Annotated in this window: 206 protein-coding genes, 2 tRNA genes, 1 other RNA gene, 1 pseudogene and 1 riboswitch (2 of these 211 only partly in view); of the genes and pseudogenes, 130 read left to right on the forward strand and 80 right to left on the reverse strand. The window is 62.9% G+C overall.

From position 1 onward, the window contains the following. Positions 1-679 carry the 5' portion of an alpha/beta fold hydrolase gene (locus ACSVHC_RS17255; protein ID WP_437770936.1) on the reverse strand. It extends 101 nt beyond the left edge of the window, so the window shows 679 of its 780 coding nt (coding positions 1-679); it begins with the start codon at positions 677-679; the stop codon falls past the left edge of the window. An 84-nt stretch (positions 680-763) separates the two neighbouring features. On the opposite strand from ACSVHC_RS17255, the gene ACSVHC_RS17260 reads away from it, so the two are divergent. Both ACSVHC_RS17260 and ACSVHC_RS17265 read left to right on the forward strand, forming a co-directional pair. Beyond that, positions 764-2,530 (forward strand): GNAT family N-acetyltransferase, encoded by a 1,767-nt coding sequence (locus ACSVHC_RS17260; protein WP_439181159.1) that lies wholly within the window; start codon positions 764-766, stop codon positions 2,528-2,530. Positions 2,531-2,729: 199 nt separating this feature from the next. Continuing rightward, the gene (locus tag ACSVHC_RS17265; protein WP_437770934.1) at positions 2,730-2,924 is read left to right on the forward strand and encodes a hypothetical protein; all 195 of its coding nucleotides are present in this window, start codon (positions 2,730-2,732) and stop codon (positions 2,922-2,924) included. Positions 2,925-3,178: 254 nt separating this feature from the next. Here the strand turns inward: ACSVHC_RS17265 and ACSVHC_RS17270 are convergent, their stop codons facing one another. Continuing rightward, a complete protein-coding gene (locus ACSVHC_RS17270) occupies positions 3,179-3,382 on the reverse strand; it encodes a hypothetical protein (protein ID WP_437770933.1) in 204 nt (67 codons plus the stop codon). Between the two features lie 191 nt (positions 3,383-3,573). On the opposite strand from ACSVHC_RS17270, the gene ACSVHC_RS17275 reads away from it, so the two are divergent. The 4 genes from ACSVHC_RS17275 to ACSVHC_RS17290 all read left to right on the forward strand — a co-directional run bounded on the left by ACSVHC_RS17275 (position 3,574) and on the right by ACSVHC_RS17290 (position 9,412). Further along, a complete protein-coding gene (locus ACSVHC_RS17275) occupies positions 3,574-4,509 on the forward strand; it encodes a hypothetical protein (protein ID WP_437770932.1) in 936 nt (311 codons plus the stop codon). 314 nt (positions 4,510-4,823) lie between these two features. Continuing rightward, positions 4,824-6,599 carry an ABC transporter family substrate-binding protein gene (locus tag ACSVHC_RS17280; RefSeq protein WP_345449152.1) on the forward strand — a complete coding sequence of 592 codons (1,776 nt, stop codon included), beginning with the start codon at positions 4,824-4,826 and terminating at the stop codon, positions 6,597-6,599. Between the two features lie 180 nt (positions 6,600-6,779). Continuing rightward, on the forward strand, positions 6,780-8,321 hold the full coding sequence (locus tag ACSVHC_RS17285) for an ABC transporter permease (RefSeq protein ID WP_437770931.1): 1,542 nt from the start codon (positions 6,780-6,782) through the stop codon (positions 8,319-8,321). Then, on the forward strand, positions 8,318-9,412 hold the full coding sequence (locus tag ACSVHC_RS17290; protein ID WP_437770930.1) for an ABC transporter permease: 1,095 nt from the start codon (positions 8,318-8,320) through the stop codon (positions 9,410-9,412). The genes ACSVHC_RS17285 and ACSVHC_RS17290 overlap by 4 nt, the downstream gene beginning before the upstream one ends. Before the next feature lie 24 nt (positions 9,413-9,436). On the opposite strand, the gene ACSVHC_RS17295 is transcribed toward ACSVHC_RS17290, so the two are convergent. Continuing rightward, positions 9,437-10,063 (reverse strand): PH domain-containing protein, encoded by a 627-nt coding sequence (locus ACSVHC_RS17295; RefSeq protein WP_437770929.1) that lies wholly within the window; start codon positions 10,061-10,063, stop codon positions 9,437-9,439. A gap of 154 nt (positions 10,064-10,217) precedes the next feature. Here ACSVHC_RS17295 and ACSVHC_RS17300 point away from each other — a divergent pair, with 154 nt between their 5' ends. The 7 genes from ACSVHC_RS17300 (at position 10,218) to ACSVHC_RS17330 (ending at position 20,473) form a co-directional block, all read left to right on the forward strand. Further along, positions 10,218-11,990 (forward strand): ABC transporter ATP-binding protein, encoded by a 1,773-nt coding sequence (locus ACSVHC_RS17300; RefSeq protein WP_437774072.1) that lies wholly within the window; start codon positions 10,218-10,220, stop codon positions 11,988-11,990. 426 nt (positions 11,991-12,416) lie between these two features. After that, positions 12,417-14,099, forward strand: a complete 1,683-nt coding sequence (locus ACSVHC_RS17305) for a peptide ABC transporter substrate-binding protein (protein WP_437770928.1) — start codon at positions 12,417-12,419, stop codon at positions 14,097-14,099. A 133-nt stretch (positions 14,100-14,232) separates the two neighbouring features. After that, entirely contained in the window at positions 14,233-15,162 is a 930-nt protein-coding gene (locus tag ACSVHC_RS17310; protein ID WP_059387472.1) for an ABC transporter permease, read from the forward strand. Further along, complete coding sequence (locus ACSVHC_RS17315; protein ID WP_236812066.1) at positions 15,152-16,102, forward strand: ABC transporter permease; 951 nt, start codon at positions 15,152-15,154, stop codon at positions 16,100-16,102. The genes ACSVHC_RS17310 and ACSVHC_RS17315 overlap by 11 nt, the downstream gene beginning before the upstream one ends. An 11-nt stretch (positions 16,103-16,113) precedes the next feature. Continuing rightward, a complete protein-coding gene (locus ACSVHC_RS17320) occupies positions 16,114-17,826 on the forward strand; it encodes a dipeptide ABC transporter ATP-binding protein (RefSeq protein ID WP_437770927.1) in 1,713 nt (570 codons plus the stop codon). 295 nt (positions 17,827-18,121) lie between these two features. Further along, positions 18,122-20,050 (forward strand): translational GTPase TypA, encoded by a 1,929-nt coding sequence (gene typA, locus ACSVHC_RS17325; RefSeq protein ID WP_284980702.1) that lies wholly within the window; start codon positions 18,122-18,124, stop codon positions 20,048-20,050. 42 nt (positions 20,051-20,092) lie between these two features. Next, on the forward strand, positions 20,093-20,473 hold the full coding sequence (locus ACSVHC_RS17330; protein WP_437770926.1) for a hypothetical protein: 381 nt from the start codon (positions 20,093-20,095) through the stop codon (positions 20,471-20,473). Here ACSVHC_RS17330 and ACSVHC_RS17335 read toward each other — a convergent pair whose 3' ends face one another. After that, a complete protein-coding gene (locus ACSVHC_RS17335; RefSeq protein WP_437770925.1) occupies positions 20,474-20,980 on the reverse strand; it encodes an ArsR family transcriptional regulator in 507 nt (168 codons plus the stop codon). Positions 20,981-21,044: 64 nt separating this feature from the next. Between ACSVHC_RS17335 and ACSVHC_RS17340 the strand changes: the two genes are divergently transcribed. After that, positions 21,045-22,343, forward strand: a complete 1,299-nt coding sequence (locus ACSVHC_RS17340) for an MFS transporter (protein ID WP_437770924.1) — start codon at positions 21,045-21,047, stop codon at positions 22,341-22,343. Between the two features lie 21 nt (positions 22,344-22,364). On the opposite strand, the gene ACSVHC_RS17345 is transcribed toward ACSVHC_RS17340, so the two are convergent. After that, complete coding sequence (locus tag ACSVHC_RS17345; RefSeq protein WP_437770923.1) at positions 22,365-22,607, reverse strand: putative acetyltransferase; 243 nt, start codon at positions 22,605-22,607, stop codon at positions 22,365-22,367. Between the two features lie 136 nt (positions 22,608-22,743). Here ACSVHC_RS17345 and fdxA point away from each other — a divergent pair, with 136 nt between their 5' ends. From fdxA to ACSVHC_RS17360, 3 genes are all read left to right on the forward strand, one after another. Then, a complete protein-coding gene (fdxA, locus tag ACSVHC_RS17350; RefSeq protein WP_018776555.1) occupies positions 22,744-23,070 on the forward strand; it encodes a ferredoxin in 327 nt (108 codons plus the stop codon). A gap of 15 nt (positions 23,071-23,085) precedes the next feature. Then, complete coding sequence (dapC, locus tag ACSVHC_RS17355) at positions 23,086-24,234, forward strand: succinyldiaminopimelate transaminase (RefSeq protein WP_437774071.1); 1,149 nt, start codon at positions 23,086-23,088, stop codon at positions 24,232-24,234. Between the two features lie 230 nt (positions 24,235-24,464). After that, complete coding sequence (locus ACSVHC_RS17360; protein WP_059387479.1) at positions 24,465-25,748, forward strand: citrate synthase; 1,284 nt, start codon at positions 24,465-24,467, stop codon at positions 25,746-25,748. A 70-nt stretch (positions 25,749-25,818) separates the two neighbouring features. Here ACSVHC_RS17360 and galE read toward each other — a convergent pair whose 3' ends face one another. Continuing rightward, positions 25,819-26,832 (reverse strand): UDP-glucose 4-epimerase GalE, encoded by a 1,014-nt coding sequence (galE, locus tag ACSVHC_RS17365; protein WP_236812050.1) that lies wholly within the window; start codon positions 26,830-26,832, stop codon positions 25,819-25,821. Between the two features lie 115 nt (positions 26,833-26,947). Here galE and ACSVHC_RS17370 point away from each other — a divergent pair, with 115 nt between their 5' ends. After that, positions 26,948-27,574: a TetR/AcrR family transcriptional regulator gene (locus ACSVHC_RS17370; protein ID WP_437770922.1), complete on the forward strand. Its 627-nt coding sequence runs from the start codon at positions 26,948-26,950 to the stop codon at positions 27,572-27,574. Between the two features lie 63 nt (positions 27,575-27,637). Next, on the forward strand, positions 27,638-28,249 hold the full coding sequence (locus tag ACSVHC_RS17375) for a hypothetical protein (protein WP_437770921.1): 612 nt from the start codon (positions 27,638-27,640) through the stop codon (positions 28,247-28,249). Between the two features lie 56 nt (positions 28,250-28,305). On the opposite strand, the gene ACSVHC_RS17380 is transcribed toward ACSVHC_RS17375, so the two are convergent. Beyond that, positions 28,306-29,148, reverse strand: coding sequence for a transglycosylase SLT domain-containing protein (locus tag ACSVHC_RS17380; protein ID WP_437770920.1), 843 nt, complete (start codon positions 29,146-29,148; stop codon positions 28,306-28,308). Between the two features lie 11 nt (positions 29,149-29,159). Continuing rightward, positions 29,160-30,185, reverse strand: a complete 1,026-nt coding sequence (dapD, locus tag ACSVHC_RS17385) for a 2,3,4,5-tetrahydropyridine-2,6-dicarboxylate N-succinyltransferase (protein ID WP_437770919.1) — start codon at positions 30,183-30,185, stop codon at positions 29,160-29,162. An 85-nt stretch (positions 30,186-30,270) separates the two neighbouring features. Here dapD and dapE point away from each other — a divergent pair, with 85 nt between their 5' ends. Next, a complete protein-coding gene (gene dapE, locus ACSVHC_RS17390) occupies positions 30,271-31,395 on the forward strand; it encodes a succinyl-diaminopimelate desuccinylase (RefSeq protein ID WP_437770918.1) in 1,125 nt (374 codons plus the stop codon). A gap of 102 nt (positions 31,396-31,497) precedes the next feature. Here the strand turns inward: dapE and ACSVHC_RS17395 are convergent, their stop codons facing one another. The 4 genes from ACSVHC_RS17395 to ACSVHC_RS17410 all read right to left on the reverse strand — a co-directional run bounded on the left by ACSVHC_RS17395 (position 31,498) and on the right by ACSVHC_RS17410 (position 34,764). Then, positions 31,498-32,352, reverse strand: coding sequence for an amino acid ABC transporter permease (locus ACSVHC_RS17395; RefSeq protein ID WP_437770917.1), 855 nt, complete (start codon positions 32,350-32,352; stop codon positions 31,498-31,500). After that, positions 32,349-32,996: an amino acid ABC transporter permease gene (locus tag ACSVHC_RS17400; protein WP_437770916.1), complete on the reverse strand. Its 648-nt coding sequence runs from the start codon at positions 32,994-32,996 to the stop codon at positions 32,349-32,351. The genes ACSVHC_RS17395 and ACSVHC_RS17400 overlap by 4 nt, the downstream gene beginning before the upstream one ends. 62 nt (positions 32,997-33,058) lie before the next feature. After that, positions 33,059-33,958, reverse strand: a complete 900-nt coding sequence (locus tag ACSVHC_RS17405) for a glutamate ABC transporter substrate-binding protein (RefSeq protein WP_437770915.1) — start codon at positions 33,956-33,958, stop codon at positions 33,059-33,061. A 50-nt stretch (positions 33,959-34,008) separates the two neighbouring features. After that, complete coding sequence (locus ACSVHC_RS17410; RefSeq protein ID WP_437770914.1) at positions 34,009-34,764, reverse strand: amino acid ABC transporter ATP-binding protein; 756 nt, start codon at positions 34,762-34,764, stop codon at positions 34,009-34,011. A gap of 235 nt (positions 34,765-34,999) precedes the next feature. On the opposite strand from ACSVHC_RS17410, the gene ACSVHC_RS17415 reads away from it, so the two are divergent. The 4 genes from ACSVHC_RS17415 (at position 35,000) to ACSVHC_RS17430 (ending at position 37,860) form a co-directional block, all read left to right on the forward strand. Then, the gene (locus ACSVHC_RS17415) at positions 35,000-35,800 is read left to right on the forward strand and encodes an LOG family protein (RefSeq protein ID WP_059387487.1); all 801 of its coding nucleotides are present in this window, start codon (positions 35,000-35,002) and stop codon (positions 35,798-35,800) included. Between the two features lie 37 nt (positions 35,801-35,837). After that, the gene (locus tag ACSVHC_RS17420; RefSeq protein ID WP_437770913.1) at positions 35,838-36,173 is read left to right on the forward strand and encodes a DivIVA domain-containing protein; all 336 of its coding nucleotides are present in this window, start codon (positions 35,838-35,840) and stop codon (positions 36,171-36,173) included. Beyond that, positions 36,170-37,462, forward strand: coding sequence for a hypothetical protein (locus ACSVHC_RS17425; RefSeq protein WP_437770912.1), 1,293 nt, complete (start codon positions 36,170-36,172; stop codon positions 37,460-37,462). The genes ACSVHC_RS17420 and ACSVHC_RS17425 overlap by 4 nt, the downstream gene beginning before the upstream one ends. 230 nt (positions 37,463-37,692) lie before the next feature. After that, entirely contained in the window at positions 37,693-37,860 is a 168-nt protein-coding gene (locus tag ACSVHC_RS17430) for a DUF3117 domain-containing protein (protein WP_009357720.1), read from the forward strand. Between the two features lie 75 nt (positions 37,861-37,935). Here ACSVHC_RS17430 and ACSVHC_RS17435 read toward each other — a convergent pair whose 3' ends face one another. After that, complete coding sequence (locus tag ACSVHC_RS17435; RefSeq protein WP_236812041.1) at positions 37,936-38,568, reverse strand: O-methyltransferase; 633 nt, start codon at positions 38,566-38,568, stop codon at positions 37,936-37,938. 271 nt (positions 38,569-38,839) lie between these two features. Here ACSVHC_RS17435 and sigE point away from each other — a divergent pair, with 271 nt between their 5' ends. Genes sigE through ACSVHC_RS17450 form a run of 3 tightly spaced genes read left to right on the forward strand, consistent with a single transcriptional unit; the run spans position 38,840 to position 40,817 of the window. Further along, positions 38,840-39,484: an RNA polymerase sigma factor SigE gene (gene sigE, locus ACSVHC_RS17440; protein WP_437770911.1), complete on the forward strand. Its 645-nt coding sequence runs from the start codon at positions 38,840-38,842 to the stop codon at positions 39,482-39,484. 36 nt (positions 39,485-39,520) lie between these two features. Next, positions 39,521-40,402 (forward strand): hypothetical protein, encoded by an 882-nt coding sequence (locus tag ACSVHC_RS17445; RefSeq protein ID WP_437770910.1) that lies wholly within the window; start codon positions 39,521-39,523, stop codon positions 40,400-40,402. Positions 40,403-40,433: 31 nt separating this feature from the next. Then, on the forward strand, positions 40,434-40,817 hold the full coding sequence (locus ACSVHC_RS17450; RefSeq protein ID WP_345449128.1) for a twin-arginine translocase TatA/TatE family subunit: 384 nt from the start codon (positions 40,434-40,436) through the stop codon (positions 40,815-40,817). Positions 40,818-40,821: 4 nt separating this feature from the next. On the opposite strand, the gene ACSVHC_RS17455 is transcribed toward ACSVHC_RS17450, so the two are convergent. The 3 genes from ACSVHC_RS17455 to ACSVHC_RS17465 are packed head-to-tail and all read right to left on the reverse strand — an operon-like array spanning position 40,822 to position 43,935. Further along, positions 40,822-41,949 (reverse strand): Mrp/NBP35 family ATP-binding protein, encoded by a 1,128-nt coding sequence (locus tag ACSVHC_RS17455; RefSeq protein WP_437770909.1) that lies wholly within the window; start codon positions 41,947-41,949, stop codon positions 40,822-40,824. An 11-nt stretch (positions 41,950-41,960) separates the two neighbouring features. Further along, positions 41,961-42,602, reverse strand: a complete 642-nt coding sequence (locus tag ACSVHC_RS17460; protein WP_437774070.1) for a DUF1003 domain-containing protein — start codon at positions 42,600-42,602, stop codon at positions 41,961-41,963. A 49-nt stretch (positions 42,603-42,651) separates the two neighbouring features. Further along, positions 42,652-43,935 carry a magnesium transporter MgtE N-terminal domain-containing protein gene (locus tag ACSVHC_RS17465; protein WP_236812034.1) on the reverse strand — a complete coding sequence of 428 codons (1,284 nt, stop codon included), beginning with the start codon at positions 43,933-43,935 and terminating at the stop codon, positions 42,652-42,654. Positions 43,936-44,011: 76 nt separating this feature from the next. Between ACSVHC_RS17465 and ACSVHC_RS17470 the strand changes: the two genes are divergently transcribed. Next, positions 44,012-44,839: a YflT domain-containing protein gene (locus tag ACSVHC_RS17470; RefSeq protein ID WP_437770908.1), complete on the forward strand. Its 828-nt coding sequence runs from the start codon at positions 44,012-44,014 to the stop codon at positions 44,837-44,839. On the opposite strand, the gene ACSVHC_RS17475 is transcribed toward ACSVHC_RS17470, so the two are convergent. From ACSVHC_RS17475 to ACSVHC_RS17495, 5 genes are all read right to left on the reverse strand, one after another. After that, complete coding sequence (locus ACSVHC_RS17475) at positions 44,840-45,691, reverse strand: HesA/MoeB/ThiF family protein (RefSeq protein WP_437770907.1); 852 nt, start codon at positions 45,689-45,691, stop codon at positions 44,840-44,842. A 254-nt stretch (positions 45,692-45,945) separates the two neighbouring features. Continuing rightward, positions 45,946-48,426 (reverse strand): FtsX-like permease family protein, encoded by a 2,481-nt coding sequence (locus ACSVHC_RS17480; protein ID WP_437770906.1) that lies wholly within the window; start codon positions 48,424-48,426, stop codon positions 45,946-45,948. Further along, entirely contained in the window at positions 48,386-49,168 is a 783-nt protein-coding gene (locus ACSVHC_RS17485; protein WP_439181160.1) for an ABC transporter ATP-binding protein, read from the reverse strand. Before ACSVHC_RS17485 ends, ACSVHC_RS17480 begins: the two co-directional genes overlap by 41 nt. Continuing rightward, complete coding sequence (locus tag ACSVHC_RS17490) at positions 49,165-50,172, reverse strand: lysophospholipid acyltransferase family protein (protein ID WP_437770904.1); 1,008 nt, start codon at positions 50,170-50,172, stop codon at positions 49,165-49,167. The genes ACSVHC_RS17485 and ACSVHC_RS17490 overlap by 4 nt, the downstream gene beginning before the upstream one ends. 399 nt (positions 50,173-50,571) lie before the next feature. Next, positions 50,572-52,155: an aminopeptidase P family protein gene (locus ACSVHC_RS17495; RefSeq protein ID WP_437770903.1), complete on the reverse strand. Its 1,584-nt coding sequence runs from the start codon at positions 52,153-52,155 to the stop codon at positions 50,572-50,574. 80 nt (positions 52,156-52,235) lie between these two features. On the opposite strand from ACSVHC_RS17495, the gene ACSVHC_RS17500 reads away from it, so the two are divergent. After that, positions 52,236-53,081, forward strand: coding sequence for a PHP domain-containing protein (locus ACSVHC_RS17500; protein WP_437770902.1), 846 nt, complete (start codon positions 52,236-52,238; stop codon positions 53,079-53,081). Between the two features lie 73 nt (positions 53,082-53,154). On the opposite strand, the gene ACSVHC_RS17505 is transcribed toward ACSVHC_RS17500, so the two are convergent. The 4 genes from ACSVHC_RS17505 to thiE all read right to left on the reverse strand — a co-directional run bounded on the left by ACSVHC_RS17505 (position 53,155) and on the right by thiE (position 58,263). Beyond that, a complete protein-coding gene (locus tag ACSVHC_RS17505; RefSeq protein WP_437770901.1) occupies positions 53,155-54,018 on the reverse strand; it encodes a DNA-methyltransferase in 864 nt (287 codons plus the stop codon). Between the two features lie 8 nt (positions 54,019-54,026). Then, a complete protein-coding gene (locus tag ACSVHC_RS17510; protein WP_437770900.1) occupies positions 54,027-55,733 on the reverse strand; it encodes a DEAD/DEAH box helicase in 1,707 nt (568 codons plus the stop codon). Between the two features lie 288 nt (positions 55,734-56,021). After that, positions 56,022-57,536 carry an RNB domain-containing ribonuclease gene (locus ACSVHC_RS17515; RefSeq protein ID WP_437770899.1) on the reverse strand — a complete coding sequence of 505 codons (1,515 nt, stop codon included), beginning with the start codon at positions 57,534-57,536 and terminating at the stop codon, positions 56,022-56,024. A gap of 37 nt (positions 57,537-57,573) precedes the next feature. Beyond that, positions 57,574-58,263 (reverse strand): thiamine phosphate synthase, encoded by a 690-nt coding sequence (gene thiE / locus ACSVHC_RS17520; protein WP_437770898.1) that lies wholly within the window; start codon positions 58,261-58,263, stop codon positions 57,574-57,576. A gap of 26 nt (positions 58,264-58,289) precedes the next feature. Next, a riboswitch (TPP riboswitch) is annotated at positions 58,290-58,409 on the forward strand. On the opposite strand from thiE, the gene thiO reads away from it, so the two are divergent. From thiO to ACSVHC_RS17540, 4 genes are all read left to right on the forward strand, one after another. Next, a complete protein-coding gene (gene thiO, locus ACSVHC_RS17525; protein ID WP_439181161.1) occupies positions 58,401-59,705 on the forward strand; it encodes a glycine oxidase ThiO in 1,305 nt (434 codons plus the stop codon). It overlaps the preceding riboswitch by 9 nt. Continuing rightward, on the forward strand, positions 59,702-59,938 hold the full coding sequence (gene thiS, locus ACSVHC_RS17530) for a sulfur carrier protein ThiS (RefSeq protein WP_345449115.1): 237 nt from the start codon (positions 59,702-59,704) through the stop codon (positions 59,936-59,938). Before thiO ends, thiS begins: the two co-directional genes overlap by 4 nt. A gap of 3 nt (positions 59,939-59,941) precedes the next feature. Continuing rightward, positions 59,942-60,748 (forward strand): thiazole synthase, encoded by an 807-nt coding sequence (locus ACSVHC_RS17535; protein WP_345449114.1) that lies wholly within the window; start codon positions 59,942-59,944, stop codon positions 60,746-60,748. Positions 60,749-60,808: 60 nt separating this feature from the next. Then, on the forward strand, positions 60,809-61,141 hold the full coding sequence (locus ACSVHC_RS17540; RefSeq protein WP_437770896.1) for a 4a-hydroxytetrahydrobiopterin dehydratase: 333 nt from the start codon (positions 60,809-60,811) through the stop codon (positions 61,139-61,141). 31 nt (positions 61,142-61,172) lie between these two features. On the opposite strand, the gene ACSVHC_RS17545 is transcribed toward ACSVHC_RS17540, so the two are convergent. The 3 genes from ACSVHC_RS17545 to ACSVHC_RS17555 are packed head-to-tail and all read right to left on the reverse strand — an operon-like array spanning position 61,173 to position 62,442. Further along, positions 61,173-61,475: a hypothetical protein gene (locus tag ACSVHC_RS17545; RefSeq protein ID WP_437770895.1), complete on the reverse strand. Its 303-nt coding sequence runs from the start codon at positions 61,473-61,475 to the stop codon at positions 61,173-61,175. A gap of 36 nt (positions 61,476-61,511) precedes the next feature. Further along, positions 61,512-61,736: a DUF3107 domain-containing protein gene (locus tag ACSVHC_RS17550; protein WP_059387503.1), complete on the reverse strand. Its 225-nt coding sequence runs from the start codon at positions 61,734-61,736 to the stop codon at positions 61,512-61,514. A 49-nt stretch (positions 61,737-61,785) separates the two neighbouring features. Further along, positions 61,786-62,442, reverse strand: a complete 657-nt coding sequence (locus tag ACSVHC_RS17555; RefSeq protein WP_415983880.1) for a TetR/AcrR family transcriptional regulator — start codon at positions 62,440-62,442, stop codon at positions 61,786-61,788. Positions 62,443-62,527: 85 nt separating this feature from the next. Between ACSVHC_RS17555 and moeB the strand changes: the two genes are divergently transcribed. Both moeB and ACSVHC_RS17565 read left to right on the forward strand, forming a co-directional pair. Then, positions 62,528-63,727, forward strand: coding sequence for a molybdopterin-synthase adenylyltransferase MoeB (gene moeB / locus ACSVHC_RS17560; protein WP_437770894.1), 1,200 nt, complete (start codon positions 62,528-62,530; stop codon positions 63,725-63,727). 47 nt (positions 63,728-63,774) lie between these two features. Continuing rightward, the gene (locus ACSVHC_RS17565) at positions 63,775-64,752 is read left to right on the forward strand and encodes an SDR family NAD(P)-dependent oxidoreductase (RefSeq protein WP_437770893.1); all 978 of its coding nucleotides are present in this window, start codon (positions 63,775-63,777) and stop codon (positions 64,750-64,752) included. A 14-nt stretch (positions 64,753-64,766) separates the two neighbouring features. Here ACSVHC_RS17565 and ACSVHC_RS17570 read toward each other — a convergent pair whose 3' ends face one another. After that, positions 64,767-66,095: a glutamyl-tRNA reductase gene (locus ACSVHC_RS17570; protein ID WP_437770892.1), complete on the reverse strand. Its 1,329-nt coding sequence runs from the start codon at positions 66,093-66,095 to the stop codon at positions 64,767-64,769. Between the two features lie 148 nt (positions 66,096-66,243). Between ACSVHC_RS17570 and hemE the strand changes: the two genes are divergently transcribed. From hemE to ACSVHC_RS17620, 10 genes are all read left to right on the forward strand, one after another. Beyond that, positions 66,244-67,371 carry a uroporphyrinogen decarboxylase gene (gene hemE / locus ACSVHC_RS17575; RefSeq protein WP_437770891.1) on the forward strand — a complete coding sequence of 376 codons (1,128 nt, stop codon included), beginning with the start codon at positions 66,244-66,246 and terminating at the stop codon, positions 67,369-67,371. Between the two features lie 5 nt (positions 67,372-67,376). Continuing rightward, the gene (gene hemG, locus ACSVHC_RS17580; protein ID WP_439181162.1) at positions 67,377-68,861 is read left to right on the forward strand and encodes a protoporphyrinogen oxidase; all 1,485 of its coding nucleotides are present in this window, start codon (positions 67,377-67,379) and stop codon (positions 68,859-68,861) included. A 72-nt stretch (positions 68,862-68,933) separates the two neighbouring features. Beyond that, entirely contained in the window at positions 68,934-69,635 is a 702-nt protein-coding gene (gene hemQ / locus ACSVHC_RS17585; RefSeq protein WP_437770889.1) for a hydrogen peroxide-dependent heme synthase, read from the forward strand. Between the two features lie 65 nt (positions 69,636-69,700). After that, a complete protein-coding gene (locus ACSVHC_RS17590) occupies positions 69,701-70,876 on the forward strand; it encodes a ferrochelatase (RefSeq protein WP_437774069.1) in 1,176 nt (391 codons plus the stop codon). Further along, positions 70,873-71,859 (forward strand): hydroxymethylbilane synthase, encoded by a 987-nt coding sequence (gene hemC / locus ACSVHC_RS17595; protein ID WP_437770888.1) that lies wholly within the window; start codon positions 70,873-70,875, stop codon positions 71,857-71,859. Before ACSVHC_RS17590 ends, hemC begins: the two co-directional genes overlap by 4 nt. A gap of 19 nt (positions 71,860-71,878) precedes the next feature. After that, positions 71,879-72,772 carry a uroporphyrinogen-III synthase gene (locus ACSVHC_RS17600; protein ID WP_437770887.1) on the forward strand — a complete coding sequence of 298 codons (894 nt, stop codon included), beginning with the start codon at positions 71,879-71,881 and terminating at the stop codon, positions 72,770-72,772. Beyond that, positions 72,769-73,749 carry a porphobilinogen synthase gene (hemB, locus tag ACSVHC_RS17605; protein ID WP_284751590.1) on the forward strand — a complete coding sequence of 327 codons (981 nt, stop codon included), beginning with the start codon at positions 72,769-72,771 and terminating at the stop codon, positions 73,747-73,749. The genes ACSVHC_RS17600 and hemB overlap by 4 nt, the downstream gene beginning before the upstream one ends. Continuing rightward, positions 73,749-74,825, forward strand: a complete 1,077-nt coding sequence (locus ACSVHC_RS17610; RefSeq protein WP_437770886.1) for an LLM class flavin-dependent oxidoreductase — start codon at positions 73,749-73,751, stop codon at positions 74,823-74,825. The genes hemB and ACSVHC_RS17610 overlap by 1 nt, the downstream gene beginning before the upstream one ends. Positions 74,826-74,887: 62 nt before the next feature. Continuing rightward, positions 74,888-76,210, forward strand: a complete 1,323-nt coding sequence (hemL, locus tag ACSVHC_RS17615) for a glutamate-1-semialdehyde 2,1-aminomutase (protein WP_437770885.1) — start codon at positions 74,888-74,890, stop codon at positions 76,208-76,210. 63 nt (positions 76,211-76,273) lie between these two features. Next, positions 76,274-77,584: a glycoside hydrolase family 3 N-terminal domain-containing protein gene (locus ACSVHC_RS17620; RefSeq protein WP_437770884.1), complete on the forward strand. Its 1,311-nt coding sequence runs from the start codon at positions 76,274-76,276 to the stop codon at positions 77,582-77,584. A 101-nt stretch (positions 77,585-77,685) separates the two neighbouring features. Here ACSVHC_RS17620 and ACSVHC_RS17625 read toward each other — a convergent pair whose 3' ends face one another. The 4 genes from ACSVHC_RS17625 to ACSVHC_RS17640 form a co-directional block, all read right to left on the reverse strand. Further along, complete coding sequence (locus ACSVHC_RS17625) at positions 77,686-78,423, reverse strand: amino acid ABC transporter ATP-binding protein (protein WP_236811991.1); 738 nt, start codon at positions 78,421-78,423, stop codon at positions 77,686-77,688. Then, a complete protein-coding gene (locus ACSVHC_RS17630) occupies positions 78,420-79,193 on the reverse strand; it encodes an amino acid ABC transporter permease (RefSeq protein WP_437770883.1) in 774 nt (257 codons plus the stop codon). Before ACSVHC_RS17630 ends, ACSVHC_RS17625 begins: the two co-directional genes overlap by 4 nt. Before the next feature lie 12 nt (positions 79,194-79,205). Beyond that, positions 79,206-80,159, reverse strand: a complete 954-nt coding sequence (locus ACSVHC_RS17635) for an ABC transporter substrate-binding protein (RefSeq protein ID WP_437770882.1) — start codon at positions 80,157-80,159, stop codon at positions 79,206-79,208. A 356-nt stretch (positions 80,160-80,515) separates the two neighbouring features. Next, positions 80,516-81,226, reverse strand: coding sequence for a 3'-5' exonuclease (locus tag ACSVHC_RS17640; protein ID WP_437770881.1), 711 nt, complete (start codon positions 81,224-81,226; stop codon positions 80,516-80,518). An 88-nt stretch (positions 81,227-81,314) separates the two neighbouring features. Between ACSVHC_RS17640 and ACSVHC_RS17645 the strand changes: the two genes are divergently transcribed. The 3 genes from ACSVHC_RS17645 (at position 81,315) to ACSVHC_RS17655 (ending at position 88,608) form a co-directional block, all read left to right on the forward strand. Further along, complete coding sequence (locus ACSVHC_RS17645; RefSeq protein ID WP_437770880.1) at positions 81,315-81,731, forward strand: MGMT family protein; 417 nt, start codon at positions 81,315-81,317, stop codon at positions 81,729-81,731. Between the two features lie 86 nt (positions 81,732-81,817). Beyond that, entirely contained in the window at positions 81,818-85,084 is a 3,267-nt protein-coding gene (locus ACSVHC_RS17650) for an ATP-dependent helicase (protein WP_439181163.1), read from the forward strand. Further along, positions 85,081-88,608, forward strand: coding sequence for an ATP-dependent helicase (locus ACSVHC_RS17655; protein WP_437770878.1), 3,528 nt, complete (start codon positions 85,081-85,083; stop codon positions 88,606-88,608). The genes ACSVHC_RS17650 and ACSVHC_RS17655 overlap by 4 nt, the downstream gene beginning before the upstream one ends. A gap of 19 nt (positions 88,609-88,627) precedes the next feature. On the opposite strand, the gene ACSVHC_RS17660 is transcribed toward ACSVHC_RS17655, so the two are convergent. Continuing rightward, positions 88,628-89,830, reverse strand: a complete 1,203-nt coding sequence (locus tag ACSVHC_RS17660) for a macrolide 2'-phosphotransferase (protein WP_437770877.1) — start codon at positions 89,828-89,830, stop codon at positions 88,628-88,630. A 143-nt stretch (positions 89,831-89,973) separates the two neighbouring features. Here ACSVHC_RS17660 and nudC point away from each other — a divergent pair, with 143 nt between their 5' ends. Genes nudC through ACSVHC_RS17675 form a run of 3 tightly spaced genes read left to right on the forward strand, consistent with a single transcriptional unit; the run spans position 89,974 to position 93,718 of the window. Continuing rightward, positions 89,974-90,960: an NAD(+) diphosphatase gene (gene nudC / locus ACSVHC_RS17665; RefSeq protein WP_437770876.1), complete on the forward strand. Its 987-nt coding sequence runs from the start codon at positions 89,974-89,976 to the stop codon at positions 90,958-90,960. Further along, positions 90,957-93,089 (forward strand): ATP-dependent DNA helicase UvrD2, encoded by a 2,133-nt coding sequence (locus tag ACSVHC_RS17670; RefSeq protein WP_437770875.1) that lies wholly within the window; start codon positions 90,957-90,959, stop codon positions 93,087-93,089. Before nudC ends, ACSVHC_RS17670 begins: the two co-directional genes overlap by 4 nt. Then, complete coding sequence (locus ACSVHC_RS17675; RefSeq protein WP_437770874.1) at positions 93,089-93,718, forward strand: M48 metallopeptidase family protein; 630 nt, start codon at positions 93,089-93,091, stop codon at positions 93,716-93,718. Before ACSVHC_RS17670 ends, ACSVHC_RS17675 begins: the two co-directional genes overlap by 1 nt. Before the next feature lie 15 nt (positions 93,719-93,733). Here ACSVHC_RS17675 and ACSVHC_RS17680 read toward each other — a convergent pair whose 3' ends face one another. Further along, the gene (locus tag ACSVHC_RS17680) at positions 93,734-95,179 is read right to left on the reverse strand and encodes a zinc-dependent metalloprotease (RefSeq protein ID WP_437770873.1); all 1,446 of its coding nucleotides are present in this window, start codon (positions 95,177-95,179) and stop codon (positions 93,734-93,736) included. A gap of 418 nt (positions 95,180-95,597) precedes the next feature. Between ACSVHC_RS17680 and ACSVHC_RS17685 the strand changes: the two genes are divergently transcribed. From ACSVHC_RS17685 to ACSVHC_RS17695, 3 genes are all read left to right on the forward strand, one after another. Further along, positions 95,598-96,626 (forward strand): YlbL family protein, encoded by a 1,029-nt coding sequence (locus ACSVHC_RS17685; RefSeq protein ID WP_437774068.1) that lies wholly within the window; start codon positions 95,598-95,600, stop codon positions 96,624-96,626. Between the two features lie 133 nt (positions 96,627-96,759). Further along, positions 96,760-99,756: a UPF0182 family membrane protein gene (locus ACSVHC_RS17690; RefSeq protein WP_437770872.1), complete on the forward strand. Its 2,997-nt coding sequence runs from the start codon at positions 96,760-96,762 to the stop codon at positions 99,754-99,756. Positions 99,757-99,943: 187 nt separating this feature from the next. After that, positions 99,944-100,020 (forward strand) — tRNA-Met (locus ACSVHC_RS17695). A 242-nt stretch (positions 100,021-100,262) separates the two neighbouring features. Here the strand turns inward: ACSVHC_RS17695 and ACSVHC_RS17700 are convergent. Beyond that, positions 100,263-101,574, reverse strand: a pseudogene (locus ACSVHC_RS17700) (ISL3 family transposase). 872 nt (positions 101,575-102,446) lie between these two features. On the opposite strand from ACSVHC_RS17700, the gene ACSVHC_RS17705 reads away from it, so the two are divergent. The 7 genes from ACSVHC_RS17705 to ACSVHC_RS17735 all read left to right on the forward strand — a co-directional run bounded on the left by ACSVHC_RS17705 (position 102,447) and on the right by ACSVHC_RS17735 (position 108,090). Next, positions 102,447-102,523: transfer RNA gene (locus ACSVHC_RS17705), tRNA-Met, on the forward strand. 666 nt (positions 102,524-103,189) lie between these two features. After that, positions 103,190-103,477, forward strand: a complete 288-nt coding sequence (locus ACSVHC_RS17710) for a hypothetical protein (protein WP_437770870.1) — start codon at positions 103,190-103,192, stop codon at positions 103,475-103,477. Between the two features lie 80 nt (positions 103,478-103,557). After that, positions 103,558-103,929, forward strand: coding sequence for a VOC family protein (locus tag ACSVHC_RS17715; protein ID WP_437770869.1), 372 nt, complete (start codon positions 103,558-103,560; stop codon positions 103,927-103,929). A gap of 184 nt (positions 103,930-104,113) precedes the next feature. Next, a complete protein-coding gene (locus ACSVHC_RS17720) occupies positions 104,114-104,881 on the forward strand; it encodes an electron transfer flavoprotein subunit beta/FixA family protein (RefSeq protein ID WP_437770868.1) in 768 nt (255 codons plus the stop codon). Positions 104,882-104,893: 12 nt separating this feature from the next. Continuing rightward, positions 104,894-105,865 (forward strand): electron transfer flavoprotein subunit alpha/FixB family protein, encoded by a 972-nt coding sequence (locus tag ACSVHC_RS17725; protein WP_437770867.1) that lies wholly within the window; start codon positions 104,894-104,896, stop codon positions 105,863-105,865. 90 nt (positions 105,866-105,955) lie between these two features. Next, complete coding sequence (locus ACSVHC_RS17730; RefSeq protein ID WP_437774067.1) at positions 105,956-106,888, forward strand: cytochrome b/b6 domain-containing protein; 933 nt, start codon at positions 105,956-105,958, stop codon at positions 106,886-106,888. Between the two features lie 65 nt (positions 106,889-106,953). Next, complete coding sequence (locus tag ACSVHC_RS17735; protein WP_437770866.1) at positions 106,954-108,090, forward strand: acyl-CoA dehydrogenase family protein; 1,137 nt, start codon at positions 106,954-106,956, stop codon at positions 108,088-108,090. 58 nt (positions 108,091-108,148) lie between these two features. On the opposite strand, the gene ACSVHC_RS17740 is transcribed toward ACSVHC_RS17735, so the two are convergent. Further along, the gene (locus ACSVHC_RS17740; protein WP_437770865.1) at positions 108,149-108,937 is read right to left on the reverse strand and encodes a PspA/IM30 family protein; all 789 of its coding nucleotides are present in this window, start codon (positions 108,935-108,937) and stop codon (positions 108,149-108,151) included. 101 nt (positions 108,938-109,038) lie between these two features. Next, positions 109,039-111,123, reverse strand: a complete 2,085-nt coding sequence (locus ACSVHC_RS17745; RefSeq protein ID WP_437770864.1) for a TPM domain-containing protein — start codon at positions 111,121-111,123, stop codon at positions 109,039-109,041. A gap of 331 nt (positions 111,124-111,454) precedes the next feature. Between ACSVHC_RS17745 and ACSVHC_RS17750 the strand changes: the two genes are divergently transcribed. From ACSVHC_RS17750 to ACSVHC_RS17775, 6 genes are all read left to right on the forward strand, one after another. Then, the gene (locus tag ACSVHC_RS17750) at positions 111,455-113,110 is read left to right on the forward strand and encodes a S1C family serine protease (protein ID WP_437770863.1); all 1,656 of its coding nucleotides are present in this window, start codon (positions 111,455-111,457) and stop codon (positions 113,108-113,110) included. A gap of 276 nt (positions 113,111-113,386) precedes the next feature. Further along, positions 113,387-114,187, forward strand: a complete 801-nt coding sequence (locus ACSVHC_RS17755; RefSeq protein ID WP_345452890.1) for an electron transfer flavoprotein subunit beta/FixA family protein — start codon at positions 113,387-113,389, stop codon at positions 114,185-114,187. 14 nt (positions 114,188-114,201) lie between these two features. Beyond that, on the forward strand, positions 114,202-115,155 hold the full coding sequence (locus ACSVHC_RS17760; RefSeq protein WP_437770862.1) for an electron transfer flavoprotein subunit alpha/FixB family protein: 954 nt from the start codon (positions 114,202-114,204) through the stop codon (positions 115,153-115,155). Between the two features lie 4 nt (positions 115,156-115,159). Beyond that, positions 115,160-115,939, forward strand: coding sequence for a PIG-L deacetylase family protein (locus ACSVHC_RS17765; RefSeq protein ID WP_437770861.1), 780 nt, complete (start codon positions 115,160-115,162; stop codon positions 115,937-115,939). Positions 115,940-116,013: 74 nt separating this feature from the next. Beyond that, the gene (locus ACSVHC_RS17770; RefSeq protein ID WP_437770860.1) at positions 116,014-116,559 is read left to right on the forward strand and encodes a gluconokinase; all 546 of its coding nucleotides are present in this window, start codon (positions 116,014-116,016) and stop codon (positions 116,557-116,559) included. Beyond that, positions 116,556-117,929 carry a GntT/GntP/DsdX family permease gene (locus tag ACSVHC_RS17775; protein WP_437770859.1) on the forward strand — a complete coding sequence of 458 codons (1,374 nt, stop codon included), beginning with the start codon at positions 116,556-116,558 and terminating at the stop codon, positions 117,927-117,929. Before ACSVHC_RS17770 ends, ACSVHC_RS17775 begins: the two co-directional genes overlap by 4 nt. A 90-nt stretch (positions 117,930-118,019) precedes the next feature. On the opposite strand, the gene ACSVHC_RS17780 is transcribed toward ACSVHC_RS17775, so the two are convergent. The 5 genes from ACSVHC_RS17780 to ACSVHC_RS17800 all read right to left on the reverse strand — a co-directional run bounded on the left by ACSVHC_RS17780 (position 118,020) and on the right by ACSVHC_RS17800 (position 122,032). Beyond that, entirely contained in the window at positions 118,020-118,781 is a 762-nt protein-coding gene (locus ACSVHC_RS17780) for a MerR family transcriptional regulator (RefSeq protein ID WP_439181164.1), read from the reverse strand. A 79-nt stretch (positions 118,782-118,860) separates the two neighbouring features. Next, entirely contained in the window at positions 118,861-119,739 is an 879-nt protein-coding gene (locus ACSVHC_RS17785; RefSeq protein WP_437770857.1) for an anti-sigma factor, read from the reverse strand. A gap of 1 nt (position 119,740) precedes the next feature. Further along, positions 119,741-120,337, reverse strand: a complete 597-nt coding sequence (gene sigK, locus ACSVHC_RS17790) for an ECF RNA polymerase sigma factor SigK (protein ID WP_437774066.1) — start codon at positions 120,335-120,337, stop codon at positions 119,741-119,743. 232 nt (positions 120,338-120,569) lie between these two features. Continuing rightward, positions 120,570-121,037 carry a tRNA (cytidine(34)-2'-O)-methyltransferase gene (locus tag ACSVHC_RS17795; RefSeq protein ID WP_345452900.1) on the reverse strand — a complete coding sequence of 156 codons (468 nt, stop codon included), beginning with the start codon at positions 121,035-121,037 and terminating at the stop codon, positions 120,570-120,572. A 44-nt stretch (positions 121,038-121,081) separates the two neighbouring features. Next, positions 121,082-122,032 (reverse strand): J domain-containing protein, encoded by a 951-nt coding sequence (locus tag ACSVHC_RS17800; RefSeq protein WP_437774065.1) that lies wholly within the window; start codon positions 122,030-122,032, stop codon positions 121,082-121,084. A 237-nt stretch (positions 122,033-122,269) separates the two neighbouring features. Between ACSVHC_RS17800 and ACSVHC_RS17805 the strand changes: the two genes are divergently transcribed. Beyond that, positions 122,270-123,148, forward strand: coding sequence for a diacylglycerol/lipid kinase family protein (locus tag ACSVHC_RS17805; protein ID WP_439181166.1), 879 nt, complete (start codon positions 122,270-122,272; stop codon positions 123,146-123,148). Positions 123,149-123,157: 9 nt separating this feature from the next. On the opposite strand, the gene ACSVHC_RS17810 is transcribed toward ACSVHC_RS17805, so the two are convergent. Further along, positions 123,158-123,577 (reverse strand): hypothetical protein, encoded by a 420-nt coding sequence (locus ACSVHC_RS17810; RefSeq protein WP_437770855.1) that lies wholly within the window; start codon positions 123,575-123,577, stop codon positions 123,158-123,160. Between the two features lie 90 nt (positions 123,578-123,667). Between ACSVHC_RS17810 and ACSVHC_RS17815 the strand changes: the two genes are divergently transcribed. Next, a complete protein-coding gene (locus tag ACSVHC_RS17815) occupies positions 123,668-124,333 on the forward strand; it encodes a helix-turn-helix transcriptional regulator (RefSeq protein ID WP_437770854.1) in 666 nt (221 codons plus the stop codon). A gap of 67 nt (positions 124,334-124,400) precedes the next feature. Continuing rightward, the gene (locus ACSVHC_RS17820; RefSeq protein ID WP_437770853.1) at positions 124,401-125,669 is read left to right on the forward strand and encodes a cysteine desulfurase family protein; all 1,269 of its coding nucleotides are present in this window, start codon (positions 124,401-124,403) and stop codon (positions 125,667-125,669) included. Here the strand turns inward: ACSVHC_RS17820 and ACSVHC_RS17825 are convergent. Continuing rightward, positions 125,648-126,886, reverse strand: coding sequence for an NAD(P)/FAD-dependent oxidoreductase (locus ACSVHC_RS17825; RefSeq protein WP_437770852.1), 1,239 nt, complete (start codon positions 126,884-126,886; stop codon positions 125,648-125,650). The two genes, ACSVHC_RS17820 and ACSVHC_RS17825, sit on opposite strands and share 22 nt — an antisense overlap. A 237-nt stretch (positions 126,887-127,123) precedes the next feature. Here ACSVHC_RS17825 and mnmA point away from each other — a divergent pair, with 237 nt between their 5' ends. The 5 genes from mnmA (at position 127,124) to ACSVHC_RS17850 (ending at position 134,078) form a co-directional block, all read left to right on the forward strand. Beyond that, a complete protein-coding gene (gene mnmA / locus ACSVHC_RS17830; protein ID WP_437774064.1) occupies positions 127,124-128,245 on the forward strand; it encodes a tRNA 2-thiouridine(34) synthase MnmA in 1,122 nt (373 codons plus the stop codon). Between the two features lie 258 nt (positions 128,246-128,503). Next, complete coding sequence (locus ACSVHC_RS17835; protein ID WP_437770851.1) at positions 128,504-130,132, forward strand: ABC transporter substrate-binding protein; 1,629 nt, start codon at positions 128,504-128,506, stop codon at positions 130,130-130,132. Between the two features lie 115 nt (positions 130,133-130,247). Further along, complete coding sequence (locus ACSVHC_RS17840; protein WP_437770850.1) at positions 130,248-131,336, forward strand: ABC transporter permease; 1,089 nt, start codon at positions 130,248-130,250, stop codon at positions 131,334-131,336. 1 nt (position 131,337) lies between these two features. Beyond that, positions 131,338-132,372, forward strand: coding sequence for an ABC transporter permease (locus ACSVHC_RS17845; protein ID WP_437770849.1), 1,035 nt, complete (start codon positions 131,338-131,340; stop codon positions 132,370-132,372). Further along, entirely contained in the window at positions 132,369-134,078 is a 1,710-nt protein-coding gene (locus ACSVHC_RS17850; protein WP_437770848.1) for an ABC transporter ATP-binding protein, read from the forward strand. Before ACSVHC_RS17845 ends, ACSVHC_RS17850 begins: the two co-directional genes overlap by 4 nt. An 80-nt stretch (positions 134,079-134,158) precedes the next feature. On the opposite strand, the gene ACSVHC_RS17855 is transcribed toward ACSVHC_RS17850, so the two are convergent. Beyond that, positions 134,159-134,818, reverse strand: a complete 660-nt coding sequence (locus ACSVHC_RS17855; RefSeq protein ID WP_437770847.1) for an NADPH-dependent F420 reductase — start codon at positions 134,816-134,818, stop codon at positions 134,159-134,161. Between the two features lie 78 nt (positions 134,819-134,896). Here ACSVHC_RS17855 and ACSVHC_RS17860 point away from each other — a divergent pair, with 78 nt between their 5' ends. Both ACSVHC_RS17860 and ACSVHC_RS17865 read left to right on the forward strand, forming a co-directional pair. After that, entirely contained in the window at positions 134,897-135,283 is a 387-nt protein-coding gene (locus ACSVHC_RS17860) for a chorismate mutase (protein ID WP_059387536.1), read from the forward strand. Between the two features lie 4 nt (positions 135,284-135,287). After that, complete coding sequence (locus tag ACSVHC_RS17865) at positions 135,288-136,325, forward strand: uroporphyrinogen decarboxylase/cobalamine-independent methonine synthase family protein (RefSeq protein WP_437770846.1); 1,038 nt, start codon at positions 135,288-135,290, stop codon at positions 136,323-136,325. 15 nt (positions 136,326-136,340) lie between these two features. Here the strand turns inward: ACSVHC_RS17865 and ACSVHC_RS17870 are convergent, their stop codons facing one another. From ACSVHC_RS17870 to ACSVHC_RS17895, 6 genes are read right to left on the reverse strand one after another with little or no spacing between them, the layout of a single operon-like run. Further along, positions 136,341-137,075 (reverse strand): DUF4166 domain-containing protein, encoded by a 735-nt coding sequence (locus tag ACSVHC_RS17870; protein ID WP_437770845.1) that lies wholly within the window; start codon positions 137,073-137,075, stop codon positions 136,341-136,343. 56 nt (positions 137,076-137,131) lie between these two features. Further along, positions 137,132-138,424: a DUF58 domain-containing protein gene (locus ACSVHC_RS17875; RefSeq protein ID WP_437770844.1), complete on the reverse strand. Its 1,293-nt coding sequence runs from the start codon at positions 138,422-138,424 to the stop codon at positions 137,132-137,134. Between the two features lie 55 nt (positions 138,425-138,479). Next, complete coding sequence (locus ACSVHC_RS17880; protein ID WP_437770843.1) at positions 138,480-139,523, reverse strand: AAA family ATPase; 1,044 nt, start codon at positions 139,521-139,523, stop codon at positions 138,480-138,482. A gap of 26 nt (positions 139,524-139,549) precedes the next feature. Continuing rightward, the gene (locus ACSVHC_RS17885) at positions 139,550-140,656 is read right to left on the reverse strand and encodes a DUF4350 domain-containing protein (protein ID WP_437770842.1); all 1,107 of its coding nucleotides are present in this window, start codon (positions 140,654-140,656) and stop codon (positions 139,550-139,552) included. Positions 140,657-140,715: 59 nt separating this feature from the next. Further along, positions 140,716-141,402, reverse strand: a complete 687-nt coding sequence (locus ACSVHC_RS17890) for a DUF4129 domain-containing protein (protein WP_437770841.1) — start codon at positions 141,400-141,402, stop codon at positions 140,716-140,718. Then, complete coding sequence (locus tag ACSVHC_RS17895) at positions 141,399-142,448, reverse strand: glycerophosphoryl diester phosphodiesterase membrane domain-containing protein (protein WP_437770840.1); 1,050 nt, start codon at positions 142,446-142,448, stop codon at positions 141,399-141,401. The genes ACSVHC_RS17890 and ACSVHC_RS17895 overlap by 4 nt, the downstream gene beginning before the upstream one ends. A gap of 374 nt (positions 142,449-142,822) precedes the next feature. Between ACSVHC_RS17895 and mtrA the strand changes: the two genes are divergently transcribed. The 7 genes from mtrA to secA all read left to right on the forward strand — a co-directional run bounded on the left by mtrA (position 142,823) and on the right by secA (position 153,432). After that, positions 142,823-143,497 (forward strand): MtrAB system response regulator MtrA, encoded by a 675-nt coding sequence (mtrA, locus tag ACSVHC_RS17900; RefSeq protein WP_236811907.1) that lies wholly within the window; start codon positions 142,823-142,825, stop codon positions 143,495-143,497. Further along, entirely contained in the window at positions 143,469-145,499 is a 2,031-nt protein-coding gene (gene mtrB / locus ACSVHC_RS17905) for an MtrAB system histidine kinase MtrB (protein ID WP_437770839.1), read from the forward strand. Before mtrA ends, mtrB begins: the two co-directional genes overlap by 29 nt. 17 nt (positions 145,500-145,516) lie before the next feature. Beyond that, positions 145,517-147,232: an LpqB family beta-propeller domain-containing protein gene (locus ACSVHC_RS17910; RefSeq protein WP_439181399.1), complete on the forward strand. Its 1,716-nt coding sequence runs from the start codon at positions 145,517-145,519 to the stop codon at positions 147,230-147,232. Between the two features lie 254 nt (positions 147,233-147,486). Next, entirely contained in the window at positions 147,487-148,428 is a 942-nt protein-coding gene (locus ACSVHC_RS17915; RefSeq protein ID WP_437770838.1) for a ComF family protein, read from the forward strand. A 125-nt stretch (positions 148,429-148,553) separates the two neighbouring features. Further along, positions 148,554-149,279, forward strand: a complete 726-nt coding sequence (gene hpf, locus ACSVHC_RS17920) for a ribosome hibernation-promoting factor, HPF/YfiA family (RefSeq protein WP_234748144.1) — start codon at positions 148,554-148,556, stop codon at positions 149,277-149,279. A 32-nt stretch (positions 149,280-149,311) separates the two neighbouring features. Further along, positions 149,312-150,553, forward strand: coding sequence for a winged helix-turn-helix domain-containing protein (locus ACSVHC_RS17925; protein ID WP_437770837.1), 1,242 nt, complete (start codon positions 149,312-149,314; stop codon positions 150,551-150,553). 134 nt (positions 150,554-150,687) lie between these two features. Then, positions 150,688-153,432 carry a preprotein translocase subunit SecA gene (gene secA / locus ACSVHC_RS17930; protein ID WP_437770836.1) on the forward strand — a complete coding sequence of 915 codons (2,745 nt, stop codon included), beginning with the start codon at positions 150,688-150,690 and terminating at the stop codon, positions 153,430-153,432. Between the two features lie 139 nt (positions 153,433-153,571). Here secA and ACSVHC_RS17935 read toward each other — a convergent pair whose 3' ends face one another. Together ACSVHC_RS17935 and ACSVHC_RS17940 are read right to left on the reverse strand one after the other, a co-directional pair. After that, positions 153,572-154,084 (reverse strand): Rv3235 family protein, encoded by a 513-nt coding sequence (locus tag ACSVHC_RS17935; protein ID WP_437770835.1) that lies wholly within the window; start codon positions 154,082-154,084, stop codon positions 153,572-153,574. Between the two features lie 69 nt (positions 154,085-154,153). After that, positions 154,154-154,939 carry a LysM peptidoglycan-binding domain-containing protein gene (locus tag ACSVHC_RS17940; RefSeq protein ID WP_437770834.1) on the reverse strand — a complete coding sequence of 262 codons (786 nt, stop codon included), beginning with the start codon at positions 154,937-154,939 and terminating at the stop codon, positions 154,154-154,156. Positions 154,940-155,083: 144 nt separating this feature from the next. Here ACSVHC_RS17940 and ACSVHC_RS17945 point away from each other — a divergent pair, with 144 nt between their 5' ends. Next, complete coding sequence (locus ACSVHC_RS17945) at positions 155,084-155,656, forward strand: hypothetical protein (RefSeq protein WP_439181168.1); 573 nt, start codon at positions 155,084-155,086, stop codon at positions 155,654-155,656. 46 nt (positions 155,657-155,702) lie between these two features. Here ACSVHC_RS17945 and ACSVHC_RS17950 read toward each other — a convergent pair whose 3' ends face one another. Continuing rightward, on the reverse strand, positions 155,703-155,918 hold the full coding sequence (locus ACSVHC_RS17950; protein ID WP_059387549.1) for a helix-turn-helix domain-containing protein: 216 nt from the start codon (positions 155,916-155,918) through the stop codon (positions 155,703-155,705). A gap of 152 nt (positions 155,919-156,070) precedes the next feature. Between ACSVHC_RS17950 and ACSVHC_RS17955 the strand changes: the two genes are divergently transcribed. Genes ACSVHC_RS17955 through ACSVHC_RS17970 form a run of 4 tightly spaced genes read left to right on the forward strand, consistent with a single transcriptional unit; the run spans position 156,071 to position 164,436 of the window. After that, a complete protein-coding gene (locus tag ACSVHC_RS17955) occupies positions 156,071-156,715 on the forward strand; it encodes an SAF domain-containing protein (RefSeq protein ID WP_437770832.1) in 645 nt (214 codons plus the stop codon). Then, positions 156,712-158,025 (forward strand): AAA family ATPase, encoded by a 1,314-nt coding sequence (locus ACSVHC_RS17960; protein WP_439181169.1) that lies wholly within the window; start codon positions 156,712-156,714, stop codon positions 158,023-158,025. Before ACSVHC_RS17955 ends, ACSVHC_RS17960 begins: the two co-directional genes overlap by 4 nt. Positions 158,026-158,082: 57 nt before the next feature. After that, on the forward strand, positions 158,083-162,936 hold the full coding sequence (locus ACSVHC_RS17965) for an NAD-glutamate dehydrogenase (protein WP_437770830.1): 4,854 nt from the start codon (positions 158,083-158,085) through the stop codon (positions 162,934-162,936). 30 nt (positions 162,937-162,966) lie between these two features. Continuing rightward, on the forward strand, positions 162,967-164,436 hold the full coding sequence (locus tag ACSVHC_RS17970) for a sensor histidine kinase (RefSeq protein ID WP_236811889.1): 1,470 nt from the start codon (positions 162,967-162,969) through the stop codon (positions 164,434-164,436). A gap of 130 nt (positions 164,437-164,566) precedes the next feature. Here ACSVHC_RS17970 and ACSVHC_RS17975 read toward each other — a convergent pair whose 3' ends face one another. Continuing rightward, on the reverse strand, positions 164,567-164,815 hold the full coding sequence (locus ACSVHC_RS17975) for a WhiB family transcriptional regulator (protein ID WP_003804966.1): 249 nt from the start codon (positions 164,813-164,815) through the stop codon (positions 164,567-164,569). 228 nt (positions 164,816-165,043) lie between these two features. Here ACSVHC_RS17975 and ACSVHC_RS17980 point away from each other — a divergent pair, with 228 nt between their 5' ends. Next, a complete protein-coding gene (locus ACSVHC_RS17980; RefSeq protein WP_437770829.1) occupies positions 165,044-165,541 on the forward strand; it encodes a hypothetical protein in 498 nt (165 codons plus the stop codon). Positions 165,542-165,563: 22 nt separating this feature from the next. Here the strand turns inward: ACSVHC_RS17980 and ACSVHC_RS17985 are convergent, their stop codons facing one another. Next, complete coding sequence (locus ACSVHC_RS17985) at positions 165,564-169,685, reverse strand: FtsK/SpoIIIE domain-containing protein (RefSeq protein WP_439181171.1); 4,122 nt, start codon at positions 169,683-169,685, stop codon at positions 165,564-165,566. A 211-nt stretch (positions 169,686-169,896) separates the two neighbouring features. On the opposite strand from ACSVHC_RS17985, the gene glf reads away from it, so the two are divergent. The 6 genes from glf (at position 169,897) to ACSVHC_RS18015 (ending at position 177,322) form a co-directional block, all read left to right on the forward strand. Then, entirely contained in the window at positions 169,897-171,084 is a 1,188-nt protein-coding gene (glf, locus tag ACSVHC_RS17990) for a UDP-galactopyranose mutase (protein ID WP_437770827.1), read from the forward strand. Continuing rightward, positions 171,081-173,051, forward strand: a complete 1,971-nt coding sequence (locus ACSVHC_RS17995) for a glycosyltransferase (protein ID WP_437770826.1) — start codon at positions 171,081-171,083, stop codon at positions 173,049-173,051. Before glf ends, ACSVHC_RS17995 begins: the two co-directional genes overlap by 4 nt. After that, complete coding sequence (locus tag ACSVHC_RS18000) at positions 173,038-173,925, forward strand: ABC transporter permease (protein ID WP_437770825.1); 888 nt, start codon at positions 173,038-173,040, stop codon at positions 173,923-173,925. Before ACSVHC_RS17995 ends, ACSVHC_RS18000 begins: the two co-directional genes overlap by 14 nt. Before the next feature lie 19 nt (positions 173,926-173,944). Next, positions 173,945-174,679 (forward strand): ABC transporter ATP-binding protein, encoded by a 735-nt coding sequence (locus ACSVHC_RS18005; RefSeq protein WP_437770824.1) that lies wholly within the window; start codon positions 173,945-173,947, stop codon positions 174,677-174,679. A gap of 94 nt (positions 174,680-174,773) precedes the next feature. Then, positions 174,774-175,850 carry an ABC transporter substrate-binding protein gene (locus ACSVHC_RS18010; protein WP_437770823.1) on the forward strand — a complete coding sequence of 359 codons (1,077 nt, stop codon included), beginning with the start codon at positions 174,774-174,776 and terminating at the stop codon, positions 175,848-175,850. A 179-nt stretch (positions 175,851-176,029) separates the two neighbouring features. After that, positions 176,030-177,322 carry an ISL3 family transposase gene (locus ACSVHC_RS18015; RefSeq protein WP_437770063.1) on the forward strand — a complete coding sequence of 431 codons (1,293 nt, stop codon included), beginning with the start codon at positions 176,030-176,032 and terminating at the stop codon, positions 177,320-177,322. 162 nt (positions 177,323-177,484) lie between these two features. On the opposite strand, the gene ACSVHC_RS18020 is transcribed toward ACSVHC_RS18015, so the two are convergent. Then, positions 177,485-179,533 (reverse strand): DUF6541 family protein, encoded by a 2,049-nt coding sequence (locus ACSVHC_RS18020; protein ID WP_437770822.1) that lies wholly within the window; start codon positions 179,531-179,533, stop codon positions 177,485-177,487. A 278-nt stretch (positions 179,534-179,811) separates the two neighbouring features. On the opposite strand from ACSVHC_RS18020, the gene ACSVHC_RS18025 reads away from it, so the two are divergent. Genes ACSVHC_RS18025 through ACSVHC_RS18035 form a run of 3 tightly spaced genes read left to right on the forward strand, consistent with a single transcriptional unit; the run spans position 179,812 to position 181,919 of the window. Continuing rightward, positions 179,812-180,603, forward strand: a complete 792-nt coding sequence (locus ACSVHC_RS18025; protein ID WP_345453097.1) for a glycosyltransferase family 2 protein — start codon at positions 179,812-179,814, stop codon at positions 180,601-180,603. Continuing rightward, complete coding sequence (locus ACSVHC_RS18030) at positions 180,600-181,019, forward strand: DUF2304 domain-containing protein (protein ID WP_345453005.1); 420 nt, start codon at positions 180,600-180,602, stop codon at positions 181,017-181,019. Before ACSVHC_RS18025 ends, ACSVHC_RS18030 begins: the two co-directional genes overlap by 4 nt. Before the next feature lie 3 nt (positions 181,020-181,022). Then, on the forward strand, positions 181,023-181,919 hold the full coding sequence (locus tag ACSVHC_RS18035) for a glycosyltransferase family 2 protein (RefSeq protein WP_439181173.1): 897 nt from the start codon (positions 181,023-181,025) through the stop codon (positions 181,917-181,919). A 94-nt stretch (positions 181,920-182,013) separates the two neighbouring features. Here ACSVHC_RS18035 and ACSVHC_RS18040 read toward each other — a convergent pair whose 3' ends face one another. From ACSVHC_RS18040 to ACSVHC_RS18050, 3 genes are all read right to left on the reverse strand, one after another. Further along, on the reverse strand, positions 182,014-183,465 hold the full coding sequence (locus ACSVHC_RS18040) for an oligosaccharide flippase family protein (protein ID WP_437770820.1): 1,452 nt from the start codon (positions 183,463-183,465) through the stop codon (positions 182,014-182,016). A 1-nt stretch (position 183,466) separates the two neighbouring features. Further along, positions 183,467-184,477: a glycosyltransferase family 2 protein gene (locus ACSVHC_RS18045; protein WP_439181174.1), complete on the reverse strand. Its 1,011-nt coding sequence runs from the start codon at positions 184,475-184,477 to the stop codon at positions 183,467-183,469. A 74-nt stretch (positions 184,478-184,551) separates the two neighbouring features. Beyond that, positions 184,552-186,837: a GH25 family lysozyme gene (locus ACSVHC_RS18050; protein WP_439181175.1), complete on the reverse strand. Its 2,286-nt coding sequence runs from the start codon at positions 186,835-186,837 to the stop codon at positions 184,552-184,554. 324 nt (positions 186,838-187,161) lie between these two features. On the opposite strand from ACSVHC_RS18050, the gene ACSVHC_RS18055 reads away from it, so the two are divergent. The 7 genes from ACSVHC_RS18055 (at position 187,162) to ACSVHC_RS18085 (ending at position 193,529) form a co-directional block, all read left to right on the forward strand. Next, entirely contained in the window at positions 187,162-188,385 is a 1,224-nt protein-coding gene (locus ACSVHC_RS18055) for a CpaF family protein (RefSeq protein ID WP_437770817.1), read from the forward strand. Next, complete coding sequence (locus ACSVHC_RS18060) at positions 188,385-189,239, forward strand: type II secretion system F family protein (RefSeq protein ID WP_439181176.1); 855 nt, start codon at positions 188,385-188,387, stop codon at positions 189,237-189,239. Before ACSVHC_RS18055 ends, ACSVHC_RS18060 begins: the two co-directional genes overlap by 1 nt. Before the next feature lie 5 nt (positions 189,240-189,244). Then, on the forward strand, positions 189,245-190,120 hold the full coding sequence (locus tag ACSVHC_RS18065; protein WP_439181400.1) for a type II secretion system F family protein: 876 nt from the start codon (positions 189,245-189,247) through the stop codon (positions 190,118-190,120). A gap of 15 nt (positions 190,121-190,135) precedes the next feature. After that, complete coding sequence (locus tag ACSVHC_RS18070; protein ID WP_439181177.1) at positions 190,136-191,560, forward strand: recombinase family protein; 1,425 nt, start codon at positions 190,136-190,138, stop codon at positions 191,558-191,560. 587 nt (positions 191,561-192,147) lie between these two features. Continuing rightward, positions 192,148-192,255, forward strand: coding sequence for a DUF6011 domain-containing protein (locus tag ACSVHC_RS18075; protein ID WP_439181401.1), 108 nt, complete (start codon positions 192,148-192,150; stop codon positions 192,253-192,255). A 181-nt stretch (positions 192,256-192,436) separates the two neighbouring features. Then, entirely contained in the window at positions 192,437-193,210 is a 774-nt protein-coding gene (locus tag ACSVHC_RS18080) for a hypothetical protein (protein ID WP_439181178.1), read from the forward strand. Between the two features lie 22 nt (positions 193,211-193,232). Further along, positions 193,233-193,529 carry a hypothetical protein gene (locus tag ACSVHC_RS18085; protein WP_439181179.1) on the forward strand — a complete coding sequence of 99 codons (297 nt, stop codon included), beginning with the start codon at positions 193,233-193,235 and terminating at the stop codon, positions 193,527-193,529. Between the two features lie 460 nt (positions 193,530-193,989). On the opposite strand, the gene ACSVHC_RS18090 is transcribed toward ACSVHC_RS18085, so the two are convergent. Continuing rightward, entirely contained in the window at positions 193,990-194,235 is a 246-nt protein-coding gene (locus tag ACSVHC_RS18090) for a hypothetical protein (protein WP_439181180.1), read from the reverse strand. A 63-nt stretch (positions 194,236-194,298) separates the two neighbouring features. Between ACSVHC_RS18090 and ACSVHC_RS18095 the strand changes: the two genes are divergently transcribed. Both ACSVHC_RS18095 and ACSVHC_RS18100 read left to right on the forward strand, forming a co-directional pair. Then, complete coding sequence (locus tag ACSVHC_RS18095; protein ID WP_439181181.1) at positions 194,299-194,568, forward strand: hypothetical protein; 270 nt, start codon at positions 194,299-194,301, stop codon at positions 194,566-194,568. Positions 194,569-194,652: 84 nt separating this feature from the next. Further along, complete coding sequence (locus ACSVHC_RS18100) at positions 194,653-195,048, forward strand: hypothetical protein (RefSeq protein ID WP_439181182.1); 396 nt, start codon at positions 194,653-194,655, stop codon at positions 195,046-195,048. Here ACSVHC_RS18100 and ACSVHC_RS18105 read toward each other — a convergent pair. Then, a complete protein-coding gene (locus tag ACSVHC_RS18105; protein WP_439180925.1) occupies positions 195,017-196,327 on the reverse strand; it encodes an ISL3 family transposase in 1,311 nt (436 codons plus the stop codon). The genes ACSVHC_RS18100 and ACSVHC_RS18105 overlap by 32 nt on opposite strands. 310 nt (positions 196,328-196,637) lie before the next feature. Here ACSVHC_RS18105 and ACSVHC_RS18110 point away from each other — a divergent pair, with 310 nt between their 5' ends. The 4 genes from ACSVHC_RS18110 (at position 196,638) to ACSVHC_RS18125 (ending at position 198,981) form a co-directional block, all read left to right on the forward strand. Then, a complete protein-coding gene (locus ACSVHC_RS18110; protein ID WP_439181183.1) occupies positions 196,638-198,020 on the forward strand; it encodes a phage major capsid protein in 1,383 nt (460 codons plus the stop codon). 3 nt (positions 198,021-198,023) lie between these two features. Beyond that, positions 198,024-198,284 (forward strand): hypothetical protein, encoded by a 261-nt coding sequence (locus ACSVHC_RS18115; RefSeq protein WP_439181184.1) that lies wholly within the window; start codon positions 198,024-198,026, stop codon positions 198,282-198,284. Positions 198,285-198,296: 12 nt separating this feature from the next. Next, entirely contained in the window at positions 198,297-198,566 is a 270-nt protein-coding gene (locus tag ACSVHC_RS18120; protein WP_439181185.1) for a hypothetical protein, read from the forward strand. Positions 198,567-198,735: 169 nt separating this feature from the next. Then, complete coding sequence (locus tag ACSVHC_RS18125; RefSeq protein ID WP_439181186.1) at positions 198,736-198,981, forward strand: hypothetical protein; 246 nt, start codon at positions 198,736-198,738, stop codon at positions 198,979-198,981. Between the two features lie 55 nt (positions 198,982-199,036). Here the strand turns inward: ACSVHC_RS18125 and ACSVHC_RS18130 are convergent, their stop codons facing one another. Beyond that, positions 199,037-199,495: a hypothetical protein gene (locus ACSVHC_RS18130; protein WP_439181187.1), complete on the reverse strand. Its 459-nt coding sequence runs from the start codon at positions 199,493-199,495 to the stop codon at positions 199,037-199,039. Between the two features lie 88 nt (positions 199,496-199,583). On the opposite strand from ACSVHC_RS18130, the gene ACSVHC_RS18135 reads away from it, so the two are divergent. From ACSVHC_RS18135 to ssrA, 13 genes are all read left to right on the forward strand, one after another. Then, positions 199,584-200,135 carry an HNH endonuclease gene (locus tag ACSVHC_RS18135; protein WP_439181188.1) on the forward strand — a complete coding sequence of 184 codons (552 nt, stop codon included), beginning with the start codon at positions 199,584-199,586 and terminating at the stop codon, positions 200,133-200,135. Positions 200,136-200,272: 137 nt separating this feature from the next. After that, complete coding sequence (locus ACSVHC_RS18140; protein ID WP_439181189.1) at positions 200,273-200,563, forward strand: hypothetical protein; 291 nt, start codon at positions 200,273-200,275, stop codon at positions 200,561-200,563. Between the two features lie 298 nt (positions 200,564-200,861). Beyond that, positions 200,862-201,125, forward strand: coding sequence for a hypothetical protein (locus ACSVHC_RS18145; protein ID WP_437770816.1), 264 nt, complete (start codon positions 200,862-200,864; stop codon positions 201,123-201,125). A gap of 4 nt (positions 201,126-201,129) precedes the next feature. Next, entirely contained in the window at positions 201,130-201,552 is a 423-nt protein-coding gene (locus ACSVHC_RS18150) for a TadE family protein (RefSeq protein WP_437770815.1), read from the forward strand. Further along, positions 201,533-202,051 (forward strand): hypothetical protein, encoded by a 519-nt coding sequence (locus ACSVHC_RS18155; RefSeq protein ID WP_437770814.1) that lies wholly within the window; start codon positions 201,533-201,535, stop codon positions 202,049-202,051. The genes ACSVHC_RS18150 and ACSVHC_RS18155 overlap by 20 nt, the downstream gene beginning before the upstream one ends. Positions 202,052-202,062: 11 nt before the next feature. Beyond that, on the forward strand, positions 202,063-202,527 hold the full coding sequence (locus ACSVHC_RS18160; RefSeq protein ID WP_439181190.1) for a pilus assembly protein TadG-related protein: 465 nt from the start codon (positions 202,063-202,065) through the stop codon (positions 202,525-202,527). Between the two features lie 67 nt (positions 202,528-202,594). Continuing rightward, positions 202,595-203,710 carry a peptide chain release factor 2 gene (gene prfB / locus ACSVHC_RS18165; protein ID WP_437770812.1) on the forward strand — a complete coding sequence of 372 codons (1,116 nt, stop codon included), beginning with the start codon at positions 202,595-202,597 and terminating at the stop codon, positions 203,708-203,710. 177 nt (positions 203,711-203,887) lie between these two features. Continuing rightward, positions 203,888-205,999, forward strand: coding sequence for an acyltransferase family protein (locus ACSVHC_RS18170; RefSeq protein WP_437770811.1), 2,112 nt, complete (start codon positions 203,888-203,890; stop codon positions 205,997-205,999). Positions 206,000-206,176: 177 nt separating this feature from the next. Further along, positions 206,177-206,941, forward strand: coding sequence for a cell division ATP-binding protein FtsE (gene ftsE / locus ACSVHC_RS18175; protein ID WP_059387583.1), 765 nt, complete (start codon positions 206,177-206,179; stop codon positions 206,939-206,941). Next, a complete protein-coding gene (gene ftsX, locus ACSVHC_RS18180; RefSeq protein WP_437770810.1) occupies positions 206,938-207,852 on the forward strand; it encodes a permease-like cell division protein FtsX in 915 nt (304 codons plus the stop codon). Before ftsE ends, ftsX begins: the two co-directional genes overlap by 4 nt. 38 nt (positions 207,853-207,890) lie before the next feature. Then, positions 207,891-209,282, forward strand: a complete 1,392-nt coding sequence (locus ACSVHC_RS18185) for a peptidoglycan DD-metalloendopeptidase family protein (protein ID WP_437770809.1) — start codon at positions 207,891-207,893, stop codon at positions 209,280-209,282. A gap of 64 nt (positions 209,283-209,346) precedes the next feature. Then, the gene (gene smpB, locus ACSVHC_RS18190) at positions 209,347-209,817 is read left to right on the forward strand and encodes an SsrA-binding protein SmpB (protein WP_028264808.1); all 471 of its coding nucleotides are present in this window, start codon (positions 209,347-209,349) and stop codon (positions 209,815-209,817) included. A 151-nt stretch (positions 209,818-209,968) separates the two neighbouring features. After that, positions 209,969-210,337: a transfer-messenger RNA gene (gene ssrA / locus ACSVHC_RS18195) on the forward strand. A 133-nt stretch (positions 210,338-210,470) separates the two neighbouring features. Here ssrA and ACSVHC_RS18200 read toward each other — a convergent pair. From ACSVHC_RS18200 to ACSVHC_RS18210, 3 genes are read right to left on the reverse strand one after another with little or no spacing between them, the layout of a single operon-like run. Beyond that, on the reverse strand, positions 210,471-211,724 hold the full coding sequence (locus ACSVHC_RS18200; protein WP_437770808.1) for a hypothetical protein: 1,254 nt from the start codon (positions 211,722-211,724) through the stop codon (positions 210,471-210,473). Continuing rightward, a complete protein-coding gene (locus ACSVHC_RS18205) occupies positions 211,714-212,481 on the reverse strand; it encodes a TIGR03943 family putative permease subunit (RefSeq protein ID WP_437770807.1) in 768 nt (255 codons plus the stop codon). The genes ACSVHC_RS18200 and ACSVHC_RS18205 overlap by 11 nt, the downstream gene beginning before the upstream one ends. Continuing rightward, positions 212,471-213,535: a permease gene (locus ACSVHC_RS18210; RefSeq protein ID WP_439181191.1), complete on the reverse strand. Its 1,065-nt coding sequence runs from the start codon at positions 213,533-213,535 to the stop codon at positions 212,471-212,473. Before ACSVHC_RS18210 ends, ACSVHC_RS18205 begins: the two co-directional genes overlap by 11 nt. A 218-nt stretch (positions 213,536-213,753) precedes the next feature. Here ACSVHC_RS18210 and ACSVHC_RS18215 point away from each other — a divergent pair, with 218 nt between their 5' ends. Next, positions 213,754-214,077, forward strand: coding sequence for a hypothetical protein (locus ACSVHC_RS18215; RefSeq protein ID WP_437770806.1), 324 nt, complete (start codon positions 213,754-213,756; stop codon positions 214,075-214,077). 345 nt (positions 214,078-214,422) lie between these two features. Here ACSVHC_RS18215 and ACSVHC_RS18220 read toward each other — a convergent pair whose 3' ends face one another. The 3 genes from ACSVHC_RS18220 to ACSVHC_RS18230 all read right to left on the reverse strand — a co-directional run bounded on the left by ACSVHC_RS18220 (position 214,423) and on the right by ACSVHC_RS18230 (position 218,087). After that, positions 214,423-214,896: a DUF3237 domain-containing protein gene (locus ACSVHC_RS18220; RefSeq protein WP_437770805.1), complete on the reverse strand. Its 474-nt coding sequence runs from the start codon at positions 214,894-214,896 to the stop codon at positions 214,423-214,425. Next, positions 214,893-216,644, reverse strand: a complete 1,752-nt coding sequence (locus tag ACSVHC_RS18225; protein WP_437770804.1) for a CocE/NonD family hydrolase — start codon at positions 216,642-216,644, stop codon at positions 214,893-214,895. The genes ACSVHC_RS18220 and ACSVHC_RS18225 overlap by 4 nt, the downstream gene beginning before the upstream one ends. 72 nt (positions 216,645-216,716) lie before the next feature. After that, positions 216,717-218,087 carry an MFS transporter gene (locus tag ACSVHC_RS18230; RefSeq protein ID WP_437770803.1) on the reverse strand — a complete coding sequence of 457 codons (1,371 nt, stop codon included), beginning with the start codon at positions 218,085-218,087 and terminating at the stop codon, positions 216,717-216,719. A gap of 173 nt (positions 218,088-218,260) precedes the next feature. Between ACSVHC_RS18230 and ACSVHC_RS18235 the strand changes: the two genes are divergently transcribed. Continuing rightward, positions 218,261-219,190: a PaaX family transcriptional regulator gene (locus ACSVHC_RS18235; RefSeq protein WP_437770802.1), complete on the forward strand. Its 930-nt coding sequence runs from the start codon at positions 218,261-218,263 to the stop codon at positions 219,188-219,190. 45 nt (positions 219,191-219,235) lie between these two features. Here ACSVHC_RS18235 and ACSVHC_RS18240 read toward each other — a convergent pair whose 3' ends face one another. From ACSVHC_RS18240 to ACSVHC_RS18265, 6 genes are read right to left on the reverse strand one after another with little or no spacing between them, the layout of a single operon-like run. Continuing rightward, positions 219,236-220,795, reverse strand: coding sequence for an acyl-CoA synthetase (locus ACSVHC_RS18240; protein WP_437770801.1), 1,560 nt, complete (start codon positions 220,793-220,795; stop codon positions 219,236-219,238). A 40-nt stretch (positions 220,796-220,835) separates the two neighbouring features. Then, the gene (locus tag ACSVHC_RS18245; RefSeq protein ID WP_437770800.1) at positions 220,836-222,203 is read right to left on the reverse strand and encodes an MFS transporter; all 1,368 of its coding nucleotides are present in this window, start codon (positions 222,201-222,203) and stop codon (positions 220,836-220,838) included. A 44-nt stretch (positions 222,204-222,247) separates the two neighbouring features. Next, positions 222,248-222,703 carry a MaoC family dehydratase gene (locus ACSVHC_RS18250; RefSeq protein ID WP_437770799.1) on the reverse strand — a complete coding sequence of 152 codons (456 nt, stop codon included), beginning with the start codon at positions 222,701-222,703 and terminating at the stop codon, positions 222,248-222,250. Positions 222,704-222,741: 38 nt separating this feature from the next. Next, complete coding sequence (locus tag ACSVHC_RS18255; RefSeq protein ID WP_437770798.1) at positions 222,742-223,971, reverse strand: acyl-CoA dehydrogenase family protein; 1,230 nt, start codon at positions 223,969-223,971, stop codon at positions 222,742-222,744. Position 223,972: 1 nt separating this feature from the next. Next, entirely contained in the window at positions 223,973-224,866 is an 894-nt protein-coding gene (locus ACSVHC_RS18260; RefSeq protein WP_437770797.1) for an amidohydrolase family protein, read from the reverse strand. Position 224,867: 1 nt separating this feature from the next. Continuing rightward, positions 224,868-225,809 carry an SDR family NAD(P)-dependent oxidoreductase gene (locus tag ACSVHC_RS18265; protein ID WP_437770796.1) on the reverse strand — a complete coding sequence of 314 codons (942 nt, stop codon included), beginning with the start codon at positions 225,807-225,809 and terminating at the stop codon, positions 224,868-224,870. A gap of 123 nt (positions 225,810-225,932) precedes the next feature. Between ACSVHC_RS18265 and ACSVHC_RS18270 the strand changes: the two genes are divergently transcribed. Both ACSVHC_RS18270 and ACSVHC_RS18275 read left to right on the forward strand, forming a co-directional pair. Then, positions 225,933-226,403 carry a MarR family winged helix-turn-helix transcriptional regulator gene (locus ACSVHC_RS18270; protein WP_437770795.1) on the forward strand — a complete coding sequence of 157 codons (471 nt, stop codon included), beginning with the start codon at positions 225,933-225,935 and terminating at the stop codon, positions 226,401-226,403. Between the two features lie 111 nt (positions 226,404-226,514). Next, complete coding sequence (locus tag ACSVHC_RS18275) at positions 226,515-227,513, forward strand: S1C family serine protease (RefSeq protein ID WP_437770794.1); 999 nt, start codon at positions 226,515-226,517, stop codon at positions 227,511-227,513. Positions 227,514-227,577: 64 nt separating this feature from the next. On the opposite strand, the gene ACSVHC_RS18280 is transcribed toward ACSVHC_RS18275, so the two are convergent. Together ACSVHC_RS18280 and ACSVHC_RS18285 are read right to left on the reverse strand one after the other, a co-directional pair. After that, positions 227,578-227,718 carry a hypothetical protein gene (locus tag ACSVHC_RS18280; RefSeq protein WP_234747959.1) on the reverse strand — a complete coding sequence of 47 codons (141 nt, stop codon included), beginning with the start codon at positions 227,716-227,718 and terminating at the stop codon, positions 227,578-227,580. A 121-nt stretch (positions 227,719-227,839) separates the two neighbouring features. After that, positions 227,840-228,214, reverse strand: coding sequence for a hypothetical protein (locus tag ACSVHC_RS18285; protein WP_236811805.1), 375 nt, complete (start codon positions 228,212-228,214; stop codon positions 227,840-227,842). Positions 228,215-228,288: 74 nt separating this feature from the next. Between ACSVHC_RS18285 and ACSVHC_RS18290 the strand changes: the two genes are divergently transcribed. Next, on the forward strand, positions 228,289-229,740 hold the full coding sequence (locus ACSVHC_RS18290; protein WP_437770793.1) for an MFS transporter: 1,452 nt from the start codon (positions 228,289-228,291) through the stop codon (positions 229,738-229,740). 56 nt (positions 229,741-229,796) lie between these two features. Here ACSVHC_RS18290 and ACSVHC_RS18295 read toward each other — a convergent pair whose 3' ends face one another. Together ACSVHC_RS18295 and ACSVHC_RS18300 are read right to left on the reverse strand one after the other, a co-directional pair. Next, positions 229,797-230,510: a metal-dependent transcriptional regulator gene (locus ACSVHC_RS18295; protein WP_345452761.1), complete on the reverse strand. Its 714-nt coding sequence runs from the start codon at positions 230,508-230,510 to the stop codon at positions 229,797-229,799. Positions 230,511-230,539: 29 nt separating this feature from the next. Beyond that, positions 230,540-230,686, reverse strand: the end of a protein-coding gene (locus ACSVHC_RS18300) for a class I SAM-dependent methyltransferase (RefSeq protein WP_437770792.1). It continues 630 nt past the right edge of the window; 147 of the gene's 777 nt are visible here — the last part of the coding sequence; its start codon lies off the right edge, out of view — the gene reads right to left on this strand; its stop codon occupies positions 230,540-230,542.

Consider the following 230,686-nt stretch of genomic DNA (forward strand, 5'->3'; position numbering starts at 1 on the left):
CAAGGGATTCCGCCGTTGACAGCGGGTGGCCCGGATCATCGACCCACGCCAGGATTGTCGTCGGTACGTCGATTCGCGCGACGACCCCAGGGGCAGGAAGATCGCTGAGTGCCGCGCCTCGAAACACTGAAGGCAATAGCGTGTCGTCGACGTCGGGCACCGTCTCCGGCGCACCAATGGTCGCCGGCGGCGGAGGTGCTCCGCGGGTGCTGGCGAGGAACGCCTCGACACCAACGGATTCGATAAGCGCCGCAGCAACCCGGTAGTTTGCAGCCTGTGCAGCTCGGGTTTCCCACGCGGTGGGTGGCACCATGAGCGTGAGCCCGGTAAACCGGTCTGGCTCGCGGGAAGCGGCGTGCAAAAGTGTGCCTGTACCCATGGAGGGACCGACTCCGTGGACGCGTTCGCCCGGAAACCAGTGGTCGAGCAGTCGCAGGAGGTCGTCGGCGAGGTTTTGCCATTGATAATCCGCTGGGACCTTCCGCCCGGTCGACCTGCCATGGCCACGTGCGTCATACCGCAGCAGTCGAGTTCCGCTAAGCCCTCGTCCGAGGTCGAGATTGAGTACCCGGTCGTGCGCCCGGCTTGAGGTGAGGCCATGCAGTTGGACAACCGGGTGTCCGCCTTCGTCGCTCAACGCAACCGCAAGCTCGGCTCCGGGAACCTCGAAAGTGGGCATCAGGCTCCTCGTTTCGTGACTGACCGCGTCCTGTCGAGCAGTCGCGTTGAACATTCAGGCTATCTGGGGCGATAGGATACTGCCATGCGGCTGACCAACGTCACGCACCTGCGCCTACCATTCGGACGACTTTGGGGCTACGACGTCAGTGTGTCGGCGCTCGACCGACGTCTTCCAGTGTCCTTTGCCCAGCGGCTCCATGTGGGAGCGGGCTCCCGGCCCGGCTCCTGGATGGCGATGTCCTTTCGGCTGCCTAGGCCAACTCGTCGTGAGTCAATTGCCGAAGCCTGGCTGGCTGTCATCGCCCGTCACGGCACACTGCGAACCGCCTTCGTGCCCGGTGTGGATGGTGATCCGGAGCTTCACGAAATTGATATTGCTCCTGGAACCTGGGTGGAGCATCAGGTGTCTCCTGGCCAGGCGGTCAATGACGCGGTGCGGGACATTCTCGATGCCGCATGTTCGCCATACCAACAGCCGTCACACCGGCTGTGCGTATTGGAGACTGCTGCTGGACTCACGGTTGTGATTGCAGCCGACCACGCCCACGTCGATATGTGGTCGATGCTGGTGATCGCGCGGGACCTGCTGTCGGCGCTCGATGCTGGGAGCGCAGGCCGTGAACCATTGCCCGGGCAAGTGCCGGCTTTTGTCGAACACACCCAAGCACTGCTGGATCGGAATACCGCGCCGGACCACGTGCGTCACCGATGGGAAGACATCATCGGGGACAGCGGCGGCGTCATGCCGCAATTCCCCCTGCCCCTGGGTGCGTCCGATCCGCAGCGCGAGCGGGTAGAGGTCCGCGATGTGTTCGATCTCGACGACGGTGCCGCCTTTGCCGCACAGGCCCGCAACGACGGTGTCTCGACGCTAGCGCTCGCTGTCGTTGCGATGACAGCGGTGACCCGCGAGTTGGCGGGAACCCCGCTGCGAGCCGTTTTTCCCGTGCACAGCCGCTTCGACGATAACTGGCATGACTCAGTCGGCTGGTTCATTACCAACTCGGTACTTGAGTCCGGGGTCGCCGAGCCGCGCGCCGCAGCTGCGGCGGTAAAAGAGGCTGTGCAGCTTGGCTCGTGGCCGCTCGCGGACGTGCTGGCTCCATGGGGCGGCATGCCCGTAGCTCCTGGTATGTTTGCGATCTCCTGGCTGGACCTGCGCAGACTACCGGTGCGAATCGACTCCGTGGGACTCGACGCCCAGTATGTGAGCGCGACAATCGACACCGACGGCGTGATGCTTTGGTTCATCCTGGACGAGTCCGGTCTGCACTTGAGATGCCGTTATCCCGACACTGTTGAGGCTCGAGCCAACGTCGGCGGATGGCTTGATCTGCTGGTCGCTCGGTTGCAGGCAGATGCGCGATCCTCGGTTCGAGGACTGCTGCGTGTGGCGGGCCGGACCTTCAGGCTGGAACGGGCGAGTCGCGATGATGTTGAGGCCATCGCCACCCTGCTGTCGGATGATCAGTTCGGTCCCGATCGTGAGTGCGTCGAGCTCGAACGATACGAAGCGGCCTATAACCTGGTTGTTCGCGACAACTCCAACTATCTGGGGGTTGTCCGCGATGATTCCGATTGCATCGTTGCCACGATGCAATTGACCGTCATTCCAGGTCTTTCCCGGGGTGGTTCTTCCCGGCTTCAGATCGAGGGGCTGCGAGTTGCGGCCGCCGAGCGTTCACATGGATTGGGCACCGCGATGCTTGAGTGGGCACACGATTTTGGGCGTGCGCGTGGCGCGCAACTGGCACAGGTAACCACCGACGAAGCACGGGAACGGGCTCGCGCTTTCTACACACGCCTCGGATATCGGACCGCCCACGTAGGGCTGAAACGGCGCCTGTAGGCACCTTCTCGGCGCCTCCGCCTCGTCGGTGAGTTTCGAGTAGGCATGGGTCCAGCCCTACGACTGACGGCAGCGTCTTTAGACATTCCAGTGATAGTGGCCGTTTTTGTCGGCGCCTTTGCCTCCGCAGACGTAAGTCCGGCCGTTTGCGGCAACCCCTTGCATGCCGACGTCGGCATTCGGGCAAAAGGCTCCAGGGATGATTCCTTGGATGGTGGTCGGCGCTGGGGGTTGCGGGGCAGCGGGGACAGGGTCCGCTGGTGCGGCTGGTACAACCGGCTCCGGCGCCTGTACTGCGGGTGCCGGTGCCGCCGGGGCTGGTGCGGCGGGAGCTGGTACGACGGCGACCGGCGCCGCCGACGGCGGAGCAGCGGCCGCCGTCGTGGGGGCCTGAGCAGAAGGCGACGGCGAAGAAAAAGTCGGACTGGCGCTGAAGCTTGGCGACGCGGTGGACGTAATCACCGCTGTTTGGCTTGGTAAGTTTCGTACTTCTGAGGCCGGTGCGCCGCACGCGGCAAGCGCCAAGCCGACGGCTACCCCGATAAAGGCACGCCGAATGAAGCGGGTTGAGACCATGATTCCCCCAAATAGACCAGTGAATTGATGAAAGACTAAGCCTGCGTGCGGGGGAAAGCGAGACTAACCGGGTTAGTCGGTTTTCGGGTACCAGACGACGGTCGCGGGCTCGCCGTCGTCGGACTCAATAGCAGGTTCGTCGGTTGGCGGTTGGCCGTGCGCCAAACCAGACCATTGGTACTCTCCGCCGGGGTGAATCTCCGGGAAGTCCGATACCTCGCCCTCGCTGCGTTCTTTGTCGCGGGGACCGCCCTCATACGTGAATTTTTCGCCCATAAACCCAACGTAGACCCCAAGCTGATGTGTGGATACCCCGTGGCGGGTCAAACCGGGCCACCAGGGCAACTTTGGAATATGGTTCTCCAAGAATGGCTTGACGCGAGCAATCGTGCCGCCATTTTGCAGGCTGCGCGACGAAGCTCGAGCCGGCCGGAATGATCCGAAAAATCAAATAGGGGGACAACTTCATGAAGCTGAAATCGACATTAATCGCTGCGGCAGTCACGTTAGCGCTGGCGCTCGTCGGGACGGAAGCGCAGGCAGCGCCTCCGCAATCCGTCGAAGCGTCACGGAATGCCCAGGTTGCCGCATCTATCTACGGCCCGAGCGGCGCCATTGGGGACTACTGGAACACGAACTCGGGCTGGTACTGGTACGGTCAGCCGACAAATTCCGAGTACGGCGCCTGGGACGGAAGCGGCTGGAGCGCCCAGGACTTCGAGCAGGGCACGATCGTCTGGAGCCCGCGGTTCGGGACGTACGGCGTGCGGGGAGCCATTTACCAGGAGTGGAACGGGGATGGAGGCGCCTACTTTGCGCACGTAGGCCTGCCGAAGACCGAGGAGCACGACGTTCCTGGTGGCCGCGTCCAGGACTTCACCAGTGGCTGGATCCTTTGGTCGCCATGGTCGGGCGCCCACCCGGTCCGCGGTGGCATCGCCGGTTCATGGTGGAATGCGGGCGGTCCATCGTCAGCCCTCGGCTATCCCCTGGAAGCAGAAGGCTACGCATACCGCAACGGCGCGAGCCAGAAGTTCCAGCGGGGGTACTACTACTGGTCTGCCGGAACAGGAACACATTCAGTGCGCGGTGGCATCCTCGGACGCTGGGACGCCATGGGTGGCGTCTACCAGTATGGATATCCGCGGACCGAAGAAATCTGGGCACCCGGTGGCACCTACCAGCTCTTCGAGGCCGGCACCGTCGTGTGGAACGGTGCGGTGGGCAACTCGTTCGGTGTTGACGGTGGCATCGGCTCTGCATGGTGGAACAACGGCGGGCCTAACGGACGGTTGGGACTGCCTCGAACGGGCGAATATTATTCCGGATTCGGAGTCTGGGCCCAATCTTTTGACCATGGGACCGTTTATTGGTCCTCAACCCGAGGGACCTGGATCGGCTAGCGCAGCAGGCGGCCCCGGGCCAGAGCTCGCGCCAAACACGCTTCAGTGATGGGGAATTAACTGACAAGAGCCCCGATTCGCCGTGAATCGGGGCTCTTGTCATGTCGCCGTGAATCGCGGAACCACTTGGACGTCCTTCAATGATTGCATCTCGATAACAAACTTTACCGACGGGAAACTTTAGACCCAAACATCCGTTCCGGGCGCTAGGCTACTGCTCATGTGAGACGAGCCACAAGCCTGCTGAGGGGGTTGTGGCAGTCTGCCGGAGTCAACAGCGCCGGCTTTTTCCACTCAAAAAAATAGGAGGCGGAATGCGTTTCGGACGTACTTCCAAAGCAGTGGGAATTGCGGCAATCGCCGCGATCGCACTGAGCGCCTGTGCCGGCAATTCCGGTGGCAATACCCCGTCCACCGGAGCAGCCAAGACGGGTGGCACGGCCACTGTGGTCGAGGTCAACGCTTTCAACACGTTCAACCCCAACACAGCCGACGGCAACACTGACATTAACTCCAAGGTCAGCTACGCAACGCACTCGGGCTTCTACTACATCGACAACAAGCTGAACGTCGTTCACAACGACAAGTTCGGCAAGATGGAGAAGGTCTCGGACAACCCCCTGACCGTCAAGTACACCATCAACGATGGTGTGAAGTGGTCTGACGGCACCCCGGTCTCGGCAGCTGACCTCCTCCTGCAGTGGGCGGCCTTCTCCGGTTACTACGACGACGCCGACCCCAAGGCAAAGACGGGTACGTCCTATTTCTCCTACGCTGGTGATAACACGGGCCTCAGCCTGACGGACTTCCCGGAGATCAGCAACAACAACAAGACCCTCACGCTCAAGTACTCCAAGCCGTTCGCTGACTGGGAGATCGTGCTTGGTGGTCCCGGCATTGACGTTCCGGCCCACGTCCTCGCGCAGAAGGCCGGCCTGAAGGACACTCAGGCCTTGATTGACTTCTTCAAGAGCAAGCCGCGCGGCGACTCCAAGGCACCGCTTCCCGCCGACGCGAAGCTGAAGGCAATGTCGGACATGTGGAACACCGGCTTCGACACGAAGACGCTTCCCGCTGACCCGACCCTGTTCCTCTCAAACGGTCCTTACATCGTCAAGAGCATGAACCAGGACCAGTCCCTCACGATGGTCCGCAACAAGGACTACAACTGGGGACCGACTCCAAACCTTGACGAAATCACCGTCCGGTACATCGGTTCGGCACCGGCCCAGGTGCAGGCCCTCAAGAACGGCGAGGCGGACATCATTGCCCCGCAGGCTTCCGCGGACACTCTCGAACAGTTGAAGGCACTCTCCAGCCAGGGCGTCACTGTTGATCAGGGTAACCAGTTGGCCTTCGACCACTTGGACCTGAACTTCTCGGGTCCGCTGGCCGACCAGAACGTACGTACCGCCTTCATGAAGACTGTGCCCCGCAAGGACATTGTCAGCAAGATCATCGGCAAGCTTGATCCGAACGCAAAGCCGCTGGACTCGCAGATCTTCGTTCCCCAGCAGGCTGCGTACGCTGATTCCGCCAAGAACAATGGCTCCTCGGCCTTCCAGGACGTGGACATTGATGGCGCCAAGAAGCTCCTGAACGGCGCTACTCCGGAAATCCGCATCATGTACAACAAGGACAACCCCAACCGTGTTGACGCTTTCTCGCTGATCCGCGAATCCGCCACCAAGGCGGGCTTCAAGATCGTCGACGGCGGCCTGGGCAAGTCCGACTGGGGCAAGGCCTTGGGCAAGGGCGGCTACGATGCCACCATCTTCGGTTGGATCAACCCGGGCGTCGGTGTCTCCGGCGTTCCGCAGATCTTCAAGACCGCTGGTGGCAACAACTTCAACCAGTTCAGCAACACTGACGCTGACAAGTTGATGGAAGAGCTCGTGGTCACCACCGACCGCAGCAAGCAGGACGATCTGCAGAAGCAGATCGACAAGAAGATCTGGGACAGCTCTTACGGTGTGCCGCTCTTCCAGTCCGTGAACGTGGACGCCTACAGCGACCGCATCACCGGTGTGAAACTCATGCCGAACCAGACTGGCGTTTGGTGGAACTTCTGGGAGTGGGCTCAGAAGTAAGGCCCAACTAGCGCGCAATATCGCCAGCCGAGGCGCCGGGACCGACGTAACATGGTCCCGGCGCCTTCGGGTTGGCGAACCGGCACATTGTCTGCTTCCCCACCGACCTCAAGCAGGGAAGGGGCACGATTCTGCGATAGGCGCCGGAGACCCCGGGCCTGGATTTCGAGGTTCTTCACCATGGTGACCTATATCGTCCGGCGGCTCGTAACCGCCGCATTCATACTCCTTGGAGCATCCTTCCTGGTGTATCTCCTGACGGCGTTGTCCGGAGACCCCTTGGAAGAGCTCCGCACCAGCAGCGCGCCGAACCGGCAAGCACTGATGGATGCGCGAATCAATCTGCTAGATCTCGACACGCCGGCGCCGCTGCGCTATTTCAAGTGGTTGGGGGGCGCCGCCCAGTGTCTGGTTCCCTTCGGCAATGCGTGCAATCTCGGTAAGAACATCGCTGGGCAGCCAATCACGGAGGCGCTCGGCTTCGCGCTGGTCCAAACCCTGACGCTCGTTACCGGTGCGACAATTCTTGCGATCCTCATTGGCATTTCGCTCGGCATCGTGACGGCACTCCGCCAGTACAGCGCGTTGGACTACGGCGTAACCTTCATGGCGTTCCTGTTCTTCTCCTTGCCGATCTTCTGGGTAGCCGTTCTCCTGAAGGAATTCGGTGCCATCGGCTTTAATGACTTCCTGCGAAATCCGGAAATACCGCCGGTCGTGGCTCTTGGAATCGGGGCCGTCCTGGGCGTCATCGGGGCCGTCGTCGTCGGCGGTGCGGTGAAGCGTCGACTGATCGTCGGAGGCTCGGTCTTTGCGGCCGTTTCGCTTATTCTCTTCTACTTCTCGCTGACCCAATGGTTCCGCAATCCGGGCCTGGGGCCGGTCATCATCGCCATCATGGGTGTGGGAATCGCCTTCGGAATCACGATATTGGTTTCCGGACTCAAAAACCGCAAGGCCCTCCAATCGAGCCTGATCGTGGTGGGCATCGGCGTGGTTGCCTACTTCGCTGTGCAACCGCTGCTCAATGACGCGACCGGGCTCATGATCTTCCTCCTGGCAATCGCCACCATCTTGGTTGGCGTCGCGGTGGGGTACTTTATGGGCGGTTACGACCGCGGCCAGTCCATGCGCGCGGCAGGACTGACCGCCTTCCTGGTCGGGTTCCTGGTGGTCGTGGACAAATTCATGCAGGCTTGGCCGTCCTACTTCAACAACAGCCGGGTGCGCGGGCGTCCGATCGCCACAATCGGGGCCGGAACCCCGAACATCCAGGGCGATTTCTGGATCATGTCGACAGACACCTTGACCCACCTCATCTTGCCGACGATTGCCCTCATCCTTGTGTCGTTGGCCAGCTACACCCGGTTCACACGCTCGTCGATGCTCGAAATCATGAACATGGACTACATCCGGACTGCGCGGGCAAAGGGCCTGAGCGAACGTTCCGTGATCATGGGCCACGCCTTCCGGAACGCCTTGATCCCGATTGCAACGATCGTCGCCTTTGACATCGGCGCGTTGATCGGTGGTGCCGTGATCACGGAAACGGTCTTCTCCGTTCGGGGCATGGGATTCCTGTTCATCGACGGATTGCTGCACACTGACCCGAACCCGGTGATGGGCGTGTTCCTTTGTGTTGCAATCACCGCCATGGTCTTCAACCTGATAGCGGACCTCGCGTACTCCGCGCTCGACCCACGCGTAAGGATCAAAGCATGAGCCAGCCAACCCAAGAGGAAGAACTCCTCGCGCAACAGGCGCTTGCCGAAGCTGCAGCCACCCACGCAAGCAGCGAAGTTACCAGCGGCCTGAGCCAGGGCCAGATTGTCCGCAAGCGGTTTTTCGGCCACACCGGCGCCCTGATCGGGCTCGCGGTTTTTGCAGTGATCTTCCTGCTTGCTTTCACCTCGGTGGGCGCATTCGGGATTCCCGGATGGTGGAAGTACAACCATGTGGATGTTTCGCCTTTGGTCAATGACGGCGTCCCCACCTCCTCGTTTTGGCCACTCGCTTGGGGAGAACACCCCTTTGGCCAGGACCGAATTGGACGCGATCTGTTTGCCATGACCATGCGCGGTGCGCAACAGTCCATTACGGTCATGGTCCTGATCGGCGGCATCGCCGGCGCGGTCGGCGCAATCGTCGGGGGACTCGCCGGCTATTTCCGCGGCTGGGTCGAAGCCATCCTCATGCGTCTCACCGATGTCATCATCATCATTCCGTTGCTGCTCCTCGCGGCCGTTGTTGGCCAGATAGCCAACCGCAGGGATGAGGGAAGCTGGCTGACCGGATTTGCCGCCAACAACGGCGTCGTCGTCCTCGGCATCTTTCTCGGCTTTGTGAGCTGGGTGGGCCTCGCCCGCCTGGTCCGCGGTGAATTCCTGACCCTGCGCGAACGGGAGTTCGTAGACGCAGCCAGGATCTCCGGAGCGTCCAACGCAAGGATCATCTTCAAGCACATCCTCCCCAACGCCGTCGGTGTGCTGATCGTCAACGTGACGCTGACCATGTCCGCGGCGATCCTGCTCGAGACGGCCCTCAGTTACCTGGGCCTCGGCGTGAAGGCTCCCGACACCTCGCTCGGCCTGCTGGTTGCCCAGAACCAAGAAGCGTTTGCCACGAGGCCGTGGCTGTTCTGGTTCCCAGGCCTATTCATCATCCTCATCTGCTTGAGCATCAACTTCATCGGAGACGGCCTGCGGGACGCCTTCGATCCGCGGCAGAAGAAGTTCAAAGCCAAGACCGCCGTCGAAACCACGCGCCACTCGAGCACGACGGCGCCGCTTGCCGACGCCTCGAAAGGCAGCTGAGTGCTACCCGTCCAGGGAAACCTCCTAAAGGAAGACCGCCCAGTAACTGGCCGCGGCCAGGACTGCCGTGGCTGCTATCCGGAACCATCCGATGGCAACGGTCACCGAAGCGTCTTCAGCCCGGCCGGGTTCCACACGCCCGGCCTCTACGAGGTCCTGCCAACGGGTGCGCACGAGGATCGCCGCGGCGCCGGAATCGGTGTTCTTGAGATCTCCGGGGCGAACCGAGCTGTTGGGGCCGTAGGTGGTGCCCGGGAGTCCTTTGAGGTGCTCTGGGCGGGCATTGCGCCCACCCCAGATTCCCGGCGCGGGAGCAGCCCACGCCGGATACTTCTTGCGGGGTGTCACCAGCGTGAGGGCGTAGCGGGTATCAACCTGCACGAGGGCATCCCACGGAACATCGATGGTCCGGAAGGGATTCTCCAGCGCGACGCCGGAATCGCGGACCACCACAACCGGGCGCCAGAAGAGCAACCAGCCAAGAAACGCCACGAAGAGCAGGGGAGTGGCTCCGGGAAGGGCTCGCGGTCCGGCTGCCACGAGCGTAACGACCACTCCGAAAACGGCAACTGCCCAGCAGATCCAAGCGAATATCTTGCTGGTGCGGGCCTTGAAAATTTCGACATTTCCGGCATACGGCGCTCTGCTCATGCCCCTAATAATTCAGGATTCCGGGCCACTTCACTAATCACCCCTTGGAGGGTGGCCCGGTCGGAAGGGAAGACCCAACATGACTGACAACGCCAGCCCCGAACCGGAGGCCACCCACCTCGAGACCGAGTCGGATAAGAGCACGCGCGGGGCCATGGTCCTGGAAGTACGCGATCTCAGCGTCGACTTCGGTGTGGACAAGAAATGGGTCCCTGCCGCCATTGGACTGAACTACGAGGTCAGGGCCGGCGAGGTCCTCGCGATCGTCGGTGAGTCCGGTTCCGGCAAGAGCGCAAGCTCCATGGCACTGCTCGGCTTGCTGCCCAGCAACAGCCGTGTCCGGGGGAGCGTCAAGCTCTCGGGCAAGGAGCTGCTAGGTGAGAAGTCAGGCAACATCCGGGAAGTCCGGGGCAAGGATGTTGCGGTCATCTTCCAGGAGCCCATGACCGCGCTCAACCCCGTTTACACCGTGGGTACACAGATAGTGGAGACGATCAGGCTGCACAACTCGATCTCCCCCGATGAAGCGAGGCAGCGGGCCTTGCGCATGCTCGAGCTGGTGGAGCTGCCGGACCCGGAGAAGGCCTTCAAATCGTATCCGCACCAGCTCTCCGGCGGCCAGCGGCAGCGAGCCATGATCGCGCAGTCGTTGTCCTGCGATCCCAAACTACTAATCGCAGACGAACCCACCACTGCCTTGGATGTGACTGTCCAGGCTGAAATCCTGGATCTGATGCGGAACCTGCGCAACAAACTGGACAGCGCTATCGTCCTCATCACACACGACATGGGCGTTGTGGCCGACCTCGCCGATCGAATTGCCGTAATGCGCCAGGGCGTCATCGTGGAGAGCGGCACTGCCCAGCAGATCTTCAGTAACCCGCAGCACGAATACACGCAAGCTCTTCTCGCTGCTGTTCCCCACTTGGGACAGGGTGCTGACAGCGCCGACGTCGACGTCACCGCGGCATTGGCTGCCGCTACCCACGCTGAGCTGGAATCGGTCGACCACGATGAGCTGGTCCGCCGGGAACTCGAGAACCAGGCTGCTTTGAAGGCAGCGGCGGAAGAAGCAGCCAAGCCCAAGGGCGAGCCCGTGCTTGAACTGATCGACGTGGCCATCGAGTACCCCAAACAGGGCCGGGTTCCCGCGTTCCGAGCCGTCGAGGGGGCCAACCTCGTGATCTACCCCGGCCAGGTGGTAGGCCTTGTCGGCGAGTCCGGGTCGGGCAAAACGACCATTGGACGCGCCGCCGTCGGGCTCTTGCCTGTAGCCGCGGGCAGCATGCGTGTGGTGGGGCAGGACATTTCCGCCGCGAAGCGGAACGGAAAGCAACTGCACGAAGTGCGGCGGGACATCGGCATGGTGTTCCAGGATCCGTCGTCGTCGTTGAACCCGCGGCTGCCCATCGGCGAAAGCATCGGCGAACCGATGTATCTCGCCGGGGTCGCCAAGGGCGTCGATCTGCAGAAACGGATTGAGACTCTCCTGGACCAGGTGGAACTGCCGCGTGGCTACCGCAACCGATATCCGCATGAATTGTCAGGTGGCCAGAAGCAGCGCGTCGGCATTGCCCGGGCGCTGTCCCTTCAGCCCAAGCTCATGGTTGCGGATGAGCCGACGTCGGCGCTCGACGTTTCGGTGCAGGCAAAGGTCCTGGAACTTTTCCAGAACCTGCAGAGGGAGCTGGGATTCGCGTGCCTGTTCGTCACGCACGACCTTGCCGTGGTTGATGTGCTCGCAGACCGGATCTGCGTGATGCAGCGGGGCCGGATCGTGGAACAGGGCACCCGGGAGCAGATCCTTCGCAATCCGCAGGAGCCGTACACGCAGAGGCTGCTGGCAGCGGTGCCGCTTCCGGACCCTGAGAAGCAGCGTGAGCGTCGGGAACTGCGCGCCCAGCTCATGGCCGCCGGGATCGAGTAGCAACCCGGAGCAGTTCGCGGCTGCTGCCGCAACCGCAAAAGAGTCCCTGTGGCCATTGGCCGGCAGGGGCTCTTTTTCGTGGTTGTTTTCGTGGTTGTTTGAGGCGCCGGGTGTGTCTGTTGTACCTCTTTGGGTGCCAGAAATAGCCCTACATTCCGGGGAAAGATAAGGGACAGGCATGTCGAGTTTAGCAAGGGAACACCTATTGCGTGAAATGACTGCTTCATTTACTTGAAATGACTGCTTCATTACTGAAACTGTCAAGTGCACACTTCACTGTTCATGCCAATGGGATTCCATATTTCGGACAAGGTGTGGTTAGGATTACACATCCATGTAGGCCGCGTCACAGGATAATTCTGTGTCCGGCCCCGGGGGCAGCTATGAGTTGCCCCGACCCATCCCCCTGAATCCATAGGAGGCGGAATGCGTTTTTCGCGCACTTCCAAAGCTCTTGGCTTGCTGGCAGTCGCCGCACTTGCCCTCACCGGATGCGGCAGCTCTGGCTCCGGAAGCAGTGGCCCGACCGCTGCCGGCGATCCGAACAAAATCATCACCGCATACAGCAATGAACCCCAGCACCCCCTGATCCCTTCCAACACCAACGAGGTGTACGGTGGCCGCGTTGTCGACCTCCTGTTCGAAGGCCTGACCAGCTACGACGCCCATGGCAAGTCCGTGAACGCACTCGCGGAATCCATTGACACGAGCGACGGCCAGAACTACACCATCAAGGTCAAGAAGGGCGCCAAGTTCACCAACGGCGAGGCAGTCACCGCCAAGAGCTTCGTTGATGCTTGGAACTTCGCCGCACTGAGCACGAACGCCCAGTCCAGCAGCAGCTTCTTCGAATCCATCGAAGGCTACGACGCAGTCAGCGCCGTTACGAAGACCAAGGGCGCGGACGGAAAGTCAACGTCGACTCCCGCACCGACCGCCCAGACCATGTCCGGCCTGGTGCTGAAGGACGACTCGACCATCACGGTCAAGCTGGCCCAGCCGGAGGCCGACTGGCCGCAGCGCCTCGGCTACTCCGCCTTCATGCCGCTTCCGGCCGACGCCCTCAAGGACCCGAAGGCCTTCGGCGAAAACCCGATCGGCAACGGCCCGTACAAGATGGCCGCCAAGGGTGCCTGGCAGCACGACAGCCAGATCGCCCTCGTCAAGAACCCGGACTACCAGGGCACGCGTATGGCCAAGAACGGCGGCGTGACCTTCAAGTTCTACACCGACCCGGCTCCGGCTTACACGGACGTCCAGGCCAACAACCTTGACGTTACCGACGTCCTGCCGACGAACGCGCTGAAGACCTACACCACGGACTTCCCGGACCACAGCCTCAACAAGGCCTACGCCGGCAACGCAACCCTGAACATCCCGAACTACCTGCCTGAGTTCCAGGGACCCGCCGGCCAGCTGCGCCGCCAGGCCATCTCCATGGCGATCAACCGCGATGAGATCACCAAGGTTGTCTTCAACGGCACCCGCATTCCTGCGAAGGACTTCACGTCCCCGTCCATCGATGGCTACAACGCCAACGTGACCGGCTCCGACGTTCTGAAGTTCGACGCCGCGAAGGCCAAGGACCTCTGGACCAAGGCAAACGCCATGAGCCCGTGGCCCGCCGACAAGGTTCTTCAGCTCGCGTACAACACCGATGGTGGCAACAAGGAATGGATTGACGCCGTTGCCAACAACCTGAAGAACAACCTCGGCATCAAGGCCGAAGGCCAGCCGTTCGCCAAGTTCGCCGAGATCCTGAACCTCCGCACGGCCAAGACCCTTCCGGGCTTCACCCGCGCCGGTTGGCAGGCAGACTACCCGTCGCTGTTCAACTTCCTCGGCCCGCTGCTGAAGACCGGAGCCAGCGCCAACTACGAGGGTTACAGCAACCCTGAGTTCGACAAGCTGCTGACCGAGGGCCTGGCTTCCAAGTCCACGGACGACGCCAACAAGAAGTTCACCCAGGCGCAGGAAATCCTCTTCAAGGACCTTCCGAACCTGCCCCTGTGGTACCAGGCACGCCAGGCCGTATGGAGCCAGAACGTTAGCAACGTTGACTCCGGCTGGAACGGCGTCCTGCTGTACTACAACATCACTGCAAAGTAGTCCTACTGGACTTGTTCCAAGCTCGTTAGCGTATGGGGGTCCGGCCAAAAACCGGGCCCCCATGCCTTGATTCGGCACGAAAGCTGTCCCTAATGAATCCCCACATTTTCAAGAGCGCTAAGGAACCGTTGCTGTGACCCAGTACATCCTCCGGCGTCTGCTGCAGGTCATTCCCGTGTTCCTGGGAACCACCCTGCTCGTGTACTTCATGGTCTTTGCCCTCCCGGGCGACCCCATCCGCGCCCTGTTCGGCGACCGACCGCCGAGCGAGTCCGTCATTGCCGCGCTGCGCCAGCAATACAACCTCGACCAGCCGTTCTGGGTCCAGTACGGCCTGTTCCTCAAGAACCTCTTCACGTTCAACCTCGGGGTGGACTTCACCGGCCAGCCAATCGCCGCCACCCTTGGCCGCGTTTTCCCGGTCACAGCCATGCTCGCCGTCGAGGCCCTGGCCATCCAGGCTGTCTTCGGTGTGGCCTTCGGCCTGATTGCCGGCCTGCGCAAGGGGAAGATCTTCGACTCCACCGTGCTGGTCGCGTCCCTCGTGGTCATTGCCGTACCGACGTTCGTCCTAGGCTTCGTCCTTCAGCTCGTCGTTGGCGTACAGCTCGGCTGGGCGAAACCGACCGTTGGATCCAACGCGGATTGGGGCACCCTGATCCTTCCGGCCACGGTCCTGGGCCTCGTGTCCTTTGCCTACGTGCTGCGCCTGACCCGCGCCTCGGTCATTGAAAACATGAACGCCGACTACGTCCGGACCGCAACCGCAAAAGGCCTCTCGCGCCCCCGCGTGGTCCTGGCCCACATCCTGCGAAACTCCATGATTCCCGTGGTCACCTACCTGGGCGCGAACCTGGGTGGCTTGATGGGCGGCGCGATCGTCACCGAAGGCATTTTCAACGTGCCCGGCGTCGGCCAGAAGCTCTACCAAGCAGTGATCCGCAGCGAAGGCCCCACCGTCGTCGCCATTGTGAGCGTGCTGGTACTGGTCTTCGTTGCCGCCAACCTGTTGGTGGATCTCCTTTACGCCTGGCTTGACCCGAGGATCCGTTATGAAAAGTAACCGTCAGATCGAGCACTTTGTTGCCCCCATCGACGAGACACCGCTGCTGGCGACCGATACCCTCAAGGTCGACGCAGCACCCCTGAGCCTGTGGGCGGATGCTTGGCGGAAGCTCCGCCGTCGGCCGCTCTTCATCATCTCGGCGCTCATGATTCTGCTGCTCCTCGTGGTCGCGTTCTTCCCTGGCCTGTTCACGCAGACAGCACCGAACGACAACTGCCAGCTGGGCGACTCCCTCGCGGGTCCCTCTGCCGGCCACCCCTTGGGATTCACCTTCCAGGGCTGTGACATCTACTCGCGCGTCATCCACGGCACGCAGGCATCCTTGACTGTCGGCGTTGTCTCCGTCATCTTCGTCCTGATCATCGGGGTCACCCTCGGTGCGCTGGCAGGCTTCTTCGGCGGCTGGGTTGACACCATCATTGCCCGCATTGGCGACATCTTTTTCGCGTTGCCTTTGGTCCTCGGTGCGCTGGTTGTTACCCAGCTTCCCTTCTTCCGCGAGAACAAGAGCGTGTTCACGGTGGTCATGGTCATCGTGATGCTCGGCTGGCCGCAGATGGCCCGCATCACCCGCGGTGCCGTGATCGAGGTCCGCAACGCGGATTTCGTCACCGCCGCACGCTCGCTCGGCGTCTCCAAGATCGGCACGCTGGTCCGGCACGTGGTTCCGAACGCGCTTGCGCCGATCATCGTCCTGGCCACCATGGAGCTTGGCGTCTTCATCGTGACGGAAGCAACGCTGTCCTTCCTTGGCATCGGGCTGCCCGGCAGCATCATGTCCTGGGGTAACGACATTTCCGCAGCGAAAGACACGTTGCGCACCAACCCCGAGGTGCTGATGTTCCCCGCAACAGCACTGTCCATCACGGTCCTGAGCTTCATCATGCTTGGCGACGCGCTGCGTGACGCCCTTGATCCCAAGAGCCGCAAGCGATGAAGGAGGCAATCATGACAACGTCCAACATCACCATCGACGAAGCAGGATCCGAAGAGCGTCCGCTCCTGGAAATCCGCGACCTCGCCATCTCCTTCCAGACTGCGAGCGGCGAATTCCAGGCCGTCAAGAACGCGCACCTGACCATCATGCCCGGCGAGACTGTCGCCATTGTTGGTGAGTCCGGTTCGGGAAAGTCGACGACGGCGCTTGCCGCCATTGGTCTCCTCCCGGAGAACGGCAGGGTTTCCGGCGGCCAGATCCTGCTCGACGGCGAGGACATCTCGCATGCTCCGGAACGGCGCATGATCGAGCTCCGCGGCAACACGATCGGCATGGTTCCGCAGGATCCGATGTCCAACCTCAACCCGGTCTGGAAGATCGGCTACCAGGTCCGCGAGACACTGCGCGCCAACGGCAAGCCCAGCGGTCCTGCCGACGTCGCCCGCGTCCTCGGGGAAGCCGGCCTGCCGGACTCCGCACGCCGCGCCAAGCAGTACCCGCACGAATTCTCCGGCGGCATGCGCCAGCGGGCCCTGATCGCCATCGGCCTGTCTTGCCAGCCGCGGCTCTTGATCGCCGACGAGCCGACGTCGGCCCTGGACGTCACGGTGCAGCGGCAGATCCTGGACCACCTCGAAACCATGACGGCGGAGCTCGGCACGGCGGTCCTGCTCATCACCCACGATCTTGGCCTGGCTGCCGAGCGTGCGGACAAAGTGGTGGTCATGTACCGCGGCAACGTGGTGGAGGCCGGACCTTCGCTCGAATTGCTCCGTAACCCTCAGCACCCGTACACCCAGCGGTTGGTCGCCTCGGCGCCATCCCTCGCTTCCCGGAGGATCCAGGCCGCCAAGGCTGAAGGAATCCAGACGGAAGAACTCCTGGCGCCCACTGAAGCTGTCGTCGAAAAGGCATTGGCCGACGACGTTCTGAAGGTCGAGAGCCTCAGCAAGGTCTTCAAGCTGCGCTCTGGAATCGGCAAGGCAACGGACTTCAAAGCGGTGGACAACGTCTCGTTCAACGTCAAACGCGGGACGACGACGGCGATCGTGGGGGAGTCGGGTTCCGGCAAGTCCACAGTGGCCCAGATGGTCCTCAACCTGCTCGCGCCGACGTCGGGGCGGATCGTGTTCGACGGTGTCGACACCTCGACCCTGAACAGCCGGGAGATCTTCAAGTTCCGGCGCCGCGTCCAGCCGATCTTCCAGGACCCGTACGGTTCGCTTGACCCGATGTACAACATCTTCAGGACCATCGAGGAACCGCTCCGGACCCACAAGATCGGTGACAAGGCCAGCCGCGAGAAGAAGGTCCGGGAACTACTGGACCAGGTGGCGCTGCCGCAGTCCACCATGCAGCGGTACCCGAACGAGCTCTCCGGCGGGCAGAGGCAGCGCGTCGCGATCGCGCGGGCCCTGGCCCTCGACCCCGAAGTGATCATCTGCGACGAGGCGGTTTCCGCCCTGGACGTTTTGGTGCAGGCCCAGGTGCTGAACCTCCTGGCCGACCTCCAGTCCAATCTTGGACTGACGTACTTGTTCATCACGCACGACCTCGCCGTCGTGCGGCAGATCGCCGACCATGTCTGCGTGATGCAGAAGGGCAAGCTCGTGGAAACGGGCAGCACTGATGACGTGTTCGATTCGCCGCAGCAGGACTACACCGAGGCCCTGCTTCACGCGATCCCGGGTGCCAGCCTGATGCTGCCGCCTGTGGTGGCTTGACGGGCTTGACGCCCGTCCGCTGAGTGCCAGCTTGGCGCGCAGAAGAGCCGGTACCACTTCCGTGGGGGGAAGTGGTCCCGGCTCTTTTGCTGTTTCCGGCTCGTCCGGGAGTTCGCTGCCGATTGTGATGAAGGGCACAATTCGGCGGCTAGAGGGTGATTTTTAGGCCAATAAATACCACAGCGCTTAGACTCTAGGAAGGTGCCCTGTGTCAAAGGGGCTAATCCGTCGTGCGTTCCGGTTGGAAATGTCGCGATACAACAGCTGACTTCACCACTGAATCGAGCCATTACGCATGTCTGAAACCACCACCAACACCGCCGCGGCCACTGCATCGCGCAGTGATCTGCGCAACGTCGCGATTGTGGCCCACGTTGACCACGGCAAGACCACCCTGGTCGACGCCATGCTCAAGCAGACCAACTCCTTCGCCGAGCACAACCACCTGGAAGACCGCGTCATGGACTCCGGTGACTTGGAGCGCGAAAAGGGCATCACCATCCTCGCCAAGAACACCACGGTTGCCTACAACGGCCCGTCGTCCAACGGCGAAACCATCACCATCAACGTGATCGACACCCCCGGCCACGCCGACTTCGGTGGCGAGGTGGAGCGAGGCCTGTCCATGGTTGACGGCGTGGTCCTCCTCGTCGACGCTTCCGAAGGTCCGCTGCCGCAGACCCGCTTCGTGCTCCGCAAGGCCCTTGCCGCACACCTGCCCGTCATCCTGCTGGTCAACAAGACCGACCGCCCTGACGCCCGCATCGAAGAAGTTGTCCACGAGTCCATGGACCTGCTCCTGGGCCTGGCCTCCGACCTCGCGGACGAAGTTCCGGACCTGGACCTGGACAAGATCCTGGAAGTTCCCGTGGTCTACGCCGCAGCCAAGGTAGGGCGTGCGTCCCTGGACCAGCCGGCTGATGGCTCGGCACCGGACAACGAAGATCTCGAACCTCTCTTCAAGACGATCATCGAGCACATCCCTGCGCCGACCTACAACCCGAACGGTGTCCTGCAGGCGCACGTCACCAACCTGGACGCTTCCCCGTTCCTCGGCCGCCTCGCCCTCCTGCGCATCTACAACGGCACCCTCCGCAAGGGCCAGACCGTCGCTTGGGCGCGCGCCAACGGCGAACTGAAGAACGTGAAGATCACCGAGCTCCTCGCCACCAAGGCCCTCGACCGAGTTCCGACCGACTCGGCCGGCCCGGGCGAGATCGTTGCTGTTGCCGGCATCGAGGAAATCACCATTGGTGAGACCCTGACCGACGCCGAGAACCCGCAGCCGCTGCCCCTCATCACGGTGGATGACCCCGCGATCTCCATGACCATCGGTATCAACACCTCGCCGCTGGCCGGCAAGGTCAAGGGCGCCAAGGTCACGGCCCGCCAGGTGAAGGACCGCCTGGACAAGGAACTGATCGGTAACGTCTCCATCAAGGTTCTGCCCACCGAGCGTCCGGATGCCTGGGAAGTCCAGGGCCGTGGCGAGCTCGCCCTGGCCATCCTCGTGGAGCAGATGCGACGCGAAGGCTTCGAACTGACGGTCGGCAAGCCGCAGGTTGTCACTCGGACCATCGACGGCAAGATCCACGAGCCGATGGAACACATGACCATCGACGTGCCCGAAGAATACCTCGGTGCGGTCACGCAGCTCATGGCCGCCCGCAAGGGCCGCATGACCAACATGGCCAACCACGGTACGGGCTGGTGCCGCATGGAATTCATCGTTCCGGCACGTGGCCTCATCGGCTTCCGCACCAAGTTCCTCACGGACACCCGTGGCGCCGGCATCGCTTCCTCGATCTCCGAAGGCTACGAGCCGTGGGCCGGCCCCATCGAATACCGCACCAACGGTTCGATGGTTGCCGACCGCGCCGGCGTCGTCACCCCCTTCGCCATGATCAACCTGCAGGAACGCGGCTCCTTCTTCGTGAAGCCCACGTCCGAGGTCTACGAAGGCATGATCGTCGGCGAGAACTCGCGCGCCGACGACATGGACGTCAACATCACGAAGGAAAAGAAGCTCACCAACATGCGTGCCGCTTCCTCCGACACCTTCGAGAACCTGACGCCGCCGCGCGACCTGACCCTCGAAGAGTCCCTCGAATTCGCTCGCGAAGACGAGTGCGTTGAGGTGACCCCGGAGTCCATCCGTATCCGCAAGCTGATCCTGGACGCCAACGAGCGCGCCAAGGCTACCCGCGCACGCGCCAAAGTCTGATCCTGCGCTGATCGCGTACTGACGCGCTGAACGGACAACGCATTGAATAAGGGAGCCACCGGAACAGCACGCGGCATTGCCGTGGCTGTTCCGGTGGCTCTTTTTGCTGCCCTTGCGGGCACCGCACTGCACCGGCAGGCGCTCCTCACTGCCGGCGTCGACGTCTATTGGGGCACCGCGGCGGCATTGCTCCTGCTCGCATCGCTCCAGCTCCTGCTGGGTGCGTGGTCGCGGTCTTTGATCCCGACGGCGGTACTGGGCATTGTTTGTTACGCCACCATAGGCCTGCTCTCGACGGGCGGAACGGGCAAGCAGCTGATCGTCGCGGATCTGGCCGGAAATGTCTGGATCTACGGGAGTGCGGGCATTACCTTCGTGATGCTCTTGTGGTGCCGGCGCTACGGGCGTCCACCGCGCGGCTAGCTAGTCTGCGCTCGGGTCCCGGTGGTGGGCGATCAAGAGCGAGGTGGCCTCGCCGTCGTCGTCTGCCGGAAGGCGCATATATTCTTCGACGACCGCCCGCAGCTTGCCCATCATTTCCTGCTGCCGTGCAGCATTGAACTTCACGCCAAGCCGCCAGACGTCGATGTCCTCGGGCGCGAGCCCGCGGGTTTCCTGGACGAATGTTTCGATCAGGACCGGGGAAATATCGTCGACGGGAGTGCTCCACGAGGTGCGGGTGGCGATGTATGGTACCTCCTTGGCGCCTCTCTTTCCCTTCCGGCCTTCCTGCGGCACGAGAAAACCGGTGCGCACCAGCGTCCTGACATGGTGCAGGCTCGACGCCGGGTTGATGCCCAACAGCCCGGCAATCTCTTTGTTGGTGCGCGCGTGGTGCAGGCAGAGCCGGAGAATCCTCAGGCGCAGGGGTGAGCTCAAGGCGCGGCCCTTGGCCACCAGGTCACTGTCCTCCCGCTCGTGTTCCGTCATGGTGGCCAGTGTAGCCATCCTTCAGTGATTGACATATACCAATCACTGAAGGGAAACTGGGCGGGTGAATGCCGGGACCACTGACAATGCTCAGCAGGTTGAGCCAACCCAGCAATCGGGCTCGCTGTGGCGGGACCGGAACTTCATCACCTTCTGGTCGGGCCAGGCCGTCAGCCAGCTCGGGGCGCAGCTGGGGCAATTGGCGTTTCCTGTCCTCGCGGTGACTTTGCTGGGCGCCAGCGAGTTCGAAGTCGGGGCACTCAATGCCGCAGGCCTTGCTGCCTTCCTGCTGATCGGTCTGCCGGCGGGAGCGTGGGTTGACCGCTGGCTCAAGCGCCGCACCATGATTGTGGCGGACCTGGTCCGGACCGCGGCGATGGCTACCGTGCCAATCCTCTGGTGGTCCGGCATCCTGCAGATCTGGCACCTTTACGCCGTGTCCGCCGTCGTCGGGGCCGCAACGGTCTTCTTCGACGTTTCCTATCAGAGCTACGTGCCTGTTCTCGTGGATGCGCCGAAAGTGCCGCAGGCCAACTCCAAGCTGGAAGCCACCTCCCAGATCGCTAGGATCGGGGGTCCTGCCGCGGGCGGTGGGTTGCTCACTGTTGTGTCGGCCCCGGTGCTTTTCGTCGGGGAAGCGATCGGGTACCTGCTGTCGGCCCTTTTCCTGCTCAGGACACGCGATGCGGAACGGCCCGTGCCGGTGAAGGATCGGCAGCCGCTGGCAAGCGAAATCAAGGAAGGCCTGGTCTTCGTGGTGAGGCATCCGTTGATCAGCAGGATTGTGGCGTGCACGGGCGGGGTCAACTTCTTCACCACGCTTGCCTTTACTCTGATGCCGGTGTTGGTGCTCCGTGAATTGCAACTCGGTCCAGAGGGCATGGGCCTCATCATGGCGGTCGGTGCGGTCGGCGGACTGATCGGAGCGATTGCCGCGCCCAGGTTCGCGGCCTGGATCGGCGAGGGGACTGTCATTCCCGTGGCGTCGATGATCAGCTCGCTTTTCCTCCTCCTGGTTCCGTTGTGCGTGCTCGCCCCGGAACGATGGATGTCCCTCGTGATGCTCATCGTCTCCGAGTTCGGGTTCGCTTTCGGAGTACTGGTGTACAACATCATGCAGTTGAGCATGAGGCAGCGCGTGTGTCCGCCCCGGCTCCTGGGGCGCATGAATGCGTCCATTCGCTTCGTGGTGTGGGGAGTCATGCCGATCGCAGCCCTTGCCTCGGGTCTCCTAGCCGAGAACTTTGGCCTCGTCCCGACACTCTGGATCGGCCTGGGCGGAAGCATTGTTTTTGTTGCGCCTGTGCTCTTCTCCCCGCTGTGGGGAATGCGCAGGCTACCGGACGGGTTGCACGGCGCCTGACCCTCCCTGGACATGAGGCGGCTACTCACCGGTTGCGCGCGCACCCCGGCGCGGCGGCGGAGGGGGGACCTCCTTTGCCGCCACTACAAGGGCCAGAGGGATCTCGACGTCGGACTGTCGGGTGCGGATGGTGCACGAACCGTCGCCGACGGAGAGCAGGTAGCCGAGGGCATCGGTGAAGCCGTCGTCCAAGCGGTATCGGACAACTACCCGTGTTCCGGATACGGTATTGAGCAGGAAATCCTGGGGTCGGGGCAGCTTCACCAGTTCATAGTAAGACGCCCGGCTAGGTTGCTGAGTTCCGGCTGGTGGATAATAGGCTCAGAATTCGATGTACCGGCCACAGGGCCGGTGGTAATACCCGGAAATTGTCCGGGACAACTGTGGAGAGGCAAGGGACGTGACCTACGTAATCGCGCAGCCGTGTGTGGACGTCAAGGACAAGGCATGTATTGAAGAATGCCCTGTTGACTGCATCTACGAAGGCGAACGTTCCCTTTATATCCACCCGGATGAGTGCGTGGACTGCGGAGCTTGCGAACCCGTGTGCCCGGTGGAAGCGATCTACTACGAGGACGACACCCCGGAGGAATGGGCCGACTACTACAAGGCCAACGTCGAGTTCTTCGATGACCTTGGTTCCCCGGGCGGAGCTGCCAAGATCGGCAACACCGGCAAGGACCACCCGTTCATCGCCGCGCTGCCTCCACAGAACCAAGACCACTAAGAACGGTTGCTTCCTTTGATTTCTGCGGCCCCCGCTTTCGGCCTCAACCTGCCCGACTACCCGTGGGAAGCTATGGCGCCGTACGTGGCCAAGGCTTCGGAACACCCGGGCGGGGCAGTCAACCTCTCCATCGGAACCCCTGTGGATCCTACGCCGCAGCTGATCCGTGAGGCGCTCGCCGGGGCAGCGGACGCCCACGGTTACCCAACGGTCCACGGCACGGAAGCTCTTCGCGAGGCCGTATCCAACTGGTTCGCCAGCCGCCGCGGGGTCCCGGGGATCGATCCAAGGGATGTCGTGCCGACGGTCGGCTCGAAGGAACTAGTGGCCTGGTTGCCGTTCCTGCTGGGACTGGGCACAGGGGACGTCGTGGTTCGCCCCACCGTGGCCTATCCGACCTACGACATCGGCGCCATGCTCGCCGGGGCAACTGCTATCGCCGCGGATAGCCTGGACGAACTGGATTCCGCAACCCGTTCCAGGGTCCGGCTCATCTGGATCAATTCGCCGGGCAACCCCACGGGAAGCGTCCGTGACGTCGAGTCCCTTAGGCAGATAGTGGCCCAGGCGCGCGAGATCGGCGCAGTCGTGGCGTCGGACGAATGCTACGCCGAACTCGGCTGGGGCGAATGGGATGCCCAGGGTGGCGGCGAGCCAGTGCCGAGCGTCCTTGACCCTCGTGTCACGGGAGGGTCCACGGATGGCTTGTTGTGCGTCTACTCCCTCAGCAAGCAGTCGAACCTCGCCGGCTACCGTGCTGCCTTCGTGGCGGGCGACTCGTCGATCGTTGCGAATCTGGTCAACAGCCGCAAGCACGCCGGCATGATCGTGCCCTACCCGGTCCAGGAGGCCATGCGGGTCGCGCTGGGCGATGCCGGCCATGTGCTCGCCCAGAAGGATCTCTACCGCGGCCGCCGTGAGCGCCTCCTGCCGGCACTGCAGAACTTCGGCCTGGAGATCCAGGAGTCCAAAGCAGGCCTGTACTTATGGTCTACCGCAGGGGAGGCGACGTGGGACACTGTCCAGCGTTTCGCTGACCTGGGGATCGTCGTCGGGCCCGGAGTGTTCTATGGAGACGCCGGCAATGGTTTCATCCGGGTGGCGCTTACGGGCACGGACGAACGCATCGATGCAGCCGTGGAACGCTTGAACACCGCTCGGTAACAATCCTGTGACTTGCCGCACAGGGTGCGTCATTCCGCCAGTAACCGTAGCTTGTGGATTAGTTTGTCCCGCTTACTGGCGGTAGCTTTTAACTGACTATCAATGGTGGCTTTCTCCACGAAGGCAGTTCGGCCGATGGTGTCTGCACCTGCAGACTCCTGGCTGGAGTCACCAGATGTTGGTTGGATCAAGCTTTCGACCGAGGCCAAGAGCCTCATGAAGGGGACTCCATGACTGAGACCACCAGTGCTACCCTGCGCCATGCCGGCGGAGAGCTCGAGCTCCCGCGGATAAAGGTTGTAGAAGGGAACGAAGGATACGACGTTTCCAAGCTGCTGAAGCAGACGGGCGCCGTCGCCTATGACCCCGGCTTCATGAACACCGCCGCCACCACATCGGCGATCACTTACATCGATGGCGACGCCGGTATCCTGCGGTACCGCGGCTACCCGATCGAGCAGCTTGCCCAGCACTCAAGCTTCCTGGAAGTTTCCTACCTGCTGATCTACGGCAACCTTCCCACGCCCACCGAGCTGGACGCGTTTGACCAGCGGATCCGCCACCACACGTTGCTCCACGAAGAGCTCAAGGGCTTCTTCGGCGGTTTCCCGCGCGACGCGCACCCGATGCCGGTGCTTTCCTCGGCTGTCTCCGCGCTGTCCACGTTCTACCAGGACTCCTTGGACCCCTTCAACCCGGAGCACGTGGAAGTTTCCACTATCCGCCTCATGGCGAAGCTCCCGGTCATCGCGGCCTACGCCCACAAGAAGTCCATCGGCCAGCCCATGCTGTACCCGGACAACTCCATGAACCTCGTGGAGAACTTCCTTCGCCTGAGCTTCGGCCTGCCGGCAGAGCAGTACGAGCTGGACCCTGTCGTCGTCAAGGCGTTGGACCTCCTGCTCATCCTGCACGCCGACCACGAGCAGAACTGCTCGACGTCGACCGTCCGCCTTGTGGGCTCCTCGAACGCGAACCTGTTCGCTTCCGTTTCCGCAGGCATCAACGCCCTCTTCGGTCCTGCCCACGGTGGCGCCAACGAAGCCGTGCTGAAGATGCTGCGCCAGATCCAGGCCGACGGCATCAAGCCCGAGGAATACATGGAGAAGGTCAAGAACAAGGAGGACGGCGTCCGCCTCATGGGCTTCGGGCACCGGGTCTACAAGAACTACGACCCCCGCGCGAAGATCATCAAGGCGACGGCACACGAGATCCTGGGCAAACTCGGCGGCAACGACGAGCTCCTGGACATCGCGATGCGCCTCGAAGAGAAGGCCCTGGCTGACGACTACTTCATCCAGCGCAAGCTCTACCCGAACGTCGACTTCTACACCGGTCTGATCTACAAGGCCATGGGTTTCCCCGAGAAGATGTTCACCGTGCTGTTTGCGATCGGCCGACTCCCCGGCTGGATCGCCCAGTGGCGCGAAATGATCAACGATCCCCAGACGAAGATCGGCCGCCCGCGGCAGCTCTACACAGGAGAGCCGGAGCGCGACTACCCGGCCGTCTAACCAACCAACGCGGGGTCACTTACGGTCCGTCCCAAGGGACATCATGGGCCGTAAGTGACCCCGCGTTGCTTTAAGAGCTGTAGCCGAGCGGGTTGTTTTTCTGCCAGCGCCAGTGGTCTTCACACATCTGGTCCACGGTCTTCGTGGTGGACCAGCTCAGGTCAGCCAGGGCGGAGGAGGCATCGGCCCAGAACGCGGGCAGGTCTCCGGCGCGGCGTCCCGTGATCTCGTATGGCAGCGGGTGGCCCACGGCTTGTTCGAAGGCGTGGAGCATCTCCAGCACGGACGTGCCCTTTCCGGAGCCAAGGTTCCAGCGGTGCACGCCGGGGCGCTCGGCAACGTAGTCCAGGGCGGCGACGTGGCCATCGGCGAGGTCGACGACGTGGATGTAGTCCCGCAGGCAGGTGCCGTCCGGGGTGTCGTAGTCTCCACCGAAGACCATGAGCTTTTCGCGGCGGCCGACGGCAACCTGGGCGATGTACGGAACCAGGTTGTTGGGGATGCCCTGTGGGTCCTCGCCGATCCTGCCGGAGGGGTGTGCGCCCACCGGGTTGAAGTAGCGCAACAAGGCGATGTGCCAGCGCTCGTCGGCGGCTCCCAGGTCCGTGAGGATGTCCTCGATCTGTTCCTTGGTGCGGCCGTAAGGGTTGTTCGCCCCGATCTCCATCTTCTCGATGTACGGGATGGGATTGTGCTCGCCGTATACCGTTGCGGAGGAACTGAAAACGATCGAGCGGACTCCGTGCTTGTCCATGGCCCGCAGCAGGTTCAACGTGCCCACGATGTTGTTGTAGTAGTAGTTCAAGGGTTCCTGGACGGATTCCCCAACCGCCTTGAGCCCGGCGAAATGGATGACTGCGTCGATGCTGTGCTGGTCGAACACGGCCTCGAGCGCGGCCTCGTCCACCAAGTCCACCTGATGGAACGCTGCGGTCTTTCCCGCCAATTCACCAACGCGGCGCAGGGATTCTTCGCTTGAATTCACGAGGTTGTCCACCACGACCACTTCGTGTCCGGTTTCCAACAGGGACAGGACGGTGTGCGATCCGATGTAGCCGGTGCCACCCGTGACAAGAATTCTCATGCAAGCAACGCTATCCGAACTTGGTCCCTGCCCGCTCAGTGTTGCGTACGCCACAGTCCCGTGGTTCCCGTGCGCCGGACGGAACGGTTCAAGCACGTTTGTGCTAAAAAGACATGTGCCCAAGATTGTTGATGCCGAAGCCCGGCGCCAGGAAGTGGTCGAAGCCGTCTTCAGGATCATCGCCTCGGATGGACTGGAACGCGCCTCCTTGCGGGAGGTGGCCGACGAAGCCGCTCTCGCCGTTGGCTCGGTCCGCCACTACTTTGCCAGTAGCGACGAACTGCTGGTCCATTCCTTTGCGGTGGTCATCGACAGGATCGCCGGGCGGCTTGAGGAAGCGTTCGCCACCGTCGAATCCTTGGATCCGGACTCTGCGGAACACCACGCAGCCGTGTTAACCCTGCTGGGCCAATTCCTGCCGCTCGACGAGGAACTGGCCGTTGACGCCTGCGTGTGGATGGCCTTCCGGCACGCGGCCCGGATCAGGCCCGTGCTCGAACAAGAAGCCGCACGCAGCCACCGGGCCGTGGCCGCCGTCGTCGGCCGCCTGGTGATGCGGCTGATGCCCGACGGCGGATCCGGCCAGGAGCGTCTGGTGACCGAAGCCGAGCGCCTCCTGGCGACCCTCGACGGGCTGTGCATGCATGCCCTCCTGCAGCCCGAGTGGATGACGGCCGAGGTCTGCCGCGACGTTCTGACCGCGCATCTGGATACTCTTGTTGCGCTCCCGTCCAGCCGTTAACGTCAAGGCTCATCGGGAATAGACTGGAACCCTGAGTGGGCACCTGCCAAGGGAGGCAATCGGATGCATGACACAGGCGGTCAGGGGTGGCGGATCACAATGGACACCTCCGGACCGATGCTCATTGCCTTGTATCTGAGAGACGTTGCTGGATTGGACGGAGCCGGTACGCCGACGTTGTCCCACGCCACACCCAAAGTCAGACAGGCGGACCACACGCACCTCACCGCCGAGGTAGGCGGGGTGCCGGCCCTCAAGACAGAGTGGGAGGCATGGTGGGAGCAGCTGTTGAGGGCATATCCGGATTCCGCTCCGGAGCTTTCACCCCCGGGATTCAATGCCTTCGGCAACTCGCCTGCCCTCCGGCGGGTACTCCAGGCCCACTTCGGGGCCGCCCTCACGTGGGCCCGTGAACGCCTCGAAGAGTACGAAAAACTGGAGGCTGAACGCGAAGCGAGCGGCGCCACGTTGCTTCTGGGGGACATGGTGGAGGACCGGCTATTGGAAGTCGGACGGAGCTCCCGGGACTTCCAGCTGAGCATCATCGAATTGCCCCTCAACGAGCCACGAGCCTGGTACCTCGAGCCGGACAAGATGATCATGAGCCACAGGCTCTTGTCCGAGCCGGAGATATTCCGCAGCTACGTCCAGCCGGTGGTTGAACTACTGGTCTGACGCACGCGGTATGCGGCCCGCAGGCTGACGCCGCAGGTCTGAACCCCAGCCAGGGACTACGTCTTCGGAGCCGAAACAGTAATGGTCACGGTTCCCGATGCCGCCGCTGAATCCTGCCAGCCCTTGTGGTCCTGCCGGTTCCAGGTGGCGCCGGCCACGTCGACCTGCGTCACGGAGAGGTCCTTGGCATTCGCCACGGCCCACTGGGCTACAGCCCACGCCTGCGCACCCGTCGTGTTCAACTGGACCGCGCGTCCCTGCGCCGCGGCCGGCAGGGACCCGAACGCCGTCGTCATGGCCGCTACAACGGCGTTCGGGTCACCGGCAGTGTCCGCGGCCCGGAGCGTGCACTCGAGTGCCCGTTCGGAATGTCCCGTCAGCGCCGAGGCATACGCCCGGCCCATGGGTTCCTGCTGCGCGTATGCCTGCGGGTATGCGGAATGCTGGACCGCTTGCGCCGCATCAGTGATCGCCATGGTTTCGTAGCCGGGTATTTTCACCAGGTGGTCATAGAAAGCGTTTGTCGCGTAGACGGGATCCATGACCTCGGCTTCGGTGCCCCAGCCCTGGGAGGGACGCTGCTGGAACAGTCCCCTCGAATCGGGGCCGACTTCGTCACCGTGGCCGATATTGCGAAGCTTGGATTCCTGCATGGCGGTGGCCACAGCGATCGTGGCCGCGCGCGGAGGCAGCCCCCGCTGTACCGCAATGGCGGTGATGAGGGCGGCGTTCGTGGCCTGGTCCGTCGCCAGCTCGTAGGAGTCGGAGCCGACGACGGCGACGCAGCGCTCCGTAACCAAGGTTTCGGAGCGCTGCAGTACAGTCACCACGGCGTAGATTGCGCCGCCCACCAAGGCAAGCGCCAGCAACAAGATGATGGTGCGTCGGAGACGGCGCATCCAGGTATCAGCTAGTTGGCGTGGAGGGCTTCGTTGAGTTCCACCGTCTGGCCCTTGCGGGGGAGGACCTCGACTTCACCAGTGGTGGAGTTGCGGCGGAACAGCAGGTTCGGCACGCCGGAGAGTTCAACAGCCTTGATGATGCTGCTGGTGTCCTCGCCGTTGTTGTCCTTCGGGCCCGGGATGCGCACGCGGGTTCCAGCCGTGACATAGAGACCTGCTTCAACCACGGAGTCGTCGCCGATGCTGATGCCCACGCCGGAGTTGGCGCCAAGGAGCACGCGCTCACCGAGGGCGATCTTTTCCTTGCCGCCACCGGAGAGGGTCCCCATGATGGAGGCGCCGCCACCGACGTCGGTGCCGTCACCGGCAACGACCCCGGCCGAGATGCGGCCTTCCACCATGGAGGTGCCGAGCGTGCCGGCGTTGAAGTTCACGAAGCCCTCGTGCATGACCGTGGTGCCTTCGGACAGGTAGGCGCCCAGGCGGACCCGGTCGGCGTCGGCGATCCTGACGCCGGTGGGGACGACGTAGTCCACCATGCGCGGGAACTTGTCCACTCCGTAGACCGTGACGGCGCCGCGCTTGCGCAGGCGGGCACGGGTCAATTCGAAGCCGTCCACTGCGGCGGGGCCGAAGTTCGTCCACACAACGTTGGGGAGCTTGCCGAAGATGCCGTCCAGGTTGATGCTGTTGGGCTTGACCAGCCGGTGCGAGAGCAAGTGCAGGCGCAGGTAGGCGTCCACGGTGTCCGCGGGGGCCTCGTCCAGGTTGATCTGGGCAAAGACCACCTTCTGCTCGGTCCGGCGGTCGGCGTCGTGGCTGTCTGCGGCGAGGGCGGTCAGCGACTCGTCGGCGTGCTCCACGGCCCGCAGGGATGCGGCCCTTTCGCCCAGCGCCGGCGCCGGAAACCATACGTCCAGCACTGTCGCTTCTCCGGCGTCGGAGGTGGCGATGGTGGCCAGGCCAAAGCCATAGGCGGAGCGATCGTTGTCAGAAGCGCTATCGAGAGCGGCAGAGGCAGCGGTTTCAGTCATGGCGCAAGTCTATCGAGAGCCACTGCTTCCCTTGAAACCGTGTGTGGACCGAGGGGTCGCAATTCGCTCGGGATACAGTGGAGAGGTGACCGTTGAAACTACTCCAATCCTTCTTGACATCAGGCAAGACGTTGCGCTGCTGACCGCCGCGCTGATGGACATCAACAGCGTGTCCGGCAACGAAGCCGCGCTTGCAGACGCCGTTGAATCCGCCCTTCGCACGATCCCGGGCCTGCACTTTGTGCGGGACGGGGACGCCATCATTGCCCGGACCGAGCTGGGACGCCCGGAGCGGGTGATCCTGGCCGGCCACCTCGACACCGTGCCGTTGCCCACTGGGGAAGGTTCACTCGGCACCGTGCCGTCCACATGGGAGTCCGGCGTCCCCGGGACGGGAAACCTCTTCGGACGCGGAGCCACGGACATGAAGGGTGGGGTCGCGGTTCAGCTTGCGCTCGCCGCGACAATGTTCGACGGCGGCGCCGAGCCGGGCAAAGACGTCACCTTCGTCTTCTACGACCACGAGGAAGTTGAAGCGGTCAAGAGCGGCCTCGGCCGATTGGTCCGGAACCATGGACATCTCCTGGAGGGGGACTTCGCGATCCTGCTCGAACCCACCGACGGTACGGTGGAAGGCGGGTGCAACGGCACGAGCCGCTTCGAGGCCACAACCACCGGTGAAGCGGCGCACTCCGCCCGGGCATGGATGGGCAGCAACGCCATTCACGCAGCCGCACCCATCCTGGGTCGCTTGGCAGCCTACGAACCGCGCACAGTCAACGTGGACGGGCTGGACTACAGGGAAAGCCTCAATGCCGTGAAGATCAACGGCGGCACCGCGGGCAACGTGATCCCGGACCGCTGCGTCGTGGAGATCAACTACCGCTTCGCGCCGGACAAGACCCCGGACCAGGCCGAAGCCCATGTCCGCGAACTGTTGGACGGCTTCGACGTCGTCCGCACCGATGCTGCCGCAGGAGCGCGGCCAGGCCTCAATCACCCGGCTGCGGCGTCCTTCGTTGCCGCCGTCGGTGCTGAGCCCAAACCCAAATACGGTTGGACCGACGTCGCGCGCTTCAGCGAGCTGGGTGTTCCCGCGGTCAACTTCGGGCCGGGCGATCCGCTTCTGGCGCACAAAGACAACGAACACGTCGACGCCGACGCCATCCGTGAGTGCCTCCGTGCGCTGCGGTCGTGGCTGGCTGACTAGGTGGAGTGACCTTATTTTTGCTTGAGAACATGGGTGTGGCCCGTGGGCTTGGTTCCAGAACCAAGCCCACGGGCCACACCCGCGTTTCCGGCGTTCTTGCGACTAGCCCTCGATTGCCACAATTTCCGACTTGACAACCTTTGCCACTTTGACGCTGCGGCGCATCCGGCTTTCAAGCCATTTGGCGATTCCAGCCAGAATCAGGCACATTCCGACGTACAGGACACCGGCGATGATCGCGGAAGGAATGATGGGCGAACCGTACTGGGCCTGGCTTCCGAAGTACTTCGCCTGGAAGAGGATCTCGTTGTAGGTCACGATGAAGCCCAACGCCGTGTCCTTGAGGATGACCACGAGCTGGGAAATGATCACCGGGAGCATCGAGCGGACCGCCTGCGGAAGCAGGATGTTCGTCATGACCGCACTCTTCGGCAAGCCGATCGCATAACCGGCCTCGCTCTGGCCACGGGGAAGCGATTCGATGCCGGCACGGAAGACTTCCGCGAGCACGGATCCGTTGTAGAGCACCAGGCCCGCAACGACTGCCGTGAAGGGCGTGATCCCCTGGACACCGAGCGGAGGAAGCCCGTAGTAGAAGATCATCATGAGGATCAGCAAAGGAATGGCACGGAAGAGTTCCGTGAATCCATAGCAGGGCAAGCTGATCCACTTACGGTCGGAGAGCCTGCCGAAGGCCAGGAAGACACCCAGCACCAGGCTGAACACGGCTGCCGTCGCAAAAGCTGAAAGCGTGGCACCCACCGATTGGACGATGGTCTGCTGGACCAGCGGGAACGTGAACAAGTGCCACTTCTTCTCATCGAACTGCCCGCTTTGGGCGAAGCGAAGGACGATGAATCCGACGATGGCGATAATGACCAGGGCAGTCACGACGCCGAGAATCCGGTAGCGCGCGCGGGCCTTCGGGCCCGCAGCGTCAAAAAGGACCGAGCTCATCGGGCCACCTTCCATTTCTTTTCAAGCTTCCGCTGGACAAAGGAAAGAATGAAAACGAGCAGAACGAAGATCAGTGCGATCCAGAGCAGCCCGGCCATGGCCGGCTCGCCGCGCTCGGAAAGATTCGATCTGATCGCTCCGGCTTCGGCGACCGAGAAGCCTGCAGCCACTGTGGTGTTCTTGAGCAATGCAATGAACACGCTGAACATGGGCGGGATGACAGCGCGGAATGCCTGGGGGAGGATCACCAGCGTCAGGGTTTGCGTGAACGGCAGCCCGATGGCCCGCGCGGCCTCGGCCTGACCGACAGGCACTGTGTTGATGCCGGAGCGCACGGCTTCCGCCACATAAGTAGCGGTGTACAGGCTGAGGCCGACGGTTGCGGCGGTCATGAAATCAATTTCCACGAGGCCGAGCTTCGGGTAGCCCAAAGCAAAAAAGAACAGGACCAACGTCAACGGGGTGTTGCGCACAACGTTGATATACAACGTCGCGGCGGCGCGCATCGCAGGGATCGGGGAGACACGGAGTGTCGCCACGATGGTGCCCAGGATCAGCGCAAAGATGCCGGCAACAACGAAAAGTATGAGGGTGTTCCGGAACCCTGTGATGAACAGGTCCGAATTATTCAGCAGCGTATTCACAGAATGGTCGCTTTCAGCCGATATCCGAGGGGGCGGCCAATGGCCGCCCCCTCAACATGGGTTTAGTAGTTGTCCACTGCGGGCTGGGTGACCTTGGTGCCGGACTGTCCCAGCGTGGAGTCGTAGATCTTCTGCCACACGGAGCCGCCGTCGGTGAACATCTTGTTCACGAACTTGCGGAAGGCGGTGTCGCCCTTCTTCAAGCCCACACCGTACTTCTCAGTGGTAAACGGCTGGCCGACCACCTTGAGGTTGTCGGTGTCCTGGGACGCGTAGCCGATCAGGATTGCCTGGTCGGTAGTCACTGCATCGACCTGGCCGCTCTTGAGGGCCTCGACACACTGTGAGTACGTGTCGAACTCAGTGGTCTTGGTGCCGGGGAAGTTTGCCTTGATGTTCTGGATGGGGGTTGAACCCGTGGCTGAACAGACGTTCTTCCCGCTCAGGTCCTTCTCGCTGTTGATGGTCTTGTTGTCCTTCTTGACCAGCAGGCCTTGACCCGTCACGAAGTAGGGGCCGGCGAAATCAATCAGCTGCTTGCGCTTGTCGGTAATGGAGTAGGTCCCGACGTAATAGTCGATGTCGCCATTGGTAATGGCAGACTCGCGGTTGGCCGAAGGAATGGGCTTGTACTCGATCTTGTCCTTGGAGTAACCGAGGGAAGCCGCAATCCATTGGGCAACCTGGATGTCGAAACCGCTGTACTCGCCGGTCGCGGCGTCCTTGAAGCCCAGGCCAGGCTGGTCCTGCTTGACGCCGATCCTGATCTTTCCATTCGATTTGATCGTGTCGAACGTGGGGCTGCCCGTAATGGACACGTTCTGGGCCACCGTGAACGGCGCCGACTCGGTGCTTGGCGCGGTTGTGGAACCCCCGCCGCCACCGCATGCGCTCAGCGAAAGGGCGAGCGCCGCGCTTGCAGCGACCAGGAGGGATTTCCTCCGGGTGATAAAAGTCTTCATAATATTCCTTTCATTGTGCGGCCACCCCCGCGGCCAGGGTGCGGTGAGTGTCAGTGAGTCAGGAGTTTAGAGAGGAAATCCTTGGCGCGGTTGCTCTTGGGGTTGGTGAAGAATTCCTCCGGCTTGGCGTCTTCCACGATCTGGCCGTCGGCCATGAAGACAACGCGGTCGGCAGCTTTGCGCGCAAAGCCCATCTCATGGGTGACCACGATCATGGTCATGCCTTCCTTGGCCAGCTGGACCATGACATCCAGGACCTCGTTGATCATTTCCGGATCGAGTGCCGAGGTCGGCTCATCGAACAGCATGACCTTCGGCTTCATCGCGAGCGCCCGGGCAATTGCCACACGCTGTTGTTGGCCACCGGACAGCTGTGCAGGCATCTTGGGTGCCTGTTGCCCGACGCCGACCCGCTCCAACAACGCCATGGCGTCCTTGTCCGCGGTTGCTTTGTCCTGCTTCTTCACCTTGATCGGTCCCAGCGTGACGTTTTCGAGGATCGTCTTGTGGGCGAACAAGTTGAAGGATTGGAAGACCATACCGACGTCGGCCCGGAGGAGTGCAAGTTCCTTGCCTTCCTCGGGCAGTTTCTTGCCATCGATCGAGATCTCGCCCGTATCGATGGTCTCCAAGCGGTTGATGGCGCGGCACAGCGTGGACTTGCCCGAGCCCGACGGCCCAATGACAACCACGACTTCACCCTTTTTCACTTGGAGGTTGATGTCCTTCAGGACATGCAGTTGACCAAAGTGCTTATTGACGCCATTCAGGGAGACGAGGGCATCGCTGGCGGCTTGAATAGTCATGAGACGAATCTATCGAACAAATGATTCAAGTTGAGCCAGGTCACAGTTACTTCCGTGGATCGTGATTCAACAGATACCTGCCTTGCAGCTATCTGACAGCAAATGGTGGGCGGGGAACCCAACACCGCAAACAACAGAGCCACGCTGGAACGGCTGCAGCCGCCATCCGCGCTAGCCTAGGTCAATGAGTACCAGCCAGCCCCAAGTTCCAAGTCCAGACGCCAATGGCAAGGCGATGAGCAACGGATCGGCAGCGTCAGCTCCGGCCGTAGCCGCGGAGCCGCCAGCCAAGCACAAAGGACCCTTGGAGCTTCGGCGCAAACAGGCCGCCATGCCGATGTCGGACCAGCGGCTCCTGGACACCAGGGGAGCCGACCACTTCATTCACACCGATCCTTGGCGGGTCCTGCGGATCCAGAGTGAATTCGTTGAAGGATTCGGTGCGCTTGCCGAGCTCGGCCCCGCCGTCAGTGTCTTTGGCTCCGCCCGCACCAAGCCGGGCACCGGCTACTACGATATGGGCGTGCAAGTCGGCCGACACCTCGCGGAAGCCGGCGTCGCCGTCATCACCGGCGGTGGGCCGGGATCCATGGAAGCCGCCAACCGGGGGGCCGTTGAAGGCAACGGCGTTTCCGTGGGACTGGGAATCGAGCTGCCCTTCGAACAAGGCCTCAACCGCTGGGTGGACCTTGGCATCAACTTCAGGTACTTCTTCGCCCGCAAGACCATGTTCGTCAAGTACGCGCAAGGGTTCATCGTCCTTCCGGGCGGCCTGGGAACCCTTGACGAACTGTTTGAAGCCATGGTCCTGGTGCAGACCCGCAAGGTGACATCGTTCCCCATCGTTCTTCTGGGGGTCGATTTCTGGAGCCCGATGATCGAATGGATCAAGGGGACCCTCGTGGCCGAAGGAATGGTCTCCGCCAAGGACCTGGACCTCATCCAGCTTGTGGACGATCCTGCGGACGCCGTTCACCGCGTCCTGCACGGAATCCCGCGGCCACCCTCGACCAACGGAGACCAGCGCCCGGAGTAGCCTTGCCGGAACTGAGCTCTCAGCTGAGTCTGGCACGATGGTTGTTGTGAGCTTTTTTCTGGTCTTTCTCGCCATTGTCATTATCGGTGCCGTGTTGTTCCTCGGCGCCGGAATGGCGAAATCCAGCCGCGACCCCGGCGCCGGGTTGGATGAACCCGTTCCGAACCTGCCGCCCGTTCTGTTACCGGCCGGAGCCAAGGCGTCCGACGTCGACCGCGTGCGCTTTGCCCTCGGGCTGCGGGGCTACCGGATGGACCAAGTGGATGAGGTCCTCGATGAGCTGAGGGACCAGCTCACCTGGCAGGAGAGGGAAATCGAACGGCTGAAACTGGCCCTTGAAGCAGCCGGGACCCAGGAAGCACCAAAAGAGTGACCCCGTCAGTCGAATCGCGGTCCTCGACAGGAATCCTGGCCCGAAGACTGAGCCGCGCCGGAGCCCACGCAGCGAGCTGGCCGTGGTGGATCCAGGTCGCCCTCATCTACATCGCCTCGAGGCTCGTCAGCGCTTGCATTTTCATGGCTGCCGCATTGCAGCAAGGTGTCAATCCGTGGTTTCCGCCAGCACCCGACTACTGGAACTTCATCACGATCTGGGATGGGCGCTGGTACTCCGAAGCCGCAAACAACGGTTACCCGTCTGTTTTGCCGGTCAATGCGGACGGCGGCGTCGCGGAAAATTCCTGGGCGTTCTATCCACTGTTTCCGTACCTTTCCCGCGCCCTCGGTGCACTCACCGGATTGGCGACGCTGCCGGCCCTGACGGTCGTCGCCATGGCTGCCGGGCTTGGGGCGGCCCTGGTGGTCTACAAACTGTTCCGGGAATTCGCCGGGCGAACAACAGCGCTGTGGGCGCTGACCTTCTTTTCGATGTTCCCCGTCTCGGCCATCCTGCAGGTCCCCTATGCGGAATCCCTCAATACCCTTCTCTTGGCGGGTTCGCTCCTGCTTGTGGTGCGACGCAAGTATCTTGGCGCGATGCCCGTGGTCTTGCTCATGTGCCTATCACGGCCCACCGGAGTGCCCTTCGCGGCCATGGCGGGCCTGTTGCTGCTCCACCACCTGTGGAAGAGGTTCGGACGCCGCTCGGGCGCCGGGTCCATTCCGGTTTCCGTGCCAACAGCCGCCGTGCCAACAGCCGCCGTACTGACGCTCCGGGAACTCATATCGCTGGCCGCGCTCGTGGTCGTCAGCGTGGCAGGGGCTTTCGCGTGGCCGGCCATTGCCTGGGCGGTCACGGGGGATCCGCTGGCCTACACCAAGACCGAAACTGTTTGGCGCGGCGCTGACCTCGTTCCGTTCAAGCCGTGGTTCGAGACCGGTCAAATGCTCTTCGGACCGGTACTCGGTATTCTGGCGCCGTTTGTCTTCGTGGCGCTCTTTGCCCTGCTGATGTTGAGCAAACCGGTCCGGGCACTGGGCACCGAACTGAGGCTGTGGTGCGCCTGCTACGTGGGCTACCTCCTGGTCTTCCTGCACCCCCAGACGAGCACGTTCCGGATGCTCTTGCCCTTGTTCCCCTTGGCGCTCAGTGCAGCCTGGTTGTCCCGCTCGAAGGCCTACCGCGGCACCGTGGTGGTCATGTTCTTCCTCCTCCAGATCGTATGGATCGTCTGGCTGTGGGCGTGGGCGCAGTTGCCGGGCGGCGGCGACTACCCTCCGTGACGCTACGCGTCGTTTCGCCTGTTCAAGCGCGATCACGGCCGGCCGGGAAAAGTCCATCAATTAGCTACGGGCGGGTAATTACGAGATAATGGACACAAGCAAGGACAAAGGCACTCTCGGGTGCCCGGCGACGACGACTGAACTGCCATGACTGTCGACGCCGTATATTCCACGCGGAGCCAACCCGGCCGGGTTGGCGGGATTTGGGACAACTGGAGGGGATTTTCCTAATGGCGGCTATGAAACCACGTACTGGCGACGGCCCTATGGAAGTAACCAAAGAGGGCCGCAGCCTGATCATGCGTGTGCCGCTCGAAGGCGGAGGACGGCTGGTGGTCGAGCTCAACGCAGCAGAGGCGGCGAACCTCAAGGAATGCCTCGTAGGCGTTACCGAATAGATTCACTGGGCAGGGCCCGGCAGAAGAGCCGGCGCCCTGCTTTCATGTTTAAGGCTGAAAGCGAAGGCTGGCCGGTTACTTCTTGACCGCTACGAGCAAGCCGTCGCCGGTGGGAAGCATCGCCGAAGAGAGTCGCTCGTCGTCGCGGATGGCTTTGCCGATCTGGCGCAACACCACGGTGGTGCTGTCCCTGGCAGCCGGGTTGGAAACCTTGTCCTTGTCCAGGGCGTCATTGATGACCAGTGTTCCGCCCGACTTGAGCAGCCTGATGGCCTGCTCGACGTAACGGGGGAAGTTGGGCTTGTCTGCGTCGATGAACACGAGGTCGTAAGCGGAGTCGGTGAGCCGCGGCAAGACGTCGGCTGCACGGCCGGAGATGGTCCGGGTCCGGTTCGCGGGGCTGCCGGATTCCAGGAAGGCCTCACGGGCGGCCTTGAGGTGCTCGACGTCGACGTCGATAGTGGTCAGCACAGCCTGCGGGCTGAGGCCGCGCAGCAGGCAAACGCCGGAGACGCCAGCTCCGGATCCGACCTCTACAACCGTCTGGGCCTTCGATGCCGCGGCGAGGACTGTCAGGACAGCTCCAACGCCTGGGCTCACGGGAGTAACGCCCAGCTCGAACGAGCGTTCACGGGCGCGAAGCAACACGTCGTCCTCGGCAGGCAGATCTTCTGCGTAGGACCAGCTGGTTGACTTGTCGGCACTCATGGGGGTTCGCTTTCCAGGCAGAGGGGTATTGCTTCCAGACTACTGGCTACGGGGCGTCCGGCCCGGACGCCCGCGGCCCGCAATTCTGTGTCTTTCCGGGTGTCCTCCCGCGTGTCCTCCGGACAATGTTCGCTCTGCGGGAAAAGCCTGCCTGTGATCAGCAAAATCTCAGGCAAGACTGGGATGATGTATATCCAGCCATCCAAGCGAGGGCCGGCAACGAACTCCTGAGTGACCGGCAGGATGACAAACAGTTTGAGGGGAGCGGACGATGCGGGCATCAAGTGCTGCGCCAGTCCAGACAACGGCAGCAGTCCTGGGTTCCACCGACACGGCCCCTCCGGCCGAAGAGTGGGTCAGGCCAAGTTGGGAAGAAGTGGTGGAGAACCACTCCGCCAAGGTCTTCCGCCTTGCCTACCGGCTCACTGGAAACAAGTTCGACGCCGAAGACCTCACCCAGGAAGTCTTCGTCAGGGTCTTCCGTTCGCTCGAAAACTTCAAGCCAGGCACACTCGACGGCTGGCTGCACCGCATCACCACCAACCTCTTCCTTGATACGGCGCGTCGGAAGAGCCGCATACGCTTCGATGCCTTGGCCGAAGACGCCGAATCCCGGTTGCCGGGGCATGAACCCGGGCCCGAGCAGAGCTTCGAGCTGAACAACCTCGATCTCGACGTCCAGCGCGCCCTGGAAGAACTCCCCCCGGACTTCCGCGCCGCCGTCGTGCTTTGCGATCTGGAAGGCCTTTCGTACGACGAAGTTGCCGAAGCACTTGACGTGAAGCTCGGAACCGTCAGGTCCCGCATCCACCGCGGACGGACAATGCTTCGTGAAAAGCTGGCGCATAGGGATCCGCGGCCCGTCCAAGCCCGTAAGCCGCGGCTCAAGATGCCGCGCATCGCCGGTCTCCTTTAGTCGCCGATGGGTCTGCTGAAAGGACGACGCGGTGGTTTGCCCCGGGGAAGTATCCGGCACAGCCGCGCCCCGGGGCACCTGCAGGAATGCTCTGAATGCCACGCCGCGGTCCTGCGGGAGCGCCAGTACCTGGAACGGCTTCGCCGTGCCGCGGTTCCGGAGGCGAGCCAGGATTTCACCAACAGGCTGATCGAACACACCCAGCGGTTGGCGCAATCCGATTTTCCTGCGCGCCCTGTGCCCCAGCGAAGCGTGTGGCACGGTATCCGGCTTGCCAGCGCCGCGGCCGGCGGACTCGCCGTGAGCGCCGGAATCCTGGCGGTTGCAGCCTACGCGGTCGGCGGTGAAGTTACGCCGCAGGCCTCCAACCGCGGAGAGCAGGAAGTCCGGACGCTGGTCAGTTCAACCGTGCCCGCAAACGTCGGAGAGCAGCTTCCCGTGACTGGTGCGCAGTTGAGTCTGCCCGCGAGCGTGGCCGGGACGGTGAGCCTGAGCGAGCAGCAGTTGTCCGAACTGCGGCGAGACGGCTGGGCATGTCCCGAAATGGCGAGCATGGGATACCACGTGGTTTCCGCCCGGGCCTTGATGCAGGACGGGCATCCCGCCGTCGAGCTGCACCTCAGCGACGGTGACCACCAGGCCACCCTCGTGGAGCAGCACTTGGAGGGCACCGGCACTTCAGGAACCCAACTGTCCATCACCCAAGGGGCCCCGTGGCAGGCCGTCTATTCCTCGCCGGTGGCCGTGCTGCGATATTCCTCCGACATGCCTGCCAATCAGGCTGCGGGAGCCGTTCCTGAGCTCGTGAAGGCGGGCGATTCGCTGGTGGTGGCCCGGCCCGCCGAGAACAGCGCCGAGACCTGGAACGAACGGCTGCAACGGGGACTCCATGCCCTGGCGGGCCTCGCAGGTTTCTGAGCGGACCAACGGACAAGGTAATCTTCGATACGTGTTTGGAATCAATGGCTCGGAGTTTCTCATCCTGCTGATCATCGGCGTCATCGTGATCGGCCCCAGCCGTTTGCCTGAATACACGCGGAAGCTGACGAACCTGGTCAAGGAGCTGCGGCGCATGGCGTCCGGTGCCCGCGAGCAGATCAAGGAAGAAGTCGGCATCGACATCGATGAAGTCGACTGGAAGAAGTATGACCCGCGCCAGTACGATCCGCGCCGGATCATCAAGGAAGCACTGCTCGACGACGACACGAAGCCTGTCAGCGACGGTGCGCCTGTCGCCGTGGCCGCCGTGGACACCCCCACGAAGGTTCCCGAGCGCGTTGTTGAACGGCTTTCCATTGGTGAAAAGGCGCCCTTCGACGCCGAGGCCACCTAAAAAGCTATTTCGGCTGGATCCCGAGGGACATTCCGGCGAGGCCGCGCGGCTTGGCGTTGAGCTTTCCGGCGATGCCCTGAAGTGCCTGTGCGGCGGCCGTCTCCGGAGCCGTCAACACCAAGGGACGGCCCGCGTCTCCGCCTTCGCGCAGACGGATGTCCAAGGGGATCTGTCCCAACAGCGGAACGTCGGTCCCGACGGCGGCGCTCAACCGCTCAGCCAGCACCCGCCCGCCGCCGCTTCCGAACAATTCCATCCTGCCGCCGTCGGGCATTTCGAGGAAGGACATGTTCTCGACGACTCCGGCAAGCTTCTGGCCGGTCTGCGTTGCGATGGTTCCGGCTCTCTCGGCAACATCCGCCGCTGCGGCCTGCGGGGTGGTCACCACGAGGATTTCCGCGTTGGGAAGCAACTGTGCCACCGAGATGGCGATATCGCCCGTGCCTGGCGGAAGATCCAGGAACAGGGCATCCAGATCGCCGAAATAGACATCCGTGAGGAATTGCTCCAGGGCACGGTGCAGCATGGGTCCCCGCCAGGCCACCGCCTTGTTCCCGGAAACAAACATGCCAATGGAGATCACTTTAACGCCGAAGGCCACGGGCGGGAGGATCATGTCGTCCACCCGTGTGGGCTGCTGCGTGATTCCCATGAGCGCCGGGACGGAGAAGCCGTGGACGTCGGCGTCGACGATTCCCACGCGCAGCCCCTGTGCCGCAAGGGCGCACGCAAGGTTGACCGTCACCGAGGACTTTCCCACACCGCCCTTGCCGCTGGCCACGGCAAAGACTTTCGTCAGGGAGCCCGGTTCGTTGAAGGGGATTCCGCGTTGCCCCCCTGCGCCTCTCAACTGTTCCTTGAGTGCGTCGCGCTGCGCTTGTGTCATGACCTTGAGCTCGACTTCGACGCCCGTCACGCCCGGAACCCTCTTAAGGGCAGCCGTGGCGTCCGCCGTGATCGTCTCACGCAGGGGGCAGCCGGCGATGGTCAGCAGCACCACAACCCGGACGGTTCCGTCCGGACTGGCCTCTACCGAATCCAGCATCCCCAACTCAGTGATGGGCCGGCGGAGTTCGGGATCGATGACGGTTGCCAAGGCAGCGTTGAGAGCCTCGACGGATGGTGTGCTCATGGGGTGGATGTTCAGCTTTCGGGCTGGGCGGGAGGACCTGAGTGTGGCGCCGGCGAGCCGACGGCCGAGAGGTCGGGGGCAGGTTGGTCAGCGCTGGAATGCGCCGGATGGACCTTGGGGATTTGTTGCGTGGGGGGATTGCGCTGTTTATTGCGCTTGTCCTTGATCTTGTCTTTGGCTTTCTCGCCGTTGCTGGAGCCGCCGGAATTGTTCGGACCCAATTCCTCCTGCGCTTCGAGAAGATCCGACAGCAGCGAGCGGAGTTCTGCACGCACGTAGTCCCTGGTAGCGACCTCGCGCAAGGCGATGCGAAGAGCCGCGACCTCGCGGGTCAGGTATTCGGTGTCGGCCAGATTGCGCTCGTCTCGGGCGCGGTCCTGCTCGATTGTCACGCGGTCCCTGTCGTCCTGGCGGTTCTGGGCCAACAGGATCAGGGGTGCGGCGTAGGAGGCCTGCGTGGAGAAGAAAAGATTCAGGAGGATGAACGGGTACGGATCCCACTGGAAGCCGAACAAGCCAATAACGTTGAACGCAATCCAGACGATCACGAAGATCGTCATATAAAACAGGAAATTCGCCGTACCCATGTAGCGGGCGAAGCGCTCGGCAAATCGGCCGAAGGCATCGGGATCGCTGCCGAAGTTCGGCAGCATGCGGGAACGTAGCTCGAGCGGGGTGTCAAGTCCTCCGCTGGTGGGCTTCTCAGCCAATTCGGCCTCCTAGTTTCCTGATCGGGGCTCCGTCTTCGTGGGTTCGCCAGTCGTCCGGGAGCAAATGGTCCAAGAGGTCGTCAACAGTCACCGCCCCTACGAGGCGACCGGCGCTATTCACGACCGGGAGGGAGTTTAGGTTGTAGGAGGCCATGGTGTGGCTGACCTCGCTGACGCTGGCGTGATCGGAAACCGGCTCCAGGTTCTTGTCCACGATGCTGCCCAGTTGTTCAGGCGGGGCGCTGCGGAGCAATTGCTGGATATGCACGACGCCGAGGAAGCGTCCCGTGGGGGTCTCCAGCGGCGGGCGGCAGATAAAGATGGCAGAGGCCAGGGCGGGGGAGAGTTCCTCGCTGCGCACGTGGGCCAGAGCCTCAGCGACGGTGGCTTCGGGGGGAAGGATGACGGGAACCGGGGTCATGAGGCCGCCGGCAGTGTCTTCGTCATACTGCAGGAGCCGGCGCACGTCGTCGGCCTCGTCGGGCTCCATCAGGAGCAGCAGTTCCTCGGCCTTCGCGGAAGGAAGGTCTGCCAACAGGTCTGCCGCGTCGTCCGGGTCCATCTCTTCCAGTACGTCGGCTGCGCGTTCGTTGTCCAGGGCGGACAGGAGCGTCACTTGGTCCTCTTCCGGCAATTCCTGGAGCACGTCGGCGAGGCGTTCGTCCTGGAGCTCGCTGGCCACTTCGATCCGTCGCTTGTCCGACATCTCCTGGAGTGCGTCGGCAAAATCGGCCGGTTTGAGGTCCTCGTGGGTGGCAACGAAATGGCTGGCACCCTGGGGATCGTTCTCGGAACCCTGCAGCGTGTCCGCCCAGTCCACCAGGAGGGTGTGACCGCGGCGCAGCCCCCGGAGCCTGGAGGTAGACGTGCCGCGTCGAATGAAAAGCTTGGATACCAGCCAGTCACCGTTGCGCTGCTGGTCCATAGCGATGTCTTCGATAATGGCGTCGCCGCTGCCGTCCTTGAGGGTCACCTTGCGGTCAAACAGCTCGCCGACCACCAGCTGCTCGGCACCGCGTTGCTGGAATCGGCGCAGATTTACCAGTCCGGTGCAGATGATCTGGCTCTGGTCCATGGACGTCAGCCTGGTCATGGGAACGAAGACGCGCTTCTTGCCGGGGACTTCGACGACGATACCCACTGCATGCGGGGCCCCGCGCAGGCCGCGCGAGAGCACCACGACGTCACGCAGCCGGCCCAGGCGATCGCCGAGGGGGTCGAAAACGTCGAGGCCGAGCAAGCGCGCAACAAAGATGCGTGAAGGATTTGTGCTCACCCTTACAGGCTACCGAGTCTGCTCTCTTTTAGCTGAATTTCAGCCGGTTCACATGTGTATGGGACAGAATGGGGGTATGGCGAACATTTTCGGTGCCCCTAAGGCCACGGAGGAATCCCGCAGCGTCCCCAAGGGCGACACCGTGGGCTCTTACACTTCCTATCTCGATGCCCAGAAGGCGGTGGATTATCTTGCCGACCAGCAGTTCCCCGTCCAGCATGTCTCCATTGTCGGAAACGACCTCAAAATGGTGGAGCGGGTAACGGGACGGCTCAGCTACCCGCGGGTCGCTTTGTCCGGGGCCCTGAGCGGTATGTGGTTCGGCCTGTTCGTGGGCGTCATGCTTTCGTTCTTTACCCCTGCCGGGGGACCCTTCTCGATTGTGACCTCGGTCCTCATGGGTGCGGCATTCTTCATGCTCTTCGGGATCGTCACCTACGCTGCTCAGCGCGGGAAGCGGGACTTCACCTCCACCAGCCAGGTAGTGGCGACCAACTATGACGTGATTGTCGCGCTTGAGGCAGCCAACGAAGCCCGCCGTCTCCTCCACCAGTTGCCGATGAACCCTTCAGAGGCAGCCTTCGGCCGGCCGCCGCAGGCATACACGCCGCAGGACTACCGGAACCCGCCGGTCCATCCAGGTGCACCCCAAGGCCCGGGCCCGGAACGTCCGGCGTCGTGGCAGGACCCCTATGGCCAGCGCGGACCCGAAGGCGGACAGGGCACGGCCGGCGAGCCCGCCCAACCTGTTGCGGATGCCCCGGCCCCAGCCGCGGCCGCGCGCCCGACCGCCGGCGTCCGCTACCCGGATCTTCCCGACGGCCGTCCGCAGTACGGTGTGCGGGTGAATGAACCCGGAACCGGCGAGCAAGCCGCCAACGGTGAGGATCCGGCCAAGCAGTAGCTATTGTTGGGCCGCACACCTGCAATCTGGAAGGCCTGCGAGCTTTCGGACGCGCCAGTCCAAGGTGAATAGGTCGAGTTCCCGCACCTGCCCGGACAGCGCAAGCGGCAACCCGAGCAGGATCCGCGTGGCCTCCCACGCCGTCAGATTCGCCACCAATCCCGAAATCGCCGCGATGCTTCCCCCGCTCCTCGTTCTACCCTTGAGCGGAAGGAAGTCGGAGCGTTTGTGATCGTTCATGGTCTGTGAACGGATGCATTGCCAGCACACTGTCTGTCCAGGGATGATGCTGGTGCCTGGCACGCCTAGGTTTCCGCCGTACGCGCCACCAATGATGTGGGGAACGCACGCTTCCGTCGCGGCTTCAGCGATGAAATCCGAGATGACGACGACGTCCGGCTCATCCGCGCATCCGATCACGAGGCTCGCGTCTTTCAACGCCGATTTGAGGTCAGCCGCGGCAACTACTCGAAAACGGTTCGTGATGACTTGAATGTTCTCGTTGATCGACTTGAACCGTAGGGCCGCGGCATCCACCTTAGCCAGGCCTAGATCGCCGGGCTGGTATAGGACCTGTCGATTCAGGTTTGTGAGTTCTACAATGTCCGGATCGAAAATCTCAATTCTGCCGATACCTGCCGCGACGAGGGATTGCAAAAGCACTGTCCCGGTCCCGCCGACTCCCACGACCACCACTTTTGAAGTATTGAGTTTCTCCTGCAACTCAAATGGCGAGTCGGCAAGCCCAAACGTAGATGCGAACTCCTGAAACAGCCTCTCTTGACGTTCGAACCTGTTTGCGCTCGAATGCTCCGGCTGCGGGTATGCATCAAAAAGGCGCTCGGTGTCCATGATGGCCAGGACGTTCTCAAGCGATTTCCGACTGAACCCGGCACTTCCTTCGAGGACCGATTCGATCCTTTCGACGGAATTCGACCCGTCAAGCAAGGGGATCAAGTCGATCACAAACGGGGATACGTCGAATTCAAGGACCCTGAGTTCCATGGTGCAAATGAACTGCATTCGACAATCGCGGTTGAATATCAGCACGCTGTCCCGCAATCTCAAGGGACGAAAACCCATCTTCGCTCCTGTTCCATCGGCCATTACTCAGCCCTCAGGGCAGCCAACGGCTCTATTCGATCCGCCCTGCGGCTTGGTCCTATCGCCGCAAGGCATAACGCCGTCAAGGTGACAATTGCGATTCCACTGAATGCCAGGACGGTAAAAGTAGGGCTCAGCGTTACGCCGAGTGCTCCGGCGACAAGCTGGGTCAGGACCCACCCAGCCAACTGGCCAACGAGAAGACCGCCTGCAAGGGCTGCAATTCCGAGCAAAATCGCGTCAGCAGCGACTAGCCTCGTTATGTCGCCGCGGGTGGCACCAATCGCGCGCAGCATCCCGAACTCTTTCTCGCGACGAGCGACGCAGACTGAGAACAGGCCGGCGGCGCCGACCGCACCGAGGCTGAGTGCAAGCACCACGATGCCGAAGGCAGCTCCGGCGTATGAGCCGAGCTCTGATTCTGCGCGCTCCTTCATTTTGGCGGCTGTGATCACCGAGACCCCAGGGATGTCGGCAACTGAATAGGCGATCTGGTCCCGGAGCGCTGTGACGTCGACACCCGGCTTCGCTTCTACATTCCAGCCGTTGGATCCAGTGATTCCGAGCTCGGCAGCCGTGTCACGACTCATCACCACTTGGTTCCCTGTTGCCAACGACGCAAACGTCCCGACAACGCGAAGTGAGAGGGTCTTGCCAGCCCGGTCTAATCTGACGGTATCGCCCAAGGAAATATCGCGGCTCACGGCGAGAGCTTCAGGAACGATGATCGCGCCTCCCTTTTCCAGGGCAAGTGGCGCGGTCCCGTCACTTCCCTGGCGCCATGGAAGCTGGGCTGTGGCAAAATAGCTGTTTGGATCTACAGCAAGGATTGCAACCTGGCTTGAGGTCCCTTGGAACTGCAATGCTGCGCGGTCCCAAACAGTGTCCGAAACCCTGTTGATCATTTGAATTGACCCCAGGCGTTCGTCTAATTTCCCAGTGATTGGCGTTGTGGACGATATTTGAATGTCGGCCCCGAATTGACGAGCAATTTGCTCCACCATGGCGCTCCTCACAGATCCGACTCCGATCACGAGGGCCGCACCCAGGCAGACGACAATGCCCATGATGGCCGTCGTAGTGTCGAGCGATGCGTGTTTGCGGAGACGCTGGGCCGCGGCCTTGCCTGTCCACCCTTTGAAGATCTGTAGCCTGCTGGTGGCTTCGAGAATTAACGGAGCAAGGAATCCCACGGCGGCCAGCGATACGACGAATCCGGCGAGCTTCACGACGACGGAGTCAAGCCAGTAGCTGCCGGCTCCGAATACGAGGAGCATGCTGCCGACAGCGGCACGGAGTCTCTGCCCAGACCTGCGCTCCGCGACTTCAGGTGAGATGGCCGTAAGAGGGGCCTGGCGTAGCACTTTCACGATGGCCCGGGCGGCCCCGGCGCATCCCGCAGCGACCCCGCTCAGGATGGCAAGCAGAACTTGCCAAAGTTCGACCGCCACGGTTGCCGGAGGTATGTTGCCGATCGATGAAAGGACTTGGTTGAGGATCCAGCTGACGCCAAACCCAAGCCCCAACCCGACCACCGAGCACGCGAACGCGAGCATCAGTGCCTCACACAAGACGGCGCTTGCCAGCCAGGATCCGCGGGCGCCGACAGTGCGCATGACGCCATAAGTCAGCCGGCGGGAATTCACGACGGACTGGAAGGCCGTCGCTGATAGGAGGAACGAGATGCCCAGTACGGTGCCGGAGGCGATCATCAAGATGAGTGAAACAACCGCGATGAGGGGACCGAGGGTCGAATTGAGGGCAGAAGTGTCCTGTACTTTGAACTGAGGAGGCAGGCTGGACGAATAGTCGCTCTGCCAGCGTTCAGCGGAGTTCCCGGCCGCCAGCTGGATGTCAACCCTTGATAGTTGGCCCTGCTGGTTGAATATCATCTGGGCGTAGGACAAGTCGACAAAAATGTTGTCGTACGCCAACGGACCAAGAACCTTGCCATTGAACACGCCTACGACGCGCAGTTGCGTGGTAGCGTCGCTCGACGCGACCACGAGCGAATCGCCTATGTCCACGCCCAAGCGCAAAGCCACGTCGGACGGAACCAGTGCCTCAGGCTTGTTTACCGTAGGGAGCCCGCCCCGTAGCTCAAGCCTCATAAGTTGAAGCTCAGTGTTGAACGTAGCGGGGTAGCCCGTAACCGTCAGCGGGCGGCCTGTTCCGATGGTTCCTGCAGGCCGGACGCTTGAATTTCGTGCCAGAGTCGGGATCGCCGTCGCAACGCCAGGGAGATCCGCCACGCCCTTTACTGCGCTCTCCGGGACTGTGGTTCCGGGAATGGCAGGCACGACCGCGACGTCGCCTATGCCTGACAGCGAGCCGGCTCCTTCCGACAGCTGGTCGTTGATGCTCTTCGATGTGAGCAGAGTGCCGAAAATGAGTGCAACGCCGAACACCAGCGCAACCGCTGCGACTCCATATCGGGGAAAATCAAAGCGAAGTTGCCGCAAACCACGAGCGAACGCGCTCATCATGGTGAGAATCTCCCTCCCGGTGTGGCCCGTTGAGGGTCAGGTCAAGTTGATCAATGATCTTTCCGTCCTGCAGCGCGATGATCCGGTCGGCATAACTCGCAGCATATGGATCATGGGTGACCATCAGTCCGCTGGTACGACGATCGTCGCCAATCGCGTCGCGAATCAGACGGAGAACAATATCTCTGTTCCTCGAGTCGAGGCTTCCCGTCGGTTCATCGGCGAGGACGACGCTGGGACCCCCGAAGAGCGCTCGAGCTACGGCGACCCGCTGACGTTGCCCGCCTGACAACTGATCGGGAAATCTATCAGCATATTCAAACAGTCCCAGCTGATCGAGAAGAACCAGAGCATCTGCTCGCCAACAAGAGCCTCTTTGACCGGAAACAATCGATGACAACGCGACGTTCTCCACCACCGTCATGCTCGGAACAAGATGAAATGCCTGGAAAATGAATCCAATATTCTCCCGCCGGAAGATTGTCCTCTGTTTTTCGTCCATCCCGGAGACCTCGAGTCCTGCTACGTCGATACTCCCCGCAGTCGGCGAATCGATTCCACCGACCAGTTGGAGCAGAGTTGACTTGCCGGATCCGGATGGGCCAATGACGGCAACAAGTTCACCTGGTCGGATCTCTAGTTCAGCGATATCTAGTGCAGCCTTCTCTTGTCCGGCACCGTCGCGATAGTGGCGACGAACGCTTTTGAGGGAAATGGCGGGAAGTTGGACAACGGTCATGTCTCGACGGTCCAGACCTGGGGGAGCATCCGGTCAAATTCGAACCACATTTCCCATTCTCCAAGGTCTCCGGCGAGAAGCTCCGACTCAATGACATCCCAAACGGCCAGCACGGAGCGGCGACGGTCATCTGGAGATGCCGGCGGTGGTATTGCAGGATGGTATTTGAGGCGAAAGCGGCCGTCGCCGATACCCCTGAGCGTAAGTGGGACCATAGGGGCACCGGAAGCATAGCTCAGAAGTATCGGACCTGTCGGAACCATGATGGTCGTCCCCAAGAATGGAATTCGGGCATGGTGCTCATCTACTCCACGAGGGTCCAGTTCAGGGAACATGGAAAAGATCCTGCCCTCGCTCAAGGCCTCCATGGCGGAGCGTATCGCCGATGTACTCCCGAGCCGGATCCCGCGGAAGTCCAAGTCAGGAAAGGACGCTGCGCGGATCTCGTCAAAATTCATTCGATTGTAGAGAGTCGTCGTCGGCATTTCATAAGCGAGCATGGGAATGGCAACGTATGAGGGTCCCAAATGCAGCGGGAGCGCGATTACCCCTCGACCTCTGGATGCCGCCTCGTGAAGGTGCTCGCGTCCATCGACGTCCACAACATCCCGAAACAGGGTCTCAGGGTCTTTCATCCACAGATTGATGAAAGTCGATTCAAACTGCAGCTTCGGTCCGTACTCAGCAAAGCTCGTGGCGTGCAATTCCAGGTCAAAGCCATCAAGCCCAGGGACCGCATTCATGAAATCCAGGGCTCGGGCCTTCAAGACCTCGAAATTGTCTAAGTCTGGTTGGTTTGCCCGGTAGATGGGCCGGTCGAGGGCGTCTAGCTTTTTCATAAGGTTCCACGCGCCAGCTGGCCCCGCAGCATGGATCGCCTCATAGAAATGCTTGTGCTTCGGAAAGTCGAAAATATTGAACAGTGGCAAGCGCACGCTGTTCCCCCAAATCAGTGTTGTTCGTATCCTTGGTATCTCACTTGGTTCGTTGGTGGCGATACGCAAGCCTCGCCACCAACGAACCGAGCGCTAGATCAGGTGCACAGGCACCCGCTGTTACAGGCCAGGGTGGCTCCCGCCTCCAGCACATCTTCTGAGATCATCTCCATGTGTGTTCACCTCCTCGCTTTGGCCGATTCGAAGATGGAGAAAATGCCATCTCAAGCATGGCAACAGCACCAAACGGGGGATCGACTATCGGTGCTGCGCCTAGGAGGAGGGTACAAGTGCCGAGGGGCGTCTCCGTGTGGATTTCGCCAATCTCAGTGGTCAAAAGGGCAAATCTCAGTGTAAAAAACCCGAAATTAAGTGGACGGAAGCCGGCGTCTCCGTGTTTTAACAAAAGAGGAGGGCCACCGGATCATCAAGATCCGGCAGCCCTCCTCGTGCGTTCTGCCTCAGTGGTTACGCGTCGGCGTCCTGGTAGATCCCCGCCATCCAGGACTCGACGTCGTCGGCCTTGCGGGGGAGGGCGGCGCTGAGGTTGACGGGACCGTCAGCCGTCATCAGGATGTCGTCCTCGATCCGGACGCCGATTCCGCGGTATTCCTCCGGAATAGCAAGGTCCTCGTCCTTGAAGTAGAGCCCGGGTTCGATGGTGAACACCATGCCCTCGGTGAGTACGCCGTCCAGGTAGAGATCACGCTTGGCCTGGGCACAGTCGTGGACGTCCAGGCCAAGGTGGTGGCTGGTGCCGTGCGGCATCCAGCGGCGGTGCTGCTGGCCTTCGGCGCTGACCGCTTCTTCCACGGAAACCGGCAGCAGGCCCCATTCGGCAAGGCGTTCGGCGAGGACCGTGGTGGCGGCGGTGTGGATGTCGCGGAACTTCACGCCCGGCTGCGCTGCGGCGAATCCGGCGTCGGCGGCGTCAAGGACGGCTTCATAGACCTTGCGCTGGATGTCCGAGAACTTTCCGTTGGCCGGAATGGTACGCGTGACGTCGGCCGTGTAGAGGGAATCTGCCTCCACACCGGCGTCGAGCAGCACGAGTTCCCCGGCGTTGACCTTGCCGGTGTTCCGGGTCCAGTGCAGTACCGTGGCGTTGTTTCCGGCGGCAGCGATGGTGTCGTAGCCGAGCTCGTTCCCTTCCTCACGGGCACGCGCGAAGAAGGCGCCTTCGATGACGCGTTCGCCGCGGTGGTGGGTCATGGCGCGGGGGAGGGCGCGGACCACCTCTGCGAAACCCTCGACGGTGGCCGCTAAAGCGGTCTTCATCTGCTCGATTTCCCAGTTGTCCTTGAGCAAGCGCAACTCGGAGAGCGCCTCGCTGAGCAGTTCGTCCAAGGCATCGAGCTCGCCGAGGTCCAGGTTCTCCGGATCCTTGGCTGTGTTGTAGCGGGCCGTATCCACGAGGGCATCGATGTTCTCGTCGACTTTGCGGACCAGGCGGATGGAGATGCCGCCGATTTCCGGGGCACCCACGTTCTTGGTGATGGCCATCTCTAGTTCGTCGAGATGCGCCGTCCTGAGCCCGAGGCGCGCTTCGAATTCGGCGAGCGTCGGACGCGCGCCGATCCAGAACTCGCCGGAACGCGAGTCGGCGTAGAACTGTTCAGTGTCCCGGCCGGCGAGCGGACGGAAGTAGAGCGTCGCGAGGTGGTGGCCGCCGTCGTCGCCGGTTCCCTCCTCCACAGGTTCCAGGACCAGCACGGCATCGGGCTCGTGGTCCAGGCCCAAGCCTGTGAGGTGGGCAAAGCCGGAGTGGGGGCGGAAGCGGTAGTCGCAATCGTTCGAGCGGACCTTGAGCGGGCCGGCCGGTACGACGAGGCGCAGGCCTGCGAACTTGTCGGAGATGGCCCGACGACGCGTGGCGGCATGGTCGGCGACGGCGTCACGCGCAGGGGTCACCTGCGGCGCTGGTGCCCAATTGCTGGCCATGAATGCCTTGAAGGCATCGGACGTGGGCCGCTGGGAGCGGTTGTTGACGCGCTCCTCCAGGGGCTGGGAGGCTGTGGTTTCACCGTTTTGGGTGTTTTCTGCATCGTTCACCGTCCCATCGTCCCATCAAGGCCGACACTAGGCCAACGCAGAATCGGTCCAAGCCGTCCCGAATCAAATACGCTTGGAAAGTGAAGATCGACCTGCACGCGCACTCCAATGTTTCCGACGGGACCGAGGCTCCCGCGGGAGTGATCGCTTCCGCATCTGCTGCGGGTCTGGATGTTGTGGCCTTGACCGACCACGATTCCACTGACGGATGGGAGCAGGCCTCCGTCGCGGCCCTCGAATTCGGAGTGGCTTTCGTGCCCGGGATAGAGATCTCGTGCCGCACCCGCGAGGGGATCAGCGTCCATCTGCTCAGCTATCTCCACGATCCCGCACATCCCGGCCTGCTCGAGGAAATCACCAAGGCGAAAGACGCGAGGCTCACCCGCGCTAAACGGATGGTCACGCTCCTGGCCGAGGACTACCCCTTGAGCTGGGACGATGTCATCCATCATGTGGCTCCGGGTGCCACTGTGGGCCGGCCCCACATCGCCGACGCCCTCGTGGCGGCCGGTGCGGTGGCGAGCCGCTCCGAGGCGTTCACGGCGATCCTGACTTCGCACTCGCGCTATTTCGTGCAGCACTACGCACCGGATCCGGCGCTCGCCGTCGAGCTCGTCCGGTCGGCGGGCGGTGTCCCCGTTTTCGCGCATCCGGTGGCCTCGGCCCGCGGCCGGGTGGTCGGGGAGCGGACTTACCGGGAAATGATCGACGCCGGCCTTCTGGGGCTGGAAGTGGAGCACCGCGACAATCCCGAGGAAGGCCGCGTGTTCCTGCGGCGCATGGCTGCCGAACACGGGTTGTTCATGACCGGATCGTCCGACTACCACGGAACCGGCAAGCCCAATCTGCTCGGGGAGAACCTGACGTCACCCGATGTGCTGGCCCGCATCGAGGAGCTGGGCACCGGAAGTTCAGTGGTCCGCTGACGGAAGCCCCGCGTGGCCCAACTGACTCGCAGTTGTTGTCGTTTACAGGCGTCAAAACGACAACAACTGCGAGTCAGTTGGGGTAGAAGGTGGCCTTGCCGTCTAGTCGCTTGCGCATCACGTCGATGGCCGGGGCGTTCTGGTCCACGCACACGAACCTGCGCTCGAGCTTCGCCGCGACTGAACCAAGGGTTCCTGAGCCCGCGAAGAAGTCGAGGCACCAGTCTCCTGGCCGGCTCGATGCCGTGACGATGCGCCGGACCAGGCCTTCCGGCTTTTGCGTCGGGTAGCCGGTCTTTTCCTTGCCTGTCGGGGAAACGATGGTGTGCCACCAGACGTCCGTGGGAAGCTTCCCAAGTTCGCGTTTGGCCGGCGTTACAAGGCCCGGCGCCATGTACGGCTCACGGTCGACCTCGGCGTTGTCGAAGTGGTACTTTGCAGGATTTTTGACGTACACGAGGATGTTGTCGTGCTTGGTGGGCCAGCGGTTCTTGGCGCGTGCGCCGTAGTCGTAGGCCCAGATGATCTCGTTCAGGAAGCACTCGCGGCCGAAGATCGAGTCCAGCATGACTTTGGCGTAGTGCACTTCGCGGTAGTCGAGATGCAGGTACAGGGTGCCGTCGTCGGCGAGCAGGCGCCAGGCCTCCACGAGCCGGGGTTCCAGGAAGGACCAGTAGTCGCTGAACGCGTCGTCGTAGCGGTGCAGGGCGCCCTTGATGGTGTCATAGGAGCGTCCCTTGAAGCCGACGCGGTCGCCGTCGCCGTCGGCGTTGCGGACCATGCGCGTTTCCTGGCGGCTCTGGACCCGGCCCGTATTGAAGGGCGGGTCCACGTAAATCAGTGTGAAGGCGCCGTCCGGCAGCGTCGGGAGGAAATCCGCGTTGTCCGCGTGAACCACCAAATTGCTGCCGTCCGGCGCCCAAACAATGTCAGTCATTGAGGCCGTTAAGCCTCGGTGCTCTCGCCGGACGCACCCGAAGCCGAGACCACTTCGCCGTTGCGGCGGCGGGTGCGGGAACGGCGTGCGCGGGAAGGCTTGTCCGAGCCCTCGCCGGACTGCGGCTCGGCAGACTGGGCCGTTGCCTCAACGGGGGCTGCTTCGCCTTCGGACGTACGACGGCGGCGGGTGCGGTTGCGTCCGCCCTCACCGTCTCCTTCGCGGGACGGAGCATCGCTGGACTTGGTACCGCGGCGTGCACCTTCACGGCCACCATCACGCCCGGCGTCGCGTCCCGTGCGTCCACGCCCGGAATCGCCGCCTGAACGGGAGTTCTTCTTGCCGGTCTCGCCCAGGTCTTCCAGAACCTCAGCGTCGACGCCGGCGAGGGTGCGCTTGTCGCGGGGCAGGCGGCCCTTGGTGCCCGCGGGGATGTCCAGTTCCTCGAAAAGGTGCGGCGACGACGAGTAGGTTTCCACGGGTTCCGGGTAGCTCAGGCCCAGCGCCTTGTTGATCAGGCCCCAGCGCGGCATGTCGTCCCAATCGACGAACGTCACGGCCGTGCCCTTGTTGCCTGCGCGGCCGGTGCGGCCAACGCGGTGCAAGTAGATCTTTTCGTCTTCGACGCATTGGTAGTTGATCACGTGCGTGACGTCATCGACGTCGATGCCGCGGGCGGCGACGTCGGTGGCCACGAGGACGTCCACCTTGTTGTTGCGGAAGGCGCGGAGAGCCTGCTCGCGGGCGCCCTGGCCCAGGTCACCGTGGATGGCGGCGGCTGCGAAGCCGCGGTCCACGAGTTCCTCGGCAACCTTGGCTGCGGTGCGCTTGGTCTTGGTGAAGATGATGGTCCGGCCGCGGCCGCGGGCCTGCAGAATGCGGGCGACGACCTCGACCTTGTCCATGCTGTGGGCACGGTAGATGAGCTGGCGGATGTCGCGCTTGGTCAGGCCTTCGTCGTCCGGGTCGGCGGCACGGATGTGCGTGGGCTGCGTCATGTAGCGGCGCGCCATGGCGATGACCGGGCCAGGCATGGTGGCCGAGAAGAGCAGGGTCTGGCGGACGGCGGGTGTGCCGGCAATCAGGGTCTCGACGTCCGGAAGGAAGCCGAGGTCAAGCATCTCGTCTGCTTCGTCGAGAATCACCATGCGAACGTTCTTGAGGTTCAGGTGCTTCTGCTTGTAGAGGTCGATCAGACGGCCGGGAGTGCCGACAACAACCTCGACGCCCTTTTGCAGGGCTTCGATCTGGGGCTCATATGCGCGGCCGCCATAGATGGTGGCGATGCGGGCGTTGCGCTTCCGGGACGCCGTCTGGAGATCGTTGGCCACCTGAACGGCGAGTTCGCGAGTAGGAACAATCACGAGGGCCTGGGGTGCACCCGGGACAGCGAGCTTGTCGTGCCCGGCGTCGTCCGGTCCGACGACCCGCTGCAGTGCCGGAATGCCGAATCCGAGAGTCTTTCCAGTACCGGTCTTAGCCTGGCCGATGATGTCGTGACCGCCTAGGGCGACCGGGAGCGTCATGGACTGGATGGGGAACGGGTGGGTGATTCCGGCGTCGGCGAGGGACTCAACGATGTCGGCGCGGACGTTGTAGTCGGCGAAGGTCTTTTCTGCGATCTCGTGGGGTGTTTCGTCCGAGGAAATGGTTTCCTCGGGTTCGATTGTTTCGGTTCCGTCGGTCAGAACTTCATGGGTGTGCAATTCACTCACAGTGGAGTTTTCCTTATTCATTTGGGCTGCGCTGCGTGCTCAACGGTTGTGGCAGGGCCGTTCCGGAGCACGGATGGGCGCAAGCAAATCCAGTGGAAGCCGATCGCGGGCTATCTAAATACTGGCACTGGGGACCAGTTGGTGTATCTCAAGATCGCGTAGGGGCGGGCTTGTTGATGTCAAAAAATTAACTGAATCAACGACCGGGCATCCATTACTACTCACTCAGTCTAACGTCTGGGCGCGATAATCCCCGGATCCCGGTCCCGGGCCTGCGAACGGAGTGCGCTACGGGATCAGTTCGAAGGTGATTTGGCGGGTTGCAATGTCCGCGTCCAGCAGTTTCACACGGACCTTAGTGCCCGACTCCATTTCGCCGTCGCAACGAGCGGTGACTGCCGGCTCGGCGATCTGGACGATGCCGTAGGGGCCGTGCGGGGCTCCGTTCCCATTGCCATTACCGTTGTTGCCATTGGCGCTGTTCCCGTTACCGTTTCCGTTGTTCTTGGCGGGCTTCGATCCGGAAATCACTACGGCGTCGAATTCCTGTCCGATGTGGTTCACCAGGAGCGCTGCCTCCACCGTGTCCAAGGCCAGGCGTTCCATTTTGGCGGCAAGCTGGTCGGAAGACGCCATGATCACCGGCAGGGTCGGCAAAGCATTCCGGGCCCATGCAGGGATCTCTGTTCCATTACTCAGAGCTTCGCAGATGACCAGCACAAAACGATCGACAAGCCGGCGCAACGGCGCGGTGGTGTGGGCATAGGGTGCCCCGATGGCTGACTGCATGACGCTGCCCGGTACCTCGCCGTCGAAGGGTGTGTAGCCGGCACCACGGAAAAGCAGCCCTGCTGAATGGAGGATGGCCAGTTGCCGGGGGTCCTTGGCATCGAGGGTCCGCAGGTACGCTCCATAGCTCGTCCCCTCGGTCCAGGGCTTGCCGAGCGCCCCCGTTTGCCGTTTGAAATGGAGCAGCGAGCGCTCATCGGGGGCCGGCATGGTGCGCAAAATCCCCACTTTGCCATCGAGCATCAGCTGGGCGGCGGCCATCCCGGTCATGAGCGAAATCTGGGCGTTCCAGTCCTCAACCGGCAGCGAGGGGGCTGCGACGATCCTGTACCCCCCGCCGTCGGGCAGTTGGACGATTTCCTGTTCAGGCATGTTCAGGCTTGCGCCGCCGCGGCGGCGTTCGAGTTCCACCCGCTTGAGCCCGACCTCCTTGAGCAGCTGCAGGATGGGATCAGCCCTTCCGGAATCGATCTCCGCCTGCACACCCTTGTAGCTGAGTTTGGCGCGGCTGCGTACGCTTGCCCGACGCACGGAGACGGTGCGGAACTCTGCCTCGGCATCGAGTTCGAAGTCCCACACGAACGCGCCGCACGTCTGGCCGGCCAACAGGCTTCCGGCATGCTCGCTGATGATCTCGGGGTGCAGCGGTATGCGGCCGTCCGGGGCATAGTACGTTTGCCCGCGGTGGCGGGTCTCGGCGTCGAGCGCTCCTCCCGGGGGTACAAAGGAGGGCACATCGGAGATGGCGTAGAAAACCCTGTAACCATCGCCGGACCTGTCTATAAAGAGGGCCTGGTCGAGATCCGTGGAAGAAGCCGGGTCGATCGTGATGAATGGAACATCCGTGAAGTCCTGCGCCGGCAGGGCGTGTCCGGAAACCGCGGCTTCAGCGTCGCGCAGCGCTTCAGCGGGATAACCTGCGGGCAGCTCGAGTTCAGTCCGCAGCGCCGCCAGCGCTTCCGCAAGCTGGTTCGACGTTTCGCTGACATTCGGGGCTATCCGCTGGTGTGACACGAAAGTCAGGGTAACTCCAAAATCTCGCGGCGTCTCGCTAGGCCGCCGCTGCGTCCAGGGCAGCCAGGAGCGCCTGGGCAGCTGCCGTCGGATCCTGCGCTTCGGTGATTGCCCGCACCACCACGATGCGGCTGGCGCCGGCCCTAACTACCTCTTCCACGTTGCCGAGATCGATCCCGCCGATCGCAAACCAGGGGAGCACGACGCCCCCGACGGTCTCTTCGTCTGCCTGCTTCACCGCGTTGGCAGCGTACTTCACCAGATCGAGCCCGACGGCGGAGCGTCCCGGCTTCGTGGGGGTGGCCCACACCGGCCCGACGCAGAAGTAGTCCAGGCCGCTGCGGCCAGGCGACGCGGCGATGGCGGCGTCAATCTGTTCCGGCGTGTGCGTGGAGAGGCCGATGATGGTGGGGTCGTGGAGCAATTTCCGGGCAGAGCGCAGCGGAATGTCCTTTTGGCCGATATGGAACACCGGCGCGCCGGAGAGGGATGCTACGTCCGCGCGGTCGTTGACTGCCCAGAGACGGCCGTGACGATGGGCCACGGATTGCAGGATCTCCAGGAGTTCGAGTTCTTCCGCCGCTTCAATCGTCTTGTCGCGCAGCTGGATGATGTCCACGCCGCCTTCGAATGCGGCATCGACAAACTGCTCAAAATCACCCTGTGGTTTGCGGGCGTCGGTGCAGAGGTACAGGCGGGCGGTGGTGTGGACATCGTGCTGGGTCATGGAAACAGAGTAGTTCCTCTAAACTGGGCAGGTACCGCGGGAGCCGCGGCGGCAGTCACAATCGCCGCGCGGCTGAGAGGGCTTCAGCGCCGACCGCTTGACCTGATCCGGCTAATACCGGCGTAGGGAAGGACTCCATGGACGAAGTGAACAGCCAGCACGAACCCCTGCGCGCGGATGTCGCGGTGATCGGGGGCGGTGTCATTGGCCTCGGCATCGCGTGGGAAGCCCGCAGATCCGGCCGTTCGGTTGCCCTCATCGATCCCGCACCAGCCAGCGGCGCTACGTTCGCGGCGGCGGGAATGCTGGCGCCGGTCAGCGAATTGCACTACCAGGAAGAGGACCTCCTGGAGCTAATGCTCGAATCGTCGGTATTGTGGCCGGACTTCGAACGCAATGTGACCGGCTCGAGCATCGGCCGCAGCACGGGTTACCGTACGACGCCGACCCTCGCCGTCGGCGCGGACGCTGCGGACCGCCGGGCGCTCGCCGATCTCCGGGATGTCCAGCTGGCCAATGGCCTGGTGGTGGAATCCGTGCGGTTGCGCGAGGCGCGGGAGCGTGAGCCGCTGCTGAGCCCGCAGATTTCCTGCGCCTTCGACATCCCGGGCGACCACCAAGTGGATCCACGCCGGCTTTCGGCCGCGATTCTGGGCGCGCTGGCAGACCACCAGCCCGGCGATTCCAGCTGGATTCCGGGGGCCGATGACGGTTTTGCGATCCACGACACTGCGGCGGGCCTCCTGTGGGAGGACGGGCGCGTCGTCGGGGCCGTGCTCGGCTCAGGAATCGAAGTGCTCGCCACGGAAACAGTGGTAGCCAACGGACTGGATGCCGCCCGCTTGAACGGCCTGCCGGAGGGATTGTCACTCCCGCTGCGTCCGGTCTATGGCGACATACTGCGGTTGCGCGTCCCGGAGCACCTGCAACCCCTGGTCACCGCCACGGTCCGGGGAATGGTGCGCGGAGTGCCCGTCTATATCGTGCCCCGCGACGACGGGACGGTGGTGATCGGCGCGACGCAACGTGAAGACGGCTTGTCGGCGTCCGGGGGATCGGCCAACCCGGTGTCAGCCGGTGGTGTGTACCAATTGCTCCGCGACGCCCAGGTACTTGTCCCGGCTGTGGCCGAACTGGAACTTCTGGAAGCAACTGCCCGAGTGCGCCCGGGCACTCCGGACAATGCACCGCTGCTGGGCCGCGTGGAAGGTCGCGAAAGAACCGTGCCCGGCCTCATCGTGGCCAGCGGCTTCTTCCGCCACGGCGTACTCCTCACTCCGGCAGCGGCGAAGATCTGCGTCGGGCTCATGGACGGCACCGCGGATCCCCGGTGGAACAAATTCCGCCCGGACCGCTTCTCCCACCAGCTTTCAGCGGCACGGGCCTCAACAGACGGCCCATCGGCCGGTACCTCAAATCCCCTTCCGAAGGACCACGCATGAACATCAAATTGAACGGCGCAGACCACACACTGAGCGACGACGCGTCTGTCACCACCCTCGTCAGCCACGTCACCGGACGTGTTGTGGACTCCAGCGGCCAGGCGGCTGACGGACGCAAGATCGGCGTCGCCGTCGCACGCAATTCCGAAGTGGTCCCGCGCAGCCAGTGGGCTGCCACCGCGCTCGCAGAGGGCGACGAACTCGAAATCGTTACCGCAGTACAGGGAGGCTGAACCATGACGACAGCAAGCACACACGAAGCAAGCACCCGAACCGACGCCCTGGTGATCGACGGTGTCGAGTTCGGCTCTCGCCTCATCATGGGCACCGGCGGAGCCCCGAGCCTGGACGGCCTGGGGGCGGCGTTGCTGGCCTCGGGCACCGAACTCACCACCGTTGCCATGCGGAGATACTCGCCGACCGAAACAGGTTCGCTCTTCCAGTTGCTCGTGGACCATGGCATCCGTGTCCTGCCCAACACGGCCGGCTGTTTTACCGCCAAGGATGCTGTCATGACAGCCGAGCTTGCACGGGAGGCGCTGGAAACGGATTGGGTGAAGCTCGAGGTCATCGCCGACGAACAGACGCTGCTGCCTGACGCAGTGGAGCTCGTGGACGCAACGGAGAAGCTGGTGGACCGCGGCTTCAAGGTCTTCGCCTACACCAACGACGACCCCGTGCTGGCGCTTCGATTGGAAAACCTCGGAGCCACAGCGGTGATGCCCTTGGGCGCGCCTATCGGCACCGGACTGGGCATCCTGAATCCCCACAACATCGAACTCATTGTGTCCCGGGCTTCTGTGCCGGTAGTACTCGACGCCGGCATCGGAACCGCGTCCGACGCCGCACTCGCCATGGAGCTCGGTTGCGACGCCGTGCTGCTGGCAACCGCGGTGACCCGTGCGCAGAACCCGGTGCAGATGGGCGAAGCCTTCAAACACGCTGTCATCGCCGGTAGGCTGGCGAAGCAGGCCGGCCGCATCCCGCGCCGGGAACACGCCCTGGCGTCCTCGGCGATGGAAGGCCGGGCCGAGTTCCTCTAGAGGCCTACGCTGGCCGCTCCGGGGATTCCTGCGAATTCCACGTCAGCGAAGGAGCCCCGGATGGCCGGCAAAGATGACATCCTCAGCAAGTCCGCGATCGACGACGCCCTGGCGGAACTGCCGGACTGGCGGTACCGCCTGGGCGGACTCGCCACCGTCTACAAATGCCCGACGTCGGCTGCCGCACTCGAGCTGATTGCCGCCGTCGGGCGCATCGCCGAACAGCAGAACCATCACCCGGACCTGGACTGGCGGTACAACCGGGTGTTCATCCGCTACACCTCCCATGACGCCGGGAGCGAGGTGACCCAACGCGACATCCGGGCGGCCACGAGCGCCAGCGAAGCAGCCGCGGAAGTGGGGGCAGTGGCCAAACCGGAAGCAACCCCTTGAGCCGGATCTGGAGCTAGAGTCGCAGCGCCAGCTAGAGTCGCAGCGCCGCGGTCAGCTGGGTGGTGTCGTGCCGGGTCCGATGACGGCCCAGGAAGTAGGAGGCCACCGCGGCCGCCACGGTTCCAAGAATGACCGGCAGGACCCACGGGATCCACGTCACGCCAGGCTGGTAGCCAAAGCCAAGTTGGATGAAAATCATCCAACTCAGCATGGCGACGGCAACGGAAACACCAGCGGGCAGGGTGATTCCGTACGTGCCACGGTGTTTGTCAGTTCCCCAGACGATGAAGCCTGAGGCGATGGTGGCTAGCGCCACGATGACAAGTGAGAGCATGCGGACTCCTGGCTCGCTGGTGTTCTTGCGTATCGCTTAGAGGGCGCCGAAGCCGACCCGGCGCACTTCCTCGGCGCCGATCTCCACGTATCCGAGGACATTGCCGGGAACGATGACCTGGCGGCCCTTTTCGTCGGTCAGGCGCAGGTCCGTGCCGTTGGCAATGGCCTCGCTTACGATCTTGGCAACAGCCTCGGCGTCGAGAGCGGACTCAAGCGCGATCTCACGGCCAACATTCTGAATGCCGATCTTTACTTCCACAGCGGGGCCTCCCAGCCAATCAAAAATTACTCAGTCCTCTATTTGTAGTCTAGGACTCTTTCGGGAAGCGACTGATTCCGCGCCAAGCTAAACGGTAGATCAGATCGCTGGCGACATCGAGGTCCAGATCGCCGTCGGTTTCGAGCCAATACCGGGCGCTGACCTGCGCCATTCCGGCCAAGCCCCGGCCGAGCAGCTGGGCCTCCAGCGGGGGCAGCTTGGTGTCTTCGGCGATGACCTTGGCGACGGCGTCGGCGAAGGTGCGGTTGAAAGTCTCCAGTCGCGAGCTGACATCCGGGTCATTGATGAGATCGGATTCGAAGACGAGCCGGTGGGCTTGGTCATCGCCCGCGATGAAACGGTAGTAGGCGCGCATGACGGCCTGGACGCGTTCCTTGTTGTCCGACGTCGAATTCAGCGCCGTGAGCATCTGGTCCGTGAGCATGGCCAGGTGGCTGTCGAGGAGGGCCATGTAAAGCTCCCGCTTTGACGGGAAGTGCTGGTACAGCACCGGCTTGCTGACATGGGCGGTCTCGGCGATTTCGTCCATCGCTGCACCATGGAAGCCGTTGGCAACGAAGACTTCCAAGGCGGCGTTCAAGAGCTGGGCCCGGCGCTCATCGCGTGGCAGCCTCGCCGAGCGTGGGGAACCGGTCCGATCTTGTCTGACCTGTGCCTCCTGTTTGATACGTGCACTCTCAGCCACTTGTCTGCCGCCTTTCCTTTGCAGTTATGACCACAATACTGCGCAGTAATATGACCGGGCGGCAGCGGCAGGCATACTTTGGAGTATGGCCACTATTCTTGCTGCCCAAACATTGCCGTCTTCGCTGCCGCCACTTGTGGAACCGGCCGCGGAGCTGACCACCGAAGAGGTCGAACGGTACTCGCGCCACCTCATTATTCCCGAAATCGGAGCGGCCGGTCAGCGCCGGCTCAAGAACGCAAAAGTACTCGTGATCGGTGCAGGCGGACTGGGCTCTCCGGCGTTGCTGTACCTGGCCGCCGCCGGCGTGGGGACGCTCGGAATCGTGGACGACGACGACGTCGACCTCAGCAACCTGCAACGCCAGATCATCCACGGCGTGGGCGATGTGGGTCGGCCGAAGATCGAATCGGCACGTGACGCCATCAAGGAACTCAATCCGCTGGTCAACGTGCAGCTTCACAACGTGCGCCTGGACTCCTCCAACGCTTTGGAGATTTTCTCCGGCTACGACCTCATCCTGGATGGCGCAGACAATTTCGCCACCCGATACCTGGTCAACGATGCTGCCGCGATCCTCGGCAAACCATACGTCTGGGGATCCATTTTCCGCTTCGACGGCCAGGTCAGCGTGTTCTGGGAGAAGCATGGACCCAGCTACCGCGATCTCTATCCCGAGGCCCCTCCTGCAGGCTCCGTCCCGTCCTGCGGCGAAGGCGGCGTGTTCGGCATGCTGTGCGCTGCTGTCGGCTCGCTCATGGTGACGGAGGCAGTCAAGCTGATCACCGGCGTCGGGCGCTCCATGCTGGGACGCGTAGCGCTCTTCGACGCCCTCGGCGGCAGCTGGCGCGAAATCAAGGTTTCGAAAGACCCGGAGGCCGAGCCGATCACCGAATTGACCGACTACGAAGCTTTCTGCGGCATCACCCCGGCGCCCGCAGGCGACTCGGTTCGGACTGTCACGGCCACCGAACTTTCCGGGATGCTCGAGGCCCGCGCGGCGGGGGAAAGCGACTTTGAACTGGTGGATGTCCGCGAGATCGGTGAACACGAGATTGTGAACATCGACGGTTCGGTGCTTATCCCGCAGGGACGCATCCTGGCGGGAGAGGCCTGGACGGAACTGCCGCAAGACAAAGAGATCGTGTTCCACTGCAAGGGCGGTACCCGTTCCGCTGCGGTGCTCGCGGCCGCACAGCGCGCTGGCTACACGCGCGTGAGCCACCTCGACGGCGGGATCCTTGCGTGGGTGCGCGACGTCGAGCCGGGCAAACCGGTTTACTGAACCCAGACGCTGGTGAACACGAAAGGTCCGATATGAGCGAGGAATCCATGACCACACCGCAACACCCCATCGGATCGGGATTCGGCCACGGCTCCAAGGCATCGGAGGTTGTGGCGGGAGTGGACCTCCGCGGCAAGACGGCAATCGTCACGGGAGGCTATTCCGGGCTCGGTCTGGAAACGGTGCGGGCCTTGTCCTTCGCTGGCGCCACGGTCACGGTTCCGGCCCGCCGTCCGGAACACGCCAGGGAAGTCCTCGCCGCGGCCGGCCTGGCCCGGGAGCAAGTGACCGTGGAAGCCTTGGATCTGGCCGATCAGCAGGCCGTGAAGGATTTCGCGGCACGCTTCCTGGCGTCGAACCCAACCCTGGACATCCTGATCAACAACGCCGCCATCATGGCGAGCCCGGAACAACGCGTGGGCCCCGGCTGGGAATCCCAATTCGCCACCAACCACTTGGGCCACTTCACCCTTCTCAACACTTTGTGGCCAGCGCTGGCGGCTGCCGGTTCGGCACGTGTGGTCTCCTTGTCCTCCACGGGACACAAACTCTCGCCGATCCGTTTTGAGGACATCAATTTCGAGACCGGTTACGACAAATGGAAGGCCTACGGCCAGGCAAAGACCGCAAATGCGCTATTCGCCGTGGAGCTGGACCGCCTGGGTAAATCCGCCGGGGTGCGGGCCTTCGCGGTCCATCCCGGCGGCATCATGACCGAGCTCCAGCGCTACCTTCCGCGTGAAGAGATGGTCGCGGCGGGTTGGATGGACGACGCAGGCAACGTCCGGGAGGGTTTCAAGACTCCGGAGCAGGGGGCTGCCACGTCCACGTGGGCAGCCACGTCCTCGGCCCTGGCGGGCATGGGCGGGGTGTATTGCGAAGACTGCGACATCGCCAAGCCCACGGACCCGGCCTCGCCGCTCGCGCGTTACCAAGGAGTGGATGCGCACGCAGTGGATCCGGAAGCCGCAACAAGGCTGTGGGCTGTGTCTGCAGAAATGACGGGCGTCAACGCCTTCGCATAGGACCCGGGCGGGGGCTAGGCGCTTTCAGCCTGCTGGGATGCCTGTTCGTGGTCTACGGGGCATTCAGCTGCTGGAGCCGCGGCAATCGGCTGCTCCACCTGGATGCCATATAAGGCCTCAAGGGCTGCGACATAATCGTCTTGCTGCCCGTTGGCGGCAAGTTCACGCGCGCGGACCGTGGGGATGTGGAGCAGTTGCTTGACCATGCGGCGGAGCGCGAACTCGACTTCTTCAGCCGCAGCGGTGCAGCCGTGCCGGGCCCGGACTTTTTCCATCTCGGCGTCGAGCACGTTCATGGTGTGGCGGCGCAGTGCCACAATGGCCGAGTCGACTGACCGCGCTTCGCGCTCCTGCTCGAAGGCGTCTGCCGCACCGGAAACAATGGTGCTCGCTTGCGCCAGCGACTCCGCTTGTTCCTGGGGCGCCGCGAGCCGCACGGATTCGAGCGTCAGGAGCTCGACGCCGTCGAGCTCGCCCACCGCGGGGTCGAAGTCGTGAGTGAGCGCGAGGTCGATCGCGATGAGCGTCTGGGTAGAAAGTGCACGGACCTTGGCGAGCTCTTCGGCCTCAACGCGGGTGTCCGATCCGCTGCAACCGATCATGACATCGGCGGCAGCGACGGCGGCAGGAAGGGTTTCGGCGTCGAGCGCGGTTCCGCCGCGGGTCGCCACGAAAGCCTCGGCCCGGCCGGAAGACGAGTAAACGGAGACGTCGGTGCAGCCGCGATCGCGAAGCAGCGACATAGTGGCCCCTGCGTAGGCCCCGGTCCCGAAGACAACTACCTTCTTGGTGCTCCAGTCGGCGTTCTCTGAGAGGTCCGTAGCGAGGTCCAGGGCAACTGAAACTATGGACAAGCCCCGCGAACCGAGGGCGGTCTGGGCCCCGACGTCCTTTGCCGTCTTGGAGGCAGCCTGGAACAAGCGGACCAGCCCGGAACTCGCGGTTCCTTCGTGCTGGGCAGTGATGAGGGCGCGGCGCACTTGGCCGGCGATTTCGCGTTCGCCGACGACGGCGGAGTCCAGTCCGGCGCTGACGGCGAAGAGGTGCCTGCTGACCTCAGGGCCGGTGCGGGTGCTGAAGGCGCGCGAGACGAGCTGCTCGTTGAGTCCGCTCAAGCCACTGATCTGCGTGACGAGCGCCGAGCGGGCAGCCTCAAGGTTCTCGACATGCGGCGTTTCGCCGTAGATTTCGTAGCGGTTGCAGGTGGCCAGGACCACGGCGCCGGAGACAAGTTGGGAATCGGCCAAAGCGGACGAGGCAACCTCGGATGAACCGTTGCTCAACTGAGCGACGGTTTCAAGATCGATGTCGGCGTGTGTAGCCACCAATGAGAAAAGAACCACAGCAAAGCAATCATAGCTTTTTCGGCGCCATGTAGAACAACGCTCGCGAGTGGTTCTCCGCACTGTCCGGAGTGACGCCCGTCACCTCGCAATGTGCGGGACAGGCTGTCGTTATCTTTTGATCCCGATCTTCGGCACAATCGAAGGCATGACTTCCAGTTCCGCACTGCCTCATTCTGTGTCGGCCAACGGCGTTTCCGGCACCGCCGCCTCGAGCCTTGATGCAAGCCACCCGCTCATGGATGGCCGCACCGCAGACTCCCCGCTGATCCAGGCATACCGTGGAGGCAAGCCGTCCCGCCGTCCCGTGTGGTTCATGCGACAGGCCGGCCGCTCGTTGCCGGAGTACCTCAAAGTCCGTGAAGGGGTGGCGATGCTGGACTCCTGCCTGCGTCCCGAGCTCGCCTCCGAGATCACTTTGCAGCCGGTCCGCCGCCATGATGTTGATGCAGCCATCTTCTTCTCGGATATCGTCATTCCCCTCAAGCTGGCGGGCGTCGGCGTGGACATCGTTCCCGGCGTCGGTCCTGTCCTGGACAAGCCCGTCCGCACGGTCGCTGACGTGGCCGCCTTGCCGCAGCTGACGTGGGAAGCCCTCGAGCCGATCCGCGAGGCCGTGCGCCTGACGGTGGCGGAGCTCGGCACCACACCCCTGATCGGCTTCGCCGGTGCGCCGTTCACGCTCGCCGCGTACATGGTGGAAGGCAAGCCTTCCCGTGACCACCTCGGTCCGCGCACCATGATGCACGCCGATCCGGAAACCTGGACCGCGCTGGCCAACTGGGCAGCCGACGCTTCCGGCATGTTCCTGCGGGCCCAACTGGAAGCGGGCGCCTCTGCGGGGCAACTGTTCGACTCCTGGGCCGGTTCCCTTGGCCTGGCCGACTACGCCAAGTACGTTGCTCCCGCCTCCACACGCGCCCTTGACCATGTCCGCCACCTCGGTGCGCCGCTGGTCCACTTCGGTACGGGAACGTCCGAGTTGCTCGTCGCGATGCGCGACGTCGGCGTGGACGTCGTAGGGGTGGACTACCGGCTGCCGCTTGACGAGGCAAACCGGCGCCTAGGTGGAACCGTGCCCCTGCAGGGCAACATTGACCCCGCGCTGCTTTCGGCGCCGTGGGAAGTCCTGGAAGCCCACGTCCGCGAGGTAATCGCCGCCGGTTCCGCAGCCCCAGGCCACGTCCTCAACCTCGGCCACGGTGTGCCTCCGGAGACGGACCCCGCGGTCCTGACCCGGGTAGTGGAACTCATCCACTCGATCCCGGCAGGGTAGCCGGCATGCGCGGCGGTCACCCACAGCCCGAACACACCAGGCCCGAACACGCGCTTCCCGGCGGTTCAGCAGCTGGCTTGACGGCCGTCGTCGTGGGCGGCGGCATTTCCGGCCTGCTCGCCGCCCGTGTACTGGCCAAGGCGGGCATCGCTGTCACCGTGCTCGAAGCGGGCGACTCGTGGGGCGGCTGCGTGGGAAGCCACGAGGTTGGCGGCCTTGAGCTGGACAGTGGAGCGGAGTCCTTCGCCACGCGCTCCACTGCCGTGGCCGATCTCGCCCGCGATCTCGGGCTTGGCGACAACATCGTGGCGCCCCATCCGGGAGGGGCCTGGGTGCAGTTGCCCGACGGTCCGCAGGAACTGCCCAAGACCGGAGTGCTCGGAATTCCGGCGAACCCCTGGGACCCCGAAGTCCGGCGTTCCTTGGGCTTCGCAGGCTCCTTGCGGGCCTCGCTCGACCGCTACCTGCCCGCATCAATAGGCACCTCCGACGAGGTCACCAGCGTCTCCTCGTTGGTCCGGGCACGGATGGGCAAACGGGTGCTCGATCGGCTCGTGGCACCCGTCGTCGGGGGAGTGCACTCCGCGGATCCCGCACTGCTCGACGTCGACATGGTGGCCCCGGGACTACGCGCGGCACTGCGCGAGCACCGTTCGTTGGCCGCTGCGGTGGCCAGCCAGCGCGCAGCCGGTTCAAAGCGAAACGGGAGCGGAGCGGCGAAGGCCGGATCCGCCGTCGGCGGCTTGAAAGGCGGAATGAGCACCTTGGTTTCCGCCCTCGGGGCGGAGCTGCGTTCGGAGGGAGTCGCCCTCGTCTCCGGCGCCCGGGTGGATTCAATCACCCGCACTGAAAGCGGTTGGCAGGCCACCGCGGCGGGCACAACGTACGACGCCGGGCGGCTCGTGGTGGCGCTCGACGGTCCGGCCGCCGTCGGGCTGCTGGAGGAGGCGCTTCCGGAGCTGTCCGCGCTGCGTCCGGCCGCGGGCCCCTTGGTGAGCCTCGTGACCTTGGTGGTCGACGTGCCTGAACTGGACCGCCGTCCCCGCGGCACCGGCATTCTCGTCGCTCCGCAAACCGAGGGGATCGAGGCGAAAGCGCTCACGCATGCCACGGCAAAGTGGGACTGGCTGGCGGAAGAAGCCGGCCCCGGCACGCACGTGCTGCGCCTGTCCTATGGGCGGGGCGAGGGAGCGGACCCCCCTGGATCGGCGGCCGCGCTGGATGACGATGCCCTGTTTGAGGCTGCGCTCCGCGACGCCTCGGCCTTGCTGACGGTGCCCATTGTCCGCGAAGACGTGCTCGATTGGGACATTGTCCGCTGGGCCGGTGCCTTGCCGTTCGCCGCCGTCGGTCATAAACAGCGCGTTGCCGAGGTGCGGCGCATCTGCGCCGAAGCAGAGGGTCTGTCGGTTGTGGGCGGCTGGCTTGCCGGAAACGGCCTGGCTGCCGTGGTATCCGACACCTCCGCGCAAATCGACGCAATTTTGTGAAATGCACCACTTCTACGCATTGTAGAAGTGGTGCATTTCGACTTAGTGGCATCCACGGGGCAGACTTGTACCATGAGCCACACTTCTGCCGAATCTGTCACTAAAACTGCCGAATCCGAAGAGCAGTTCTTTACGCTGTGGACCGTCTTCAAGCGGTCGGACGATGTCCTGCGCAGCGCCGATGCTGTCCAGGATTTCGAGCAGCTGGCTGCCAAGCTCGCCGAGGACGGCGTTGTCCTCCGCGGAAGCTACGACGTATCCGCCATGCGTTCCGACGCCGACATCATGGTGTGGCTCCACGGAGCCAAGCCCGAGGCCCTGCAACAGGCCGTCCGTGACATCCGCCGCAGCGCGCTGTTCGCCGGCACAGAGATCGTCTGGTCCGCCATGGGCGTCCACCGCGAAGCCGAATTCGCCAAAAACCACGTTCCTGCCTATGCCCGCGGCGTCGAGCCCAGCACCTGGCTCTGCGTCTACCCGTTCGTGCGCTCCTACGAGTGGTACATCCTGCCGGCCGAAGAGCGTGGAAAGATGCTGCGCGACCACGGCATGCTGGGCCGCGACTTCCCCCAGGTCATCTCCAACACCGTGTCCTCGTTCGCCTTGGGCGACTGGGAGTGGATCCTTGGCCTGGAAGCACCCGAACTCGTTGACCTGGTCGACCTCATGCGCCACCTGCGGGCCACAGACGCCCGCAACCACGTCCGCGAGGAAATCCCGTTCTACACCGGTCGCCGCATCACCGCCGCGGAGATCGCCGAGGTCCTCGCGTGAGCGGCCGCCACTCCGCCGGTCCGGCCAGCCTCACCGAGGTCAATGACGTCACCGAGGCCGGACGCATGGCCCCCAAAGAGTACGACGCCGTCCTCCTCGCCTCGTTCGGCGGGCCCGAAGGCCAGGACGACGTCATTCCCTTCCTGCGCAATGTGACCCGTGGCCGCGGCATCCCGGATGAGCGTCTGGAAGAGGTGTCCCACCACTACCGCGCCTTTGGCGGGATCAGCCCCATCAACCAGCAAAACAGGAACCTCAAGGCCGCCCTCGAGGCAGAGCTTGCGGCACGCGGCATCAGCCTGCCTGTGCTGTGGGGCAACCGCAACTGGGATCCCTACATCCCGCAAACGCTCCAGGAAGCCTACGACGCCGGCCACCGCAAGCTGTTGATGGTCACCACCAGTGCTTACTCCTGTTACTCCAGCTGCCGCCAATACCGCGAGGACATCGGCATTGCGCTGACGGAGACCGGCCTTGACGGCAAACTCGAGGTGGACAAGGTCCGCCAGTACTTCGACCACCCTGGCTTCGTCGAACCATTCGTGGAAGGAACGGCTGCCGGACTTGCCGAGGTCAAGGAGAAATTGGCCGCGGCCGGTCTCCAGGACGCTCCGGTCCACATCCTGTTTGCAACGCACTCCATTCCTACCCGCGACGCCGAGGCCGCCGGGCGTTCGGACGCCGAGCCCCGCGAGTTCGAGCAGGACTCGGCTTATGTGGCCCAACACCTGGCCGCCGGCGCCGAGGTTGTTCGGCGGGTTGAAGCCGAATCCGGACTCACCGCGCCATGGTCCTTGGTGTACCAGTCCCGTTCGGGCGCGCCGAGTGTTCCATGGCTTGAGCCGGACATCAACGATGCCATCGAGGAACTGGCCGGCCAAGGGATCAAGGGCGTCGTGATCGTTCCGCTCGGTTTCGTCTCCGACCACATGGAAGTGGCCTGGGACCTGGACACCGAGGCCTTGGAAACGTGCAAGAACCTCGGGCTCACCGCGACCCGCGTCCCCACGCCGGGAACCCACCGCAAGTTCGTTTCCGGCTTGGTGGACCTCATTTGCGAGCGGACCGCAGCCAACAACATCGCCGATCGCCCTGCCATGACCGGGCTGGGACCGTGGTACGACATCTGCCGTCCCGGCTGCTGCGCCAACTTCCGTGGAGAGAAGCCCACGATTGCGGGTGCGGACACCACAGTAGGCACCGGACATGATGCCTACCCCATAGGAGAAAGCGCGAAATGACCGTACGGATCGGCACCCGCGCGAGCAAGCTCGCGCTCACCCAGAGCCAGCAGGCCGCGGACCAGCTGGCCGCCGTCGGTGGCTTTCCCGTTGAACTGGTGCGCATCAAGACCGAAGGCGATGTCCGGACGGGCTCGCTGTCCCAGATGGGCGGCACCGGAGTATTCGTCGCAGCCCTTCGCGAAGCGCTGTTGGAGAACGCGTGCGACGTCGCGGTGCACTCCCTGAAGGATCTCCCCACGGGTGCGGCACCGGGACTCACGATTGCCGCAACGCCCAAGCGCGTCGACGTCCGGGACGCCTTGTGCGCCCGTGACGGTCTCAAGTTGGCGGATCTTCCGGCCGGCGCACGGGTCGGTACCGGCTCGCCGCGCCGCGCTGCGCAGCTGCGCGCCGCCCGCCCGGATCTCGACGTCGTGGACATCCGCGGCAACGTGGACACCCGGCTGGGCCGCGTTCCGGGGCTCGCCGGCAATGCGGAAGATTCACCCGGCGATCTCGACGCCGTCGTCCTCGCCGCGGCGGGACTGGAACGGATCAGCAGGCTCGACGTCGTGACGGAGTTCTTTGAGACCGACGTCATGCTTCCCGCCCCCGGACAGGGCTCACTTGCGATCGAGTGCCGCACCGTCGACGCTCCAGGACAATCCGGCTCCGCCGAAAGTTCCCAGGGCGCCCTAGCCCAGGCCCTGGCCGCACTCAATGATGAAGACACCCGGCTGGCCGTCACCGCGGAGCGGGCCGTCCTGGCCCGCCTCGAAGCCGGCTGTGCTGCGCCCGTAGGCGCATACGCTTACCGCAAGGGCAGCATGCTGTACCTTGAAGCCATTGTCTGCGCCGTGGACGGGAGCAAATCGGTGCGCGAGAAAAAGGCCACCGACGGACTCACTGAGGTGGGCGCCACGTTGCTGGGCATCGAAGTCGCCGAGCTCCTGCTTGCCGCAGGTGCTGCGGACATCGCAGATCTTGCAGCGTCCCGATAACCGGAGCCAACAGGAGACCATGGGGCGGCACAGCGCGGTGAAGTCGGGGGAGGCCCGGGTCCTTGAAGGCGCCCGGGTTCTTGTGACGCGCAGCCCTGATCGTGCCGCCCCGCTCGTCAGCGCCCTGCGGGAAGCCGGCGCCGAGCCGCTCTTGTTGCCCTTGATCGACTTTGAGCGTGCCCGCGACCAGCATTCCCTCGAGGTCGCCTTGGACGCCCTCCTCGCGGGAGCGTACGGCTGGCTGGTGGTCAGCAGCATCACCACGGTGCGCGCCCTGAAGGAAAAAGCGGCCGAGCGTCGCTTGGAGTTGAAGGACCTGATTCCGGCTTCCGTCCGGATCGCGACGATTGGTCCGTCGAGCCGGCGGGTCCTCGAAGCGGAGGGCATTCCCGTGGACCTCGCGCCGGAAGCCGTCCAGTCTGCCGCGGGACTCGTGGCCGTCTGGCCTACAGGCCCGGCCAGTGTGCTGTTGCCCCAAGCGGACATCGCCGACGCGATGTTGGCGGAGGGGATCGTAGCCAAGGGAGCCGCGGTCCAGTCAGTGACGGCATACCACACCGTGGACTACCCGGCGGCCCCCGAACGCAGGCTGACTGCTGCCTTGGTAGCGGCGAACGGCTGGAAAACAGGGGCGGGATCCGGGGCGCCGGAGCTCACCCCCGAAGCCGCCAAGGCCGAACTTTCCGGAGGCCGGCTCCACGCCGTCGTCGCAGCTTCACCCAGTGCGGCACGCCGCATCCACGCCTCGCTGGGGCCTCTGCAGGATTGCCGCTTTATTGCGATCGGGCGCTCGACGGCGGCAGAGGCCGCCGCTCTCGGCATCCCGGTCGCGGCAACCGCCAAGGAACCCACACCCGACGGCATCGTGACCGCCCTACGCACCGTATTCGCCACCGAAGGGAACGAAAGTTGAGCTTTCCAAACCACCGGCCCCGCCGGCTCCGCACCACCCCAGCCATGCGCCGGATGACCGCAGAACACCGTCTGGCCCCCGCCGACCTCATCCTGCCGGCCTTCATTCGTGAAGGGCTCAGCGAACCGGCTCCGATCAGCTCCATGCCCGGTGTTGTGCAGCACACCACCGACTCGCTCAAGCGCGCCGCTGCGGAAGCCGTGGAACTCGGTGTCAGCGGCATCATGCTGTTCGGTGTCCCGGCCGTCCGAGATGCCCGGGGAACTGCCTCCCTGGATCCGGACGGCGTGCTGAACAAAGCCATCCGCGACGTCCGGGCGGAAGTTGGCGATGACCTGGTTGTCATGGGCGACGTGTGCCTCGACGAATTCACCGACCACGGCCACTGCGGCGTTCTGGACGCCAACGGCTACGTTGACAACGACGCCACCCTCGAAATCTACGCTCAAATGGCCGTAGCCCAGGCCGACGCCGGTGCCCACGTCCTGGGGCCGTCCGGGATGATGGATGGCCAGATCGCCGTGATTCGCCAGGCCCTTGAAGAGGCCGGACACCAGAACACCGCGCTTCTGGCCTACGCGGCGAAGTACGCCTCCGCCTTCTACGGCCCATTCCGCGAAGCCGTGGACTCGCAGCTCAAGGGTGACCGTCGGACGTACCAGATGGATGCCGCCAACCGCCGCGAAGCCATCATCGAGGTGGAACTCGACCTCGAAGAGGGCGCCGACATGGTGATGGTCAAGCCGGCCATGAGCTACCTCGACATCCTCGCCGACGTCGCCGCCATGAGCCCGGTTCCCGTGGCGGCCTACCAAATCTCCGGCGAGTACGCCATGATCGAAGCGGCTGCCGCGAACGGCTGGATCGATCGCCGCGGCGCCATCACAGAATCCGTGCTCGGCATCAAGCGGGCCGGCGCCGACATGGTGCTGACGTACTGGGCCTCCGAGCTTGCCGGCTGGCTTAAGGAGTCCTGATGACAGATAACGCTTCCACTCCCACGGCCCCTGTTGGAGCTACGGAGATCCTCCTCGGACTGAATACTTTCGGTGACGCCGGGGTGGACGCCGGCGGCAACCCGAAACCGCATGCACAGGTTTTGCGGGAGCTGCTGGCGGAAGCGGATCTGGCGGACGCCGTGGGGCTTCATGCATTCGGGGTTGGGGAGCACCATCGCCGCGACTTCGCTGTCTCGGCGCCCGAAGTGTTCCTGGCGGCCGCCGCCGCCCGGACATCGCAGATCAAACTCGGTTCGGCGGTCACCGTGCTCAGCTCAGACGACCCCATCAGGGTCTTCCAGCGCTTCTCGACCGTTGACGCGATCTCAAACGGTCGTGCGGAGGTGATGCTGGGCCGCGGCTCCTTCGTGGAATCGTTCCCCCTATTCGGGCTGGACCTGGCGGACTACGAAGTCCTGTTCGAGGAGAAGCTGGAACTCTTCGACAAGGTCCGGGCGCAGAAGCCCGTGTATTGGGAAGGCCGTACCCGGCCGAACGTGAACGGAATGAGCGTTTTTCCGCCGCTGGAACACCACTTGCTGCCAACGTGGATCGGTGTGGGTGGAACCCCCGAGTCGGTGCTGCGCTGCGCCCAATACGGCTATCCGATTATCTTCGCCATCATCGGCGGGGAGCCGCGCCGTTTTGCCCCCTTGGTGGACCTGTACCGCGAGGCAATGGAAAAATATGGGCACCCCATGCAGCAGATTGCCACCCACTCGCCCGGCTACGTCGCTCCCACCGACGAGCAGGCCCGGGAGGAACTGTTCCCGCATTGGCTGGCCCAGCGCAACCGCATCGGCGCGGAACGCGGCTGGGGACCGGCGAGCAGGGGCGAGTTCGACGCCATGTGCGGACCTGAGGGAGCACTTTACGTGGGTTCCCCGGAAACGGTCGCCCGGAAGATCGTTTTGCTGAAGCGGAACCTCGGCGTCGACCGTTTCGACCTCAAATACAGCAACGGAACCCTGCCCCACGAATCCATGATGCGCTGCATAGAACTCTTCGGCACCGTGGTGGCCCCACTGGTGGCCAAGGAGCTTGCCGACGCCTGAACGCGGCTGAACCGTCTTTGCCGGCGCCTGAGCCGTCCCGAATCCCTGAAAGAATGGACACCATGACTTCAAACACCCCTGTCTCCGACCAGCTGTTCGACCGCGCCCGTTCCCTGATGCCTGGCGGCGTCAACTCTCCGGTGCGCGCCTTCGGTTCCGTCGGCGGGACCCCGAAGTTCATGGTTTCGGCGCAGGGTCCGTACCTGACCGACGCGGATGGCCGCGAATACGTAGACCTCGTCTGCTCATGGGGCCCTGCGCTGCTGGGTCACGCGCACCCGGCCGTCCTCGAAGCCGTCCACGCCGCCGTCGACCGCGGCTTGTCCTTCGGCGCCTCTACGCCCGATGAGGCAAACCTCGCCGCGATCGTCAAGGAACGCGTCTCCGCCGTCGAACGCATCCGCATGGTGTCCACGGGCACCGAGGCCACCATGACCGCCGTACGCTTGGCTCGCGGGTTCACTGGCCGCAACCTGATCGTGAAGTTCGCCGGCTGCTACCACGGCCACCTCGATGGACTGCTCGCCGCCGCTGGCTCGGGCCTTGCGACCATGGCACTGCCCGGTTCGGCCGGTGTCACCGAAGCTGCCGCCGCTGAAACCCTCGTCCTGCCGTACAACGACCTCGGCGCGGTGGAAGCCGCTTTCGCTGCGCACGGCAACAACATCGCTGCCGTCATCACCGAAGCCGCTCCCGCCAACATGGGCGTCGTCACCCCGGACGAAGGGTTCAACGCAGGGCTGTCCCGCATCACCCGCGAACACGGCGCCCTGTTGATCCTGGACGAGGTGCTCACCGGCTTCCGCACGGGCTACGCGGGCTACTGGGGCCTCACCGGCCGCCAGGAAGGCTGGATGCCGGACCTGCTGACCTTCGGCAAGGTCATCGGCGGCGGCATGCCGACGGCGGCCCTCGGCGGGCGTGCCGACGTCATGGATTACCTTGCGCCCCTTGGTCCGGTGTATCAGGCAGGAACCTTGTCCGGGAACCCGGTGGCAATGGCCGCAGGCGTCGCCACCCTGACGCTCGCGACCCCGGAGGTCTACAGCTTCGTGGATGCCCGCTCGCTGGAACTTTCGGCGGCACTCTCGTCGGCGCTGGACACTGCCGGCGTGGACCACTCGATCCAGCGCGCAGGGAACCTCTTCTCCGTGGCCTTCGGCACTTCGGCCAACGGCGTCCACAACTACGCCGACGCCCAGGCCCAAGATGTCTTCCGCTACGCACCGTTCTTCCACTCCATGCTGGACTCCGGCGTCTACCTGCCGCCCTCGGTCTTTGAGGCATGGTTCCTGTCCGCTGCCCACGACGACGTCGCCATGAACCGGATCTTTGACGCGCTCCCTGCAGCAGCCAAAGCGGCCGCGGAGGCCACCGCCCTGTAACGCCACTTTTCCCGATGCTGCGCAGCCTGCTCCTTGCACGCCCCGCCGGGCCGGGAGCAGGCTGTGGGCAACGATCGAATCTACAAGGCGATGATTCTTGTGCTCAAGCCGTCCAGAATTTCAGTGCTCATCCTCTTCGCCCTGATGGTCGGGGCATTTGCCGGCATTGCCCATGCCGACGCCCCTGACCGCGGGTTCCCGGCCGTCGGAGACCCGCCCCCGCCGCCGGGCACCCCCCAGGCCGCCCCAACGCCTCGGTTTTCCAGCTCTCCGTCGACGGGATCGCCGAGCGTTTCTGCAACGCCGGCCGGTCCTACTGAGCTGCCGCCGCCACCGCACCCGACGCCGGAACAGCGGCTCGCGGGCCTGACCCTGGAACAAAGGGTAGGGCAATTGTTCATGGTGGCGGCCAAGGCCGACGGAAGCGATTCAGGCGCAGTTGCCGATCTCCTGAACAACCACGTCGGCAATATCTATTTGGCCGGACGCAGCCAGGCCGGCGTCGCGGCGACGGCATCAGTTGTGGAAAAGCTGAGGGCGGCGATTTCGCCGGCCTCAAGCCGTGGCTTGCCTCTGTCCGTCGCGACGGACCAGGAGGGCGGCTCCGTCCAAGTCCTCCGGGGACCTGGATTCCTGCCTATTCCCGCAGCCTTGGACCAAGGCAACTCGAGCCCTGAACAACTACGTGCCGACGCCCGGAACTGGGGGGCCGAACTCTTGCAGGCCGGGGTGAATGTTGACTTGGCGCCGGTACTTGATACGGTTCCCAGCCCCGAATTTGCGCCCTCGAACAAGCCCATTGGGGCGTTCAAGCGTGAATACGGCTTCACCCCGGCCGCGGTGTCCGAGCACGGGAACGCGATGGCGGCCGGACTGCGGGACGCGGGGGTGGCCCCCGTGGTCAAGCATTTCCCAGGAATGGGGCGCGTCAGCCTTAACACTGACGTCAGCGCGAACGTCCACGACGCCGAAACCACCCGGACGGATCCGTACCTGATGCCGTTCAAAGCCGCGATCGACAGCGGACTCCGGTGGGTCATGATTTCGAACGCCTACTACGACAAGATCGATCCCGACCATGTGGCCCCGTTTTCGTCGGTGATCATGCGCACCATGTTGCGGACGGACGCGGGGTTCACCGGCATCATTGTGTCCGATGACCTTTGCAACGCCGTGCAGCTGTCGCCGTGGAGCATGGGGGATAGGGCAACGAACTTCATCGGGGCGGGCGGCACCATGGTTCTGTGCGCAGACACGGCTTCAGTTCCGGCGATGTACGCCCAGGTCCTGCAACGTGCGCAGGCCGATCCTGAATTCCGCAAATCAGTCGATGCCGCTGCTTTGACTGTTCTTCAAGTCAAGGCAGGGCAGTAGCCCCGGTTACGGGCCGGGGCGGACGTGAAAAATCCCCGGTTTCCGGACGATTCACCACGATGGTGGTTCGTCCGGAAACCGGGGATCTTCGTTGCTAAGGCCTAGAGCACGTCCGAAAGGAAGCCCTTCAGGCGATCGGTCCGCGGCTCGGTGAAGAGTTGTTCCGGCGATCCGGTCTCTACGACGACGCCTGCGTCCATGAACGTCACGGTGTCGGACACGTTCCTTGAGAAGCCCATTTCGTGGGTTACCACCACCATGGTCATGCCGCCCTTGGCCAGATCGGTCATGAGCGCGAGAACGCCCTTGACCAATTCAGGGTCCAGGGCCGATGTTGCTTCGTCGAAGAACATCACCTCGGGCTTCATGGCGAGCGCCCGGGCAATGGCCACTCGCTGCTGTTGCCCGCCGGAGAGGTTGGCTGGCCGGGCGTCGGCCTTGTGCTTGAGTCCTACGAGGTCCAGTTGGGCCAGGGCATCCTCCCGTGCCTGCTCCTTGGACATGCCACGGAGCTTCCGCAGTGCGAGGGAGACATTTTCCGCCACGGTCTTGTGCGGGAACAGGTTGAACTGTTGGAAAACCATGCCGATCCGCCGGCGCAGTTCATCCGGGTTGTCCTTGAGCACCGAACGGCCATCGAGCAAAATGTCACCCTGCTCGGGTTCGATGAGCCGGTTCATGACCCGCAGGAGCGTGGATTTCCCCGAGCCGGAAGGACCGATCACGGAAGCCGTGGTGCCCTTCTCGACGTGCAGGTCGATGCCGCGCAGGACATGGTTGGAACCGAAGGACAAATGGATGTTTTTAGCCGTCAGTGTTCCTGAAGCGAACTCGCTCATGCCTGGGCTCCCTTCCCGACGACTGCAGCCGCCTCGTCCGGTTCTTTCTTTTCCGGTCGCCCCGAACGCAGGCGGCGGTCCAGCCAGTTCACGAAATGCGTGAGCGGAATCGTCATGACCAGGTAGAACAGGCCCGCCGCCACGTAGGGGGACAGATTGCCGCTCGTAGACGCAAAGTCCTTGCCGATCTGGAAGACTTCCCGTTCAGAGGCGAGGAGACCCAGGACGAACACGAGGGAGGACTCCTTGATCAGCGCAATGAACTGGTTCACGAGCGCGGGCAGCACGCGGCGTACACCCTGGGGAACCACCACAAGCCGCATGGCAGGGCCGTAGCCGAACCCCAGTGCTCGTGTTGCCTCGAGCTGCCCCCTGTCGACGCTCTGGATGCCCGAGCGGAAGATCTCGCCGATGTACGCCGCCGACATCAGGGACAGAGCCGCGACAGCCAACGGGTACGGGCTTGTTGAGCCCGTCAAATGCCGGATGATGGGTCCGAAACCGAGGCCGATCACGAGGATCGTGAGCACTGCCGGGAGCCCGCGGAGGACATCCGTGTAAATCCTGGCAATCCACCGGGCGACAGGATTCCGGGAGATCCCCATGAGGGCGAGCAACATCCCGAGCAGCGTTCCGATGATGCCGGAGGTGACGGCGAGGACAAGCGTGTTCGGCAAGCCGACCGCGAACATCTTGGGGATGACTTCGCCCATCGCCTTCCAGTCGAGGAAGGTCTCGCCGAGCTGTTTGAGGATTTCCTGGAGATCCATGGAATGCCTGGGTTACTTGGCCGGGATCTGGACGGCCTTGCTGCCCGGCTTCCAGCCCTGCGGGGTCTGCTCCGCCGTCGTCGGGCGGTCCTTGTACCACTCGGCCGTCAGCTTGGTCCAGGTACCGTCTGCGATCACGGCGTCAAGGCCGGAGTTGAGGGCATCGAGCAGAGGCTGGTTGTCCTTGTTCACGGCCCAGGCGGTGAAGTTCTGGGTGTTGACGACCTTTTCGGCGATCTTGGTGTTGTCGCCGTCCTTGACCTGGCCGGTTGCCTGCTGCGACGGGGCGACCCAGGCATCAACCTGGCCGCTCTTCACGTTGGCGTAAACCGTGTTGTAGTCCGGGAAGCGGACGGGCTCAAGCTTGAGCGTGTTGGTGACGTAGTCGTCCTGGACGGTGCCTTGAACGACGCCGATGCGGACGTCGGACTTGAGGTCCGCGAAGCCCTTGATCTTGGAGTCGGACTTGGTCACGACAGCCATGTAGCCGAAGTCGTAGCCATTCGTGAACCCGACCGACTCGCGGCGCTTGTCCGTGGTGGAGATCGAGGAGGATCCGACGTCGAACTGCTTGTTCTTGACCTGGGAGAGCAGTGCGGAGAAGTCAGTGGAGGCGAACTCGACCTTGAGGCCCAGCTTGGCTCCAACTGCGCGCAGCAGCTCGTTGTCATAGCCGGTGAACTTGCCCGAGGGATCGATGAAGATGTTCGGCGGGGCGTCCGAGAGGGTGCCGACGCGCAGGGTGCCGTCGGTGATGAGGCCCAGCTTGGACTTGTCGATCTTGTCCAGCGGGGTGACGTCCTTGGTGGTGTACTTGTCCAGAGTCTTCTGGTCGCTGCCTTGGAGGGCATCGGTCGGCGAGGCGCTGCTGGTGCTGCCCGCTCCGCCACCGCACGCGGCCAGGGAGACGGCCAGGATTGCAGCCACGGGGACAGCAGAGAACCACTTCAGGGCTTTGATTTTCATCAAGCAAATCACTTTCATCGGGGAACACGCGTTCGTATCGAGACGGGCGGGGAACGCAGCCAAAGCAGGTTTGGGCCGCAATATCAGGACTCGACCCGCCAAACTTAATTATGTCATCCGCCCATTCAGCGATAAATTGACGGCGATAAGACGTGGGATTCCCGGAAACTCCGAATTAAATTCAAGATCGAATGGAAATTGTGCTTGAAGTGCCGCGCCCCTCAGGCCTCGAGAGGAATTCGTGACTGACGTCCAGCTGGCTTTCAGGCAGTAAGGGCCATGTGACGTGCGTCCCATCATGCGGACTCTGGAAAAGCGTCCGGTACGTGGACGGCCGCTATGGAAGTCCGGCCGCTTTAGAAGTCTCCCCGGCTGGCATCTTCCGGAGGAAGGACCGGCCAATTGCCTTCGATGACGGCTGTCGGTTTGGTCTTGCGCAGGTAGCTCTGGAAATCGGCGGCCTGTGCGGCCGCCCAATCGACCTGGAGGTGATGCAGCTTGGAAGCGGGCATTTGCAGTTTCGGGAACTTGCCGGCCATGGCATCGAGGACGCGCAGCGTGGCGAGGGCGTCCGCAGCGGAGGTGTGGGCGTTATCGAGGTTCACACCGTACTCCTCGCACAAAGCGGTCAGGGTCCGCTTGCCCTTGCGGTACCGGTCGACCTGCTTGTTCATGACGTAGGGGTCAAGCACGGGGAAACGGCTAAGTTGCGGCACACCGTAGCGGGCGGATTCGGCCGCCAGGACCGTGAAGTCATAGCTGGCGTTGAATGCAATGACCGGCACGCCGTCGTCGAATAGTTCCTGGAGCGCTGCCGCGAGTTCTCGCGTCACTTCTGCCGCCGGACGGCCCTCGGCCCTCGCCTTTTCCGTCGTGATGCCGTGGATCTCGCTGGCCTCCAGGGGGATCTCCACTCCAGGGTCCGCCAACCATTCGAGTTCCTTGACGATGCCGCCGTCGTCGTCCACTACCGTGACGGAAGCGGTGACGATCCTCGCGGAACGGGAGTTCCGTCCCGTGGTCTCAAGGTCGAACGCGGCGCGGGGGAGGGTGTTCCAGGAGTTCATGCTTCAACGCTACCGGCGCCCTACGACAAGAACCGGAGCGACACTCCTTCTGCTCCGATCCGGCGGCGCATGCCGATAGGCTGGTGGCATGCGGATGGAGTTTGTGACGGCGGTACTGGCCGTCGTGGATCTCATGCCGCCCGGCGTTGCCGTGTCGTATGGGGATGTTGCCGAGCTTCTGGGCTCAGGCGGTCCCCGGCAGATCGGATCGGTCATGAGCCACCATGGGAGCACAGTGGCTTGGTGGCGCGTACTGCGTGCAAGCGGGGAAGCGCCCCCGGGACTTGAGTCGGAAGCGCTACATCACTACTTGGATGAGGGAACGCCGCTGCACGGCGCCTACGCGGAGTATCTGCGGACCGGCGAGGGCCGCTGGCGGGTTGACCTGTCCCTGGCCCGGTGGGCTCCGACGGACCAGGATTTCGACAGTATCGATGCGATCTCAGGCCAACTCGAGCGTCAGCTCCATAAATTGTCGGTACCCGATGATGAAATGACCGTGTGAGTCCAACACGAACACCTCAAGCAACAACGCAGGAAGCAACACGGGCACAACCGCGGCAGATACAGTCGCGGCAAGCGCCCGCCCGGTTGCGCCTGCTTCCCCCGCGCGAGGTCCACTACGCAGCGCCGGAGTTGTCGGCCGACCAGGCCGCCGTCGTGGGGCTCCCGCACGGATCCGGGCCGGTCCTGATACCGGGGGCGCCGGGCACCGGAAAATCCACTGTACTGGTGGAAACCGCCGTCCGCCGGGTTCAGCGTGACGGCGTGGATCCGGAACGGATCCTGATTCTCGCACCCGGCCGGCATGCGGCGTCGGCGTTGCGGGACACCTTTACAGGGCGGCTGGACCGCAGCTTGAGTACGACGCCGGCGCGCACCTGGGCGTCATACGCTTTCGATCTGATCCGCCGAGCCAAGGCCGAGGGCGTGCTGCCGCTGCAGCGGCCGCCCAAATTGCTCTCGGGGCCGGAACAGGACCTCATCATCAAGGAACTGCTGGAGGGGCACGCCCGGCCGGGCTTCGAACTTCCCTGGCCGCAGGACTTGTCGGCCGCGTTGCCAACCCGGGGTTTCCGCCAGGAGATCCGGCAACTCTTCGACCGGATCATCGAATCCGGCCGGACTGCGGATGACCTCACGTCGCTTGCCTATGAATGCGGCAGACCGGACTGGATCGCTGCCGCAGACCTCTATTCGGAGTACCGGGATGTCCTGGACCTGCGCATGCCGGAGGCCTTTGACCCGGCAGGAATCATTACCGCCGCGCGCCAAATCTTCCAGGACTCGCCCGGATTCCTGGCGGCAGAGCGCGAGCGGCTGCAGTTGATCCTGGTGGACGACGTCCAAGAGGCAAACCCCGCCGTGTTTGAACTGCTCGCGGACATCGCGGAAGGAAAGGACGTTTTGGTGGCGTCCTCCCCGGACACCGTCGTCCAGGGGTTCCGCGGCGCACGACCGGACCTTGTTTCAGAACTGCCGCGGCTTCTCGGAGGCCTTGCGGGTATCGTGCGGGAGCTTCCGCTATGGCACACTCACCGGCACCTCCCCGACGTCGCAAAAGCGTGGACGGGGGTAGCTGCGCGCATCTCGCAGCGTGCGGGAGGCCAGTTGGCCCGGCGTCTGGACCCACTTCCTGCTTCGGCAGAGGAGACTCGTTCCGGAGGTAGCCAGGCCATGGGCCGGGTGGAAGCACATGTGCTTCCGTCCACAGTCCACGAATTGCGCTACGTGGCACAACGCATCCTTGAAGCACAGCTGCGCGAAAACCACGAGTTCGGCGACATCGCAGTGATTGTGCGCAACGGTGGGCAATTGGCGCAGCTCCAGCGCTATCTGAGCGGTCAGGGAATCCCGGTCCGCGTCCCCGTCGCGGACTCGGCTGTCCGCGACGAAGTGGCTGTCCGTCCCCTGCTTGAGGTGTACGGCGTGGTGCTGGATGCTGCCAAGCTGACGCCTGAGTCTGCCGTCTCGCTTCTCACGTCGAGGATCGGCGGGGCTACCGCCATCGAGTTGCGCCGCCTGCGGCAATCCCTGCGCCGGGAGGAACTGTTGGGCGGTGGTGGACGGTCCAGCGATGCGTTGCTGGTTGAAACGTTGCTGGAGCCTGGGGCACTGGGTTCTTTGGGCATCGAGGGTAGTTCGGCCCGGCGCCTGGCCCGCATGATCGCGGCGGGACGTTCGGCGGCCGCCGAACCCGGAGCTAACGCGGAGACGGTGTTGTGGGCGTTGTGGCAAGCCACCGGCCTGGCTTCGCGCTGGACGGAAATGGCGCTCGACGGCGGCGCGGCCGGCGCCCGGGCGGACCGGGACCTTGACGCGATGATGGCACTGTTCCACACCGCCGAGCGCTATGTCGACCAACTCCCCGGCTCCGGTCCCGAACAGTTCCTCGAGTATCTGCTCAGCCAGGAACTCCCCATGGACACCCTTGCCGCCAGGGCACAGTTGGAGGAAGCAGTGGAGCTCATGACGCCGGCCAGCGCGGCCGGGCGGGAGTGGGCCGTGGTCATCATGGCGGGTCTGCAGGAGGGCGTCTGGCCCAATACAAGGCTCCGTGGTGAACTCCTTGGGAGTACTTTGTTCGCCGATGCCGTGGAGCATGGAGTCGAACATGCCTTGCAACGCGGGCCCCTCAGCAGGCTGCGGGATATCCGCTACGACGAACTGCGCAGCTTCTCCACAGCCGTTTCGCGGGCCCGGGAAGTCCTCATCTGCACCGCGGTTTCTTCCGAAGACGAGCAGCAGTCTGCCTTTCTCGACTATGTAGCCCCTTTGGAACCGGGACAGTACCAACGTGAGTACACACCGGTTGGCCGGCCCATGACGCTGCGTGCCTTGGTGGCAGAGCTGAGGCAGCGCGTTCAGCCGGACGACGCCGCGCTCGCCCGCCCGGGCGTGGCAGAGGACGCCGCGGAAGCTGCTCGCGTGCTGGCACACCTTGCCACCGCAGAGCCCGCATTGCCGGGCGCGCATCCGGATTCCTGGTGGGGACTGGCACCGCTCAGCAGCGAGGCGCCGGTAGTACCGGGGGAAGGCACGGTGTTCGTTTCTCCCTCGAAGGTGGAAACTGTGCACAAATCGCCGTTGGATTGGTTTGTCCAGGCGGCCGGGGGCGAAGCCGCTACCGACTTTGCCCGCAGCCTGGGCACCTTGGTCCATACGATTGCCCAGGAGTTGCCCGATGCTTCCGGCGCTGAATATGTCGCGGAGCTCGTGCGTCGCTGGCCGACCCTGGGCATGAAGGACAACTGGGAGGGCAGGCTGGACTTCCAACGGGCAGAGCAGATGGTCCGGAAACTCGCCCAATACGTCCTTGTCATGCGGAGCGAAGGCCGAAGCCTGGCCGGGGTCGAAGTGGACTTCGAGGTTCCCCTTCCGGAGGTGCGTCTGGGCCACGTTGCCGAAGATTCCGATGTTGTCCGGAACGCCGTGCTCCGGGGGCAAGTGGATCGTTTGGAAATAGATGCTGAGGGCAGGTTGGTGATTGTCGACCTTAAGACGGGCAAACGTCAGCCTGGCAAAGCCGAACTCGCCAGGCACCCCCAGCTCGGTGCGTATCAGGCGGCGGTACTGCACGGGGCATTCCAGGATCTGCCTGTTCCGGGGCTTGTTCCCGGCGGTGCCGTGCTGGCACAGCTGGGGACCAAGACAAAAACGCCTGCGGTCCAAGTGCAGGAGCCCCTGGACCCGGGAGATAACTGGGCACAGGACCTTGTCAGCGAGGCTGCCGTGCTCATGGCCGGAGCAAGCTTCGAAGCACGTCACGATCCCTCGAAAGGCAGCCATGGAGGCCACGGCTGCCGACTGCCCGATATTTGCCCGTTGTGCGCCAGGGGAAAGCAGGTCACGGAATGACCGTCCAGACACTCGCGGGAATTGAGGCCGGAGACGCCGCCGAAGATGCCGCGGTCCTGCCGGAACCTCGATTTTCGCCCGGCGAATTGGCCGATATCCTCGGCGAACGGAACCGTCCCACGGACGAACAATCCGCGATTATTGCGTCACCGTTGACCCCCCGGCTGGTCATCGCCGGCGCCGGATCGGGGAAAACCGCAACCATGGCGGACCGTGTGGTGTGGCTCGTCGCGAACGGATGGGTTCGCCCAGAAGAGGTCCTTGGCGTCACCTTCACCCGTAAAGCCGCAGGGGAGCTGGCCAGCCGTATCCGTGCGAAATTGGCCACCCTGCAGCGCATCGCGTCCTCGGACAACGGGCAGTACGGCTTCCCGGAGGGCGTTGCAGGCTCCGATGAGCTTGAACCCAAAGTGTCCACGTACCATTCCTACGCCAGCGGGATCGTGTCGGACTACGGCCTGCGCCTGGGCATCGAGCGCGATGTGGTGCTGCTCGGCGGCGCCCAGGCCTGGCAGCTCGCGAGTGAAGTGGTCGAAGCGTACGACGGCGACTATGAGCACTTCACCGCTGCCAAGTCCACGCTGGTCAACGCCGTGATGCAGTTGGCCGGCGAGTGCGCCGAACACTTGCGAGAACCAGCCGAGGTTCAGCGCTGGTTGATGGACCGGGTGTCCGAATTCGCGCAATTGCCCTATGTGTCCGCGGCGAAAAAGAACCCGAGCCAAGCTGCCGGTGATCTCGGCGCCATGTTGCGCACCAGGGCCAGCGTCGCGGACATGGTGGGACGCTACCAAGAGGCCAAAAGGAATCGCGGCGTCCTCGACTTCGGCGACCTCGTTGCGCTCGCCGCGAAGATCGCCCAGGACATACCCTTGGCGGCTGCCACCGAACGGGCCCGCTACAGGGTGGTGCTGTTGGATGAATTCCAGGACACCTCGCACGCGCAACTGGTCCTGTTCTCCCGCCTGTTCGGGGGAGGGCACGCTGTGACGGCGGTAGGGGATCCGAACCAGTCCATCTACGGGTTCAGGGGTGCTTCCGCCGGCCAACTGTTCCACTTTGTCCAGGAATTTCCCGTCCGGGTGGAAGACGGTTTTGGAACGGCATCCCTGACAACTGCACCCACCTCGTACCTGACCACTGCGTGGCGGAACGGGCGCAGCATCCTGGCCGCCGCCAACGTCATTTCCGCCCCTCTGAACAAGGCCGCCGCGAATGACGGAGCCCCGGGCTCCAGGGCCGACGACGGTTCCGTCGCAGTGCCTGCGCTGCAGCCGAGCCCGGCAGCCGTGGAGGGTAACGTCGTTCTCGGACGATTTGCCACCGACGAAGACGAAGCCGCAGCGATTGGGCGGGACGTCCGGCGCTACCGGCGCACAGTCTTTGAAACCGCGGCCGACGGTACGCCGGTTTCTCCCACTATTGCGGTGCTATGCCGCCGCCGGGCACAGATGGAGTGCTTGCGGCGGGAATTCGAGGTCCAGGGGATCCCGTACGAAATAGTCGGCCTCGGCGGGCTCCTCGACACCCCTGAAGTAGTGGACCTCGTTGCCGCGCTCCGGGTCCTCGCCGATCCCGGCCGTTCCGATGCCCTGATGCGTTTGCTGGCAGGCGCCCGGTGGAGGATCGGAACTGCTGATCTGATGGCATTCCGCGACTGGTCCCAGTTCCTCGCCAGGCGGCGATCCCACGGCGGTGCGGGGGACCGCGGCGCCGCAGGCGATGCGTCAATCGCGGACGAAAGCCCGATGGAGACGGTCGTAGAGAGCGACATTACCGATGCGGCCAGTCTCGTGGAAGCGCTGGACTTCCTGCCACGCCCGGGGTGGACTTCCGGCCACGGACGCTCGCTCAGCGCGGAGGCTTTGGACCGTCTTGGCCGGCTGTCTGCGGAACTTCGGAACCTGCGGGGGTTCATCGGAGACGATCTGACCACGCTGATCGGCGAGGTGGAACGTGCCATGCTGCTGGACATTGAGGTTGCTGCCAAGCCCGGGATGAGCATCCACCAGGCCCGGCGGAACCTGGACGCATTCCATGATGCCGCGGCGGGTTTCCTGCAGACTTCGCAGCGCGTGGACCTCCTGGCTTTCCTGGGCTGGCTCGAAGCGGCCGCATCGGAAGAAGGCGGACTGGACATGGCCGACGCCGAGGTGAACCACGAAGCCGTGCAATTGCTGACAGTCCACGCCTCCAAAGGATTGGAATGGGACGTTGTTTTCGTCCCCGGTCTCAACGCCGGAGCCTTTCCGAGCAACCGGGACTCCCGGTGGAGCAGCGGTACCGCTGCCTTGCCATGGCCCCTTCGTGGCGACCGGGCGGATCTCCCTCAATGGGATCTGGACCAGCCGGACCAAAAGGGCTGGTTGGACGCCGAAAAGGACTTCAAATCGGAAGTCCAGCACCACGGCGAAGCCGAAGAGCGGCGACTCGCCTACGTTGCCTATACCCGCGCAAAGTTCGTCCTTTGGGCATCGAGCGCCGCGTGGAATGGTTCCCGGGCAGGCATTGCCGAAACGTCACCTTTCCTTGCAGAGCTGGCCGGCCTTGCCGGTGAGGCAGGAGACAACGGGGGCGGAGCATCGGCTGCCATTCACCCGCAGTCCCTCAGCGAAGACGCTCTGCCCGCTGAGAGTCCCTTGACAGTCGGCACCGAGGTGGCGATCTTCCCCTATGATCCGCTGGAAGGTCCCAGCGACCCTCGCACAGGGGAACGGCTCCGCTTGGTACCGGGGCGGCGGACCGCCATGGAGGCGGCAGCAACCCGGGTCAGGGAGGCCATCGAGGGACTGCGGACGGATTCGCCGCTGGTCGTCGATGCCTCGCGGACCTCCCTCCGCGGTGCCGCAGCGGGCTGGGCCGCCGAAGCGGAGTTGTTGTTGGAACGGCAGTTGCGGCGGAAGCCCGTCCAGGACGTCTATTTGCCCGGACACATCTCGGCATCGATGTTCGTTGACCTGGGAGACGACCCCAGCGCGGTCCTGGCCCAGCTCCGGCGCCCGGTGCCCCGGCAACCCGGGATCTCGGCACGCAAAGGCACCGCTTTCCATTCCTGGGTGGAGGAATACTACGGAACCACCGGCATGCTGGATATCGACGAAGCCCCCGGCTCTGACTCCCACATTGACGAAGCCTATGGACTTGACGACATGGTGGCGACGTTCAGCAATTCAGAATGGGCACACCGGTCCCCGGCCTTTGTTGAAGTTCCCGTGGAAACAAGGATCGGGGACGTCGTGGTTCGCGGACGGATTGACGCAGTTTTCCGCGGCGCGGACGGTGTATGGGAACTGGTGGACTGGAAAACGGGCAAGCGCCCGGCCGGCAGTCAACTCAAGACGCGTGCGGTGCAACTGGCCGTCTACCGGCTGGCATGGGCGCGCCTCAAGGGTGTGCCCTTGGAGCAGGTCAGTGCAGCGTTCTACTACGTTGCCGATGACGCTGTCGTGAGGCCACATGACCTGGGCACGGCCGCGGAACTGGAGAGGATCATCGCTTCCGCGCTGGGTAGCCGAAACCGATAGGTAGCCAAGCCGGGAAGGACTAGTGGTCCTTGGCGTCCTGGAGCGGCGCGGGCTCCACTATCTGGAGGGCCGTCGTCGAGGTGTCGTCAGCTTCGGACGGCGCCTCCGGCGTCGGGTCGGTCCCGTCTGCTGAATCTCCCGAAGGCTCCGGGATAGCTGTAACGCTCACCGTGGGCTTCGCGGAGTCGCCCTCCGGGGCCTTCTCTTCCGAAGCCATAACGACTGCCGGTGCTGCCGGCCCTTCCGCGGCGGCCCGTTCCGCAGCTGCAAGTTCCGCCGCGGCATCTGCCTCCTCGGCTGCCAAGGCGTTCTGCTCCTCGATGTCGTCGGCGAGGGATTTGAGCATCGCCTCGGCCTCTGCCGTCATCTCGCTGTGACCGGCTGCCAAGGCCTTGACGAGATACTGGGCCAGGGCGAATTCGGCGAGAAGTGCCGAGCGTCGCAGCAAGTGGCCATCCGGCGTGTCCCGCCGGGCTTCCGTGTAGTGCCGCAATACGGACTCCACGAAGCGCTGTTCGTTTGAGGCCACGAGCCAGGCGAAGTCATCGGCGGGATCGCCGATGCGCAGATCGGTCCACCCCGTCACGGCCGTCACGCTGTCGCCGTCGACCAGCAGATTGTCTTCATGGAGATCGCCGTGCACGACGCACGGGTTGAAGCGCCACAGCGCCACGTCCTCGAGTGCGTGCTCCCAGCGACGCAACAGCGCGGGCGGAATCTTGCCCGTGGTGGCGGCCTGGTCCAGCTCGTTCAACTTGCGCTGGCGGAATTCGTTGGCCGTGTAGCTGGGAAGATCGGCGTTGTTGACGAGCGATTGGGGGAGATCGTGGACGGCGGCCAGTGCCACACCGATCTCCTTGGCCAAGGCATCACTGCAGGTCGACAACTCTTCGATGCTGCGCGTGGCACCAGCCAAGTGGGCGTACACAAATGTGCTCAGCGCACCTTGGCGGACGGTTCCGGCCACAGTGGGCATCAGAAAGGGCAGCTCGGCCCGGATCGCCGGAGCGAAAGCCCGCAGAATCATGAATTCGGTTTCAAGCCGGGTGCTGGCTTCCGGATGGCGCGGCGAACGGACACGCCACCGTTTGCCCTCGGAGTCCAGCAGAAGCGCCGAATCGAAATCGGCAGCATCATCCGGGGCGGTGGCGGCAGCCATCGGCGTCAGGCCGGGCACCGCCGCAGTAGCTACAGCGGCCAGTTCGAACGGTGTTCTTCTCACGCCTTCCACGGTAGATTGACAAGCGCTTCTGGCAGCGATGCAGTGCGGCGAGTCTTGAGATCCGCTGGAAAACAGCTTCCGGGGGCCTGGATCGCTGAAAGATCCAAATGTCAATTGTCGGTGCGAGTCAGTACGGTAGGTACATGAGTTTCACCGAGTTCCAGGCGCCGGCAAACCACCTTATCGATACCGTTCTTCCAGTGCGCCCTGCCATGGTTGACCGCGGATCTGCCGAGCGCCTGAGGCCAGGCATGCTTGACGAAGTGATCTCCTCAGGATCGGCCAAGGCCGTGGTGGTGTCGCAGCGTCAGGCCCTCGTGGTGGGTGACAAGCTGTGGCTGGGCGACGCCGCGCCGCTCTTCGAAAACCTTAAATCCGCCGGCGGACCGCTCACTGCCATTTATCTCGGCCGGACGCTCGCTGCTTCCCCTGTCCCGGAGCAAACACCAATCGTCCTCTTTGTGCCCACCGAGCCGGTTTCGCCTGGGGCCGCGGGCCTTCCGGCCGACGGCTCCTGGGCGGGATTCCGGGAGGTCGCCGCGCGCCTCGGTGCCATGGACACAGCCTTGTTCGTTGAGGCCAGCGCCATTTCCAATTGGCATGCCACCCATACACACTGCCCGCAGTGTGGAACTCCCACGGAAATCGAAGCCGGCGGCTGGGTTCGCAGGTGCCCGCGGGACAAATCGGAACACTATCCGAGGACCGATCCGGCCATCATCGTCACCGTGGTCGGTTCCGACGGCAGGCTGCTCCTCGGCGGAGGAGGGCCGCTTGACGCCAAGAACTACTCCACGCTGGCCGGCTTCGTTGAGCCGGGGGAATCGCTTGAACAGGCAGTGGTTCGCGAAATCGGGGAAGAAGTGGGGGTGCGGGTCACGGCCTGCCAGTACCTTGGCTCGCAGTCGTGGCCGTTTCCGGCCTCGCTGATGCTCGGGTTCACCGCAACAACGGACGACGTCGAGGCCCGGCCCGACGGCGTCGAAGTCACCCGGGCGCGCTGGTTCAGCCGTGCGGAACTCCAGGCAGCCGTGCTCAGCGGCGAGATCACGATCTCCACGAGGCTTTCGATAGCGCGTTCCCTGATCGAGCACTGGTACGGCGGCGTCATCGAGGACCTCCAGCAGTGACAGAGGGTATTTTCAGCGACACCGTTTCACTCGAGGACCGGGTTCTCGGCGGCCTTGACGCCGAGCAACGGGAAGTCGCCAGCAACCTTACTGGTCCCATGTGCGTCCTCGCAGGAGCGGGTACGGGAAAAACCCGGGCCATTACGCACCGCATCGCCTATGGTGTCCACTCCGGCGTTTACAGCCCTCAGCGCCTCCTGGCCGTCACCTTCACCTCCCGGGCCGCCGCCGAGATGCGCAGCCGGCTGCGGGATCTTGGCGTCGGCAACGTCCAAGCCCGCACCTTCCACGCCGCTGCACTCAGGCAATTGCAGTTCTTCTGGCCGCAGGCGGTCGGTGGCGTCCTGCCAAACTTGCTGGACCACAAGGCGAACATGATCGCCGAAGCCGCGCGGCGGCTCCGGCTGGGTACGGATCGAGCTTCAATCCGCGACCTTGCGGCGGAGATCGAGTGGGCCAAGGTTTCCATGCTGACGCCGGCCAACTACCTTGAGAACGCGCACGGCCGCGGCACTCCGGGAGGTTTCGACCTCACCGCCGTCGCGCGGGTTTTCCAGTCGTACGAGGACGTGAAGACGGACCGCAACGTGATCGACTTCGAGGACGTCTTGTTGATCACGGTGGGCATCCTTCAGGAGGACCCGAAAGTGGCAGCCACGGTCCGCGAGCAGTACCGGCACTTTGTGGTGGACGAATACCAGGACGTTTCCCCGCTGCAGCAGAGGCTTCTTGAGCTGTGGCTTGGCGGCCGCGACGAACTCTGCGTGGTGGGCGACTCCAGCCAGACCATCTACTCCTTCACGGGAGCCTCTCCCAAGCACCTCCTTGGATTCAAGGGCCATTACCCTTCAGCGACGGTCGTCAAACTCGTTCGCGACTACCGTTCCACGCCTCAAGTGGTGAAGCTCGCCAACGACCTCCTTGGATCGCGCCGCAGTGGTGGAACGGTTGCCGACGCAGCCTGGGCCAAACCCCTGCAGTTGGTAGCCCAGCGCCCGGCCGGACCGGAGCCGCGGTTCATGGAATGCCCCGACGACGAGGCCGAGGCGGCGGTGGTCGCAGGCAGGATCCGGGAATTGATCGACGCCGGCACCAAGGCGAGCGAGATTGCCGTGCTGTTCCGCACCAACGGCCAATCGGAAGCGTACGAACAAGCCCTTGCTTCGGCGGGTATCGGCTATCAGCTGCGGGGCGGTGAGCGGTTCTTCGCGCGCAAGGAAGTCCGGGACGCCATCCTGCAGTTGCGCGCCGCCACGCGGGCGGTAGCCGAGGATTCCGCCAAGGAGCCTCTCGGCCAACTGGTCCGGGACATCGTGGCTTCGCTCGGCTACACCGATGCAGCCCCGCATAGCGGCGGCGCACTCCGTGAACGCTGGGAGTCGCTGGCCGCCCTGGTGGCCCTCGCGGACGAACTCGCCGTTAGCCGCGGGCCGGAATTCACCTTGATGGAATTCGTCAACGAACTCCAGGAACGCTCCGTGGCCCAGCACGCCCCGACGGTCCAGGGCGTGACGCTCGCATCGCTGCACGCAGCGAAGGGCCTGGAATGGGACGCCGTGTTCCTGGTGGGCTTGAGCGAGGGACTTATGCCCATTTCCTTCGCCGACACCCCCGAGAGCGTGGACGAGGAACGCCGCCTCCTCTACGTCGGGATCACGCGGGCACGCGAGCACTTGAACCTGTCCTGGTCCACGGCCCGCACGCCGGGTGGCCGTGCCAACCGCAAGCCTTCGCGCTTCCTCGACGGGCTCCGCCCCGACTCGGTGCTCGGAGCCAGCGCGCGCAGCCGCCCCACGCCACGGCGCAAGGCGGCAGCACCGGCGTCGTGCAGGGTCTGTGGCACGATGCTCGCCACTGGCGCCGAACGCAAAGTGGGGCGCTGTAGCCAGTGCCCGCCCACCTACGAGGACCAGACCTTTGAGGCTTTGCGGCAATGGCGCAAGGAGGAGGCCCTGAGCAACGAAGTTCCCGCTTATGTGGTCTTCACCGACGCGACATTGACGGCCATCGCCGAGGCCCGGCCGGAGTCCCTTGAGGAACTGGCGAAACTCGCCGGCGTCGGACCTTCCAAACTGGAAAAGTACGGCGAAGCCGTGCTGGCAGTTCTGGTCGAGAACGGGTCTGCCTAGTGCGCCGGGTAGCAGGCCAGCCCGATCTGCCGCTGACCACCGATGACGGCATACCCGTCGTCGTTCGCCGCTCTGCCCGCCGGCGTCGTACCGTGGCGGCTTTCTGGGAGGACGGGAACGCCGTTGTGGCGATCCCTGCCCACTTCACGAAGGCGCAAGAAGGCGAATGGGTCCGGCGGATGCTGGACAAGCTCAAGCGCCAAGGGCAGAGAGGCGCCCAGGGCGCCGGCAGGCGGAAACCCGCGAGCGATGCAGCCCTTGCCGGTCATGCCGCGGAACTGTCTTCAAAGTTTCTGGGCGGGCGAGCCATCCCGACGTCGGTCCGCTGGGTCAGCAACCAGAAGTCGCGGTGGGGCTCGGCAACTCCGGCGGACGGGACTATCCGGCTTTCCGACAAGCTCCAGTCGATGCCGCAATGGGTGATCGACTACGTGTTGCTCCACGAACTCGCGCATTTGCTGGTGGCCGGGCACAACGCCGCGTTTTGGCGCTTGCTGGAGGCTTACCCCGAAACACAGCGGGCGAAGGCCTTCCTGGAGGGCGTCGCCTTTGCGACGTCCCGTGGGCTTGGACCGGATGAAGAAGGCGCCGGCGCTCCAGCCGGAAGCTGGGACGCCGACGCCGACTAGGCGTTCAAGGAGCGGCTAAGCTTTCGGTTCGCCCGGCTCCGTGTTGTCAGGGGAGTCTCCGTCTTCAGGCTTCGGAGCCTCCGGGCTCCCCTCTGTGTTCTCCTCATCCTTCGGAGCGTCGTAGCCACCTTCAAGGAGCTTCTGCAGGGCATCGTCCACTTCGGTGTCGCTGGCTTCGGCCAGGCGGCGCCGTTCGGTGAAGCCCGCCGGGTCGTCGAGGTCATGCGCCGTGGGGAGCAAATCGGGGTGCTGCCAGATGGCATCGCGCCCGGCGATTCCCCGCTCGTCCTTCAGGGCAGCCCACAGCGTGGCGGCTTCGCGCAGGCGTCGCGGACGCAGCTCGAGTCCCACCAGCGACGAGAACGCGTGTTCAGCGGGTCCTCCCGTGGCGCGGCGCCTCCGCACCGTCTCACGGAGTGCGACGGCGGATGGCAGCACGTTCTCGGTGGCCGCAGCCGTGAGTTCGTCCACCCAGCCCTCAACCAGCGCCAGTGCGGTTTCGAGTTTCTCCAATGCAGCCGATTGTTCAGGAGTGCGCTCAGGCGTGAACACCCCTTGGGAGAGGGCTTCTTGAATGCCCTCGGGGTTGCCGGGATCCAGGTCCCGGGCGAGGTCCTCGACGCGGGACAGGTCGATGTGGATGCCTCGGGCATAAGCTTCGATCGCGCCGAGGAGATGGCCGCGCAGCCATGGAACCTGCACGAAGAGGCGGGAATGCGCGGCTTCGCGGACGGCGAGGAACAACCGGACGTCATTCTCAGGGACGCTCAGGCCTTCGCCGAATTTCGCCACATTGGCCGGGAGCAATGCCATCTCGAGATCAGCTAGTGGAACGCCGATGTCGGTGGAGCTGACCACCTCGGCTGACAGGGCGCCGATCGCCTGGCCCAGCTGCATACCGAAGATGGCTCCGCCCATGTTCTGCAACATGGACGAGGTGCCACCCATCATGGCCTTCATTTCTTCCGGCATTTGCTGGGTCAGGGCGTCCGACAGGGCGTTGGCGATGCTGTTGGCCACCGGCTCCGTGAGCCGTTTCCACGTAGCGAGGGTAGCTTCCACCCATTCAGCGCGGGACCACGCGCGGCCGATGAGGCCCGTTGCCTGAAGATCGGTGACTGGATCCAACCAGAGTTCCGCGAGCCGGAGCGCCTCGTCGACTTCGCGTGTCTGCACGGCATTCACCGACGGATCCGTGCCGGCAGCGGCAACCCGGCGTGCATTCTCGTGGGCGAGCTGCCAATTGACGGGACCATCCGAAGTGGAGCTCATCATGGCCTGCACCTGGGCGAACATTTGCTGCAGCATGTTGGGGTCGTTCGGCAGCCCTGCGGCCTTTGCCAATTCGGCGGGGTCGATATTGCCCATGCCTTGCCCGCCCATGAGGTTCTTCAGCATTTCTGCCAAGGGATCCACGGGTGAATCGTCTCCGTTGGGAGGGGTATTTGGGTTGGAGGTCATGGTGCCGCCGATCGTCGGTGTGACTGGTGATCACTTTCAAGGTACCGCGATGCCCCGGGGCTGTCTGCCTCAGGAACGCGTCGTTCGCTCTAGGCAAAGCACCTCAGGCGGGCACAGCAAAGTAGGGTGGATCGTTGGTATGTTTACTGGCCTCCACCATGAGGGGGTCGAAACGGTAGTGCCGGGCACGCGGTTCCCGGCGCGGAGAGGTCTTCCATTGACTAGTTTGCCGAGCCCCGGAGCTGCCGGGGAACCCGGACAGCCTCTCGACCCCTCCAACTCGCCGGACATCCCGACGTCGCAAGGCCATTCCCCGGAGCCGGAGCCTGCACAAACGCAGGAGCCAAGCCAGGACCCGGGGGAGGAACCGCCCAATGCACCCCAACCGGCACGGCGCCGTGACGGCCGGTACGTCGCGATGCTCGTCTCCGGCGCACTGACCATTGTGTTGGGAATCGCCGCGGCTGTCCTCCCTGTTCCATATGTCGTGGAATCTCCCGGACCGACGTTCAACACCTTGGGCACGGACCACGACAAGCCGGTCATTAGTATCTCCGGGCACGCGACCTATCCTGCCAAAGGAAATCTGGACCTGACCACCGTCTACATCAACGGCGGCCCCAACGGACCCGTCAACATTTTCGAGGCCTTCCAAGCATGGCTGGATGGTTCCAAGGCCGTATACCCCGAAGAACTTCTCTATCCCAAGGGCGTCACCAAGCAGCAATCCGAACAGGAAAGCGCGCTCGCCATGACTACCTCCCAAGAGAACGCAGTTGCCTCGGCACTCAGGGAAGAGAACATTCCGTACGGGCAGAAACTTGCAGTCGCAGGGTTGTCCGATGGCTCGGCCTCGGCAGGAAAGCTCCAAACAGGGGATGTCTTCACGTCGATCAACGGCAAGGCGGTCACGTCCCTGAACGTCGTCCAAACCGCACTGGCCGACGGCGCGGGCGCGCCCGCCGCCGTCGTCGTCGATCGGAATGGCAAGCCTGTGACGGTGAGCATCACTCCGGGCAAGGGCTCGAACGGCAAGTACATCCTGGGCGTACTGCTTCAGTACAAGTTCACCTTCCCGTTCGACGTCAAGATCTCCCTGGATCAGGTGGGCGGACCGAGCGCCGGCATGATGTTCGCGCTGGGCATCATCGACAGCATCACCCCCGGCGACCTCACGGGGGGCAAGCATGTGGCCGGCACCGGCACCATTTCGCCGGACGGCACCGTGGGACCCATTGGTGGAATCGCCCAGAAAATGCGCGGAGCCCGCAACGGCGGCGCCACGCTTTTCCTCGCGCCTGCCGCCAATTGCGACGAGGTCGTGGGGCACGTTCCGGACGGGCTGCAGGTAGTCAAAGTGGACACTCTGGCGGACGCAAAATCAGCTGTCGAGCGACTCGCCTCGGGCCAGAATGTGTCCCGCCTCCCGACATGCTCCAACAACTAGACTGATGATGGAACTTAGCTCCACTGCCACTCGTGGCACTAATGACGGCCTCCGCCATTAGCACCCGGCACCGGGGCCGACGAACACACGCACTGATGACCGTTTACTGACGACCAGCGATGAGGTATCGAGTTTGTCCCGTCCAGCCAGCACCAGCCCGCCCGGAAGACCGCAGCGGAGACGGGGTGCACTCACTCCAACTCTGATCATCGTCGCCGTCGCCGTGGTGGGATTCATTTTCTTCGCCAATGTGTGGACAGACGTCCTCTGGTATCAGCAGTTGGGCTTCTTCGAAGTGTATTTCAGGGAGAACCTGGCCCGGATCCTGATCTTCCTCGCGGGCTTCGTCCTGATGTTCGTGCCGGTCTTCTATGCAATCCGCGTCGCGTACCACGCACGGCCCGTTTACGCTCCGGACTCCGAGGTCAGGGACAATCTGAACCGGTACCAGGCCCAACTCGAACCCGTGCGACGCGTGGTCATGATCGGCATCCCCGTGCTGTTCGGCCTCTTTGCAGGCAGCGCGGCCGCGAGCCAGTGGCAATCGGTGCTTTTGTTCTTCAACCAGGTACCCTTCGGCCAGACCGATCCCCAGTTTGGCCTGGACATCAGCTTCTATCTCATGACTTTGCCGTTCCTTGGCTTTGTCACGGGTTTCCTCATGAGCGTTGTGGTGATTGCCGGAATCGCGGGAATCCTCACCCACTACCTCTATGGCAGCATCCGGCTCATGGAACGCGGCATCTTCACCAGCCGTGCCGCCCAAATCCACTTGGCCGTGACCGGGGCCGTTTTCCTGCTGCTGCTCGGTGCCAACTTCTGGCTTGACGTCTACAGCACCGTCCAGAACAACGGGGGCCACTGGGCAGGTGCCCTCTACACGGACGTCAACGCCGTGATCCCGACGAAGACCATCCTGGCCGTTGCCGCAGGTCTGGTGGCCATCCTCTTCATTGTGGCCGCCGTGATTGGCCGTTGGCGCTTGCCCGTGATCGGCACGGCCATGCTGATCATCACGTCCATCCTTGCGGGCGGTGTCTATCCCTGGGTCATTCAGCAGTTCCAAGTCCGCCCCTCGGAGCAGACGCTGGAAAACAAGTACATTGACCGCAACATTGCCATGACCCGGTCCGCCTACGGTTTGGACAAGATCAAGGTTTCTCCCTACAACGCCACCACGGACGCCAAGACCGGGGCGCTTGCCAAGGATGCGCAGACTGCCGCCAACATCCGGCTGCTGGACCCGAACCTGGTTTCCTCGGCGTTCTCCCAACTGGAGCAGTACCGTCCGTATTACCAGTTCCCCAAGGCTCTGAACGTCGACCGTTACACAGTGAACGGCAAGACCCAGGACACCGTGATCGCTGTCCGTGAGTTGAACCAGGACGGCCTGAACGCCAGCCAGCAGACCTGGGTCAACCGGCATATCGTCTACACCCACGGTTACGGCGTCGTGGCCGCCAAGGGCAATACCTTCACGGTTGATGGCAAGCCGGACTTCCTGCTGTCCGGAATTCCATCCATGGGTACCCTTGGCAGCGATGCGAGCTACCAACCCCGCATCTACTTCGGTGAAGATTCACCGGACTACTCGGTGGTCGGCGCCCCGGACGGCGCCGCGCACCGCGAGCAGGACCGTCCCGCCGGCAAGGACACTTCCACCGAAACGCAGTACACCTTTACCGGCAACGGCGGCCCCAACGTGGGCAACTGGTTCAACCGCCTCTTGTACTCGATCAAGTTCCAGTCCTCGGACCTGCTTCTGTCCGACGGCGTCAACGAGAAGTCCCAGATCCTTTACGACCGCACTCCGCGTGAGCGGGTGCAAAAGGTTGCTCCCTACCTGACGGTGGACGGAAGCGCCTATCCCGCAGTGGTAGACGGCCGGGTGAAGTGGATCGTGGACGGTTACACCACCAGCCAGTACTTCCCCTACTCCCAGCAGCAGCAACTGGGAAACGCTACGGCCGATTCGCAAACGACCTCCGGGCGCACGGCGGCCCTGCCGAACAGCGCGGTCAACTACATCAGGAACTCGGTCAAGGCCACTGTTGACGCCTATGACGGCTCGGTCACGCTGTACGCCTGGGATGACCAGGACCCCATCCTCAAGGCGTGGGAGAAGATTTTCCCGACCACGGTCAAGCCGTACTCGGAGATGTCGGGACAGCTCATGAGCCACGTCCGCTACCCGGAGGACCTGTTCAAGGTCCAGCGTGAGTTGCTTGGGCGTTACCACGTGACCAATGCGGACAACTTCTACCAGAACAACGACGCGTGGAGCGTTCCGAACGACCCTACGGTCACGGATCCCGTCCGGCAGCCTCCGTTCTACATGTCCCTGCAGATGCCCGACCAGACCAAGCCGGCCTTCCAGCTGACGTCTTCCTTCATTCCACAGGTGGTCAACGGCGCTGCCCGGAACATCCTGTACGGGTTCCTCGCAGCCGATTCCGACGCCGGTAGCCAGAAGGGGGTGAAGGCGGACACGTACGGCCAGTTGCGATTACTCCAATTGCCAACGGATACCCAGGTTCCAGGACCCGGCCAGGCCCAGAACAAGTTCAACTCCGATCCTGAAGTGTCGCGGGAACTCAACCTGCTCAGGCAGGGAGCATCCGATGTGCTCAATGGCAACCTTTTGACCTTGCCGGTGGGCGGAGGCCTGCTCTATGTCCAACCGGTCTATCTGAAGTCGACTGGTGAGACGTCTTATCCGACGCTTCAGCGCGTGCTCGTGGCCTTTGGCGACAAGGTGGGCTTTGCGCCCACGCTTGATGGTGCGTTGAAGATCCTCTTCGGGGGCGACTCGGGGGCCTCGGCGGGAGACTCGGCAAATAACGGCCAGACCCCCACTCCGCCGGGGACTACTACGCCACCGGCCTCTGCAGATGCACAGGCCCAGCTGAAGGCTGCGCTGGACCAGGCCAACAAGGCCATCCAGGATGGCCAGGCTGCGCTGGCCAAGGGCGACTTCGCGGGGTACGGTGCCCAGCAGAGCCTCCTGTCCGCGGCAATACAGAAAGCGCTCGACGCCGAGTCCCGGCTTGGTGTCACCCCGGCTCCGTCGGCAAGTGCCAGCCCCTCGGCGAGCCCGTCAGCCTCGCCGTCGCCTTCGCCAAGCAAATAGCTGACTCTGGCTGGCCGATTCCGGCTTAGCTGGGGGTTTTGCACGACCGGGCCAGCCCTGACCAGGGCTGGCCCGGTCTTCCTTTTGATCTGGCGGCCCGAATGGGTGGCCGCGGGGCAGGGGAGACGGAGGTCACGTCGTTTCGATTTGGCCTGACATTCACCTGCAGGTAAAGTAGTTCTTGCGACGCGGGGTGGAGCAGTTCGGTAGCTCGCTGGGCTCATAACCCAGAGGTCACAGGTTCAAATCCTGTCCCCGCAACCAAATAAACGAAAGAGTCCGCCCGTCAGGGCGGACTCTTTCGTTTAACCCCCTATTTTGCGGCCTTGTCGGGGTTATAGGACAAAACGTGTGTAAATCCCGGGCGCGTCATGTCCGGCCCGGGGTCGTCTTCGCTCGGATGTCGGATTCGAACGGACAAATTGCGGGCCCGCGGAATCCCGGGACCGGCAACTTAGGCGAAGAGAATGATCCAGCAGAATCCGACGGTGCCTTCGTTTAACGGCTCATCGCATTTGAGGGTGTAGCCGGGGTCTGAATCCGCCGGTCTCGAGGAGTGATCGGGCGATGTAGTTGGCAAGGTTCCGGAAGCCGAGGGCGGAGCCGCGGAGGTGTTCGAGCCTGCCATTGAGTGCTTCCGTGGGGCCGTTGCTGGTGCCGGGCCGGTCGAAGTACGCGAGCACGTCCCCTGCGCGGCGTTTCAGCGTCCGGCCCAGCGTAATGACCTCGGTCAGCGCAGCGGGAACGCCGGCACTGATCGCGCCGATCAGTGCTTGCATGAGCTCTTTGCCTCGGGTGCCGTCAGGTTCGCGGTACGCGGCGATGACGCGCTGGTAGATGCCCCAGGTCGCTTCGACTTCGGCATGGTTGTCCGCGGCGAACAGGGCCTCCAACCTGTCCTTCTGCTTCTCGGTGAGCAGATCGTGCCCGGTGTGCAGGGTCCGGGCGGGCGGCGTAGAGCGGATCCCCGGACCGTCCACGGTGACCAATGGTCTGCTGCTGGACACGCTGGCGGCACCTGTCCAGGGCATCGCCGGCAAGCCGGACGACATGAAACGGGTCCATGACCTCGACCGCGTCCGGGAGCTCCTCGGCGGCTGCGGTCTTGAACCCGGTGAACCCGTCCATCGCAACGACCTCGATCCCGTCCCGCCACGCTTTCGGCCGCTCGGCAAGCCAGGCCTTGAAGACCTGTTTCGAGCGGCCCTCGACCATGTCCAGCAACCGTGCCGGCCCGGTCCTGTCACGGACCGGGGTGAGGTCGATAATCACGGTGACGTACTTGTCCCCGCGCCGGGTGTGCCGCCAGACATGCTCATCGACGCCGATCACGGCCACCCCGTTGAACCGGGCCGGGTCCTCGATCAACACCCGCTTGCCCTCGGCAAGGATCGCGCTGTTCGCCGTATGCCAGGACACGCCCAGGCCTTCCGCGACGCGGGCGACGGTGAGGTGCTGGCACACGATGCCCTCCAGCACCCAGCGCAGCCCGCGACGGGAGATCTTCGCCCTCGGCTGCGCGGCTTTGGAGATGTCCTGCCGCCACACCCGACCGCACCCGGTGCACTTGTAGCGGCGGACCCGCACCAGCAGCGTCGTCGGCCGCCATCCCAATGGTTCGTGCGCGAGCGGCCGTGTGACCGTGCCGCGGGCGATGCCCTGGCCCCCACACGAACGGCACCAGTCGTCCGGATCAACGGCACGGCATTCCAACACCGCCCGGCCAGGGGCGAGACGCTGCCCGGCAGCTTCGAGCCCAAGCTCATCGAGCCGGCAGAACGTAGTCAGGTCAGGAGGCAGGAAGGTAGCGTGGGACACGTCGAGGTCTTCCGGATGGGCAGTGTAGGAACTTCCATCATCGGAAGACCTCGACCTCTATCCGGCCACCGACGCGCCCACCCCTGCTACACCCTCAAATGCGATGAGCCGCTTTACGGCACGCGTCCTCGCGGATTAGCCGATGAGGTGGGTGTCGTGCGCCTAGGCAAGTTTGGCGACGTTTGCCGGAGCGATTCCGGCATCGTGTGCCATTGTAGTTACTGCCTGATTCGCTTCAAGCAGCCCCGTGAAGAGGTCGCCAGTGCTGGCATCCCCGCGCGATGGCTACACGCAGCGCTCGAACCAGAACTGCCTTGAGCCTTGGGACCAGGCCGGATCTGGCCTATCAATGGGGCAACAGCAGTCGAGCCTGCTGGCGGATCGCGAAATCACCCATCCTCCACAGGGCCCGCCCAACTGAGTACTGGGAAGGTCAAGGCCTCATCCACTTACGCCCTGCAGGGGATCGCTTTCAAACGGCCTAGCGAACCTCCGTATGCGAGGCCCGCACGTACGGTGGTGTGAGAGGTGGGTCAGGAAACCCGACCCACCTACTCGATTTTGCCACCGATTTGCGGGTGGGGGAGCGGGCAAGGGTTAGACGTGTGCCCGGTGCGGCCGTGTTCGCTCCGCCCTGACCTTCTTTGAGCCGTCTCGACACCCAAAATAACGCGACTCGCCGTGTCGCAAGCGCTTTCCCAAATCAAAGAAGTTCAGGACGGCGCCGGGTCCCGGCGAGAACAGGCCCGCCTCTGAGGTGCTGTTGCGCCGGCCCGAAGGCTCCCTTTGGATCCTGAGTTCCCCATCGTGCCGCAGCGCACACCTGAATGGTCAGGGGCGCCCCTGAATGTGCGGTAGAGTTGATTCTGCGACGCGGGGTGGAGCAGTTCGGTAGCTCGCTGGGCTCATAACCCAGAGGTCACAGGTTCAAATCCTGTCCCCGCAACCAAATAAACGAAAGAGTCCGCCCGTCTGGGCGGACTCTTTCGTTTAACCCCCTATAACCCCCCCTTGTCGAGGGTTATGGGCGACCTGTCGACGCGCAAATTACCCGGGGATGCGCTAGATCCCTATCGACACCTGACTACGGGTGTCGACGTGGATTTGGCGTGTCGCCCAGCTTTTGCTGTAGCGCTCGGCCCTGGGCTTGGTCATGTCCGTCCCGGGATCGCCTCCGCTGGGATGTCGGATTCTGCTCAATCATTCGAATAGACAAATTCCGGGCCCGCGGAATCACGAGACCGGCAACGTTGGCAAAGAGAATGATCCAGCAGAATCCGACGGTGGCTTCGTTTGATCCGCTATTTGCAGCCTTGTCGATCGTGAAGTAGGCGCAGTGGAGACATCCGCTCCCACTGCCCCAATGACGTCCTGGACGCGGTCTTGGTCGGCTATGCGGGCCGATCCGGCTGAATCGTTTTTCCACACGTAGAAGCGCCGAGATCCACACTGAGATTGCCCAAAAACACACTGATTTTTGGCAAATCTGTACGGATTTTGACCACTTCGACCCCTGAGAGGCGAAATATCGGGCTAGTTTCTTGGGCGGGGGGACAAAGCTTCATCACTGGATTTCCCCCGCAGCGCGCGTTGGCCGGCTCGAGGAGGGACCCCAATGAAAAAGACGTCGAGAATAGTTGGCGCTGCCCTGGACGGCGTGGTCGGTGGATTGGCTCTGGCGTTCATTCTGTGCGTGGCAACGAGCGTGATCGCCATTTCGACAGACTCCCCGGCGACCCTGCCGGGTCTTTTCACCGCGACCGCCGGAACCGAAAACGGGGCACTGGTCTTGGAATTCAAGCCCAACTTCGCCGGAATCGTCGTGGTCATAGCGATGTCGGTACTTGTCAGCGTGGTGATGGCCGTGCGGCGCAGCAACGCTGAAGCTCCCGATCCTCGTTGACAGTCCAGCTCCTGGAGGAAGACACTGGGCCGAACGGCCCGTTCATCCCGACGGAACGGGCCGCCCTGAGGAGGTCCTAGATGATCAGTGCAACGATGGTCGTGGCGACAATTCCGGTCACGGATCTGGAGCGCGCGAAGGAATTCTACGGCGGCATCCTGGGGTTGACCTTCCTCTGGGAAACTCCGGTCGGCGTCCGGTACCGTTGCGGATCCGTCAGCGAGATCTCAGTCTTCAAGCGTCCGCCTACCGCTACAGAGCACACCCTTGCCCACTTCGAAGTGGACGACATCGAGGCTGTCGTCGGCGACTTGGCCGCCAAGGGCGTGGAGTTCCTCGACTACACAGAGGGTCCCCTTGCCACAACAGGGCACATTGCCCAGCTCGGCCCCGCCCGTGGCGCATGGTTCCGTGATCCCGACGGGAACACCCTCGGCCTTCGCCAGGGCTAGATCGATCGCTTCGAAAGAAGGCCTGCAAGCTGCCGCCGGACCGAATCCCCATGCCCGGCGCGAAAAATCCAGGCAGAATCGATAGGAGTTCCAATCATTCCTTCCTTCGCTCCATGGTAAATACTAGGAGTTCCTAGTATTCTCGATTCCAAGCGTCAGCCATTTGCATCGAGGGAGCTGTTGAATGAAGATCGTCGTGCTCGTCAAACAAGTGCCGGATACGGCCGAGGAACGGAAGCTCGACCTGGCAACGGGCCAGCTCGACCGGGAGGCTGCCGACTCCGTGGTCGATGAAATCAACGAGCGCGCCCTCGAAGCCGCGTTGCGCATCAAGGATGCCAACAAAGGCACCGAAGTAGTGGCAATGACCATGGGTCCTGATGACGCCACCCAGTCCTTGCGCAAGGCCCTCTCTATGGGCGCCGATTCAGGGGTTCACATTGTGGATGATTCCCTGGCGGGCGCCGACACCGGGCGAACGGCCGCAACGCTCGCGGCTGCACTGAGGTCTACCGGGTTCGACGTGGTGATGGCCGGCAACGAATCGACGGATGGCCGCGCCGGCGTCGTGCCCGCCATGGTTGCCGAACATCTCCAGTTGCCACTGTTGGGTTCATTGATCTCCGCGGAAATCGCCGACGACGGCGTGAGCGGCGTTCGCCAGGGCGAGGACGGAACCCTCAATGTCCGTGCCGGACTGCCCGCCATCATCACTGTGACCGAGCGTTTCCCGGAGGCCCGGTTTCCCAACTTCAAGGGCATCTTGACGGCGAAGCGCAAACCCGTCACCACGTTGTCCGCCGCCGAGCTTGGCGTCCCGACGGGCGCCAGCCGCACCGTAGTGGTCTCCACCGTTGAGCGGCCGCCGCGTGCGGCCGGACGAAAACTCATCGATGACGGGACCGCGGCCGACGAGCTCGCCGAGTTCCTCGTTGCGAACCGCCTGGTCTGAGGAGGAAAAGAAATGTCGAACGTCTTGGTGCTCATTGAAATTTCCCACCGCGGCGGGATTGCCGCATCCGCCCGCGGGCTGCTGGCTGCCGCAGCCACGCTGGGCTCGCCAGTCGCCGTCGTCGTGTCCTCGGCACCGCTGGCGGACGACGACGTTGCGCGCCTGGGTGGACTCGGCGCGGCCAGGATCTACTCGGCTGTTACAGCTGCCGCCGGCACTGTTCTGGTGGCACCCGCCGTGGATGCCCTGAGCGGGGCCGTCGATGCCTACGGACCGGCTGCCGTCCTCACCGCGAATTCGGTGGACGGCCGCGAAGCTGCCGCCCGGCTTGCGGTGCGGGTCGGCGGGAGCGTGCTCGCCGACGTCGTGCAGGTGCGCAGCGACAACGGAACCGTTGTTGCACAGCATTCGGTGTTTGGCGGGGCCTACACCGTCGAGTCCGTGGTGGAAGGCGGGCTGCCCATCCTCACCATCCGGCAGGGGGCGATCGAAGGCCAGGCTCCGGCAGCCACGGCAGACCTGCAGACGGTGTCCCTCGATGCCGGAACAGAAGGCGCCGCCATCATTGACCGGTTCAACGACGATGCCGCCGTCTCGGCCCGGCCCGAGCTTCGGACTGCGTCGACGGTGGTTTCCGGGGGACGGGGTTTGGGCTCGTCCGAGAACTTCGTGCTGGTGGAACAACTCGCCGACACCTTGGGCGCGGCGATCGGTGCGTCACGCGCAGCCGTCGACGCCGGGTACATCGCCCAGACGGCCCAGGTGGGCCAAACCGGTGTGAGCGTGTCCCCGCAGCTGTACATCGCATTGGGAATCTCCGGAGCCATCCAGCACCGCGCAGGCATGCAGACCGCCAAGACCATTGTGGCCATCAACAAAGACGAGGACGCGCCCATTTTCGAGGTGGCCGACTTCGGAATCGTGGGCGATATTTTCACGGTCGTTCCGAAACTCATCGAGGCCGTCAAGGCCCGTTCAAACTGACGGCGTAACAGGCGTTGGCCGCTTCGGTCCAAAGCCTGTTAGCTTGATGCGTCCCTGATTGCAAAGTTCTTCCGAGAGGTGCCTGAGAAGATGTCCACCCCCGCCAAAAAGTCGACAGCAGCCAAAAGCAAATGGTCCCAACCCCTCTGGGTGGTTCCAGGCGTGCTGCTCGTACTTTTGCTCATCGTCTTGTTTGCCAAATGGTTGACGGGCCTGTCGGGTGTGCAGTCGTTCTTGCACGAGTTCCCAGGCGCGTCCAGCCTCCCGGCGAACGCTCCTGTGGGTTTCCCCGCATGGCTCGGATGGCAGCACTTCCTGAACGTCTTCTTCATGGTGCTCATCGTTCGATCCGGTTGGCAGGTCCGCACAGCCAAGAGGCCTCCGGCCCAATGGACCCGAAACAACAAAGGATTCATCCGGACCAGGAACGCGCCAACCAAGATCAGCCTGGACCTGTGGTTCCACCTGACCCTGGATGCCCTATGGGTGTTGAACGGCATCGTCTTCATCATCGTGATCTTTGCCACCGGGCAATGGATGCGGATCATCCCCACCAGCTGGGATGTATTCCCGAACGCCCTCTCCGCCGCCCTACAGTACGCATCGTTGAACTGGCCCACTGAGGACGGCTGGGTGAACTACAACGCCCTTCAATTGCTGACCTACTTCGTCACGGTATTCATCGCCGCCCCGCTTGCCATCATCACCGGCCTACGGACGTCCTCTGCATGGCCGAAGAAGGCCGGCACGGTGAACAAGATCTATCCCATCGAACTGGCCCGGGCGGTGCATTTCCCGGTGATGGTGTACTTCGTGCTCTTCACCATCGTGCATGTCACCCTGGTCCTTGCCACCGGGGCGCTGCGCAACCTGAACCACATGTATGGCGGCAGCGACGATATCAACTGGGTTGGTTTCGGCATTTTCGCCGTATCCCTCCTGGTGATTGTGGGCGCGTGGTTCCTCGCGAGGCCGCTGTTCCTTCGCCCTGTCGCTTCGCTGATGGGCAAAGTCAGCAAGTAAACGCACCGAATAGCCAGAAATACCGGACAACCCGGAGAACTGGGAAGAACTGCAAAGGAGTGCCAATGTTTGAGCTCACAGAGGACCAGCAAGCGGTGGTGGAGATGGTGCGCGACTTCGCCACAACGGCCATTGCGCCGCACGCCGCGGAATGGGACGAGACCAAGCATTTCCCTGTGGATGTCCTGCGCGAAGCGGGCACCCTCGGCATGGGAGGCATCTATGTCCGGGAAGAGTTCGGCGGCTCGGGGCTTTCCCGCACGGATGCTGCGCTGATCTTTGAGGAGCTTTCCAAGGCGGACCCCACCATCGCGGCCTATATCTCGATCCACAACATGGTGGTGTGGATGATCGATGCTTTCGGCAACGATGAGCAGCGGGCCCAATGGGTGCCGCAGCTTGCGTCCATGGAAGCACTGGGCAGCTATTGCCTCACGGAGCCTGGAGCAGGCTCGGACGCCGCTGCCCTGAGCACCAAAGCAGTGCTCGACGGCGACAGTTACGTTCTTAACGGCACCAAACAGTTCATTTCGGGCGCAGGAGTTTCCAGCGTCTATGTGGTCATGGCACGGACTGCCGACACGGGGAGCCAGGGCATCACCGCGATCGTTGTGCCCTCGGACGCGCCGGGCCTGTCCTTCGGCCCGAATGAAAAGAAAATGGGATGGAATGCCCAGCCCACCCGTCAGGTCATCTTCGAGGACGTGCGGGTTCCGGTAGCGAACCGGCTTGGCGAGGAAGGCAGCGGATTCGGCATCGCGATGAAGGGCCTCAACGGAGGCCGGGTCAATATGGGCGCTTGTTCCCTGGGAGGCGGCCAGGCGGCCCTGGAGAAGTCCATCGCCTACCTCAAGTCACGCTCGGCTTTCGGTGGCCCGCTCATCAACCAGCAGTCCCTGCTGTTTGACATCGCCGACATGGATACTGAACTCGAAACCGCCAGGACCTTGATCCTCCGTGCCGCAGACGCCTTGGACCGCGGCGCCCCGGACACCGTGAGGTTGTGCGCAATGGCGAAGCGCGTCGCCACGGACGCCGGGTTCAATGTCGCAAACAAGGCCATCCAACTGCACGGCGGTTACGGATACCTGTCGGAATACGGCCTCGAGAAGATTGCCAGGGACCTGCGCGTCCACCAGATCCTGGAAGGCAGCAACGAAATCATGAGACTCATCGTTGGACGGCTCGCTGTAGGGGCATAAGCACGCAGCAAGCACGAAGGGCCGGACCCCGCGAGGTCCGGCGCTTCGTTTGGTGGGACTAGAGCTTGTCGAAGTCGGCTTCGTCCACTGTGTCATCTGCCGGAGCGGTGGCGCCGGCTCCGATCGCAGCCTTCGAACCGCCCGACTTCAACGCCGCCAGGCGGGCCTCGATTTCCGTCTGCTCTCCGAGGTCCTCAAGCTGGTTGAACTGTGCGTCCAGGCTGGAGGCCGCAAGTTCCTGCTGGCCCAGGACTTTGGCCTCTTCGCGGCGGATCTTCTCTTCGAAGCGGCCCACCTCGCTGGTGGGGTCCATGATGTCGATGCTCTTGAGGGCGTCGTGTACCTGGGTCTGGGCAGCAACCGTCTTGGAGCGGGCAATCAGTTCATTGCGCTTGCTGGTGAGCTCGTTGAGCTTGCCCTTCATCTGGTCGAGACCGCTCTTGAGCTTGTCCACGACCTCCGACTGGGACGAGATGTTGGGCTCGGCGGCCTTGGCCTCGTTCTCGGCCGACATCTGGCGCTGGATGGCCACCTTGGCAAGGTTGTCGAACTTCACGGCGTCGGCGGCGTTGCCGGCCGCGCGGTACTCGTCCGCCTTACGCGAGGCTGCGAGGGCCTTGTTGCCCCAGTCCTGGGCGTTCTTGATGTCCTCGTTGTAGTCGGCCTGCAGCATGCGGAGGTTGCCGATGGTCTGCGCCACCGCGGACTCGGCCTCGGCGATGTTGTTCGAGTAGTCGCGGACCATCTGGTCCAGCATCTTCTGCGGGTCCTCAGCCTGGTCAAGCAAGGCATTGATATTCGCCTTGGCGAGCTGTGCGATCCGCCCGAAAATGGACTGCTTAACCATGGTGTTGCCTTTCGTCCTGCTCAGTGGTGCCCACTGAATCCAGTGATCAGTTTTTGTACCGCTCTACGTGGGGGACCGGCCCCCCACCTAGTCTTTGGGAGCTAGAAGCTGCCGGAGTCGCCGCCGCCGAAGTCGCCTCCGCCGCCGCCGAAGTCGCCTCCACCTCCGCCGTCGCCGCCGAAGAAGCCTCCGCCCCCACCGCCGTCGCCGCCGAAGAAGCCTCCGCCTCCGCCGTCGTTGTTTCCACCGCCCCAGCCGCCTCCGCCGCCGTGGAGGATGGAGTTGATGAGGATGCCGCCGAGGATCGCTCCGCCGAGGCCACCACCGTTGCCGCCTCCGCCGAACATGCCGCCGCGGCCGTAGCCTTGGTTGGCGAAGCCGCCGAACTGATCGACGTCGGACTGGGCCAGTTGCGCGGCTTGTGCAGCGAGCGACTGGGCCTGCTGGGCGTACGTCAGTGCGGTGACCGGGTCGTTGTGGGAAATGGACAGGGCGTAGTCGAGATTCCGTTGGGCTTCGGCCAGGCGGGTACGGGCCTCGGTGCCCACGCCGCCGCGTCGCGCCGCGATGTAGTCCGAGGTGGCGCTGATCTGGGACTGGGCAGCCATGATGGTCTGCTGGAGCGCGGCCTGTGCACGCCTTGCCTGTTCCTGCTGGTCGCGGATGCCTGAGAGGGACTGGTCCAAGGCCTGATGGGCCTTCTCCACGCGGTCCAGAGTGGCGATGGGGTCGATTTTTCCGCCCTGGATTTCGATTTTGACCTGCGCCAGTGCGGCTTCGACACCGGCAACCGGGCCAGCCAGTTCAGGGTGTTCGCCGGACTGGATCATCGCTTTGGCCTGTGCCAGGTCCTGGCTGGTCTCCACGACGGCGCCCTCCAGCGAGTTCCGGGCTTCGTCGAGGCTGCCCGCTACCTTGGAGATCGCGTCGATCAGCACGTTGGTTTGGTGCAGGCCCTCTTCCGCAGCGCGGACTGCTACTGCGGCAAGGCTGCTCTCACCGGCGGCGAGCTTTTCCTGCGCCGTTGTTGTCGCGTTGTGGACGAAGGCGAGCCGGTCCTTGGCCTGGGTGATGTTGTCGCTCACGTGGCCAAGTGCGCTGTCTGCGTACTTCTCGCGCAGTCCGTTGAGCGATTCCTCCGCGCTGCTGATTTTTGCCTCGGCTTCGTTGGCGCCTGCGGCAACAGTGGCCAAAGCCTGCGGCGCGTTCTTCTCGAGTTCGCGCAGGGAGTCGAAATCGGCCTTCTGTTCGCGCAACGACTCGAGGGCAGCCTCCGAGCGTCGGATGATTTCGCCGAGCCAACTGCGCTGCTGCTCTTCGGTGTCCGGGATGTGGTCATCGAGCTGTTGCTGCAGCTTGAAGGATTCGGTCATGTGGTTCTTGGCTTCCAGCAATGCCTTGGTGAAGTTCCCGACGGCGGCATCGCCATATTGCGCCTGGGCGAAGCCGAGTTCCTGTTCGCTGGATTTGATGGTGTCATCCGCTTCGATGAGCAGGGAGCCGGCTTTTCGCCGCAAGTCCGGGATGCTCAAGGAGGCCAGGGGATCGAGCTGTTCTCCTTGCGGGCCGTAGCTCGTTCCGGATGCCTGGCCCTTCTTGCGGCGGTTACGGAAGTACAAGTACGTGCCCACACCGCCCGCCGCAACAACACCCGCGCCGATCAATACGGCTGCACCCGAGTTGCCGCTCGGAACCGTGCCGCTGCCCCCACCGGCGGCGTCGCCGACGGCGGCTGCGGTGTCGATGGCTGCCTGGGCAAAGTCCCGCTTGCCTGCGCCCAGGTTGGCCGCGATGGCATTGGACGAAATGGTTGACCTCTTGGAATAGATCGCACTTGCAGAGTTGGGTGCGAAATAGTACTGACCGGCCGTGGAGATGGCCAGAATGACGTCAGACTTGCCCATACCCTTCTTGGTGGCCACTGCCGCGGCCCAGTCTGCGGGCGATGAGGGGTTGTCGAAGGAATTCACAGTGACCACGTACAAGTTGTATTTGTGGTCCTTCAGGAGCTTCTGGATGGCGTCCTGGACCTCGCCCTTGCGGTTGCCCAGAACATTCGCGTTGTCCACGATGTTCTGGCCGGAGGGGATTGTCACTGGACCCTCTGCCCAGGCTGCGGTTGCCGGGAGGACCAGCATTCCAGCCAGGCCGATGATGGCGAGTACACGTTTCAACATTGACCGCATGTGCAACCCTTCAGCACGTCTGCGATTGGTCCGGGCCGGAGCAATCGAAACAGAATGCGTCAGCGCCCCCACGCATGGTTGTCAAGCGGCAGGTCGCTGTGGCAATTCCACTTGATACTATGGTGCACCTTTTGGAGCGTCCACAGCGGCAAATATGCCGCCAGCGAAACGGGGAGAGATCCTTCCTTCTCCAACGTTGAGGGGCTAGTCGGCGCCATTCGAGTGCACAGGGCCATTCCGATGACGGCGTTCAGCAAGCTCCCAGCGAACGTCGACTCTTGATCCAGCAAGAGCGACGATAGTTAAGGGGACGAGGAAGAAAGGAAGTCCCATGACGGAGAACCCAGCACAGGGCGCCGCGCCTGAGAACAATGGCCCCGAGAACCATGGTCCTGAGGGCGCCGGCCAGGCGGAGGCGGACAAGCAAGCCAATTCCCAGCCTACGGCCCCGCTGCCGGCATACCAGCCGGGTCAGGATTTCACTGCGAAGCCCGAATACCCCGCGCAGCCCGAATACCCCGCGCAGCCCGAACACACAGCGCAGACTCCGGTAGCTCCGGCACCCTGGGCCCAGGGGCCGGCCGAAAACGCCACCGAGCAGATCCAGGCTCAGAACGGAGCGCTCCAACACGGAGCGCCCCAACACGAAGCGCCACAGCACAGCGCGGGACCGCAGCACCCGTACCCGCAGCACCAGCCTTTCTATGGCGGACCGAACCCAGCGCAGCACTATCCCACGCAGCAGTTCCCGGTCCACCCCGGCGGTCCGGCGGCTAGCCCGAAACGGAAGCCGGTCTTCGGCGTCGGGACCTTGGTGGCCTGCATCCTGGCAGCCGGTCTCGTGGGCGGAGGCGTGGTGGCCGCCAGTGATCAATTGCTAAGCAGCCGGACGCCGGCGGCGGCCACTAGCGGCCAGACGGGAACCGTGATAGTCAACAACACGGACAACGTCAACGCCATCACCGCAGCGGCGGCCAAGGCTTCACCGAGCGTCGTGACCATCATGGCTTCGAGCGGAAGCACGGGCGGCACCGGTTCGGGCATCATCCTCGACGACCAGGGCCATATCCTGACGAACACCCACGTGGTGACCCTTGACGGCGCCAGCGCCAACGCCGCCATTGAAGTGCGGCTGAGCGATGGACGCGTGCTGAAGGCGACGGTAGTGGGTACGGACCCGCTTTCGGACCTCGCCATCATCAAGGTGGACAACGCCTCCGGCCTTGTGCCGGCTACCCTGGGTGATTCCAGCAAGATCAACGTCGGAGACAACGCCATCGCCATCGGCGCTCCGCTCGGCCTGCCCGGCACGGTCACCGACGGCATCGTGTCCACGCTCAACCGCACCATCAGCGTGGCGTCCTCGGCTGTTCCCAACGGTGGCTCGGACAATTCGCAAAACGGCGGCCAGGGCGGATTCCAATTCGCCCCTCCAGGCGGTGGCCAGAGCCAGAGCAGTGCGGGCCAGGGCACCGTTTCGCTCAACGTGATCCAGACCGACGCGCCGATCAACCCGGGCAACTCCGGTGGAGCGCTCGTCAACACCAAGGGTGAGATCATCGGCGTCAACGTGGCGATCGCTTCTGCCGGCAGCAGCAGTTCTTCGTCTTCGTCCAGCGGCAACATTGGTGTGGGCTTCAGCATCCCGATCAACAACGCGAAGCGTATTGCGCAGGAACTCATCAAGAACGGCAAAGCCACCCACGGTCAGTTCGGCGTGAGCGTGCAGCCTAAGTCGGCAACAGGCAGCAGCTCCGGGTTCTCGGTCGGCGCGCAGGTTGCGGCTGTTACCAAGGGCTCGGCAGCTGAGAAGGCCGGACTCAAGGTGGGCGACGTCGTGACAAAGTTCGCCGGTATAGACATCACCGATCCAGAGCAGCTCACTGCGGCCGTCCGGGAGCAGCCGGCAGGCGCAACGGTCAAGGTGACCGTCCAGCGCAGCGGCCAGTCCCAGGAGCTCGACGTGACACTGGATGCTGCACCGTAACAGCTGCGCTGTAGCAGCGGATTCCAGCACGGAAACCAACAATCAGTCGACGACGGCGGGCGGCACCACAAGCGGTGCGGCCCGCCGTCCTGGTGTGCGCTTGCCGCCGTAGGCGGGGCCATCCACGAAACAGGAGTTAACGCGGCGCCGTTGTCCGACTTGTTCCGCAATATGCTTAGCTAGGACGAGCCCGTACGCCGGGCACTCTTGGCCATGCGCCTAGTTGCGGGCCATCCCCGAGTATGGAAGGCTGCCTCGAACACAGTGGGAGATACATTGAAGATTGTTGTTCTGGTCAAGCACGTCCCGGACGCGCAGTTCGACCGACACCTCACCGGCCCAGGCAACACCACGGACCGCGACGAGAGCATTCTGTCCGAACTGGACGAATATGCGCTTGAAGCCGCGCTGCAGCTGAGCGAAGCGCGCGGAGGCGCCAAGGCCGGCAACGAGGTGATCGCCTTGAGCATGGGTCCCGCCGGTGCCGTGAACGCCGTCAAGAAGTCCTTGCAGATCGGTGCCTCCTCGGGAGCGCATTTGAGCGATGACGCGTTGGCCGGTTCCGATGCCGCCGCCACCTCGCTGGCTCTCGCCGCGGCGATCCGGTATCTCGGCGCCGATTCGCCCGTGGACCTCGTCCTGACGGGCATGGCCTCTACCGACGGCGAAACGTCCTTGGTTCCGGCCCAGCTCGCTGAGCGGCTCGGACTCCCGCAGGTCACTTTCGCTTCCTCCCTGGAGGTCAACGGCGAACGCATCGTAGCGCGCCGTGACGGTGACGCCCACGCGGACACCGTGGAGGCAAGCTTGCCCGCACTGGTGTCCGTGACGGACCAGATCAACGAGCCGCGATACCCCAACTTCAAGGGCATCCTTGCAGCGAAGAAGAAGAAAATCACCGCACTCACGCTGGCCGATATCGGCGTCGATGCAGCGCAGGTGGGCGCCGCGGGTTCACTGACCGCCGTCGAGACCGCTGAGGCGCGGCCGCCGCGCACTGCCGGCACCATCATCACCGACGAAGGCGACGCCGGCATCAAGCTGGTTGAGTTCCTGGCCGCCCAGAAGCTGCTCTAAGAGGATTCCGACACATGGCAAAAGCACTTGTATTCATTGACAACCCGGGCGCGGCGCTCAAGAAGAGCAGCCTGGAACTCCTAACGATCGCGCGTTCCCTTGGGGAAACTGTGGTGGCCGTCAACGGGGAACTGCACGACGACGTCGCGGCCGCCCTGGGTGCTCAAGGAGCCTCGGCTCTCTACCGCCCGTCCGCCACGGACCTGGACGATTACCTGGTTGCGCCGAAAGCCGCATATCTTGCCGCAGTCGTTGCGGCCTCCGGGGCCGGGACCGTCCTGCTCGAGAACACCGCCGATGGCAAGGAGATCGCGGCCCGTCTCGGGGTGAAGCTCAACGCCGGGGTCATCACCGACGTTGTGGGCGTCGACGCCGACGGCACGGCCCACAAGTCGGTCCTGGCAGGCTCGTACACCACCACGGCCAAGGCGCGCACTGCCGTCGCGGTGCTCACAGTCAAGCCGAACAGCGTCGACGTCGGGGTCCCGGCCGCGGCAAGCACGCCCGAAACCGTCACTATCGACGTCCCGGCCGATGCCACCGCGAATGCCGCACGGGTCACCGGGCGTGCAGAAAAGCCCGTCAGCGGCCGTCCCGAGCTCACCGAAGCACGGATCGTTGTTGCCGGCGGACGCGGCGTCGACGGCGACTTCGGTCCTTTGGAAGAACTGGCCGACGCGCTGGGCGGCGCACTCGGGGCTTCCCGCGCCGCCACGGATGCAGGCTGGATCGGCCATGACTACCAGGTTGGCCAGACGGGCAAGACCGTGTCCCCGCAGCTCTACATTTCGGCGGGCATCTCCGGAGCGATCCAGCAGAAGGCCGGGATGCAGACCTCCAAGGTCATCGTCGCGATCAACAAGGATGCTGAATCGCCGATCTTCGAAATCGCGGACTTCGGCATCATCGGTGACCTCTTCAAGGTTGTTCCGCAGGCCACCGAAGAGATCAAAAAGCGGAAAGGCTGATCCCTTGTCTTCTGACGCCACGTCAGCAAAGAGCCCGTTCGACGCCTCCACGGAGCGCGTCGAGCGGGTGCTTTGTTTTACCGCCCATCCGGACGACATTGACTTCGGCGCGGCCGGCACCATCGCTGCCTGGACCGCTGCCGGCGTCGAGGTCAGCTACTGCGTCATGACCGACGGCGATGCCGGAGGCTTCGATCCTGCCCACCGCGAAGAGATCATCTCCATGCGCGCAGAGGAACAGAGACAAGCCGCTGCCCTCGTCGGCGTGACGGATGTGCACTACCTCCATGAGCGCGATGGCTACCTGGAACCCACGCATGGGGTCATCAAGCAAGTGGTGAAGCTCATCCGCGAAATCCGCCCCGACGTGGTCCTTGCCATGCACCCGGAACGCAATTGGGACAGGATCCAGAAGAGCCATCCCGACCACCTCGCCGTGGGAGAGATCGTGACGCGGGCGGTGTACCCCGCGGTGGAGAACCCCTTCGCCTACCCGGAGCTGGCGGAAGCCGGCCTCGAGGCCTTCAAACTGCCATGGCTGTGGCTCTTCGCCGGTCCCGAATCCCGTGAGAACTATTTCGTGGATGTCACCGACCACATCGACGCGAAACTGGCGGCGATCCGGATCCACGCGAGCCAGCACCCCGATCTGGAGGGCATGGAACTGGGTGTCCGGGGCATGCTCCGGCACAATGCCTCGCGCGCCGGAATGGCCGGCGGGCGCAGCGCCGAGGCGTTCCATGTGGTGGAAGTCAACGGGTCCCAAACCATCGCCGGTTTCTGAAATTGCTGATGTGTAACCTGTGTCATATGCTTAGTCTCGTTTAAATCATATTTAATTGAGAGAGGCAGACTTTGATGGCGAAGACTGCACAACAGCCGGTATTGGTGATCATGGGCGTCTCCGGTTCCGGTAAATCGACAGTGGCAGGCGTATTGGCCGGCCGGCTGGGGTGGGACCTCGCCGAAGGCGACGACCTGCACCCGGAAGCGAACGTGGCAAAGATGCAGGCGGGGCACGCACTCAGCGATGAGGACCGTTGGCCTTGGCTGGGCATCATTGCCGATTGGATCAAGGAACGTACGGCAGCAGGAAAGCCGGGCATCATTACGTGCTCGGCCTTGAAGAAGCAGTACCGGGATGTCCTGCGCGGCGAGGGCGTCGTGTTCGTTTTCCTCCAAGGGAGCAAGGACAGGATTTCCGACAGGCTGGCTTCGCGCCACGGGCACTTCATGCCTGCCTCTCTGCTGGAATCCCAGTTCGAAGCACTGGAAGCTCCGACCGAGGACGAGAACCACATCTCGCTTTGCGTCTCGGCTTCTCCGGCTGAAGAAGCCGACGAAATCATCGAACGGCTCGGCCTTTCGGCTCAGCCGGCACACACAACTGGAGACGCAGCGTGAACTGGACCGGGCACGATACCCAACTTCTCGTGGTCGCGGCGATCGGCATTGCGCTGATTGTCCTGCTGATCGCCAAATTCAAGGTCCACCCCTTCTTGTCCCTCGTGCTGGGTTCGGCCTTCGTCGGCCTGGCATCGGGAGTCGGCCTCGACAAGGTGGTCAGCAACTTCGAAGACGGCGTGGGCGGCGTCCTTAAGGAGGTCGGCCTCCTGATTGCCCTCGGCGCCATGCTGGGCAAGCTCCTCGCGGACTCCGGCGGCGCAAACCGCGTGGTGGACACCTTGCTGGAGAAAGCCAGCGGGAACAAGGTGGTCTGGATGATCACCTTGGTTGCTGTCATCATCGGCCTCCCGATGTTCTTCGAGATTGGCCTCGTCCTGCTCCTTCCGGTGATCGTCCTGGTCACCCAGCGCTCGCAGATGAAGCTCATGCGCATTGCCATTCCTGCGCTCGCCGGTTTGTCCGTGTTGCACGGCCTTGTCCCGCCCCACCCCGGCCCACTCATCGCCATCAGCGCGGTGAAGGCTGAACTGGGAACCACCCTGGCTCTCGGGCTCCTGGTGGCCGTCCCCACGGTGATCATTTGTGGACCGTTGTTTTCCCGATTGGCCGCGCGCTGGGTTCCCGTGGATGCTCCCGCGGTGGCGGGCGGTATCGACACCAAGCACGCCGTCGATCTCAGCGACGTCAAGCGCCAGCCGACTTTCCTTGTTACTTTGCTGACGATCATTTTCCCGGTGGTGCTCATGCTCCTGAAGGCCGTTGCGGACATTGTCTGGCCCGACGCCGCCCATGCCCCGATGATCCGCACCGTCCTTGACTTCATTGGCCAGCCCCTCGTGGCGATGACCCTGGCTGTGCTCGCCGCCATGGTGACCTTCGGCTACGCCGTCGGCTTCAACGGAAGCAAGATCACAACCAAGCTCGGCAACAGCCTCGGACCCATTGCCGCGATCCTGCTGATCGTGGGCGCAGGCGGCGGTTTCAAGCAGACCCTCATCGGTGCCGGCGTCGGTGACGCGGTCAAGAAATGGGCCGAAGGCGCCAACATGTCCGTGCTGGTCCTGGGCTTCCTCGTGGCTGTGGCGCTTCGCCTGGCAACGGGCTCGGCGACAGTTGCCACCGTGACGGCTGCAGGCATCGTGGCTCCTTTGGCAAGCAGCCTGAGTCCGACGCATGCCGCGCTCCTTGCCTTGGCCATCGGTGCAGGCTCGCTCTTCCTGTCCCACGTCAACGACGCAGGGTTCTGGCTCGTGAAGGAACTCTTCGGCCTGACGGTCGGGCAGACGTTCAAGACGTGGTCGGTGATGGAGACGCTCATCTCGGTGGTCGGCTTCGGCTTCATCATGGTGCTCTCGCTGATCATTTAACGGGGCTGCTTGGCAGCCAGTACGACGGCGGCCCGTCCCCTGTGTTTCCAAGGGAGACGGGCCGCCGTCGTGCTTTTCTTGAGGAATGCCCTAACTGAGCATTTCTGCCGCGTAGACCTTGATGCCTTCCAGTAGATAGGGTGCCAGGCCGACCCGGACCTTGTCGTAATTGGCGGTGAACCGGGGGTCGTCCACATACATCTGTCCCAGGCCTACATAGGATTCCGCGTTGGGGGTCCAACTCTCGCAGATCCATTTGTAGTGCCGGCCGACGGCTGCCTGGACGTCCGGGTGATCCGCCGGAAGGGCGGCGTCGAAACAGCGGGCGAGATCCTGGTTCAGCGCCGCGTACGCCTCCATGAAGGCCTGTTTCTGGGCCGTTGTCATTGCCGAGTGCCGGGCCTTGCTCGCGTCGACGGCGCGATCGCCCCAGCGCTCGCGCGCCTCGGCTTCGTAGGGGTTGTTGTCGAAATCCTTGAAGATGTTCTCCGCGGTCATGGTTTCTCCTTGACGTAGTGCTGCGATAGTGGCGTCGACCGTCCGGGACATCCGGTCCAGCCGGTCACGCTCGGCCAGCAGCCAGTTCCTGTGCACGGCAAGTGCCTCCACGGGATCGGCCTGGCCATCCAGAACTTCGCCGATGGTCTCGAGCCCAAGGCCAAGTTCACGAAGCAGGAGGATCCGCTGCAGTCGTAACAGCTCAGGCTGGCCGTAGTACCGGTAGCCGTTGTGTCCCGTGTGGGCAGGTTCCAATAGTCCGAGTTGGTCATAGTGGCGCAGGGTCCGCGAGGAAACTTTGCTGGCCTTGGCCAGTTCGGAAATGGTCCAGGTACCTGCCTTGTCCTGCTTCATGTGTCCAGCGTAGAAGTTGACGCTACGTCAAGGTCAAGCCCCGCCGTTAAGAGCCCACGGCGGGGCAGGGCCCCTCGCTTTAGGTGAGGGGCGCTGCTGCGACCGTCGGGAGTGTCGGCTTCTTGGAGCCGCCCACGGGCTCAACTGTGATGCCGATGGACGCCGCGCTGGCAATGCCCGAGACAACCGCCGGATGGCTCAAGGCTTGGGCGTCCATCAGTCCCTGGGAGACAGGGTCGGAGCCATCCTTGGGAATAAGCCACATCTGATAAACCTTGCCGGCCGGGGGAGCGGGAACTCCGTTCATCCGGACCACCACGGCGTTCTTCGAGCTGGAGATGGACACGGTCGCCGTGCCGCCGCCGTTGACGTCGACCGTGGCTTGACGGACGTCGCCGGCCCGCAGTACTTGGTTCACGGGATCGTTCTGCCCGGCCACGTAGACGCCAACGCCGATACCGCCAAGCGCAATAACCGCGGCCGCCACAGCGGCTGCAACCCAACCACGGACGCCGCCGAAGCGTCGGCGATCACGCCGGACCCGGGCGGCGGCGAGGTCGACGACGTCGGGGGAAACGTGCGCTGCGGGGCCAGCCGGCACTTCGGGAACCGACGACGGCGCGGAAGCTGTGCCGGTTTGTGCAGTGCGTGGTTGTTGCGGGAGCTGCCGCAGAATGTCCTCCAAGAGCCCGGGCCGGGGTTCGGCCTCGTCCGCGAAAGAGGCCGCGAGGGTTTCGCGTGACTGCCGGACGCGCTCTAGGAACGCTGAGCGAACAGGGGCTGTGGCAATGTAGTTGTCGATTTCCGCCCGCTCGGCGTCGCTCAAGGCGTCGAGGGCATAGATCTCGGCAAGCTCCAGGACTCGGCCTTCGGCAAGATCAGTGGCTATATCGCTGGCGAACATCCTGCGGAGGCCTTCTTTCCCGTCATTCTGATTGTTGTCATCGTGTTCGGTCATGTCAGCTCACCCCCAGGCAAGTCTTGAGTCGGAGAAGTCCATCGCGGATGCGGGACTTGATGGTCGGAATCGCGGCACCGAGTTGTTCAGCGACCTCCCGGTACGTGAGCCCGCCATAGTAGGCGAGCCGCACGGATTCCAATTGCGTTTCCGTCAGGGTGCCGAGGCAACGGGTGACGGCCTCGGCTTCAAGCCGGCTGCTCGCTTCTTCCTCCACTGAATCGTGGTCAAGGAGTTGGCTCGCGGCACCATATTTCGCTTCGCGGTCCGTGGCGGACTGGGCCGAGCGGACACGGTCGATGGCGCGCCGGTGTGTGATGGTCATGAGCCACGCGAGGGGACTGCCTGCCTCGGGATTGAACTTGCCCGCGTTCTGCCAGACCTGGATGAAGACTTCCTGGGTTGTATCTTCGCTCAGGCCCGCATCCACCAAGACGCGCTTGGCCATGCCGAAGACCCTCCGCGCAGTAAGGCGGTAGAACTCGCTGAAGGCGGCCCGGTCGCCGTCGGCCATCAACCCCAGCAATTCCGCAAGCTGCGCATTCGAGCCGGCAATCACGCTGGGGGCCTCGGGGCCTCGCACATTCGGTGTATCCATCACCGTCCAGCATAGATTGCTCGTGGCCCTGGCAGTACCGGAAGCACTGCGGGTCTTGAGGGTAGTCACCTGCGCCCCTTCCGCGGCCGTCGCTTCACCGGCACCTTGCCACGCAGGCCAGCTGCCTGCCCAGGCTGTTGGTGCCTGCACAGGGTATTCGGCGCAGGGGGAGCTTTGGATGGGTGACCCGCCGACGCGACTTTGCGATTGTCCGGGCGGCCAGGCCGGCAGGCTAGAGTTTCGCCCCCGCAAAACCGTGTTGGCGCCAGGCCTCGTACACCGCGATGGAGGCGGCATTGGCAAGGTTCAGGGAGCGGAGGGACGGCAGCATGGGGAGCCGGACGCGGGCCGTGACGTGCGGGTCCTGCTTAAGCCAGTCCGGAAGCCCGACGGACTCGGGGCCGAACATCAGCACATCGCCCTCCTGGTAGGCAACGTCCGTATAGGAGGATTCGCCGTCGGAGGTGAAAGCGAAGACGCGCTCGGGCTGCAAAGCCGCCCATGCAGCCTCGATGTCCTTGTGGACCGTGACCACCGCGAGGTCGTGGTAGTCCAGTCCCGCGCGGCGCAGCTTGGCGTCGGAGAAGTCGAAGCCCAGCGGCTCCACGAGGTGGAGCTCAGCGCCGGTGATCGCGGCGAGCCGGATGGCGTTTCCCGTGTTGCCCGGGATTTCAGGGGTATGGAAGAGGATGCGGAACACGTATCAATCCTAGCTAGCGAAAATACGGGGTTGTTCCTGCAGGCTCAGTGCATGCCGCGCAGCAGCCGGGCCAGGACCGGGACAACCACCGTGTTTGGCAACGGACCAGAACTAAGGAACTGCTTGAGGCCGCGGGCCAGCCCGGAAGCGTTGACGATTTGCACCGACCCGAAGTCTCCGTCCGTACGCCGGTAGTGGTCGATGACCGGTTCGTGCGGGTTGCCGTCCGGGCTGTGGACGACTACCCAACCGGTCACATTCAGTTCCGGGAAGATCTCCTGCATGTGGCGAACGATCAGCTCGAGCTGCGGCGGAGGCACCGAACGCCCGCCGTGCTTGAGCGCAACCCCGTCCCAGGCATAGGCGCCTTTGGGCAGCAGCATGGAACCGATGAGCGCCAGGCGGTAGCCGGCAAGCAGGGCATGATCGATGTGGCTGTCGTCCGAGGGGGAGCGGAGCCCGTTGACGAGCCGTGCTGACGGGATGGCAGGCAGAATCTGGCGGCTGATGAGCTGGACTGTCCGCATTTCGCGCTGAATGCGGGCTTCGGCGCCGAAGATTCCACGCTTCCGGGGAATCCCGTGGATCTGCAGGGCGGCCTCGCCCTTGGAGAGCAGGGGCACCTCGTGGGGATCATCGAAGGGCGGGACGTAGACGGGGGCGTCACCGGCTGTGTTCCGCGGCGCATTCGGCCGGTGGACACCGGCGGTGGTGCGGGGTTCCGGTCCGGGAGCGCCGTAGTCCGGCCTTTCCGTCGGGAAGGGGCTCGCCCTGCCCGAAGTGCCGCTCGCGTAGCGGCGGTCGTACTCCGCGCGTCGTTTGGGGTCAATCAGGGTCTCGTATGCGAGCGTGACCTGTCGAAAGACCTCAGGATCCCCGCCATGGTCCGGGTGGGCGTTCCTCGCGGCCTTCCGGTAGGCCACTTTGATCTCCTTGTCCGTCGCCGTGACGGGAACCCGGAGGATCTGATAGTGGGAACTGCTGCCCTGAGCCAACCACGGGCCTTTCTCTGGGATTCTGAAGGTTCCCGCCGTCCCGGTGCGGAGCGGCGATCTTGGCAAGTCTAGCCAGCCCACCATGAGAACGACGGCGGCCCGGGCTTTAGTTCCCCGGATCCCGCCCCTGCCGGTGGCATGATTCATGCTGTGAACTCCCCGGCCGGCCCCGATCATCCCATTGACCAACCAAGTGCCGGCACGGATGGGATTAACGGGTCTGCCCGCCGAAGGATCGTGCTGGCGGTCAATCCAACCGCAGCGTTTGGACGGCATGCCCCTGCCGGGGACGGCGCCGCCCGCTGCCTCCGCGCGGCGGGTCTCGACGTCGTCATGCTTCGGCGCGACAGCATGGACGCCCTGCGGGAAGCTGTAGGCGAAGCGCTTCGCGAAGGCGCCGAAGCCTTGGTAGTGGTGGGCGGCGACGGCATGGTCCATTTGGGCGTCAACTCACTGAGCGGGACCGGGGTGCCGCTCGGGATTGTTCCCGTGGGTACGGGAAACGACGTTGCCCGGATGCTGGGGCTGCCTTTGCAGGATGTCGAGGGCTCCTGTGCCCGCGTGATTTCGGCGCTCGCCGACGGTGGCCGGGTGCTCGATGCAGGCCGCATCACCACTGGCGGGCGGACCATTTGGTTTGCCGGAGCCGTATCTGCGGGGTTCGACGCCGCTGTCAATGAACGGGCCAACTCCTGGAGATGGCCCCGCGGCGCCCTCCGCTACACCCTTGCGATGCTCCGGGAGCTCGGATCGTTCCGGGCCATCAACTACACCGTGACTGCCGATGGCGTGGCATCGCACGATGGCGCCATGCTGATCTCCGTGGCAAACGCCCAGTCGATCGGCGGCGGCATGCGCATCGTCCCGGATGCCGCGCCCGACGACGGATTGCTGGATCTGTTTATCGTCAGGCCCCTGTCCCGGCTGGCCCTCCTTGCGGTCTTCCCGAAGGTCTTCTCCGGACGGCACACCTCGCACCCGGCCGTGGAAATCCGCCGGGTGCGCTCGGTGCGCCTTGCCGCCGAGGACGTGGTGGCCTACGCCGACGGCGAGCGGATCGGTCTCCTTCCACTGGACATCGAGGTGGTTCCGGGCGCCCTGCGGGTATTGGCCTAACCTGGCCGCTCAGCGACGCGAGGCGACGGCCAAGCGGTTGAGCGCGAGTGCGCCCACGAGCAGTCCGAAGTCGCGGAGGGCGACGTCGAAGAAGTTGCCGAGCACCAGCAGGTTCACGATGATGCCCAGGAGCCACACGGCCACCAGGAGCGAGCCAAAGCGCGGACGGGCCGCCACCGCGATGCCGGCCACGATCTCCACAACGCCCACGATGTACATGAAGGTCTGGGCCGGGATCGGAATCACCGAGGTGGCCACGGGCGCCAAATACATCGTCCAGTGGGTGAGCAGGTTGGTGAACTTGTCCAGACCGAAAAGGATCGGCGCCACGGTGAACACGGTCCGAAGGAGCAGGAAAGCCTGCCGTTGCGGATCCATGGACATCAGCGATCGGGTTTTCGCCTGGGCTGGGGATGATGCGGTGTTCATGATGCCTTCTTTCTAAAAATGGATAATTTGATTTTAGAAAAATCCGAAGGATTAAGCAATGAGTGTTGATTTTAGAGTTAAGCTGGATCCATGACCGGACTTCCGTGGCTGCGTCGGCTCTCCGCTTTGGCATCCCTCGACGACGGCAACCGTCGTCGCTTGTACGAGCACGTCTGCAGCGCAAGTGATGCAGTCAGTCGCGACGACGCCGCGATGGCCCTGGGGCTTCCCCGCAGCACGGCCTCCTTCCACCTCGACCGGCTGGTCCGTGACGGGCTCCTTAGTGTTGAGTTCCGCAAACTCGGCGGCAAGGTCGGCCCGGGTTCCGGACGGCCTGCGAAGCTGTACACGCCCGTCATTGAAGAGATCGGCGTCTCGGTTCCGGAGCGCCACTATGACCTCGCCGGGGAAGTGATGGCCTCTGCCATCCAGGACCTGATGGCGAAGGGTGGTTCCCCCCGCGAAGCTCTCCTCGAAACCGCCTACGCCCGGGGCCTCGAGGCCGGCAGCGCGGAGCCCCGTTTCGAGGATGTCTTGGCGAACTACGGTTACAGGCCGGAAGTTGACGACGACGGCGGGTACTCGCTGGTCAATTGCCCGTTCCACCGGCTGGCCGAAAGCCACACGAGCGTCGTCTGCGCCATGAACGGCGCCTTCCTGAGCGGAGCGGCGGCCGCCTGCGGAATTGCCGAGGCCCGGATCGCTGACGACAACCGCGAAGGCCATTGCTGCGCAAGGATCCTCCCCGCGGATTAGGGAAGCGGCACTGAAGGCACCCTCCGTCGGCGAAGCCCGGATCCGCCTGCCTCGATAGACTTGGGTGGTGCCTGTTTACCTGGACCATGCCGCCACCACGCCCCTTGCCGCCGTCGCCCTCACCGCCATGACCCGCGAGCTGGCACGGACCGGCAATCCGTCATCGTTGCACGCTTCCGGACGGCGTGCCCGGCGATCCGTGGAAGACGCGCGGGAAGCGATTGCGGCAGCGGCCGGGGCGCATCCCTCAGAGCTCATCTTCACATCGGGAGGCACCGAAGCAGACAACCTCGCCGTCAAGGGGATGTACTGGGCCCGCCACGACGAAGATGGCCGCCGCAAGCGGATCCTTTGCTCCGCCGTCGAGCACCACGCGGTGCAGGACACGGTCGAATGGCTAGAACGGCACGAAGGGGCGGAAGCGGTGTGGCTCCCCGTCGATTCCCGGGGCGTCGTGCGGATGGAAGCTGTACGGGCAGAGATCGAGCGTGATCCGGGATCGGTAGCCCTGGTCACCGTCATGTGGGCAAATAACGAGGTGGGCAGCATCCAGCCGGTCAAGGAGATCGTGGAAATCGCCGCCACCCACGGCATCCCGGTGCACTCGGACGCAGTCCAGGCTTTCGGCTCGATTCCCCTGAGCTTCCGCGACTCAGGGCTCGCCGCAATGTCGGTCTCCAGCCACAAAATCGGAGGGCCCGTGGGCGTGGGTGCCCTCTTCCTGGGGCGGTCCACCAAGGTCACTCCAGTCCAGCACGGGGGAGGGCAGGAACGCGACGTCCGCTCGGGAACCCTGGACACGGCGTCGATCGCGGCATTCGCCGCCGCGGCGGAGTCTGTGGCTCAAAACCTGGCAGCAGAGCGCGAGCGGATCAGCGCCTTGCGGGACCGGATCATCGACGGTGTCCGGGCTGCAATTCCCGAGGCGGTCTTGCGTGGAGCGCCCGGAGACGCCCGGCTCCCCGGCAACGCGCATTTCACGTTCCCTGGCTGTGAAGGCGATTCCTTGCTGTTCCTCCTGGACCTCGCGGGCATCGAATCATCCACCGGATCCGCCTGCACCGCGGGAGTCCCCAGGCCCTCGCACGTCTTGCTTGCCATGGGTTTGGACGAGGACACCGCCCGCGGGGCACAACGGTTCAGCTTGGGCCACTCTTCAAACGACGCCGACGTCGACGCCCTGCTCAAGGCCCTTCCGGACGCGTATGCCCGGGCGAAGCTTGCCGGAATGGCAGGGCATGAGTCCAGCATCCAGACTGCAGCCACTGTGGCCCGGGGCTACGACAGCGGCTCTGCCGGCGGTTCGGGGGGCCATCAGGTTCCGGGCAACAACTGATCAAGCGGAACGACCGGATCAGTCAGGCGGTCCACGTCTACCGGAATGCGCCCCGAAATGAGTGCCTTGACCGGCTTCTGTACCCGTTGCTGGTTGACACTCATGGCCGCCACGACGGCGCCACCCTTTAGCCAGAAGGCGAGGAAGCTGTTGTCCTCAAACGCGCCGCGGATGACAGGTGCGGAACCCGCCGCGAGCGTGGGATATCCCCAGTACTCCATCGAGACGTCGAACTGGTCAGTATAGAAATACGGGACCACGTCCAGCATCGAGTCCTGTCCCAGCATCGCTTTGGCCGCGACCTTCCCGCCGTTGAGGGCGTTGGACCAGTGCTCGCTGCGGTGATGATCGCCGGTGAAAGGGTGGAGGGCATTGGCAACGTCTCCGGCCGCGAACACGTCCGGACTGCTGGACCGGAGCGAAGAATCCACCAGGATCCCGTTGCGGATATCAAGCCCTGCGGCTTCGGCCAGGCCCGTGTCCGGAACGACGCCGACGGCCACCACCACGAGGTCAGCGGGAAGGACTTCGGCGGAGTTGGTGACGACGGCGATCGCTTTGCCCCCGGTGCCCATGATTTCCGCCGCGCTCGCGGGGAGCCGGAACTGTACGCCGTGCTTTTCGTGGAGGCTGCGGAAGAAACCGCCCAGTTCCGGGCCGATGGCCATGCTGAGCGGCACGTCTTCCAGTCCCAGCAGGGTTACTGTGTTCCCGTAGCTGCTCGCCGCGGCGGCAAGCTCCATGCCGATCCAACCGGAGCCGATCATCACCACATTCCGGCCTCCGCCGGCCAGCTCTTCCTTGAGCCGGCGCGAATCATTGAACGTCCGGAACGTCATGACACCGGCAAGATCGGAACCGGGGAGCGGAATCCGGCGCGGCTGCGCCCCTGTGGCGATCAGGAGCTTGCTGAACCGAAGCTCGGTTCCTGATTCCAGTTGTACTGTGTGGGCGGCAGGATCGGCAGCCGCAACAGGGTCGCCAAGGAGGAGTTCGACGTCGTTTTCCCCGTACCAGCCGGCTGCCAGCACCGGAACGGCATCCTCGCCCGCTTTGCCCAGGAGGAACTCCTTGGAGAGGGGAGGCCGCAAGTAGGGCTGTTCATTCTCGGCGCAGACCACGGTGATGCGGCCCTCGAAGCCTTCGGACCGGAGGGTCTTGGCCGCCGTGGCGCCGGCCAGCCCGCCGCCTGCAATAACGATGTGTTCAGTGTCCATGGTGACTCGATTCGCGGGGCGTGGGCGGTTAGCGTGGGCAGCCCGGGTGCGCGTGAACGCGCGAACAGCCTCATCTAAAACTGCTAGTTTTGACTTTAGAATCGTCCGCGACGGTGGTCAAGGCATTTTTGGGGCGGATTCCCGCGGGCGCTAGAATAGTTGGGCGCGCTTCCTCTCTTTGGCGCAATTCTTCTCCCCACACATCAACAGAAAGCCAGCATGCGAGTTCTTGCAGCCATGAGCGGCGGAGTCGACTCCGCCGTTGCCGCCGCCCGCGCCGTCGAGGCGGGGCACGACGTCGTCGGCGTCCACTTGGCGCTGTCCCGCATGCCCGGAACACTGCGCACGGGCAGCCGCGGCTGCTGCACCATTGAAGACTCCCGCGACGCCTGGCGCGCCTGCGACGTACTGGGGATTCCCTATTATGTTTGGGATTTCTCGGAGCGCTTCAAGGAAGACGTTGTCCAGGACTTCATCGATGAATACGCCGCGGGCCGAACTCCTAATCCCTGCATGCGCTGCAACGAGCGGATCAAGTTCGCCGCCTTGCTGGAGAAGGCAATCGCCCTGGGCTTCGACGCGGTCTGCACTGGACACTACGCCAAGGTCATCCAGGACGCCGACGGCAATCCCGAACTCCACCGTGCCGCCGATTGGGCCAAGGACCAAAGCTACGTACTCGGCGTCCTGACCCACGAACAGCTCAAGCACTCCATGTTCCCGCTGGCGGAGACTCCTTCCAAGGCCGAGGTCCGCGCAGAGGCCGAACGCCGCGGCCTCTCCGTGGCGAACAAGCCGGACAGCCATGACATCTGCTTCATCCCGGACGGCGATACTGCCGGCTGGCTCGCCGAGAAGATCGAGATGACCACCGGCGACATCGTGGACGAAGCCGGAACCAAGGTGGGGGAGCACCCCGGAGCCAACGCCTTCACCGTAGGCCAGCGCCGCGGCCTCAAGCTGGGCACCCCCGCCGCTGACGGCAAGCCGCGCTTCGTGCTGGAAATCCGGCCCAAGGAAAACAAGGTGGTCGTTGGGCCCGAAGCCCTGTTGGCGATCGACGAGATCCGTGGGATCAAGGTGTCCTGGGCGGGCCTGCCCATCGCCGAGGTGGCTACCGGCGCCGAGTTCGACTGCTATGCCCAGGTCCGCGCCCATGGCGATCCGGTTCCTGCGAAGGCCTCTGTCGAGCGGCATGTCGACGACGCCGGCATCGAGCGCGAAGGCCTCGTGGTGACTCTCGTCGATCCCCTCCGAGGGGTGGCCCCCGGTCAGACCATCGTGCTGTACCAAGGCACCCGCGTCCTGGGCCAGGCAACCATCGACGCCGCCCGGTCCCTTCAGCGCGCGGAGCTCTAGACCTCGTAACGCCCTGCAGTGGGAAATGCGCCGACAATATTGTGAGCGCTAACCATTGGTACTTCCAATATCAGGAGCGGCATGTGGCGGTCCGCCTAGCCGACTTCGCGCCAAAAGAAAAGTAAATTTTGTGTCTCAACTCACAAAATCAAACGTTTCACCAGAAAAGCTTCTGATTGAATCGTGGAGTCAGGAGTATGCGCTCCTAAGAAATTACCGACGGCGGTTCGCCGTATCCATCGAACAGAAAGTTCACTGATGGCATTGAACAAAAAAGCCTTGCGAAGCGCTATCGCGTTCGCGGGCATCTCCGTATTCGCTTTGACGGCCTGCACGGGCCCGGCGGGCGGCGGCGGTTCAGCTTCCTCAGCTGCCAGCGGTCCGATCGCTTATGGCACCACCGATAAGGTGACCGCACTCGATCCCGCAGGCTCGTACGACAACGGTTCCTTCATGGTGATGAACCAGGTCTATTCCTTCCTCCTCAACTCGAAGCCAGGAAGCGCCGACCCCGTTCCGGACCTGGCAGCGTCGGCGTCGTTCACGTCGCCCACCGAGTACACCGTCAAGCTGAAGCCCGGACTCAAGTGGGCCAACGGCCACACGCTGGACTCCACGGACGTCAAGTTTTCGTTTGACCGGCAGCTCAAGATCAACGACCCCGCTGGTCCCGCAAGCCTGCTCGAAAACCTGGACAGCGTCACCACCCCGGACGCCAACACCGCCGTTTTCAAGCTGAAGCTCGCGAACGACCAGACCTTCCCGCAGATCCTCAGCAGCCCGGCCGCGCCGATTGTGGACCACCAGGTCTTCCCGGCCGACAAACTTCTTTCGGATGACGACATCATCAAGGCCAAGGCGTTCTATGGCCAGTACACGATCGACAGCTACAAGAAGAACGAGCTCATCAGCCTCAAGGCCTACCCTGACTACCAGGGTGTCCTGGGCAAGCCGGCCAACGACGCCGCCACGATCAAGTACTACGCCGAGCCGACCAACATGAAGCTGGACATCCAGCAGGGCAACATCGACGTTGCGAACCGAAGCCTCAGCGCCACCGACGTCGACGACCTCAAGAAGGATTCCAAGGTCAAGGTCAACGTTGGTCCCGGCGGCGAGATCCGCTACATCACGTTCAACTTCAACACCATGCCGTTCGGAGCCAAGGCAGCCGGAGCCGACCCGGCCAAGGCACTTGCCGTCCGCCAGGCGATCGCCAACCTCGTTGACCGCCAGGCAGTCGCGGACCAGGTCTACAAGGGCACATACCTGCCGCTGTACTCCAACGTCCCCAGCGGTTTCCTCGGCGCCAACGAGTCGTTCAAGGATGCCTATGGCGACAACGGAAAGCCGAGCCTGGACAAAGCCAAGAAGGTTCTTTCCGATGCCGGTGTCAAGGACGTCGTCACGCTGAACCTCCAGTACAACCCGGACCACTACGGCAAGTCCTCGGGCGACGAGTACGCCATGATCAAGGACCAGCTTGAGAAGTCGGGCCTCTTCAAGGTGAACCTGCAGTCCACCGAATGGGTGACCTACAGCAAGGCCAGCCGCGCCGACGAGTACCCGCTGTTCCAGTTCGGCTGGTTCCCTGACTTCAGCGACCCCGACAACTACCTGACCCCGTTCTTCCCGAACGGTGGCTTCCTGAAGAACCACTTCAACGACCAGGCCGTGACCGACCTGATCAACAAGCAGCTGACCACCACGGACAAGTCGGCTCGCGAATCCACCATCAAGGACGCCCAGAACGCTCTGGCAAAGGACATTTCCACTTTGCCGCTGCTCCAGGGTGCCCAGGTTGCCATCTCGGCGAAGGGCGTGAACGGCGTCGACAAGACGCTTGACGCTTCCTTCAAGTTCCGATTGGGAACTATTTCAAAGTAAGCAGCCGGTAGGGGGAGGCGGGTGCCAACAGGTGCTTTGCCTCCCCTTATTGCTGATTGCCTCACATTTTGAGCAAAACCCCGCGCGATCCGCGGGCAATGAACTTTAGGTAGCAATGACAACACTTATAGAGGTGCCCGACGTCGAACCGGACGCGGTCGCTCCCAAGAGTAAATCAGCGGGCGGGGGTCTCGGCAGGTACATCGTGGTCAGGTTCTTCCTGATCATTCCCACGATCTTCATCCTCGTGACGCTGGTTTTCTTCCTCATGCGGGTCATCGGAGACCCCATCACCGCAGCGCAGGGCGGCCGGCTTCCCCCGGATGTCCTCGCACAGCGAATCCACGACGCCGGTTACGACCGGCCGATCATCATCCAGTACTTCGAATACCTGGGCCAGTTGGTCACCGGGAACTTCGGCACCACCATTACGGACCGGCGCCCCGTCGTCGAAATGCTGTCGACGTTCGGTGCGGCCACCCTTGAGCTGACGATCAACGCACTGATCGTGGCGCTCGCGGTCGGCATCCCGCTGGGCATGATCGCCGCGCAACGGCGCGACAAGGCCACTGACGCCTTCCTTCGCTGCTTTGCCATCCTCTGCTACGCCACTCCGGTCTTCTTCTCCGGACTCCTGCTCAAGCTGACGTTCTCCGTTTGGCTCGGCTGGCTCCCAGTGGCCGGTCGAGTGTCCACCCGCACTGAGCTGACCATGGGCCAACTTGCCGCTCCCACCGGCATTTACTGGCTCGACGCCCTGCGCAGCGGCAATCTCACCGCACTCGGCGACGTCGTGTCCCACGCAGTGCTGCCTGCCATCGCCCTGGGCCTCCTGACCGCCGGTGTCTTCCTGCGACTCGTCCGGACCAACGTCATCGGAACGCTGGGCAAGGATTACGTCGAGGCCGGCCGTTCCCGCGGCGTCAGCGAGTTCCGTCTCGTGACGAAACACGCCTACAAGCCGGCGCTCATCCCCATCATCACCGTCATGGGTCTGCAGATCGCCCTGATGCTTGGCGGAGCCGTGCTCACCGAGACCACCTTCGAATGGAAGGGCCTTGGCTACCAGCTGGTCCAATACCTGAACGCCAGGGACTTCGTGGCGGTCCAGGGCATCGTGGTGCTGCTGGCCGTCATCGTCGCATTCACCAACTTCGTCGTGGACGTCGTCGCCGCGCTGATCGACCCGCGAGTGAGGTACTGACATGAGCACTGCAACAATTTCAGGACGGAAGAAGTCCTTCCTTTCCGGGCTTCCTGTCATTTCCCACGTCAACAAGAGCGTTGGCCTCCAGCGGGGCATGCTCATCACCGGGCTTGTGCTGACCGGAATATTCCTGCTCTCGACCGTTCTCGCGCCGTTCATCGCGCCATACGGCTATTCCCAGCTGAGTGATGCTTCCGGTTCGTTCCCCACCCAGGAAGCCCCCGGCAGCAAGCACCTGCTCGGCACCACAGTCGGCGGCTATGACGTTCTCTCCCGCGTCCTGTGGGGTTCACAGACCGCTGTGACCGTGATCGTCGTCGCCGTGGTGATGTCCATCTTCCTCGGCGTGGCGCTGGGCCTGCTCAGCGGCTACTTCGGTGGCTGGCTGGACCGGGTGCTGGTAGTCATCGCCGATGCCATTTATGCCTTTCCTTCCCTGCTCTTGGCGATCGTCATGTCGATCGTCATCAGCCGTGGCCAGTCGAGCTTCTGGGGCGGCATCCTCGCCTGCTCCTTCTCGATCACCGTGGTGTTCGTTCCGCAGTACTTCCGCGTGATCCGGGCCGAAACCATCAGGCTCAAGGCTGAACCGTTCGTGGAATCGGCCATGGTCCTGGGTGCGTCCAGCCTTCGGATCATCACCCGGCACATCTTCAAGAACGCCACTAGGACGCTTCCGCTGATGTTCACCCTGAACGCCTCCGAAGCGATCCTGACCCTTGCCGGCCTTGGTTTCCTGGGTTTCGGCATTGAACCGTCCTCGGCCGCAGAGTGGGGTTTCGACCTCAACAAGGCCATGGCGGACGCTTCCTCCGGCATTTGGTGGACCGGCGTCTTCCCCGGTATCGCGATCGTCCTCACAGTGCTGGGGCTGACCTTGGTCGGCGAAAGCATCAACGATCTCAACGATCCCCGCCTACGCGGCCGCAAGCGTGCTGGAGGCAAGGCCTCCCGCTCCAAGGCCGCGGCAGGAACCGACGGCACGAACACAGGGGCCACAACTGCTCCTGAACCAGAAGCAGGTAAGGCATGACCACCAATATCGGAAACATCTCGGACCAGCCGCTGCCATCCGGGCGGCCCGTCCTGGACATCGAACGGCTCAAAGTCACGTTTGCCACCGACAGCGGCGACGTCTACGCGGTCAAGGACGTCAGCCTCGAGGTCAAAGCCGGCGAAGTGCTGGCGATCGTCGGGGAGTCAGGTTCCGGCAAGACCGTCACGGCCAAGACCATCCTCGGCCTGCTCCCTGAAACGGCCATCAGCTCGGGAGCCGTGCTGATCAACGGCAACAACGTCATCAGCGTCAGTGCGGCCAAACTGCGCAAGATCCGCGGCCGCGACGTGGCCATGGTCTTCCAGGAACCGTCAACGGCCCTGAACCCGGTGTTCACGGTCGGCTGGCAGATCGCCGAAGGCATCCGGGCCCACGCCTCGGACGGACACCGCATCTCGGCCAAGGAGGCCAAGAAGCGGGCCACCGAAGCCCTGCGGAAGGTCGGCATACCCGATCCTGAAAACCGCGTCAACTACTATCCCCACCAGCTTTCCGGTGGCCAGAAGCAACGCGTCGTCATTGCGGCTGCGCTCGCCCTGAACCCGGGTTTGATCGTGGCGGACGAGCCGACGACGGCCCTGGACGTCACTGTCCAGGCCGAGATCCTTCAGTTGCTCCGGGACTTGCGGGACAAGTACGGCACCTCGATTGTGCTCATTACGCACAATATGGGTGTCGTGGCCGACCTGGCCGACCGCGTCGTGGTCATGTACCAAGGCGACGTCGTCGAAGAGGCCACCGCCAGGGTCCTTTTCGCCGAGCCGAAGCAGGACTACACCAAGAAGCTGCTGGCCGCCGTGCCGCACCTCGGCCGCAACTCAGCGTCCGAAGGGGCCACCGAACGGTTGCACCAAACCGGAAAGATCCTGGTTGAGGCAAAGAACCTCACCATCGAGTATCCGGGCCGCCTCGGCAAGCCAGGGTTCAAAGCCGTGGACAACGTCAGCTTCACGGTCTCCGAGAACGAGGTCTTTGGCCTGGTTGGCGAGTCCGGTTCGGGCAAGTCCACCATCGGTCGCGCCATCGCAGGTCTGAACAGGGCAACCGGCGGCAGCCTCAAGGTCCTTGGCTACGAAATGCTGGGCTTCAAGGAGCACACGTTCAAGCCGCTGCGCAAGGACATCGGCTTCGTCTTCCAGGACCCGGCCGCTTCGTTCAACCCTCACCTGACCATCGGTGAGTGCGTGGCGGAACCGCTGCTCATCCATACCCACCCGAGCCCGGCTCAAGCACGCCTGCGCGTGGCGCAGTTGCTCGAATCGGTGCAGCTGCCGGCGTCGTACGCTGAACGCTTCCCGCACGAGCTCTCCGGCGGGCAGCGCCAGCGAGCTTCGCTGGCGCGTTCACTCGCGCTCAACCCGCGCCTCCTGATCGCCGACGAGCCGACCTCGGCCCTCGACGTATCCGTGCAGGCAAAGGTCCTGGAACTGTTCAAGGACATCCAGGAAGAGTTCGGTTTCGCCGCGCTGTTCATCAGCCACGACCTCGCCGTCGTGGACATTCTCTCCCACTGGGTGGGCGTGTTGTACAAGGGCGAGCTCGTAGAGCAGGGGATCGGCAGCCAGATCATGGGCAATCCCCAGCACGACTACACCCGCAAGCTCATCGCCTCGCTGCCGGTGCCGGATCCTGACGAACAGGCCCGACGCCGGGAGGAGAACCGCGCGCTGCTGGGCATCTAGCCCGCCATCCAAGCACGATCCACAAGCACGGACATGCCCGCCCTTCTCCGCGAAGGGCGGGCATGTCCCTTTGGCTGCGGCTATTCGGACACGATGCTGATGTTGAAGAGCTTGTCCTTCGGCTGGCGCATGAAGATCCGGAGCCATAGCGGCATCCACATTTCGAGGCCGCGGGCGACGTCGAGCCCGCCCAGGTCGTGGATGTGTTCCGGGAGCCAGCCGAACTCCTGCAGGAGCGCGACGACGGTGGCTTTCGCGTCGTCGTCGTTACCGGCCACGAAGACATCGTGGGCGCCATCGGCGAGCCTGAGTGGGTCAACCATCAGCGGAGCCTCCAAGGTGTTGAGGGCCTTGACCACGCGGGCCTTGGGGAAGGAACGCTGGATGGTTTCGGCAATGCTGTCGGTATTGCAGACGGAGAGCGACGGCGGGAAGCCGGCGGAAAAGTCCAGCGGGTTGGACACATCCACCAGGACCTTGCCCGCCAGGTTCGCAGCCCCGGCTTCACTCAACGCGGCCAGGGACACCATCCCGGGGGTTGCGTTGACCACGATCTCGGCCATGGCTGCGGCCTGCGCGAAGGAACCGGAGCTTGCTCCCGGACCTGCCTGCGCCGCCCACTCCATCCCCTTGGGATTGCCGGCCTCCCGCGAACCCATCATGACCTCGTGGCCTATCGCCACCAATTTTCCGGCCAGAGTGTGCCCTACCATTCCGGTGCCAAGAACTGCGATTTTCATGCGTGCTCTCCTTATCATCGGCGCGGACATGCCCATTCTGCCCCTCAAGGCCCGGCCGGCACACCCTAGACTGGAGGAATGACCGAGCAGAACCACGCCCTCCCTGACGCCGACTCCTTCGATCCTTCCGCCAGCTCCCTCGCCGGCCGCGTGGACCAGGCCGTCATGGACGAGTTGCTCTCCATCCGCTCCAGCATCGACAACATCGACGCCACCCTCGTCTTCCTCCTCGCGGAACGATTCAAGGCCACCCAGAAAGTGGGCGTCCTCAAGGCGACGCACAAGCTTCCCGCCGGGGACCCCGGACGTGAGTCCGCCCAGATTGCGCGGCTCCGCCGGCTCGCCGAAGAGGCGCACCTCGATCCTGCCTTCGCCGAGAAGTTCCTGAATTTCATCATCAGTGAGGTCATCCGGCACCACGAGGCAATCGCCGAAGGCCACCAGGCTTCCATCGCGCAGGCCTGAACACGTGGCCGCCGAAACCGCGCAGAACCAGGTCACCGCCACAGCATTGGGTCCTTGGCCCGGAACGGATCCTGCTGAGGCCGCCCGGATCATCCGAGGCGAGCTGGGCAGCCCGCACCTGCCGTTCCTGGCCGAGCTTCCGGACCGTGGGGTCGGCTCGGACGCCCTCGGCCGGACGGCATCCCTTCTGGTTGAGTTGGCCATCGATGTGCAGCCGCACGGCTGGCGCCTGGTAGACCGGCCGGGTAAAGACCTCCGGCGTGCGAAGTCCGCCCTTGCTATGGACATCAACGTCCTGGCCGACGTCGCCGGCTCGGAAGAATCCTCCGCCGAGGAACTGAAGATCCAGTTGCGCGGACCGCTGAGCCTTGCGGCGGGCCTTTACTTGCACAACGGGGAACGTGCTCTTCTTGATTATGGTGCCCGGAGGGACATTGCGGAGTCCTTGGCCGCCGGCGTCGCTGAGCACATATCCCGCGTCCGTGCTGCGGTGCCGGGCGCCGGGATAGTGGTCCAGCTTGACGAACCGGACATCTCCTCCGTGTTGGCCGGCACAATTCCCACGGCGAGCGGCTACCGCACCCTGCGCTCCATCCCGGGCGAGGAAGTCACGGGAGCCTGGCGGTTGGTAATCGACTCGCTGCGGGCCGCAGGAGTGGCGGAGACCGTGGTTTCCGTTCCGGAAATCGAAGCCCCGATCCAGCAGATCCTCTCCGCCGGAGCCGACGGCATCGCCCTGCCGCTCAAAGCGCTCACCACGCGCCAATGGGAACAGATAGCCACCGCGGTGGAAGCCGGCAAACGCCTATGGGCCGGCGCTTTGCCCGTAGACATTCCGCGGGCAACCCTGCCACGTACCGCTGAACTTGTGGACACCGTATGGCGGCCTTGGCGCCAACTCGGCCTACCGGCGTCGAGCCTGGGGGCCGTGCGTGTCACGCCCTCGGACGGGCTGGCCGGATTCTCGCCGTCGGGAGCCAAAGAGGTTCTGAACCGCTTGACCCAGATTGCGGACGGGCTGAACCAGCTCGCGCTCGGCTAGCCTGCTGCGGGCCTTCTAGACGCGCCGTTCCCAACGGTCCGGCTCGGCATAGCGGGGGAGCCCGACGGCGGCAGTGGCGGTCAGCGCGGGCGCGGCACCATCCGTCGCGGGCAGTGAAGGTGCCAAACGATAGTCGAAGGAACCGGCGTAGACCAGGACCAAGCCGACTTGTGGCTGAAGCACCTTCACCTGGATCCGATGCTTGCCTTCTGCCGGATCCCACCACTGCTCCGCGTAGGCCTTCGCATCAACGGAAGCCGGCAAGCTGAGCCTCAGCGGACCCAGGAACAAACGCGAGGCTCCCGAGACGCCGCGAAGACGCCCTTCCGCTGTGACATCCAAATCCAATGCCGTGGCCAGCCTGCGGTACCGGCCCAAATAGTCGACCAGACGGGTGCCGCCGTCGTTGGCGGCCTCCGCAACAGTGGTGTCATGGAAGAGTCGGGTGTGCCCGGGAAAGAAAATTTCACGCCGGGCCGTGAGGCTGGACCGTCCGAAGGGATCAAGGTGCGCATGATTTTCGATGCGGAACGGGATCCGCTCGCCGTACTCGGGGAAGAAGGCCTCTTCTCCTGCAACCGTGGCAAGGAGGGGGCGGAGCCATTTCTGCCGGCAACCGACCACGTCGAAGACGCCCTCGCCGATTCCGTAGGATCCGGAGCCTGGGGCAAGGGAGAAATAGTCCTGGAGTTCAGGCTGCAACCGCCGGAACTTGCTGCCCAGCGCCAACTCGTAAATGGGTGTGCTCATGTGCTTTCCTCGGATTCGGGGTTGTTGATATCTGGACTCGGCTCCTCGCCAGGCTGCTACAAGCGGCCCGCTGCCTTCAGTCGAATGTACGCATCCGCCAGGAGCGGCGGCAGTTCCAACGGCTCGGCGTCGACTACCTCCGCGCCAAGCTGGCGCAATTGGGTGCTGACGGCCTCACGGTCCAGCAGGGCACGTTCGGCGGCCGAGGCACGGAAGACCTGGCTCGCCGTCGTGCGTTCTTCCTTCATTCGGCCCAGCAAAGGGTCCCGGACCGATCCAAGCAGCACCACGTGCTGCCGCACCAGTTGCGCCACCAAGGGAATGAGCCCTTCCTCGGGGGCACCCCCGTCGAGCGAGGTCAACAGGACCACGAGGGAGCGGTGCGCGGAAATGGCCCGTATTTGCGCGGGGACCTGGGCCCAGTCCATCTCGATCAGTTCCGCCTCAAGCGGAGCCATGGTCTGGACCAAGGAGCCAAGGAGATTGCCTTTGGCCGCGGAATCGACACGCCCACGGACGCGCCTGTCGAAGGCGAAGAAGTCCACGCGGTCTCCGCCTCGCTCCGCCAACACTGCCAGCAGGAGAGCCGCTTCCATCCCGGTGTCCAGGCGGGGTTCGTCCTCGATTCGGGCTGCCGCCGTGCGCGATGTGTCGAGCATGATCACGACGCGGCGGTCCCGTTCGGGTCGCCAGGTCCGGACGACGACGGCGGTGCGCCGGGCGGTTGCCCGCCAGTCGATGGAGCGCACGTCGTCGCCGCGCACGTAGTCGCGGAGGGAATCGAATTCCGTGCCGGCCCCGCGGATCTGCACGGCCGCTTTGCCGTCGAGCTCCCGAAGTTTGCGCAGCTTGGACGGCAAATGCCGCTTGGAACGGAACGGCGGCAGGACTCGAAGACGGCCGGGGAGGGCCACAGTGCGTTGCCTGGCGGCCAGGCCAAGCGGGCCGAAGGACCGCAGCGTTATGTGCGGTGCCGTCAGGTCGCCGCGCCGAGTGGGTCTCAGCTGCACTGACATCCGCCGTCGCTCACCAGCCGGGATCTCGATGCGTTGGACGGGGGCGACGGTCCCCGCGGAGGGCTGCCAGGCGTCACGCACCATTCCGCGGAAGGTCCGCCGGTTGCCGTTTTCCAACGTCAGAACGGATTCCGTCTCCGCGTGCAGGGTGACATTGCCGGGATCCTTCCGCTGCAGGGCGATTTTGGCCGGGGACGCGGCCAGCAGAACGTCGGACAACACCAGGGCCAGCAGCACGGCGCTGGTGAGAAGGACTGTCGCCCACGCGGGAAATAGCAGCAAGGGGGCCAACGCGGCGAAAACCAACAGCACGAAGCGGCCTGTGATCGCCATTCAGTACCGCCTGAAGTAGAAAGTCCTGAGGTGGATAGTCATGAGGCGAGGCCAATCAGCGCGGCACGGGAACAGAGGCCAGGATGCTGCCAAGGACATCATCGACGTTCACACCGTCCATTTGGGCTTCGGGTCGAAGACCTACACGGTGCCTCAAACACGGCAGAGAGAGTGCTTTGACGTCGTCGGGGGTGACGAAGTTGCGTCCGGACAACCATGCCCAGGCACGCGAGGTGTTGAGCAGCGCTGTGGCGCCACGCGGGGAGACTCCCAGCTGGAACGACGGCGCCGCCCGCGTCGCTCGCACGACATCCACAATGTAGCCGAGGATCTCGGGGGCCACTGTCACTTCGGCCACCGCGTCACGGGCATTCTGGAGTTCGGCGACGCCCGCTACTGGCCGGACTCCCGCAGCCAGCAAATTCCGCGGATCAAAACCTTCCGAATGCCTGCGGACCACTTCGATCTCTTCGGCACGTCCGGGCAGCGGCATGGAGAGTTTGAGCAGGAAGCGGTCCAGCTGCGCCTCGGGCAGGGGATAGGTGCCCTCATACTCGACAGGGTTCTGCGTGGCGGCAACAATGAACGGCGACGGCAAGGGCCGGGAGACTCCGTCCACCGATACCTGGCGCTCCTCCATGGCTTCCAGCAACGACGCCTGGGTCTTGGGCGGCGTTCGGTTGATCTCGTCCGCCAGCATGATGTTGGTGAATACCGGTCCTTCGCGGAAGGTGAATTCCGAGGTGTGCGAGTCGTAGACCAGGGAGCCGGTGACGTCACCCGGCATGAGGTCCGGAGTGAACTGGATGCGCTTCGTATCCAGGCTCAACGCAGTGGACAAAGCCCGTACCAGCAGGGTTTTGGCGACGCCCGGAACACCCTCAAGCAGTACGTGGCCCCCGCAGAGCAGCGCGATGAGCATGCCGGTCACCGTTGCATCCTGCCCGACGACGGCCTTGCCCACTTCGTGACGGACGTCCAACAAGGCTTTGCGGGCAGGGTCGGACCGCGTAGCTGCCTGGGCTGGCTGCACCTGCGACGCCGGGCCCCCCGAGTAGCCATAGCTGCCGTCGGTGTAGCTGTCTGCTTGATTGCTCATTGCCTGATTGCTCCGTGCTTGATTGCTCATGGGGCTGTTGCCTCCTGCTCGAGTTTTTCGATGCTTTGTGCCCATTGGACAAGCTCTGGTTCGGTGCGTGGCCGGTGGTCCAGCAGTAGCGTCCGCAGTTCCTGTGCCGGCCGTTTCATCTTTCGGGACAAGGCATCGAGGATGGCATCTGCGCCGGCCTCGGGGCCGAGCCGGAAATGCTTGGCAAGCCTGCTCAAAGTGCCGGCCCGGAGATTGTCGGCCGCCTGGCCGACAGCGCGTGAATCCTGGTAGAGACGGGCGCGGCCTTCGGCGGTCTCTACAGCCTTGACCACTACTGGCAGCGGCTCGAACACGAGTGGCCCAAGCCGCCTGCCCCGCCACAGCACAGCGAGCAACGCGACCACCGCCAACCACAATCCCAGGAAACCAACCCACGGTGGCGCCAATTCATCCAGCGTCGGCGGTGTGCCATTATTCGTTACGTCACCGAGGCCCGGGAGATACCAGACGAGATCCGATGTTGGCCCGAGGGTCCGGAGGGCCAATGCGGCGTTGCCCTCCACCTGCAGGAGATCGTTGCTGAGAAGGGCTGTGCTGCCGAGAACCACCAGCCGACCGTCCGCGCTGGCAGCGTACATGCCGCCGTCGTTGCTGCTGGGCCGGTAGCACGTCACCTCGGCTCCTGTGTAGAGCAACGCGTCCTTGCCGGAGACACGCCCCGCAACAAGTGGATCCGCTTGCCTGCACCCCGGTTCCAACGTCGACGTCCCGTTGGGAACCACCCCGGCGTTATGGATCCCGCGGCCCAGCCCGGTCAGGGTTCGGAAGCCGGGAGCCACGACCACCACGCGCGTGGCCGATTGCTGCAGGCTGTGCAACTGGGCGGAATCGAGATAGCCATTGCGGTCATACAACAAGACGGTGGCGCGTGGTTTCCCGGCCAGCAACGAGGTTGTCGTCGCGAACGAATCGGACTCCGTGACCGCGACTCCGTGCCGCCGGAGGATTTCGGCCGCGGCCATGCCGCCATCCGGAGCGGCATTGCGGGCAGAGAGGGGTGCCGTGTCCGTGTTCGTGGGGGACTTGACCAGGGTGACAGAGCCGAGTACCACCACGATGGCCCCGATGATGATCCAGGCCATATGGCGGTGCAACCAACCCAGCAACTGCGCGGACCACCGGACTGTTTGAGTGTCCGCCGTCACCGCGGCACCGCCAAACCGCTGGCTGACTGCCCGGCGAAATCAGGTCTCGTGGCCAATAGTTCGTTGTCCAATACGAGCACGGCAGCATGGTCGGAAGCGGTGGCGGCGGCCTTCCCGTATTTCACGCCATCGAACATCCTGGCCGCTTCCTCTAGCCGCGAGCTGGCTGCCCCGAACGCGCGCCCCAACTGAGCAGCCGCCTCGTCCGCCGTCCGGCCGGCCTGGATATCAATGACTGCCCGGTCCTCCGCAGAGCGAACCACGGCGCGGAACTGTTCGACGACAGCCGTTTGCCAGTCCTCGCGGCTTGCCGCGGCAGATGCCCGGGCGCGGAACGCGTCGGCATCAACTGTCGGCTCGCCGTCGAAAACCTTCGCTGACGTCTTCTTCCGTGCGTTGAGCCTCGGCCTGACAACTATCACGGCAACCACAATGAGGACAACGGCCAGGGCACCGATCAGCGGCACTCCGATATTTGCTCCGCTGATGGAATCGCCGTTCAGGGAGCGGAGCCAGTCGACAAACTGATTCCAGATCTCATCGATCCAACTGGGTTTGGCCGATGCGTACTGCGGCTTGGACAGTTCCTCGGCCGCCCACCGCTGGGCCTCGCCGCGGTCCGGATCAACCGGAGGCTCGAAGGCAGGGAGGAGAAGAGCGAGGGACGCGGAGACCGGGATCATCCTGTGGGGGAACCCTGTGTGGTGTTCGGCGGCCATGGTTGGGCACCGGCTTGACGTGCTCTGCGCCGGCCAGGAACGCCATCGGGATCCTCTCCGGTCTCCAGAAGCCGCAGGAGCTCCACGTCCAGTCCGTCACGCCGCATCCGCAGGTCCAAGTAGATCAGGGATGCTACGGAGGTTTGGAAGGCGAAGCCAACTGCACTGACGAGGACCCCTACCACCAGCGAAACCACCGCCAGGACAATCGCCGTCGTCGTCACTTGCGAGGCGCCGGCATGGGGTGCGAACACAGAGGTGATTCCGCCGGCGGCCAAACCCAGGGGAATCTGGATGACCTGTCCGATGACACCTATTATGAATGACACAAAAAGCGTGATTCCGAAGATCCGCCACCAATTCCGGCTCGTCAGGGTCCACGAGCGTCGAAGACCGGCGAAGAGGCCGAGTTCTTCTATGGTGATGGCGGCAGGGGCCACCAGAAGCTTCGTGTAAATCCAGGCATATACGGCGACGCCACCGAGTCCCAGCGGGAAAAGCAAAAGTACTCCCATCGGTCCCAACCCGGTCAGAATGAGGGCAGCCAGCAGGAACAGGACCGCAAAGAACAGCAAAGATCCGGCGATGAGGAGGAAGGCAAAGCCCACAAGGGGCCAGAGACGTGAGCGGGCCAGGGACCACATTTGCTTGAACCCGGTGGGCCGGTTCAACGCGGACCTGGCGACGGGGATGGCCATGACGCCCTGCAGGATGGACGCGAGAGCCAAGGCGAGCAAGGAAACTCCCATAATCCCTGCAAGGGCGCCAACGACCGGGCTAAGATACCGCATCGCCTCGGCTTGGCTCGTGAATCCTCCCACGGGAGGTTGGGCCATGCCGAGCATGCCCAGTGCGGCCACCTCGCTCAATGCGCCGCTGATGGCCTGGACAATGAGGGCGGACCCGAACATGGTTTTGGTGTTCCGGCGGATGGTCTGGAAGGCGCCGTCCATGATTTCACCGAAGAAGAGCGGCCGGAGGGGCACGATTCCGGGTTTCGGGGGAGCCACATAGCGGGGCTGCCCATAGGGCGGCGGACCGCCTGCCTGCCAGCGCGGATCGACCGGCGCGCCCCACGATTGCCCCGGATACTGTGGCGCGCCCCATTGCGGCTGGCTGCCCCATTGTGGCTGGGAGCCGGGTTGCGGTGCGCCCCATGGTGGCCGCGGTCCTTGTTCAGGCCGGTAACCCGGATCGGGTTGTGACACGTTTTCCTCCCCAAAAGATACGTCCGCGGCAATGCACGGACCCCAAAAGGGGCCGTTCGCACCAGCCTATAGTTCCGCCGTCGTGCCTCATAGCCCATTTGCTTGCCGGCTGCAGCGCGCCATGCCGTGATTGGGCTCAACGGGACAAAGGCTTGGGGATAAGGGAATATATAACTATGAAGGCACGCATCCTGGTGGTAGACGACGACGAAGCGCTGGCCGAAATGATCGGCATCGTGCTGCGGAACGACGGCTTCGACCCGGTTTTTTGCGCGGACGGCGGGCAAGCGCTGGAGGTCTTCCGGTCCTCAAAGCCAGATCTGGTACTGCTTGACGTGATGCTGCCCGGATCGGACGGCATCGAAGTGTGCCGCCAGATCCGCGGGGAGTCGGACGTCCCCATCGTCATGCTTACCGCCAAATCCGATACCTCCGACGTCGTACGCGGCCTTGAATCCGGTGCCGACGACTACGTGCCCAAGCCTTTCAAGCCGGCCGAGCTCGTTGCGCGGGTCCGCGCCCGGCTGCGCCCGGGAGACCAGAAGGCGCCCGAGACCCTGCGGATCGCCGACGTCACTATCGACGTGGCGGGCCACCTGGTGACCCGTGGCGGAGAGCGGATTTCATTGACGCCGCTGGAATTCGATCTCTTGGTCGCGCTGGCGCGAAAGCCCTGGCAGGTCTTCACCCGCGAACTGCTCCTTGAGCAGGTATGGGGCTACCGCCACGCTGCCGACACCCGGCTGGTCAATGTCCATGTCCAGCGCCTGCGGTCCAAGATCGAGCGTGACCCGGAAGCTCCCGAAGTTGTATTGACGGTTCGTGGTGTCGGATATAAAGCAGGCGCCTGAGTCTTCCACCGGCGAGCCCGGCACTGACCAAGAGGCCCCGGCCCAAGAGGCCCCGGCGGCCAAGGTCAAACATCCCGTCTCAGGACATCCTGTCCCGGAACACACGGACGCCCGGGCATTGAACCTCCCATGGATCCTGGAGCGTGCCCGCATCTGGACGCGCCGCGCCCTGATCCTGGCACTGCGTGTCTCCCGCCTTGTGGTGACCGGACTTCGCCACATCCGGCCGGGAATCCGGTACTTGTGGCGCGCACTGCTGCGCCGTTGGCGGCGCTCGCTCGAATTCAGGACCGTCGCGGTGACGATTGTGCTGTCGATGGTGTCATTTGCGGTGGTCGGCGCGTACCTCTCGAACCAAATCGCGAACAACTTGTTCCAGGAGCGTTTGAAGCAAGCCGAATCCGAGAGCCGCTACTACGTCAAGCAAGTCCAGGACACCTTCGACGGTTCACAGGCCAACGACCAGTCAAGCGTCATCACCCTCGTCTACGACACGCTCAAAGCGGTGGAGGGCAACGGCTCGGTCATCCAGCGGCGATACGTCTTCGAAGCGATGCCCGAACAAACCAAGCCGCGCAACCGCTGGGTGGAATCGCGCGCCTCGGATCAGTTGACGGTCCGCGTCATTCCTCCGGCACTCCGCAAGTCGGTGCAGGAATCCGGCAAGGACCAGTACTGGGCTTCAACTGAGTTTCCCGTCGGCAACCAGGACCACCCCGGCATCGCCGTCGGAAACAAGGTCACGTTCAACGGCACGGTCTACGAGCTCTATCTCCTCTATGACCTGGATACCGCCCAACAAACCCTGGACGAAATCCAGAACGTGCTGTGGGCGGGCGGTGCCGCACTCATCCTGATGATCGGCGGTATTGCCTGGTATGTGACCAGGAATGTCGTGAGTCCGGTGAGCCACGCCGCCGTCGTCTCCGAAAAGCTGGCCGCAGGCCAGTTGCAGGAGCGGATGGTGGTCAAGGGCGAAGACGAGGTGGCCAGGCTGGGCGCCTCCTTCAACCACATGGCCGCGAGCCTGCAGGAACAGATTACCCAGCTCGCCACGTTGTCCCAGATGCAGCAGCGGTTCGTCTCCGATGTGTCACATGAACTGCGGACACCGCTCACGACCGTTCGGATGGCAGCCGAAGTGTTGTTCGATGCCCGCGATGACTTCGACCCCATCAACAAGCGTTCCGCCGAACTGCTTTACAACCAGGTGGAACGTTTCCAATCGTTGCTTTCGGACCTGCTGGAGATTTCGCGCTTCGACGCCGGGGCCGCGGTGTTGGACTCGGAACCGACGGACATCTTCCAGGTGGTTTCGCATGTCATCGACGGCGCCTCGCCCGTTGCCGCCGAGTATGGCTCCGAAGTGCGCCTTGCCTCACGCCACAAGCGCATCATCGTGGAAATGGACGCCCGCAGGATCGACCGCATCCTGCGAAACCTGCTGCTCAACGCCGTCGAACACGGCGAAGGGAAACCTGTCCACGTTTCCGTTGCTGCCAACCAGGAGGCAGTCGCCATCTCTGTGCGTGACTTCGGCATAGGGATGACCGCGGCAGAAACCGCGCGGGTCTTTGATCGTTTCTGGCGCGCCGATCCCGCGCGTGCGCGGACCACGGGCGGCAGCGGACTGGGACTTTCCATCGCCGCGGAGGACACCAAGCTCCACAACGGTTGGTTGCAGGCTTGGGGGCGCAAGGGATCCGGTTCCAACTTCCGGCTGACGCTGCCTCTCAAGAAGGGGGGCACCATCGTGAAGTCGCCGTTGCAGCTTGAACCCGCAGACATCCATCTACCGGGCGCAGCTCCTGAGCGCCAGATGCTCGTTTTGGATGCGGGCGAGCCGCAACTCGAGCGCGATTCGGCTGAGGACCCGAGGCCTGAAGGCGCTCCGGCACTGCCTCCGGCGCACCCGCCTGCACTGCCTCCCGTGCTGCCCGCCGTACTGCCTTCAGCCGGAAACGACGACGCCGACAAAACCCAAGGGGGGACGGCACCTTGAGTTCCCAACGCCCGTACCTGTCCCGGCGCCGCAACCTGTTAAGGGCAGTGATCGCCGTTCTTGCCGTCCTCATGGTGGTCCTGAGTTCCTGCGCGCAGATCCCGAGGTCCGGTCCGGTGGGAAAGAGCAAGGACGAAAGCGCGGGCAACCCGAACGCTCCCGTCTTCTTCCCTCCGCCGCCACACTCCGGCGCCACCCCGGAGTCCATCATCGAAGACTTCTATGGTGCAGGCAGCGGTTACGAGGGCGACTACGCCGTGGCCCGGCAGTACCTCACTCAGGCGCTGTCCGTCAGCTGGAAGTCCGACAAACGCACGCTCGTTTTCCGGAAGGCGACCGTCGTCAAGACCGGTGTGGAAAACGAGTTCAAGTACCAGCTGGACCTCGCCTACTCGGTCGACGCCGACGGCGTTGCGACGCAGTTCCCGGAAGGAACCACCGAGACAATTCCGGTGACCCTGGAACAGGTTGACGGCGAATGGCGGATCTCGGCCGTCCCGGACGGCACCGCGATCCCGGAAGAGACGTTCAAAGTCATTTACGCGGCCCAGCCCATCTATTTCTATGACCCCTCGTTCGCGTATGCGGTTCCGGATGTCCGGTGGTTCATCAAGAAGAACACTGTCAAAGCGATGACAAGCGCGTTGCTTGACGGTCCTGCGCCCTACCTCCAGGGTGCGGTCGTCAGTGCTTTTCCTTCGGGCATGAAGCTGGCCCGGGAGTCGGTGCCGGTAGTGTCAGGAGCAGCCCAAGTGGACCTTTCCGCGAAGGAGCTCGTGGATGCTTCTGCCGAGGACCGGCAGCGCATGCAAAACCAACTGACCCTGACCTTCAGAAGCCAGCCGGACGTGGTGAACGTCCAGTTGCGGGCTGACCAGGATCTTGTCCGGGTGGAGGACAACGGTTCGGTCCTGCCGCCCGTGCTTGAAAAGAATGCTCCTGCGCGCCAAATCGCCGTCAGCAACGAAGAACTCGTGCGCTACGAGAACAACAGGGTCTCGGCCCTCCCGGACATGCAGCCGGTAGCCGGACTGAACCCGAGCGCTCCCGCGGAGTCCCCGACGTCCCAGGCCGTGGCTTTCCTCAACGGCGCCGGAACTACCCTGTATTCGATGATTCCGGGCCAACCCGCCCGCCAACTGACAACCCGGACCACGCTGAGCCATCCCTCCTTCAGCCCGCAGGACTGGGTCTGGACCGCAGGTCCGGGAGCCAACGGCGCCACCGAGGTCGCGGCGTTCAAACCGTCAAACGTTCCTCAAGGCCAGCCCGTCCCCACGGTGACGATGACGCCGCCGTGGTTGGCAGGGCGGGTGGTGAGGGACTTCCGGATATCCCGTGAAGGGACGCGCGCGCTGGTGATTTCCGAGATGAACGGCAAGTCATCGGTGCAGGTGACCGGTATTGTCCGCAATCCTGACGGCACCCCCAAGGATCTGACTGCACCGATAACCTTGTTCGCTTCCGCTCCTGTTGATCAAGGGGTTTGGGTCAATTCCACGACAGTCGCGGTGATGAAAGCCTCGTCAACCGAGAATGTGGTTCCCGAGCTGTTGTCCTTGACCTCAAGCCAGCCGCAGCTGTTGCCTGCATGGCCGAACCTGACCACTATCAGCGCGGGCAATGGGCCGGAGCAGATTTTCGGACAGTCGGGCGCAGGCGTGTTCCAACGAGTGGGCAACGGCTGGGAATTGCAACTCAAGGGCCCGGTGGACCCTTCCTTTCCGGGCTAGTCCCCACCGCCTCCCTAACCTCGCTTCGCTCGGCCAGGGAACCCTGGAGGCGGTGGGCCCACCCACCGCCTCCCTAACCTCGCTTCGCTCGGCCAGGGAACCCTGGCGGCGTGGGCCCACCGCCTCCCAGCCTTCGCAAGCTCAGGCCGGGGCCCTCGCCGCCGTGGGCCCAAGTTCCGACAACGTCGCCATTTGTTCTCCACATAGCGCGGTTGGGAGTGTTGGCCGCAGGCGAGGAGCCGGATGCTTGAAGTATGGGTACTGAGAGCCGTCGCGGCATGCGTGACCCTGACCTGGCTGTCCTCCCCGGTGACGGCGCGCGCCATCGGGGAGTCCATCCTGCCCGGCTGGCGAGGCTCGCGCAGGGCGCTGGCGAGGCCTTCGTCGAGTTGCTGGCCGTTCTGGCCCCGGTGGAATGTGTCTGCTGTGGTTCCGAGGATTCGGCGCTCTGCGGCACCTGTGCACGGCGCCTACGCCTGCTGTGCAACAGTCCATTCCGTGCTGAAGGACAGGCGCCAGCCTTGCTCACGGTGCAAGGGGACGTGATACTGCCCGTCGTCGCGGGAGGACACTATCGGGACGAGCTGGCCCAAGCCCTGCTTTCTTTCAAGCACCTAGGCCAGGGACGGCTGGCCTCGGTGCTCGCGCCTGCACTGGGCAGGGCCATCCGGTCTGCCGTAGGAGACAGGGCAGACATCTGCCTCGTACCCGTTCCCAGCAGCAACGCGGCCTTCCGGCGCCGCGGCTTCAGTCCGGTCCATCTCTTGCTCGGCCGACTGCGGGGCCTGGACGCCTTGCCTGGTCTGCACATGACGGATGCGTTGAAGAAGGCGCCCGGGTTTGGAATCCGAGGCTCCGGAAACCGGGGTCCGGGAAACGGGCAAAAGGGCTTGGGCCGCGGAGAGCGTGCGCGCCGTGTCCGCGACTCTATGACCGTCCGCCTCTTACACAAAGGTTCTTTGGAGGGTAAAGCATGCGTCATCGTCGACGACGTCCTCACTACGGGTGCAACCCTCGCCGAAGCCGCCCGGGCAGTAGCGGCGGCCGGAGGCGTGGTGTGTGGCGCGGTGGTCCTTGCGGCCACCCGGCCGCCGGCCGGTAGCGATCTTCCTGAGGACGGGCCGGACGCGCCGCCAGCACCGACTCAAACAAAAAATAAGTTACGAAAGGATGAATTACCAGTGGCGATGAACTAACGTCGGTTATGGGTACCAAGAACAGATGTACCTGTCGATAGCGGCTCGGAAAGGGGCTCGACTGTCCGTCAGACCAGCCCCGAGAAGCGCCCTTATCGTGTCACCTGAGTTGTTTGGAGGGCACCATGGAGTTCATGATCAGCGGCCGTAATCTGACCGTTTCGGATCGCTTCCGCGAGTATGCCGGCGAGAAGATATCAAAGATTGAATCGCTTGGGGACAAGGTCCAGAGGGTTGACGCGAAGGTTTCAAAGGAAACCAACCCGCGCCAGACACCGGGCCAGCTCACGGTGGAAGTGACAGTTCTGGGCCGGGGCCCTGTGATCCGGGCCGAAGCGAGCGCCGCTGACAAGTTTGCCGCCTTTGATCTCGCCTATAGCAAGCTGCTGGAGCGGCTCCGCAGGGCCAAGGACCGCAAGAAGGTCCACCACGGCCGCCACACCCCCAAAGCCGTTCGTGAGGCTACTGCGACGCTTGAGCCTGCCAGCGCGAGCGAACCCATTTACGTAGAGGCCAGCAACCACCAGGAGCCAACGACGCCACCGGTTGAGACCTCGCCCTACGACGTCGACAACGACATTCCGGCCGGTGATTCCCCGGTCCTGATTCGTCGCAAGGTTTTCCCCGCCGCTTCGCTCACCCTTGATGATGCGGTGGACAACATGGAATTGGTGGGCCACAATTTCTACCTGTTCGTGGACAAGGAAACCAACACGCCGTCGGTCGTCTACCGCCGCCGTGGCTGGACATATGGAGTAATCACTCTGGACTCCACATGCGAACCAGGAGACGAACCCGTGGAGGAAAAGATCCACGCTTACCGTTCGAATGACCAAGCCGCCACAGCATAGGCCGCATTCGTCATCCCCATGAAAGGACTGGCATGGCCGCTTCGCTGAGCCTGTTGCAGGCACGGCGGATTGCATTGGCAGCCCAAGGACTGGACAAGGAACGGCCCACCGGCCCCGTGACTTCACGGACGGTGGGCCGTACCTTTGCCCGCCTACAGGTGGTGCAGATCGACTCCGTCAATGTCCTCTCACGCAGTCATTACCTTCCATTCTTCTCAAGGCTTGGCAACTACGACCGAAGCATCCTTCATGCGATGGCCGGGCGGAGTCCGCGGCGCATGATGGAATACTGGGCGCACGAGGCGAGCTTCATCCGCCCGGAACACTTCCAGGATCTGCTGCTGTGGCAAAACCGTGCGTGGGTAGGCGCGGCCCACTTGGAACGCGGAATCCGGGAGGACATGGCTCACCGGATCCTCGACGCCCTCGCAACCGGGCGGCCCATGACTGCCGCGCAATTGACGGCGCACCTGGGGCACCAGGAGGACCGGCAGCACGATAACTGGGGCTGGAACTGGAACCTGGTCAAAAGGGTTTTGGAGCACTTGTTTGAAGAGGGGCTAGTGACGGCCGCGTCGCGGACAGAGCAGTTCGAGCGCCGGTATACGCTGACATCGCGGCTTCTGCCGCCGGGATCGCCTGCGGTGATCGCTCGCTCAGGAGCACTCCCGGATGGCGGCTCCGAGGAGTCGATCGCGGCCATGGACCGGCTGATCGACGCGGCAGCCCAGGCTCATGGCATCGGAACAATCCGATGCTTCGCCGATTACTTTCGGACTCCAGTGAAGGCCGCTGCGGCATCGATCGACAGGCTCGTTGCCGCCGGCCGCCTGGAACCGGTCACGGTGCGTGGATGGGACCGGGCTTTGTACCGGCATGAGGACGCCCGGCTTCCCCGGTCCGCCACGGGCCGCGCGCTGCTCAGCCCGTTTGATTCACTGGTCTTCGAGCGTAGAAGGCTTGAGGAGTTGTTCGGCTTCCATTACCGGATCGAAATCTACACGCCCGCGCAGAAGCGCAAGTTCGGCTACTACGTGCTGCCTTTCCTCCTCCGGGACGCCGTGGTCGCGCGCGTGGATCTCAAGGCCGACCGCTCGGCCAAGCAGCTTCTGGTGCGTGCCGCCCACGCCGAGCCGGACGCCCCGGCCGACACCGCCGTCGAGCTTTCCGCAGAGCTGCGGCTTATGGCCGAGTGGCTGGGGCTCGACGACGTCGTCGTGTCACCGATGGGCGATCTCTCGTCGGCGCTTGCCGCGGCAGTGGCCCGCAGCTGAGGTCCAGCGGCCTCAGGCAGCGGCCCGCAGGCGCCGGCGCTCCGCTCTCAGGGAAACGGGGCCGCGTGGCGTTGGTCTCTCCCGTAGACTGAAACCGCCAGAATTCGGCAGCTTGAGACTGGGAGCAACTTTACGTGGCATCACTTATCGAAAAACTTCTCCGCACGGGTGACAAAAAAACCCTGAGGCAACTGCGGACCTACGCCGATTCCATCAACGCCCTCGAAGACTCCTTCAAGACCTTCTCCGACGCAGAATTGCGCGAGGAGACGGACAGGCTGCGCGCCCGTCACGAGGACGGCGAGAAGCTGGACGATCTCTTGCCGGAGGCATTCGCAGCCGTGCGTGAAGCTTCCTCCCGCACCTTGGGGATGCGCCACTTCGATGTCCAGCTCATGGGTGGGGCCGCTCTTCACCTCGGCAATATCGCCGAAATGAAGACCGGTGAAGGAAAGACCCTTGTGGCCACCGCTCCGGCCTTCCTCAACGCACTGACCGGCAAAGGCGTGCACGTCGTTACAGTCAACGACTACCTCGCCGAATACCAGTCCGAACTCATGGGCCGCGTCTATCGCTTCCTTGGCCTGAGCAGCGGTTGCATCCTTTCGAACCAGGATCCCGAAGTGCGCCGTCAGATGTACGCGGCAGACATCACCTATGGCACCAACAACGAATTCGGCTTCGATTACTTGCGCGACAACATGGCGTGGGACAAATCCGAGCTCGTGCAGCGCGGCCACAACTACGCGATTGTCGACGAAGTGGACTCCATCCTCATCGACGAAGCCCGTACCCCGCTCATTATTTCCGGTCCGGCCCAGGGCGACACCAACCGCTGGTACAGCGAATTCGCCAAGGTCGTGCAGCGTCTCCAGACTGAAATCGACTACGAAGTCGACGAAAAGAAGCGGACGGTCGGTGTTCTCGAAGCCGGTATCGAGAAGGTCGAGGACTACCTCGGCATCCAGAACCTGTATGAATCTGCCAACACCCCGCTTATCGGCTTCTTGAACAACGCCATCAAAGCCAAAGAGCTCTTCAAGCGGGACAAGGACTACGTCATCCTGGACGGCGAAGTCCTCATCGTTGACGAACACACCGGCCGTATCCTTGCCGGACGGCGTTACAACGAAGGCATGCACCAGGCGATCGAGGCCAAGGAAAACGTCGAGATCAAGGCTGAGAACCAGACTCTCGCCACTGTCACCCTGCAGAACTACTTCCGCATGTACTCCAAGCTCTCGGGCATGACCGGTACCGCTGAAACTGAAGCAGCTGAGTTCATGAGCACCTACAAGCTTGGCGTGGTGCCCATTCCCACCAACCGGGACATGCAGCGCATCGACCAGTCGGACCTCGTGTACAAAAACGAAATCGTGAAGTTCGAAGCCGTCGTGAAAGACATCGCGGAACGGCACGAAAAAGGGCAACCCGTGCTCGTCGGTACCACCAGCGTGGAGAAGAGCGAATACTTGGCCAAGCTGCTTGCCAAGGAAGGCATTCGGCACGAGGTCCTGAACGCAAAAAACCACGCACGTGAGGCCGCCATTGTCGCGCAAGCCGGACGCAAGGGCGCCGTCACGGTTGCTACCAACATGGCCGGCCGTGGTACTGACATCATGCTGGGCGGAAACGCCGAGTTCACGGCCATCGCCGATCTGGCAAAACGGGGCCTGGACCCTGAAGAAAACTCCGAGGAGTACGAGTCCGCGTGGCCGGAAGCACTCGAAGCCGCCAAGCAGGCAGTCAAGGACGAGCATGAGGAAGTGCTTGAACTTGGCGGGCTTTACGTACTGGGCACGGAACGCCACGAATCCCGTCGAATCGACAACCAGCTCCGTGGCCGCTCGGGCCGCCAGGGCGACCCGGGCGAGTCCCGCTTCTACCTGTCGCTGACCGATGACCTCATGAGGCTCTTCAACTCCGGTGCCGCCGAGCGCCTGATGAACAGCTCCGTGCCGGACGACATTGCCCTCGAATCCAAGCTCGTGTCCCGTGCTATCGCTTCGGCCCAGGGCCAGGTCGAAGGGCGGAACGCTGAGCAGCGCAAGAACGTCCTCAAGTACGACGACGTCCTGAACCGCCAGCGTGAAGCCATCTATGGCGACCGTCGCAGGATCCTTGAAGGCGACGATCTGCACGAAAAGGTCCAGTTCTTCCTGGAAGACACCATCAACGCCCTGATCGACGCCGCGACGGCGGAGGGAACCGGCGATGATTGGGACTTCCACCAACTGTGGACCAACCTCAAGACGCTCTACCCGGTAACCGTCACAGCCCAGGACATCATTGACGAAGCCGGCGGCAAGGCCCGCGTGTCCGTTGAATTCCTCAAAAACGAGATCCTTTCGGACGCGCAGCTCGTATACAAGGAGCGGGAAGAAGCCATTGGCGCCGAGAACATGCGCGAGCTTGAGCGCAGGGTTGTCCTCTCGGTCCTTGGCCGCAAGTGGCAGGAACACCTCTATGAGATGGACTACCTCAAAGAGGGCATTGGCCTGCGCGCCATGGCCCAAAGGGATCCCCTGGTCGAGTACCAGCGTGAAGGATTCACGATGTTCCAGAGCATGATGGAAGCCATCCGCGAGGAGAGCGTTGGCTTCCTCTACAACCTGGAAGTGGAAGTAACGCCAGCCGAAGACGTGGTGGTGGTGGACGGCAGCCCTGAAGGCGGTCACGTGGAACATCACGATCCACAGATCCGCGCGGCCGGGCTCGAAGCCCCGGAAAAGCCTGTTCAGCTGCAGTACACGGCGCCGGGTGAAGACGGAGCGAGCCAGACCCGCGTTGAGGGTCGGGCCTCGGGTCGCTCAGGCAAACCCGCCAAGGCCGCCGCCGATGACAAGCAGCGCGGATCCAACAAGAAGAAACGCCGCTGACATCGCGATTGCCTGACGCATGTAGCTGACGCCGCAACCGCCGGACATGTCAAACGAACGGATGCCTGCAGCGAAAACGGAGAGGGACCAGAACACCAGTTCTGGTCCCTCTCCGTTTTGCTGCTTTTGAACCCCGCCGTCAGCCGATTTCGAGGGCGGTGACTTTCCACGCGCCGTTGCTCTCTTCAAGCCTCATGGCTACTGCCCGGGAGCGGAGTTCTTCCGAGACAACCAAGCTGGCCTCGTACACTCCGTCGTTTACAGCGCAGACACGCACGGAGCGGACCATCGGACTTCGGTGAACGCGGGATTGCCCGCCTTGGGACTTGGCAGCATGGGCTCGCGTCAGTGCTGCCCGGTGTTGCAGCGCGACGAGGCATCCGGGATCCAGAGTTCGTGAGAGCTGTTGCGCCGGCCGGGTGCCGGCAAGGACTTCGACCGCGGCTTGGGCGATGCTGCGTGCCAGTGCGCGGATTTCGCCGTCGAGGCTGCGGATCTGGGCCGCTTTGCGGGCAGAAGACGGCCCCCTTCCGGACGGCCCGTCCGTTCGGGATTTGGCCGGGGGTGAAGCCACGATTGAACGTGAGGCAATCGACGAAGTCGCCTGGACGACTGCATTGGGCAGGCTTTGGACGGCTGGTGATGCGCTCATGTGCTTCCTCGGTGACGAATCGCTGGTGGGCGGCGGGTGGTGGTGGTTCGGATGGTGGAGGCTCGAGTGCTAGTTGGGCGGTGGTTGCAGGATCTGACCCGGGACAAGGAAACCCGGGTCGTTTCCGATCACATGCCTATTTGCGGCATACCACTTCGGCCAGTGGAGGGCGACGTCGACATCGCTGGCCATAGGGCCTAGCTGCCGGGCGGCAATCGACCATAGTGAATCTCCCCGCTTCACCACCACTTCGCCTTGATTTGGCGACGCAGACTGTTCCGCGGCGCGCTGTGGCCCTGTACCCAGAAGCCCCGGCTCGGCGACAAATGCGCGGGGTTGCCAACGGGGGTCGATCTCCGACGAACCTGACTCAAGCGAGGGCATGACTGGGAGATGGGGAGAACGGCTCGAGGCGGGTGTCCATTGGACAGATATGTCGCTCGACAAGAGTGCGCCGTTTGCCGGGCTCCACGCTGGTTCAAGCTGTGCCGGTGACGCATTCGCCAGGGGGATTCCCACGAGATTCACGCCCAGAATCGCAACGGCCAGCCGGCACATGAAGGCAGGGCTGAGTTTGGCGGTGGCACTCGCGCAGCGGTCCTTTCCCGCTTGCCGAAGAAGCGCGGCCGCCATTGCCAGGAGGAACGTCGCGATCCACCAGGCTCCGATCCCCAGACCGGCGGCGGTTGCGATGAATCCCAGGAGGTCTTCGAACGTGGGTTCCTGGAGTCGTCCTGCTGCGGAGTGCCATCGGTCGATCAAGATCAGTCCAGCGACAGCGAGCAAGAGAGCGAGCACAAGGATGGTCGCCGCCATCGCAACATCGTTCCGAACGGGTCTGTTCGTCTGTTCCATGGGTTCCCCTTACCCAGTTGATGCCATTTGATGCTGTTTGACAACGATTGATCTATTTTGACCACAAACAGTGGCATTTGTCTAGCAGTCTGGTGCCGATGAAGAAAGATTGACCATCGAGGGGTGCCCGCTTACGCTGACGCAATGCGTTGGGATGCTCTGTTTGAAGACATGGAGGCACAACTGGCCTCTGAACGATTGCTGGGACTTGAATCCGAAATTTCAGAGCGAGCCCGGGTGGAGCTGGCCGGAATCGAGGTCTCCGACAGGCTGCGTGGAGCAATCGGCCAGAAGATTGATGTGACGCTCCGGTCCGGCACGCGGGTGTCCGGGACGCTCAGCCATGTCGGCGGCGAATCGTTGGTCCTTGACGAAGGTCGCCACCAGTGGTTGGTGCCTGTCACGGCCGCATTGGCGTATCAGGGCCTGGGCCGGCACGTGCGGCAAGGTCAATCGAAGGCGTCACTGCGGCTCGGCTTGGCCAGTGCTCTCCGAATGCTGGCCCGCGACAGGGCAGAACTGGCGGTTCATCTGCTTGAGTCGGCGCGGGAGGAACGGACCATGAGCGGCGTCATTGATCGCGTGGGCAAGGACCACTTTGATCTCGCCGTCATGTTGCCGGGGGAAGTCCGCAGGTCGCGAAACGTCGTGTCTGTGGCGACAATTCCGTTCCAGGCCCTAGCAGCGCTGCGCTCATTGCGGGGCCAGGACTTCTAGCCCGGCCAACCTCCCCGCCGGCGCAGCCTGGGGCGGTGGGCAAAGATCAGGAGGACTTGGACTTGGCCTCTTGGATGATCCTGCTCGCCTCGGCGTAGCGTTCCTCGATGTACTGCTCCAGCATCTTCTCTTCGACGCGCCACTGGCCCCTGCCACCCACTTGGATCGCCTTGAGCTCTCCGCTTCGCACGAGAGCGTATGCCTGCGGCGAGTTGATCTGAAGCTGTTCGGCGACATCAGCGAGGGTGAGGAATCGGGGCATGCATCCATTTTGCCACTGTTCGACCCACTTGCCGGTGTTATCCACAGCTTGACGCAATTTGGGCATTTAGCTTTCGGAAGGGACGCCCTTCCGGTCAGAATAAAGGCCACCGAACGTCGACGCGGACAAACTATGCAAACGGGGGAGCAAGGATGGGTGCAACTACCGCGGCCGCTGCAGCGCGGCTCAGGAAACCGTCATGGAGGGATCCGCGACTATTGGTGGGGATTCTCCTCGTCTTGGCATCGCTGGCCGGAGTCATCGCCCTCGTTGGAACCGCGGACCGTACCACTCAGGTCTATGCGGCGCGCGAGTCGATTGCCGTGGGCCAGAGAGTCAGCAAGGACGATCTTGCGGTCGTCAAAGTCCGGCTCGACGACGTTGAGTCCAGTTACGTGACTCTGGCTGACGGTCTGCCCGAAGGAAAAGTCGCCGTTCAGAGAATCGCCAAGAACCAACTCGTCCCCCGGGAGAGCCTGGGGGCCGCCGATTCCCTGGACCGTAAACCGGTGGCGATCGCGATCCAGGAATCACTGCCTTCGCAGGCTGTGGCAGGATCCCGGGTTGACGTCTGGGTAGCACCCCCCGACGCGCGCAACGGTTTCGGCACGCCGCAGCTATTGTTGCCGGGTGCGGAGATCGCCCAGGTCACGGAGGGCGCCTCCACCCTCGGAGCGTCCAAGGAGAAGGTGGTTCTTGTCCTGGTGACCGATGAGCAGATGCCGAAACTTCTCGGAGCGCAGGCGAACAAAGCGAAGATTGCTGTGGTTTGGAACCCGGGCGGTGCGGGCAAGTGAGTATCCCGGTTGTCACGGTCGGGCAGTCCCGGGAGGATTTGGTCGGGGGACTCGAGCGGCTCCACGGACCGGTGACTGTGGTGCGTCGGTGTGGCGAACTCGCGGAACTCCTGGCCGCTTGCCAAAGCGGTCTCGCGCGCGCGGCGGTCATCGCCGAAGGCGCTCAGGAACTGACGGCGTCGCTGGTCGACCGGCTGGCGGCTGTCGGAGTCTCCGTTGTTGCACTGAGCGACGACCCCGAGGTGTCGGGCCGCCTGTGGAGCATCGGCGTCGTGACCGCGTCGCTGGATGTAGATTCGGCAACGCTGGCTTCCAGAATCTCCGATGCAGTAGGCCAGATGCCCGGACATGGACGGCGACGCTCGGAGTCCCGGGATTCCGGGTTTGCGGACACTGCCGCAGAACTCCGTCCCACCGATGCGCCGGAAGAACCGGAGCAGGCCCCGGCCGGGGCTGGCCGGATCATCGCAGTCTGGGGGCCCACCGGGGCGCCGGGCAGGACTCTTGTGGCTGTCAACATTGCCGCAGAGCTGGCGGCCGAAGGCAAATCAGTGATCCTTCTCGATGCAGACAGCTACGGAGCCAGCGTCGCAGCATCGCTTGGTTTGCTGGACGAATCCGCCGGACTGGCGCAATCTTGTCGATTGGCGGACCAGGGATTGCTGGATGCTGAATCCCTCAAGCGGATCGCCGCGCCGGTCTTCGCCAAAGCCACGAGTTTCAGGGTTCTTACCGGCATTACCCGCGCGGACCGGTGGCCGGAGCTCCGGGCCGCCGCGCTTTCGTCGGTACTTGAACTCTCCAAGGCGATCGCGGACGTCGTCGTGGTTGATGCAGGTTTCTGCCTTGAAGCGGACGAGGAACTCAGCTTCGACACCATGGCCCCTCGACGCAATGCAGCAACGCTCCGCAGCATCGAACTGGCGGACACCGTTTACGCCGTCGGCGCGGCCGATGCCGTCGGGGTTCCGCGCCTCGTACGGGGCCTCGCTGAGCTTGAACGGGCAGTCCCGCATGCGGCTCCCCGCGTGGTCTTGAACAAGGTCCGGGCAGCATCGGCTGGCCGCTCACCCGAACGTGAACTCCGCGAGGCATGGGAGCGGTACGGCCCCGGTCATGGCATCGAGGTATTCCTTCCATCCGATCCTGAAGCTTGCGACGCTGCCTTGTTGTCCGGCGCTGTCCTCTTCGAAGCTGCGCCCGAGTCTGCGTTGCGGCTCGCAATCGCAAAAATGGTCTGTGCACCCGTCCAGCAAAATGACAAATCCTCTGTCATTTATTCCAGAGCAAGGCATCGTCTAAAGCGTTAGGCTCGCCATGTGGGCTGCAAGGACGCAGCAATTGAGATGTGATGGAGGCGTTTGTCGATGTCGTCAGGATCCAGCGTGGAGGATCGTTCTAAACCTGCAGTAGTCCGGGAAGGGTTCTTCGGGGACTACTACGAGCATCTCGCAGAGGAGGACGCCCGCGGATACGCTGCCGAGCAATTGACCTCCAGGGCAGCGGCACACCGCGAAGCGGGGCAGAGCCGCAAGCCGGGCACTGCCAATGTCAGGATTGCCAACGAGGGTGATCGCAGCGTTCTGTACATCGTCACGGATGACATGCCGTTCCTCGTGGACTCGGTGAACGCCGAACTCGTTCGTCAGAACTGCGCTATCCGGCTCGTCATGCACCCGCTCTTCGTGGTTTCGCGTGATCACGTCACCGGCGATCTGTCCGGCATTGCCCGGGTGCCGTCGAACATCGGCATCTCAAGCGGTGACACCGCGGCGATGCCGAATATCGCCCATCTGATCTCGCAAGGTGACAACGTCTCCCACATGGAGTCGTGGATCGCCGTCGAAGTTGACAGGGTGGCCGACGACTTCCAGAAGGAGCTCGTTGACGGAATCCACCGCGTCCTGAACGACGTCCGGGCCGCCGTCGAAGACTGGCCCAAAATGCGCACGAAGGCGCTCGAGCTGGCATCGTCCCTGGACAAGGTGGCCCACCCGGAAGACATCGCGGAGCTCAAGCAAGCGCAGGACCTCCTGCGCTGGTTGGACAACGGCAACTTCACGTTCCTCGGTTACAGGGAATACGACCTCATCACCGAGAACGGTGAAGACGTCCTTGAGTTGCGCGAAGCGAGCGGTCTGGGACTCTTGAGGGCGGGGGACCACCCCCACCAAATCCAGCACCTTACCGACGCCGGACGCCGTAAGGCTCGCGAGAAGCGTGCCCTGGTGATCACCAAAGCCAACTCACGGTCCACCGTGCACCGCCCCGCGTATCTGGACTACATCGGTGTCAAGAGCTTCGATGTTGCGGGCAACGTCAACGGTGAGCGCCGCTTCATCGGCCTGTTCGCCACGAGCGCGTACACCGGTTCCGTAAGGAACATCCCCATCGTTCGGGAAAAGGTCGACGCCGTGCTCCGCTCGGCCGGGTTCCCGCAGGACTCCCACTCCGGCAAGGACCTCGTCGGTATTCTCGAGACCTACCCGCGTGACGAACTCTTCCAGATCGAGACCGAGGACCTGGCAGCGACGGCTTTGGGCATCCAGCGTCTGCAGGAGCGGCGCCGCACGAAGCTCTTCCTGCGCCCGGACATCTACGGACGGTTCATGTCGGCACTGGTCTACCTGCCCCGTGACCGCTACACCACCAACGTCCGGCAACGAATTGAGCAGGAACTCCGCGAGACCTTCGAAGCCGAGAGCATTGACTACGAGGCCCGGATCACGGAGTCCGCACTCTCAAGGGTGTTCTTCCGGATCCGGCTGCCGCGCGAAGCTGAGCTCCGCGACGTCGACGCCGGTGAACTCGAAAAGCGGCTTGTCCGGGCCTCGCGGTCATGGGCTGAAGGTATTGCGGAGGTGCTCCGCGAGAACACCAGCGGTTTGGATGCCGAGCGATTGTCAGCCCTGTGGGCGGATGCGTTCCCCGCCGGCTACCGAGTCGACTACGAAGTCGAGGACGCCCTCAAGGACATTGAGCGTTTTGAGAAGTATGCCGCCACAACCGACCGCGACGCCGTCGCAGTCCAGACGGTCCCCGGAGTGCATGTCTACTTGCCCAACGGCGCCGGTGAGCTGCTCGAAGAGGATGCCCGCGTCAAGCTCTACCTTTTGGAACCGAAGAGCCTGAGCCAGATCCTGCCCTACTTCCACAATCTTGGCCTTGAGGTTCTCGATGAGCGGCCTTTCGAAATTGAAACTGCCGACCACCGGGACTTCTTCCTCTACGACCTTGGCCTGAAATACCCCACCGGTGTCGATCCCGTGGCTACCGGCCAGCTCTTGGCGGACTCCTTCAGCGCCGCGGTGACCGGTGCGGTGGAATCCGACAGTTTCGACCGGCTCGTGCTCCGGGAAGGTATCCACTGGCGGCAGGTTGTCATGCTCCGCGCCTATGCGAAGTACATGCGCCAGATGGGGAACACCAACTCCTTCGAGTTCATTGCGGACACTCTTCTCGCCAACCCTGAGGTTGCCCGCGGCCTGATTGACCTCTTTGGGGCCCGTTTCGATCCTTCTTCGCCTGATGCCGCCCGTCCGGGCCGCCAGGAGGACGCGCGCGCCACACTGGCCGAAGCAATCGACCAGGTGGCCACGCTCGACGCCGACCGGGTACTGCGGACTTTCGTTAACCTCATTGAGTCGACGCTGCGCACTAACTACTTCCAAGGCAAGTCGTATGTGAGCTTCAAGCTCGATCCGACGACGATCGACGGACTGCCCTTCCCGCGGCCAAAGTACGAGATCTGGGTGTACTCGCCTCGCGTTGAAGGCGTGCACTTGCGCTTCGGCAAGGTGGCCCGTGGCGGTTTGCGGTGGTCCGACCGCCGCGAAGATTTCCGGACCGAGATTCTCGGGCTCGTCAAGGCACAGACGGTGAAGAACGCCGTGATTGTGCCGACCGGTGCAAAGGGCGGATTCTTCGCGAAGCAGCTTCCGGATCCGGCACTTGACCGTGCCGCTTGGATGGCCGAAGGCATCGAAAGCTACAAGACCTTCATCCGCGGACTGCTCGACCTCACCGACAACCTCGTGACCACGGCAGACGGCGAGAAGATTGTGCCGCCGTCGGACGTTGTCCGTCAGGACGACGACGATTCGTACCTGGTGGTGGCCGCGGACAAGGGCACGGCAACTTTCTCGGACACCGCGAACGGCCTGGCAGCCGAGTATGGATTCTGGCTGGGGGACGCATTCGCTTCCGGTGGCTCGGTAGGATACGACCACAAGGCCATGGCCATTACGGCCCGCGGTGCATGGGAGTCGGTCAAGCGCCACTTCAGTGAGCTGGACCTTGACACCCAGACTGAGGAATTCACCGTGGTCGGCGTCGGCGACATGTCCGGCGACGTGTTCGGCAACGGAATGCTGCTTTCCCGGCACATCCGCCTGCTTGCCGCCTTCGATCACCGCCACATCTTCCTGGACCCGACGCCGGATGCGGCTTCGTCCTTCGGCGAGCGGCAGCGTCTCTTCGAGCTTCCCCGCTCCTCCTGGGACGACTACGACCGCTCGCTCATCAGCGCAGGTGGCGGGGTCTACCCCCGCCAGGCCAAGGTCATCCCGATCTCGCCGGAAGTCCGCCGTGCCCTCGGCCTGCCGGACGGAACGGTTCAGCTGAGTCCTCCTGAACTCCTGCGTGCAATACTCCTGGCTCCGGCCGATCTCCTTTACAACGGCGGGATCGGAACGTACGTCAAGGCCAGCACCGAGTCCCACGCCGAGGTGGGAGACAAGGCGAACGACGTCATCCGCGTGAACGGACGGGAGCTCCGTGTCAAGGTCGTTGGCGAAGGTGGAAACCTCGGAATGACGCAGCGCGGACGCATCGAAGCTGCCCTGCAGGGCGTCATCCTGAATACCGATGCAATCGACAACTCTGCCGGCGTCGATTGCTCCGACCATGAAGTCAACATCAAGATCTTCGTCGACCGGATGGTTGCCGCAGGAAAACTGGATGCTTCCGAGCGCACATCCTTCCTCGCCGACATGACCGACGAGGTTGGACGCCTCGTGCTCGAAGACAATATCGATCAGAACATCCTGTTGCTCAACGACCGCACACGCGTCGCCGAATGGAGCCCGAGCTACGAGCGCCTGATGGACTGGCTCGAGAAGTCCGCCGACCTCAAACGGGACCTCGAAGCGCTGCCGACCACCGAGACGCTTCGCGAGCGGCTGGAGCAGGGCCAGGGCCTGACGTCACCGGAACTGTCCGTCCTCGCCGCTTACGCCAAGATCGAATTGGGCTCGGCCTTGCGGGACAGCGATCTGGCTGACGATCCTTGGTTCCGTAAGACGATTCGCTCCTACTTCCCGAAGCAGCTCCGAGAACGGTTCGACGCCGAACTTGACACGCATCCCTTGCGTCGCGAGATCATCGCGACCGTGGTGGCCAACGACATGATCAACCTGGGTGGCATCACCTTCGCTTTCCGCACCATGGAGGAGACTTCGGCTACCGAGGTCGCCGTCGCGAAGGCGTTCGTAGCCCTCCGTGAGATCTACGAACTCGATTCGATGGTGCGGGAGCTCAACGCCCTGCCTGCTTCGTTCCCCACGGAACACTGGAGCACCGTCCACCTCGACATCCGAAGGCTTCTTGACCGTGCCGTTCGCTGGTTGCTCAGCCAGGGCAACGCCTCGAAGCCGATCTCGGAGATCGTCGCGGAATTCAAGCCGATGATGGATCCGATGCGGGCCAGGGTGCTCGACTACTTGCGCGGCAGCGACAAAGAGCGGGTTACCGGCTGGCTTGAAAAGGCGCGCTCGTGGGGCCTTCCCGACACGCTCGCCCATCGCTGGGCCGAGCTATTCGAGAGCTTCGTGCTCTTGGACATCGCCAAGATCACTCACAGCCGCGACGCCCGTGTGGAAGAGGTCAGCCACGTCTACTACACGGTATTCGACCGCTTCCACGTCGATTCGTTGCTGGAGCGGATCACGGCACTCCCGCGCGATGACCGCTGGCAGGCGCTTGCCCGGGCGGCCCTGCGCGACGACCTCTACTCGACCGTAGCGGACATGACGACGTCGGTGCTCGAATCGACCGACGCCGGCCTCGACGCCGAGGCCCGTTTGCGGGCCTGGGAAGGCCTCAATGCCGAGCAATTGGGCCGCGCGAAGAGCATGTTCGACGAGGTCAACGCGCTGGAGGCCGACGACATGGCTTCTCTGTCGGTAGCATTGAGGCTCTTGAGGTCAATCGTTCGACGCTAGGGACAAGCCCGGGCGTTATATGGAGGTGCAGTGGCAATCTTTACAGACCCCATCAGGGAGCACGCTGATTTCGGGCCTGGAGATGCCGAATGGCTGCACCTCCTGGTCGGCGACTGGCAGATGGTCGCCGACCTGGCGTTCGCGGACTTGGCCCTGTGGTTTCCGCATCCTGAATTCGGTTACATCGCGCTTGCTCACGTGAGGCCGTCGACGAGCCACACGGTGTTTCATGCGGACTTCGTCGGGGAAGGCATCCGCTCGGATCTGCGACCGATAGTCGACAAAGCGTGGTCCAGCCGTTCCATCGAACGCTCCAGCGAAACGAGCTGGAGCAGCGAGATGGCCCTGCGGGTTGAAGCGGTGCCCATGGTCAGGAACGGACGGACCCTTGCCGTCGTCACGTCGCATATGGACCTTTCCAGTTCACGGATGCCTTCCCGCCTGGAGCTTACGTACAGGCAATGCGCCTACGATCTGCTCCGGATGGGAACGCTGGGCCTCTGGCCGGACTTCGCTTCACCGACGGGTTCGCGCCGTGGCGCTCCCCGCGTGGGTGACGGCCTGATCAGGCTCGACGCCGACGGCATCGTGCAGTACGCGAGTCCGAACGGCGTCTCCGCATTCCGCCGCCTCGGCGAGGTGGAAACCTTGGAAGGACGGTCCCTCGCGGAAGTAACCGCAGGACTCCTTAAGGACCGGCGGATGGTGGACGAGACGCTGCCGCTGGTCGTTACCGGTCGGATGCCGTGGCGGAGCGAGATCGAGTCCCGTGGTGTCAGCTTGTCGTTGCGCGCGATTCCATTGCGCGACGAGAAGCATCGCTTCGGAGCCTTGGTTCTGTGCCGCGACGTGTCAGAACTGCGACGCCGCGAGCTCGAGCTGGTGACCAAGGACGCGACGATTCGTGAAATCCACCACCGGGTCAAAAACAACCTGCAGACGGTGGCTGCTTTGCTGCGCATGCAGTCGCGACGGATGGTCAGCGACGAGGCGAAACAAGGCCTGGAACAGGCAATGCGGCGGGTGGCGACGATTGCGTTGGTACACGAGACGCTTTCACAAGGGCTCACGCAGAGCGTCGATTTCGATGAACTCATTGGACGTCAGTTCCGGCTCTCGGCAGAAGTAGCGTCCCCTTCGCAACACGTCCGGACTGAGCGCGCCGGCCTGTTCGGCGAATTGCCGAGCGACTTTGCCACGCCCCTTGCGCTGGTCATCAATGAGCTCGTGACAAATGCCGTGGAACACGGCCTTGAAGGACGGGCCGGAACGGTCTGGCTGATGGCGGATCGTTCCACAGGGGAGCGCGGCGATGAACTCCTCACGGTGACGATCGCCGATGATGGCGTCGGACTGCCCGAGGGGTCGTATACCGAGGGTCTAGGCCTTCAGATTGTGCGGACTCTTGTCACGAGCGAGTTGGGTGGCAGCATCCAGTGGCGGCCGCGCGACGGCGGTGGCACCGCCGTCGAGATCGTCCTCAACTTGGTGCGGAGCTGACGCCGGCCGCTGGCGGCGCGCTCTATCTGTGACCGCGGTCAGAAATGCGAAGATGGCCCGGACCTATCGGTCCGGGCCATCTTCGTGTGTTCTCTTTGCCTCAGGCTCTGTGCTTCGCGGGCCCGGTCACTTAGGAAGCGCGGCGGGCGCGGGCGGCGCGTCGCTTGAGTGCGCGTCGCTCGTCCTCGCTCATGCCGCCCCAGACGCCAGCGTCCTGGCCCGATTCAAGGGCCCACTGAAGGCATGTGTCCACTACGGGACAGCGACGGCAGACACTCTTCGCTTCCTCGATCTGGAGAAGCGCAGGGCCGGTGTTGCCTACGGGGAAGAAAAGCTCCGGGTCCTTGTCAAGGCAGGCTGCGCGGTTACGCCAATCCATGCTGATCAGTCACTCCATTCGTGAGTACTAGTTAAGCCTTTTGTGAAAATATTCACGAGAGGCTTCATAGGAAAGGGGACCCATTGGGCCCCCTTGGTCGTCTGAGTCAAGCGTGTCATGTTAACGCCATGTAAACAAGGGGTTTTAGCGTTTGAAACCGTGAGCGATGCATCACATTGGCCACCGGTCTACTCACAGGTACTCGACTATGTCCGGTATTGTGCCAATGTGTCAAGACCCCCTCTGAACCCTAACCATGACCCAGCAACGCCCGGCGACGACGGCCAGAGGACCGGCAACGACAACATTGGCAGGTCATCCGGCGAAGGGCCGCGCCCTGTCGGAATCGTTATTATTTCCATTGTGGTTGTGCTGGAAGCCCTCGCACTGTTGACCGCCGGAGCCCTGTATGTATACGAGCTGGTGACCGGGGCTCCGGTGGCCTCATTCTGGGGAGCCGTGTTTACCCTTGGCCTTTTGCTGGCTTTTTCTGCATTGTTGTTTGCCGTAGGGCACTTCCTGTTCCGTGGCTACCGTTGGACCCGGGCACCCGCGTTGGTTGCGCAGCTGTTCGCCCTGACGATCGGGTTTCCCACCATGACCGGCGGACTGGTTCCTGCCGGCCTGGCCATGGTGGTGCCTGCTTTGGCCGGAATTGTCTTTTTGTTCGACAAGCGGGTCATTGCCTTTGCCTCCCGAGCGGGCGGATCCCGCGCCGCCCTTTGACTCTTTCATTTGGGTACGGCTTCTAGCCCGGAGCGGCGATCTGGACAGTGCGTGTTCGTCCATTCTCGATGAGGACAGCACGACCCGGAGGCGGCGCCTGATCGATGTCGGCGCGCACGCCAAAGAAATCTCCGGCCGCCGGCGGCCCATTGCCCAGGAGAATTCCGCTTCCGTGGTTTCGGGCCAGGGAAGCAAGGGGCGTCCGTTGCAGTAGGGCAGGACTGCCCGCAGTTGCCACCACCGGGAAACCGATACCAGGAAGTTCAGCCAGGAGGACGGCGGTTTCGCTGGCGAGGTGTTCGACGTCGTCCACGAGGGGGATGACTTCTGCTCCGACGAGCCTGCGGCTTGCTTCCCGGTGGAATTCGGCCCAGAAAGCGTCATGATCGGCCCCTTTGGGTGGTGTCCACCATTGATGGCCTGGATTGAGCATGGCCAAAGCAGCCAGAAACGACGACTTGCCGGAACCGGGGGTGCCGAGGGCGAGGAGGACGCCTGCGCGCGGCAGCGTGATCCAAGCAGGTTCTTGTTCATCCCCTCCAACTCCAAGGAGCACCGACCCGGGGACCCGGGCACGGGAAAGGGCAGTAGCATCGCTTCGGCCATCCGCAATGAGATCCGAAGCCCGGATGAATTGCGGCAAGGGATCCACCCGGATTGGGCGCCGTGCAGGCTCGGGGGGCACGCAGTACGGCCAAGCCGAGGTTGGCGGCGGCTCGACAAGCTGCGCAACTGCAGTGTCAACCCCGAGCAAGTTGCCACTTACGACCGCCCGACCCTTCAGGGGCTTCATTGCCGCAAAACGGGGCCACGCCAACCGCCCTTCTTCTGTGGTCCCGGTGGGAAAGTATGCGCGGTTGGGGATTGACGCGAACATGCGCGAGGCAGTCAGTTCGCGGTCGCCCGTGACAAGAAGAGCCAGTCCTGCCTTCTGTCCGTCGCGGACGATGGCGTGGACAACGTCTTCGGCCCAGGCCAGGGGTCCGGCGCGTAACTCGGAGACCCACGAACCCCAGTTCGAAATGACCAGCAAAAGCGGGACTTGCCCGGCGGCGGTTCCCCGGGATTGCCGCGCCGACATCTCAGCTACGAGCCTCTCCAGGATGCGAACGCCCCTTCTGATGTCGTTGGGGGAGGCAACGGCCCCCACGCGTCCCTGGGCGGCCACATCGGCCAATGAACCGTCACCGTCGAGGACATAGAGATGGAGCTCTTCGGCACTTCCAACAAGCTGCGCAGCCGCTGCCCGACACGTATCTTCAACTCCGCTTCCAGGAGGGCCAATGAGTCCAAGATTCCCGTGGACGAAAGGAGTCCAGCACAGGCCGGCACCCCGTTGTTGCGAGGGCAAATCTGCCAAGCCAAGGTAGGCAGTCGGGCCTGCCGGCGTACCGTTTGCCGCGTGCCTGCCGATCATTGCTGTGATGCCAAGGGATTCGGGAAGCGGGACGGACTCTGGAAGCGGATGCGCAACAGGTCTCCTAAGCGGTGTACTCGCCTGTATGTCCCAAACCCGCTTGATTGCCTTGATAATGGGGCAGGCGGCTTCTGCTGGCGTTGCAGTCGCACCTTGAGTCTCCGCCAACGCGGTTTCAGACGAACCGCTGAAGCGGAGCGACCCCGCTGCCGGCAACGAAATGGCCTTTGCGTGCGGCTGGGCCTTTTCGCTGCCCGAGAGGGTTGCTGACTGAAAGGGCTCGGCATCTTCCACTCCGCGAACCATAAAGGCGCGACCCGGCAGGGACACCGGAATCGAGGCCGCTGCCGGCGAGTTGATGACGTCCCGGGATTCCATTTCCGATTGGACGCGAAGTGCAATGCTGGTGGTGACGTTGGCCCGGATGTCCGCACTGAGTGCACCCTGCGGACGTTGTGTCGCCATGATCAGGTGGATGCCCAGAGACCGGCCCACGGTGGCGATCCGCATCAATTCGGCCAAGGCATCCGGGGCGTCTTCAATGAGCATCCTGAATTCGTCGATGACGAGTACCAGACGGGGCAGTACCGGAAGGTGGCTTCTCCGACCCGCCGCGCCCCCGCCCCTGGTTCCTGCGGCTTTGGCCCAATACGCGGGCAAATCGGGGACACCGGCCTTCGCAAGGCTCCCTTCCCGCATCCGAACCTCGGCACGGAGGGAGGAGAGGGTACGTTCAAGCTCGTGTTCACTGAGGTCCGTAAGCATCCCGACGCAGTGCGGAAGGTCTGCCAACGGCCCGAGCCCCGAACCTCCCTTGAAATCAACAAACAGGAAGTTGACCTTGTCCGGGCTGTGGGTCAGCGAGGTCGCGGCCACGATCGTGCGCAGAAGCTCCGACTTTCCTGATCCCGTAGTTCCGGCAACGAGGAGGTGCGGGCCGTCCGAAACCAGGTCCAGCGACCGGGGCCCGTCGGCTCCTCGCCCGATAACCGCGGATAGCCCTCCGCGTGCTGAAGAAGCGCTCCAGCGGGCCGCGATGCTCGAGGGCTCAGCGGGAAGCAATTCGGGAAGTTGGCAGGTAGAGGGGACAAGCGGCGCCCTTTCTTTCGGTAGACGGGGCAATCTTGCCAATGAGCGGCAGTAGCGGTCGAAGACCGGGTGCGGCACAAGGTCAGGGTCAAATTCCGTCTCTGAATGACACGAACGAAGGATTGCGCGCTTGTTCCAGAGCTCGACGGCGGAACCGCTTTCGTCGCCCCTCGCGGTGCCTTGGAAGATTCTCCAGCCGGACTCGATCGCCGCCAGCCGGAGTGGGTCGACGGCGGGATCACGTTCGGGTCCCACCAGAAGCAGTGCTCCCGGTTTATCCGCGAGCGCGGAAAGAGCAGCCGCGGCTGAAGAGGCGTCCGTGGTCAACGTGATGCCGGGGAGGAACCGGGCGCTTGACGGCAAGTGGGCTAGCGGTCCGTGTATGAGGACGGGAGCGTTGCTTGCGCCGGGAAAAGCTGCCAGCTGCATGAGCAGAAATCTGAACATTCCTTGCACCTTGGCTTCCGGTCCCGTGAGGGAAACGGCCTGGGTGGAGGGATCCAGAACTACCGGAACGGGGCCCAGCTGCGGTGGCTGAAAGCCCGGGTCTGCGGGATCGAGGGCAACCCTGGCGTTCTGCTGACAGGTGCCGAGCCGGAGCCACACATCGCGGCAACCCGCCGTTCCTTTGGTTGCGCCCGAGGCTTGCACCGTGCTGGCTCCTTGAGCTGTGCCGGATCCTTGCGTCGTGGTGGTTCTTGGCAGCGCCAGCCGCATTCGCCCGTGTTCCTTTGAGGGTAAAGCTGCCGAGTTGACGGCGAAGGCGAGCTCAGCGGCGGACGGTGAACACCGCCGTCGTCGGGCCCGGTCTTGTTCGACTGCCGCCGCGATCGCGGCAGCCAGAATGCGGCGCCCGCGTCTCCCCGAAATTGCAGGTGCGAAGACCGCGATCGCAGAAATTGCCGTGAATCCGAGGAACATCCACATGCCAGTGGCCAGAGCCATTCCAACTCCCAGCAGTAAGGGGAGCCCGGCCGTGAGGAGAAGTTGCGTGCGGCTGCCCGCATCGTGGCGCCGCGGGACCAGGATCGGCTCGGCGACGTCCTGGCCGGCTGCCCCCAGCGACTCCGCTCCGTATTCTTCGTCACCGAAGACAATTGACATGACCGAGCCACCACATCGGATCCTGGAGGCGGTCGAGACATGGGCGGAGCGGACTTTGCGTCCATCCACCACCGTTCCGTTCGCGCTCCCGTTGTCCCTTATGGTGACCGCTGTCTCGGAGATCGTCAGGACTGCGTGATCCCGCGAAACATCAGGATCCGGGAGGCAGACATCGGCATTGCTCCGGCCGATCCTGTATTTGCCCCTTTCCAGCGGTATGACCAGGCCCGCGGCCGGACCTGCGTGCACCAGCAACGACAACGCCGCGGGATTGCGATAGCGATCACGGGTGTCTTGCGCCTCCGAATCGGCCCCGCACACCAACACAGCCCCCGACATGAGCGGCGCCGAGCCAACGGTGAGACCGCCGAGCGGCAGTCCCTCGACTGCAAGTTTTCCAGATCCGAACTCCGCCGCGACGGCGGCCTCGACGACGGCGCCAGGGGTGCCGTTGCCCGCGGCTATGGTCAGTTCGATGGGTCCGCCTTGCCGTAACGCCAACGGGCCCCAGACGAGGGTGCAATGGAATGCCACTGTGTCCGCTCCTTCGGTTAGCGAGGCTTCTGTTCGTCCACGATATTTGTGATGACTACCCCGTGTTCCACGCCAGTTGACGTATGTGGAAAACGCTGCACCTGTCAGGGCTGGCAGGGACCGGCCCGAAAATCGGCGCGCCATCTCGGGTAGGCTTGACCTGCAGCCAATGCACATCATTGGGCTGCCCGCATTCGAACCAGGAGTATTTGTGACCGCTGACCTCGTCATCGTCGGGTCGGGCTTTTTTGGCCTGACAATCGCAGAACAGGCCGCCACTGAGCTGGGCTTGAAGGTTGTTGTCATTGACCGCCGGCATCACATCGGCGGCAACGCCTACAGCGAAACGGAAGAGAAGACCGGAATCGAGGTGCACCGTTATGGTGCGCACCTTTTCCACACCTCGAACGAGCGGGTGTGGGAGTACGTCAACCGGTTCACGACCTTCACGAACTACGTGCACAAGGTGTACGGCGTGCACAAGGGTGAGGTGTATTCCCTCCCCATCAACCTGGCGACGATCAACCAGTTCTTCCGGGCCAACTTGACTCCTAGCCAGGCGCAGGACCTGATCAAGGAGCAAGCTGGTGAACTCGCGGGAACCGATCCGCAGAATCTCAATGACAAGGGCATCCAGCTGATCGGTCGCCCCCTGTACGAGGCATTCATCAAGCACTACACCGGCAAGCAGTGGCAGACCGACCCCAAGGACCTCCCAGCGGAAATCATTTCTCGCCTTCCTGTCAGGTACAACTACGACAACCGATACTTCAACGACAAGTACGAAGGCCTGCCGACCAACGGGTATACGGCGTGGATCGAGAAGATGGCCGAGCACCCGAACATCGAGGTACGCCTGAACACGGACTTCTTTGACGAGTCGCACGAGTATTCAAAAAACAAGGTTGTCGGCAAGATTCCCGTCGTCTACACAGGACCCGTGGACCGCTACTTCGACTTTGTCGCCGGAGATCTGTCCTGGCGCACCATCGACTTCGAAGAGGAAGTCCTGGACACGGGAGACTTCCAGGGAACGTCCGTTGTCAATTACAACGACGACGACGTCCCGTTCACCAGGATCATCGAACCGCGCCACTTCCACCCGGAGCGTGGCTACCAGACGGAGAAGACCGTCATCATGCGCGAGTTTTCCCGGTTCGCCGAAAGCGGCGATGAGCCGTACTATCCGATCAACACCCCGGATGACCGCGAAAAGCTGCTGAAATACCGCGATCTCGCAGCCGCTGAAAAAGACGTGCTGTTCGGCGGTCGCCTTGGCACCTACAAGTATCTCGACATGCACATGGCCATCGGTTCGGCTCTCTCCATGTTTGATAACAAGGTCCGTCCGCATTTCGAAAACGGCGCGGAAATTGAAAGCGGAGGAGTGGACGCGTGAGTCCCACGACGACTGCCGAGCTTCAAAGGGTCGTCTTCCCTTCCCCGGGTGAGCTGGACGCCGTTGAACTCTATGTCGACGCCGGAAGCTCGGTTGGCACCCAACTCGTCGAGGACGACGGACTCTACCGACAGCCCAAGCTTCCGGAAAACAAGCTGCATCTAGTTGGTTCGAGCCCGCTGGAGGCTCATCATGAGGACTTCCTCTCGCGCACTTCCGCGAAGGTACGCGCCGGACAGCACGTATCATTCGGTACGTATTTCAATGCATTTCCTGCCAGCTACTGGCGTCGATGGACAGCTGTCCGCTCGGTTCAGCTGCACGTCCGCACCGAGGGCTCGGGAACTGTGCTGGTCTACCGCTCGAACGCGCGCGGGATGCCTCAGCGTCTGAACTCAATCCACGTCGAAGGGTATAACGAGCTCGAGCTCGAGCTGTCCCTGGAGACGTTCGGCGACGGCGGCTGGTACTGGTTTGAGTTGGTTGCCGGCGCGTCGGAATTGACCTTGCTCGGCGCTGAATGGGCAACGCGGGAGTCTCCGCGGATTCCTGCGGGAGAAGTCGCAACAGTCCAAATCACCACCATGAACAAGCCGGACTTCTGCATCGCGAACGCCCGTATTCTTGGCGGAAGCTCCAAGGCGCTCGAGAGCGTCAAGGAAGTGTTGATTGTGGACCAGGGCACGAACAAGGTCTCGGCAGCCGAAGGATTCAATGACGTCAAGGATGTGTTGGGTCGCAAACTACGGATCGTGGAGCAAGCCAACCTTGGCGGTGCGGGAGGCTTCTCGCGGGGGATGGCGGAGGCTGTCCAGAACGACAGCAGCTTCGTCGTACTTCTCGATGACGACGTCGTGGTGGAACCTGACAGCATTGAACGGCTCATCACTTTTGCGCGCTTCAGCAAGAAGCCGACAATCGTTGGCGGTCACATGTTCGATCTTTACAGTCGGACGACGTTGCACACCTTCGGTGAAGTGGTCGACCCCTACAGGCTGAGCTGGGTAAGCCCGGATGACGCCCTTGAGTATCGCCACGACTTCAGACACCGTAATTTGCGGCAAACCCCTTGGATGCACCGTCGTGTCGATGTTGATTTCAATGGCTGGTGGATGTGCCTGATACCGACTGACATCATCCGGGAGATAGGCCTTTCACTGCCTGTCTTCATCAAATGGGATGACGCCGAATATAGCTTGAGGGCGAAGCAGGCCGGGTACGCGACCGTCTCCCTGCCTGGCGCCGCCCTGTGGCATGTGTCGTGGATCGACAAGGATGACTCTCTGGGATGGCAGGCCTACTTCCATGAACGCAACCGATTGATCGCGGCCCTTCTTCACAGCCCTTTCCCCAAAGGGGGGCGGGTATTGCGGGAGTCGTTCCAGAACAACGTCAAACATCTGATCTCCATGCAGTACTTCGCTCAGGAAGCACGCATCATGGCGATGCGGGACGTCCTGCGCGGACCGGGGAGCCTCCACGCTGAATTGGCAAGCAAGTTGGCCGAAGTCAATGAGCTGCGTTCCCGCCACACAGAGGCGCAAATTAAATCCGACGTGGACGAGTTTCCGGCTGTGGGCCTCAATGGGGGAGGCCGAGGAGGCGCCGCGGGGATGCCGCCCAAAAAGGACCTCGTGAAGTGGGCAGCGAAGACGGTCCTTCGCCAGATATTCAAGAAGCCGGATCCTTCATCGCTGGAGCGGCCCCAGGCCCATTTGGCGCACAGGGAAAATCGTTGGTGGAGGCTGTCCTCATTCGACAGCGTCCTTGTCTCCAACGCCGAAGGGACTGGAGTGTCCTGGTACCGCCGGGACCCCAAGCGGTTGCGGAGCCAGATGCTGGAAGCGGCCAAGCTCCAGAGCGAACTGTACCGTCGATGGGATCAACTCTCCGCCGAGTACAAGGCGGCCTTGCCGGAGATCACTTCCTTGGAGTCCTGGAAGGCCACTTTCGATGTCAGCGGGTAGGAATCCCAATAGCGTGTCGACTCAACTCATAAAACCAGGCCATGGCCGTGGACTATTTGACGTTTATTCCAACCGGTTTCTATTGAAGCTGCTGGTCCGAAAAGAGATCAAAGTACGATACCGGGGTTCGGTATTGGGACTGCTTTGGTCTTATGTCAAACCACTGATGCAGTTTCTTATCTACTTTGTAGCGTTGGGGATTTTCCTCAATCTCCAGCATGGTACGCCGAACTACTCGATCTATCTGTTTGCAGGAATCGTCTTCGTGAACTTTTTCACGGAGTCTTTGGGAAATGCGACCCGTTCCATTCTTGACAATAGGGACTTGATTCGGAAGATATATCTGCCGAGGGAATTGTTTCCCGTAGCGACGGTCCTGGTGTCGGCAGCGCATTTCCTTCCTCAATTGGCAGTCCTCGTTGGTGCCTGCTTGCTCGCAGGTTGGCAGCCATCCCTGATCCAGCTGCTGATGGTGATTGTTGCGTTCATTATGGTTGCAATTCTTGCAACTGGACTCGGTCTCCTCTTCGGAGCGGCAAATGTGTACTTCCGTGATTCCGAGAACATTGTCGACATGATCCTGATGGTTGTGACGTGGGCCTCGCCGGTTCTCTACATCTGGACGATGGTGCAACGAGTCATGGGGCCCTGGTACTGGGTCTACCAGATGAATCCACTGACTGTCGGCGTCGAGATCTTCCACTGGGCGTTTTGGTATCCGACTTTGACGGCGGACCAGATTGGGCTTGCGCCTTTGCCGCCGGATCTCCTCGGATTCTGGCTGCCGGTTGCAATTGCAATTTCCGTTGCCATCCTGTTCCTGGGCCAGTCTGTATTCCGCAAGCTCTCCATCCATTTCGCACAGGAGCTCTAGATTGTTTCAAACTGACGAGTTGGCAATTACGTGTGTAGGTATCCGTAAGCAATTCGTGCTCCGTCACACGCGTTCCCTGAAGGAAGCCCTCGTCTGGTTCATTCGTGGACGCAAGGGTGACCTATCGAGAAAATTTGATGCCTTGAAAGACGTCTCCCTTGACGTTCGTCATGGGGAGACCGTTGCTCTTCTCGGGCTCAATGGGTCCGGAAAATCAACGCTGCTCAAGCTGATTTCCGGAGTCCTCCAACCGGATGGCGGGACTGTCCTCACCCGCGGGCGCGTAGCCGGCCTGATTGAGGTTGGGGCTGGCTTCCATCACGATCTCAGCGGGCGCGACAACGTGTATCTCAATGGCGCAATTCTTGGAATGACCGAGCGAGAGATCGACGAAAAGTTCGCCTCGATCGTGGAGTTCTCCGAAATTGGCGAGTTCATCGACACCGAGGTGAAGTTCTATTCGTCGGGCATGTATCTTCGGCTCGCTTTCTCTATTGCCGTGCATACAGATCCCGAAGTGTTCCTCATCGACGAAATCCTCGCTGTCGGAGACGAACCATTCCAGCGGAAGTGCATCGCCAAGATCAAAGAGTTGGCCGGCAAGGGCAAGACCCTCTTTGTGGTCAGCCACGACCTTGACCTTGTGGCGACCATTTGCGAACGGGGCGTCCTTTTGGAACACGGCCACGTCGTCATGGACGGTGAAGTCCATGAGGTTGTCGCTGAACTCAGGCAGCGGTCCAAAGCCGCTTGAGTCATTGAAGCGGAGACCCCGCTCGCACGAGACTATTGACAAATTGCCCTCGGGGCTAAAGCACGGGCCTCACGGCCGAACGGGAAGGGACCACATGAAGCAACCAAATGGAGGCTCGGGCGACCATCTGGGTCGTCGTGGGTTCTTGGCGGCCGTCGCCGTGTCGCCGCTCCTGCTCTCAGGTTGTTTCGGTGGAGCGGCGTCGCAGGGATCGGCTGACACAGGCAATTTCCCCGTCACGATTCCGCATTTGTTCGGCGAGACTACTGTGAGCAAGGTACCGACCAGAATTGCGACGCTTGGTTTCGCGAGCCAGGATGTCTGCGTCGAACTAGGAGTCGTGCCGGTCGGCGTTCCGGCCTATGAAGCGCGTGGCTTCGGCACCAGTCTGTGGTTCGGCAAGGCGATTACTTCAATGAACGCGGTCATGCCGACTCAATATCGGGAAATGGACGGGCCACCATATGACTCGCTCAAGTCGCTGAAACCTGACCTCATCCTGGCCGTCAACTCGGGCATCACACGGGACGAGTATGACACTCTGAGTGAAATTGCCCCGGTTATCGCTTACCCCGGGACTCCCTTTGGAACTGACTGGCGGACTACGACACTCACCGTGGGCAAGGCCATCGGCCGCTCCCAGGCTGCCAAGGAACTGGTAGCGAATATTGAAAAGGAAATTGCGAAGGCGAAGTCCAGCTACTCGGACCTTGCGGGCAGCAGCTTCCTCTACCTTGGTGCCAGCTCCGTGCCCGGCGCGGACTTTGAAGTCTATGACGAGAACTCGAATCCAGTTCGGATTCTTGAGGACTTTGGAGTTGTTCCTTCACCGTCACTGGACAAAGTCAAAGCCCAGGGAAAGCGGCAGATCGTGCGTTACGGTGTGAGCCCGCTGTTGTGGGAATCCAGGCGCGGGGGCGAATTGCAAGCCGACATAGACGTAGTCGCCGTGAACATGTCCGAACGGGCGGACATCGCCAAGAACGGGGTGCTTGACGTCCTGCCGGCGGCCAAGCGGAATTCACTGGCGGTCGTTCAGAATTCCGACGACGCATTGGCTCTGCTGGAAGCTTCGCCCCTGGGCGTCAAGTGGGTTCTCTGGACCGTCATGCCCGAACTGGCCCGGGCGGCCTACCAAGCGAAGCACGGCAGCGGGGCTGCTGGTTCCTGATACTCGACCTTGGCCGGCCAACACGGCGGTCAACAGGAGTCGAAACTGGCCTGAGCCCGGACAACCGGGCTCTTCGTGGTTGGTGGGGAAATGAGTTCGTGTCGTTGAAGACAAGGGGGCCCGTGGCCCTGCTGGGATGAGTGTGTCTAAGCATTCAACCTGGAACAGGACCACGAGCCTTGAACGAGCCTACCGGGGTCGCAGCTGAGGCTGCCACCAACATCTTCAACCTGCCCGATTACCGTGTCATTTCCACCGGAGTGAGCCCCGATGGCGGCCGGAGGGTCATTGTCGAAACCGACCAGCCGCCGGGCTGCCCCACGTGCGGGGTGGTTGCGTCGCGGCGGAAGGAACGACGCTTCCAGCGGATCCGGGACATTCCTGTCGCCGGCCCGGTGGAGGTCCTCTGGTCCAAGTACCGCTGGTATTGCGAAGAACCGGCGTGCGAGAGGCTCTCGTTCTTTGAGTCCACCGCCCAGGTCCCGCGGCGTGCCCGCTCTACCGGCCGGCTCCGGGACCAGCTCGTGGGTGCGGTCATCCGTTCGGGCCGGGCCGTCTCGGAGACTGCTGCCGCGTTCGCGGTGTCTTGGTGGATGGTCCGTGTCGCGCTCAATGAAGCCTGCTTTCTCACCCTTCCGGATGTGGATCAGCTGAGTCCAAGAATGCTGGGTATCGATGAGCACCGGTTCCGGTCCGTGCGCTACTTCCAGGACCCCGAATCCAAGGCCTGGACACGGTTCGAGCCGTGGATGACCACGATCGTGGATCTGGACAGCGGCCAGGTGCTGGGCGTCCTGGACGGCCGGGACCACAGGGGCGTCGGGGAGTGGCTCTTCGCCCGGCCTCTGGCATGGCGTCTGGCCGTGCAGGTCGTGGCGATCGACCCCTCGGCCGCGTTCCGAAAGGCGCTGCGGATGTGGCTTCCCCGGACCGCTGTCGCGGTCGATCACTTCCACCTGATCTCCCTGGCCAACCAGGCCGTGACCGAGACACGGCAGAACCTGTCCCAACAGGTCAAGGGCCGCCGCGGAAGGGCCGTCGACAAGGCCTGGGCGCACCGGATGCTTCTCCTGCGCGCTGGCAATACCCTCACGGAGAAGGCCGCCCACCGGCTAGCAGAAGTGTTCGCTGCCGACGATCCGACCGGCACGCTCCAGGCGGTCTGGAAGGTCAAGGAACAGCTGCGGGTCTTGCTGCGCACCGGCTCCCTGGAGGACGCCGCGACGGCGAAGAACGAACTTGAGGAACTGGTCAAGGCAGCCGGACGACCGGAGACGAACAGGCTCTACCGCACCGTCTGCCGGTGGTGGAAAGAGATCGAGGTGCTGATCATTACCGGTGCCACGACGGGCAAGGTTGAAGCCAACAACACCGCCATAAAGAACATCAAACGCACCGCCCGCGGTTACCGCAACCCGGCCAATTACAAGTCGGTTATTCTCTTGAGAAGTGCCGTTCGGACGGCGGCATGACGCTCATCCCAGGGATCCATTTCCCCACGAACCGTGAAGAGCCGACAACCGGGCGCAGGCCAGTTTCATGTGTTGGGGTCCGCGGATTGCGGGTTCGGTACCAAAATCCCAAGGTTGGGTCAATGAGCGGTCGTCTGGCGTGTTACGAAGCCGATGGCCCGGTCACTTGTCGCAGGCTGTTGTACGCACCAGGCGTACCTTTCCAGATGTCGCGAGCACCTGGATATCCGGTGCCGATCCGCTCGTCAGGTCAGCAAGACCGGGGAACGGATCCTCGGTAGGAATTACCGTCTTGGTGCCGAAATCGAGTGCCCAGTAAGCGTTGAGTTCTTTGATGACGGGGCAGACGTCCTTATTGAAGGCGGCCTCGTCCCAATGATCCAGCAACAGCTGCTCTTTCTCGGTCCGTTCGCCGAAAATGTGTGGTGCGAGCGGCTGTCGATCGGCCAAAGCGTAAACCAACGAGGCGCCGGTGAGGGGGTTGCCGACGACGACTCCATCCTTGGGGACTATGGCATCGACTTGCTTCAACAACGCCAATTTGTCGCTATCCACGAGATCAGAGGTGGCCGACACCCGGAAGGCGTCGCCAAGCCGTTGCTGGACAGGCGCCAACGTTCCGCCTTGGGAGGCAACTCCCAGCACTCCAAGGGCGACCCAAATCACTGCAACATAGCGGCGGCCAAGTTGGACCCGGCCGCGACCGGCGTCGGCCATTGCCCCGTCAACGGATGGTTCCTTGCGGATCCGGCGTTTCGAGAAAAGTTCCAGGAGGGCCCTGAAGCGCCACAGCAGCCATTCCGCACCAAAGACAATAATCGGAAAGCTCGCCACCGGGAGCAATGCGGCCAAGCGGAAGCTGTCGTTGTACCACACACCTGTGAGCAGTGTCCTGAAGGTGCCGGGCGGCCAGCTGGAGACCACCATGTAGAGGACAGCAGCCACCAGATACACACCCAGGACCCACCATGTCCGGCGGAGGTTGCGTGCGATGACATACAAGCCTATGACGGTCAATATGGCGAGTATCCAGGCCGCCGTGGTGCCCATGGGCGCGCTACTCAGGATTTCGCCAAGTGCCCGGGAGTTGGACTGGAAGGGGGTCCAGGGCGCTGCACCAAGGCCCGGCCGCAGAATCATCCATGTCACGACGGCTGCTCCAAAGTATGCGACGCTCAGAAGAGCCCAGACGATCACCGCGCGTCTGGATCCGGCGCCTTCCCGCCATTCAAGGAAGAGTTTCACAAGACGTCCAAGCACTACTGGAGCGGTGAATCCAATAAGGGCGACCATCGCACTCGGATGGGTCAGAACCATGCCTGGGAACGTAGCGCACAAAGCCAGCAGCGGAGGCCAGATTGAAGTTGCCGGCATCCTCGAGAGACCAAACAACTCGATCACCAACCCGAATACCGCCGGTAGCAGTGCGATCGCTGCGTTGTTGGGATACAGCACGCCGAATCCAACCAGCAGGTAGGGGAAGGCGCTGAATCCTGCGGCCAGGACTCCCGTGGCGATCAACGGCACAGGCCGGTAACCCACGATCCGCGACACAAGGAACATGCAGCCGAGCGGCCAAACCAAGGCCCCGATGACGATCGTCCCGACGTTGACACTGGCGGGGACAGAAGCGCCGGTCAGCATCTGGAGGAGCGCCATCATGTCATGCATGCCGGCGGGGTAAAAGTAACGTGAGGCTTCCGTGAGGTTGCCGAGGGTGAGGGACGAACCGTTTTGCGTCTGAACGATGTGGTGGACGGCGTTGAGGTGATAGACGTTGTCAAAGGTCTGGGAGAAGTTTTCGGGACTTCCAAAGCCGGTGATGAACCGACCTGCAATCACAACTGCCCCGAACGCAACGCCCAGTGGCACCGCGAGGATTGCGGTCCAGCGGCCAAGGTCGTGGGCGTTCAGGGGCCCATTGTTGGCTAGATTCCCCCAGGTTTTGCCCCGCCGGGTCCACCAATACCGGGCGGCGAGAACCAGGAGGGCGAGAACCACGCTAACCGTGAAGTAGACGGCCGGCGTGTAGGGAAGGTGCAGGAAAGGTGCGACGACGGCGGTGCACGACGCGATCGTCGTGGATACCGGCGCGGCAAGCGCCGCCAGGTTCAGGCGCCGGATTCCTGCAGCCCCGAGTACCAACAACCCGGGAAGAACGTAGATCAATGCTGCCATGGCGAAAATCGGAATGGTCTGCCACCAAGTCATCGATCAAAGCTCCTTATCGGGTATAGCCAACCAAACAATTATGCAGGGTGGGGAATGGACGCGCGTCCAGCAGCGGCCTGCACGCAAGTCCTCGCGGGCAAGATCCATGGATCCTGGAAGCGGCAGGCCGGTTCGGTGAGGAGGTACTCCTGTAGCCCGAAACCTTCTCCCTTTGGCGACCGCTGGCTGCCGGGAACATCGCCCGCGGGGATTGTGCGCCTGTCAGAAGCCGGGAGGATGAAGGTGCCGACCATGTGGAATAGGTATACTTGACCATCATGGCAACTACAACGCACTCAGACGCGCTGATTATCATGCCTTCCTGGAATGAAGCTGAAGCAATTGGTGCGACTATTCGGCAGGTGCGTGAGGCGGTACCCCATCACGACATCCTCGTAGTCGACGATGGATCCAAGGACGAAACTGCACGCATCGCGGCAGAGGCCGGGGCCGCCGTCGTCATTCTGCCCTTTAATCTGGGGGTTGGCGGCGCGATGCGGGCCGGCTTCAACTATGCGCTGCGCCACGGATACACGCGCGCCATTCAGGTTGACGCCGACGGACAGCACGACCCGCACGATATCGACAGAGTGCTGGCGGGCCTTGAGCATGCCGATATTTCGATCGGTGCCCGGTTCGCTGGACGCGGCAACTACAGTGCCAAGGGGCCGCGTCGATGGGCGATGAACGCCTTGGCCAAAGTAATCTCCGGAGTGGCTAAAACCACGCTGACTGATGTCACCAGCGGATTCCGTGCCGCCAATCTGCGTGCCCTTCACCAATACATGGAACATTTTCCGGCAGAGTATCTCGGCGACACGATCGACTCACTGGTCGTAGCTATAAAGTCCGGCTGCAAGGTGACCCAGGTTCCAGTGGAAATGAAGGTCCGCCAAGCCGGAACGCCGAGCCACAGCCCTTGGAAGGCAACCATCTACCTAGCTAGGTCGGGCCTTGTGCTGTGCTTCGCGCTGGCCAGGCCTCGGACCAAACTGAGCCAGGAATTCCCTGCACCGGAAGTCCTCCAGGAAGCCGCTGAGGGATCGGCGCAGAGAGGAACGGCCACATGAGCGTGGCGTTTTCGATTGTCATCTCGATTGGCATGGTCCTTGCCGTGCTCATCATGCTGCGGGCGGGAAAGCTTCGCGAGAAGTATGCCATCCTCTGGCTCGTCGTCGGTGGACTTACGATCGTCCTCGGGTTCTTTCCGAGCCTGCTTGATTGGGCCGCCGGACTAGCCGGCGTCCGGGTTCCTGCCAACCTGCTTTTTGCCTTGTCCATCGTGTTGCTGGTGGGTGTGGGCCTGCACGTCTCGCGCGAATTGACCATCCTCGAGGATGAAACACGCACGTTGGCGGAAGAGCTGGCGATACTGCGCAACGCAGTAGAGCGGCTTGAGTCTTCGCGGCAAGAGAACGTGCCCTTTGAACAAACTGAAAATGTGAACGACTATCAGGCCAAAGGCCTCAAAACCCCGAAGAGGTAGACCTTGACCATTGACGTGATGTTCCCGTACTACGGCGATGTGGCCATGATGAAAGCCGCCGTTTCGTCCATTCTGGCGCAAGAGGACCGGGATTTCCGCCTCACCATCGTGGATGACGGATATCCCGACGAATCTCTTCCCGCGTACTTCCAGGGACTTATCGATAGCGACGACCGGGTGCGGTACTACCGCAATGACACGAATCTCGGAGCGAACGGCAACTACAAGAAGTGCCTCTCGCTCGTAGAGCACGACGTCGTCGTGGTCATGGGCGCCGACGACATTATGCTTCCTAACTACATCGGAACCATCCGCAAGGCGTTTGATAATCCGGAAGTGTCAATTGTCCAGCCCGGCGTCGAGGTCATCGACGAAAACGGGACCGTCTACCTTCCACTCGGTGACAAGGTCAAGGATCGCCTGCGCCGCATGGTGGTCGGTGGCTCTGAGCTGGCCATTTTGTCGGGCGAACCGATTGCCGAAAGCTTGATCACAGGTGACTGGCTCTATTTCCCCTCTGTGGCTTGGCGGGCGAAGGCAATCCTCAAGCACGACTTCCGCGAGCAGTACAACGTGGTCCAGGACATCGCGCTTGCGATGGATATCATCATGGACGGCGGCAAGATGCTCGTCACTGACACCGTTTGTTTCCAGTACCGTCGCCATCGCGAATCGGACTCGTCCGTGCGTGCGCTGGATGGTCGCCGTTTCGTCGAGGAACGCGCATTTTTTGATGAGTGTGCCCGTGACTTCGCGGCGCTTGGGTGGACAAAAGCTGCCCGTGCGGCCCGTCTGCACGTCACGTCCCGCTTGAATGCCCTGGTATTGACTCCCAAGGTTGTTCAGAAGCGGATGTGGCCCGGGCTGAAGAAGCTCTTGGCTCATTCCGTGCGTCCTTAGTAGCCAGTACAGCGCTACGGGCCTGTTCGCGGAAACAGAGTTGCGCCCGGCCGGTTAATCCGGCCGGGCGCAACTGTTTAAGCGAATCGGCGTCCTACGTAACGTCGGACTGTTGCTTCTCCTCCGCGCCAAGGGCGGATTGACGACGCTTGAGGAACAGGAAAGCCGCCGCCCCGGCCATAAGAAGCGCCGCTAGGCCAAATGTCACAAGGCCCGTCACGAAGTCAGTGGGCAGTAAAAGCATGATCGCCGTAATGCCCGCAGTCGCCGCAAGCCCAATGAGCAGGGGGCGAGCATGGACCAGCCCTTTCCCATATCGCCGGGCTACCAGCAGATAGATAGCACCAAGGGCGGCGAAGCAGGAAACTTTGACCAGGCCGACAAGGAACAAGGACTCGGAGGACGCAGGCCAAGACATGGCCAGAAGGGCGACTCCAGCGGTGAGAGGCGTGATCACGGCGAGTAGCCTCGTCTTGCCAACCGCCACCATCTGGGTTGTGGACATGAGGAAAACCACATAACCCATGGCAATCGACGGCAGAAGCCTGGCCAACTGAAACTGTTCGACGGTTGGTGACTTGACCAGGATGTTCGTCGCAAAGACGGCCGCGGAGCTGCCGGCGAGGGCCAATGCCACACCCACCACGGCACCTTCTCGTTGCGTTCTTTTGACGATTCCATGCGGGTCCTTGCCATGTTGTGAAAGAACCTGCGTGTCCCACACATTTGACAGAGCCAGAACAACGGCAAGCGGCCCGAGTGCCATCGGAAGGACGGCGCCGTATTTTCCGTAGAGGGCCGGTCCATGCATGGTCGTAAGAAGGAACGATTCGCCCTGCAGCATGAGCACCAGGGCGATACTGTGCGGCAGGACCGGCATCGAGGTCTTGAGCGCGCTTTTGATCACACGGGGGAACTGGAAAGGAGCACCTGGTCGGACCGCAACCGCGCTCCAAAGGGCCGTGATCAGCACAACGATGGAAAATGCCCCGAGATAGCCGGCCGCCGTCTGAGAAAAAAATGTGACGGCACCAAGCCCTGCGAGGTGGCCGAGGGTCTGCGCCCCGATCGTAATTCCGACGAAAAGCGAGGCGCGATGTTCTGCCCGGAGAACGGCGAGGCACATCTGGATGCACCCCAACAGTCCGACGGATAGCAGCGCGAGCAGGACAGACAGTTGATCCGTGAACTGCCCCGAGACAAGGGCGACTGCGCCTGCACATCCGACGGCTAGTACACCGAGTCCAGCGCTCTGCAGGATGCCGAATCCCGCGAGGGAGCGCGCGTGCTTTGGCCCGATCCCGGCCTCAAAATAGGTCCGGGTGATAATGAGCGGTAATCCCGCAAGAATCACGATGAGGCCTACGGATATCAGAGATATCGCGAACGACACCCGGCCCCACTGCTCCGGACTCAGAATTCGTTGAACGAAGGGTTGGGTAAGCAAAGGGCCGGCAGCCTGTGCGACGGCCGCCAACAAATAGAGGAACCGATGGTGGCCCGGGGGAGTCAAGCTGCTGCTAGCCACGTAGACAGGTGCAGCCATCCTAGGCTCCCAGCTCATAGGTACGGGCGACGTAGCGCCGATATAGCCATGCGTAAGTCCGAGGCGCCACGCGGGCCACCAGGGCTGAAATACCGATCAGGGGGGCCGTTCGGACTACATCGGGCAGGTCCGTCATTTTGACATTGCGGCGCAGGACTCTTCGCAGCTCGCGCAGAACGGCGGGTTCCGCATCACCGGCTATCGCATTGGACAAGACAACGACCGCCAGGGTTGCCCTCATAGTCCTCCAAGATTTTCCACTGACTTGCGGGGCAACATCGGGATTCAGGCCCTCGCGAATGTATGCCTCGGTGTCATGTACAAAATCGGCCGTCAGCCGCTGAGTCCACGTTGTTGACTGTCCATTGATGGAATAGACGTGCACCGGTTCGGGGCTGAGAACCACCTGCTTGCTATAGGAGAAGGCGCAGGCATTGAAAATGATGTCCTCGTAGCGGCGGATGTCTTCCCTGAAGCTGACCGATTGAAGCAACTGGCGGCTGTAGATCTTACCGTGCGTGTAGTTCCAGATCCGTTCCTGCAAGAGTCCTTGGACAGCTTCCACCCCCGTCATCGACCCGGTTTGGGAGTCAGGACGGGGAGAGAGCCGGCCGCTGTCTGTGCGAGCAATGTGAGCCCCTCCCACAATGTTGACTGGCCCCCCGGCGGCTAGTCCGAGGAGGTGGGTCAGCGCACCCGGAAGCAGTTCGTCATCGCAATCAAGAAACATGATGAATTGTCCGCAGGCCATCCGGACGCCGTCATTCCGGACGGCGCTGGGTCCACGGTTTTCCGCCTGGACGACCAGAGTGATCCGGTGGTCCGCCGTGCGGGAGATGTAGTCTCGGACGATCTCCGGGCCCGCGTCGCTTGAGCAATCGTCAACGACGAACAGCTCCCAGTCGGCATGCGTCTGTGCCCGCACACTGTCAAGGGCGCGCTCGATTCGGTCCGCGCCATTGTAAAGAGGCACCACGATGCTGACTTGCGGGCTAAGGGGTGAGGGGGGCATTCATTCTCCAGGGTAATCTGCGCAACAGCCTGGCCCCGTGAAACGAAGCCCGGTACCCCTCAGACTACCGTCGCTCAGCGATAGGCAACGCTCGCGCCGGTATCTGAGCGCCAGGAAATCCGACCCCCTTGGAAATCCTGGAAGCACGAGGCGCTGGTGGCACATGTCTCTTCGGACGTCGGATACCCGAGGGCTCCGCGTTCGAAGCCCAGGGAGCCCCACATAGAACGGATTCCCCCATACAGGCTCGTGTGTGCCCCAGTGGCAGGAGACCAGTTGATGGCTCCGCCTTGGAACATTTGGAAGCAGCCACCGTCTTTTTGACCGCAGATTTCGGACGACGTCGGATAACCGAGCCGTCCATTCTCGTATCCTAGGGAGCCCCACAAATTCCTGATGGCACCCCATGTGCTCAGTTGGCCACCAGTCGCCGGGGACCAGTTGATGGCTCCGCCTTGGAACATTTGGAAGCAGCCACCGTCTTTTTGGCCGCAGAACTGTTCGCTGGTGGGGTATCCCAATCGCCCGTTTTCGAAGCCGGTTGATCCCCAAGTGTTGCGGATGGGGCCGAAGAGGGAGGTGTGGGCGCCTGTTCCGGGGGACCAGTTGATGGCTCCGCCTTGGAACATTTGGTAGCAGCCGCCGTCTTTCTGGCCGCAGATCTGTTCGCTGGTGGGGTATCCGAGTGGTCCGTTTTCGAAGCCGGTGGATCCCCAGGTGCCGCGGATGGGTCCGAAGAGGGAGGTGTGGGCGCCTGTTCCGGGGGACCAGTTGATGGCTCCGCCTTGGAACATTTGGTAGCAGCCGCCGTCTTTCTGGCCGCAGATCTGTTCGCTGGTGGGGTATCCGAGTGGTCCGTTTTCGAAGCCGGTGGATCCCCAGGTGCCGCGGATGGCGCCGTAGAGGGAGGTGTGGGCGCCTGTTCCGGGGGACCAGTTCATGGCTCCGCCTTGGAACATTTGGTAGCAGCCGCCGTCTTTCTGGCCGCAGATCTGTTCGCTGGTGGGATATCCGAGTGGTCCGTTTTCGAAGCCGGTTGAAGCCCAAGCGTTGCGGATGGCGCCGTAGAGGGACGTGTGGGCGCCTGTTCCGGGGGACCAGTTCATGGCTCCGCCCTGGAACATCTGGTAGCAGCCGCCGTTGCTCAAACCACAAGCGATGCCGCTCGTCTGGTTGCCGAGCTTGCCGCCGTAACTGGAGTAGGCCGCGCCGAAGGAATAACTTGGATCGGAATCCCCGTACGTCGCGAACCTCTGGAGGGACGCATAGTCACCATTCCAAATGTTGGAATCACCTTGGAATGGACCGGTGCTGCTGTACTGCCACAGGCTGAACTGGCCCCAACTGGCGGGAAGCGTCCCGGGCGAGTCGCTTGCAGCCGAGGGATAGGAAGCGATCCACAGCGGATAGGCGCTGAAACTTGCCGAATTTCCGGTGCACGTGCGCCACCAGTCAGTGGTCGAATAGATGACTGGATATCTTCCGACCAAAGCCTTGACGGTGTTTCCGAAGTCCGCGATCCAGCTAACCATTTGCGACGCCGACATGCCGTAGCAGACGTTGCCGAAATAGAAACCGCCGATTGTCTGTCCCTCGTAGGGGTTGTACTCGATATCCAGGACAGGCGGAAGCGTGTAGCCGTCCGGGCCCCATGATCCGCCGTTCGCAACGAAGTACCTCGCTTGGTCGGCGCCCGAGGACCAGTTGGGAATGGCGAAGTGATAAGCCCCGCGGGTCATGCCGACATTGCGCGAGCCGTTGTATTGCTGAGAGAAGTTCTCGTTTTGGTAGTAGTTGCCTTCGGACGCCTTCACATAGGCGAACCGTGAGCCTTGGTTCCACTGGGACGTCCAGTCGACGTTGCCCTGATATGCGGACACGTCTTGCCCGGCCACTCCGAACGAGGGTGTCCAGTGTCCGGTGTCCGGTGCCATCGGGAGCGCGCCGGCAACTGCCTGGGACTTCGCCGGGGCGGCCCTGGCCACTGAAACTTTGTTGGCCAGCACTCGCGGCGAGCGTTGGCCCATTTCGGCTCCGCCGGCGGGAATTGCCTGGAGCATGGCGCGTTTCATCAGGTCGCCAGAAAGGGGATTGCCGCCGGGCATCGCCTGCGTGGAGACCTGCGCCTGAGGATCTATGGCCGGAGAGGGCGCGGGGCTAGGCGCAGCCGATGGCGCTGTACTAGCAGGGACGGCTGGGATCCCGCTTGGTGTTGGCGCAGCCTTGGGGGCCGTTGCCCCGGCCGGGGCCTGCACCGGGCCGGTAGGCACTACAGCATTCTCAGAGTGGGCGGCTCCGGCCACAGAGAGCATCAGCGCGAGCACAACGGTCAGTACGACGCCAGCTCGCGCGATGGACACTCTGGGGGCCTCTTCAGGCGTGGTTCGATTCATTATTCAATTCCGGCAGGGTGCCGCTCCGCTGAGGGCACATGGTGATAGCTTCGACTGCAGCTCCAACAATGAACGCCTCTGCAGTGCACCATTAAGCCAGCTCCTAACCGGGACACCATAGCATTTGGTGGCAGGAGTGAACAGAGTTGCATGTGATGCCTGTGTGACTAGTGGGTGAACAGTTATCCACAACCGCCCAAAAATGACTTGGCCCTGCAGTGCGACCTCCCCTAGCCTTAAGCCTGTTGAAGGTTTCCGCAGCGCCTGGGCGCATGCTGCATTGGGGGGAACATGGAGGCTTTGCGCATCGTCGAGGACGAAGTCCGGGAGCTGATTCGTCGGCGTGGGCTGGATCCTTTGAGCCAAGCCGTCGAAGTTCACCGGCTCGTCGAGGCCGCCGTGAATGACTACGATGAGCGGGCGCTCCTGGGCCCCTTGCCTCCTTTGGGGCACTTGGACACTGCCCGCAAGTACGTGTTCGACGCCGTTGCCGGCTTCGGGCCGCTCCAGCCACTCTTGGATGACCCCACCATCGAAGAGGTCTGGCTCAACGCACCCAATGAGGTTTACGTTGCCCGGAATGGCGAGTCCGAACTTACCTCGATCAGCCTCACCGAGCAGCAGGTTCGCGACCTTGTTGAGCGGATGCTTAAGAGTTCCGGGCGCAGGCTGGACCTCTCCTCACCCTTCGTGGACGCGGCCCTGCCCGACGGCTCTCGGCTCCACGTCGTCATTCCCGACGTCACCCGCCGCCATTGGGCTGTGAATATCCGCAAATTCGTGGTCAAGGCGACCCGGCTCGAACATCTAGTGGAGCTGGGTACGTTGACGCCCGAGTCAGCCCGATTCCTGGGGGCCGCGGTGGCCAGTGGACTGAACATTCTCGTCTCGGGAGCCACCCAGGCAGGAAAGACCACAATGCTCAACTGCCTGGCAGCCAACATCGGCTCCCGGGAGCGGGTCATCACCGTCGAAGAGATCTTTGAACTCCACTTCCCGCTGCGAGACGTCGTGGGACTCCAGTGCCGCCAGCCAAACCTTGAGGGTCAAGGCGAAATTCCCTTGCGCCGGCTCGTCAAAGAGGCTCTTCGCATGCGGCCGGACCGCCTCGTGGTGGGCGAAGTCCGGGAAGCCGAAAGCCTGGACATGCTTATTGCGTTGAATTCGGGCTTGCCGGGCATGTGTACCGTCCATGCCAACTCCGCCCATGACGCCGTGACCAAGATCTGCACCCTGCCGCTGCTGGCCGGAGGGAACATCTCGAGTGCGTTCGTCGTACCGACCGTGGCATCCTGCATCGACCTCGTGGTCCATTGCAGCCGCCAGCCGGACGGTCGCCGGCAAGTCACTGAGATCCTTTCGCTGGGGCGACGTGTGGAGAACGGCATCATTGAGTCGTCCAAGGTATTCGCGATGCAGGACGGCAGGCTCCAAGCCATTTCGAATTCCATGCCCGCCGTCGAGAAATTCGCCCGGGCAGGTTTTGACGTCGCCGCGCTCCTGGAACAGTTCTGATGGCGCCGCTGCTGGGCGTTCTCTGCGGCCTGGGTGTCTTTCTTGTCTGGTGGTCTGCATGGGAACAAGACCCCCTTGCCGCCAAGGAGCCCAAACCGAAACGCCTTGAGTCTTTGTTGCTCACTGCCGGGATCGAACAGGTGAGCGGCGCGGGATTCATCGCATCGTGCCTAGGATTGGGTCTTTTCACCACACTGGTGATCTACGTCATGACAGCGTCCTTTTCGATTGCAGCGTGTTTCGGCTTGTTCGGCGCGTGGCTTCCCTTGGCCGTTGTCAGCTGGCGGGCGCGCAAGCGGACCGCCATGCTCCGGGAGCTCTGGCCCGATGTAGTCGACCATTTGCGCTCGGCAATCCGCGCAGGACTTTCGCTGCCCGAGGCGCTTATCCAACTTGGCGACAAGGGCCCCGAAGAGTTGCGGGCCCTCTTCCGCGAGTTTGCTGCGGATTACCGTTCCGGCGGCCATTTCGATGTGGCGTTGGGCAAGCTAAAGGAGCGTTTGGCCGATCCCGTTGCCGACCGGATCATTGAGGCGCTCAGGCTGACGCGCGACGTGGGCGGATCCGATCTAGGTCGCCTTTTGGGAACTCTCGCCGAATTCCTTCGCGAGAGCGCGAGGACCCGCCGTGAACTCGAGGCACGGCAATCATGGACCATCAATGGGGCGCGCCTGGCCGTTGCCGCCCCGTGGATCGTCCTGATGCTGCTGGCCAGCAGGCCGGAAGCCGTCGCCGCATACAACTCGGCCGCGGGAGTCAGCGTTCTTGGAGGCGGATTGTTGGTCTCGGGCTTCTGTTACTGGGCAATGCTGCGCATTGCCGCCCTTCCTGAAGATGAAAGGGTGCTTCGATGACTGCGTTGACTGCGTTGACTGCCCTGGCCGTATTCTGCGGACTTCTTTTGGGAGCCGGGTTGTGGCTCATCCTTGTTCGCATGCCATTCATGCGGCCCACTCCCTTCGCGGAGCGCATCGAGCCGCAGCTCAGGTCCCAGAACCTCGAATCGCGCCTGCTGTCCACAACCCCGGACATCGCGCCGTTCGGCCCCTTGGAGCGCATTCTGCGGCCAGCGATCCGGGACGCCCTCCGCTACCTGACGAAGTTCAACCTCGGTACCACGTCCCTCAACAAGAGGCTGGCAAAGTCCGGTTCCGGCAAGTCCGCGCTGGACTTCCGCGCGGAGCAGCTGCTCTGGGCGGCGGCCGGCTTTGCCACGGCGGTTGTTGTGGTGGTCGTGAGTGCCACCCGGGGACGGTTCAATCCGGGGCTTGCGGTTGCCTCGGTCCTGCTTTGTGCACTGGGTGGCTTTCTTTTCCGCGACTACATGCTGGGGGTGCGGATCAAACGAAGGAACAGGCGGATGCTGGCGGAATTCCCCAGCCTTGCAGAATTGATGGCCCTGGCGGTAGGTGCGGGGGAGAGCGCTAGCGGTGCACTCGATCGAGTGTGTCGGACAGCCCGCGGCGAGCTGGCGAAGGAGTTTGCCCTGGTAGTGGCCGCCACGCGGGCCGGCACTCCGCTGGTTGACGCCCTGCACGAGTTTTCGGGACGAACCGAGCTCGGCCCGCTTATTCGGTTCGTGGATGGGATTGTCGTTGCCGTCGAACGTGGTACCCCTTTGGCTGATGTTTTGCGGGCCCAAGCTGCGGATGTCCGCGATTCAGCCAAACGGGAGCTGATGGAAGCGGCGGGTCGCAAGGAAATCGCCATGATGGTGCCGCTCGTCAATCGTTAGTAGTACTCTGAAAACATGAGCGGATCGGCGGTTTACGTAAGGCAGTCAGAAGATAAGACCGGCCACGCGGCGGCAGTGCAGCGGCAGGAAGCTGACTGCCGCCTTATAGCCCAGGCCAAGGGCTGGGAGAGTCCCGCGCTGTACGCGGACAACTCCATCAGCGCCACGTCCGGCAAGACGCGTCCGGACTTTGAACGGCTCATTGCCGACGTGGAGCGCGGAACCATTACACGGATTGTTGTTTGGCACTTGGACAGGCTCACGCGGTCTATGAAAGACCTAACCCGGCTCATTGAAGCAGGGCAAAAGCACCGGGTAAACATCGCTTGCGTCCAAGGGACATCGCTGGATCTGGGCGACCCTACAGGCGTTGCCGTAGCCCAGATTCTTACGGCGATTGCGGCAATGGAAGTCAAGCACAAGGGCGAACGCCAGCGGTCGGCCAATGAGCAGCGAGCCAACAAAGGAGAGGCATTCTGGACTCGCCGCCCGTTCGGATATGACCGGACGGACGGGAACGTGTTCGTTGTCGAGGCGGAAGCGGAGGCCATTCGGAGCGGCGCTCAGGCTGTGCTTTCGGGGGCGACTCTCTCATCTGTCGCCGCCGCGTGGAACGCCCTTGGACTGGTGACCACGTACTCCAAGAGGGAGGACAAGGACGCGGGGGAGGCTGCAAAGGGCGGGCTGCCATGGAACGTTACCTCCGTTCGGCGCGTTTTCCTCAATCCCCGCTATTCGGGCCAGCGTCTCTACAACGGGCAAGCGGCGGCGACGGGAAATTGGGGAGCGATCCTGGATGAAGAGACCTCGCGCCGTCTAGAGGAAATGCTGACGGACCCACGACGGCGGACCGCACCCGATGATCTGAACTCCAAGTACCTGCTTTCGGGTATCGCCGTCTGCGGGAAATGCGGTGCGAAGATGTTCGCGGCTCCGGTCCCAGCGAAGGGGGGCGGCAAGCGCATGGTTTACCGATGCTTCGGCGGGTACTGCATGCAGCGGAGCTTGGTTGAGATCGACGAATATGTGCACGGCGTTGTTGTCGGCATCCTGTCCCGTCCGGATGCGGCGAAGCTGTTTGCACGCGGCGGGAACACCGCTGAGTTGCGGAAGAAAGCCACGGATCTGCGGGACCGGCGCGACGCGCTGGCGTCCATGCTTGCGGATGGTCTGATGTCGCCCGCCGCTGTCCGGGAACAGGCCGGAAAGCTGACGAAGGAACTTAGCGAAGTGGAGGCCGCTATAAGCGCTTCTGAGGGCCTGAATCCGGCAGCGGCTGTAGTTGGTGCAGCCGATGTCGCGAACGCGTGGAGCGGGCAGCCGCTAGGCAATCAGCGGCAAATTATCCGGACGCTTATGGACATAACCGTTCTGCCCGCTGGTAAGGGCCGCAGTTTCGCCGTTGACCAGATTCATCTAAAGCCCAAGGACTTGTCCTAATTGTGGTCCTTGCCCAAGGGAATTGGCCGTACGTTGTCAATTGGAAGATCTAGGAAATTGTGATCACGAGCACACCAAAATAGCTCACCAACCGCGCACACTTAACGCGTGACGCCGCTAGCATTGTGGATATGGAAGAGTCCTGCTAGCGAATTACTGGCACGAACGGGGACGTACTTCCTTTCATGGAAGGTGTCCAAAATGGGCATTTCATCCCCGCGTAGCAGGTCCCTTCGTGCCACGCTTGCCAATGAAACACGGTTCCACCCGGACGTTGACCACACGGAATTGAAGCGCGAACTCGGCTATCAAAAGCTTGAGGATTCAGTCCGTGACTTAGTGGCAAACTGGCCCCCACTCACGTCCGGACAAATCGACCGTATAAGCGGTCTGCTACGTGCTGGCGGCGATTCAGCATGAACTCAAAAGAAAGGCCCGGTGGACTAAACCGGGCCAATCAACGAGGAACAAAAACAACCGACAAGACCGAGTATATCAATTCGGTTCAGAATATAGACCCTGCCCAGCATGCCGCGAGCATGCCCGCTGCCGCCGTCGTTGCCGAGCTTCAAAAGTACGCCGCTGCCATGGGACTGACTCTCACTGCGCGCTGTCGACGCTGCGGTGCCCCGCTTTGGGCGTCAGAGTCGCTTCACGCGAAGCTTGGCCCCGTATGCCGTAAGCGGGTGGCGTGATGTTCATGAATCGCGAGCAGCGACGCGCGTATGCCCGAATGATCAACAGCAGGACTGATCTTTCGTTGGGAGCAAAGCGCTTGGCCATAACCGCGCTCAGATACGCAGACAAAGACGGCAGGTTCACCGAAGAAGATCTTGAGTCGATGTCCCGCGAATTGGATTTGGGCGCGGAGCAGTCATGACTAGTCGAGATTTCACTCAGGTGCCCAATGCTCTATTCGCCGCCGAGGTTTCAGCTAATGCGAGATGGGCTTACGTCGCGCTCCTGTCGTTTCACCGTCCCGGCAAAGACACATATCCGGGAGTGCTGGCCTTGGCCGAACGCGCTGGCATGTCCAAGCGGACATTGGAGCGGGCCGTATCCGAATTGCGGGACGCAGGAATGATTACGATCACAAAAATGACGTATCGGCGGGCATCGTTGAGCAACCCTCACAAGTTCGTCAAGGTCACCCGGAACGTCTACGCCTTCCCTGAGCTATCCGCCATATTGGCGCACGGCTTTTACCAATCTGGCGGACGGCTTCATACAAATGTGGCGGACGGCTTTGACAAATCTGGCGGACGCTTAAGAGAACAAGAAGATGACATAGAAGAAGATGAATTAGAAGAAGAGAGTCCCCGACGTGCTAGCGCACATCGACTCACTCCACTCCCGGCTGATTTTTCCTTGACTACAGAGGAACAGAAAGAACTCCACGAACAGTTCCCAAAGCTGGACGTAGCCAATGAGTTAGCAAAGTTCCGAGATTGGGCCAAGTCCAAAGACGCAAGGTTCAAGGATTGGGCTGCGGCGTTTAGAACTTGGTTGCGCCGCGCTGACGAATACGTGTCAACCAGTCCGGGGACGATAACAGCGGCTGCCGCTGCGGCCAAGCGAGCGAAAGAGGACGCCGAAGGACGCCGGATAGCGAAGGAATTCTATGAGTCGGAAGGCATCGAATACCCGTGAACGCACATCGAAGGAAACGACAATGACACCGTCTGAAACCAAGACATTCCTGTTGCAGATCCAACGCGACGCTTTCGCTTTGCTCACCCAGGATCTCAACGGCATGGACACCCGCCACGCGATAGGCCGGTTGCTTACAGAACAGCCCGCCGAACTCAGGGCCACGTATGCGGCAACCCTCGTGCACGAACTGACAACAGGATTCGGAAGCGCCCTCGTGCTGTTGCACGGAAGCCGCGAGCAAGCTTTAGCGGCGACCCAAGCAACAGCATTGAGATTCGAAAAGATAGCCCCGGATCTCCGAGCGGAAGATATCTAGCATGCGCACCGTGCACGAAGCGCCGTATGAATCGCACGCCCGTAATTCCATGGCTGGCATTCCCGGAACCGGGGCACCCGTAGACCAGCGGCACCGTACATGGGCAAACACCCGCGCGACGCATGCCAATCGCTCTACGGGGCACACAGCCCCGCACGCCGAGCCAGGGACACACCGACACGCGGCACGACGACGGCAGACACGCGCACACGCCAGTGACCAAGGCAGCAAGGCAGAGAGCGAGAGCCAGACGCGCACGGCACAAGGCACAGCCGATGAACGCGGGAAGATCCACCAACAGGAGCGGCCCCGCCATGGGGGACCAGCCAGCGAAGCGGACGGGGCCGGACGGAGACCGAGTTTTTTTAGACAGGCAGAACGCGGACGACCGCCAGTCTTTCGCAAAATTCCCACTCCGTGGGTGCAGGAAAATCCGTGGGTGCAATCAGTAGTACAAACGCTACGAAGGTAGGTACGAAGAATGGCTTTCAAGCATGGTGCGAATGGCTACCGGCGTCACGGTTGCCGGTGCGAGGTCTGCAAAGACGATCACGCCGCCGAGCGCCGTCGTGAGCGTGCGAAGGTCAACGGCGGGCCGGGGCTGTCGGTTGTCCATGGAGCCTTCCCGGCGTTTCCGGCTGCGGCTGATGATCCGGTTGAGCGCGGCCCGGCTGCGGACAGCACTGAGGCCGCTGTGGCGGCTCAAGTCGAGGCCTTGGCTGATGCTGGCCGATTGTGGACACCTGAATGTGCGCGGTTGGATAACCAAATGATGACCGCTGCGCGCACCATAGATAAAGTCATCGCTGACGGGCGCGTGCATTTAGCGCCTCCGTATTTCCGGATCATCACCCAATCCATGGCTGAATTGAAAGAGATCCTGGCCCCTGTTCGGATTGCTGGCACCCGGACGGCTGAGGATGATATCGCTGCCGCTCAAGCGGAGATTGAAGCTGAATTCGGCGGGCCGCTCGGCATTCCCGTTCAAACCGATCCTGTGCCGTATACGTGGAGGAATGGCAATGGCGACCGCGAGTGACAAAACCCGGAAAGTATCCTCAACTGAAACCCGGCAGGTTTTACCTGTCTTGACAACGTACGGCCAATAAAGGAGAAAATTATCATGGAAACCATGGAACAACTCATTTCCCGCGAGAAAGAGCAGCTAGCCGCCAAAAAGGCACGCCGCGAGGCGCTCAAAGATGCCCTTACGGATCTGGGCCGCATGTCCAAGACTGACGCATTTGATCGGGCGCTCAAGGTCCGGACGGATCTCAACCTCATTGACGCCGACATTACGAAAAGTGAGGCTCGCCTAGGACTCTTGAAGAGAGAACAGGCTCTAGACGAGCGTGTTGAGGCATTGGCTGAGCAAACCATCATTATGCCTAGCCCCGATTCCCCCGAATATCAGGCTTATCGGCAACGATTGGCCGAGGCCGATACCCGCCGCGAGGCCATTGATGCGGAATACGAGGATATCGGGCTCATCGCATTTGAGGGTGTAATCGCGGTCTGAATCCGCCGGTTTCGAGGAGTGATCGGGCGATGTAGTTGGCAAGGTTCCTGAAGCCGAGGGCGGAGCCGCGGAGGTGTTCGAGCCGGCCGTTGAGTGCTTCCGTGGGGCCGTTGCTGGTGCCGGGCCGGTCGAAGTACGCGAGCACGTCCCCTGCACGGCGTTTCAGCGTGCGGCCCAGCGTAATGACCTCGGTCAGCGCAGCGGGAACGCCGGCGCTGATCGCGCCGATCAGTGCTTGCATGAGCTGTTTGCCTCGGGTGCCGTCAGGGTCGCGGTAGGCGGCGATGACGCGCTGGTAGATGCCCCAGGTCGCTTCGACTTCGGCATGGTTGTCCGCGGCGAACAGGGCCTCCAGCCTGTCCTTCTGCTTGTCGGTGAGCAGATCGTGCCCGGTGTGCAGGGTCCGGCGGGCTGCGTAGAGCGGATCCCCGGACCGTCCGCGGTGACCAATGGTCTGCTGCTGCACGCGCTGGCGGCACCTGTCCAGGGCATCGCCGGCAAGCCGGACGACGTGAAACGGATCCATGACCTCGACCGCGTCCGGGAGCTCCTCGGCGGCTGCGGTCTTGAACCCGGTGAACCCGTCCATCGCGACGACCTCGATCCCGTCCCGCCAAGCCTTGGGCCGCTCGGCGAGCCAGGCCTTGAAGACCTGTTTCGAGCGGCCCTCGACCATGTCCAGCAACCGTGCCGGCCCGGTCCTGTCACGGACCGGGGTGAGGTCGATGATCACGGTGACGTATTTGTCCCCGCGCCGGGTGTGCCGCCAGACATGCTCATCGACGCCGATCACGGCCACCCCGTTGAACCGGGCCGGGTCCTCGATCAACACCCGCTTGCCCTCGGCAAGGATCGCGCTGTTCGCCGTATGCCAGGACACGCCCAGGCCTTCCGCGACGCGGGCGACAGTGAGGTGCTGGCACACGATGCCCTCCAGCGCCCAGCGCAGTCCGCGGCGGGAGATCTTCGCCCTCGGCTGCGCGGCTTTGGAGATGTCCTGCCGCCACACCCGCCCGCACCCGGTGCATTTGTAGCGGCGGACCCGCACCAGCAGCGTCGTCGGCCGCCATCCCAGCGGTTCGTGCGCGAGCGGCCGTGTGACCGTGCCGCGGGCGATGCCCTGGCCCCCACACGAATGGCACCAGTCGTCCGGATCAACGGCACGGCATTCCAACACCGCCCGGCCAGGGGCGAGACACTGCCCGGCGGCTTCGAGCCCAAGCTCATCGAGCCGGCAGAACGTAGTCAGGTCAGGAGGCAGGAAGGTAGCGTGGGACACGTCGAGGTCTTCCGGATGGGCAGTGTAGGAACTTCCATCATCGGAAGACCTCGACCTCTATCCGGCCACCGACGCGCCCACCCCCGCTACACCCTCGAATGCGATGAGCCGGATATCGCGCGGGAATGGTTGGAAGTCCGGTAGAATGATTCATAGGTCCTCGCGGAGAATCTGGGCAACCACACTCCGCGACAGCCTATGAGTAGGGCCACCGGACTACGCCTTCGGTTGGAAAAGTAAGACGCCGCCTTATCAGGCCGCGCCATTCCATTCCGGGCAGTATGGCCCGCATAGGCTTTAGGAGCCGACAATGAACATCCAAGACATGATTGACCAGAAAATCACCCGGCGTAATGCCATTGTCGCCAAGTTCACTCAATACCGCCAAGGGGACATCGACGTTAGCGCCGAACAGATCACGGCCATGCGTGCCGAAAAGGCCACCCTTGACACCGAAATTGATGCGCTCGTAGCTGCGGGCACTCGTGGCAACAGCGGCAGCGGTAGCGACGGCGACTATTCCGCGAATGGCCGGGCAGGTTCCGTTAGCGGGAACCGTGGCGCTGATTCGGGCCGGGCGCTTCCCGGTGACAAGTTTGTCCGTGAGGACGGCTCCGCTGCGGCGGTGCGCCGGGGCGAATCGTTCGGCTCCCATCCCCTCGTCGCCGCTGCCCGCGGGAAAGATCAGGCACGCGAGGAAATGGCAACCGCTCAATTCGGCGGCGTCGCGCAAATGGTCCGTTCGCTTTCAACTTCGGGCACGTCCGCTATCGTTCCGGTCGTTTGGGCGACGGAAATCATCGACCTGGCCCGCAACTACAGTGCGGTTCTGAAAGCCGGTGCAAACGTCGTCCCGATGGACGCCCTGACCGTCAATATCGGACGGTTGACCGGTGACGCAACTGCGGCTTTCCGCTCCGAAGGTAGCGCCATTACGGCGAGCGACACGACGTTCGATCAGGTCCAGTTGACCGCCAAGTCATTGAATGCGTTGGTTATCGGTTCGATGGAATTCTTCGCTGACGCGCCCAATGCGGACTCGTTGGTTGCCAACTCGATTGCGAAGGCCATTGCACTCAAGATCGACCTCGTTGCCCTGTACGGCGGCATTACGTCCGGCGCTGGCTCAATCAACCTTGCAACGCCGCCGAACCCTCGTGGAATTCTCGCGGCGCTTAATGCCAACCTCCCGGCGAACGTCCTTGGCGGCGGCGCAACGAACGGTACGGCCCTGACTCAGTACAGCCAACTTTTGGATCTCTACTGGCAGGTTGCCAACGGGAACGAAAACCCGAACGCCATTATCTGGCCCCCGAAATTGGCTCAGGCGTACTCGAAACTTCTGGACACCACGAACCAGCAATTGCGCGTTCCGGCCCCGCTTGGTCCGGGCGCAATGATGGTCGCCCAAGACACGTTCCCCGGCGACCCGGATGCCGGTCTGCCGTTCTACGTTTCCAAACAAGCCCAGCAAGCCATGACGCAAGGCACGCTGACAACTGCGGCGGACGTATTCCTTGGCGATTTCACGGAATTGCTCGTGGGGCAGCGGCTTGATCTTTCGGTGCAGGTATTGCAGGAAAGGTACGCCGAACTCGGCCAAATCGGCATCGTTGCAACGTGGCGCGGCGATATCCAGCCCGCGCGTTCCAGCGCTTTTGCGGTTTACCGTTACCTTGCCGGGGCTGCATAGGCCATGGCACTCAGCGAAGGCATTATTGGGCCGGTTGCAACATCCCGGCCCAATGTGCCGACGATTTACTGGGTCAACCCGGATACCTTCCCGTTCTGGGAAGGTGCCGAGGATTTGCGGCTCCCGACGAACGTTCCATTCGTACCGACGCCGCGCACGGACTGCATCCAAAACTTCATGACTCTCACGAGTCCGATAACCGGATTGCAGGTCACTTTTCTAAAAGGGGAAACCCTTCCGGCATGGGCATTGCCCTTCCGCTGATAGGAGTTTGAAATGGCACTAAGTAACAACCGTCGCGCGACTCCGCTCACTTTTGCCGAGTCGCCATATTCGCCAAGCCCCGTATTTGAGGACTACTTCTACGCGGTGCACCCTGAGTCCGGTTTGGACGTGGTTTATGTTCCGGGCGAAGCGAAACCCCAATTCGTGCTTGAGCAGGAGCGGGAGCAGGGCCGGGCAGTCGCGGAAAAGCAAGCGGAGCCTGTAGCGAAGCGGCAAGGCAACAAAGCCGTCAAGGCGTCACAGGACGAAGGTTTGGCGTAAAGGCCACTGCTTCGGGCTTCTAATAAGTTGAGCCTGAGCAGCCCATGGCGGACGAGGCACCTTACCTTATCTGGGGCCGATGAACCCGCCAGCGCCAATACAGAGAGACCCGTACCGAATCCATTCCCGGTGCGGGTCTCTTCTTACATTTGCCCTCTAGGATCAGGGCATGGAATTTATGAAATTGAAGCCGGGGTTCACGGACCCCATCACTGAGCTTGCCCCCGACGAGCAGTTCACGGCCTCCGCGATTTTCACGGCCTCCAACGCTATGCCCATTCCCATGTGGGGAACTGTGACAGCGGAGAGTGAAATCATGTACCGGTTTGAAATAGAGATGGACGGCATCGTGCGGACTCTCTGGGCGATGCGAGCCATGACCCAAAAGGGGCCAAAGCCAGAGCGGACCTTTTAACGCCAGTTGCTTAGCGCCGTCGTCGTCCGCCGAACCGGAAGGACAGGCCGGGCAGCTAGTCCTTCACGCCGAGGTCGCGGCGGACGTCTGCTAGAAATTTGTCGTAGTTCTCTGCGAGTAGGCCGTGTGCGTCTTGGGCGCGCTTTAGCCTGGTGTCTGAGGGTGCCTCGTGGAGTATTTCGAGGGTCTCATGCATCTGGGACATCACGGCTTTCATCGATTTCTTCACCCTGCGGGGGCCAAGGACGATGATCGGCGTGATGAAAGAGTTATCCCCTGACACTTCACTTGTCGGCTTCTCTTGAACTAGGTCCGCCAAAGTGGAAGTCATCTCGCCCATCTTGTCGACGGCGGCGATGTACTCCTTTTGTTTTTCGTTTCGAAGCCACTGCCAATGCTCGGTATTCTTTCCTAGTTTGCTGCCCCACCAGCTACCGAAAAGCGCGAACACTCCCGTGAGTACTGGTACGGATACCAGCCACCACCATTGGCCTTGCTTGATCAGTTCATCCATGCCCAAAACATACAAGACCCGGCCCTGTCCCGGGGAGCAAGGGGGACCGGTAGACTCTTCTCAAATTCAGATAGATAGGTAGTGGGGGATGCTGCGCAGAGCCGAAAATGTGAGTCTCACTCACCGGCCCGGATTCTGGACGGGCAAGGGACCAGTTTTTCTGACGGTCGGCAGGAAGTCCTACCAACTTAAGAAGCTCACAAAGCAGGAGTTTAGCGAGCGTCAGGAAGGTCAGCGCCGGTATCCGAGTCCCGTAGTTACGGTGCAAGGCAGAAAATACTGGCAATTTGAGAACAAGTTCTATTGGGAAAACGACGGTCTTAGGGCCGCAGAAGTTCACGCCCTGATAGTGACGAAGCAGCAACGAGACAGGCAACACATCGAGCGCGCCCAAGCAACAGTCGCAATTGGATCGACGCCGCGAAACTCCCCAGGGCGACGCCGGATACCTGATGATGTGAAGCTTTTTGTCTGGACTCGGGACGAAGGCCGGTGCCGAAACTGCGGTTCGGATACCGAACTTCAATACGATCACGTCATTCCCGTATCAATGGGCGGCAGCAATAGCCCTGAGAACCTGCAAATTCTTTGCGGTCCTTGCAACCGGTTCAAGTCCGCAGGGATCACCATGAACCGCTAGTCGCCCGGCGTCTGCCGACGCGGACGCCGCTGGCCCGGCGCGGATCTCTGCTAACTCCAAGGCGAAAAATAACCGCTGAAACCTTGCGGGAGCAATACAGTTGGGCCTGTCAGCGTTGAACTATCAGATGGGGAAACATGAGCGGCGAAGTCATTTTGAATGGGTTTGGTTCACTTGCGGAAGGGCCAGCGGAGCGGGAGCGTCCAACTTCCGTGCTTCCTGACCCGGATATTGATGCTGAATTGGACTGGGTAGTTGTGCAGATCGCGGTTAGCGCCGATGGTGGGCTGACTGCCCTCCAGGAACTTCGCGGATGGTGGGACGGCAACAGGTATGTCAACGTCCCTCAGGAGCGGCGATGCAGGACACGCGTCGTCAGCATGGGCATGGAAAGACTGCTCGTGGAGCATGATTCCTCGATAGTCTGAGTGATCGTTCCAACCGAATCCCCCGTCAGTCACCGTGGCTGGCGGGGGATTCTCGCGTCCAGAAGAAAACCAAGCGTTGCACTAGCGTGGTGCCGCTGGTTTTCGGCGTCCTGCCCCTCACCGTGATCTTCGCCGTCTATCCGGGCCTGGCCGCGCTGGAACTTGGTTTCTGATGGCCGTCTCCGACAAGCCTTTTCACCTCCATCACATGGGCGTCCGCCTAAATGCCAAAACATGAAACAGCACGGATCACAACGATTCCTGCACAGCGAAATGGGGAAAAATGAACTGGGGAAGAATGAATAAGCCCGGACGCCGAAGCCTGCCGGCTCCAGGACTTTTGCTGTGCCAGTTGTGGACGCTCCCGCCGTCCAGACCATCGCTGAGAACCGCCCCGAATGAAAGTTCGGTCCCGGACGATGGTCATCCCGAGCGGGGAGATGTCCCCGGTTGGGTCATGATCACCTTGATGTCCGCGGCACTCGTCGCGGGCCTGCTGGCGCTGGCCGGCCCGGCTCTTGAGGGACTCTTCAACCAGGCCATGAACAAGGTTGGAAAGTAAGTCCGTGCCGTTCCGCAGCCGGGGAAGAGGACGTGGCGGCCGCGCCAGTGCCAGCAGCGGCGATGAACAGGGCTCCGCCGTCGTGGATTTTGTGCTGGTCGGGGGTCTGTTGACGGTGTTCTTCCTCGCCGTCGTTCAACTGACCCTCGCGTTGCACGTGCGCAATACACTCATCGATGCGGCCTCGTCCGGTGCCCGTTACGGCGCTCTCGCCGACCGGACGCCAGCCGATGCACGTGAGCGCACCGCAGACCTGATCGGAATGGCGCTGAACGCGGATTTTGCGCGGGACATCTCGACGTCGGAGGCCAGCTTCCAGGGAATCCGCACCTTGGTAGTGACAGTCCGGGCACCCTTGCCCGTTATCGGGCTGATCGGACCTCGAGCGGCGCTGGAGGTGAGGGGGCATGCTGCGACTCCCGGTTGACCTTGGCAGTGCAGCGACTTCCCGCTTCCGGGAGGTGGTCTGCCGGCCACTGGCCGAGGGCCAGGAATCTACCGTTCCTCCATGTGCCTCCGAGTGGGGAAGCGCGGTGGCCGAGTTCATCCTCCTGTCCCTTCTGCTTATGGTTCCCGTGGTCTACTTCATCGTCACTATCGGACAGATCCAGGGCGGTTCCTTCGCCGTCGTGGGGGCAGCGGACCAAGCCGCCAAGGTCTATGTCACGCAGGAGGACGCCTCCCAAGGCCGTGCCGCCGCTGAACGGACGGCCATTCTGACCCTTGCCGACTATGGCCATCCCGCGGAGCGGGCACTTGTCGACGTCGTGTGCGACCGCGGCGATTGCCTGTCGGCCGGTGCTGCGGTCACGGTGACGGTGAAGCTTACGGTGCCGTTGCCCATGCTGCCGTTTGGAGACACCTTGAACCTTGACGCCGCGAATCTGAGCGCGTCGGCCACGCAAATCGTCGGGCGGTTCCGGTGAAGGACCTTCCTATGAAGGCGGATATGCCGCGGTCGCGAAAATCAGAGGGGGAAGACGGCCATTTGATGGTCTTGACCATCGGCTATGTGGTGATCGCGCTGTTGCTGGCAACGGTCGTTGCTGCGGCTTCCGCCATCTACATCGAACATAAGAAGCTCCTCTCCGTGGCGGACGGAGCTTCGGTGGCAGCCGCTGACAGCTATGCCCTCGGCCAAGTAGACAATAGTGCTGGAACGCCCTCGGCGGTCCTCAACAGTGAGCGGGTTCGGAGCGCTACCGTGTCGTACCTCGGGCAAAACGGCGCCCATTCACGGTTCGATCAACTTGCCGTCGCGCCGGGTACTGGAAGTCCGGACAGGACCACGGCGGAAGTTGTGCTGAGCGCGGTTGCCTATCCGCCCGTGGTCAGCTTTCTGCTCCCCGACGGTGTTCCGATCGAAGCCCGTTCCACTGCGCGTTCCCGGCTGACCCGCTGAGTTCCCAGCGTCATACGTTCAGTGCCCGTGCCAAGGCCACCAATGGATGGCGTACTCTGGAACAACCATGGCTCAGATTGACTTTCCCGCAGAAATCCGCGCGCTTCGCTCCACCTACCGCTCCATCGAACAGGTTTCCGATGTCGAGAAGCTCAAGGAAGAGATCGCAGAACTGAGCGAGCGAGCGGGTGAACCGAACCTTTGGGACGATCCAGCTGCCGCGCAGGTAATTACGTCGAAGTTGTCCCACCGGCAGTCCGAACTTGAACGGTTGAACAGGCTGGCGGGCCGTATCGACGATCTTGAGGTTCTTGTCGAACTCGGCCAGGACGAGGACGACGACGCTTCCATGGTCGAAGCCGCCACGGAACTCGATTCAATTCGCAAGGCCCTCAAGGAACTTGAGGTGGTAACCCTGCTCTCGGGCGAGTACGACGAACGCGAAGCCGTCGTCACGATTCGTGCGGGCGCCGGCGGTGTTGATGCGGCGGACTTCGCCGAAATGCTCATGCGCATGTACCTTCGCTGGGCGGAACGCCACGGCTACCCTACTACCGTCATGGATACTTCGTACGCCGAAGAGGCTGGCCTCAAATCAGCCACTTTCGAGGTCAAAGCGCCGTACGCTTTCGGTACCCTCAGTGTCGAAGCCGGGACGCACCGCCTTGTCCGCATCAGCCCCTTCGACAACCAGGGCCGCCGGCAAACCTCCTTTGCCGCCGTCGAAGTCATCCCGCTTATTGAGCAGACCGACTCGATCGACATTCCCGACAATGAGATCCGCGTCGATGTCTTCCGCTCTTCCGGCCCCGGGGGCCAGTCCGTCAACACGACGGACTCAGCAGTGCGTTTGACCCATATCCCTTCAGGGATTGTCGTCTCCATGCAGAACGAGAAATCCCAGCTGCAGAACCGCGCAGCCGCAATGCGCGTGCTCCAATCGCGGCTCCTTCTCTTGAAAAAGGAGCAGGAAGATGCTGAGAAGAAGGCATTCGCAGGAGACGTCAAGGCATCGTGGGGGGACCAGATGCGTTCGTATGTCCTCAATCCGTACCAGATGGTCAAGGATTTGCGGACTGAACACGAAGTCGGCAACACGTCAGCGGTGTTCGACGGCGACATCGACGACTTCATCGACGCCGGCATTCGCTGGCGCACTGGCAACCGCAACGCCGAAGGGTAGGCGGCACCGGCCCGATGGGTCATGCCCTCTTAACTGAGGCATGCCACTACCGCATCTGGATTGCCCGGGCCGCATCACTGGCAGGTAATCATGGCTACGCTGATTCGGCCAGTTCGACTCACGACGCCGCATACGTCATCCTTTAACGGGGCACTCATCGACGGCAGGCAAGGCGGAATGCAGAAAACTAGGGCGACCAAAACCGTACTTCGCAAGGATATCCAGGGTCTTAGGGCCGTGGCCGTAGCGGCGGTAGTACTTGATCACCTGCTCCACTGGCCCCGCGGCGGCTTTGTGGGGGTCGATATCTTCTTCGTAATCTCCGGATTCCTCATCACCGGGCTCCTCATCCGTGAATGGCGGCGCGCGGGGCGGATCTCGTTTGTGGACTTCTACAGGCGTCGCGTCAAGCGGATCCTCCCAGCTTCGCTGCTGGTCATCGCGGTGACCGTCATCGCGGCCCGGTTCCTTTTTGCTGCCCAGCGGTGGCACGCAACTGTGTGGGACGCTGTCTTCTCGGCCCTTTTTTCGGCGAACTGGCGGTTCATGGTCATTGGAAGTGACTATTTTCAGGCTGACGGGCCGGTTTCGCCCCTGCGCCACTATTGGTCGCTTGCCGTGGAGGAGCAGTACTACTTCATCTGGCCCTGGGTAATGCTCGCAGTCCTGCTGCTCACCAGGAAGCTATCCGCGAAGGCAACGACGTCGATGAAGCCGGTCGTGCTGACCATCACCGGCATCACCGTGGCATCTTTCGCCTGGGCTTTGTTCGCAACGTCTACGAACCCGGGCGCCGCCTACTACGACACCTTTTCACGCGTATGGGAACTCGGGATCGGGGCAATACTCGCATTCGCTGTCCCGTGGCTGGAGAAGCTGCCGCATCGGCTGCGTCCCGTTGCCGCGAACTTAGGCCTGCTAGGAATCCTCGCGTCCGTTTTCCTGGTTTCTCCCGATTCCGGATTTCCCGCGCCCGTTGGATTGATACCTGTACTGGCAACGGCATTGGTGATCGCGGCCGGATGCGGTGGAGAGCAAAAGTTCCTGAAGCCCTTGACCAACAGAGCGAGCCAACATCTCGGCGACATCTCGTTCAGCCTCTACCTCTGGCATTTCCCGGTGGTGATATTCCTGGGCGCCTTCCTTGAAGCGGACCTGTTCTACTACGTGTTGGCTGGCTTGCTCATGCTGGTTCTGGCGCACTATTCGTTCCGGCTTGTGGAAGATCCCATCCGGAATAGCCGGTGGCTTTCCAAGGCAGAGAAGCGGCCGCATACGGAACGGCGACGATCAACGCGGACCTTTGTCCGTTCCGCTCTGGGATTGGCGATGTGCCTAACCGTTCTGGTCGGCGCTACGGGGGCGCGCATGGCAATCTTCCCGATGGCCTCGCCGTCAGGCGGTTCGACGATCGAATCCAGCAGTGCCGGGAAGGGTTTTCCCGTGGACGGGCCCGAATCCAGGAAGATTCAAGCAGAACTGCAGGCCGCGGTGGGGGCCACTGAATGGCCTACCTTCTCGCCGTCCCTGGAAGAGATCATCGCCAAGGACCCCTACCCGGATGGCGTCCACGCTTGTGGCGATGCCGGTGAACACCCGGCCGATCAATGCACATGGGGGCCCAAAGACGCCAAAAAGCACGCCGTTCTTGTCGGCGACTCCATCTCCATGCGATGGGCGACTCCTTTGATCAAACTCTATTCCGAGAACGGTTGGAATATCCGGGTTCTGGGACGCTATGGATGTCCGTTCAATCTTTATCCGATCGCCAAGCCCGCTGAAGAGGGGAAGGCTTGCGATGACCGGAAGGCTGAGGCCGTCCGAGTCATCCAGGAGATGTCTCCGGACATTGTTTTCATTGGCAACACACACTTCCCGGAGCGCATGTCAACGACAGGCAAAGTTGCTACAGCCGAAGACTGGGGTGCTGGAATGACGGCGATCCTGTCTAAGATTCCGAACGCGAAGAAGAAAGTCCTGCTGAGCCCGCCGCCGATAGATAAAGACCCGCGCCAGTGTTACAGCCCTGTACAAGGACCCCAGGCGTGCTTGGGCGGCGTCAGTCAGCTCTGGGTCGACATCTCGGCGGCCGATCGCAAATCGGTTGAGGCAGTCCCCGGCGGTGTTTACGTAGACACAAGGGAGCTGTATTGCACGCAGGACGGGATGTGCCCTGAGTTTGTGGGCAACATACCGATTAAGCAGGACGGCACACACATGACGATGTACTACGGCTACCACATTCAACCCGCGCTTAAGGAGATGCTGGCCAAACGCGGCCTGGGTTAGGACCGGGAACGTCCGTCCCTGCCGCCTGTTTGGGCGACACACCGCACCAAGCCCGCGATTCCGCCGCGGAGCGTGCGTATAGTCGAAGAGCCGGCGCTCAACCTCCCCCAACGAAAGCCCGTGCGCTGGCGGTTGGACTGGTCGAACGTGGCATGTCCGGCGGGGTTCTGAAGAGTCATGATCCGATTTGAGAATGTCACCAAGGTCTACGACCCCAATGCCCGTCCGGCGCTGGATGCTGTCAACCTTGAGATTGACCGTGGAGAATTCACCTTCCTGGTCGGGGCCTCGGGCTCCGGCAAGTCGACGTTCCTGCGACTCATTCTGAAGGAAGACCGGGCAACATCCGGTTCGGTCTACGTCGCAGGCCAGAACGTAGCCAACATTTCAAGCTGGCGGGTCCCCAAGCTGCGCCGCGGAATCGGCGTCGTTTTCCAGGACTTCCGCTTGTTGCCGCAGAAGAATGTCTTCGCCAACGTGGCCTTCGCCATGCAGGTGATCGGCAAAAGCCGCAGCATCATCCGCGAGACTGTTCCGGAAGTGCTGAAGACTGTTGGCCTTGAAGGCAAGGAACGCCGCATGCCCCATGAGCTGTCCGGTGGCGAGCAACAGCGCGTGGCCATAGCCCGCGCCGTCGTCAACCGCCCCGGCATCCTGTTGGCGGACGAACCCACCGGAAACCTGGACCCCATCACCTCGATGGGCATCATGGGTGTGCTCGACAAGATCAACCAGAACGGCACCACTGTGGTCATGGCAACGCACGACGACGACATTGTGAACGAGATGCGAAAGCGCGTGGTGGAGCTTCGGAACGGAGTGGTGGTCCGTGATGAGGCAAGGGCCTTGTACACCTCGATGATTCCGGTGGTGGGAGAGTCCCGGCGAATGAAGGACGCGAGCGATGCTGAAATCGACCGCGCACAGGGGGTCCAGCAGTGAGGCTCGCTTTTATCCTGGGCGAGATCGGCAGTGGCCTGCGCCGGAACCTGTCCATGGTGATTTCCGTTGTCCTGGTGACGTTTGTCTCCCTCACCTTTGTCGGCGCGGCCGGCATGCTGCAGATGCAGATCAACCAGATGAAGGGTTACTGGTACGACAAAGTCCAGGTTGCCATCTTCCTCTGCAACGACTCCTCGACTTCGACGGGATGCGCGTCGGGCGCGGTCACCAAAGAGCAGCAGGCCAACCTGGCCAAGATGCTCGATTCGCCGACAGTCAAGCAGTACATCACCGACTACCAGTTCGAATCACAGGCCGATGCGTTCAAGCACTTCAAGGAACAGTTCTCCAACTCTCCGATCGTTGACTCGGTAACACAGGACCAGCTTCCTTCGTCTTTCCGAATCAATATGAAGGACCCCCAGAAGTATCAGATCATCAGCGAGACCTTCTCCTCCCAGGCCGGGGTGGAGACCGTCAGCGATCAGCGCCAGGTCCTTGAACGGATCTTTGAGTGGATGAACGGCGCCTCTGTGGCGGCAATGGTGGTCGCCGGAGTCATGATCTTCTGCGCAGTCCTGCTCATCACCACCACCATCAGGTTGTCCGCGTTCAGCAGGCGGCGGGAGACAGGCATCATGCGCCTCGTTGGAGCGTCGAAGACCATTATCCAACTGCCGTTCATCCTTGAAGGCGTCATCGCCGCGGTCGTGGGTGCAGTCCTGGCTTCCGGCACGCTGTGGCTGGTTGCCCAGTTCTGGCTTAATGGTGACTTGTCGCGGCAGTTCCTGAATACTCCGTTTATTTCCTCGGCCCAGGTACTCGTGATTGCTCCGGTCCTGATAGCGTTGGGCGGCGGCCTGGCTGGAATATCTTCGCTTCTGACCCTCCGTCGATATCTCAAGGTCTAGCCATGAAGAGCACTGATCCCGGGCGAACAGGACAGCCGATGACACGGAAGCACCAGGCTGCGTTGCGGCTGCGAAAAGTTAGTGGCCGTGCGAAGGTTGCTGGCTCTGTGCTGGCCATTGCACTCGCGGCGAGCCTTGGCACTGCCCCCATGGCACACGCTGACAACCTCGATGACCAACAGGCCGCCCTCAACGCAGAATCTGCGCGGGTCCAGCAGTCCCTGGAATTCGTTGATGCCAACATTGCGAAGGCAGCCGGCGACCTTGTGGTCTATCAAGGACAGCTCCCGGGAGCTCAACAGGCACTTCTCGAAGCCCAGGGCAAGGTTGCCACTGCGGTAAAGGAGGCGGACGCCCTGGCGGCCCGCGTGGACCTGGCGCAGCAGAGCAAAGCCCAGATCACCCAGCAGCTGGAAAACGACAAGCAAAAGATCACCGACACCAAGAAGCTCATCGGCCAGATCGCGGCTCAGGCATATAAATCCGGTGGCGTTCCCACGAACGTTGCGTTGATGTTCGGAGCGAACGACGGCGGCAACCTTACGGACACCATGGACCTCGCCAACCAGGCGATGCGCAGCCAGAACGCCACGATGACGAAGTTGACGCAGCAGAGCGCCACGAACGTTAACTCCCAAGCCCGGCTCACCGCCGTCGAACAGGAAATCCGCGACCTCAAGGCGAAAGCGGACGCGGCGCTTGAGCGCGAAAAGGCAGCCCGCGATGATGCCGCTGCCAAGAAGGCGGCGGTGGACAAGCTCATCTCCGACACCACCCGTCTTAACAGCCAGCTTCAAGCGGCCAAGCCCGGGATCCAGGCCCAGCTCCAACAAGTGAAGGCGAATCAGGACGCAGTCGCTGCGGAAATCTCGGAACGCGACCGCAAACTGCGCGAAGCATGGTTGGCCGAACAGCAGCGACTGGCCGCAGCCGCTGCGGCAGCTGCCCAGGCGCAAAACCAGGCACCCCCGCAAGCTTTCGTCCCGCCAGCGAGCAACCCGCGCTCCAACTTTGGCCTGATCCACCCGGTACCTGCGAACATCCCGATCACCTCGGGCTTCGGTTGGCGTGCGACGCCGCCTGGAACCATCGATTTTTACGGCCAGGGGGGCTACATGCACACGGGCATCGACTTCGGCGCCCCCTGTGGAACCCCGGTATACGCCGCCGCTGCCGGCACGGTATTTTCAGCCGGCTGGGGTAACGACGGCGGTGGCAACCGTGTCAAGATATCGCACGGAGTCATCAATGGTGATTCCCTGACCACGGTTTACTACCACAACACCAGCGTGGTGGTTTCTTCCGGTCAGCAGGTGAGCCAAGGTCAGCTCATTGCATATTCAGGGACCACGGGTAACTCCACTGGTTGCCACGTGCATTTTGAGACCTGGGTGAACGGGCAGGCCGTTGACCCGATGAACCTTTTGTAGCCCACACGACAAGGTCCTGCTGGCGTAGACTAGTGTGATTCTTCGACAACCAAGGAGTTCTACCGTGCCCAAGGAAAGTGGCCGTAAGGTAGTGGCCACCAATCGCAAGGCTCGGCATGACTACCACATATTGGATACCTATGAGGCCGGCATTGCCCTCATGGGAACCGAAGTAAAGTCCCTGCGTGAGGGCCATGCCTCCATGGTGGATGGCTTCTGTACTTTCTACAATGACGAGTTGTGGATGGAGGGCATCCATATCCCTGAGTACAACCAGGGGAGCTGGACCAACCACGCCGCGCGCCGCCGTCGGAAGCTGTTGCTTCACCGCGAGGAACTCAACAAAATCTCCGGCAAGATCCGCGAGACAGGGCTGACGGTCGTGCCGCTCCAGCTGTACTTCCTGGATGGACGCGCCAAGGTCGAGATTGCGTTGGCTCGAGGCAAGAAGGATTACGACAAGCGGCAGACCTTGCGCGAGCAGCAGGACAAGCGTGAATCGCTGCGTGAACTGCGCGAGCGCAACCGCCGCTGACTTGTCCGCAAAACGCTGCCAGTGCGTCGCCAGCCAAAGCGTGTCCCGGAATGTTCAGGTGCCGCGATGCGTTATGCTGATTAACCCGGCAGGTTTTCATGGTGGTAGCTTTCGAGCGATCATCGTGCTGCGGGGATTGATAACAAAATACGGGGATGATCGGTTTCGACGATGTTAGTCGCGACAGGTGAAGCGGGCCGAGGATGCAGAATTATCTCGTAAACGCTGTCTGCAAACCAATAAGTGCCAATTCAAAGCGCACTGACTTCGCTCTTGCTGCCTAAGCAGTAAGACAGTCCGTCAGCCCGAGGTTGCTATTGCCCCGGATCCTGGCGTCATTTAGATAGCCACTGCTGTTTGCCTTCGTCATCGAGGCAAGCGGGACTCTTAGATGACTGGGCCCGGATCAGCTACTTGTTCGCACGATAGCTGGGGCCGAGAAAGTCCGACGCGAACTGCGCCCGGAGAAGCCCTGACAACACGACATCGGACGGGGGTTCAATTCCCCCCATCTCCACTTTTTGTGATGAGTCGAGACATCCTTCATGGATGAGTCGGGTCATCGGTAACACCCCGGTCTTCGGACCGGGGTGTTTTTCTTTGTGCGGGTGCGGAGCAACAGACCTCCGGAGCCAACCGTTGCCCGGGTTCGCTCAACGGCACCAGCTCGGCAGGAAACCGGGAACGCTTTTGAGGACAGTACCCGATTTCAGGTCCACGAGGTCGGTCCGCATGGGGGAAGGTTCGGGGAGCACGGGGTATTGGTCCCCGACGTATTTCGGGGCCGCTGTCTCAACGGCGAGGTAGTCGCGGGACGGAGACACGCACATGTCCAGGATGCGGGACCATTCGGCGGCCGGCTGGTAGAGCACGCGCGAGCCGTTCTTGTCGGCGAGGTTGATGACGGAGGCCTCATTTCCGGCGTCGTACTTTCTCACGACTTGCGCATATAGGCCAGAAGCGTCGAGGACCATGGGCTGGCTCGCGTAGGTGCCGACCCCGGTCGCAGCATCGCGCGCGAAAGTGTCGGTAAGGGTCAGCGTCGTGAGTGTGCCGGTGGTGAGGTTGATGGTCGAGTACCGCGGCGGGTCTACGCCCTTTTTCAGCCCTGCGTCGGCGACGGCGAGTTCGTCGGTGCCGGGGACGAATCCGAGGATCCCGGCATGCGCGCCCAGAGGCGACACTTTTCCGGTTTCCAGCGCATCAATGATGAACATGGACTGGTCGTCGGTTTGCGCCACCAAGGTGGCCCCGCCCGGGACAAAGCGCCAGTCCGCGGCCGAGACCGGACCGTTGATCCCCTGGATGGCCCGCGGGCCCGAGGACGGATTGTCGACGTCGTACACGAAGAGTGATTTCCAGTACTGGCCGGTGCCCGAAGAAGCGGTGAAGGTGAAACCAATGAGGTGCTTGGATCCTGCCGCGTGAAGGTTCGCCACTGTCCCCAGGCCCGGCAATGGAACGAGTGTGGGCGGGCCGCCGGTGAGGGGGACGATCTCAAGCGAGCTGGTGTTGTCATCGTTGAGGGTTACGACGGCAAGGGCGGAGGGAAGGGCCGCATATTCCTGGATGCGGGGAGCGCTGGCAATGACCGTGCCCTGGTCACTGGCGGTGAGGCTTGTGGCGAGGATGGTGTCCGGCTTCTTTCGCCCTGTGTTGTCTTTGCCGGTGTCCCTCTGCAGCGTGTAGAGGCCGGATTCCGCGGGTGCGGAGGAGTTGGCCAAGACCGAGGTGTTGGGGTGCGGAAGTTTCGAAAGATTCGCCGCGGTCAGTGCGCCGGCAAGCAGGGCGAGGATCGCGATAGTGCCGTAGAGGCGCCGGGCAAAACGGCGGCCGGCCAGGAACTCTGCCGCGGACGCAATCGCTGCAGCCCGCTTGGCCGAGACGGGACGGCGCTTAGTAGACATAGGGCTGTGCCGGCTGTGTGGTGGGCTTGATGGAGTCCGGTATCAGGACGATTGCCTCGCGACTGGCCGTGTTGGGGTTGGCACGAAAGCTGCTGGTGACCGTGACCCAGCTGTCGGCTTTGTATTCGTTTTGCCACCCGGGGTGATAAACGGGAACGCCAATCGGCTGGGCATCAACGGCGCAGCAGGTCACGACAAAACGGGTCACGAAAAAGACGTTTGGATCTGTCTTGTCCGCACTGACGAACCCGGTCACGGTGGCAGTCTTGTCGGCGAAAAAGTCCTGCCCAGCGCCGGACCGAAGCAATGATGCCCAGTCCCTCACCGTGAACGCGGAGTAGTCTCCCTTGCCCGGCAGCGCGGGTGCTTTCAGGGTGAGGGCGGATGCTGAGCCGTTGAGGTCCCGCTGTGCGACAGTGGCAGTAGTAAGGGTCGACGGCGGCAGGATCAGCAACGCGACGACGGCGGCGCTGATGGTCAGCACACTCCCGACCGGCCACAGCCAGCCCCATCGCGACCCGGCCTCATCGCCGTGCTCGTTGTCGTGCGCGTGCCCGTCGTGGGTAATGGGAGCAAAGGCGAAGGCCGCCAGGGCAAGCACTCCTGCGATCACGGCCATGATGACCGTGAACACGAAATACCGTGGATGGATGTACAAGGCAAGCTGTCCTGACAAGCCCAGCCAGACCGTCGCGATGAGGCCGATCAGGCTGAGGACCACGCCCTGCCAGCGGCCCACGAGCCGCCTAATGACCATAGTTGACCGCCAATCCGAGGACCGCGGCGCAAAGCGCCACCAGCAAGCTGAGCTGAAGCAGGGTCTTCGCAGTGAACGTGGTGCGCATCAGGGCGAGCATTTTCACGTCGATCATGGGCCCGAAGACGAGGAAAGCCACGATGCCTCCCGGCATGAAGGTTGCTCCGAACGACAGGATAAAGAAGGCATCCACGTTTGAGCAGATCGCAACGACGAAGGCCAGCAACATCAACGCCAGGACAGACCAGACCGGGTTGCTGCCCAGGGCCACCAGCACTTCTCGGGAAACGGCAACCTGGATCAGCCCCGCCATGCCTGCACCAATAAAGAGGGCAGGCATCATTGCGCGCGTCTCCTGCGAGAACATCTGCACGCTGCGCCTGATCCTCCCGGCAGAGCCGGCGTGGTGGACTGCCACTGAACACGTTTCCTGGAACCGGGCGGTCAGCAGTTCCCCGGGCCGCGGATGCCGGCTGTAGATCCAACCGACAAGGTTGGCGATGAAAAAACCGCCCAGGACGCGGGAGGCCAGGATGCCGTTGTCCCACCCAAACGCCTGCGCGGTGGTGACGATGGTGACAGGGTTCAGGATGGGTGCCGCGAACAGGAAGGTCATCGATTCCGCAACCGTGAGGCCGTTGACCACCAGACCACGCGCCAGCGGAACATTGCCGCACTCGCAAACAGGCAGCAGCATTCCCAGGAGCGAGAGGACCAGCCTCCGCAACACCAGGCTCCGGGGCAGGCGGCGGAGCAGCAGGCCCTCCGGCAGCCAGACCTGGACGGCGATCGAGAGGACAATCCCGAGGAAAACGAACGGCAGGGACTCGATGACAACGCTGATCGACAGCGTGGCAAAGTCGCGGGCGGCGTTGGGAAGCGCAAGGACCTCCGGCGTGGATGGTGCCAGCACCCGCACAACCGCTAACAGTGCAACGAGGGCTAGCCCGACGATCAGACCGGCGGCAGACTTCGACGTGAAAGCACCGGACGGGCTTTCACGCTCGCCTTCCGGCTGTTCGCGTTTGTCGACCGCAGGCAGCGTCACAGTCACTCCTTACTCCTCGGACCCGGTCGGGGACGCCGGAAGGGGTCGCGAAAACCGACTGTACACGTCGGTCACCTTCGCGACTAGCCTGTCACCCCAACCGGTTTCCGCGCAGGGAATCCCTCCGCTACTCGCTGAGCGGGACACCCGGAAGGAATCGAGTGCCCGGTCCAAAAGACAGGTAGCGGACACTCAAGCAGCTGTGTGGGAACGACACTATTTTGGTGAGGGTCGACCACCTGTGGGTGTGGGTGGCGGGCACCGGGGCCGTCCTAGTGGTGCGGACTCCGGGCCGCAGGCTCGTCATCCGAGCGGTCGACGTTGTCCGTGGGACTCCCGGGTTCCCGGTCGCGATGTTTTGCGACGCGTTTGCTATCAACCAGCCGGCGCCGCTGGTGGCCAAAGACCATCACGCCGGCTACCAATGCCGCTCCGACAAGGACCATTACGACCCATATCCATTGTTGCCCGTCCACGTTCTCCCCAATCTCAGCCCGTCGGCTGGGTCCGGCATTGTGCTGCGAAAGGCCCTCGCCCCGTCTGCCTAGGCTGGGAGGGCGGGCCCGGTAAGGAGTCGGTCCTTCTCCTGATCGTTTGCGTAGGCGATGCACCGACCCCGGTTCTTGAAAAGCGGGTAGTCCATTCAGCAAGCCCCCTTGCTTCTTTGGCTGCGGCCCCTCGCCAGTCCGGGCCCAGTCGTTGCAATCCGCCCATCTCTTGTGGCATGGACGCTGTCCGACACGCTAGGACTGCGGGCGATTGCTGTCTTGAGTAGTCCCTACTTGTTTTCGGGGATCCCTACGTGACCGCTGTTCCGGTCCGTCGAGTGGGGTTGTTAACCAGCTCAAAGAAGGTCACGACGGCGGCATTCACAGTCGCCGTCGACGGTTCCGTTAGTCGATCAGAAAGATCCGCACGACCACCTGGTCGGGATGGCGTTCGCCGGTTCCGATAGCCAGACGGTTGTTGAGCCAAGCGAGTTCGGGCGCAGAAGTGGTCAGGCGCGGCCAGCAGCGAAAGTAGATGCGGTCGGGGGCGACATGCTCGCCGCGGTTCAGTCGCTCGATGTCCTCTTCCGTGCCGTGGCGGAGCGCCGTGTTGTGGACGTAGATGCGTTGTCCGGTGTCCGTTTCCAGGGCATAGCGGGCATCCAGTTCGGTGAGCTCCCGGCTGCGCAGTATCTGGTAGTCGGCACCGCCGGGGAGGACCCTGCCGGTGACATGGGAGCCGTGGAAAGTTCCTCCGGTGATCGGCACGATCCGGCGGTGCCCCTCCGGCGTGGTCCCGACGTCGACCGGCGGCCCGACATCGACAGAGACTTCGGCGAAGAATGACAGTCCGGGCGACGCCGTCCGGTCGGTGGTCACAGTATGCCCGCGATCAGGCGGCTCGGGTGGAGCTCGCCGAAGTGGATGCTTTGCCGCGCAACGATGGTCTCGTCGGAGTCGTAGGCGCGCTTGTCGGTGTTCAGGTTCCTGTCCCAGCGCGGATGGCAGCTGGAGGTGACTTGCACCCGGAGTCGCTCGCCGGGTGCGAAAGTGTACGCGGTCTGCCACAGGCTCACCGTGTATTCGTGGATGCTGCCCGGCTCTACGAGGGAAGGCACGTGGCCAGGAGAGTAGCGTCCAGTCTCCGCATAGCTGTCCCGCCAGGAGGCCCGGACGATTCCGTCCGCCAGCGAAATGGATGTTCCGTCGGCAGCTACCCGGCAAAGACGCACCACGAAATCCGTGTCGACGGCGGAAGTGGAGGCGAAAAAACTGGCCCGCACTTCCCCGAACAGGGTCACGGTCTCGGTGAAGGCTTCGCTGGTGAAGACGAGGACATCTTCACGCTCTTCGACGGTTTCCTGCCGGGCGGGTCCTGCAGGGAAGGTGCCGTGGATCATCGTGGCTCCTCCCACCGTGGGCACAGGGTGGAGGGGATCGTAGTCGTATTCGGCAATGCCGTCTGCTTCGGGCTCGGGGGAGAGGGAGCCGTCACGTCCGAAGTACCATGATCGTTCGCTGGCTGGAACCGGGAGTTCCTCGAAGCCGCGCCACTGGTTCTCGCCCATGAAGTAGAGCAACACCGGGGGAACGCGTCGCAGGCGCTCCGGCCGGTTCTTGAGGACGGCGTCGAACCAGTCGGTGTGGATCCGCGACAAGTCCCCCAAACCGTTCATCATCCCTGACGCCGCGGCGATCCCGAAGTTGATGTCCGGGTAGGCGCCGGTGAAGTTCGTGTGGGTCCAAGGGCCGACGATGAGGCGGGGCACGGGGGAGCCTTGGACCCGGCTCAGCTCGAGCTGCTTTCCGTACTGTTCGAGGGTGTTGGGCGCGAAGATGTCGAACCAGCCGCCGATGTGCAGGGTCGGCAGCGGGACGGGCACCGCCGATGCGGCGTCCCACAGTTTGGTGAAGCGGCTGCCCGGATCCTCACCTGCGGACGGCAGCACATGGGAAATCATGAAACTTCCGAATTTCGGGGAGAGCCTGCGCAGCGGAAGTGTGTCGAAGAGCCATCCATCGGCGAAGCCGCGGTCAAGATCGAGCCAGGATTCGAGTTCCTTTTCTAGTCGCTCGGGGTCGTCGTCGAACTCGCGGAGCAGTTCGTTGACGGAGATTGAGGCGTGGCCCCAGCCGAGCCGGCTCCCGAGCTCGTGGGCTCCACCCCGGTATAGGGCACCGTTGTTGGCGTTTCCCCCGGCCGAAACGCCGAGGGCCAGGGCACGCAGGGCGCCCGGGGACAACGATGCGGCGCGCCATTGGGTCTCGGCAAAATAGGAACGGCCCCACATTCCGACGCTGCCGTCGGACCACGGCAGCCCGGCGGCCCAGGCAACGGTATCCGCGCCGTCGGAGGCTTCGTTGATTGAGGGAGTGAAGACACCGTCCGAGCCGAACCGGCCACGGCAGTCCTGGAGAATCACTCCATAACCCTGGGCCGCTACGGTTGCGGGGTTGAAATAGGCGGAATTCACCGCGAGGTCCCTGCCGTAAGGAGTTCTGGTGAGCAGGACCGGAAACCGTCCGCCGCCGTCGTCCGCGGGGCGGTAAACGGTTGACCGCAGGACTGTGCCATCGGTCATGCGGGTTTCGACGTCGGTCTCGATGAGTACGGGAAGCGGGCTCACGTAGGCGGTCCTTTAGGTTGAGGGAGTTCGGTCCGCGGAGGAGGCACGAAGCCGTACCTCCTCCGCGGATGCTTAAGACGGACTGGAGGTCTTCGTGCCCAGCGCTTCGGTAGGTACTTTGTAGGTCTCTTTGACCCAAATTGCCGTCACTGCGGCGGAGACGAGGCAGCAGCCCGCGGTGAAAGCAGCGACGGGCACCCAGCCGTTGGGGCCGGGTTGCACAATTGCCGCTGCGATGGTCGGCGCGAATCCGGTGACAATCAACCCGAGCTGCGAGGCTGTTGCTGCACCCGTGTATCGGATCCGGGTTTCGAACATCTCGGCCGTCATCGAGGGGCCGAGCGGATTGACCAAGCCATAACCAACCGTCATGAACATGATGGCCGTGACGAAGATCAGCGCGATCGAGCCGGCGCTGATTGACCAGAAGAATGCGAAGGCCGATGCGGCGCAGATGATGTTGCCGGCAATAAACACGGGCTTGCGGCCGATTCTGTCGGCGAGGATGCCTGCGTACGGCTGGACGACGATCCCGAGGGCCGCAGTCACGATGGTGACGGTGAGCATGAGGGCGGCGGGGATCCCGAACTTTCCAGAGTAGGCAAGCGCGAAGGCCGCGAAGATCGAGGAGACGACGCTCCATAGACCAAAGAAGATGACCTTGATGATAGTGGTCCAGTGGTCCCGCAGGACGACTTTCAGCGGAAGTTCCTTGGAGCTCTCGGATTCCTTTGCCGATTCGAACACCTCGGACTCGGGAAGGCGAAGCCGGATGTACAGGCCCACGGCCACGACAATGATGCTCGCAAGGAATGGCAAGCGCCAGCCCCAGCTCAGCAATTCAGCTTGCGGAAGGAGGGACACCGCGAGGAAGGCGAGGGAGGCGAGCATGATTCCGGCGACGGCGCCGGTGTTGACCCAACTCCCGTAGAACGCCCGCTTGTTGCTGGGTGCGTGCTCCAGCGTCATGGTGACCGCGCCAACCGATTCTCCGGCGGCGGAAGCGCCCTGTAGGGCACGCAGCAGAACCAGGAGGACAGGGGCTGCAGCGCCGATGGCTGCAGTGGGCGGCAGGCACCCGATGAGGAAGGTGGCAACCCCCATCATGACCAAGGTGAGCACCAGCATCTGGCGGCGGCCGATGCGGTCGCCGAAGTGTCCGATGACACTCGCGGCCAGCGGACGGACGAAATATCCGATTCCGATGGTCGCCATGGAAAGAAGGGTGCCCAGTGCCGGGTCGATTCCGGGGAAGAAGATCTTGTTGAAGATCAGGGCTGACGCCGAGCCGTAGATGAAGAAATCGTAGTACTCGAGCGTGCTGCCGATGAAGCTCGCGACGGCAGCACGGCGGGCATGTCCGGTGCCGGCGTGGGTTGTTGAAGGGGCGATGTCAGCGGACGGCGTCAGTGCTGTCGGCGGAACGGTGGGACCAGCGGTCATTGCGGATCTCCTGAGTGTGAAAGGGGCTTGGGGCTCGCAGTGCGGCAGGGCTGAGTTCCGCTGAGAATTGTGGTCTGCATCACTCGTACAAAAATAGTATGCGACATAATCCACGTCCGTCAATGCAAGTGCATAATAAAGGGTGGCGGTGCGAGGACTGACAGAATGGATGGGTGACGCCAGCGACTGCTTCCTCAGCTCCCGGGTTGGTCCCCGAGGCCCCCGTGGATTTTCCGCGCCCCTTGAAGGGTTCCTCTACCCAGCATCTGCTCACCACGATGCTCGGCGATTTCTGGCAAAACACGGACGAATGGATTCCCGCCAAATTGATCGCGGCCCTGGCGGCCCCGCTTGGTGTATCGCCCTCCGCCTGCGCGACGGGCCTCAGCCGCTTGGCAAGCAGGGGAGTGTTGGAACAGTCCAGCGCTGGAAGGACGTCGCGGTATCGGTTCACCCAGCGGGCCCGGACGCGGCTGCGCATCGGATTTGAACAAGTGCGCTTGTTCGGTAGCCAAAGCAACGCTTGGGACGGTGCCTGGACGGTGATCGCTTTCTCTGTTCCCGAGTCCTCCAGGGAAATCCGCGATATGTTCCGATCGCGGCTTCGGTGGCGGGGATTCGCCCCCGTTTACGGGGCACTGTGGGTATCGCCGCGGGACCATGCCGAGGAACTGGAAGAAAACTGCGCGTCCTTTGGCGTCGAGGACTACGTCATCTTCCGGACAGCGGACCAGACCCTGCGCGGAAAAAACCTCATCACCGCCTGGTCTCCCGAGGAGCTGGCGGAGCAGTACGCGCCCTTCATCGAGAGCTACAGTCCATGGGTGGAGAAGGTGGAGGCCGGCCTTGTGACCGCGGCAGAGGCCTTCCGCGTCCGCACGATGGCCATGGACGCTTGGCGCGCCTTTCCTTGGAACGACCCCGACCTGCCCGCGGAACTCCTCCCCGAGAATTGGCCATTGGCCGAAGCCCGCAAGATCTTCGTACTGGTGTACGACGGCCTTGCGGCTTCGGCACTGGTCCACGTCGATGCGATCCTTGCCGACGCCGCACCATCCCTCGGTGGATCCGCGTCATGCATCCCGATCGAAACCGGACGCTGACCCGCCAGCAATGCTGAGGTGTCACGCACCTTGGAAGCGAACTCCTCAGGAAACGGTGCTCCGGCGGAGCTCGCTTTTGCGGATCTTTCCACTGGCCGTTCGCGGCATGTCGTCCACGAACACCACAGTCTTCGGGATTTTGTAGCGGGCCAGCCTGCCGGCCAGGTGCTCCTTGAGTCCGTCCTCGGTCAAAAAGGCTCCCTCGCGCAGAACCACCACGGCGCGTGGCACCTCTCCCCACTTCTCGTCGGGCACGCCGATGACTGCAACGCTGCCCACGGCGTCCAGCTCACTGATCGCTTGTTCCACCTCGGCCGGGTAGATATTCTCGCCGCCTGAGATAATCATGTCCTTGAGCCTGTCCGAGACGAAGACGAATCCTTCTTCGTCCTTGTAGCCCATGTCTCCGGACTTGAACCAGCCGCGGTCTTCATACGATTCAGCCGTGGCATCGGGCCGATTCCAGTATTCGTGGATGACGTTGGGGCCTTGGATCTGGATTTCGCCCACCAGGCCCTGCTCGGCAAGGCCGCCCGCGACGTCGGCGATCCGGACATCGCTGAAGAAGTGCGGGAGCCCGGAAGAGCCCGCCTTGTCGCGGGATCTGGCAGCGGGCAGCGTGGTGGCGCCAGGCGCCGTCTCGGTCATTCCGTAGCCGTTGGAGAAATGCAGTCCGCGCGCCTCGTATGCTTCGAGGACGCGCATGGGAACTGCCGATCCGCCGCAGGTCAGCTTGTTGAGGGAGCCAAGGTCCGACGTCGGCCAGGCCGGATGCTCGCAGAGCATCTGGTAGGTGGTGGGCACCCCGCTAATGGTGGTGGCTCCGTGCTGTTCGATGAGCTCAAGGGTGCGTTGGGGATCGAACCTCGACTCCAGGACCACGGTCCCGCCCTTGAGAAGCGTCGGCAACACTCCCATGTCGAGCGACGCAACGTGGAACATCGGCGAGATCATGAGTGCCACATCCGTGGAAGAGAAATCGAAGTCGACAATTACGTTGATGCAGTTCCAGGTGATGTTGCCGTGGGTCAGCAACGCACCCTTGGGGCGTCCAGTGGTTCCGGACGTGTAGAGGATCATGGCCCCGTCGTCGAGCCCGATTTCTTCGTCCAGATGCCGGGGCGCTCCCGAGGCGACGACGTCCTCATAGTTCTCCGCCGACGTAGGGGTTTCGCTTCCGGAAGCGGCGCTCCTGTCGCCCGGGAGGGAATCGCCGACGACGACGCGCCGGCTCACGCGGGTGCCTTCCGCGCCGCTGGCCGCAAGGCCGTTGAGGCTCGCTGAGTGGATCAGGGCAACGGCACCGCAGTCCCCAAGCTGGAAATTGATCTCCGGCGGCGCCAACCGGGTGTTGAGGGGCACGAAGATCGCGCCGAGCTGCCCACAAGCAAAAAGCGTTTCCAGGAAAGCGGGATGGTTTTCCCCGAGATAGGCCACTCTGTCGCCCTTGGCAACGCCCCCGGCTTTGAGGGCGTTGGCGAGCCTGTCCGATCGTTCCGCAAATTCCTCATAGCTGAGTCGGCGGTCTCCGGAGATCAACGCAACCTTGCTTCCGGACTTCGGGCGGCGGCGCTGCAGCCATGAACCGATGCCAAAATTCTCCATGACGGTCCTTTCTGGTTCCCAAGCTAGACCCTTAACGGCTTCAAGGCCGGACGGTCTGCAAATCGTTGTTCTTCGGTTCCCGGGTCAACAGGATGAAGATGATGGAGGTGACGGACATCGCGGCCAGATAGAAGACCACCGAGCCGGTGTCCTTGCCCGAGTCCTTGAAGATCTGGGCCACGATCCCCGGCGTGAAGCCCGCACCGAGGAGCGTCGCGAGCTGATAACCGAGCGAGGCGCCCGTGTAGCGGGAGGTGGTGCCGAACTGCTCGGACACGAAGGCGGCCAATGGCCCGAAGAGCGTTGAGTGGATCATCAGGCCGACGGTGAAGGCGACGAAGACCAGGAGGATGTTGTTCGAGGACAACAGCTGGAACATCGGGATCAGATAGGCGATGAAGAGTATGAGTCCGCCGATCATCACGGGCCTCCGGCCCAATTTGTCGGAGAGCCTGCCGCCAAGGATCACGAAGGCGATGGAAATGAAGGAAGCAGCCGCGAAGGCGTAAAGCACGCCCTGGCGGTCGGCGCCCTTGGACACCGCGAAGGTGACCGCGAACGTTGCCAGGACCACCTGGAGGGCAAAGCCCGCGGCCCCGGCGAGCATGGTGAATATCAGGGTCTTGGGCCGGCGCAGCACCTGAAGGAGCGGGATGACGGGCTTCGTGGCGGCGCGATTGTCCGGGTTCCGGGCCACTCTTTCCTGCTCTGCCATCCTTTCCTGTTCGATGGCGGCTTTGAAGACGGGGCTCTCCGATACTTTCAGCCGGACGAACATGCCCACTGCAAGCAAGACAAACGAGAGCAGGAAGGGAACCCGCCAGCCCCAAGCGAGGAACTGGGAGTTTGGCAGGGCCGAGAAAGCGCCCATGATGAGGGTGCCCAGCACGGCGCCCGAGGGCGCTCCGGCATTGACGAACGAGGCAGCGAAGCCGCGCTTCCCCGATTCCGAATGCTCCAGCGCCATCAAGGCGGCTCCACCCCACTCGCCGCCCACAGCGATGCCCTGGAAGACGCGGAGTACAACAAGCATCACGGCGCCCCACGGACCGGCCACGGAGGCGTCCGGGACCAATCCGATCAGCGCGGAAGCCAGGCCCATGACCAACATGGAGACGATGAGCATTCCCTTGCGTCCCAGCTTGTCGCCGAAGTGCCCGAAGATGACTCCACCCAGCGGACGGGCCACATATCCTGCGGCGAATGTTCCGTAAGCGGCCACGACACCCACCCAGTCGTCCATTCCCGAGAAGAAGACCTTGGGGAAGACCACGGCTGCGGCTGTGGCGTAGAGCAGGAAGTCGTAGTACTCGATGGTGCTGCCCAGGTAGCTGGAAGCAATGACGGTGCGTGCTTCCTTGCGCCTGGTAGCCACGTCCATGGATTGAAGCTGCGATATTTGGGACATCGTTGTTCCTTAAAGCAGGGGTGGGGGAGAGGGCCTAGCGGCCGCTATTTGTAGAAACGGGCGAGGAATTCGGCCACGACTGCCGGGCGTTCCTGGCCTTCGATTTCGATGGTGTTGGACACCTTGATCTGGGCTCCGCCCTTGACCTCGGTGACCTCGGCGATGGTGGCTTGCATGCGGATTCGCGCGCCCACCTTGACCGGGGAAGTGAAACGGACCTTGTCCAGGCCGTAGTTCACTTTCGTGGTGACGCCTTCGACGTCGAATAGCTCGCCCCAGAACGGGATGATGAGCGAGAGCGTGAGGAAGCCGTGGGCGATCGGGGCGCCGAACGGGCCCTCCTTGGCGCGTTCCGGATCGACGTGGATCCACTGGTCGTCTCCGGTGGCGTCAGCGAACTTGTTGATTTGTTCTTGGGTGATTTCGCGGTATTCGGTGACGCCGAGATCGGTTCCGGCGAGGGTGAGCAATTTGTCGAAGTCGACAACGAGATTGGGCACTTTGGCTCCTGGTGGTTGTGATGGATGAAGAGTGTGGGTTAGCGGGTAAAGGCGCTCTCGCCGGTCAGTGCGCGCCCGACGATCAGGGCGTTGATCTCGTGAGTTCCTTCGTAGGAATAGACGGCTTCAGCGTCGGCTTGGAACCGGGCAACATCACTCTCCAGCGTGATGCCGTTGCCGCCTGCCAGCTCGCGGGCCAGGGCGACTGTTTCCCGCATGGCCAGGCAGCTTTGCATCTTGGCGAGCGCGGAGTCCTGGTCGCGGTAGACCCCGCGGGCCTGTTGTTCGGTCAACCTGACCACGAGGGACAAGCTTGCGGTGAGGTTGCCAAGCATCCGGGCCAGCTTTTCCTGGACCAGCTGGAAGGAACCCAGCGGGCGGCCGAACTGGTGGCGCTCGCGGACGTAACGGAGGGCTGCTTCGAACGCGCCGGCCTGGATGCCGGTCGCGATCCAGGCGACGTCCGAGCGCATGGCCTTCAGCATCGCGGCGACGTCTTTGAAGGAGTTCACGTTGTGCAGGCGCATAGATTCCGGGACCCGGACTCCGTCGAGGGTGATGTGTGCGTTTTGCATCATCCGCAGCGCGGTCTTGCCGTGGATCTTCTCCAGCCTCACCCCGGCTGCCTGGCGGTCCACGAGGAAAGCTTTGACCTGCCCGTCGGTGACGTCGCGGGCGAACACGGCCAGGACGTCGGCGGTGGCGGCGCCGCCGATCCAGCGTTTGGCGCCGTCCAGAACCCAGGTGCCGCCGTCGGGGTCTGGTTCGAAGCGGGCGGTGGTGGAGAGCCCGCCCGCGATGTCCGAACCGTGTTCGGGTTCGGTCAGGGAGAAGACGCCTTTGAGGGAGAAGTCGATGACCTTGGGCATCCATCGGGCCTGCTGTTCGGCGGAGGCGCCGACGCGGATGGCGGTGCGGAACAGGCCAGCCTGGGCGGTGTACCAGGTGGCCAGGGACGCGTCCGTGCGCGCGAGTTCGAAGACCCTGAAGCCCTGATAGATCCCGCGGGCGGGCGTGGCCCCGGTGCCGGTCAGTTCCGCCGGTTCCATCAGGTCCAGGTCGATGAGCGGCCGGGCCAACCGCGTAGGGAACTCGCCGCGCTCCCAGTAGTCGGCCAACAGCGGCTTCGCTTCGCGGTCCAGGAAATCCCGCAGTCGGCCCAGCACCCGGCGCTCGTCCTCGGTGAGCAGGGACTCGGCATCGTAGTAGTCGCAGACGTCGTAGAGGCGTTCTGTAACCGCGGTCTCCACATGGGTTTCCAGGCTCATGTCAGCCGTCCAATCCGAGCAGCCGCACGGCATTGTCCTTGAGGATCTTGGGCCGGACGTCGTCCTTGAGTGGGAGGTCCGCGAAGGCGCCCAGCCATTTCTGCGGCGTGATGAGCGGGAAGTCCGTGCCGAAAAGGACTTTGTCCTGCAGCACCGAGTTGGACATGCGCACCAGCGACTCGGGGAAATATTTGGGGGACCAGCCGGAGAGATCGATGAACACGTTGGATTTGTGCGTGGCGATGGAGTTGGCCTCATCCTGCCAGGGCACCGAGGGGTGGGCCATGATGATCTGCAGCCCGGGGAAGTCGGCGGCCACGGCGTCGAGAAGGAGCGGGTTGGAGTAGGCCAGCTTGATGCCGTAGCCTCCAGGCAGGCCCGCGCCCATGCCGTTTTGGCCGGTGTGGAAAATGGCGGGGAGGCCCAGTTCCTGCAGGGTCTCCCAGAGCGGGTAGAACTGTTCGTTGGAGGGATCGAAGCCCTGCAGGCTCGGATGGAACTTGAAGCCGCGGGCCCCCAAGTCGATCGCTTGGTGCTTGGCGCCCTGGATGGCCTCGGTGCCGGTACGGGGATCCACGCTGCCGAACGGGATCAGCACGTCGTTGTTCCTTGCGGCTCCCGCGATCAGTTCCGGGATGCTGTTGGGCTCGTGCTTGAGCTGGGTGCGGGCGTCCACGGTGAAGACGACGGCGGCCATGTTCAGTTCGCGGTAGACCTCGGCGATCCGGTCCAGCGAGGGCGTGCGGTCCTCGGACTTGAAGTACTTGGCGGAAGCTTCCGTCAGCGACTGGGGCAACGATTCGTGGCCATGGCCGTCCACTTCGAGATGGACGTGCATGTCGATCGCGTCGAGTTTTGCGGCGTCGATGCCCGGCTCGTAACGCTGTGCGTCCATGTCAGCGGACCTGTGCGGCGGCGGCTTCGGGCTGCAGTTCCGCCGGGAGCGGCAGGAATTCCTCGCCGACGCTTTGCAGCTTGTCGCCGAACAACGCGCCGAAGTTCTCCACGAGTTCCTGGTATCCCCAACCGCCCTCGCGGTATTCGGTGGCGGCGGCTTCGGGGTGGGTCCAGAGCTGGAGGCGGTCACCGCCGGCGCCGATGGCTTGGCCGGTAATCCCGGCCGCTTCGTCGGAGGCGAGGAAGGCAATGAGTCCGGAGACGTCGTCGGCCGTTCCAAAGCCGAGCTCGTGGCGGAAGAAATGCGGCATGGCTTCGCCGCGTTCGTCGGCCTCCACCGCTTTGCGGAAGTACGGGATGGTCTTGGTCATTGCCGTCGCGGCCACGGGGATGACGGCGTTGGCAGTGACGCCGGCTTTCTTCATTTCCAGGGCCCAGGTACGGACCATGCCGACGATTCCGGCCTTCGCGGCGGCGTAGTTGGTCTGGCCGAAGTTGCCGCGCTGCCCGGTGGGGGAGCCGATGGCGATGATGCGGCCCGCAATCCCGTTCTCCTTGAAATAGCCGAAGGCTTCGCGGGCGCACGTGAAGGTGCCGCGAAGGTGGACGTTGATGACCAGGTCGAAGTCTTCGTCCGTCATCTTCAGCAGGCTCTTGTCCCGCAGGATGCCTGCGTTGGTGACGAGGATGTCCAGGCGGCCGAATTCCGTGACGGCTGCCTCCACCAGCTGCTGCGCTGCCTCTGTGCTGCCCACAGGAGCGACGACCGCCACTGCCCGGCCGCCGTCGGCTTCGATGGACCGGACCGCTTCGCCGGCCACGTCGGCGTCGACGTCGTTGATGACTACCGCCGCGCCCTGACGGGCGAGTTCCCGGGCGTAAGCGAGCCCCAGTCCCCGGCCGCTTCCGGTGACAATCGCTACTTTTCCTGACAGGCTCATCGCTGCTCCTTTGCTCGATACCCGTGCATCCAAGCCCTCGGCGTGGGATGCTTTTCTGTATCCATGAAAATACGTATAGTTAAAAATGTCAACGATTGATTTTGAAGATTATTGGAGTTTGTTATGACGATCGAGGCGCAGGACGAGCAACAGGCTGCCACGAAGGACCGGCTGGTCGCCGCGCCTATCAGCCAGGACGTGGGTTTCCTGTTGGCCAAGCTCCATGCAGGCGGATCGATCGTGAACAACCGGGCGCTTGCTGAGTTTGACCTCAAGGAGCGTTCGTACTCGGTGCTGATCCTGGCCAACAGCGGACTGGAGCCCACCCAGCGGGAATTGGCGGACTTCCTCAGCCTCGACCCCAGCCAAATCGTCGCTTTGGTGGACGAACTTGAAAAGCGGAAGCTCGTGGCCAGGGCACCAGGCAAGCAGGATCGCCGGGCCAAGACGGTGACTGCGACGGCGAAGGGGAGCCAGTTGCTCGGCCAAGCAGCCGTTGCGGCCCGCCACGCGGAATCCGAAGTGTTGGCCGCGCTGGACGAGGGGGAAGCCGCCCAGCTCAAGGCGCTGCTGCGAAAAGCGTTGTGGGGTTAGCTTCCCAATCATCTACCGCGTGGCAGAGTTCACCCACGGCGTAGGCCGGAACGGACTAACCGCAGCAGTGTATTCGTTGATATAGACACCACCGGTTACAGGAGGTGCACGATGAGTACGTTGCCGGAACAAGTTTTTCCCGAGGACATCCCTGACGCCCCGTCAGATGACGAAGCCTTGGACGCCTACTCGCGGACAGTGATGCACGTTGCAGAGACCGTCACGCCGCATGTCGCAGCTTTGGAGATGAGCAGCGCCCGCAGAAACGGCCAGGTCAGGATCGGAAGTGGATCCGCTGTCGTATTCACGGGTGACGGCTATATGCTGACCAACGCCCACGTGGTCTCCGGCCTGCGCTCCGGGCGGGCAATCTTCGCCGACGGAACCCATTCCGACGTCGAACTCGTCGGTGCGGATCCCTTGTCCGATCTCGCCATTGTCCGCGGGCACCACACGCCGCTGCCCGCTATCCTGGGCAACGCGGAGTCACTGCACGTCGGCCAATTGGTGATCGCTGTGGGTAACCCGCTGGGACTGGCAGGATCAGTGACCGCGGGCGTCGTCAGCGGCCTCGGGCGTTCCATCCCCGTCAGGTCCGGCCGGCACAGCAGGGTCATCGAGGACGTCATCCAGACCGACGCAGCGTTGAACCCCGGCAATTCCGGGGGAGCCCTTGCCGACACCAAAGGGCGGATTGTGGGAATCAACACCGCCGTGGCCGGTTTGGGCCTCGGACTCGCGGTGCCCATCAACACCACCACCCAACGGATCATCGCCGCCCTGCTGAAGGACGGCCGGGTCCGCCGGGCATACCTTGGCTTGGTGAGCACCCCTATTCCGTTGGACGCGAGTGCGGTGATCCGGACAGGCCAGAAGGAAGCGCTGCGGGTTGTGGAAGTCATCGCCGGATCTCCGGCGGAGCGGGCAGGACTGCTCGCCGGCGACCTGGTCCTCAGTGCTCAGTCGCGGGCCGTATCCAGTGCAGAGAGCCTTCAAAAACTCTTGTTTTCGCAGGCCATAGGAGAGCCTTTCCTCCTGACGGTCCTGCGCGACGGCAAAATCCACGCGGTTGTCGCCGTACCCAGCGAAATGACTGACGCGGATTCATGAGGAGCAGGTGCACGACGGAACCGGTCCGCTAAAAAGCCGGGGCCAAGATGGCTCCGGCTTTTTGCTACTTCTTCCGCATCCTCAAATGGGCCACCGGATCCACCGCGGCGTCGGATTCGTGCTTGGCACGCTTCACTGCCCGTTTCTCCTTGATGGTCTTGATACTCTTTTTCGTCTCGTGCTGGTGCGGCGCTTTGTCAGGCATGTCATGCTCCCTAACTACGGATCTTCCGTGAAGATCCAGCAAAGAGGGTCCTGAAAGGCCCTCTCCTTGTAAACTACGCCTGTTTCAGGCGAAAGCAACCGGCGGCCGAACGCCCGAATAACTAGGCTTCGGAAGCCGGGACATCCACAATGCCCACGAACCGCGAGCCGATTCCTTCGTATTCGCTGCGGACCTCTCCGGGAAGGATTCCCGGAACCTCGCTGTTCCGGTGGTGGCCACAGAAAACGTAGGTGAACTCCGGCCACCATTTCTTGGGACGCGCAGCCTCGGTGTACCCGCAGACGACGCAGCTCAAGTGCACCCACACAGGACGCTTCCCGGTGCGGTTGGCGCGGGATTGGACGAGCCACTGCGGTGGATTGTCTTGCAGCTCGCTCAGCTCGGCTTGTGAAAGCCTGGAGGGGATGCCGTGGCGTTGGGCCATTTCCATCGAAATATCAAGGGCCAGTGCGGCGTCACGTCTGCTAATCACCATTCAACGATACGGGACTTTCGCCGCGGCAGGATCGGGCAGGAATCCGGACGGGAGCGGACAAGCAGGCGTAGGCTGTGCTCATGACCGACGCAGCGGCCCTGCTGCCAAGCACCCCGCTTCAAAAGCGGGTCCTTGTTGTGGCAATTGTGGCTTCCTTCATCGCCATTTTGGATGGCTTCGTGGTGAACCTCGCGCTCCCGGCGATCGGCCGTGAACTGGGTGGTGGCCTCGTCATCCAGCAATGGGTGGTGGATGCCTACCTTTTGACCCTCGGCGCGCTGATCCTGGTCGCCGGATCCCTCTCGGACCATTTCGGCCGCGCTCGCATCCTGGAGTGGGGACTCGCCGGCTTCACCCTCACCTCCGTCACGTGCGGTCTCGCCTGGAACGGGGAAGTGCTCGTGGTGTCGCGGGCCCTGCAGGGGATCGCCGGGGCACTGCTTGTCCCGAGTTCGCTCGCCATGATCGTCACCTTCTTCTCCGGGCCGGCGCAGTCCAAGGCAATCGGCCAATGGTCCGGTTGGACGAGCGCGGCCGCTATTGTCGCCCCGTTGATCGGCGGCGTATCGGTCGACCTGCTGTCCTGGCGCGTCATCTTCTTTATCAATGTGGTTCCGGCCGTTGCCGTCTGGCCGATCCTCGCGGGGCTGCGGAAGTCCGATGCCGCAACGGACACAAGCAAGAAGATCGACTACCTCGGCGCATTCCTGGCCATGGTGGGACTCGGTGGCCCGGTCTACGCTTTCATCGAACAAGGGCGCATGGGCTGGAGCAACATGGTGGTCTGGATGCCGCTCGCCGTCGGAGCCGTTGGCCTGGTCCTCTTCCTGATCCACGAAGCCAGGACCCCGGAACCAATGCTGCCCCTGCGGCTCTTCGGAATCCGTAATTTCGGTTGGGGAAACATCGCCACGCTGGCCATCTACGGCGCCCTGTCCCTCGGCTTCTTCGCCGTAGGCATCTACTTGCAGCAAGTGGGAGGGATGAAAGCAACCACTGCGGGTATCGCGTTGCTTCCCGCGACGGTCCTCCTGATGCTCACGGCTTCATTCTTCGGCGGACTGGCAGGCAAGTACGGCCCACGGTGGTTCATGACAGCCGGTCCGTTCATCTGCGGTGTCGGTTTTCTCATGACGTTGGCCGTCCAGGAGCCCTTGAACTACTGGACCCAAGTGCTGCCCGGGCAGATCGTCTTCGGGATCGGCCTCAGCACCTTGGTTGCGCCCCTCACCGCGGCCATCCTCGGCGCGGTACCCACCGAAGAGGCAGGGATCGGTTCCGCAGTGAACAACGCGGTTGCCCGTATCGCAGGCCTGATCTGCATCGCGTTTGCCGGGCTCATCATCGGCCCGGTCTTCACCCGCCAAGGTCTCATGAACGCCCTGGTGGTCACCGCTGTGCTGTTCTTCCTCGGGGCGGCGGCATCCGCCGTCGGGATCCGGAACCCGGTCTTGGGTGCTGCAGTGATGGACTCTCCGGAAGGTCCAGCCGCCGACGACGGCGGGACGGCCGCCCAGCGCGCCTGAACAGTGCTTTCCAGGACACGCTTTCTAAGACACAGGCTTTTCAGTACACAGCTTAGTCAGCGTTCCGCGAGGACGCAGCCTTCGTGGACGGCGTCCGTGGCCACCCAGAGCGCCGAGGCGACCTCATCGGCGAGATCGTAGTCGCGGCTGCCCGGACCTTTTCCGATCCGCACCACCAGCGCACCGCCGAACGGTTTGCGGCCAATCACCTCGATGCTGGCATCGAGGTCGATTTCCTCGGCAGACAGGTACCTCAGCAGCTCCGGGTTTTCGTCGCTGATCCGGGTGATCTTTCCTGAATGGCCGTCGTCGAGCTCGATCATCCGGTGCGCATGCGGCAGGCTCACCGAACCGTCCGCGGCGGGGATGGGGTCACCATGGGGATCGCGTCCGGGGTTGCCCAGCTTGGCGGCCATGCGATCGATGAAGGTGTCCGAGACGGCGTGCTCGAGCATCTCGGCCTCGTCGTGGACTTCATCCCAGCTGTAGCCCAACTCCCTCACGAGGTAGGTCTCGATCAGGCGGTGCCGGCGGACCATGCCCAGGGCAAGCTGCATTCCCTGGGGTGTCAAAGTAATGGCGCTGTAGGGCTGGTGGTCAACCAGGCCTTGGTCCTTGAGCTTGCGGACCATCTCCGAGACGGAGGAATTGGCGACACCGAGCCGCTGCGCGAGCTGTGAGGACGTGATGGGTTTGTCCTGCCACTCCGTAAAGGAGTAGATGACCTTGACGTAGTCCTCGATCGAGGAGGAGGGCGCACTGGTCTTCACGGTTCCAAGCCTATCGCGTACCGGCCGAATCAGACTTTCCGCGCCCGCCAGCTCTGCGTGAGATAAGGCAACGGGATGACCTCGCCCTCGGCATGGCCCAGATGTTCGAAGAGGTACCACTGAAGGTTGCCCATGACTTTGGCCCGGTTGGCGTCATTCGCCCTCAGGTAGTAGCT

This window comes from Arthrobacter sp. KNU-44 (assembly GCF_051843155.1).
Classification (GTDB): domain Bacteria; phylum Actinomycetota; class Actinomycetes; order Actinomycetales; family Micrococcaceae; genus Arthrobacter.

Coding starts and splice junctions, on each gene's coding strand:
- ACSVHC_RS17260 (WP_439181159.1), top strand. CDS start 764: ATGCGGCTGACCAACGTCACGCACCTGCGCCTACCATTCGGACGACTT.
- ACSVHC_RS17265 (WP_437770934.1), top strand. CDS start 2,730: ATGATTCCTTGGATGGTGGTCGGCGCTGGGGGTTGCGGGGCAGCGGGG.
- ACSVHC_RS17270 (WP_437770933.1), bottom strand. CDS start 3,382: ATGGGCGAAAAATTCACGTATGAGGGCGGTCCCCGCGACAAAGAACGC.
- ACSVHC_RS17275 (WP_437770932.1), top strand. CDS start 3,574: ATGAAGCTGAAATCGACATTAATCGCTGCGGCAGTCACGTTAGCGCTG.
- ACSVHC_RS17280 (WP_345449152.1), top strand. CDS start 4,824: ATGCGTTTCGGACGTACTTCCAAAGCAGTGGGAATTGCGGCAATCGCC.
- ACSVHC_RS17285 (WP_437770931.1), top strand. CDS start 6,780: ATGGTGACCTATATCGTCCGGCGGCTCGTAACCGCCGCATTCATACTC.
- ACSVHC_RS17290 (WP_437770930.1), top strand. CDS start 8,318: ATGAGCCAGCCAACCCAAGAGGAAGAACTCCTCGCGCAACAGGCGCTT.
- ACSVHC_RS17295 (WP_437770929.1), bottom strand. CDS start 10,063: ATGAGCAGAGCGCCGTATGCCGGAAATGTCGAAATTTTCAAGGCCCGC.
- ACSVHC_RS17300 (WP_437774072.1), top strand. CDS start 10,218: ATGGTCCTGGAAGTACGCGATCTCAGCGTCGACTTCGGTGTGGACAAG.
- ACSVHC_RS17305 (WP_437770928.1), top strand. CDS start 12,417: ATGCGTTTTTCGCGCACTTCCAAAGCTCTTGGCTTGCTGGCAGTCGCC.
- ACSVHC_RS17315 (WP_236812066.1), top strand. CDS start 15,152: ATGAAAAGTAACCGTCAGATCGAGCACTTTGTTGCCCCCATCGACGAG.
- ACSVHC_RS17320 (WP_437770927.1), top strand. CDS start 16,114: ATGACAACGTCCAACATCACCATCGACGAAGCAGGATCCGAAGAGCGT.
- typA (WP_284980702.1), top strand. CDS start 18,122: ATGTCTGAAACCACCACCAACACCGCCGCGGCCACTGCATCGCGCAGT.
- ACSVHC_RS17335 (WP_437770925.1), bottom strand. CDS start 20,980: ATGACGGAACACGAGCGGGAGGACAGTGACCTGGTGGCCAAGGGCCGC.
- ACSVHC_RS17360 (WP_059387479.1), top strand. CDS start 24,465: ATGACTGAGACCACCAGTGCTACCCTGCGCCATGCCGGCGGAGAGCTC.
- galE (WP_236812050.1), bottom strand. CDS start 26,832: ATGAGAATTCTTGTCACGGGTGGCACCGGCTACATCGGATCGCACACC.
- ACSVHC_RS17375 (WP_437770921.1), top strand. CDS start 27,638: ATGCATGACACAGGCGGTCAGGGGTGGCGGATCACAATGGACACCTCC.
- ACSVHC_RS17380 (WP_437770920.1), bottom strand. CDS start 29,148: ATGCGCCGTCTCCGACGCACCATCATCTTGTTGCTGGCGCTTGCCTTG.
- dapD (WP_437770919.1), bottom strand. CDS start 30,185: ATGACTGAAACCGCTGCCTCTGCCGCTCTCGATAGCGCTTCTGACAAC.
- ACSVHC_RS17395 (WP_437770917.1), bottom strand. CDS start 32,352: ATGAGCTCGGTCCTTTTTGACGCTGCGGGCCCGAAGGCCCGCGCGCGC.
- ACSVHC_RS17405 (WP_437770915.1), bottom strand. CDS start 33,958: ATGAAGACTTTTATCACCCGGAGGAAATCCCTCCTGGTCGCTGCAAGC.
- ACSVHC_RS17410 (WP_437770914.1), bottom strand. CDS start 34,764: ATGACTATTCAAGCCGCCAGCGATGCCCTCGTCTCCCTGAATGGCGTC.
- ACSVHC_RS17415 (WP_059387487.1), top strand. CDS start 35,000: ATGAGCAACGGATCGGCAGCGTCAGCTCCGGCCGTAGCCGCGGAGCCG.
- ACSVHC_RS17420 (WP_437770913.1), top strand. CDS start 35,838: ATGGTTGTTGTGAGCTTTTTTCTGGTCTTTCTCGCCATTGTCATTATC.
- ACSVHC_RS17430 (WP_009357720.1), top strand. CDS start 37,693: ATGGCGGCTATGAAACCACGTACTGGCGACGGCCCTATGGAAGTAACC.
- ACSVHC_RS17435 (WP_236812041.1), bottom strand. CDS start 38,568: ATGAGTGCCGACAAGTCAACCAGCTGGTCCTACGCAGAAGATCTGCCT.
- sigE (WP_437770911.1), top strand. CDS start 38,840: ATGCGGGCATCAAGTGCTGCGCCAGTCCAGACAACGGCAGCAGTCCTG.
- ACSVHC_RS17455 (WP_437770909.1), bottom strand. CDS start 41,949: ATGAGCACACCATCCGTCGAGGCTCTCAACGCTGCCTTGGCAACCGTC.
- ACSVHC_RS17460 (WP_437774070.1), bottom strand. CDS start 42,602: ATGCTGCCGAACTTCGGCAGCGATCCCGATGCCTTCGGCCGATTTGCC.
- ACSVHC_RS17470 (WP_437770908.1), top strand. CDS start 44,012: ATGGCGAACATTTTCGGTGCCCCTAAGGCCACGGAGGAATCCCGCAGC.
- ACSVHC_RS17475 (WP_437770907.1), bottom strand. CDS start 45,691: ATGGACACCGAGCGCCTTTTTGATGCATACCCGCAGCCGGAGCATTCG.
- ACSVHC_RS17480 (WP_437770906.1), bottom strand. CDS start 48,426: ATGAGCGCGTTCGCTCGTGGTTTGCGGCAACTTCGCTTTGATTTTCCC.
- ACSVHC_RS17485 (WP_439181160.1), bottom strand. CDS start 49,168: ATGACCGTTGTCCAACTTCCCGCCATTTCCCTCAAAAGCGTTCGTCGC.
- ACSVHC_RS17505 (WP_437770901.1), bottom strand. CDS start 54,018: ATGACTGACATTGTTTGGGCGCCGGACGGCAGCAATTTGGTGGTTCAC.
- thiE (WP_437770898.1), bottom strand. CDS start 58,263: ATGACCCAGCACGATGTCCACACCACCGCCCGCCTGTACCTCTGCACC.
- thiO (WP_439181161.1), top strand. CDS start 58,401: ATGGACGAAGTGAACAGCCAGCACGAACCCCTGCGCGCGGATGTCGCG.
- thiS (WP_345449115.1), top strand. CDS start 59,702: ATGAACATCAAATTGAACGGCGCAGACCACACACTGAGCGACGACGCG.
- ACSVHC_RS17535 (WP_345449114.1), top strand. CDS start 59,942: ATGACGACAGCAAGCACACACGAAGCAAGCACCCGAACCGACGCCCTG.
- ACSVHC_RS17540 (WP_437770896.1), top strand. CDS start 60,809: ATGGCCGGCAAAGATGACATCCTCAGCAAGTCCGCGATCGACGACGCC.
- ACSVHC_RS17545 (WP_437770895.1), bottom strand. CDS start 61,475: ATGCTCTCACTTGTCATCGTGGCGCTAGCCACCATCGCCTCAGGCTTC.
- moeB (WP_437770894.1), top strand. CDS start 62,528: ATGGCCACTATTCTTGCTGCCCAAACATTGCCGTCTTCGCTGCCGCCA.
- ACSVHC_RS17565 (WP_437770893.1), top strand. CDS start 63,775: ATGACCACACCGCAACACCCCATCGGATCGGGATTCGGCCACGGCTCC.
- hemE (WP_437770891.1), top strand. CDS start 66,244: ATGACTTCCAGTTCCGCACTGCCTCATTCTGTGTCGGCCAACGGCGTT.
- hemG (WP_439181162.1), top strand. CDS start 67,377: ATGCGCGGCGGTCACCCACAGCCCGAACACACCAGGCCCGAACACGCG.
- hemQ (WP_437770889.1), top strand. CDS start 68,934: ATGAGCCACACTTCTGCCGAATCTGTCACTAAAACTGCCGAATCCGAA.
- ACSVHC_RS17590 (WP_437774069.1), top strand. CDS start 69,701: ATGGCCCCCAAAGAGTACGACGCCGTCCTCCTCGCCTCGTTCGGCGGG.
- hemC (WP_437770888.1), top strand. CDS start 70,873: ATGACCGTACGGATCGGCACCCGCGCGAGCAAGCTCGCGCTCACCCAG.
- ACSVHC_RS17600 (WP_437770887.1), top strand. CDS start 71,879: ATGGGGCGGCACAGCGCGGTGAAGTCGGGGGAGGCCCGGGTCCTTGAA.
- ACSVHC_RS17610 (WP_437770886.1), top strand. CDS start 73,749: ATGACAGATAACGCTTCCACTCCCACGGCCCCTGTTGGAGCTACGGAG.
- hemL (WP_437770885.1), top strand. CDS start 74,888: ATGACTTCAAACACCCCTGTCTCCGACCAGCTGTTCGACCGCGCCCGT.
- ACSVHC_RS17625 (WP_236811991.1), bottom strand. CDS start 78,423: ATGAGCGAGTTCGCTTCAGGAACACTGACGGCTAAAAACATCCATTTG.
- ACSVHC_RS17630 (WP_437770883.1), bottom strand. CDS start 79,193: ATGGATCTCCAGGAAATCCTCAAACAGCTCGGCGAGACCTTCCTCGAC.
- ACSVHC_RS17635 (WP_437770882.1), bottom strand. CDS start 80,159: ATGAAAATCAAAGCCCTGAAGTGGTTCTCTGCTGTCCCCGTGGCTGCA.
- ACSVHC_RS17640 (WP_437770881.1), bottom strand. CDS start 81,226: ATGAACTCCTGGAACACCCTCCCCCGCGCCGCGTTCGACCTTGAGACC.
- ACSVHC_RS17645 (WP_437770880.1), top strand. CDS start 81,315: ATGCGGATGGAGTTTGTGACGGCGGTACTGGCCGTCGTGGATCTCATG.
- ACSVHC_RS17655 (WP_437770878.1), top strand. CDS start 85,081: ATGACCGTCCAGACACTCGCGGGAATTGAGGCCGGAGACGCCGCCGAA.
- nudC (WP_437770876.1), top strand. CDS start 89,974: ATGAGTTTCACCGAGTTCCAGGCGCCGGCAAACCACCTTATCGATACC.
- ACSVHC_RS17680 (WP_437770873.1), bottom strand. CDS start 95,179: ATGACCTCCAACCCAAATACCCCTCCCAACGGAGACGATTCACCCGTG.
- ACSVHC_RS17685 (WP_437774068.1), top strand. CDS start 95,598: ATGCTCGTCTCCGGCGCACTGACCATTGTGTTGGGAATCGCCGCGGCT.
- ACSVHC_RS17710 (WP_437770870.1), top strand. CDS start 103,190: ATGAAAAAGACGTCGAGAATAGTTGGCGCTGCCCTGGACGGCGTGGTC.
- ACSVHC_RS17715 (WP_437770869.1), top strand. CDS start 103,558: ATGATCAGTGCAACGATGGTCGTGGCGACAATTCCGGTCACGGATCTG.
- ACSVHC_RS17720 (WP_437770868.1), top strand. CDS start 104,114: ATGAAGATCGTCGTGCTCGTCAAACAAGTGCCGGATACGGCCGAGGAA.
- ACSVHC_RS17725 (WP_437770867.1), top strand. CDS start 104,894: ATGTCGAACGTCTTGGTGCTCATTGAAATTTCCCACCGCGGCGGGATT.
- ACSVHC_RS17730 (WP_437774067.1), top strand. CDS start 105,956: ATGTCCACCCCCGCCAAAAAGTCGACAGCAGCCAAAAGCAAATGGTCC.
- ACSVHC_RS17735 (WP_437770866.1), top strand. CDS start 106,954: ATGTTTGAGCTCACAGAGGACCAGCAAGCGGTGGTGGAGATGGTGCGC.
- ACSVHC_RS17740 (WP_437770865.1), bottom strand. CDS start 108,937: ATGGTTAAGCAGTCCATTTTCGGGCGGATCGCACAGCTCGCCAAGGCG.
- ACSVHC_RS17745 (WP_437770864.1), bottom strand. CDS start 111,123: ATGCGGTCAATGTTGAAACGTGTACTCGCCATCATCGGCCTGGCTGGA.
- ACSVHC_RS17750 (WP_437770863.1), top strand. CDS start 111,455: ATGACGGAGAACCCAGCACAGGGCGCCGCGCCTGAGAACAATGGCCCC.
- ACSVHC_RS17760 (WP_437770862.1), top strand. CDS start 114,202: ATGGCAAAAGCACTTGTATTCATTGACAACCCGGGCGCGGCGCTCAAG.
- ACSVHC_RS17770 (WP_437770860.1), top strand. CDS start 116,014: ATGGCGAAGACTGCACAACAGCCGGTATTGGTGATCATGGGCGTCTCC.
- ACSVHC_RS17780 (WP_439181164.1), bottom strand. CDS start 118,781: ATGAAGCAGGACAAGGCAGGTACCTGGACCATTTCCGAACTGGCCAAG.
- ACSVHC_RS17785 (WP_437770857.1), bottom strand. CDS start 119,739: ATGACCGAACACGATGACAACAATCAGAATGACGGGAAAGAAGGCCTC.
- sigK (WP_437774066.1), bottom strand. CDS start 120,337: ATGGATACACCGAATGTGCGAGGCCCCGAGGCCCCCAGCGTGATTGCC.
- ACSVHC_RS17810 (WP_437770855.1), bottom strand. CDS start 123,577: ATGAACACCGCATCATCCCCAGCCCAGGCGAAAACCCGATCGCTGATG.
- ACSVHC_RS17815 (WP_437770854.1), top strand. CDS start 123,668: ATGACCGGACTTCCGTGGCTGCGTCGGCTCTCCGCTTTGGCATCCCTC.
- ACSVHC_RS17825 (WP_437770852.1), bottom strand. CDS start 126,886: ATGGACACTGAACACATCGTTATTGCAGGCGGCGGGCTGGCCGGCGCC.
- mnmA (WP_437774064.1), top strand. CDS start 127,124: ATGAGCGGCGGAGTCGACTCCGCCGTTGCCGCCGCCCGCGCCGTCGAG.
- ACSVHC_RS17835 (WP_437770851.1), top strand. CDS start 128,504: ATGGCATTGAACAAAAAAGCCTTGCGAAGCGCTATCGCGTTCGCGGGC.
- ACSVHC_RS17840 (WP_437770850.1), top strand. CDS start 130,248: ATGACAACACTTATAGAGGTGCCCGACGTCGAACCGGACGCGGTCGCT.
- ACSVHC_RS17845 (WP_437770849.1), top strand. CDS start 131,338: ATGAGCACTGCAACAATTTCAGGACGGAAGAAGTCCTTCCTTTCCGGG.
- ACSVHC_RS17850 (WP_437770848.1), top strand. CDS start 132,369: ATGACCACCAATATCGGAAACATCTCGGACCAGCCGCTGCCATCCGGG.
- ACSVHC_RS17855 (WP_437770847.1), bottom strand. CDS start 134,818: ATGAAAATCGCAGTTCTTGGCACCGGAATGGTAGGGCACACTCTGGCC.
- ACSVHC_RS17860 (WP_059387536.1), top strand. CDS start 134,897: ATGACCGAGCAGAACCACGCCCTCCCTGACGCCGACTCCTTCGATCCT.
- ACSVHC_RS17870 (WP_437770845.1), bottom strand. CDS start 137,075: ATGAGCACACCCATTTACGAGTTGGCGCTGGGCAGCAAGTTCCGGCGG.
- ACSVHC_RS17875 (WP_437770844.1), bottom strand. CDS start 138,424: ATGGCGATCACAGGCCGCTTCGTGCTGTTGGTTTTCGCCGCGTTGGCC.
- ACSVHC_RS17880 (WP_437770843.1), bottom strand. CDS start 139,523: ATGAGCAATCAAGCAGACAGCTACACCGACGGCAGCTATGGCTACTCG.
- ACSVHC_RS17885 (WP_437770842.1), bottom strand. CDS start 140,656: ATGGCCTGGATCATCATCGGGGCCATCGTGGTGGTACTCGGCTCTGTC.
- ACSVHC_RS17890 (WP_437770841.1), bottom strand. CDS start 141,402: ATGATCCCGGTCTCCGCGTCCCTCGCTCTTCTCCTCCCTGCCTTCGAG.
- mtrA (WP_236811907.1), top strand. CDS start 142,823: ATGAAGGCACGCATCCTGGTGGTAGACGACGACGAAGCGCTGGCCGAA.
- ACSVHC_RS17915 (WP_437770838.1), top strand. CDS start 147,487: ATGGGTACTGAGAGCCGTCGCGGCATGCGTGACCCTGACCTGGCTGTC.
- hpf (WP_234748144.1), top strand. CDS start 148,554: ATGGAGTTCATGATCAGCGGCCGTAATCTGACCGTTTCGGATCGCTTC.
- ACSVHC_RS17925 (WP_437770837.1), top strand. CDS start 149,312: ATGGCCGCTTCGCTGAGCCTGTTGCAGGCACGGCGGATTGCATTGGCA.
- ACSVHC_RS17935 (WP_437770835.1), bottom strand. CDS start 154,084: ATGAGCGCATCACCAGCCGTCCAAAGCCTGCCCAATGCAGTCGTCCAG.
- ACSVHC_RS17940 (WP_437770834.1), bottom strand. CDS start 154,939: ATGGAACAGACGAACAGACCCGTTCGGAACGATGTTGCGATGGCGGCG.
- ACSVHC_RS17945 (WP_439181168.1), top strand. CDS start 155,084: ATGCGTTGGGATGCTCTGTTTGAAGACATGGAGGCACAACTGGCCTCT.
- ACSVHC_RS17950 (WP_059387549.1), bottom strand. CDS start 155,918: ATGCCCCGATTCCTCACCCTCGCTGATGTCGCCGAACAGCTTCAGATC.
- ACSVHC_RS17955 (WP_437770832.1), top strand. CDS start 156,071: ATGGGTGCAACTACCGCGGCCGCTGCAGCGCGGCTCAGGAAACCGTCA.
- ACSVHC_RS17965 (WP_437770830.1), top strand. CDS start 158,083: ATGTCGTCAGGATCCAGCGTGGAGGATCGTTCTAAACCTGCAGTAGTC.
- ACSVHC_RS17975 (WP_003804966.1), bottom strand. CDS start 164,815: ATGGATTGGCGTAACCGCGCAGCCTGCCTTGACAAGGACCCGGAGCTT.
- ACSVHC_RS18000 (WP_437770825.1), top strand. CDS start 173,038: ATGTCAGCGGGTAGGAATCCCAATAGCGTGTCGACTCAACTCATAAAA.
- ACSVHC_RS18010 (WP_437770823.1), top strand. CDS start 174,774: ATGAAGCAACCAAATGGAGGCTCGGGCGACCATCTGGGTCGTCGTGGG.
- ACSVHC_RS18020 (WP_437770822.1), bottom strand. CDS start 179,533: ATGACTTGGTGGCAGACCATTCCGATTTTCGCCATGGCAGCATTGATC.
- ACSVHC_RS18025 (WP_345453097.1), top strand. CDS start 179,812: ATGGCAACTACAACGCACTCAGACGCGCTGATTATCATGCCTTCCTGG.
- ACSVHC_RS18030 (WP_345453005.1), top strand. CDS start 180,600: ATGAGCGTGGCGTTTTCGATTGTCATCTCGATTGGCATGGTCCTTGCC.
- ACSVHC_RS18040 (WP_437770820.1), bottom strand. CDS start 183,465: ATGGCTGCACCTGTCTACGTGGCTAGCAGCAGCTTGACTCCCCCGGGC.
- ACSVHC_RS18045 (WP_439181174.1), bottom strand. CDS start 184,477: ATGCCCCCCTCACCCCTTAGCCCGCAAGTCAGCATCGTGGTGCCTCTT.
- ACSVHC_RS18055 (WP_437770817.1), top strand. CDS start 187,162: ATGGAGGCTTTGCGCATCGTCGAGGACGAAGTCCGGGAGCTGATTCGT.
- ACSVHC_RS18060 (WP_439181176.1), top strand. CDS start 188,385: ATGGCGCCGCTGCTGGGCGTTCTCTGCGGCCTGGGTGTCTTTCTTGTC.
- ACSVHC_RS18070 (WP_439181177.1), top strand. CDS start 190,136: ATGAGCGGATCGGCGGTTTACGTAAGGCAGTCAGAAGATAAGACCGGC.
- ACSVHC_RS18075 (WP_439181401.1), top strand. CDS start 192,148: ATGGGACTGACTCTCACTGCGCGCTGTCGACGCTGCGGTGCCCCGCTT.
- ACSVHC_RS18080 (WP_439181178.1), top strand. CDS start 192,437: ATGACTAGTCGAGATTTCACTCAGGTGCCCAATGCTCTATTCGCCGCC.
- ACSVHC_RS18085 (WP_439181179.1), top strand. CDS start 193,233: ATGACACCGTCTGAAACCAAGACATTCCTGTTGCAGATCCAACGCGAC.
- ACSVHC_RS18095 (WP_439181181.1), top strand. CDS start 194,299: ATGATGACCGCTGCGCGCACCATAGATAAAGTCATCGCTGACGGGCGC.
- ACSVHC_RS18100 (WP_439181182.1), top strand. CDS start 194,653: ATGGAAACCATGGAACAACTCATTTCCCGCGAGAAAGAGCAGCTAGCC.
- ACSVHC_RS18110 (WP_439181183.1), top strand. CDS start 196,638: ATGAACATCCAAGACATGATTGACCAGAAAATCACCCGGCGTAATGCC.
- ACSVHC_RS18115 (WP_439181184.1), top strand. CDS start 198,024: ATGGCACTCAGCGAAGGCATTATTGGGCCGGTTGCAACATCCCGGCCC.
- ACSVHC_RS18120 (WP_439181185.1), top strand. CDS start 198,297: ATGGCACTAAGTAACAACCGTCGCGCGACTCCGCTCACTTTTGCCGAG.
- ACSVHC_RS18125 (WP_439181186.1), top strand. CDS start 198,736: ATGGAATTTATGAAATTGAAGCCGGGGTTCACGGACCCCATCACTGAG.
- ACSVHC_RS18130 (WP_439181187.1), bottom strand. CDS start 199,495: ATGGATGAACTGATCAAGCAAGGCCAATGGTGGTGGCTGGTATCCGTA.
- ACSVHC_RS18135 (WP_439181188.1), top strand. CDS start 199,584: ATGCTGCGCAGAGCCGAAAATGTGAGTCTCACTCACCGGCCCGGATTC.
- ACSVHC_RS18140 (WP_439181189.1), top strand. CDS start 200,273: ATGAGCGGCGAAGTCATTTTGAATGGGTTTGGTTCACTTGCGGAAGGG.
- ACSVHC_RS18145 (WP_437770816.1), top strand. CDS start 200,862: ATGAATAAGCCCGGACGCCGAAGCCTGCCGGCTCCAGGACTTTTGCTG.
- ACSVHC_RS18155 (WP_437770814.1), top strand. CDS start 201,533: ATGCTGCGACTCCCGGTTGACCTTGGCAGTGCAGCGACTTCCCGCTTC.
- ACSVHC_RS18160 (WP_439181190.1), top strand. CDS start 202,063: ATGAAGGCGGATATGCCGCGGTCGCGAAAATCAGAGGGGGAAGACGGC.
- prfB (WP_437770812.1), top strand. CDS start 202,595: ATGGCTCAGATTGACTTTCCCGCAGAAATCCGCGCGCTTCGCTCCACC.
- ACSVHC_RS18170 (WP_437770811.1), top strand. CDS start 203,888: ATGCAGAAAACTAGGGCGACCAAAACCGTACTTCGCAAGGATATCCAG.
- ftsE (WP_059387583.1), top strand. CDS start 206,177: ATGATCCGATTTGAGAATGTCACCAAGGTCTACGACCCCAATGCCCGT.
- ACSVHC_RS18185 (WP_437770809.1), top strand. CDS start 207,891: ATGACACGGAAGCACCAGGCTGCGTTGCGGCTGCGAAAAGTTAGTGGC.
- ACSVHC_RS18200 (WP_437770808.1), bottom strand. CDS start 211,724: ATGTCTACTAAGCGCCGTCCCGTCTCGGCCAAGCGGGCTGCAGCGATT.
- ACSVHC_RS18205 (WP_437770807.1), bottom strand. CDS start 212,481: ATGGTCATTAGGCGGCTCGTGGGCCGCTGGCAGGGCGTGGTCCTCAGC.
- ACSVHC_RS18230 (WP_437770803.1), bottom strand. CDS start 218,087: ATGACCGCTGGTCCCACCGTTCCGCCGACAGCACTGACGCCGTCCGCT.
- ACSVHC_RS18240 (WP_437770801.1), bottom strand. CDS start 220,795: ATGGAGAATTTTGGCATCGGTTCATGGCTGCAGCGCCGCCGCCCGAAG.
- ACSVHC_RS18245 (WP_437770800.1), bottom strand. CDS start 222,203: ATGTCCCAAATATCGCAGCTTCAATCCATGGACGTGGCTACCAGGCGC.
- ACSVHC_RS18255 (WP_437770798.1), bottom strand. CDS start 223,971: ATGAGCCTGGAAACCCATGTGGAGACCGCGGTTACAGAACGCCTCTAC.
- ACSVHC_RS18260 (WP_437770797.1), bottom strand. CDS start 224,866: ATGGACGCACAGCGTTACGAGCCGGGCATCGACGCCGCAAAACTCGAC.
- ACSVHC_RS18265 (WP_437770796.1), bottom strand. CDS start 225,809: ATGAGCCTGTCAGGAAAAGTAGCGATTGTCACCGGAAGCGGCCGGGGA.
- ACSVHC_RS18270 (WP_437770795.1), top strand. CDS start 225,933: ATGACGATCGAGGCGCAGGACGAGCAACAGGCTGCCACGAAGGACCGG.
- ACSVHC_RS18275 (WP_437770794.1), top strand. CDS start 226,515: ATGAGTACGTTGCCGGAACAAGTTTTTCCCGAGGACATCCCTGACGCC.
- ACSVHC_RS18280 (WP_234747959.1), bottom strand. CDS start 227,718: ATGCCTGACAAAGCGCCGCACCAGCACGAGACGAAAAAGAGTATCAAG.
- ACSVHC_RS18285 (WP_236811805.1), bottom strand. CDS start 228,214: ATGGTGATTAGCAGACGTGACGCCGCACTGGCCCTTGATATTTCGATG.